The 230,686-nt window shown below is 71.5% G+C and carries 177 protein-coding genes, 1 tRNA gene and 4 pseudogenes (2 of these 182 cut by a window edge); 79 read left to right on the top strand and 103 right to left on the bottom strand.

Annotation, left to right across the window (positions count from 1 at the left end; translation table 11 throughout):
- The 4 genes from GA0070618_RS23335 to GA0070618_RS23320 form a co-directional block, all read left to right on the top strand.
- Window positions 1-1,179 carry the final stretch of an AfsR/SARP family transcriptional regulator gene (locus GA0070618_RS23335; protein WP_088983533.1) on the top strand. 1,593 nt of this gene lie to the left of the window's left edge, so 1,179 of the gene's 2,772 nt are visible here — the last part of the coding sequence; the start codon falls outside the window, past its left edge; the stop codon is at window positions 1,177-1,179.
- Between the two features lie 100 nt (window positions 1,180-1,279).
- Window positions 1,280-2,386: a CapA family protein gene (locus tag GA0070618_RS23330; RefSeq protein ID WP_088983532.1), complete on the top strand. Its 1,107-nt coding sequence runs from the start codon at window positions 1,280-1,282 to the stop codon at window positions 2,384-2,386.
- A gap of 203 nt (window positions 2,387-2,589) precedes the next feature.
- Window positions 2,590-3,243 carry a GntR family transcriptional regulator gene (locus GA0070618_RS23325; protein ID WP_088983531.1) on the top strand — a complete coding sequence of 218 codons (654 nt, stop codon included), beginning with the start codon at window positions 2,590-2,592 and terminating at the stop codon, window positions 3,241-3,243.
- A complete protein-coding gene (locus tag GA0070618_RS23320) occupies window positions 3,240-4,535 on the top strand; it encodes an MFS transporter (protein WP_172900322.1) in 1,296 nt (431 codons plus the stop codon). The genes GA0070618_RS23325 and GA0070618_RS23320 overlap by 4 nt, the downstream gene beginning before the upstream one ends.
- A 62-nt stretch (window positions 4,536-4,597) precedes the next feature.
- On the opposite strand, the gene GA0070618_RS23315 is transcribed toward GA0070618_RS23320, so the two are convergent.
- From GA0070618_RS23315 to GA0070618_RS23285, 7 genes and pseudogenes are all read right to left on the bottom strand, one after another.
- Window positions 4,598-5,803 carry a vWA domain-containing protein gene (locus GA0070618_RS23315; RefSeq protein ID WP_088983530.1) on the bottom strand — a complete coding sequence of 402 codons (1,206 nt, stop codon included), beginning with the start codon at window positions 5,801-5,803 and terminating at the stop codon, window positions 4,598-4,600.
- Window positions 5,800-6,972 carry an AAA family ATPase gene (locus GA0070618_RS23310; RefSeq protein WP_088983529.1) on the bottom strand — a complete coding sequence of 391 codons (1,173 nt, stop codon included), beginning with the start codon at window positions 6,970-6,972 and terminating at the stop codon, window positions 5,800-5,802. Before GA0070618_RS23310 ends, GA0070618_RS23315 begins: the two co-directional genes overlap by 4 nt.
- The gene (locus GA0070618_RS34345) at window positions 6,969-8,693 is read right to left on the bottom strand and encodes an ankyrin repeat domain-containing protein (RefSeq protein ID WP_088983528.1); all 1,725 of its coding nucleotides are present in this window, start codon (window positions 8,691-8,693) and stop codon (window positions 6,969-6,971) included. Before GA0070618_RS34345 ends, GA0070618_RS23310 begins: the two co-directional genes overlap by 4 nt.
- Window positions 8,690-9,826, bottom strand: a complete 1,137-nt coding sequence (locus GA0070618_RS23300) for a leucine-rich repeat domain-containing protein (RefSeq protein WP_088983527.1) — start codon at window positions 9,824-9,826, stop codon at window positions 8,690-8,692. The genes GA0070618_RS34345 and GA0070618_RS23300 overlap by 4 nt, the downstream gene beginning before the upstream one ends.
- Window positions 9,823-11,247 carry an SDR family NAD(P)-dependent oxidoreductase gene (locus GA0070618_RS23295; RefSeq protein ID WP_088983526.1) on the bottom strand — a complete coding sequence of 475 codons (1,425 nt, stop codon included), beginning with the start codon at window positions 11,245-11,247 and terminating at the stop codon, window positions 9,823-9,825. Before GA0070618_RS23295 ends, GA0070618_RS23300 begins: the two co-directional genes overlap by 4 nt.
- A gap of 251 nt (window positions 11,248-11,498) precedes the next feature.
- Window positions 11,499-11,984 (bottom strand): annotated as a pseudogene (locus GA0070618_RS23290) (GNAT family N-acetyltransferase); the annotation flags it as partial.
- A 40-nt stretch (window positions 11,985-12,024) separates the two neighbouring features.
- Window positions 12,025-12,720, bottom strand: coding sequence for a GntR family transcriptional regulator (locus tag GA0070618_RS23285; protein WP_088983525.1), 696 nt, complete (start codon window positions 12,718-12,720; stop codon window positions 12,025-12,027).
- A 7-nt stretch (window positions 12,721-12,727) separates the two neighbouring features.
- Between GA0070618_RS23285 and GA0070618_RS23280 the strand changes: the two genes are divergently transcribed.
- Both GA0070618_RS23280 and GA0070618_RS23275 read left to right on the top strand, forming a co-directional pair.
- Window positions 12,728-15,583: an FAD-binding and (Fe-S)-binding domain-containing protein gene (locus GA0070618_RS23280; protein ID WP_231931935.1), complete on the top strand. Its 2,856-nt coding sequence runs from the start codon at window positions 12,728-12,730 to the stop codon at window positions 15,581-15,583.
- 45 nt (window positions 15,584-15,628) lie between these two features.
- Window positions 15,629-18,742, top strand: a complete 3,114-nt coding sequence (locus tag GA0070618_RS23275; RefSeq protein ID WP_231931418.1) for a hypothetical protein — start codon at window positions 15,629-15,631, stop codon at window positions 18,740-18,742.
- A 223-nt stretch (window positions 18,743-18,965) separates the two neighbouring features.
- Here the strand turns inward: GA0070618_RS23275 and GA0070618_RS23270 are convergent, their stop codons facing one another.
- The gene (locus GA0070618_RS23270; protein ID WP_143740380.1) at window positions 18,966-22,325 is read right to left on the bottom strand and encodes a LamG-like jellyroll fold domain-containing protein; all 3,360 of its coding nucleotides are present in this window, start codon (window positions 22,323-22,325) and stop codon (window positions 18,966-18,968) included.
- Between the two features lie 401 nt (window positions 22,326-22,726).
- Between GA0070618_RS23270 and GA0070618_RS23265 the strand changes: the two genes are divergently transcribed.
- Both GA0070618_RS23265 and GA0070618_RS23260 read left to right on the top strand, forming a co-directional pair.
- The gene (locus GA0070618_RS23265; RefSeq protein ID WP_088983521.1) at window positions 22,727-23,962 is read left to right on the top strand and encodes a MalY/PatB family protein; all 1,236 of its coding nucleotides are present in this window, start codon (window positions 22,727-22,729) and stop codon (window positions 23,960-23,962) included.
- Window positions 23,963-24,312: 350 nt separating this feature from the next.
- Window positions 24,313-28,713 carry a S8 family serine peptidase gene (locus GA0070618_RS23260; protein WP_088983520.1) on the top strand — a complete coding sequence of 1,467 codons (4,401 nt, stop codon included), beginning with the start codon at window positions 24,313-24,315 and terminating at the stop codon, window positions 28,711-28,713.
- Between the two features lie 148 nt (window positions 28,714-28,861).
- On the opposite strand, the gene GA0070618_RS23255 is transcribed toward GA0070618_RS23260, so the two are convergent.
- From GA0070618_RS23255 to GA0070618_RS23225, 7 genes are all read right to left on the bottom strand, one after another.
- Entirely contained in the window at window positions 28,862-30,397 is a 1,536-nt protein-coding gene (locus GA0070618_RS23255) for a TROVE domain-containing protein (protein ID WP_088983519.1), read from the bottom strand.
- Between the two features lie 846 nt (window positions 30,398-31,243).
- Window positions 31,244-31,303 (bottom strand) — tRNA-OTHER (locus GA0070618_RS33640).
- Window positions 31,304-31,400: 97 nt separating this feature from the next.
- On the bottom strand, window positions 31,401-31,877 hold the full coding sequence (locus GA0070618_RS23250; protein ID WP_157748993.1) for a DUF2690 domain-containing protein: 477 nt from the start codon (window positions 31,875-31,877) through the stop codon (window positions 31,401-31,403).
- Between the two features lie 173 nt (window positions 31,878-32,050).
- A complete protein-coding gene (locus GA0070618_RS23245) occupies window positions 32,051-33,628 on the bottom strand; it encodes a hypothetical protein (protein ID WP_231931417.1) in 1,578 nt (525 codons plus the stop codon).
- Window positions 33,629-33,896: 268 nt separating this feature from the next.
- Window positions 33,897-36,170, bottom strand: a complete 2,274-nt coding sequence (gene katG, locus GA0070618_RS23235) for a catalase/peroxidase HPI (protein ID WP_088983515.1) — start codon at window positions 36,168-36,170, stop codon at window positions 33,897-33,899.
- Between the two features lie 22 nt (window positions 36,171-36,192).
- Entirely contained in the window at window positions 36,193-36,621 is a 429-nt protein-coding gene (locus GA0070618_RS23230) for a Fur family transcriptional regulator (protein WP_088983514.1), read from the bottom strand.
- 88 nt (window positions 36,622-36,709) lie between these two features.
- Window positions 36,710-37,693: an NAD(P)-dependent alcohol dehydrogenase gene (locus GA0070618_RS23225; RefSeq protein WP_088983513.1), complete on the bottom strand. Its 984-nt coding sequence runs from the start codon at window positions 37,691-37,693 to the stop codon at window positions 36,710-36,712.
- Between the two features lie 116 nt (window positions 37,694-37,809).
- On the opposite strand from GA0070618_RS23225, the gene GA0070618_RS23220 reads away from it, so the two are divergent.
- On the top strand, window positions 37,810-38,526 hold the full coding sequence (locus GA0070618_RS23220) for a TetR/AcrR family transcriptional regulator (RefSeq protein ID WP_088983512.1): 717 nt from the start codon (window positions 37,810-37,812) through the stop codon (window positions 38,524-38,526).
- Window positions 38,527-38,588: 62 nt separating this feature from the next.
- Here the strand turns inward: GA0070618_RS23220 and GA0070618_RS33635 are convergent, their stop codons facing one another.
- Window positions 38,589-38,756 carry an aldehyde dehydrogenase family protein gene (locus GA0070618_RS33635; protein WP_197701606.1) on the bottom strand — a complete coding sequence of 56 codons (168 nt, stop codon included), beginning with the start codon at window positions 38,754-38,756 and terminating at the stop codon, window positions 38,589-38,591.
- A 23-nt stretch (window positions 38,757-38,779) separates the two neighbouring features.
- On the opposite strand from GA0070618_RS33635, the pseudogene GA0070618_RS23215 reads away from it, so the two are divergent.
- Window positions 38,780-38,970 (top strand): annotated as a pseudogene (locus GA0070618_RS23215) (DUF397 domain-containing protein).
- An 86-nt stretch (window positions 38,971-39,056) separates the two neighbouring features.
- Here GA0070618_RS23215 and GA0070618_RS23210 read toward each other — a convergent pair.
- Window positions 39,057-39,419, bottom strand: coding sequence for a hypothetical protein (locus tag GA0070618_RS23210; protein ID WP_143740379.1), 363 nt, complete (start codon window positions 39,417-39,419; stop codon window positions 39,057-39,059).
- 87 nt (window positions 39,420-39,506) lie between these two features.
- Between GA0070618_RS23210 and GA0070618_RS33630 the strand changes: the two genes are divergently transcribed.
- The 3 genes and pseudogenes from GA0070618_RS33630 to GA0070618_RS23200 all read left to right on the top strand — a co-directional run bounded on the left by GA0070618_RS33630 (window position 39,507) and on the right by GA0070618_RS23200 (window position 40,378).
- The gene (locus GA0070618_RS33630) at window positions 39,507-39,680 is read left to right on the top strand and encodes a hypothetical protein (protein WP_157748992.1); all 174 of its coding nucleotides are present in this window, start codon (window positions 39,507-39,509) and stop codon (window positions 39,678-39,680) included.
- Between the two features lie 51 nt (window positions 39,681-39,731).
- Window positions 39,732-39,921: pseudogene (locus GA0070618_RS23205) on the top strand (DUF397 domain-containing protein).
- Between the two features lie 214 nt (window positions 39,922-40,135).
- Entirely contained in the window at window positions 40,136-40,378 is a 243-nt protein-coding gene (locus GA0070618_RS23200; RefSeq protein WP_088983510.1) for a hypothetical protein, read from the top strand.
- Window positions 40,379-40,381: 3 nt separating this feature from the next.
- On the opposite strand, the gene GA0070618_RS23195 is transcribed toward GA0070618_RS23200, so the two are convergent.
- From GA0070618_RS23195 to cds1, 6 genes are all read right to left on the bottom strand, one after another.
- Window positions 40,382-41,854 carry an NAD-dependent succinate-semialdehyde dehydrogenase gene (locus tag GA0070618_RS23195; protein WP_088983509.1) on the bottom strand — a complete coding sequence of 491 codons (1,473 nt, stop codon included), beginning with the start codon at window positions 41,852-41,854 and terminating at the stop codon, window positions 40,382-40,384.
- 117 nt (window positions 41,855-41,971) lie between these two features.
- A complete protein-coding gene (locus GA0070618_RS23190) occupies window positions 41,972-42,733 on the bottom strand; it encodes an IclR family transcriptional regulator (RefSeq protein ID WP_170107885.1) in 762 nt (253 codons plus the stop codon).
- Between the two features lie 11 nt (window positions 42,734-42,744).
- Window positions 42,745-43,836, bottom strand: coding sequence for an ABC transporter ATP-binding protein (locus GA0070618_RS23185; RefSeq protein ID WP_088983507.1), 1,092 nt, complete (start codon window positions 43,834-43,836; stop codon window positions 42,745-42,747).
- Window positions 43,836-45,614 carry an ABC transporter permease subunit gene (locus tag GA0070618_RS23180; RefSeq protein WP_088983506.1) on the bottom strand — a complete coding sequence of 593 codons (1,779 nt, stop codon included), beginning with the start codon at window positions 45,612-45,614 and terminating at the stop codon, window positions 43,836-43,838. The genes GA0070618_RS23185 and GA0070618_RS23180 overlap by 1 nt, the downstream gene beginning before the upstream one ends.
- On the bottom strand, window positions 45,611-46,681 hold the full coding sequence (locus GA0070618_RS23175; protein WP_157748991.1) for an ABC transporter substrate-binding protein: 1,071 nt from the start codon (window positions 46,679-46,681) through the stop codon (window positions 45,611-45,613). Before GA0070618_RS23175 ends, GA0070618_RS23180 begins: the two co-directional genes overlap by 4 nt.
- A gap of 118 nt (window positions 46,682-46,799) precedes the next feature.
- On the bottom strand, window positions 46,800-47,918 hold the full coding sequence (cds1, locus tag GA0070618_RS23170; protein ID WP_088983504.1) for an L-cysteine desulfhydrase Cds1: 1,119 nt from the start codon (window positions 47,916-47,918) through the stop codon (window positions 46,800-46,802).
- A 134-nt stretch (window positions 47,919-48,052) separates the two neighbouring features.
- Between cds1 and GA0070618_RS23165 the strand changes: the two genes are divergently transcribed.
- The 6 genes from GA0070618_RS23165 to GA0070618_RS23140 all read left to right on the top strand — a co-directional run bounded on the left by GA0070618_RS23165 (window position 48,053) and on the right by GA0070618_RS23140 (window position 54,175).
- Window positions 48,053-48,439, top strand: coding sequence for a nuclear transport factor 2 family protein (locus GA0070618_RS23165; protein WP_088983503.1), 387 nt, complete (start codon window positions 48,053-48,055; stop codon window positions 48,437-48,439).
- Between the two features lie 32 nt (window positions 48,440-48,471).
- Window positions 48,472-50,073 (top strand): phytoene desaturase family protein, encoded by a 1,602-nt coding sequence (locus GA0070618_RS23160; protein ID WP_088983502.1) that lies wholly within the window; start codon window positions 48,472-48,474, stop codon window positions 50,071-50,073.
- 27 nt (window positions 50,074-50,100) lie between these two features.
- On the top strand, window positions 50,101-50,502 hold the full coding sequence (locus GA0070618_RS23155; RefSeq protein WP_088983501.1) for a cupin domain-containing protein: 402 nt from the start codon (window positions 50,101-50,103) through the stop codon (window positions 50,500-50,502).
- Window positions 50,499-51,977, top strand: coding sequence for an aldehyde dehydrogenase family protein (locus GA0070618_RS23150; protein ID WP_088983500.1), 1,479 nt, complete (start codon window positions 50,499-50,501; stop codon window positions 51,975-51,977). Before GA0070618_RS23155 ends, GA0070618_RS23150 begins: the two co-directional genes overlap by 4 nt.
- Window positions 51,978-52,055: 78 nt before the next feature.
- Entirely contained in the window at window positions 52,056-53,678 is a 1,623-nt protein-coding gene (locus tag GA0070618_RS23145; protein ID WP_143740378.1) for an amidohydrolase, read from the top strand.
- A 2-nt stretch (window positions 53,679-53,680) separates the two neighbouring features.
- Window positions 53,681-54,175, top strand: coding sequence for a RidA family protein (locus GA0070618_RS23140; protein ID WP_197701605.1), 495 nt, complete (start codon window positions 53,681-53,683; stop codon window positions 54,173-54,175).
- A 104-nt stretch (window positions 54,176-54,279) separates the two neighbouring features.
- Here GA0070618_RS23140 and GA0070618_RS33625 read toward each other — a convergent pair whose 3' ends face one another.
- A complete protein-coding gene (locus tag GA0070618_RS33625; protein WP_143740377.1) occupies window positions 54,280-54,582 on the bottom strand; it encodes a hypothetical protein in 303 nt (100 codons plus the stop codon).
- Window positions 54,545-56,809 carry an AfsR/SARP family transcriptional regulator gene (locus GA0070618_RS23135; RefSeq protein ID WP_088983498.1) on the bottom strand — a complete coding sequence of 755 codons (2,265 nt, stop codon included), beginning with the start codon at window positions 56,807-56,809 and terminating at the stop codon, window positions 54,545-54,547. The genes GA0070618_RS33625 and GA0070618_RS23135 overlap by 38 nt, the downstream gene beginning before the upstream one ends.
- Window positions 56,810-57,015: 206 nt before the next feature.
- Between GA0070618_RS23135 and GA0070618_RS23130 the strand changes: the two genes are divergently transcribed.
- Together GA0070618_RS23130 and GA0070618_RS23125 are read left to right on the top strand one after the other, a co-directional pair.
- A complete protein-coding gene (locus tag GA0070618_RS23130; protein WP_088983497.1) occupies window positions 57,016-59,019 on the top strand; it encodes an ATP-binding protein in 2,004 nt (667 codons plus the stop codon).
- Window positions 59,016-59,693 (top strand): response regulator, encoded by a 678-nt coding sequence (locus GA0070618_RS23125; RefSeq protein ID WP_088983496.1) that lies wholly within the window; start codon window positions 59,016-59,018, stop codon window positions 59,691-59,693. Before GA0070618_RS23130 ends, GA0070618_RS23125 begins: the two co-directional genes overlap by 4 nt.
- A 57-nt stretch (window positions 59,694-59,750) precedes the next feature.
- On the opposite strand, the gene GA0070618_RS23120 is transcribed toward GA0070618_RS23125, so the two are convergent.
- Window positions 59,751-60,593 carry a PhzF family phenazine biosynthesis protein gene (locus GA0070618_RS23120; RefSeq protein ID WP_088983495.1) on the bottom strand — a complete coding sequence of 281 codons (843 nt, stop codon included), beginning with the start codon at window positions 60,591-60,593 and terminating at the stop codon, window positions 59,751-59,753.
- A gap of 333 nt (window positions 60,594-60,926) precedes the next feature.
- Between GA0070618_RS23120 and GA0070618_RS23115 the strand changes: the two genes are divergently transcribed.
- Window positions 60,927-61,337, top strand: a complete 411-nt coding sequence (locus GA0070618_RS23115) for a VOC family protein (RefSeq protein WP_088983494.1) — start codon at window positions 60,927-60,929, stop codon at window positions 61,335-61,337.
- 64 nt (window positions 61,338-61,401) lie between these two features.
- Here GA0070618_RS23115 and GA0070618_RS23110 read toward each other — a convergent pair whose 3' ends face one another.
- Window positions 61,402-62,391 carry a BtrH N-terminal domain-containing protein gene (locus GA0070618_RS23110; protein WP_088983493.1) on the bottom strand — a complete coding sequence of 330 codons (990 nt, stop codon included), beginning with the start codon at window positions 62,389-62,391 and terminating at the stop codon, window positions 61,402-61,404.
- Window positions 62,388-63,245, bottom strand: a complete 858-nt coding sequence (locus GA0070618_RS23105) for a MerR family transcriptional regulator (RefSeq protein WP_088983492.1) — start codon at window positions 63,243-63,245, stop codon at window positions 62,388-62,390. The genes GA0070618_RS23110 and GA0070618_RS23105 overlap by 4 nt, the downstream gene beginning before the upstream one ends.
- Before the next feature lie 372 nt (window positions 63,246-63,617).
- On the opposite strand from GA0070618_RS23105, the gene GA0070618_RS23100 reads away from it, so the two are divergent.
- Both GA0070618_RS23100 and GA0070618_RS23095 read left to right on the top strand, forming a co-directional pair.
- Entirely contained in the window at window positions 63,618-65,009 is a 1,392-nt protein-coding gene (locus GA0070618_RS23100) for a glycoside hydrolase family 43 protein (protein ID WP_088983491.1), read from the top strand.
- A gap of 110 nt (window positions 65,010-65,119) precedes the next feature.
- Window positions 65,120-67,849, top strand: a complete 2,730-nt coding sequence (locus tag GA0070618_RS23095; RefSeq protein WP_088983490.1) for a beta-L-arabinofuranosidase domain-containing protein — start codon at window positions 65,120-65,122, stop codon at window positions 67,847-67,849.
- 137 nt (window positions 67,850-67,986) lie between these two features.
- Here GA0070618_RS23095 and GA0070618_RS23090 read toward each other — a convergent pair whose 3' ends face one another.
- From GA0070618_RS23090 to GA0070618_RS23035, 12 genes are all read right to left on the bottom strand, one after another.
- The gene (locus GA0070618_RS23090) at window positions 67,987-69,498 is read right to left on the bottom strand and encodes a family 43 glycosylhydrolase (protein ID WP_088983489.1); all 1,512 of its coding nucleotides are present in this window, start codon (window positions 69,496-69,498) and stop codon (window positions 67,987-67,989) included.
- A gap of 32 nt (window positions 69,499-69,530) precedes the next feature.
- Window positions 69,531-70,646 (bottom strand): arabinan endo-1,5-alpha-L-arabinosidase, encoded by a 1,116-nt coding sequence (locus GA0070618_RS23085; protein ID WP_231931416.1) that lies wholly within the window; start codon window positions 70,644-70,646, stop codon window positions 69,531-69,533.
- Window positions 70,647-70,771: 125 nt separating this feature from the next.
- Complete coding sequence (locus GA0070618_RS23080; protein WP_088983488.1) at window positions 70,772-72,310, bottom strand: family 43 glycosylhydrolase; 1,539 nt, start codon at window positions 72,308-72,310, stop codon at window positions 70,772-70,774.
- A gap of 198 nt (window positions 72,311-72,508) precedes the next feature.
- On the bottom strand, window positions 72,509-73,498 hold the full coding sequence (locus GA0070618_RS23075; protein ID WP_172900321.1) for a LacI family DNA-binding transcriptional regulator: 990 nt from the start codon (window positions 73,496-73,498) through the stop codon (window positions 72,509-72,511).
- A 307-nt stretch (window positions 73,499-73,805) separates the two neighbouring features.
- Window positions 73,806-75,308 (bottom strand): L-arabinose isomerase, encoded by a 1,503-nt coding sequence (araA, locus tag GA0070618_RS23070; RefSeq protein ID WP_088983487.1) that lies wholly within the window; start codon window positions 75,306-75,308, stop codon window positions 73,806-73,808.
- Window positions 75,309-75,334: 26 nt separating this feature from the next.
- Window positions 75,335-76,327, bottom strand: a complete 993-nt coding sequence (gene yjfF / locus GA0070618_RS23065) for a galactofuranose ABC transporter, permease protein YjfF (RefSeq protein WP_088983486.1) — start codon at window positions 76,325-76,327, stop codon at window positions 75,335-75,337.
- Window positions 76,324-77,394, bottom strand: coding sequence for an ABC transporter permease (locus GA0070618_RS23060; RefSeq protein WP_088983485.1), 1,071 nt, complete (start codon window positions 77,392-77,394; stop codon window positions 76,324-76,326). Before GA0070618_RS23060 ends, yjfF begins: the two co-directional genes overlap by 4 nt.
- On the bottom strand, window positions 77,391-78,929 hold the full coding sequence (locus tag GA0070618_RS23055) for a sugar ABC transporter ATP-binding protein (protein WP_088983484.1): 1,539 nt from the start codon (window positions 78,927-78,929) through the stop codon (window positions 77,391-77,393). Before GA0070618_RS23055 ends, GA0070618_RS23060 begins: the two co-directional genes overlap by 4 nt.
- 89 nt (window positions 78,930-79,018) lie before the next feature.
- Entirely contained in the window at window positions 79,019-80,011 is a 993-nt protein-coding gene (locus GA0070618_RS23050) for an ABC transporter substrate-binding protein (protein WP_088983483.1), read from the bottom strand.
- Between the two features lie 110 nt (window positions 80,012-80,121).
- Window positions 80,122-80,826 (bottom strand): L-ribulose-5-phosphate 4-epimerase, encoded by a 705-nt coding sequence (locus tag GA0070618_RS23045; RefSeq protein WP_172900320.1) that lies wholly within the window; start codon window positions 80,824-80,826, stop codon window positions 80,122-80,124.
- The gene (locus GA0070618_RS23040) at window positions 80,823-82,508 is read right to left on the bottom strand and encodes a ribulokinase (protein WP_088983482.1); all 1,686 of its coding nucleotides are present in this window, start codon (window positions 82,506-82,508) and stop codon (window positions 80,823-80,825) included. The genes GA0070618_RS23045 and GA0070618_RS23040 overlap by 4 nt, the downstream gene beginning before the upstream one ends.
- Window positions 82,509-82,851: 343 nt before the next feature.
- The gene (locus tag GA0070618_RS23035) at window positions 82,852-84,372 is read right to left on the bottom strand and encodes a non-reducing end alpha-L-arabinofuranosidase family hydrolase (RefSeq protein WP_088983481.1); all 1,521 of its coding nucleotides are present in this window, start codon (window positions 84,370-84,372) and stop codon (window positions 82,852-82,854) included.
- Between the two features lie 609 nt (window positions 84,373-84,981).
- On the opposite strand from GA0070618_RS23035, the gene GA0070618_RS23030 reads away from it, so the two are divergent.
- From GA0070618_RS23030 to GA0070618_RS23020, 3 genes are all read left to right on the top strand, one after another.
- On the top strand, window positions 84,982-87,084 hold the full coding sequence (locus GA0070618_RS23030; RefSeq protein WP_088983480.1) for a family 43 glycosylhydrolase: 2,103 nt from the start codon (window positions 84,982-84,984) through the stop codon (window positions 87,082-87,084).
- Window positions 87,085-87,270: 186 nt separating this feature from the next.
- Window positions 87,271-88,656, top strand: coding sequence for an endo-1,4-beta-xylanase (locus GA0070618_RS23025; protein ID WP_197701817.1), 1,386 nt, complete (start codon window positions 87,271-87,273; stop codon window positions 88,654-88,656).
- Window positions 88,657-88,751: 95 nt separating this feature from the next.
- On the top strand, window positions 88,752-90,404 hold the full coding sequence (locus tag GA0070618_RS23020) for a glycoside hydrolase family 27 protein (RefSeq protein WP_088983478.1): 1,653 nt from the start codon (window positions 88,752-88,754) through the stop codon (window positions 90,402-90,404).
- 60 nt (window positions 90,405-90,464) lie between these two features.
- Here the strand turns inward: GA0070618_RS23020 and mmsB are convergent, their stop codons facing one another.
- The 3 genes from mmsB to chvE form a co-directional block, all read right to left on the bottom strand.
- A complete protein-coding gene (mmsB, locus tag GA0070618_RS23015; RefSeq protein WP_088983477.1) occupies window positions 90,465-91,715 on the bottom strand; it encodes a multiple monosaccharide ABC transporter permease in 1,251 nt (416 codons plus the stop codon).
- Window positions 91,712-93,250 (bottom strand): multiple monosaccharide ABC transporter ATP-binding protein, encoded by a 1,539-nt coding sequence (gene mmsA / locus GA0070618_RS23010; RefSeq protein ID WP_088983476.1) that lies wholly within the window; start codon window positions 93,248-93,250, stop codon window positions 91,712-91,714. Before mmsA ends, mmsB begins: the two co-directional genes overlap by 4 nt.
- A gap of 85 nt (window positions 93,251-93,335) precedes the next feature.
- Entirely contained in the window at window positions 93,336-94,478 is a 1,143-nt protein-coding gene (chvE, locus tag GA0070618_RS23005; RefSeq protein ID WP_088983475.1) for a multiple monosaccharide ABC transporter substrate-binding protein, read from the bottom strand.
- Window positions 94,479-95,129: 651 nt separating this feature from the next.
- Here chvE and GA0070618_RS23000 point away from each other — a divergent pair.
- Window positions 95,130-96,527 carry a glycoside hydrolase family 43 protein gene (locus tag GA0070618_RS23000; RefSeq protein WP_231931415.1) on the top strand — a complete coding sequence of 466 codons (1,398 nt, stop codon included), beginning with the start codon at window positions 95,130-95,132 and terminating at the stop codon, window positions 96,525-96,527.
- A 45-nt stretch (window positions 96,528-96,572) separates the two neighbouring features.
- Here the strand turns inward: GA0070618_RS23000 and GA0070618_RS22995 are convergent, their stop codons facing one another.
- Both GA0070618_RS22995 and GA0070618_RS22990 read right to left on the bottom strand, forming a co-directional pair.
- On the bottom strand, window positions 96,573-98,606 hold the full coding sequence (locus tag GA0070618_RS22995; RefSeq protein WP_088985761.1) for a heavy metal translocating P-type ATPase: 2,034 nt from the start codon (window positions 98,604-98,606) through the stop codon (window positions 96,573-96,575).
- A gap of 415 nt (window positions 98,607-99,021) precedes the next feature.
- Window positions 99,022-99,972 (bottom strand): extracellular catalytic domain type 1 short-chain-length polyhydroxyalkanoate depolymerase, encoded by a 951-nt coding sequence (locus tag GA0070618_RS22990; RefSeq protein WP_157748990.1) that lies wholly within the window; start codon window positions 99,970-99,972, stop codon window positions 99,022-99,024.
- Between the two features lie 141 nt (window positions 99,973-100,113).
- Here GA0070618_RS22990 and GA0070618_RS22985 point away from each other — a divergent pair, with 141 nt between their 5' ends.
- The 4 genes from GA0070618_RS22985 (at window position 100,114) to GA0070618_RS22970 (ending at window position 104,245) form a co-directional block, all read left to right on the top strand.
- Window positions 100,114-101,016, top strand: a complete 903-nt coding sequence (locus GA0070618_RS22985; RefSeq protein ID WP_088983473.1) for an alpha/beta fold hydrolase — start codon at window positions 100,114-100,116, stop codon at window positions 101,014-101,016.
- A gap of 1 nt (window position 101,017) precedes the next feature.
- Entirely contained in the window at window positions 101,018-101,704 is a 687-nt protein-coding gene (locus GA0070618_RS22980; protein WP_088983472.1) for a TetR/AcrR family transcriptional regulator, read from the top strand.
- A 115-nt stretch (window positions 101,705-101,819) separates the two neighbouring features.
- On the top strand, window positions 101,820-103,772 hold the full coding sequence (locus tag GA0070618_RS22975) for a potassium transporter Kup (RefSeq protein WP_231931414.1): 1,953 nt from the start codon (window positions 101,820-101,822) through the stop codon (window positions 103,770-103,772).
- 41 nt (window positions 103,773-103,813) lie between these two features.
- On the top strand, window positions 103,814-104,245 hold the full coding sequence (locus GA0070618_RS22970) for an ankyrin repeat domain-containing protein (protein WP_088983470.1): 432 nt from the start codon (window positions 103,814-103,816) through the stop codon (window positions 104,243-104,245).
- Window positions 104,246-104,329: 84 nt separating this feature from the next.
- Here GA0070618_RS22970 and GA0070618_RS22965 read toward each other — a convergent pair whose 3' ends face one another.
- On the bottom strand, window positions 104,330-106,609 hold the full coding sequence (locus tag GA0070618_RS22965) for a hypothetical protein (RefSeq protein ID WP_231931413.1): 2,280 nt from the start codon (window positions 106,607-106,609) through the stop codon (window positions 104,330-104,332).
- 137 nt (window positions 106,610-106,746) lie between these two features.
- Window positions 106,747-107,202 carry a hypothetical protein gene (locus GA0070618_RS22960; RefSeq protein WP_088983468.1) on the bottom strand — a complete coding sequence of 152 codons (456 nt, stop codon included), beginning with the start codon at window positions 107,200-107,202 and terminating at the stop codon, window positions 106,747-106,749.
- Between the two features lie 244 nt (window positions 107,203-107,446).
- Here GA0070618_RS22960 and GA0070618_RS22955 point away from each other — a divergent pair, with 244 nt between their 5' ends.
- Window positions 107,447-108,085: an N-acetylmuramoyl-L-alanine amidase family protein gene (locus GA0070618_RS22955; protein WP_088985760.1), complete on the top strand. Its 639-nt coding sequence runs from the start codon at window positions 107,447-107,449 to the stop codon at window positions 108,083-108,085.
- A gap of 115 nt (window positions 108,086-108,200) precedes the next feature.
- Here GA0070618_RS22955 and GA0070618_RS22950 read toward each other — a convergent pair whose 3' ends face one another.
- The gene (locus GA0070618_RS22950; RefSeq protein WP_197701604.1) at window positions 108,201-110,783 is read right to left on the bottom strand and encodes a helix-turn-helix transcriptional regulator; all 2,583 of its coding nucleotides are present in this window, start codon (window positions 110,781-110,783) and stop codon (window positions 108,201-108,203) included.
- 355 nt (window positions 110,784-111,138) lie between these two features.
- Between GA0070618_RS22950 and GA0070618_RS22945 the strand changes: the two genes are divergently transcribed.
- Both GA0070618_RS22945 and GA0070618_RS22940 read left to right on the top strand, forming a co-directional pair.
- Window positions 111,139-111,903: a hypothetical protein gene (locus GA0070618_RS22945; protein WP_143740397.1), complete on the top strand. Its 765-nt coding sequence runs from the start codon at window positions 111,139-111,141 to the stop codon at window positions 111,901-111,903.
- An 806-nt stretch (window positions 111,904-112,709) separates the two neighbouring features.
- Window positions 112,710-114,071 carry a glycoside hydrolase family protein gene (locus GA0070618_RS22940; protein WP_157748989.1) on the top strand — a complete coding sequence of 454 codons (1,362 nt, stop codon included), beginning with the start codon at window positions 112,710-112,712 and terminating at the stop codon, window positions 114,069-114,071.
- Window positions 114,072-114,247: 176 nt separating this feature from the next.
- Here GA0070618_RS22940 and GA0070618_RS22935 read toward each other — a convergent pair whose 3' ends face one another.
- The 3 genes from GA0070618_RS22935 to GA0070618_RS22925 form a co-directional block, all read right to left on the bottom strand.
- Window positions 114,248-115,096, bottom strand: coding sequence for a nickel/cobalt transporter (locus GA0070618_RS22935; RefSeq protein ID WP_088983464.1), 849 nt, complete (start codon window positions 115,094-115,096; stop codon window positions 114,248-114,250).
- Window positions 115,093-115,755, bottom strand: coding sequence for a hypothetical protein (locus tag GA0070618_RS22930; protein ID WP_143740398.1), 663 nt, complete (start codon window positions 115,753-115,755; stop codon window positions 115,093-115,095). The genes GA0070618_RS22935 and GA0070618_RS22930 overlap by 4 nt, the downstream gene beginning before the upstream one ends.
- Before the next feature lie 91 nt (window positions 115,756-115,846).
- Window positions 115,847-117,166, bottom strand: a complete 1,320-nt coding sequence (locus GA0070618_RS22925; protein WP_231931412.1) for a purple acid phosphatase family protein — start codon at window positions 117,164-117,166, stop codon at window positions 115,847-115,849.
- A 315-nt stretch (window positions 117,167-117,481) separates the two neighbouring features.
- On the opposite strand from GA0070618_RS22925, the gene GA0070618_RS22920 reads away from it, so the two are divergent.
- The 12 genes from GA0070618_RS22920 (at window position 117,482) to GA0070618_RS22865 (ending at window position 130,229) form a co-directional block, all read left to right on the top strand.
- A complete protein-coding gene (locus GA0070618_RS22920; protein ID WP_088983461.1) occupies window positions 117,482-117,994 on the top strand; it encodes a hypothetical protein in 513 nt (170 codons plus the stop codon).
- A 244-nt stretch (window positions 117,995-118,238) separates the two neighbouring features.
- On the top strand, window positions 118,239-120,041 hold the full coding sequence (locus GA0070618_RS22915; RefSeq protein ID WP_088983460.1) for an ABC transporter ATP-binding protein: 1,803 nt from the start codon (window positions 118,239-118,241) through the stop codon (window positions 120,039-120,041).
- Between the two features lie 243 nt (window positions 120,042-120,284).
- Window positions 120,285-120,515 (top strand): hypothetical protein, encoded by a 231-nt coding sequence (locus GA0070618_RS22910; RefSeq protein ID WP_143740399.1) that lies wholly within the window; start codon window positions 120,285-120,287, stop codon window positions 120,513-120,515.
- Window positions 120,516-120,689: 174 nt separating this feature from the next.
- Window positions 120,690-121,646, top strand: coding sequence for a hypothetical protein (locus tag GA0070618_RS22905; RefSeq protein WP_088983458.1), 957 nt, complete (start codon window positions 120,690-120,692; stop codon window positions 121,644-121,646).
- Window positions 121,643-122,803, top strand: coding sequence for a cytochrome P450 (locus GA0070618_RS22900; RefSeq protein ID WP_088983457.1), 1,161 nt, complete (start codon window positions 121,643-121,645; stop codon window positions 122,801-122,803). Before GA0070618_RS22905 ends, GA0070618_RS22900 begins: the two co-directional genes overlap by 4 nt.
- Before the next feature lie 82 nt (window positions 122,804-122,885).
- Entirely contained in the window at window positions 122,886-123,098 is a 213-nt protein-coding gene (locus tag GA0070618_RS22895; RefSeq protein ID WP_143740400.1) for a hypothetical protein, read from the top strand.
- 127 nt (window positions 123,099-123,225) lie between these two features.
- A complete protein-coding gene (locus tag GA0070618_RS22890) occupies window positions 123,226-123,921 on the top strand; it encodes a pentapeptide repeat-containing protein (protein WP_088985759.1) in 696 nt (231 codons plus the stop codon).
- 268 nt (window positions 123,922-124,189) lie between these two features.
- Window positions 124,190-124,567: an ArsR/SmtB family transcription factor gene (locus tag GA0070618_RS22885; RefSeq protein WP_088983455.1), complete on the top strand. Its 378-nt coding sequence runs from the start codon at window positions 124,190-124,192 to the stop codon at window positions 124,565-124,567.
- 140 nt (window positions 124,568-124,707) lie between these two features.
- Window positions 124,708-125,238 (top strand): PadR family transcriptional regulator, encoded by a 531-nt coding sequence (locus GA0070618_RS22880; protein WP_088983454.1) that lies wholly within the window; start codon window positions 124,708-124,710, stop codon window positions 125,236-125,238.
- A complete protein-coding gene (locus tag GA0070618_RS22875; RefSeq protein ID WP_088983453.1) occupies window positions 125,235-125,930 on the top strand; it encodes an ABC transporter ATP-binding protein in 696 nt (231 codons plus the stop codon). Before GA0070618_RS22880 ends, GA0070618_RS22875 begins: the two co-directional genes overlap by 4 nt.
- Entirely contained in the window at window positions 125,927-128,224 is a 2,298-nt protein-coding gene (locus GA0070618_RS22870) for an FtsX-like permease family protein (protein ID WP_197701603.1), read from the top strand. Before GA0070618_RS22875 ends, GA0070618_RS22870 begins: the two co-directional genes overlap by 4 nt.
- 250 nt (window positions 128,225-128,474) lie before the next feature.
- Entirely contained in the window at window positions 128,475-130,229 is a 1,755-nt protein-coding gene (locus tag GA0070618_RS22865) for a vWA domain-containing protein (RefSeq protein ID WP_231931411.1), read from the top strand.
- Between the two features lie 123 nt (window positions 130,230-130,352).
- On the opposite strand, the gene GA0070618_RS22860 is transcribed toward GA0070618_RS22865, so the two are convergent.
- Window positions 130,353-132,704: a chitinase C-terminal domain-containing protein gene (locus GA0070618_RS22860; RefSeq protein WP_088983451.1), complete on the bottom strand. Its 2,352-nt coding sequence runs from the start codon at window positions 132,702-132,704 to the stop codon at window positions 130,353-130,355.
- A 391-nt stretch (window positions 132,705-133,095) separates the two neighbouring features.
- Here GA0070618_RS22860 and GA0070618_RS22855 point away from each other — a divergent pair, with 391 nt between their 5' ends.
- Window positions 133,096-134,109, top strand: a complete 1,014-nt coding sequence (locus GA0070618_RS22855; RefSeq protein ID WP_088983450.1) for a glycoside hydrolase family protein — start codon at window positions 133,096-133,098, stop codon at window positions 134,107-134,109.
- Between the two features lie 259 nt (window positions 134,110-134,368).
- Here the strand turns inward: GA0070618_RS22855 and GA0070618_RS22850 are convergent, their stop codons facing one another.
- From GA0070618_RS22850 to GA0070618_RS22820, 7 genes are all read right to left on the bottom strand, one after another.
- On the bottom strand, window positions 134,369-135,208 hold the full coding sequence (locus GA0070618_RS22850) for a carbohydrate ABC transporter permease (protein WP_197701602.1): 840 nt from the start codon (window positions 135,206-135,208) through the stop codon (window positions 134,369-134,371).
- Window positions 135,209-135,210: 2 nt separating this feature from the next.
- Complete coding sequence (locus tag GA0070618_RS22845) at window positions 135,211-136,161, bottom strand: carbohydrate ABC transporter permease (protein WP_088983448.1); 951 nt, start codon at window positions 136,159-136,161, stop codon at window positions 135,211-135,213.
- A 106-nt stretch (window positions 136,162-136,267) separates the two neighbouring features.
- Complete coding sequence (locus tag GA0070618_RS22840; protein ID WP_088983447.1) at window positions 136,268-137,500, bottom strand: ABC transporter substrate-binding protein; 1,233 nt, start codon at window positions 137,498-137,500, stop codon at window positions 136,268-136,270.
- A 3-nt stretch (window positions 137,501-137,503) separates the two neighbouring features.
- The gene (locus GA0070618_RS22835; protein WP_088983446.1) at window positions 137,504-138,955 is read right to left on the bottom strand and encodes an FGGY-family carbohydrate kinase; all 1,452 of its coding nucleotides are present in this window, start codon (window positions 138,953-138,955) and stop codon (window positions 137,504-137,506) included.
- Window positions 138,952-139,857, bottom strand: coding sequence for a 2-deoxy-5-keto-D-gluconate 6-phosphate aldolase domain-containing protein (locus GA0070618_RS22830; protein WP_088983445.1), 906 nt, complete (start codon window positions 139,855-139,857; stop codon window positions 138,952-138,954). The genes GA0070618_RS22835 and GA0070618_RS22830 overlap by 4 nt, the downstream gene beginning before the upstream one ends.
- 16 nt (window positions 139,858-139,873) lie before the next feature.
- A complete protein-coding gene (locus tag GA0070618_RS22825; RefSeq protein ID WP_088983444.1) occupies window positions 139,874-141,367 on the bottom strand; it encodes an aldehyde dehydrogenase family protein in 1,494 nt (497 codons plus the stop codon).
- Complete coding sequence (locus GA0070618_RS22820) at window positions 141,364-142,494, bottom strand: mandelate racemase/muconate lactonizing enzyme family protein (protein ID WP_088983443.1); 1,131 nt, start codon at window positions 142,492-142,494, stop codon at window positions 141,364-141,366. Before GA0070618_RS22820 ends, GA0070618_RS22825 begins: the two co-directional genes overlap by 4 nt.
- A gap of 154 nt (window positions 142,495-142,648) precedes the next feature.
- Between GA0070618_RS22820 and GA0070618_RS22815 the strand changes: the two genes are divergently transcribed.
- Entirely contained in the window at window positions 142,649-143,584 is a 936-nt protein-coding gene (locus GA0070618_RS22815; RefSeq protein ID WP_170107898.1) for a LysR family transcriptional regulator, read from the top strand.
- A gap of 67 nt (window positions 143,585-143,651) precedes the next feature.
- On the opposite strand, the gene GA0070618_RS22810 is transcribed toward GA0070618_RS22815, so the two are convergent.
- The 6 genes from GA0070618_RS22810 to GA0070618_RS22785 form a co-directional block, all read right to left on the bottom strand.
- Entirely contained in the window at window positions 143,652-144,896 is a 1,245-nt protein-coding gene (locus GA0070618_RS22810) for an amidohydrolase (RefSeq protein WP_197701601.1), read from the bottom strand.
- Window positions 144,893-145,891 (bottom strand): aldo/keto reductase, encoded by a 999-nt coding sequence (locus GA0070618_RS22805; protein ID WP_088983441.1) that lies wholly within the window; start codon window positions 145,889-145,891, stop codon window positions 144,893-144,895. The genes GA0070618_RS22810 and GA0070618_RS22805 overlap by 4 nt, the downstream gene beginning before the upstream one ends.
- Window positions 145,892-146,023: 132 nt before the next feature.
- Window positions 146,024-146,365 carry a tautomerase family protein gene (locus GA0070618_RS22800; protein WP_157748988.1) on the bottom strand — a complete coding sequence of 114 codons (342 nt, stop codon included), beginning with the start codon at window positions 146,363-146,365 and terminating at the stop codon, window positions 146,024-146,026.
- A gap of 63 nt (window positions 146,366-146,428) precedes the next feature.
- Entirely contained in the window at window positions 146,429-147,244 is an 816-nt protein-coding gene (locus GA0070618_RS22795) for a MetQ/NlpA family ABC transporter substrate-binding protein (RefSeq protein ID WP_088983439.1), read from the bottom strand.
- A gap of 42 nt (window positions 147,245-147,286) precedes the next feature.
- Window positions 147,287-147,949 (bottom strand): methionine ABC transporter permease, encoded by a 663-nt coding sequence (locus GA0070618_RS22790; protein ID WP_088983438.1) that lies wholly within the window; start codon window positions 147,947-147,949, stop codon window positions 147,287-147,289.
- Window positions 147,949-149,031, bottom strand: a complete 1,083-nt coding sequence (locus tag GA0070618_RS22785; protein WP_170107899.1) for a methionine ABC transporter ATP-binding protein — start codon at window positions 149,029-149,031, stop codon at window positions 147,949-147,951. The genes GA0070618_RS22790 and GA0070618_RS22785 overlap by 1 nt, the downstream gene beginning before the upstream one ends.
- Window positions 149,032-149,241: 210 nt before the next feature.
- Between GA0070618_RS22785 and GA0070618_RS22780 the strand changes: the two genes are divergently transcribed.
- A complete protein-coding gene (locus tag GA0070618_RS22780; RefSeq protein WP_197701600.1) occupies window positions 149,242-151,284 on the top strand; it encodes an FAD/NAD(P)-binding protein in 2,043 nt (680 codons plus the stop codon).
- Between the two features lie 33 nt (window positions 151,285-151,317).
- Here the strand turns inward: GA0070618_RS22780 and GA0070618_RS22775 are convergent.
- The 4 genes and pseudogenes from GA0070618_RS22775 to rpmB all read right to left on the bottom strand — a co-directional run.
- Window positions 151,318-151,449: pseudogene (locus GA0070618_RS22775) on the bottom strand (ABC transporter ATP-binding protein); the annotation flags it as partial.
- Window positions 151,450-151,563: 114 nt separating this feature from the next.
- Window positions 151,564-151,869 carry a 30S ribosomal protein S14 gene (gene rpsN, locus GA0070618_RS22770; protein ID WP_088983437.1) on the bottom strand — a complete coding sequence of 102 codons (306 nt, stop codon included), beginning with the start codon at window positions 151,867-151,869 and terminating at the stop codon, window positions 151,564-151,566.
- Window positions 151,869-152,036, bottom strand: coding sequence for a 50S ribosomal protein L33 (rpmG, locus tag GA0070618_RS22765; RefSeq protein ID WP_088983436.1), 168 nt, complete (start codon window positions 152,034-152,036; stop codon window positions 151,869-151,871). The genes rpsN and rpmG overlap by 1 nt, the downstream gene beginning before the upstream one ends.
- On the bottom strand, window positions 152,036-152,272 hold the full coding sequence (rpmB, locus tag GA0070618_RS22760; RefSeq protein ID WP_088983435.1) for a 50S ribosomal protein L28: 237 nt from the start codon (window positions 152,270-152,272) through the stop codon (window positions 152,036-152,038). The genes rpmG and rpmB overlap by 1 nt, the downstream gene beginning before the upstream one ends.
- Before the next feature lie 184 nt (window positions 152,273-152,456).
- Here rpmB and GA0070618_RS22755 point away from each other — a divergent pair, with 184 nt between their 5' ends.
- Together GA0070618_RS22755 and GA0070618_RS22750 are read left to right on the top strand one after the other, a co-directional pair.
- The gene (locus GA0070618_RS22755; protein ID WP_088985754.1) at window positions 152,457-153,788 is read left to right on the top strand and encodes a CobW family GTP-binding protein; all 1,332 of its coding nucleotides are present in this window, start codon (window positions 152,457-152,459) and stop codon (window positions 153,786-153,788) included.
- Complete coding sequence (locus tag GA0070618_RS22750) at window positions 153,785-154,048, top strand: type B 50S ribosomal protein L31 (protein ID WP_088983434.1); 264 nt, start codon at window positions 153,785-153,787, stop codon at window positions 154,046-154,048. The genes GA0070618_RS22755 and GA0070618_RS22750 overlap by 4 nt, the downstream gene beginning before the upstream one ends.
- Before the next feature lie 152 nt (window positions 154,049-154,200).
- On the opposite strand, the gene GA0070618_RS22745 is transcribed toward GA0070618_RS22750, so the two are convergent.
- Both GA0070618_RS22745 and GA0070618_RS22740 read right to left on the bottom strand, forming a co-directional pair.
- Window positions 154,201-155,016, bottom strand: coding sequence for an SAM-dependent methyltransferase (locus GA0070618_RS22745; RefSeq protein WP_269148435.1), 816 nt, complete (start codon window positions 155,014-155,016; stop codon window positions 154,201-154,203).
- 413 nt (window positions 155,017-155,429) lie between these two features.
- Window positions 155,430-155,894, bottom strand: a complete 465-nt coding sequence (locus tag GA0070618_RS22740) for a hypothetical protein (RefSeq protein WP_088983432.1) — start codon at window positions 155,892-155,894, stop codon at window positions 155,430-155,432.
- Between the two features lie 477 nt (window positions 155,895-156,371).
- On the opposite strand from GA0070618_RS22740, the gene ngcE reads away from it, so the two are divergent.
- Genes ngcE through GA0070618_RS22725 form a run of 3 tightly spaced genes read left to right on the top strand, consistent with a single transcriptional unit; the run spans window position 156,372 to window position 159,652 of the window.
- Window positions 156,372-157,787: an N-acetylglucosamine/diacetylchitobiose ABC transporter substrate-binding protein gene (gene ngcE, locus GA0070618_RS22735; protein ID WP_088983431.1), complete on the top strand. Its 1,416-nt coding sequence runs from the start codon at window positions 156,372-156,374 to the stop codon at window positions 157,785-157,787.
- A 57-nt stretch (window positions 157,788-157,844) separates the two neighbouring features.
- Entirely contained in the window at window positions 157,845-158,753 is a 909-nt protein-coding gene (locus GA0070618_RS22730; RefSeq protein WP_088983430.1) for a carbohydrate ABC transporter permease, read from the top strand.
- Entirely contained in the window at window positions 158,750-159,652 is a 903-nt protein-coding gene (locus tag GA0070618_RS22725) for a carbohydrate ABC transporter permease (RefSeq protein WP_088983429.1), read from the top strand. The genes GA0070618_RS22730 and GA0070618_RS22725 overlap by 4 nt, the downstream gene beginning before the upstream one ends.
- Here the strand turns inward: GA0070618_RS22725 and GA0070618_RS22720 are convergent, their stop codons facing one another.
- Window positions 159,653-160,327, bottom strand: coding sequence for a DUF6891 domain-containing protein (locus GA0070618_RS22720; protein WP_143740401.1), 675 nt, complete (start codon window positions 160,325-160,327; stop codon window positions 159,653-159,655).
- Window positions 160,328-160,554: 227 nt separating this feature from the next.
- Between GA0070618_RS22720 and GA0070618_RS22715 the strand changes: the two genes are divergently transcribed.
- The 5 genes from GA0070618_RS22715 to GA0070618_RS22695 all read left to right on the top strand — a co-directional run bounded on the left by GA0070618_RS22715 (window position 160,555) and on the right by GA0070618_RS22695 (window position 166,895).
- Complete coding sequence (locus tag GA0070618_RS22715; protein WP_088983427.1) at window positions 160,555-161,592, top strand: LacI family DNA-binding transcriptional regulator; 1,038 nt, start codon at window positions 160,555-160,557, stop codon at window positions 161,590-161,592.
- A gap of 269 nt (window positions 161,593-161,861) precedes the next feature.
- Entirely contained in the window at window positions 161,862-162,203 is a 342-nt protein-coding gene (locus tag GA0070618_RS22710; protein WP_088983426.1) for an L-rhamnose mutarotase, read from the top strand.
- Complete coding sequence (gene rhaI / locus GA0070618_RS22705) at window positions 162,200-163,381, top strand: L-rhamnose isomerase (RefSeq protein WP_172900319.1); 1,182 nt, start codon at window positions 162,200-162,202, stop codon at window positions 163,379-163,381. The genes GA0070618_RS22710 and rhaI overlap by 4 nt, the downstream gene beginning before the upstream one ends.
- Before the next feature lie 11 nt (window positions 163,382-163,392).
- Window positions 163,393-165,414 carry a bifunctional aldolase/short-chain dehydrogenase gene (locus tag GA0070618_RS22700; RefSeq protein WP_231931410.1) on the top strand — a complete coding sequence of 674 codons (2,022 nt, stop codon included), beginning with the start codon at window positions 163,393-163,395 and terminating at the stop codon, window positions 165,412-165,414.
- On the top strand, window positions 165,411-166,895 hold the full coding sequence (locus tag GA0070618_RS22695; RefSeq protein ID WP_269148434.1) for a rhamnulokinase: 1,485 nt from the start codon (window positions 165,411-165,413) through the stop codon (window positions 166,893-166,895). The genes GA0070618_RS22700 and GA0070618_RS22695 overlap by 4 nt, the downstream gene beginning before the upstream one ends.
- Before the next feature lie 44 nt (window positions 166,896-166,939).
- Here the strand turns inward: GA0070618_RS22695 and GA0070618_RS22690 are convergent, their stop codons facing one another.
- The 6 genes from GA0070618_RS22690 to GA0070618_RS22665 all read right to left on the bottom strand — a co-directional run bounded on the left by GA0070618_RS22690 (window position 166,940) and on the right by GA0070618_RS22665 (window position 174,510).
- Window positions 166,940-168,952: a beta-galactosidase gene (locus GA0070618_RS22690; protein ID WP_088985750.1), complete on the bottom strand. Its 2,013-nt coding sequence runs from the start codon at window positions 168,950-168,952 to the stop codon at window positions 166,940-166,942.
- A gap of 116 nt (window positions 168,953-169,068) precedes the next feature.
- Window positions 169,069-170,268: a glycoside hydrolase family 43 protein gene (locus GA0070618_RS22685; protein WP_197701599.1), complete on the bottom strand. Its 1,200-nt coding sequence runs from the start codon at window positions 170,266-170,268 to the stop codon at window positions 169,069-169,071.
- 61 nt (window positions 170,269-170,329) lie between these two features.
- The gene (locus GA0070618_RS22680) at window positions 170,330-171,646 is read right to left on the bottom strand and encodes an ABC transporter substrate-binding protein (RefSeq protein ID WP_088983425.1); all 1,317 of its coding nucleotides are present in this window, start codon (window positions 171,644-171,646) and stop codon (window positions 170,330-170,332) included.
- 76 nt (window positions 171,647-171,722) lie between these two features.
- Window positions 171,723-172,610: a carbohydrate ABC transporter permease gene (locus GA0070618_RS22675; protein ID WP_231931409.1), complete on the bottom strand. Its 888-nt coding sequence runs from the start codon at window positions 172,608-172,610 to the stop codon at window positions 171,723-171,725.
- Window positions 172,607-173,566, bottom strand: a complete 960-nt coding sequence (locus tag GA0070618_RS22670) for a carbohydrate ABC transporter permease (RefSeq protein ID WP_088983424.1) — start codon at window positions 173,564-173,566, stop codon at window positions 172,607-172,609. Before GA0070618_RS22670 ends, GA0070618_RS22675 begins: the two co-directional genes overlap by 4 nt.
- Before the next feature lie 218 nt (window positions 173,567-173,784).
- Window positions 173,785-174,510 carry a FadR/GntR family transcriptional regulator gene (locus GA0070618_RS22665; RefSeq protein WP_197701598.1) on the bottom strand — a complete coding sequence of 242 codons (726 nt, stop codon included), beginning with the start codon at window positions 174,508-174,510 and terminating at the stop codon, window positions 173,785-173,787.
- A 61-nt stretch (window positions 174,511-174,571) separates the two neighbouring features.
- On the opposite strand from GA0070618_RS22665, the gene GA0070618_RS22660 reads away from it, so the two are divergent.
- From GA0070618_RS22660 to GA0070618_RS22640, 5 genes are all read left to right on the top strand, one after another.
- Window positions 174,572-175,321, top strand: coding sequence for a (Fe-S)-binding protein (locus GA0070618_RS22660; RefSeq protein WP_088983423.1), 750 nt, complete (start codon window positions 174,572-174,574; stop codon window positions 175,319-175,321).
- On the top strand, window positions 175,318-176,886 hold the full coding sequence (locus GA0070618_RS22655; RefSeq protein WP_088983422.1) for a lactate utilization protein B: 1,569 nt from the start codon (window positions 175,318-175,320) through the stop codon (window positions 176,884-176,886). Before GA0070618_RS22660 ends, GA0070618_RS22655 begins: the two co-directional genes overlap by 4 nt.
- A complete protein-coding gene (locus tag GA0070618_RS22650) occupies window positions 176,883-177,518 on the top strand; it encodes a LutC/YkgG family protein (RefSeq protein WP_231931408.1) in 636 nt (211 codons plus the stop codon). Before GA0070618_RS22655 ends, GA0070618_RS22650 begins: the two co-directional genes overlap by 4 nt.
- A gap of 115 nt (window positions 177,519-177,633) precedes the next feature.
- Window positions 177,634-178,710, top strand: coding sequence for a glycoside hydrolase family 19 protein (locus GA0070618_RS22645; RefSeq protein ID WP_088983420.1), 1,077 nt, complete (start codon window positions 177,634-177,636; stop codon window positions 178,708-178,710).
- 235 nt (window positions 178,711-178,945) lie between these two features.
- Complete coding sequence (locus tag GA0070618_RS22640) at window positions 178,946-180,241, top strand: MFS transporter (RefSeq protein ID WP_088983419.1); 1,296 nt, start codon at window positions 178,946-178,948, stop codon at window positions 180,239-180,241.
- 233 nt (window positions 180,242-180,474) lie between these two features.
- On the opposite strand, the gene GA0070618_RS22635 is transcribed toward GA0070618_RS22640, so the two are convergent.
- Window positions 180,475-181,410 (bottom strand): hypothetical protein, encoded by a 936-nt coding sequence (locus GA0070618_RS22635; protein WP_088983418.1) that lies wholly within the window; start codon window positions 181,408-181,410, stop codon window positions 180,475-180,477.
- A gap of 70 nt (window positions 181,411-181,480) precedes the next feature.
- Window positions 181,481-183,238, bottom strand: a complete 1,758-nt coding sequence (locus tag GA0070618_RS22630; RefSeq protein ID WP_094977987.1) for a hypothetical protein — start codon at window positions 183,236-183,238, stop codon at window positions 181,481-181,483.
- Window positions 183,239-183,558: 320 nt separating this feature from the next.
- Here GA0070618_RS22630 and GA0070618_RS22625 point away from each other — a divergent pair, with 320 nt between their 5' ends.
- Both GA0070618_RS22625 and GA0070618_RS22620 read left to right on the top strand, forming a co-directional pair.
- Window positions 183,559-184,755, top strand: a complete 1,197-nt coding sequence (locus GA0070618_RS22625; RefSeq protein ID WP_088983416.1) for a GNAT family N-acetyltransferase — start codon at window positions 183,559-183,561, stop codon at window positions 184,753-184,755.
- 95 nt (window positions 184,756-184,850) lie between these two features.
- Entirely contained in the window at window positions 184,851-185,597 is a 747-nt protein-coding gene (locus tag GA0070618_RS22620) for an aspartate/glutamate racemase family protein (RefSeq protein WP_088983415.1), read from the top strand.
- Here GA0070618_RS22620 and GA0070618_RS22615 read toward each other — a convergent pair.
- The gene (locus GA0070618_RS22615; RefSeq protein WP_088983414.1) at window positions 185,521-185,997 is read right to left on the bottom strand and encodes a hypothetical protein; all 477 of its coding nucleotides are present in this window, start codon (window positions 185,995-185,997) and stop codon (window positions 185,521-185,523) included. The two genes, GA0070618_RS22620 and GA0070618_RS22615, sit on opposite strands and share 77 nt — an antisense overlap.
- A complete protein-coding gene (locus tag GA0070618_RS22610; RefSeq protein WP_088985746.1) occupies window positions 185,990-187,291 on the bottom strand; it encodes a molybdopterin-dependent oxidoreductase in 1,302 nt (433 codons plus the stop codon). The genes GA0070618_RS22615 and GA0070618_RS22610 overlap by 8 nt, the downstream gene beginning before the upstream one ends.
- A 291-nt stretch (window positions 187,292-187,582) precedes the next feature.
- On the opposite strand from GA0070618_RS22610, the gene GA0070618_RS22605 reads away from it, so the two are divergent.
- Window positions 187,583-188,641, top strand: coding sequence for an NAD-dependent epimerase/dehydratase family protein (locus GA0070618_RS22605; protein ID WP_088983413.1), 1,059 nt, complete (start codon window positions 187,583-187,585; stop codon window positions 188,639-188,641).
- Between the two features lie 47 nt (window positions 188,642-188,688).
- Here the strand turns inward: GA0070618_RS22605 and GA0070618_RS22600 are convergent, their stop codons facing one another.
- A complete protein-coding gene (locus tag GA0070618_RS22600; protein ID WP_088983412.1) occupies window positions 188,689-190,164 on the bottom strand; it encodes a hypothetical protein in 1,476 nt (491 codons plus the stop codon).
- Window positions 190,165-190,309: 145 nt separating this feature from the next.
- On the opposite strand from GA0070618_RS22600, the gene GA0070618_RS22595 reads away from it, so the two are divergent.
- Genes GA0070618_RS22595 through GA0070618_RS34335 form a run of 3 tightly spaced genes read left to right on the top strand, consistent with a single transcriptional unit; the run spans window position 190,310 to window position 192,299 of the window.
- On the top strand, window positions 190,310-190,984 hold the full coding sequence (locus GA0070618_RS22595; RefSeq protein ID WP_088983411.1) for a glycosyltransferase family 2 protein: 675 nt from the start codon (window positions 190,310-190,312) through the stop codon (window positions 190,982-190,984).
- Window positions 190,981-191,655, top strand: a complete 675-nt coding sequence (locus tag GA0070618_RS34340) for a TIGR04282 family arsenosugar biosynthesis glycosyltransferase (RefSeq protein WP_197701597.1) — start codon at window positions 190,981-190,983, stop codon at window positions 191,653-191,655. The genes GA0070618_RS22595 and GA0070618_RS34340 overlap by 4 nt, the downstream gene beginning before the upstream one ends.
- Complete coding sequence (locus GA0070618_RS34335) at window positions 191,652-192,299, top strand: class I SAM-dependent methyltransferase (protein ID WP_197701596.1); 648 nt, start codon at window positions 191,652-191,654, stop codon at window positions 192,297-192,299. Before GA0070618_RS34340 ends, GA0070618_RS34335 begins: the two co-directional genes overlap by 4 nt.
- Window positions 192,300-192,362: 63 nt before the next feature.
- Here GA0070618_RS34335 and GA0070618_RS22585 read toward each other — a convergent pair whose 3' ends face one another.
- The 4 genes from GA0070618_RS22585 to GA0070618_RS22570 all read right to left on the bottom strand — a co-directional run bounded on the left by GA0070618_RS22585 (window position 192,363) and on the right by GA0070618_RS22570 (window position 203,441).
- A complete protein-coding gene (locus tag GA0070618_RS22585; protein WP_088983410.1) occupies window positions 192,363-195,551 on the bottom strand; it encodes a hypothetical protein in 3,189 nt (1,062 codons plus the stop codon).
- Window positions 195,551-200,632 carry a hypothetical protein gene (locus GA0070618_RS22580; RefSeq protein ID WP_157748987.1) on the bottom strand — a complete coding sequence of 1,694 codons (5,082 nt, stop codon included), beginning with the start codon at window positions 200,630-200,632 and terminating at the stop codon, window positions 195,551-195,553. Before GA0070618_RS22580 ends, GA0070618_RS22585 begins: the two co-directional genes overlap by 1 nt.
- A 336-nt stretch (window positions 200,633-200,968) precedes the next feature.
- The gene (locus GA0070618_RS22575; protein WP_231931407.1) at window positions 200,969-201,625 is read right to left on the bottom strand and encodes a hypothetical protein; all 657 of its coding nucleotides are present in this window, start codon (window positions 201,623-201,625) and stop codon (window positions 200,969-200,971) included.
- Between the two features lie 181 nt (window positions 201,626-201,806).
- Window positions 201,807-203,441, bottom strand: coding sequence for a sensor histidine kinase (locus tag GA0070618_RS22570; protein WP_088983407.1), 1,635 nt, complete (start codon window positions 203,439-203,441; stop codon window positions 201,807-201,809).
- A gap of 337 nt (window positions 203,442-203,778) precedes the next feature.
- Between GA0070618_RS22570 and GA0070618_RS22565 the strand changes: the two genes are divergently transcribed.
- Together GA0070618_RS22565 and GA0070618_RS22560 are read left to right on the top strand one after the other, a co-directional pair.
- Window positions 203,779-207,942 (top strand): SpoIIE family protein phosphatase, encoded by a 4,164-nt coding sequence (locus GA0070618_RS22565; RefSeq protein WP_088983406.1) that lies wholly within the window; start codon window positions 203,779-203,781, stop codon window positions 207,940-207,942.
- Window positions 207,939-208,238 carry an STAS domain-containing protein gene (locus tag GA0070618_RS22560; RefSeq protein WP_088983405.1) on the top strand — a complete coding sequence of 100 codons (300 nt, stop codon included), beginning with the start codon at window positions 207,939-207,941 and terminating at the stop codon, window positions 208,236-208,238. The genes GA0070618_RS22565 and GA0070618_RS22560 overlap by 4 nt, the downstream gene beginning before the upstream one ends.
- Before the next feature lie 51 nt (window positions 208,239-208,289).
- On the opposite strand, the gene GA0070618_RS22555 is transcribed toward GA0070618_RS22560, so the two are convergent.
- The 11 genes from GA0070618_RS22555 to GA0070618_RS22505 all read right to left on the bottom strand — a co-directional run bounded on the left by GA0070618_RS22555 (window position 208,290) and on the right by GA0070618_RS22505 (window position 219,942).
- The gene (locus tag GA0070618_RS22555) at window positions 208,290-209,297 is read right to left on the bottom strand and encodes an SDR family oxidoreductase (RefSeq protein WP_088983404.1); all 1,008 of its coding nucleotides are present in this window, start codon (window positions 209,295-209,297) and stop codon (window positions 208,290-208,292) included.
- Window positions 209,298-209,348: 51 nt separating this feature from the next.
- On the bottom strand, window positions 209,349-211,115 hold the full coding sequence (locus GA0070618_RS22550) for a thiamine pyrophosphate-dependent enzyme (RefSeq protein ID WP_088983403.1): 1,767 nt from the start codon (window positions 211,113-211,115) through the stop codon (window positions 209,349-209,351).
- 156 nt (window positions 211,116-211,271) lie between these two features.
- On the bottom strand, window positions 211,272-213,023 hold the full coding sequence (qcrB, locus tag GA0070618_RS34330) for a cytochrome bc1 complex cytochrome b subunit (protein ID WP_197701595.1): 1,752 nt from the start codon (window positions 213,021-213,023) through the stop codon (window positions 211,272-211,274).
- Window positions 213,020-213,886 (bottom strand): QcrA and Rieske domain-containing protein, encoded by an 867-nt coding sequence (locus tag GA0070618_RS22540; RefSeq protein WP_157748986.1) that lies wholly within the window; start codon window positions 213,884-213,886, stop codon window positions 213,020-213,022. Before GA0070618_RS22540 ends, qcrB begins: the two co-directional genes overlap by 4 nt.
- Window positions 213,883-214,677 carry a cytochrome bc1 complex diheme cytochrome c subunit gene (qcrC, locus tag GA0070618_RS22535; protein WP_088983402.1) on the bottom strand — a complete coding sequence of 265 codons (795 nt, stop codon included), beginning with the start codon at window positions 214,675-214,677 and terminating at the stop codon, window positions 213,883-213,885. The genes GA0070618_RS22540 and qcrC overlap by 4 nt, the downstream gene beginning before the upstream one ends.
- Before the next feature lie 3 nt (window positions 214,678-214,680).
- Complete coding sequence (locus GA0070618_RS22530; RefSeq protein ID WP_197701594.1) at window positions 214,681-215,070, bottom strand: c-type cytochrome; 390 nt, start codon at window positions 215,068-215,070, stop codon at window positions 214,681-214,683.
- The gene (locus GA0070618_RS22525) at window positions 215,067-215,960 is read right to left on the bottom strand and encodes a cytochrome c oxidase assembly protein (protein ID WP_088983401.1); all 894 of its coding nucleotides are present in this window, start codon (window positions 215,958-215,960) and stop codon (window positions 215,067-215,069) included. Before GA0070618_RS22525 ends, GA0070618_RS22530 begins: the two co-directional genes overlap by 4 nt.
- On the bottom strand, window positions 215,948-216,349 hold the full coding sequence (locus tag GA0070618_RS22520) for a hypothetical protein (RefSeq protein ID WP_088983400.1): 402 nt from the start codon (window positions 216,347-216,349) through the stop codon (window positions 215,948-215,950). The genes GA0070618_RS22525 and GA0070618_RS22520 overlap by 13 nt, the downstream gene beginning before the upstream one ends.
- The gene (locus GA0070618_RS22515; protein ID WP_088983399.1) at window positions 216,349-216,969 is read right to left on the bottom strand and encodes a cytochrome c oxidase subunit 3; all 621 of its coding nucleotides are present in this window, start codon (window positions 216,967-216,969) and stop codon (window positions 216,349-216,351) included. Before GA0070618_RS22515 ends, GA0070618_RS22520 begins: the two co-directional genes overlap by 1 nt.
- Window positions 216,966-218,894 (bottom strand): cytochrome c oxidase subunit I, encoded by a 1,929-nt coding sequence (gene ctaD / locus GA0070618_RS22510; RefSeq protein ID WP_088983398.1) that lies wholly within the window; start codon window positions 218,892-218,894, stop codon window positions 216,966-216,968. The genes GA0070618_RS22515 and ctaD overlap by 4 nt, the downstream gene beginning before the upstream one ends.
- A gap of 16 nt (window positions 218,895-218,910) precedes the next feature.
- Window positions 218,911-219,942, bottom strand: a complete 1,032-nt coding sequence (locus GA0070618_RS22505; protein WP_088983397.1) for a cytochrome c oxidase subunit II — start codon at window positions 219,940-219,942, stop codon at window positions 218,911-218,913.
- Between the two features lie 119 nt (window positions 219,943-220,061).
- On the opposite strand from GA0070618_RS22505, the gene ccsA reads away from it, so the two are divergent.
- Genes ccsA through GA0070618_RS22480 form a run of 5 tightly spaced genes read left to right on the top strand, consistent with a single transcriptional unit; the run spans window position 220,062 to window position 224,607 of the window.
- Window positions 220,062-220,835, top strand: coding sequence for a cytochrome c biogenesis protein CcsA (gene ccsA, locus GA0070618_RS22500; RefSeq protein WP_088983396.1), 774 nt, complete (start codon window positions 220,062-220,064; stop codon window positions 220,833-220,835).
- Complete coding sequence (locus tag GA0070618_RS22495) at window positions 220,832-221,239, top strand: cytochrome c maturation protein CcmE (protein WP_088983395.1); 408 nt, start codon at window positions 220,832-220,834, stop codon at window positions 221,237-221,239. Before ccsA ends, GA0070618_RS22495 begins: the two co-directional genes overlap by 4 nt.
- Window positions 221,229-223,121, top strand: coding sequence for a heme lyase CcmF/NrfE family subunit (locus GA0070618_RS22490; RefSeq protein WP_088983394.1), 1,893 nt, complete (start codon window positions 221,229-221,231; stop codon window positions 223,119-223,121). Before GA0070618_RS22495 ends, GA0070618_RS22490 begins: the two co-directional genes overlap by 11 nt.
- A complete protein-coding gene (locus GA0070618_RS22485; protein ID WP_088983393.1) occupies window positions 223,118-223,666 on the top strand; it encodes a TlpA family protein disulfide reductase in 549 nt (182 codons plus the stop codon). The genes GA0070618_RS22490 and GA0070618_RS22485 overlap by 4 nt, the downstream gene beginning before the upstream one ends.
- Window positions 223,663-224,607, top strand: coding sequence for a cytochrome c-type biogenesis protein CcmH (locus GA0070618_RS22480; protein WP_157748985.1), 945 nt, complete (start codon window positions 223,663-223,665; stop codon window positions 224,605-224,607). Before GA0070618_RS22485 ends, GA0070618_RS22480 begins: the two co-directional genes overlap by 4 nt.
- Here the strand turns inward: GA0070618_RS22480 and GA0070618_RS22475 are convergent.
- Window positions 224,566-224,748, bottom strand: coding sequence for a hypothetical protein (locus GA0070618_RS22475; protein WP_088983391.1), 183 nt, complete (start codon window positions 224,746-224,748; stop codon window positions 224,566-224,568). The two genes, GA0070618_RS22480 and GA0070618_RS22475, sit on opposite strands and share 42 nt — an antisense overlap.
- Window positions 224,749-224,873: 125 nt before the next feature.
- Window positions 224,874-227,216, bottom strand: coding sequence for a lysylphosphatidylglycerol synthase domain-containing protein (locus tag GA0070618_RS22470; RefSeq protein WP_088983390.1), 2,343 nt, complete (start codon window positions 227,214-227,216; stop codon window positions 224,874-224,876).
- A 122-nt stretch (window positions 227,217-227,338) separates the two neighbouring features.
- Here GA0070618_RS22470 and GA0070618_RS22465 point away from each other — a divergent pair, with 122 nt between their 5' ends.
- The gene (locus GA0070618_RS22465) at window positions 227,339-227,980 is read left to right on the top strand and encodes a DedA family protein (protein ID WP_088983389.1); all 642 of its coding nucleotides are present in this window, start codon (window positions 227,339-227,341) and stop codon (window positions 227,978-227,980) included.
- Here GA0070618_RS22465 and GA0070618_RS22460 read toward each other — a convergent pair.
- The 3 genes in view from GA0070618_RS22460 to GA0070618_RS22450 are tightly spaced (each overlapping or abutting the next) and all read right to left on the bottom strand, a layout consistent with a single transcriptional unit that may run on beyond the window.
- Complete coding sequence (locus tag GA0070618_RS22460) at window positions 227,964-228,767, bottom strand: sugar phosphate isomerase/epimerase family protein (protein ID WP_088983388.1); 804 nt, start codon at window positions 228,765-228,767, stop codon at window positions 227,964-227,966. The genes GA0070618_RS22465 and GA0070618_RS22460 overlap by 17 nt on opposite strands.
- On the bottom strand, window positions 228,764-229,915 hold the full coding sequence (locus tag GA0070618_RS22455; RefSeq protein ID WP_197701593.1) for a DUF993 family protein: 1,152 nt from the start codon (window positions 229,913-229,915) through the stop codon (window positions 228,764-228,766). Before GA0070618_RS22455 ends, GA0070618_RS22460 begins: the two co-directional genes overlap by 4 nt.
- Window positions 229,912-230,686, bottom strand: the 3' portion of a protein-coding gene (locus GA0070618_RS22450; RefSeq protein WP_088983387.1) for a Gfo/Idh/MocA family protein. The gene runs 380 nt beyond the window's last position; 775 of the gene's 1,155 nt are visible here — the last part of the coding sequence; its start codon lies beyond the right edge, outside the window; its stop codon occupies window positions 229,912-229,914. Before GA0070618_RS22450 ends, GA0070618_RS22455 begins: the two co-directional genes overlap by 4 nt.

Here is a 230,686-nt window from a genome sequence, read left to right as displayed (position 1 = left end):
CGCTCGCCGGTGCTCGGCCTCGACCTGGCCCGGGTGTTGACCGGGGCCACGGCGCGTGCGGCCCGTGCGGCGCTGGACCGGCTCGCGGACGCCGGCCTCGTCGAGGCGTGCGGGATGGACCGTTACCGCCTGCACGACCTCGTGCGGATCTTCGCGATGGAGCGCGGCCGCCGTGACCCGGCGGCGCGGGAGGCCGCGCTGCACGCGGCCCGCTGCTACTTCCTCGACACCGCGCGGCGCGCGCGGGACCAGATCCGGCCCGTCTCCCGTCGGCCGTCGGACGGGTTCGTCGAGACGCCCGCCACGGTGACCTTCGCTCATCCGCAGGAGGCCCTCCAGTGGCTGGAGACGGAGCGGGACAATCTCGTCGCCGCGGCGCGCGTGGCGGCGCAGGACGGCACACCCGAGGGGGACCTGTTCGCGGTCCGGTTGTGCGCGGAGCTCTACCCGTTCCTGCCGATGCGGGGTTACTACCACGAACTCCGGGAGGTGGCCGGCGGCGCGTTGCGGTGCGCCCGGCGGCTCGGCAGCCGTCCGGACGAGGCGACCTCGTTGACCTACGTGGCGGTGGCCCAGTCCCGGCTGGGCGAGACCGACCAGGCCGTCGACGGTCTTCTGGTGGCCCTCGCGTTGCGGGAGGCCGACGGGGACCTGCACGAGGTGGCGGTGACCCTGGACCATCTCGGTGTCCTGCTGGCCGCCGCCGGCCGCCTCGACGAGGCCCGGACCGGCTTCCTGCGGGCGCTGGAGATGCACCGCCAGGGCGACGACCGACGGCGGGTGGGTCTCACCCTGAACAATCTGGCCGACGTGCTGCTGCAACTCGGCCAGACCGGCAGCGCGCTGGTCCACCTGCGGGAGAGCCTGCGGCTGCGCCGGGAACTCGGTGACGAACTCGGCCTCGGTATCACCATGGTGACCATGGGCCAGGTCTATGCCCGGCGGGGCCAGTACCGGCAGGCGTACGGGTGGCTCGGCCGAGCCCTCACCGCCGCACGGGCCACCGGGAACCGGGAGGCGGAATGGCGGGTGCTCACGGTGCGCGCGGAGGTGCACCGGGCCACGGGGCAGTGGCGGGCCGCGCGCGAGGACCTGCACCTGGCACTCGCTCTCTCCGAGCAGATCGGTGACGTCAACGGCACCCGCGAGGTACGTCGCGCCCTGGTCGTGCTCCGTTAGCCGCCGGGCGTTCTCAACCGGCGGCACCGGCAGGTGAGCCGACGGCGGTACGCAGGGTCGTCGGCAGGTGAGCCGACGGCGCGACGGGGAAAGCGGCCGGATGCCCGAGCTGACCTTCTTCCTCGGGGGCGATGTGATGACCGGCCGGGGCGTGGACGCGATCCTGCCCACGCCTGGCCCGCCCGAGCTGCGTGAACGGGCGATCCGCGACGCCCGCGACTACGTCGACCTCGCCCGCTCCGTCAACGGGCCGGTCCCGCGTCCGGTGCCCCCGGCCTGGCCCTGGGGCGAGGCGCTCGACCTGCTCGACGAGCTCCGCCCGGACGCACGGGTGGTCAACCTGGAAACGGCGGTGACCGGCCGGGGCGCGCACGCGCCGGCCAAGGCGATCCACTACCGGATGCACCCGGGGAACCTGTCCTGCCTCACCGCGGCCCGGCTCGACGTGTGCGCGTTGGCCAACAACCACGTCCTCGACTTCGGCCCGGTGGGGCTCGCCGACACCCTCGACGCGCTGGCCGCCGCCGGCATCACCACCGCCGGCGCCGGCCGCGACGCGGCGTCCGCCGGCAGGCCCGCCCGGGTGCCGCTCGGTCAGGGCCGCGACCTGCTCGTCTGGTCGGTGGCCGCGCCGTCGAGCGGCGTGCTCCCGTCCTGGGCGGCCACCACCGACGCGCCCGGGGTGGCGTACCTGCCGGAGGTCTCGGCCGCCTCGGCGGACGCGCTGGCCGGGCGGATCGCCGCCGTGGCCGGGCCGGCGGACCGGGTGCTGGTCTCCGTGCACTGGGGCACCAACTGGGGGTACGATGTGCCGCCCGGACACGTCGACTTCGCCCACCGGCTGATCGACGGCGGCGTGGACGTGGTGCACGGCCACTCGTCGCACCACCCGAGGCCGGTGGAGGTGTACCGCGACCGGCTGGTCCTCTACGGCTGCGGCGACCTGATCGACGACTACGAGGGGATCGGCGGGCGGGAGGAGTACCGGCCGCAACTACGACTGCTGTGGCTGCCGACCCTCGACGCGGCCACCGGCGCGCTGCGGCGACTGCGGGCCGCCCCGATGCGGATGCGCCGGATGCGGTTGGAGCGGGCCGCGCCCGACGAGACCCGCTGGTTGGCCGAGCTGCTCGGCGGCTTCGGCCCGCCGTTCGCGCCCGGGTTCGACGTCGCGGTCGACGGACTGCTGACCCTGCGTCCGCGCTGACCCCACGTCCGCACCGGGCCGCCGTTCGCGCTGCCCCGCCGTTCGCGCTGCCCCGCCGTTCGCGCTGCCCCGCCGTTCGCGCTGCCCCGCGGTTCGCGCTGCCCGGTGTCCGCGTCGGCCAAGCGGGCCGGTCGGGCCGTGGCCCACGCCACCTCGTGCGGGGGCGCGGCGGCGGCATGACGGGGCGGGCCCATCATAGATACATGACGCATCCCTCCCCCTCGGGCCGGACGGCCGTGCCCTCGGCCGCCGAACGCGCCTACCGGTACCTCAAGCGCGCGATCCTGGAGCAGATCCACCCGGGCGGCTCGCTGGTCAGCGAAGGAGAGATCGCCGAGGCCACCGGGGTCTCCCGCACCCCGGTCCGCGAGGCGCTGCTGCGCTTGGAGGCCGAGGGCATGGTCCGGCTCTACCCCAAGCGGGGCGCGCTGATCCGTCCGGTCTCCGCCCGGGAGATCACCGACGTGATCGAGGCGCGGCGACTGGTCGAGCTGCACGCCGCCGAGCGGATCTGGCCACGACGCGCGGCGCTACGGGCCGACCTCGCCGCCCGGCTGGCCGAGATGCGCGACGCGCACGCCGCCGGCGACCTGACCGCGCTGACGCAGGCCGACCGGGCGTTCCACGCCACGGTCGTGGAAGCGGCGGGCAACGAGATCCTCGCCGAGCTGTACCAGCGGCTGCGCGACCGGCAGTTGCTGATGGGAGAGGCCAGCTTCCGGCTCTCGCCGGGCCGGGCCGAGACGGCGATCGCCGAACACGCCGACCAGCTGGCCGCGCTCGACTCCGACGACCCCCGGCGCTGGCTCGCCGCCGTCGCCGCGCACATCGACAAGATCGCGGACGTGCTGCGGTGAGGACAACCGCGCCGGTCGCCCCGCGCAGGTCGGCGGCCGGACTGGTCTGGGGCGTGGCGGTGGCCGCGTACGTGGCCGCCGTGTTCCATCGCAGCTCGCTCGGCGTCACCGGCGTCGACGCCGCGCACCGCTTCGACATCAACGCCTCGGCGCTGGCCACCTTCTCCGTCGCCCAGCTCGCCGTGTACGCGGCGATGCAGGTCCCCGTCGGCGTCCTGCTCGACCGGTTCGGATCACGCCGACTGCTGATCGCCGGCGGCGCGCTGATGGTCGCCGGTCAGCTGTGCTTCGCCCTCGCCACCGACGTGCCCCTCGCCATCGCCGCCCGGGTGCTGATCGGGCTCGGCGACGCGATGACCTTCATCAGCGTGCTGCGGATCGTGTCGCTGTGGTTCCCGGGGCGGCGCTACCCGATGATGACCCAGCTCACCGGCACGCTCGGTCAGCTCGGGGCGATTCTCGGCGCCGTACCGCTGGTGGCCCTGCTGCACCGGGCGGGCTGGACCCCCGCGTTCCTCACCTCGGCGGCGGTGGGGGCGACGGTGCTGATGATGACCGTCGTCATCGTCCGGGACACCCCGGGCGGGGCGGTCGCGACCGGCGCGGCGCCCACCCTCACCGACGTCCGCCGGAAGCTCGCCGCCGCGTGGGCCCAGCCGGGCACCCGACTGGGGCTCTGGACGCACTTCGTCACCCAGTTCTCCGGCGCCGTGTTCGGCCTGCTCTGGGGATACCCGTTCCTGGTCCAGGGGCAGGGCCTCAGCCCGACCGCGGCGGCGTCGCTGCTGACCCTGATGACGGCCGCCATGCTGGTGACCGGGCCGGTGGTCGCGCACTTCTGCGCCCGGCACCCGTTCCACCGCTCGGTGCTGGTCTTCGCGATCACCGGCGCCACCGCCGGCGTCTGGGGCGTCGTGCTCGCCTGGCCGGGACGTGCCCCGGGCTGGCTGCTGGTCACGCTGGTGCTGGTGCTGGCGGTCAACGGCCCGGGCTCCCTCATCGGGTTCGACTACGCGCGCAGTTTCAACCCGGTCAACCGGATCGGCAGCGCCACCGGTGTCGTCAACGTCGGCGGTTTCGTCGCCTCGATCGTGCTGATCTTGGCCGTCGGCGTGGTGCTCGACCTGGCCACCCCGGCGGGCCGGGCCACCCCGGACCTGACCGCCTTCCGGTGGGCCTTCGCCGTGCAGTACGTCCTCTGGGCGCTCGGCGCGGTCCAGGTGCTGCGGTACCGCAACGCCGCCCGCCGCGACCTGACCGCGCGGGCGCGCGCCGCCGCGACGCCCGCCTGACCGGCACACCCGCGTCCGGCACACCACGACCCAGCCCCGCGCCGGCACCCGACCGGGTCCGATCAGTCGTCGATGGTGATGCTGGTGATCCAGGACGGTGGGGGCGGCGCGCCCGCCCCGATCAGCCCCGCGACGACCCGGGTGGACTCCAATGGCGCGGCCGGCCACGGCGTCAGCCCGTCGGTCAGCACCACCACGATGTGCGGTCGGTCGCGCAGCGCCGCCTCGATCCCCACCCGCATGTCGGTGCCGCCGCCCCCGGCCAGCCGCACCTCGCCGACGGTGTGCACCCGCCATACGACGTGCACGGCGGCGTCGCAGGAGAGCACGGTGACCCGGTTGCCGCCGACACCGACCGCCCGGAGCACCCCCGAGACCTCGGCGAGCGCCGCGGCGAGTTGCCCGTCGCCCATCGACCCCGACGTGTCCACCACGATGGCCACCCGGGGCACCGGTCGGCGCAGGCTGGGCAGCACCACCCGGCGCATGGCGGCGGCGCGGCGGGAGGGGCGTCGGTAGGTGTAGTCGACCGCGCCGACCGCCCAGGCCGCCGCCTCGCGGACCGCGCCGGTCAGCGCCCGACGCCAGTCCACCCGGGGTTCGAGCACCTGGGCGGCCCAGCGTTCCCAGCCGGCCGCGACGGTGCCCCGGGCCCGGACGTGGGCGCGGACCGCGTGCGCGGTCTCCCGGCGGATCGCTCCCGCCTCGACCGTGTTGACGCCACCCGCACCGTCGCGCTCCCACGGCCGGTCGACGCCGTGCGCCCCGGACCCGCAGTCGTGCCCACCGGACCCCGACACGCAGTCGTGCGCCCCGCCGCGCACCCGGGCGGGCAGCAGCGGCAGGTACGCCTCGAACAGCAGACCCGCCGGCAGCCCGAAGGTCTTCGGCTCGATCCGGTCCGGTGGCAGCGGCAGCCGGTCGGCCACCAGGTCGTCGTTGATCTCGCAGTCCTGCGCGACGTTGACCCGGTGGTGGTCGCGCCGCTGCCCGACGGGGAGCCGGTCGGCGCGACCGTGGTGGTCGCGGAGCAGGTGGGCCACCTCGTGGATCCACACCGCCGCGAGTTGGGCCACCGGCAGCCGGTCGACGAATCCCGGCGAGACGTAGCAGCGCCAGTGCCGGTCGACGCCCATGGTGGGCACCTGCGGGGACTCCACCACCGTCACGCTGTACAGCGCGGTGGCGAGGTAGGGCCGGTCCTGCGCGGCCCGGAACCGGGCCGCGAGCAGTTTGGTGCGGTCCAGCCGGCCGCCACCCGGGCTCATCCGGTCAGGCGTCCCGACAGCCGCAGCACGTCGGCGAAGGCGTGGATGCTCGGCGGCACCGGCCAGGACGTGTCCCGCAGCGCCGCGAGGTCCATCGCGGCACGGGCTGCGACGTCCGGCACGCCCGCCTCGACCGCCTTGCCCAACACCACCCAGCCGGCCTCCCAGCGCGCCCGGTCGACCTTCGCCTGCACCGCCGCGATCACCGCGGTCAGGAACGCCAACTGCCGGTCGCCCCGCTCGGGCAGCCGGAACGCGTCCGGGTCGGCGAGCACCCGCTCCGGGTCGGGCAGGTCGAGGTTCTCCAGGTAGGTGACGAACTCCAGACCCGCGCCGTCGCCCACCGCGCCGATCACGGCCAACGCCAGCGCCTGCGGGTCGGTTCCGGTCGCGTGGTGGACGGTGAGCAGCCGCAGCACCATCTCCCAGGTGCGTGGCGACGGCCAGGCGCCGCCCCGGGCCTCGGCGTCGGCGGGCAGGTGGTGGGTCAGCCCCGGCCGGGCCGTGAGGAAACCCGCGATCGTCCCACGCGCTTTGGCCAGCGCCGTCGCCGCGCGCCCGGGCCGCACCGCCGGCACGGTCACCGCCGGCCAGGTGCCGGCCAGGCCCCGCGCGACGGTGCGCGGGTCGTGCGTCCAGCGCAGGTGCACGAACCGGTTCGCCAGCGGCGGGGCCAGGTGCCAGCCGTCCGCCGCGCTGGTCGGCGGGTTCGCCGCCGCCACGATCCGCACCGACGGCGGCAGCGCGAGGCTGCCGACCCGCCGTTCCAGCACCACCCGCAGCAGCGCCGCCTGAACCGCCGGCGGCGCGGAGGAGAGCTCGTCGAAGAAGAGCAGACCCGATCCGGTACGCGCCAGCCGGACCGCCCAGTCCGGCGGGGCCATCGGCACCCCGTCGGTGGCCGGGGAGTCCCCGACGATCGGCAGCCCCGCGAAGTCCGACGGCTCGTGGACGCTGGCGATGACCGTCTCCAGTGGCAGGCCCAGCCCCTCGGCGAGCTGCTGGAGGGTCGCGGACTTGCCGATGCCCGGCTCACCCCAGAGCAGGACCGGCAGGTTCGCCGTCACCGCCAGGGCCAGCGCCTCGACCTTCGGGTCGGCGGCCGGCTCGGTCCGCCACCCGCGCGTCGCGGCGACGAGCTCGTCGGCCGCCGCGAGCGCCCCCGTCACCGCTGCGTCCCTTCGGTCAGCACGTCCCGGATCCGGAGCACCGCCTGCCCGTGCTCGTCCTCGTCGTCGTACATGTTCGCCTTGCCCTCGGCCAGGTCCAAGGGGGTGAGGTCGTCCCCGTCGGGGGCGTGCGGGTCGGCGCCGGCGGCCAGCAGCGCGCGGACCATCTCCGGGCTGCCCCCGTCGCCGACGGCCACATGCAACGCGGTACGCCCCCGGCGGTCCCCGGCCATGACCGGCACACCGGCGTCGAGCAGCCGCCGGACCAGCGAGACGTCCCCGACCGCCCGCAGATGGTGCAGCAGCGTCCCGCCCCGGCCGTCGCCCATCCTCGGGTCGAGCCCCGCGTCGAGCAGCGCGGTCATCGCCGCCGCACCGCCGTGCTGGATCCGCAGCAGCACGTCGCGCCGCAGCTCGCGCAGTGCACGGGGCAGCCGGCCGTCGCCGCCGCGCCACGCCTGCACGGCGGCGAAGCAGCCCGCCGACCGCCCGCCCAGCGCCCGCAGCAGCTCCTCCCCGGCGACCTCCTCGGGGGTGTGCGAGACCGGATCGAGCCGGCCGGCACCGTGCACGAGGGTGTGCCATTCGCCGCCGCACCGCACCGGCACCTCCACCCGCAGGCCGCCCGCCTCGGACGGGGCCGCGTCCGGTCGGGCCGCGTCCGTCGCGGGTGGACGGTCAGCCACCGGGACCGCGTCGCGCGCCACGGACGGTGCGGCCGGGAACAGTGCTCGGCGTACCAGGGGGTGCAGCTCGGCGGGACGGAGCAGGCCGTGCCGCAGCAGGTCCAGGTCGACGGGGCGCTCGTAGACCACGCCGACGACGCGGACGCGGTTGACCTGCCTCGGGTCGTACCCGACGAACCGGGCGGCCACCGTGCCGTCCTCCCGTCGCCGCATCTCGACCCGCCGCCCGGCGGACCAGATCATGACGCGGTCGACGCCGTAGCGATCCTGGATACGGGCCAGCTCCGCGTCCAGCCCCAGCGGAACCAGGCGGCCGAGCACGGATCTCTCCGACTCGTGAGCGCGGTGGTAGGTATCCCGGGCCTCCGGGTCGAGGTCGACGCCGGCCATCGCCCACGCCTCGACCATCTCGCCGTCGGCGACCAGCCGGTCGAAGACCTCCGCGCGGCTCGCCGGATCGTCCGGGTCGACCACCGTCGCGTACGACTCGAACGGCCGCCGGGTGCCGTCGGGCGTGAATCCGGGCAGCCGGGCCGGGGAGCCGCCGTACGCGCCGGCGAGCCCGTCGACGCTGACGGCGCTCCAGTACACCGGCGGCAGGTCCTGGACAGGGTAGTCCCCGGCCAGTGCGGGGCCGACGGTCAGCCGCAGCCGCTGCGACCCGTCGACGGTCTTCGGCGTGTCCACCACCAGCACGACGTCGTGCTCGTCGAACCGCCCGTTTCCGGTGGACAACACGAACCGCTCATGGGTGGCCACCCCGGTACGGCCACCGAGCACGCGCGGCAGGTGCCAGCGCAGCAGGTCCGGGGCGAGCACGCCGAGATCCGCCTCGACCCGGTCGGCGCGGACCCGGCCGTGCTCCCGGGCCACCTCGGCCAGGTCGAACGCCACGTCGATCCGCCCGGCGGCACAGGCGGCCCGCCAGTCGCCGGCCTCCCGGGCGGCGGCGCACGCCTCGACCATCGCGGCCGGCACGGCGTACCGGCGGACACGCTGCCAGGTGCGGATCTCGTCGATCACGGGCGGTTTCACCGGTAGACGCTCGCGATCGCCCGGATGTCCTCGTGCGGCGGGGTGACCGGCCGCTCGGCGAGCAGCGCCGAGGCGCGGCGACGCTGCCGGCGCGGCACTCCCCCGTTGATGCCCAGGTACTCCAGCGTCGGGTGGCCCTCGACGGCCTCGACGAGCCGCCGCGCGCCCCGCCCACCGACCTCCGTACGCCGCAGGTCCAGCCGGCGCAGCCGGGCCGCGGGCAGTGCGTCGGCGAGCAGCGCCGCGCCCTCGTCACCGACCACGTTGCCGCGCGCCCCGAGAGCCCGCTCGGACGGTGGCCGGGCCAGGTCCAGCGCCCGCCAGGAACCCAGGTGCCGGGCCAGCGCCGCCACCCCGACCGGGGTGATCCCGTTGCCGCCCAACCCGATCGTCACCGCCATCCCGTCAAGCAGCTCGGCGAGGGCGGCGGCGCCGGCGTCCCCGAGGTGGTTCGCCGCCAGGTAGAGCTCCCGGACCCCGGCGTCCCGCACGAGCGCGCCGAGCGCCGGCACGGCATCCGGGCCGAAGCCGTTGCCGCCGAGGAAGAGCCGCTGCACCGGCTGCTCCCGGGCGGTCAGCGCGTCGGCGAGCGCGGCCAGCCCTCGGACGCTCATCCCGACGTTGACCAGGTCGAGCGTACGGATGGCGGAGTTCACCGCGAGCGCGGCGGCGAGCCGGCGGACCCCCTCGTCGCCGACCGGGTTGCGCTTGAGCCACAGCGCGCGCACCGTGTCGTCGCCGGCCAGCCGGGCGGCGAGGGCCTCGACCCCGACCGGGTCGATCCGGTTGCAGCCCAGGTAGAGCGTCTGGAGACGGTGCCCCGGGCGCAGCGCCTCGGCGACCGCCCGGGCGCCGTCGGCGCCGAGGCCGTTGGTGCCCAGCAGCAGGTGCCGCACCAGCGGCGAGTCGACCACGGCGGCCACGATCCGGGCGGTCTGCGCCGGGCCGACGCCCTGCTTGCAGAGGTCGAGCCGACCGTCCGGCTGCACCGTGCCGCGCGGGAACTCCTCGGGCGCGACGACGGCGTCCGGCACGGCGAGGCGGGCCAGCAGCGGGTCGAAGTCACCCGGGTGGGCGAGCCCGGCGTCGGGGTCGGCGATGGCCGGGCAGCGCACCGGCGTCGGGTCGGTCACCAGGGCACGCTCCGGTAGTCCTTGAGGAACTGGCCGCTCACCGGGGTGCCGCGTACGCCCCGCACGATCGGGTCGTAGACGCGGGCGGCCCCGTCGACCACGTCGAGCGGGGGCCGGAAGCCGAGTTCCCGCTGGGCGGTCTTGTCGGGATGGGGACGCTCGTCGGTGACCCAGCCGGTGTCCACGCTGTTCATGTGGATGCCGCTGGTGAGGTAGTCGGCGGCGACCGTGCGGACCAGCATGTTCAGCGCGGCCTTGGCCATGTTGGTGTGCGGGTGCCGGGTGGTCTTGCCGGAGCGGGAGTAGCTGCCCTCCATCGCGGAGACCTGCACGACGTGCCGCTGCGGGTGGGCGCTCGCCTCCATCAGCGGGCGCAGCCGGGAGGTGAGCAGGAAGGGCGCGAAGGCGTTGACCACGTGCACCTGCAACCATTCGTGCGGGCTCACGTCGGCGTCGCTGAGCACCCACGAGTTGACCGCACGCAGGTCGAGCGGCTGGCCCGTCTCGTCGACCTGCCCGGCGGGGAAGAACGCGTCCAGCCCGACGGGCAGGTGCCGCGACGCGGTGGCGGCCGGGGCGGCGCCGACCGCGATCCGCGCCGCCGGCCCCGCCAGCGCCGTGGACTCGGCCGCCCGCACCTCCCGGTGGTACGCCTCCGGCCGGTACAGCGTCTGGGCGGCGTTGTTGACCAGGATGTCCAGCCCGGCGAAGCGCCGACCGACCAGGGCCACGAAGTCGAACGTGCCGGCCAGGTCGAGCAGGTCCAGCCCGTGCACGTAGAGCCGGTGGGTCCAGTCGTCCGCGTCCGGCACGGCGGCGAAGCGGCGGGCGGCGTCACGGGGGAACCGGGTCGTCACGATCACGTCGGCGCCGTCGCGGAGCAGCTTGAGCGCGGTGTGAAAGCCGATCTTCACCCGGCCGCCGGTCACCACGGCGGTACGGCCGGTCAGGTCGCAACGCGCGTGTCGCCGCTCGCGGTTCTCCGCCGCGCACGGCGGGCACATCAGGTGGTAGTCCACGTCCACCTGCCGGTAGGGCAGCTTGCACACGTAGCAGTACCGCTCCCGGCGCAGCGATCCGGGAACCGTCGCGGCGACCGACCCGACGGCGTCCCGGTCCGCGCCGTCCCGGTCCACGGTAGTGGGCCGGTCGGTGGTGGGCCGGCCGGTGCCGGCTCGGTCGGTGGTGGGCGGGGCGGAATCGGGGATCTCGGTGTGGAAGCGGGTGGCGCCGGCCAGCAACGCGCGGTCCGCCGCCCGGGTCGCGGCGTCCCGGCGGGCCTTGGCCCGCTTCTTGACCCCCCGGTGGGCGGCGGTGACCGCCCGCTCCAACTCCTGCCGGGTCGCCTCGTCCAGGTCGGCGTCGTCGAGGCGGGCCAGGACGGCCAGGCAGGCCGTCAGCTCGGCACGCTCGACGGGCACGATGCTCCTTTGGGAAGGGTGGGGGCGAGACCGACCGGATTCGAACCGGCGTCCTCCAGCTTGCCGTCAAGGCGCGTCGACCTCTGCGCTACGGCCTCGCCGCGCGGCAGCATACCGAAGGCCACCGACACCCGCCGCACACCCCCTAAACCGTCCTAGGACATCGGAGTCCGGAGTTCACCCGACTCCACTTGCGGCATACCGGGGCATCCGGCCGGTCCACCACCCCGACATGCCGCACCCTGAGTCGATCATCCGTAGCTGTAGACGATGTAGCCCCGGTAGCGGGCCACCTTGTCGTACAAGGCGCGAGCTTCAGCGTCCACTTCGGTGTTCCAGTAGAGGCGTGGAGCGCCGTGCTCCCCGGCGTCACGTGCCACCCACTCGATCAACGCGGTGGCGACACCTCGCCGTCGTACCTGCGGGTCCACGAACAGGTCTGCCAGATAGCACCTCCCGACCGACCAGACGCTCGCGTGGAACAGGTAGTGCGCGATGCCGACCATCCGGCCGTCGAGCCTCGCGGAGATGCCACGTATCTGCTCACCGTCGAGCAGGCGTTGCCAGGTGCGCTCGTAGCCGTCGTCGTCGACCCTGGTCTCGGGCCGACCCGGCCGGCCGGCGAAGTGCGCGTGAAAAGCGCGGGCCAGCCCTTCCCACTCGTCCCGGTCGCATGTAGTCAAGGGGCCGATCGTCAGCACGGTCGCCATCCTCGCACCGCCTCCACGTCGCCGGGCGTTCCGTGAGCGGTTGTCCCTGCCCCCGCGCGGGGCGGCGTCACTCCACGACGGCGTCCCAGATCTCCGCCACCGCCGGCGCGTCGGGCGACAGACCGGCGACCTGGGCGACGAGGAGCCGGCCGGTGTCGACGAGGTGTCGGCGCATCGCCGCCTCGGCGGCGTCACCGTCACCCCGCACGATCGCCGCGATCACCGGTTCGTGCTCGTTGCGGATCTGGCGCAACGACCGGCTCCCGGACGACGTGGGTGGTGCGAGCAGCTCGGTCGTCGCGCGGAGTGACGCCACGATGTCGGCGGCGCGTCGGTTGCCGGCTCCCCGCAGGATCCGGTCGTGGAGCATCCGGTCAGCCGCCCAGAACGCGCGCTCGTCGTCGTGCCGGAGGGCGGCGTCGAGGGCCTCCAAGGTGTCGGCGACCTCCAGGCCGACGCCGGCTGCCCGGCGCGCGGCCGGCGGCTCCAGGGCGAGCCGGACCGCGAAGATCTCGGCGACGTCACGGGGGTCGGGCAGGACCACGCGGAATCCGCGGTTGCGTTCGAACTGCACCAGTCCCGTCTCGGCCAGCCGGAGCAACGCCTCCCGGACCGGGCTGCGCGACACGCCGAGGAGTTCCGCGAGCTGGTACACGGAGTACAACTCGGTGGGCACGAAGCGGCGGGCCCTGATCCCGTCCCGCACGGCCTCAGCCACCCGGTCGGAGAGGCTCGGCGGCACGCTGAGGGACAGATCAGGCATGAGTAACATGTTACATGTGACGCGCGATCAATCCCGCTCGACCGACCTGGTCGGAGAACTGCGCCGCGCCGGGCTCGAGGTGCGGGACGCCCCGGGTACCAGGGCCATGTACTCCACCGACGCCTCGCTCTACCGCATCCCGCCGATGGCGGTGGTCCGCCCTCGTGCGGCGGACGAGGTCGCGGCCGTCCTGGAGATCGCCCGCACGACGGGCGTCCCGGTGACCTCACGAGGCGCGGGCACCTCCATCGCCGGCAACGCGGTCGGTCGGGGCGTCGTGCTCGACTTCAGCCGCCACATGAACCGGGTGCTGAGCGTCGACCCCGAGGCCCGCACCGCGGTCGTCCAGCCCGGCACGGTCCACGCCGTCCTGCAGAGGGCCGTGCTGCCGTACGGGGTCCGCTTCGGTCCCGACCCGTCGAGTCACTCCCGGTGCACGATCGGCGGGATGATCGGCAACAACGCGTGCGGCAACCGCGCGCTCGGGTACGGCCGGACCTCGGACAACGTCCGGGGCATGCGGCACCTGCTGGCGTCCGGGGAACCCCTGGTGACCGGGTACGACGGCGACGGCCGCCCGGTGGCCGACGGTCCGGCGGACCTGCTGGCCGCCCTGCGTCAGGTGACGGGTCGCCACCTGGCCACCGCCCGCACCGAGTTCGACCGGTTCGGCCGGCAGGTCAGCGGCTACGCGGTGCAGCACCTGCTGCCGGAACGCTTCGACCTGAACCAGGCCATGGTCGGCTCCGAGGGCACCCTCACCGTCGTCACCGAGGCGACCGTCCGGCTGGTCGAGGATCCCCGCCACCGCGTCCTCGTCGCGATCGGCTTCGACGACATCGTCCGTGCCGGTGCGGCAGCTCCCACGGTCCGGGCCTTCCGGCCGACCGCCTGCGAGGGCATGGACGAGCGACTCGTCGCGGTGCTGCGGTCGCGCCGGGGCGACGCCGTCGTCCCGCCGTTGCCCCGGGGCCGCGCCTGGCTGTTCGTCGAGATCGCGGGAGACGACCGGGTGGAGGTGCTCGACCGGTCCCGCGCGCTCGTCCGGGCCGGACTCGGCGTGGAGTCGATCCTGGTCGACGATCCCGCCACCGCCGCGAGACTGTGGCGGATCCGCGAGGACGGAGCCGGCCTCGCCGGCCGCGCGCCGTCCGGCCGTCCCGCCTGGCCAGGGTGGGAGGACGCGGCGGTCCCGCCGGAGCAGCTCGGCTCCTACCTGGCCCGCTTCGACGAGCTGGTCACCTCCTACGGCATGACCTCCGCGCCGTACGGCCACTTCGCTGACGGCTGCATGCACGTCCGTCTCGACTACCCGCTCGGCCAACCGGACGGCCTGCGGCTGCTCCGCCGGTTCCTCGTCTCCGCCGCCGAGCTGGTCGCCGAGTACGGCGGTTCGCTCTCCGGCGAGCACGGGGACGGTCGGGCCCGGGCTGAGCTGCTGCCGAAGATGTACTCGAGCGACGCCATCGCGCTCTTCGGCGAGATCAAGCACGCGTTCGACCCGGACAACCTGCTCAACCCCGGGGTGCTGGTCGACCCCGATCCGTTCGACGCCGACGTACGGGCCGCGGCGGTGGCGCCGTACCGCCGACGGCTGGCCTTCGCGTACGAGAACGACGGCGGGGATCTCGCGCAGGCGGTACACCGGTGCACCGGGGTCGGGAAGTGCCGGGCGGACAACGCGGCGGCCGGCGGGGTGATGTGCCCGTCGTACCTGGCCACCCGGGAGGAGAAGGACTCCACCCGAGGTCGGGCCCGGGTGCTCCAGGACGTCGTCCGGGGCGCCGTCGACTGGCGGGACCCGGCGGTCGCCGAGTCACTCGACCTCTGCCTGGCCTGCAAGGGCTGCGCGTCGGACTGCCCGACCGGCATCGACATGGCGACGTACAAGGCGGAGGCCCTGCACCAGAAATACCGGGGCAGGCTGCGTCCGCTCGCGCACTACACCCTGGGCTGGCTGCCCCGGTGGAGCCGGCTCGCCGGCCACGTCCCGACGCTGGCGAACCTCGCCCTGCGGCTCCCGCTGCTGCGTCGGCTGGTGCCGCCCCTCGCGGGAGTCGACCGAAGGCGGTCGCTCCCGGCCTTCGCGCGCACGCCGTTCCGGCGCTGGTGGGCGGCGCGGGTGGCCCCCACCGCCGGCATCGGCCGACCGGTGATGCTCTTCGTGGACACCTTCACCAACTCGTTCTCGCCGGTGGTGGCCGAGGCGGTGGTCCGACTGCTCCGGTCGGCCGGCTTCGAGCCGCGCCTGCCGGCGACGCAGGTGTGCTGCGGGCTGACCTGGATCAGCACCGGACAGCTCGACGCCGCCCGGCGCATCCTGGGCCGGACCGTCGCCGAGCTCGCCGTCGCGGCCCGGGCGGGTGTGCCGGTGGTGGGCGTCGAGCCGTCCTGCACGGCGGTGCTGCGCTCCGACGCGGTCGAGTTGCTGGCCGGCACCGACCACGCGGGCGACGCCCGCGCCGTGGCGGCGGCCACCACGACCGTCTCCGAGCTGCTGGCGACCGCCGACGGTTGGCGCCCACCCGACCTGACCGGCACCGTCGTCGTGGCGCAGCCGCACTGTCACCACCACGCCGTTCTCGGCTGGTCCGCGGACCGTGCGCTCCTCGAACGGACCGGGGCCACCGTGACCACGGTGGCCGGGTGCTGCGGCCTGGCGGGCAACTTCGGCGTGGAACGGGGCCACTACGAGGTCTCCGTCCGGGTCGCCGAGCAGAACCTGCTGCCGGCCCTCGACGCCCACCCGGAGGCGGTCGTGCTGGCCGACGGTTTCTCCTGCCGCACCCAGATCGCCGACCTGCGCCACCGGCCGTCGCTGCACCTGGCCGAACTGCTGGCCGGACCGGACGGAGCCCACTGACGACGAGCACCGATCGCGGGTCCACAGTGGCACTACGATGCGAGTGTGACTCACGTTACCCGGGTCCGACGGCCGTACCCGCTGCTGGTCGCCGCAGCCGTCCTGTTGGCGCTCGGCGCGGCGGTGGCCTGGGGCATCGGCGACACGCTGGGGCTGAGCCACTCCCCCGCCGCCGTGCCGCGCGAGGGGGCCACCGCCGCGCCGCCCCGGGTGGCGGCACCGGCGCCGCCGCTGGCGTCCCTCGTCGTACCCGACGAGCTGCGCACCAGGAAGGCCGCGTCCGCCGTCGCCGACGCGCTCGTCTCCCGGGGCCTGCCCCGCCCGGTCGTCACCCCGGCCGCGTCGCGCCCGGTCACCACCGCGACCGCCCCGGGTACGCCGGCAACGGCCGGACCGGCCACCGGCCCCCGGCAGACCGGCGCGACACTGTCGGCGGCGACCACCCTGCGCGCGGACGTACTCACCGACCTGGCCGGGGTGCCGGAGTCGTACCGGCTCGGGGTTCGCGGGACCGAACTGGCCGTCGAGGGCGGCGGCGTCGCGGGCGTCGCGGCCGGGTTGTACCGGCTCGCCGACCGCATCCGCTCCGGCGCCGAGCCGCTGCCTGCCGCCGAGGCGGGCCGGTTGGTCACGCCCCGGCTCGGCCTGCGGCTGACCGACGCGGGCTCGGTGGGCCGTGAGCCCGACCCGGCCGCCTTCGCCGCAGGCGACGACTACAACCTGAACACCGACGTGGTCTCGTCGGCGCTGCTGCCACACGCGCCGTGGGTGGACGCCGACGCGGTGGCCCGTATCGGCGCGCAGTTCCGGCAGCTCGTCGACCACTCGGTGGCGCAGGGCTACAACGGGGTCGTCGTGCCCGGCTTCCTGGAGTACGTCACCTTCGCGGGTGTCGGCGACGGGCACGCGGTCTACCCGGCCGGCGACCCGCACGTCGACCGCGCGCGGGCGATGGTCGCGGCCTTCGGCCCGGTCTTCCGGTACGCCGACCAGATGGGCGTGAAGGTCTTCCTGCTCACCGACATGCTCGCGGTGTCGCCCCCGCTGGAGGCGTACCTGACGCGGACCGTGGGTGGCCTCGACGTGACCGACCCCCGGCTGTGGGCGGTCTACCAGGCCGGACTGGCCGAGCTGTTTGAGAGCCTGCCGTTCGTCGACGGGCTGATGGTCCGCGTCGGCGAGGGGGGCGACGTGTACGCCGCCGACGGCTGGGACTACTCGTCGAAGCTCGCGGTCACCACGGAGACGTCCGTGCGGGCGATGCTGCGGGCCCTGCTGGACACCGCGGGCGAGGCGGGCCGGGAGGTCGTCTTCCGCACCTGGACGGTGGGCGTCGGCCCCGTCGGTGACCTGCACACCAACCCGGAGTCGTACGCGCGGGTGCTGGGCGGGTTCGACGACCCGCACCTGATCGTCTCCACCAAGTACACCCTCGGCGACTTCTACAGTCACCTGCCGTTGAACACCACGCTGTTGACCGGTGCCCACCGTCGGATCGTGGAGTTCCAGGCCCGGCGCGAGTTCGAGGGGTTCGGCGCGCTCCCCAACGACCTCGGCCCGCTGCACCGTCAGGCGCTGCGCGAGTTCCTCGCCAACCCGAAGGTCGAGGGCGTCTGGAACTGGACCCAGGACGGCGGCCCGCTGCGTGCCGGGCCCATGTCGCTGCACCTGCGGGCCGGGTTCTGGCAGCTCTACGACCTGAACACGTACGCCGTCGGCCGGCTGGCCTGGGACCCGGACGCCGACCCGGCACAGGTCACGGCGGACTGGGCGTACCGCACGTTCTCCGCCGACCCGGCCACCGTCGCCGCGATCGGGCAGGCCATGGCGCTGTCGAGGGCGGCGGTCACCCGGGGCCTCTACGTCGGGCCGTACGCCGACCGGTCGGTGCGGGCGCTCGGGCTGGAGCCGCCGCCCATGATGTGGATCTTCGAGTGGGACATCCCGACCGGTGACTCCGCCGCGCTGAGCAGCGTCTACGCGGTGACCGGCGGTCGCGTCGACGAGGCGGTCGGCGAGGGCGAGCAGGCCGTCGCGCTGGCCCGACGCATGCGTGACCTGGTCGCCGCGACCGACCCGGCGACCTGGCGGGACGCCGGACTGCGCGCGCACTTCACCCGGACGCTCGACTACCAGGTGGACCTCTTCGAGACCCTGGGCGCCTACCGGACCATGGTGCTGCGGCACGCGCAGTGGCTGGACACCGGTTCCCGTACCGCGTACGACGCCTGGCGGCTCGCCGGGACGGCGTACCGCGACGCGCGCGACGCGCACCGGCAGCGCTACGGCGCCGACCTGGACCTGCCGGCGTACAACTTCACCGCCGCCGACCTGGGGGCGGACCGCGCGGACCGGGACCCGGCGATGGCCTGGGCGGCCCGGGTGCTGCTCGGGGCGATCCTGGTGGTGGTGCTGCTCGGCCTGCGCGGGCGCGGGTTCGGCGGTGCCGCCGCGCGCGGGCTGCTGCTCGGCGCGGTCCGGCCGTGGCGGGTCGCCGCGCTGCCGACGCCTGCGTCCCGGGCGGACCGGGTGCTGGTGTGGCTGGTCCCGGCCGTGGCGCTGGTGGCGAGCCGGCTCGTCCTCACCTGGTTCGCCGCCCCGGCGCACCTGCTGGTCACCCTCGGCGGGTGGGCGCTGTTCGCCCTGGTGGTACGGATCGTCGTCGGCCGGCGGGACCCGTTCCACCTGTGGGCGGTGGTCGGTGGCGTCGCGTTGCTGCGCAGCGTGCTGCTGCTGGCGGCGCTCGCCGGACGCGGACCGGGGAGATACTGGTTCGTCTTCTGGACCGAGCCGGCCCTGCGCACGGTGTACGTCACCGTCGCGTTCGCGGCGTTCTGCTGGCTGTTCGTGGCCACCGCCGTGGTCCTGCGGGACCGGTACGGCCTTCGGCCGCGCCGCGCCGTCGGGCTGACCCTGACCGCCGTGGGCGTCCCGCTCGGCGTGCTGTCCGGCCTGGTCGCGGTGGTCGGGCTGGAGCGCGCGCTGACGGTGTGGAACGACCAGCTGGCGTTGCTGCCCTGGGGCCTGTCCCGCATCCTCGGCATCACCGTCCACCTGGGCATCCCCACCGGACTCCCCGGGTACGCCGCCGGCGTCGGCGCCGCCCTGGCCGCCGCCGGCCTGCTCCTGTCCCTGGGCCGCCGCCGGCAGGCCGCCTGACCGCCTCCGGTGTTCCTTCCGTCCGGGTCACGGCGGGGGATGCAGCGGCTACCCATGTGCTCGTCGTGGGACGCCGACGGAACGGCACAGGGCCCATGACCGAAGAACGATCACGGACCCTGTGCCTGCTACAGCCCAGCTGTGGTCCCGGCGACCAGGGACACCGGGGGCAGCGCGATCCGCCTCTACCCGGGCACGCCCGAGGTCGGCGGGCCGCCGGAGTTCACCGGCTCACGACCGTCACGCCCTTGACGTAGTGGGCCTTCACCCTGTCCGGGGTGAGCGCGCGGTCATAGACGGCGACCTCGGACATCCATCCGCCGAAGGGGTTCCCCGCGTCGTCCCCTCGTGCCCCGATCTTCAACGAGGCAGCCCCGTCGGTCGGCATCCGGCTCATCGGCACGGACGCGCGCTCGGTGCCGTCAAGATAGATCTTGAGCGTCGAGCCGTCGAAGACGGACACCAGGTGGTGCCAGCCCCACTGCAGCACGGGGGCATCGGCCGGACCGGTGGTGGACAGGGTGTCCGAGAGGTTCATCGCCGCCGGCCGGTTCTTCGCGCCCAGACGCAGGAGGTACCCGTTACGCGCGGGCGAGTCGTACTTCTCCAGCACGCCCTGGTCGCCGCCCTCCCGGACGTAGACCCACGCCTCCAGGGCATAGGGGCCGGTCAGGCTCAGGCTCGCCGAGTCGGGCACCTCGATGTAGCCGCCCTCAAGGCTCATCGACCGGCTGTTCTCGTCGGCCAGCGGTCCCGGCTGGCCCGGGACCACGGTTCCCCGGACGACCCCGTCGTTGCCGTGCCCGGACCGGTCGAGCACCGTCGCCCCGCTGTCGTCGAGCCGCCAGTAACCGACCGCGCCGTCGGCTCGTACCAGGTCCGCGTAGGTCCCGGTGGCCGGCCGGGCCACCGTCACGGTCCTGGTGAACGCTCTCGGCTCCCCACCGTCCGGACGGGCCGTCATGGTGATCCGATAGTCACCCGGGGCCGCATCAGCCGGGACCGAGACTCGGGCGCGAACGTTCTGCCACACGAGCCCGTTCTTGGCATTGCGGGCAAACGGGGTCTGCCCGGACCGTGACGTCCATCCGTTCGGCAGGTCCAGCGAGATCCGGCCCTTGACGACACCGGTCCCGGACATCTCGACGAGCATCCCGAGGTCGGCCGTCGCCCCTGGCGCCACCATGGTCGCCAGGTCTGCCGAGACGATCTGTGCCCGGGACACCGGGGCCACCGGAACCGGCTTCACGGTGGCGCGAACGGTCGTCGCCCCCGTGCCCGGGATGGTCACGGTGTCGTCCTCCTGGATGTCCACCGCCCGGCCGTTGGCCGTCGCGCCGTCCAGCCGGTAGCCCGCGGGCACTCGTAGGTGCAGCTTGACCCGCTGGAGTTCGGGCCGTCCCGCCGCGGCGGGTGGCGGCGTGATAGTGGCTTCGATCGTGCCCCGGGCAACCTTCGAGGTGATGGCGTAGGTCACCGGGCCGAACAGGGTCGGCATTTCGGTGACCCCGACCGTCTGGCCGTCGGACAGCCACGGCCTGGGCGTCGCCGGCGCGAGGTCGAGCTCGGTCGGCACACCCGCGTCGTCGAGGGTCTCGTTGAGGAGCATCCCCCGCAGCGCCTTGAGGTACGTGGCGTTGTTCGGTGACAGGGGCGCCCGGAACTGGGAGCGGTAGTACTCCATCGGGCACGGCGCGACGGTCTCGCCCTCGCCCCCGATGAAGGTGTTGCGGGTGAAGCCCTGGGCGAGCATGCCGTAGAACGTCAGCCCGATCCGATCGGCGTCACCGATCTGGTCGAGGTACTTGAGGTAGGACCAGCCGTACTGCTGGTCGACGCCGCTCGAGCGGTAACCGTCCGCTGCGGGCCACGGGCCAGCAGGGCGGGTCTGGCACGCCTCGACCGGCTCACCGCTGAGGTTGAACCGGGTGAGCCCGAGGAACAGGCCGCCGTGGTTGTTGAGGAAGGTCGTCAGGCCCTTCCCGAGGGCGCTGTCGGGATCGATCAGGCCGCTGCCCAGCGCGTACGGCATGATGAGGTTCCAGTAGCTGCCGTGCTGCGAGTCCGTGATCATCCCGGCCGGGTCGAAGTCGTTGGGATCGAGCAGCGCGATGGGCACGAAGATCGAGCCGTCGGGCAGCTGTGTCTTGCTCCGGTTGATCGCGTCGAGGGTCGCGGCGCGCAGCCCGTCGGCCTGTGCGGTGAAGGCGGCCGCGTCGTCGGAGCGGCCGATGAGGCGTAGCACGACGCCCATGTCACGCAGGCCCCGCCACACGTCGGACTGGTGGTGGATGCCGTGGGCCTTGGTGCTGTTGTCGGAGTAGAGGCTCGTCTTGGCCAGCAGCCCGTTCGGGTCGTTGGCCCGCTGCTTCGCGATGTCGGCGAGCCACGCCTTGAAGTCGGCAAGGTGAGTGGTGAGGAGCGCGGAGTCGCCGGTCTGGAGGACGTACCGTGCGGTTGCCTGGAGCTTGATGCCCCGCTCCCAGGTCGTGAACCCGTCGAGGTACTGCCCCCGGACGAGGAACTCGTCCATCGTCTGCCGGGTGCGCGGCGCGTAGCCGAAGTCGCCGAGCGACCCCACCGTGGCCACCACCTCGGGGATCCACGCGAACTTCGGGTCGTCGGGCAACTCGTAGCCGTTGCCGATCGTGAGGTTGTAGCCCATGACGAGGTTGGTCAGCAGCATGGACCGCATGGCGTCGGCGGCGTACTTCTCCGGAATCTGCACCCCGCTACCGGTGTCGAGCTGGCCCTTCCAGTAGGCGATCATCTGCGCCCGTTTGGTGTCGTATCCACTCTTGTCCATGACGACCGTCCCGAGCGCCTGGGGCTGGTTCATCAGGAGCAGGTGGACCTCCGCCGGGCCCTCGCTGAGGTCGAGGGTGTAGGTCAGGTCCGGCGCGTTCCACGCCGCCTGGCCGCTGTGGGCGAGGGCGAGCTTGTCGCCCACCTTGAGGTTGTTTCCGGAAGCCACGGCCCCGGCGACGTACATGCCGTTCAGGTTGACGCGGAGTTTCGCCGACGTCTGGCCGGAGTTCCCGGGCCGGACGGTGAAGCGGACCATGCTCATGAGCCGGGCGGAGTCGGAGAACCGCGTGACGAAGGACTCCCGCTCGTAGATCCGTCCCTGGCGGTCGGTGTAGCGGTTCTGCAGCACGGGCTGGTAGCCATCGGCGAGCGTCGGCTCGTCGAGCCTGGTCTCGGCCGACCCGTAGAGTTCGGCGCCGTCGCCGACGTAGAACTTGACCCACTGCCGGGTCCGCCCGTCGGCGAAGTCCGAGTTGATCTGGCTACCGTCGCTGAAGTGGAAGCTGAAGTCCCGCTGCGCGCTGAAGTTCTTGAGGTCCGGCATCGGGTACGTCAGCGGAAGGTTGTTCCACCGGGTGTCGTGCCAGAAGTCGTCGCCGTGGCTGGCCGGCACGAGAAGGTCCTGCATGTTCGCCATCGTCGGGCCGCCGGGCAGCGCCATGAGCTGCTCGCCCCACGTGTCCGTTCCCTGCCGCAGGGCCGCCTGGACGCGTTCGACGTATCCGTCCGGGAACGTCGGCTGGTCCGGTCGGCCGCCGATCGGCCCGTCCGGCATGGTGTCTCCACCTGACGGCCCGGACACAGCCGGCGCCGCTGCCGTGACCGGCGCTTGGACGGCTCCCCCGGAAGCCAGACAAACCACCAGAAGTGCAGCCACGCGAGCCCGTCGGTTCGTACTTCGTCTAGTAGCCATCAGCCCTTCTCCTCATCGAGTCGGTGACCGCGACGCAGGCTGGCGGGCATGCGCTCGGTGTCCGGACCGCCCGCAGGTTCGGGCAGATGCGGCGTACGCTAATACTGGTATAGACCAAGGGTCAAGGACCGTCCTGGCTGGGACGACAGGCTGGCGTGCGACCGCCGGACCCCGAAGGCGCGCGGTGCGGGCCGCCGGGACCGCCCGGCGGGAGCGGCCAGGTCGGGATCACCCGGTGCCACTGTCGTACTAGGGTGGCTCGCATGGCACGGCCTGCCGCCGACGGCACCGCGAACCCGCTCACCTCGCTGACCCTGGACGAACTCCGGCAGCGCACCAGCGTGAAGTGGCGCACGCACCCGTCCGACGTGCTCCCCCTCTGGGTCGCGGAGCAGGACGTGCCCCTCGCCGCGCCGGTGGCCGACGCGCTCCGCCGCGCGATCGACCTCGGGGACACCGGCTACCCGCACGGAACGGCGTACGCCGAGGCGCTCGGCGAGTTCGCCGCCCGGCGTTGGGGCTGGCACGACTTCCGCGTCGACCGCACCACGGTCGTGCCGGACGTGATGATGGGCGTCGTCGAGGTGCTCCGGCTCGTCACCGATCCGGGCGACGCGGTGGTGGTCTGTCCCCCCGTCTACCCGCCCTTCTACGCCTTCGTCGGCCACGCCGGCCGGCGGGTGATCGAGGCTCCGCTCGGACCGGACCTGCGGATGGACCTCGCCGCCCTCGACGACGCCTTCCACCGGGCCCGCGCCGCCGGCCGCCGGCCGGCGTTCCTGTTGTGCAACCCGCACAACCCGACCGGCGTCGTCCACCGTCGGGACGAACTGGAGGCCGTCGCCGAGCTGGCCGACCGGCACGGGCTACGGGTGATCTCCGACGAGATCCACGCCCCGCTGGTGCTCCCCGGAGCGCACTTCACCCCGTACCTGACAGTGCCCGGCGCCGAGTACGCGTTCGCCCTGACCTCGGCCTCCAAGGCCTGGAACCTCGCCGGCCTGAAGGCAGCGCTCGCGGTCGCCGGGCCCTGGGCCGCCGCCGACCTGGACCGCTTGCCGGAAGAGGTCGGTCACGGGCCCAGCCACCTGGGCGTCATCGCGCACACCGCCGCGTTCCACGCCGGCGAGCAGTGGCTCGATCTCCTCCTCGACGGCCTCGACGCCAACCGGACGCTGCTGGAGACGCTGGTGACCCAGCATCTCCCCACTGTCGGGTACCACCGCCCCGAAGGCACCTACCTCGCCTGGCTGGACTGCACCCGACTGGGTATCGCCACCGACGTGCCGACCGGCGAACCCGGCGTGGTCAGCGACCTCGCCGGTCCGGCCAGGATGTTCCTCGACCACGCGCGGGTCGCCCTCAGCTCCGGGCACGTCTTCGGCACCGGCGGGACCGGCTTCGTGCGGCTCAACTTCGCCACCTCCCCCGCGATCCTCACCGAGGCCGTCACCCGCATGGGCCGGGCGGTCGACGCGCTGCCCTCGTCGGCGGGCTGAGCCTGATTCGGTTTTCCGGCATCCAAATTCCGATTTATATCGGTCGAGATGTGAAGCCGAGGGGCATGGCACAGGTGAGCAGGGCAGACGGGCTGCCCACGGCACGACCGTGGGCGTTTTGCTCCAGACGGCCGCCGATGTCCTTAAAGATCTCCTAAGGTTTTGCCGCGCAAAATATTGATCGGCGATCATCTTGATCCTAGTGTCAGTCCCGGGGCCGCTGGCGTAGATCCGCAAAGTGCCCGGGCACAGAGGGCCGCCCGTCCCTGCTCATACCCAGGGAGACCCTCTTTGCTCTCTCCACCATGGCTCGATCAACTCAGGATCGTTCTCGCTAGGAGAAAGCACGCATGTCAAAACGTACAAACCCGCGACGCCTCGGGCGCTCGCTGGTCAGCGCCGGTGCGGCGCTGGTGCTCACCGTGTCGGGGCTGGCCGCGACCGGATCCGGCGCGCTGGCCGCGCCGGGTGATTCGTCCTCAGTGGAGGGCAAAGTCCGTTCCGAGCTTACCAAGGCGTTCTCGGCCAAGGAAGAGACGGACTTCTGGATCCGGTTCGGACCGCGCGCGGACCTGAGCAAGGCCAGCGCGATCAAGGACTGGAACGAGCGCGGCACGGCAGTCGCGGCGGCGCTGAAGAAGACGGCCGCCGAGAGCCAGGCGAAGGTCCGCGCCAAGCTCGACAAGGCCGGCGTCAAGTACGAGACCTTTTGGGCGAGCAACGCCATCAAGGTGAGCAGCGGTTCGTCGACCATGGCGCAGGACATCGCCGCGCACGGCGAGGTCGAGGGACTGTACGCCCCGGTGGTCTACGAGGTGCCCAAGCGGACCGACGGCGACGACCAGAAGACGGTCAACGCGGTCGAGTGGGGCATCGCCAACATCAATGCCGACGACGTCTGGTCGGAGTACGGCGTCAAGGGCGCCGGTATCACGGTCGCCAATATCGACACCGGCGTGCAGTTCGACCACCCGGCGCTGGTGGGCTCCTACCGGGGCAACAACGGCGACGGCACGTTCGACCACAACTACAACTGGTTCGACGCGGCCGGGGAGTGCGCCACCGCCCCCTGCGACACCGACGGCCACGGCACGCACACCATGGGCACGATGGCCGGCGAGGCCGGCGCCAACCAGATCGGCGTCGCGCCCGAGGTCAAGTGGATCGCGGCGAACGGCTGCTGCCCCAGCGACGCGGCGCTCATCACCTCCGGCGAGTGGATGCTCGAGCCGACCGACCTCAACGGTCAGAACCCGGACGCGAGCAAGCGGCCGAACATCATCAACAACTCCTGGGGAACCACGCTGCCCTCCAACGACCCGTTCATGGAGGACGTGACGCTGGCCTGGACGGCGTCGGGCATCTTCGGCACCTGGTCCAACGGGAACAAGGGTTCGGCCTGCCAGACCAGCGGGTCGCCGGGCAGCCGGACCGCCAACTACTCCGTCGGCGCGTACGACGTGAACAACAACATCGCCAGCTTCTCCAGCCGGGGCGCCGGTCAGGACGGTGAGATCAAGCCGAACATCGCGGCCCCCGGCGTCAACGTCCGGTCGAGCATCCCGGGCAACGGCTACGCCAGCTACAACGGCACCTCGATGGCCGCACCGCACCTGGCCGGCGTGATCGCGCTGCTCTGGTCGGCGGCACCGGCGCTGGTCGGCGACGTCCCGGCGACCCGCGCGCTGCTCGACGGCTCGGCGGTCGACACGCCGGCCAGCCAGTGCGGCGGCACCGACGACGACAACAACGTGTTCGGCGAGGGGCGGCTGGACGCGCTGGCCCTGCTCAACGCCGCGCCGGTCGGCGACACCGGCACCCTCGCCGGCACCGTGACCAACGCGGACACCGGCGCGCCGCTCGGTGGCGCCACCGTCACCCTGACCGGTCCGGCGGACCGCACGCTGACCACCGCCGCCGACGGCACGTACTCCTCGCTGCTCCCGGCCGGTGACTACCAGGTCGCCGTGACGGCGTACGGCTACGGGAGCAAGACCGTCCCGGCGACGGTCACCACCGGTGCGACCACCACGGTCAACGTGGCGCTCACCCCGGTCCCCAGCGTCACGGTGAGCGGCCGGGTCAGCGACGGTTCCGGACACGGCTGGCCGCTCTACGCGAAGGTGACCGTGGCCGGCGCCGGTGGCGTCTCCGACTACACCGCGCCCGCGAACGGCCGCTACAGCCTCACCCTGCCGGCCGGTGGGACGTACAAGCTGACGGTCGAGCCCCAGTACCCGGGCTACCAGACCGTGACCAAGGACGTCGTGGTCGGCTCGGCCAACGTGGTCGCCAACGTCGACGTACCGGTGAAGAGCGACTCCTGCTCGCTCGCGCCCGGATACCGCAACGGCTCGGACGGTGTGTACGAGACCTTCGACGGCACCACCACGCCGGCCGGCTGGACGGTGGTCGACCACATCAACAGCGGGCTCGTCTGGCAGTTCAACGACCCGGGTGCCCGCCGTAACCTGACCGGTGGCACGGGCGGCTTCGCCATCATCGACAGCGACGAGTACGGCAGCGGCAAGCAGCAGAACACCTCGCTGGTCAGCCCGGTCGTCGACCTGACCGGCGTCACCGCGCCGGTCATCCGCTTCAACCAGGACTTCAACCACCTCGGTGGTGAGAACGCCGACGTCGACCTGAGCATCGACGGCGGTGCCACCTGGACGAACGTGCTCCGGCAGACGGCGGACGTCCGGGGGCCGAAGGTCACCGAGGTGGCGATCCCGCAGGCCGCCGGCAAGTCGCAGGTCCAGGTCCGGTTCCACTACCACGTCGGCTCCTACGACTGGTGGTGGCAGGTCGACAACGTGCTGATCGGCAGCCAGATCGTCTGCCAGCCGGTCAACGGTGGCCTGGTGCTCGGCCACGTCCGCGACAAGAACACCAACGGCTACGTCAACGGTGCCACCGTCACCAGCAACGACCGGCCGGCGGAGACCGCCACCACCGTGGCGACGCCGGACGACACCGAGCTCGCGGACGGCTTCTACTGGATGTTCTCGTCGCTGACCGGTGCCCACCGGTTCACGGCCAAGGCCTCCGGCTACGTCAACCAGGCGAAGTCGATCGACGTCGAGGCCGACTGGGCCACCGCCGCGAACTTCCAGCTCGCCGCCGGCCGGCTGTCGGTGAAGCCGAGCGCGGTCTCCGCCACGCTGCGGATGCCCACCGGCAAGACCACCAAGTCCTTCACCGTGACCAACACCGGCGGCGCGCCGGTCGACGTCACCTTCGGTGAGCAGGACAAGGGCTTCGAGCTGCTGCGCGCCGACGGATCGCGGATCAGCCAGCAGCAGATCCTCGCCTCGACCGGTGCCCAGCGGGTGCGCCTCAACGCCCCGACGTCGTTCGCGGCGGCCTCGCGGATGGGGACCGGCGCGATGCCGGCGGCGAACGGCCCGCACGCCGCGCCGTGGACGGACATCGCCGACTACCCGAGCAACGTCATGGACAACGCGGTGGTCACCCTCGGCGGCAAGGTGTACTCGATCGGCGGTGGCAACGGAACGGCCTCGTCGAAGAAGAACTACGTCTACGACCCGGCCACCCAGGCCTGGACGGCGATCGCCGACCTGCCCGAGGCACGCAACGCCATGACGGTGGGTGTCGTCGGCGGGAAGATCATCGCCACCGGTGGTTGGGGCCCGTCCGGCCCGGACGCCGCCACCTGGTCGTACGACCCGGGCGCGAACACCTGGTCGGAGCTGGCCGACAACCCGGCGCCACGGTCGGCCGCCGGAGCGGCGGTGGTCGGTGGCAAGCTGCTGGCGGTCGGCGGTTGCACCACCGCCAGCTGCACGCCGATGTCGAACGACGTCGTCGCGTACGACCCGGCCGGTAACAGCTGGGCGGCGCTGCCCGACTACCCGAAGTCGGTCGCCTTCGCCTCCTGCGGCGGGATCGACGGGGTGGTGTACTGCACCGGCGGCAACGACGGCACGAACCCGCAGAAGGCCAGCTACGCCCTCAACCCGGGCGCGGCCAGCTGGACCGCGATCGCCGACGCGCCGGCCACGAGCTGGGCCAGCGCGTACGCGACCGCGAACGGCAAGCTGATCGTCGTCGGCGGCTCGCAGGACGGCGCGATCACCAACGCCGGCTTCTCCTACGACCCGGCCGGCAACGCCTGGTCGGCCCTGCCGAACGCCAACACCGCCCGGTACCGGGGCGGCGCGGCGTGCGGGTTCTACAAGGTGGGCGGTTCCTCGGGCAGCTTCACGGCCACCCCGGACAGCGAGGCGCTGCCCGGCTTCGAGGGCTGCGCCGCGGCTGCCGCCGACGTCAGCTGGATGACGATCGACAAGACGGCGGCCACCCTGGCCCCCGGCGAGGCGGTCACGGTCACCGTCGGACTGGCCGCGAACGTCGACCAGCCGGGTACGTACTCCGCGGCGGTCACGATCGGGGAGAACACCCCGTACACGGTCGACCCGGTCGCCGTGACCATGGTGGCGCAGCAGCCGACCACGTGGGCCAAGCTGACCGGCACCGTCACCGGCACGAGCTGCCAGGGCGCCACCGCGCCGATCGCGGGAGCGACCGTGCAGGTGGACTCGTGGGCGTCGTCGTACACGTTCCAGACCGACGGTGCCGGCAAGTACGCCTACTGGATGGACCGGCGGAACAACCCGCTGACGTTGATCGTCGCGAAGGACGGGTGGAAGCCGCAGACCCGCCAGACGAAGCTCAACACCAGCGCACCGACGGTGGAGGACTTCAACCTCTCCGCCACCGGCTGCTGACACGTAGCGCCGGCTGACGAACTCCGGCCCCGCCTGGTTCCGACCGGGCGGGGCCGGAGCGCGTTCCGGTCCGGGTGCTCAGGTGGTAGCAGGGGTCCCCTGCTCATCACCAGGCGGTAGCAGGGGACCCCTGCTACCACCCGGGACGTCAGAACGGCCACCGCTCGCGGGAACCGGCCTCGATGAGCGGGATCATCGCGAACGCGGCGTCGGAGAGCCCGCCGAACGTGTGCCGGTTGCCGACCGTCGGCGTGTGCCCGACCCGGTACCCGGCCAGGTTCCAGGTGTACACCGGGACCTGTGCGGGCACCGCCGCCGCCACGTCCGCCGAGCCGTGCCAGTGCGCCTGCTCGTCGGTGAGGATCACCACCCGGTCGTGCCGGTCGTAGTGCGCCCGGACCGCCTTCTCGGTCTGGGTCCCGCCGCCGTAGAAGTAGCCACCGTCCTTGAACCGGCGCACCGCCGACAGCACCGACTCCCCCGCCACCGCCGGGAACACCCGGGTGTCGTTGGAGAACGACACCACCGTCGCGTCCCGCGCGCGGGCGGCCAGCGCGAGACCGAACACCGTGGCCGCGTCCCAGCAGCGCAGCGTGCCGTCCTTGCTGAACCCGCTGTTCATCGACCCCGAGGTGTCGATGAGGATCAGGGTCCGCCCGTCCAGCGCCGGCACGTTCGCCAGCGCGTGCTGCAACGCCTTCTCCAGCGGGTACGCCCACCGCAGGCTCGGTGCCGCGTTGTACGCCGACAGGAAACGCATCGGCAGCACGCGCGACCTCGCCACCTCGCCCGGGTCGGCCAGCTTCGCCGCGACGGTCTCGGCGACGGCGTCGCCGACCCCGGCCTGGTCGAAGTTGCGCAGGTTACGCAGCAACGCCAGGTACCCCATGGTCGGGATGACCGCCTCCCAGGCCGCGGCGTCCATCGCGGTCTGCCGCCAGCCGGCGAGGGCCTCCCACGTCATGCCGGCCGCGCCCAGCACCCCCGGGTCGGTGACCTCCCGACGCCGCTCGACCGGCAACGCCATCAGCTCGGCCCGGGCCGCCAGCACCGCCAGCGACGCCGGCAGCGGGTTGTCGCGCTGGTGACGCCGGTCCAGCGCGTGCCGGAACAGGTCGCCCTGCCGTTCGTCCCGCGCCTTCGGGTGGGTCAGGTCGATGACGTCACCGAACCGCACCGCGCTGCTGTCGGAGTCGTACTTGAGCAGGCTGCGCTCGTGGTAAAGCCGCACCACGGCATCGGCGACGCCCCGCTTGACCGGCTTCGGCATCGCCCGGCCATGCCGGCCCAGCCAGTACGCCAGCGCCTCACCCGGCTCGTCGGCACGCTGCAACGCCGCGTCCACCACGGTCCGCGAGCCGGGAATGCCAGCGGCGACCTGCGCGCGGGCGCCCTCCAGGGCCGCCACCACCGAGGCCGTCCGCAGCATCGCGCCGGTACGCAGCCACGGCACGAACCGGCCGAACCACTCGGGGTCGGCGACCGCCACGGTGGCGACCAGGTCACGGAAGCGGGCGTCCCGGTCGGCGGCGCCCTCGTAGAAGGTGTGCTCGCCGACCATGTTGGACACGGCCAGCAGGAAGAGCTCGGCGCGCGGCTCACGGCTGAAACCCGGCGCGCCCTCGGCCGTCACGGCATCGGTCTCGTGCCGGTTCCGGCGCAGCTTGAGGTTGAACTTGGCCATCACGCCCCCATTCGGTCGAAGACGGGGAGACGCCACCACACCGCATACCCGAGACCAGAAGTCGGCCACGGACTATGTCCGCCGCTCTGTCCGCTTGAGCTATCAGCCCGAAGGCATTCGGGGGACTCGAACCCCCAACCTGCGGATCCCGAAGTAACCGTTGCCTGCGCACCGGATATGCGGCGTGGTCGCGCCTCCCGAGATCAGAATCCGGTGACGGACGGGCTCTTCACCGAGGCCCTGGAGCCTCTCCAAGATGTAACCGTCACCTTCGCACCGGGAAGTGCGGGTAGGACGCTAGCCGCGGCGACGACGGCCGGGCAACCGGGTTTGTCATCCTGTGATCATGGGCGACAAGACACGATCACGCCGCACACCCGAGATCGAGAGTCGACGACGGAAGTGCCTATTGCTCTGCCCCTGAGCTACCAGCCGCAAAAGGGCTGGAGAGGATTCGAACCCCCGACCCATAGATTAGAAGTATCCGTCGTCTGCGCACCGGGTGTACGGCGTGGCCCTTCCCGAGCCCGAGATCGGCGACGGGCTTGGTGAGAGAAGGAACCGTCACCTTCGCACCGGGAAGTGCGGCGTCAGCCTACGTGCGCCGCCACCGGGGCGACAAGACGATTCCGGCCCCGGAACCGATGACGCCGCACACCCGAGGTCGAGGTTGGACACGGCGTCAGCGGACTTGAACCGCAGGGCCACGAGGGCCCCTTACCAGAGAAGTAGCCGTGACCGTCGCACCGGGTGTGCGGCGTTGCCGGCACCTCCCGAGACCACGGCGGCGACGGCGACTGGCCCTTGCGGGCCAAGGTGACCTGGGCCTCTGGTCGATACCGCCGAAGCGGCAGCGGGATTCGAACCCGCGGCTCCCCGTTGAGAGCGGAAGTAGCCGTTGCCTGCGCACCGGGAGGTGCCGAAGAGGACGGTAGGGGACCGCGCCCGCGTCAGCAAGCCAGATTGGGCGGCTGGGCCGCACCCGCCGACCGACCGTGCCCGCTCAGCAGCCGGGCTGGTGGATCCAGCCCACCCCCACCCCGTGGTCGGAGTCGACCGAGCCGACCGCACGGACGCACTCGACCGGGGCGTAGAGCATGTCGCTCCAGCTCACGGCACCGGCGACCCACGGTCGCGTCCAGGTGAACAGTGCCTGTCCGGACGGGGTGTCCCGGTAGATGTTCGTGGTGATACCGCCGGCCCAGCCGCTCGGCGAGGCGTACTTCGTCCGCACGGAAATCCAGTTCGTGCCGCAGCTGCGGCTGTACCAGAGATAGCCGGTGCCGACGCTGACGCCCGAGTACGTCCCGATGTCCACCGTCTCGAGCAGCACCTGGGACGAGGCGCAGCCGGTGGCGTACGGGTCCTGGTTGTCGTATCCGTAGCCGCTGTACGCGGCAGCCGGGGTGACGGGAGCCAGGGCCAGCGCGAGGCCGATGGTCGCGCTGGTGGCGGTGGCCGCCAGGGGTCTGATTCTCATCGAGGTCTCCATTCGGTTCCGCCAGCGGGGCGGGATGCCGCGCCGGGCTGCTCGACCTGCCGTCGACGCTAGGCCCGGGACAGGGCGGCCGAAGCTCGCGTTGCACACCCGGACGGATCGTGCAAGGACGGTTCCGTACCGGCTCCGGCGGACTGCCTGCCGGAAGACGGTGTTCAGCCGTTCGACCGGAGATGTCCCGGAAGGTTCAGCCACCAACGCGCGGCCTCACGGCTGGAGGCCGACAGACGGGGATCGTCGCGCACACGTCGCAGCGCCGGCTCGTCCATCGCCATGCCCAGCCCGTACACCACCCGGTCGACCGCCGCCCGGTGGACCGGGGCACCAGTGTCGAGCCATCGGGACACGTGGAACGCCAGCACCGGGGCAAGCCCCTCGGTGCTCCGTCCGGTGGTGTCGCCGAGGACACCCACGGCCGCGACGACGACGGGGGCAGGCGTGCCGGCAGCGACGGCGACCTCGCTGAGCAGGGCCCGCTCCGCCGGCCCGGTGTGCATCCGGAGCGCCGAGACCATCGCGGTCGCCAGTCCCGCGTCGCCCCGGACCGCCGGGCTCCTCAGTTCGGCGCAGAGCGCCGCGCAGAGGTGCGCACCGTACGGGGTCGACCGGAGCATCCACAGCGCCTGGAACCGGCGGTCGGCGACCGGGCTGAAGAGCAGTTCCGCCACGGCGGCTCGGAGCATCGCGTCCCCGCTGGCGGTCTGCCCCTCGGGCATCCGGCTGACCACCGTCCCGAGCACACGTCGGCACAGCACCGCCCGCGCGGCGGCGGCCGGGGTCGTCCCGGTCGCGCGCCGGACGGCACCCGCGACGGGCGGGACCGGGGCGGTGGCGGACGCCCGTCCGGCGCCCATTTCGGCCAGCAGGTGGGCGGCCAGAAGCGCCGCGTCGGCGGGTCCCGAGTCTCCGGTGACGAGCAGGCGGCACTGGGTGGCGAGCCGCCTGCGTTCCGCCGGCCCGAAGTGCCCGTAACGGAGCTTCCGTACGCAGGCGGTAAGGGCCGCGTACCGGGTCGCGTCACTCGTCGGCTCCGCCACCTGGCGCAGGAGGTGCGCGTTCGCATCGGGATGACGACTCGCGTCCAGGATGCTGACCGTCTCGAAGGGTGCCTGGTTGGTGGGGTCACGAGCCAGGTCGGCACAGGAGGCGATGGCGTGACGTGCGCCGACCGGGTGGCCGAGCAGCCGGTGGAAGCCCTCGAAACGCTGCGTCCACCCGATGTCGGTGGCGACGAGCATCTCCGTCAGCAGCCGGTCGGTCACCGTGCGCCAGCAGGAGGACGGCACCAGGAGGAGATCCGGGGTGGCGCTGATCGCCGTCGTCAACCGGTCCCACTCGTCCCCCGACATGGCGTCCCGGGAACACGCCTTCTCGACCAGCGCGTCCAGGGTGGCCCGACGGGCGTCGGCCCGCGGTGTCGGCGCACGCAGGATCGACGGCACGGAAGCGTCCACCATGGCGTACCGGCCGAGCGCGTTGACCAGCGACGTCAGCCCTCCCGGCGGGATACCGAGCAGTTCCTCGTACCGCCGTACCGCCAGGTACGGCACGGCGATCCGGCCCGTCTCCCAGCGTGAGATCATCGACGGGCTCACCGGGCCCGACCAGCAGCCACCGCCGAACTGCCGGCAGAAGGCCGCCGCCGATCCGTAGTGCGGCAGGCGGTTGACCCGCAACAACCATCCCAACGCGCTACGGTTCGACCATCGTGGTCCGAAGATCAGGTCTGCCACGTCCACCTCACTCCTCGAAGCGGGTGTGGGCGATGCCGGGTACCACTTCCGTGCGGCGGCTGACGTGGTACGACCGTTCACGAATGGGGAGGCAGCACCGTTCCAGCCGGTCCAGTCTGACCTGCCGGCGACCGTTCGGCCAGCGGGTCGACGGCCAGGCCCGGTGAACTGACGGCGGGAAGGACCCGGCCCGGACGACCGAGCCCAAGACGGACGGGCCCCGGCCGATCGCTGGTGGATCGGCCGGGGCCCGTCGGTTCAGGCTGGATCAGGCGAGGTCGAACCGGTCGAGTTCCATCACCTTGGTCCAGGCCGCGACGAAGTCGGCCACGAACTTCTCACGCGCGTCCTCGCTGGCGTAGACCTCCGCGAGGGCCCGGAGCTGGGAGTTGGAGCCGAAGATGAGGTCGACCGCGGTGGCGGTCCACTTCACCTCGTCGGTGGCCAGGTCCCGGATCTCGTACACGTGCTCCTCGGACTCCGACGCCTTCCACCGGGTTCCCGGGGAGAGCAGGTTGGCGAAGAAGTCGTTGGTGAGCACACCGGGCCGGTCGGTGAGGACGCCGTGCGACGTGCCGCCGACGTTGTTCCCGAGGGCCCGCAGACCACCGACGAGGGCGGTCATCTCCGGCGCGGTCAGGTTCAGCATGTAGGCGCGGTCGATGAGCAGCACCTCCGGCTGGGTCTTCTCGCCCGGCCGCAGGTAGTTGCGGAACCCGTCGGCGCGCGGCTCCATGACCCGGAAGGACTCGACGTCGGTCTCCTCCTGGCTGGCGTCGGTGCGGCCGGCCCGGAACGGCACGGTCACCTCGACGCCGGCGTCGCGCGCCGCCTTCTCGACGGCGGCCGAGCCGGCCAGCACGATCAGGTCGGCGAGGGAGATCTTCGCGCCACCGGCGTCGTTGAACTCCCGCTGGATGCCCTCGAGGGTCGCCAGGACCGTCGCGAGCTGCTCCGGCTGGTTGACCTCCCAGCTGCGCTGCGGTTCGAGACGGATCCGCGCGCCGTTGGCGCCACCGCGCTTGTCGGTGGACCGGTAGCTGGCGGCCGAGGCCCAGGCGGTGGAGACCAGCTGGGCGGTGGTGAGGCCGGACTCCAGCACCTTCGCCTTGAGGGCGGCGACGTCGGCGTCACCCACGAGTTCGTGGTCGACGGCCGGCACCGGGTCCTGCCACAGCTGCGCCTCGGGGACCCACGGTCCGAGGAAGCGGCTGACCGGACCCATGTCGCGGTGCAGCAGCTTGTACCAGGCCTTGGCGAAGGCCAGCGCGAACTCGTCGGGGTTCTCCAGGAAACGGCGCGAGATCTTCTCGTACGCCGGGTCGACGCGCAGCGACAGGTCGGTGGTGAGCATCGTCGGCTTGTGCTTCTTCGACGGGTCGTGGGCGTCCGGGATGATCGCCTCGGCGTCCTTCGCGACCCACTGCTTCGCGCCGCCGGGGCTCGTGGTGAGCTCCCACTCGTAGCCGAAGAGGATCTCGAAGAAGCGGTTGCTCCACTGCGTCGGCTTGTCGGTCCACGTCACCTCGAGACCGCTGGTGATCGTGTCCCCGCCCTTGCCGCTGCCGTGGGTGCTCAGCCAGCCCAGGCCCTGCGCCTCCAGCGGGGCGGCCTCGGGCTCGGGGCCCACGTGGTCGTCGGCGACGCCCGCGCCGTGGGTCTTGCCGAAGGTGTGGCCGCCGGCGATGAGGGCGACGGTCTCCTCGTCGTTCATCGCCATGCGGGCGAAGGTCTCCCGGATGAAGTGCGCCGCCGCGAGCGGGTCGGCGTTGCCGCGCGGGCCTTCCGGGTTGACGTAGATGAGGCCCATCTCGGTCGCCCCGACGCCGGCCACCATCTCCTTCTCGGAGGCGTAGCGCTCGTCGCCGAGCCAGGTGTCCTCCGGGCCCCAGAAGATCTCCTCGGGCTCCCAGACGTCCTCCCGGCCGAAGCCGAAGCCGAAGGTCTTGAAGCCCATCGACTCCAGGGCGACGTTGCCGGCGAGCACGAGCAGATCGGCCCAGGAGATCTTCTGGCCGTACTTCTGCTTGACCGGCCAGAGCAGCCGGCGGGCCTTGTCGAGGTTGGCGTTGTCCGGCCAGCTGTTGAGCGGGGCGAACCGCTGGCCGCCGTCACCGGCGCCGCCACGACCGTCCTCGATGCGGTAGGTGCCTGCGGCGTGCCAGCTCATCCGGATCATCAGGCCGCCGTAGTGGCCGAAGTCCGCCGGCCACCAGTCCTGCGAGGTGGTGAGGACCTCGACGATGTCCCGCTTGAGGGCCTCGACGTCGAGCTTGGCGAACTCCTTGGCGTAGCTGAAGCTCTCCCCCAGCGGGTTGCCCTTGGACGAGTGGGCGTGCAGCACCGAGAGGTCGAGTTGGTTGGGCCACCAGTCCCGGTTGGTGCGCGGACGACCGCCGGTCTTCGGGGTCGGCGAGTCGATCGCCGGGTTCTCGCTCTCGCTGCCGTGCGCGGTCACGGAGTCGTGCGCGACCGGGCAGCCAGCCGCCTCCTTCTTGTCCACGCCCTGCGCGCTGGATGGGACGTTGTTCTGGTCGCTCATCTACTTCCTTCCGGCTGGCGGTTCACTGGGAGATGCGGTCGGTCGCGCAGTCGGGACAGGTGCCCCAGTAGACGACCTCCGCCTCGTCGACCACGAAGCCGTGGTCGTCGGAGGCGGTGAGACAGGGAGCATGGCCGACGGCGCAGTCGACGTCGGCGATCGCGCCGCAGGAGCGGCAGACGACGTGGTGGTGGTTGTCCCCCACCCGGGACTCGTACCGGGCGGTCGCGCCGGCCGGCTGGATGCGCCGCACCAGCCCGGCGTCGGTGAGCGCCCGTAGGACGTCGTACACCGCCTGGTGGGAGACCGTGGGCTGGTCTGCCCGGACCAGCGCGATCACCGTGTCGGTGTCGACGTGCGGATGGTCACGCAGTGCGGCGAGCACCGCCAACCGGGGTTTGGTCACGCGCAACGAGACCGCCCGCAGTTGGGTCTCGAAGTCGGCCGTCATACGACGAACCTAGCACTGTTCTGGAATGAATCAAGTTTTGCTGGGCCATCTTCTGTCGGCTTCCCCCGGTTGCGGTGCGGTCGGCGGGTCAGACGGTGATGACCACCTTCGCCCGTGCGTGTTCACCTTCGAGGTACCGGATGGCCTCGGGCACCTCGTGGAGCGGGTAGGTCCGGTCGATGACCGGGGTGAGGCGGCCGGCTTCGGCGTAGGCGCGGAGCGCGTCGAGGTGCTGCCGGCCGGGGACCGCCGTCAGGGTGACGATGCGGTGCCGGACGAAGGGCGCCAGCAGCTGTCCGCGGGTGAGGAGCCAGACCGGTCCGACGAGGCTGCCGCCCCGGTACACGCCGCCGCCGGAGAGCACCAGCGTGCCGGTCGGGGTCAGCGCCCGCCGGAGCGCGGTGAGCGAGCGGTTGCCGACCAGATCGAACACGACGTCGTGGCGGCGGTCGTCGCGGGTGAAGTCGTCCCGGGTGTAGTCCACGACGCGGTCGGCGCCGAGGGAGCGGACCAGGTCGACGTTGCGGGTGCTGCACACGGCGGTCACGGTCGCGCCGAGCGCCTTGGCCAACTGGACGGCGAGGGTGCCGACGCCACCGGAGGCGCCGTTGACGAGGACACGGTGGCCGGGCTCGACCCGCCCGACGTCACGCAGTCCGGTCAGCGCGGTGACACCGGCCAGCGGCAGGGCGGCCGCCTGCTGCGGCGTCAGGTTTGCCGGCTGCGGCGCGACCAGGGTCTCGGGCACGCACACGTACTCCGCGAACGCGCCGTTGGCGTCGCCGAGGTCGCCGAATACGGCGTCACCCGGGCGCACCTGTCGCACCCGGGCACCGACGGCCTCGACCCGGCCGGCGAAGTCGCGGCCCCGGATGCGGGCACGGGGCCGCGACCGCCCCATGGCCAACCGCGCCATCCGCGGGTCGCCCCGCATGGCATGCCAGTCGTACGCGTTGAGCGCGGCGGCCTCGACCTGCACGAGCACCTCATCGTCGGCCGGCACGGGCGTGTCGACGCCCGCGAGCGTGAGCGTCTCCGGGGGGCCGTACCGGTCCTGGACGATCGCCTTCATCGTTTCCTCCCTCGGGTGTACGGCGTACACCTCCATGCGACCCACGGTAGGTGTACGCCGTACACCGGTCAAGGCGGTTATGGTTTTTTCCACCGCTGCCGGAAGACGGGACCGAGATGGCTGAGCAGGCCGAGACGCTGCGCCGGACGCCACTGAGCAGGGAACGGATCCTGCACGCCGCCGTCGCGCTCGCCGACGGGACCGGCATCGAGTCGCTCAGCATGCGCAACCTCGCCCAGGACCTGGGCGTCGTGCCGATGGCCCTCTACAAACACGTGGCCAACAAGGACGAACTGCTCGACGGCATGATCGACGTGGTCGTCGGCGAGATCGACCCGCCGACCCCCGGCGTCGGCTGGAAGCGGACGATCCGCGCGCGCATCCTCTCGGCGCGGCAGATGCTGCTCCGCCACCCCTGGGCGCCGCTCGCGATCGAGTCACGGAACATGGCGACGCCGGCCATCCTCGCCTACCTCGACTCGATGGTCGGGACGTTCCGGGCCGGCGGGTTCTCCGCCAACCTCGCCCACCACGTGATGCACGCGATGGGCAGCCGGATCCTGGGCTTCAGCCAGGAACTGTTCGACCCCGCCCGGCGCGCCGGCCGGTCCGGCACGACCAGCGCGGACCCGCCGACGGGCCTACCACCGGAGGCCGCGGCCCGGTTTCCGCACCTCGCGGAGATCGCCACGGCGGCGTCCCACGACGACGCGTCGGTCGTGGGACAGGGCTGCGACGACCAGTTCGAGTTCGAGTTCGCGTTGGACCTGCTGCTGGACGGCATCGAACGGCTGCGACAGCAGGGGTGGACGTCGTCGCACCGCCCCCGGTGAGCGGGTCAGGACGAGGCCCGGCCGCCCGAGGTGGGTTCAGCCTGCCTGGACGCCGATGGCCGTCAAGTGGCGTGCGGCATGGTGGCGGGCAGCGCCACGTAGGTGGTCTCCAGGTACTCCTCGATCCCTTCGAAGCCACCCTCCCGACCGAACCCCGAGGCCTTCATGCCCCCGAACGGCGCGGCCGGGAGAACGTCCGGGTAGGCCCGCTCCCACTGACAGTCAGTCACCTCATCACGGAAGTGGCGGCGACATGGACCTGACCGGCGCGATCTGGCGGAAGAGCAGCCGCAGCAGCGGCAACGGCGGCGACTGCGTGGAGGTGGCCGACAACCTCGCGGGCGTCGTCGGCGTACGCGACCGCAAGGACCCGCACGGCCCGGCGCTGACCTCTCCCCCACCGCCTGGCGGGCCTTCGTCACCCGGTTCACCCACCACAGCTAACCCCGTCGACGACGAGCCGGCCGTCCGTAATGGACGCCGGCTCAATCATGATTCCTGGTGAGATGACGACGGGCCGCCGGCTCGGGTCAGTTCACACCCTCGTCCCTGCGAGGCACCCTCCATCGGGACCTCGGTGTCACCACGTCCCTCAGGGTGAACAGCCAAAACCACCACTTCACCGCCTCAGGCGTGCGCGGATCGGGATCCAACTCCGCGTCCAACCGCAGGCCAACGACGAACAGGCGCACCATCCCCACGAAGCCGGACAGGAAGGCGAGCATGGCCACCGCCCGCAGGATCGGCCCGACGGACGACGTCGCCAAGCCAACGCTGACGGCACCGCAAAAAACAGCCGCCGAGCCCAAAATTTGCCGCCACACAGAGACCGCACCGGCGTAACTGTCCGCAGCGCGGTACCCATCCGCAATCTCACGCGCACTCGTGTTCACCGGGGCCACCGTAGTCAGCACGAGCACACCGGTTGGTAGTTGAGCTGGCGGCTCGGCTCCGATCCGGCCGGGTCCGATTTGGCACACGTGACCACGTTCATGGTTGATTTGTACACTGAGATGATCGGACCGTTCGTGCTGGCCAGCAGCCCGGACCACCGCACCGCCGCCTATCTGAAAACCCAGGTCCGGGGTCAGGTGGTCAACGAACCGGACGACATTCGTGGCGATGCTGGCCGCATGGGAGAACGTCCGGGGTGAGGCCCTGTCCCACTGGCAGTCAGTCGACCTCATCGCGGAAGTGGTGGGGACATGGACCTGGCCGGCGCGATCTGGCGCAAGAGCAGCCGCAGCAGTGGCAACGGCGAAAACCGCGGAGGTGGCCGACAACCTCGCGGGCGCCGTCGGCGTACGCGACAGCAGGGACCCGGACGGCCCGGCTTTGACCTTCTCCCCCACCGCCTGGCGGGCCTTCGTCACCCGGTTCACCCACCACAACTGACCCCGCACACGACGAGCCGGCGTCCGCAATGGACGCCGGCTCGGTCACGGTTCGTGCGTAGGTGACGTCGTAGACGTAGATCTGGGCCGCCGAGAGCAGACCACCAGGGTCGCCGACGTCGGTGTAGCCGATCGTCAGTTTCTCCGAGGCGAGGTCGGCAGCGGCGGGCATGGTGACCTGGAAGGGCTGCCCGTTGGCCCGGTAGCTGGTCACGGTGGTGTACGTGCAGGTGCTGGGCGACGCGGCGGCGCACAGGTTGGACTCCGCCAGCGGGACCTTCCGTCGCAGCCACCGATTCATGCCGCTGGAGTTCCTGGCACCCGACCACCCGGTCCACGCGCTGCACCTGGCCGAACCGCTCGAGATCGTCTGGAACTTCTACTCACCGCGATCGTCGTTCGCCTACCCGGGCGGCGAGTCGACGCTCGACTGGACCGCCGGCCAGACTCACGGGTGACGATCAACCAGCCTGTCGCCCCGTGGCGGGCAGCGCCACGTAGGTGGTCTCCAGGTACTCCTCGATCCCTTCGAAGCCACCCTCCCGACCGAACCCCGAGGCCTTCATGCCACCGAACGGCGCGGCCGGATTCGAGATCAACCCGGTGTTGACACCGACCATCCCGTACTCCAGCGACTCGGCCAACCGGACCGCCCGGGCGAGGTCACGGGTGAAGACGTAGGCGGCCAGGCCGTACTCGGTCGTGTTGGCGCGGCGTACCGCCTCCTCCTCGGTGGTGAACACGCTGACCGGAGCGACGGGCCCGAAGATCTCCTGACCGTTGATCGCCGAGCCCGGAGGGACGTCGAGCAGCACGGTGGGACGGTAGAAGTAGCCCGACCCCTCCACAGCGGAGCCACCGACCACGAGGCGGGCACCGTCACGGACCGCGTCGGTGACGAGCCGGTGCACGGAGTGGACGGCGCGCTCGTCGATCAGCGGACCGACGTCGACACCCGGGTCCTGACCGCGACCGACGACCAACCGGCCCATCCGCTCGGCCAGTTTCCCGGCGAACTCCTCCGCGACGTCGGCATGGACCAGGAAACGGTTCGCGGCGGTGCACGCCTCGCCCATGTTGCGCATCTTGGCGAGCATCGCGCCGTCGACGGCGGCATCGACGTCGGCGTCGGCGAAGACGAGGAACGGGGCGTTGCCGCCGAGTTCCATGCTCAACCGCGGCAACTGGTCGGCGGACTGACGGACGAGTTGCCGTCCGACCGGGGTGGATCCGGTGAAGGACACCTTGCGCAGTCGCGGGTCCGCCATCAGCGCCTTGCTCATCTCGGCGGCACGAGAGGTCGGTACGACGTTCAAGACACCCGGTGGCAGCCCGGCCTCGTGGAGGATGTCCGCCAACGCGAGCATCGTGAGGGGCGTCAGCTCGGCCGGCTTGACCACCATCGTGCAGCCGGCGGCGACCGCCGGACCGATCTTGCGCGTCCCCATCGCCATCGGGAAGTTCCACGGCGTGACGAGGAGGCAGGGGCCGACCGGCTTGCGGACGGTGAGCAGGCGGCTGGCTCCGTCGGGAGCGTGCATCCACCGGCCGTGGATACGGACCGCCTCCTCGGAGAACCACCGGAAGAACTCGTTGCCGTAGGCGACCTCGCCCCGGGCCTCGGCGACCGTCTTGCCCATCTCCAGGCTCATCAGCTCGGCCAGCTCGTCCGTCCGGCCCCGGATCAGGTCGAACGCCCGGCGCAGGATCTCCCCCCGGTCACGCGGCGCGCTCGCCGCCCAGTCCTGCTGGGCGGCGACGGCGGCGTCGAGGGCCTCGACCGCGTCCCGGACCGAGCCGTCCGCGACCGAGGCGAGGACGGACCCGTCGGCCGGGTCGCGGACCGTGAAGGTGGCGCCCTCCTCCGCCTCGCGCCAGCGACCCCCGATGAATAGGCCACGCTGATCGGGTCCAGGCAGCACACGTCCGGGCATGGGCGAACGAACTCCTCGGCATCGTCGGGTGGGGACAGTCGCACCGGGTCCGGCGACTTGATCGGGGGCGATCCGAAGACCGGCGGCTCCGGGCGCGGGTGACGGTGGCCGGAGGGCTCAGCGGCTGGCAGCCGCCGCCGCCCGCCGCAGCGCCGCCTGGACCTTCGTGACGTACTGCTCGTCCGAGCGGGTCATCGGCACCACCACGGCCAGGACGCCGAGCAGGACCTCGCCCCGGAAGACCGGCGCCGCGACCGCCCACGACTCCTCGGTCGACTCGCGACCGCTGTAGCCCATGCCCTGTTCCCGGATGGCGGCGCATTCGGCCCGCAGGTCGGCCAGGGTGCGCACGGCCCCGGACTCCGTCGTGAACTCCTCGGTGCCCGGCGGCAGACCGAGGTACCCGTGCTCGGCGTTGCCGAACGCGATCAGGGCCTTGCCCGCCGCGCCCAGGTACACCGGCCCGCGCTCACCGGGATGACAGACCCTCCGCACGAGCCGGGCGGACTCCGCCGACTCGATGCAGACCCGGTCGTTCCCGGCACGGACGAAGAACGCCACGGTCTCGTCGAGCTCGTCCCGCAGGCTGACGGCGGCCTCACCGGCGAGCTTGCGGATTCCCGACCACTGGTCGCTGGCGTACAGGAGCGCGGTCAGCTCGGGCCCGGGGACGAACTGGCCGTCCTCGTCCTGCTGAAGGAAATCGGCCATCCTCAGGGTGGCCAGGAGCCGCGAGGCGGTGCTCAGGCTGACACCGGCCGCGCCGGCGAGCTCGGTGAGGGTCCGGCTCCCGCGGGCGGCTGCGGAGAGCAGGTTGAGCGCACGGATCACCGACCTGACGCCACGCTGCTCCACCGGCTCACATTCCACCTCGGTCACCAGGGCCTCCTTCATCGTTCGGCCGTCGGGCCGAACACGTTCACGTCACGTGTCCGCCAGATCATGCCCACCGTCTCGCCGGTTCGGTAGGGATGCTCGCCGTCGTCGTGCTGCATCTGTACCCGTACCGGGCCGAGTGTCTCAGAGTGGACGGTGTACATCGTGTGCGAGCCGAGGTACAGGCGGTGCGTGACCTTCCCGGTGCAGTGGCTGAATCCCTGGGGCGGGGCAGCCGCGACGTCGGTCAGGGCGATCCGTTCCGGACGCACGGCGGCCACCGACGCGTCGGCGGGCAGGCTCCGGTCGTCGTCGAGGGACAGCAGGCCGCCGTTCTCGACGCTCAGCCGCCCCGGGGCCTCGGGACGGACCGTGAGCATGTTGTTGGTGCCGAGGAAGTCCGCGACGAAGGCGGACCGGGGCTGCTCGTAGAGCTCACGCGGCGTCCCCATCTGCTCGATCCGGCCGTGGTTCATCAGGGCGACGCGATCGGACATCGACATCGCCTCCTCCTGATCGTGGGTGACGTAGACCATCGTCACCTGCAACGCCTGCTGGAGCTGCCGGAGCTCGACCTGGAGACGCTGTCGCAACTTGCGGTCGAGGGCGCCCAGCGGCTCGTCCATGAGCAGGAACGCCGGGTCGAAGACGACGGCCCGCGCCACCGCGATCCGCTGCTTCTGACCTCCGGAGAGCTGGTCGGGCAGCCGGTCCGCCGCGGCGGACATGTCGACGAGGTCGAGCGCCCGCTGCACCCGCTCGGCGATGACCTCACGCGGCTCCTTCCGCATCTCCAGCGGGAACGCGAGGTTGTCGCGGACCGACATGTGCGGGAAGAGCGCGTAGTCCTGGAAGACGACCCCGATGTTGCGCTTGTCGCTCGGCACGTGCGCGATGTCGGTGCCGTCGACGCGGATGGCCCCCGAGGTCGGCTCGGTGAAACCGGCCAGCATCATCAGGGTCGTGGTCTTCCCCGAACCGGACGGGCCGAGCACGGTGAAGAACTCACCCGGCTCGATCGTGAGGGTGAGGTCGTCGACGGCGACGTGGTCGCCGTACTCCTTGCGGACGTTGTCGAAGTGGATCGCGCCGTGGCGGACGGTCATCAGTTGCTCCTCGGGGTCCGGGTGAGGCGGCGGAACAGCGCGTAGCCGAGCCAGATGACGGCGGCGCAGGCCATGACGAAGACGGAGATCACCGCCACGGTCGGGTTGGTCTCCAGGGAGAGCGCTTCGAAGATCCGCTTGGGGAGCGTCTTGACGTGGACGCCGGAGAGGAAGATCGCCACCGTCGACTCGTCGAACGAGGTCAGGAACGCGAAGAGGGCGGCGGTGGCGATGGACGGGGCGATCAGCGGCAGCACGATCCGACGCAGCTGGACCGTCCGGCTCGCGCCCAGGCTGGACGCGGCCCGCTCGTAGACCGGGTTGAGCGAGCGGAGGCCCGCGCTGACCACGCTGAACACGAACGGCAGGGCCAACGTGACGTGGGCCAGGATGATCCCCAGCTCGGTGTCGACGAGCCCGATCCGCTCGAACTCCACGTAGAAGCCGGCAGCGGCGACCACCGTCGGGAACAGCAGCGGCAGCATCATCAGCGTCGAGGTCGCCGTTCCCCACCGGCGGACCGTTCCCCGGACGACGCCCATCGCGGCAAGCGTCCCGAGCACTCCGGCGATTACGGTCACGAAGAACGCGATCCGGACGCTGACCGCGAGCGGGTCGAGCCAGCTCGCGGTGAAGAACTCCGTGTACCACCGGGTCGAGTACCCGACCGGCGGGAAGACCAGCGCCTTGGTGGAGGCGAACGAGATGGGGATGACGATGAACTGTGGGGCCAGCACGAGGGCGCCGAGGACCGCGGCCAGGACCTTCGGCAGTCGGTGGCTGCGGGTGACGCCCATGCGGTCGAGTCCGCCGGCCGCGCGTCCGGCGAGCTTGAGCACGCGTCCGCCGCCACGCCGGGCCCGGGCGGAGCGGATCGCCGCGGTGCCGGACCGCCCGGCCAGCTCGGTCGTCGACATCCCGGTCAGCCGCTGGAAGACAGCGACGATGGCCAGGACCAGGACGCCGAGCACGAGGGCGGCGGCCGAGGCGAGGCCGTAGTCGCCGCTCTGTTTGATCGCGCTGTGGATCAGCGAGCCGAGCATGCTGCCCTCGGAACCGCCGAGGAGCGCGGGGATCACGAACGCGCCGATGCCGTAGACGAAGCAGAGGACCGCTCCCGCCTGGATGCCGGGCTTGGTCAGCGGCAGGTAGATCCGGACGAACGCCTGGGCGGGCCCGGCGCCCAGACTGGTCGCGGCGCGTGTCCGCGAGTCGCCGAGCGAGCGCATGGTGGCGGCCAGGGGCAGGATCATCAGGGGCAGCAGGTAGTGGGAGAGGCTGACGACGACCGCGATCGGCGTGAAGACCATGCTGATCGGCTCCAGCCCGAACTGCGCGACGAGCTTGTTGACCGGGCCCTGGCGGCCGAGGATCACCAGCCAGGAGAACGACCGCAGCAGGATCGAGGTCAGGTACGGCGCCATGATCGCCACCGTCAGGAAGGTGCGCAGCCACCTGCCGCCGTGCACCATCTGGTAGGCGATCGGGTAGCCGAAGAGCAGCGCCAGGAACGTCGCGACCGCGGAGATCAGGATCGTCCGCACGATGCTGTCGCGGTAGCCGGCGTGCCCGAGGAGCCGGGTGAAGTTTTCCAGGCCGAAGGTCGGTTCGGTCACGCTGCGCAGGCAGAGGATCGCGACCGGAAGCACGAAGACCACGGCCACCACCACGGCTGCGGGAACGCCGCTCAGGTCCCAGCCGCGCGGGCGGCGGCGCCGGCCCCCCGTGGCGCGGGAGGCCGGCTCCGCCAGGTCCGGTGACGTGCGGGTGGTGGTCACGCGTTCTGCCAGTCCTGCCAGCGCTTGAGCACGTCCGCGCCGTTCTTGGCCCACCAGTCGACGTCGATGCGGAAGGTCTCGTCGCTGGCGGTTTCCTGGGTGCCGGGGAGGTCGGCGCGGGTCTCGGCGTCGAGGCCGTCGAGCACCGACTTCAGCGACGGCGTGTAGCCGAGCTTCTCCATCATCGCCGTCTGGACCTCGGGCTTCAGCGAGTACTTGATCGCCTCGAAGGCGTCCGGCTGGTCCGGCGCTCCCTTGGGAATGACGAGCTGCTGGACGGAGAGGACGGCGCCCTTCCAGGTGTAGTCCAGCGGCACCGCGCCGCTCTCGGCGATGCTCTTGATCCGCGCGAGGTTGCCGTAGCCCAGCGCGATCTCGCCCTGCGAGATGGCGTTCTGGAGGTCACCGTTGGACGGGAAGAAGACGGTGTCCTTGCGGATGGTGTCGAGCTTGGCGAAGGCGCGGTCGAGGTCGAGCGGGTAGAGCTGGTCGACCGGGACGCCGTCGGCGATCAGGGCACCTTCGAGGATCCCCCAGGGCAGCGCGACCAGGCCGCGTTTGCCCGGGATCTTCTTCGTGTCGAACAGGTCGGCCCAGGAGTCGAGACCGCCGGGGACCTCGTCCTTGTTCCAGAACAGGTTCCGCGAGAACGTGTACCACGGCACCGAGTACTCGGTGACCGCGCTCGGGTCGGCGAAGCCCTCGAGGCTCTTGGTGTCGATCGGCTGCAGGATGTCGGCGGCCATGAACTGGGCGAGCGAGGAGTCCTCGGCGTCGATCAGGTCGAGGTTCATCGAGCCGGACTTGGACATCTGCACCAGCTTGGCGACGTCCGAGCCGCTGCTGTCGTAGAGGACCTTGACGTCGGTTTCCTTCGAGTACGGGTCGAAGAGCGCCGCCTTGACGGCTTCCTCGTAGGTGCCGCCGAAGCCGGCGTACGTGATCGACCCCTTCTCACCGCCGCCGGCTTCCGAGCAGGCCGTGAGACTGCCCACAGCCACGACGACCGTCGCCAGCACGGCGCCGACGAGACGTCGACTCCTGGTCGAGTCGAGATATGTTCGCATAACGGTTCCTTCTTGGTCATCGCGGGCCGGTTGAGTGACTGAACCACCTCGGATTAAACTTCCGCACAATGGAAGTGTGACTTCCATTGCAGATGCTGGTAGCCGAGGCGGCGGGCTGTCAAGAGCCGCAGCCGGGCTTTCCTGCGAAGACGTCGGCGAGCGACCCCGAGCGCTCGTACTCGTCGAGTACGGCGAGGTACGGCGCCACGTCGATGCCCTGGTCCGCGCGCCAGGACGCGTCGTAGTACGTCGAGGCGTAGCGTTCGCCGCCGTCGCAGATCAGGCTCACCACGCTGCCCCGCTCGCCGGCGCGCTCCAGGCCGGCGACGAGCCGGAGGGTCGCCCACATGCTCGTCCCGGTCGAGGGTCCGACCCGGCGGCCCAGGCGGCGCGAGGTCCAGAGCATCGTCGCGACCGACGCCGCGTCCGGCACGCGGACCATCTCGTCGATCACCTCGGGGACGAAGGAGGGCTCGACCCGCGGCCGGCCGATCCCCTCGATCCGGGAGCCCTGGGGCGAGCGCAGTCCGCGATCGCCGAGACGCCAGGCGTCGAGGAAGACCGAGTTCTCGGGATCCGACACCAGCAGCCGGGTGGGGTGCCGCCGGTACCGCAGGTAGCGCCCGATGGTCGCCGCCGTGCCACCGGTCCCGGCGCTGGCCACGATCCAGGCCGGCACCGGGTGCGCCTCGCCGGACATCTGCTCGAAGATCGACTCGGCGATGTTGTTGTTGCCGCGCCAGTCGGTGGCCCGCTCGGCGTACGTGAACTGGTCGAGGTAGTGGCCGCCCAGCTCGGCGGCGAGACGCCGCGCCTCGTCGTACACCTGCCCCGGATGGTCCACCACCTGGCAGCGCCCGCCGTGCCACTCGATGAGCTCGACCTTGGCCGGGCTGGTCGTGGCCGGGACGACCGCGATGAACGGCAGGTCCAGCAGGCGGGCGAAGTAGGCCTCGGAGACCGCGGTCGAGCCGCTGGAGGCCTCGACCACCGTCGTCGTCGGCCCGATCCAGCCGTTGCACAGCGCGTACAGGAACAGCGAGCGGGCGAGCCGGTGTTTCAGGCTCCCGGTCGGGTGCGAGGACTCGTCCTTCAGGTAGAGGTCGACGCCGTGCCGCCCGGGCAGGTCGAAGGTCATCAGGTGGGTGTCGGAGCTGCGGTTGGCGTCGGCCTCGACGCGTCGGATCGCCTCGTCGACCCAGGTCCGGTCGACGGGGGCCGGCTCGCACATCGTCATTCGAGGTCTCCTTCGGGGTCTGCTTCCGACCGCTCTGGCGGATGCCCTGGTGGCGCTTGACCGGGTTCAGATTCGAGGGCATCCTATGGTACGGAAGTCAGACTTCCACTGTGCGGAATACGTGAAGGAGTGCCGTGACCAACCAACCCGTCGACCCGGCCGATGCCCGAGCGATCGAGGACGTCCTCAACCGGGTCGCGTACATCCTCGACACGCACGAGTACGACCGGCTCTCCGAGGTGTTCGCGCCCGACGTCTCCTTCGACAACCCGGGGCGCCTGACGGCCAGCGGGCTCGACGAGGTGATCGCGGCCTTCAAGGCGATCGCGACGCCCGCGGTCAGTCACCACATCACGAACGTGGTGGTGGACGGCGTCGACGCCGACACCGCCGAGTGCCTCAGCAAGGCGCTCGCCCTGCGGGCCGGCGGGCAGGTCACCGCCGCGATCTACCGCGACACCGTGACCCGCACCGACGCGGGCTGGCGCGTCGCGGCCCGGCGTATCAGCCCGCTGGGCTGACCCCGCAACGGCGACCGAACGAGAGGAAGCGGATGGAGCAGGCGTACGACGTGATCGTCGTCGGGACCGGGCACAGCGGCCTGGTGGCCACCGGGTACCTGGCCCGGGCGGGGTTGAGGGTGCTTGCCCTGGAACGCCGCGACATCGTGGGTGGCACCTGCGTCACCGAGGAGATCTTCCCCGGTTACCGCGGGAGCAGCGTGGCCAACGCGAGCCACAGCCTCGATCCGCGTATCGCGCGCGAACTCGAGCTGGAGAAGCACGGGCTCCGCTTCGCTCACCCACCGCTCGGATCCCTGACCCTCTTCGAGGACGGCCGGGCCCTGCCGGCCTGGCCGGACCGGGCCAAGCGCCGGGCGGTCATGGAGCAGTTCGCGCACGGGGACGCCGACCTCGACGGCTATGCCTCGGTCATCGGGCTGTACGCCTCGGTGGCCCGGCAGATGAAGGTCTCCTTCTACGACCCGCCGCCGTCGTTCGCCGAGGTGGCCGCGCGCTTCACCACCCCGCGCCAGCGCCGCGACTTCGAGTCGATCATGTTCGGTCCGGTCGCGGACATCCTGGAGGAGCGGCTCTCGTCGCCGCAGCTACAGGCGTTCTTCGCCGGTACCGCGGTCGCCACCAACTTCGTCGGCCCGCGTACCCCGGGCAGCGGCTACCTGCTGCTCCAGCGACCGCTCTGGGAGGAGTCGCTCCGCAGCGTCGGCAGCCACGACGACAACGAGCTGATGATGCGCAACGCCGCGCCGATGGGCGGCATCGGTGCCATCACCGGCGCGATGGCGGAGTCCGCCCGCGCCCACGGGGCCACGATCCTCACCGGCGCGGAGGTCGAGCGCATCCTCTGCGAGGACCAGCGGGTCGTCGGTGTCGCCCTGCGCGACGGCCGTGAGTTCCGCGCTCCCCGGGTCGTCTCCAACGCGAATCCGAAGCTGACCCTCACCGAGCTGGTCGGGCCCGAGGACATCGGGCCGGAGCTGTACGACCTGGCCAGGGCGGTCAGCATGAAGGGCACCTCCGCCAAGGTCCACCTCGCGCTCGACGGCACCCCACGGTTCGCCGCCGCGCGGGACGAGGAGGAGAACCGGCTCTTCCTCGGCACCAACTTCCGGATCGCGGCGAGCATCGACGTGCTCCAGAACGCCTACAACGAGGCGGTGCTCGGGCGCTGGAGCAGGCGACCCACCGTCACCGCGATGATCGACTCGGCGCACGACCCGTCGCTGACCCCACCGGGATGCCACTTCGTGAGCATCAGCGTCCGAGGCGTTCCGTACCACCTGGCCGAGGGCACCTGGGACGAACAGCGCGACGACCTGGGCAAGGCCGTGGTCGGCACGTTGGAACAGCACATCCCGAACCTGTCCGAGATCCTGGCCGGCGTCCACGTCTACTCGCCGCTGGACCTCGAACGCGAGTTCGCCCTCGTCGAGGGGAACGGCGCCCACGGCGACATCGTGCCCGGCCACATCTTCGACTCCCGCCCGATCCCCGGCTGCGCCGACTACCGGACCCCGGTCGAGGGGCTCTACCTGACCGGCGTCGGCAACTGGCCGGGCAACTTCATGAGCGGCGTCACCGGCTACAACGCGAGCGACCGCGTACTGGCCGACCTCCGCCGTACCACCGACTGACCCGACCGCACCAACCGGAGGAGCACGATGATCATCGGACGAGGCATTCCCGCGGACCGGGTGTCGGCCATGCGGTCGGCGACCACGACCGGACAGGTCTGGTCGGACATCGTCCTGGCCGAGGGCGGGACGCGCGCCCTCAACATGTTCTTCGCGCCCGGATCGCGCACGCACTGGCACCGGCACCCGGGCGGCCAGATGCTCTACACCGTCTCCGGTGAGGGCTGGATCCAGGAGCGCGGCGGCGAGGTGGTGGTGATGCGTCCGGGCGACGTCGTCTGGACCGAGCCCGGGGTCGAGCACTGGCACGGCGCCACCGCGTCCGCCCAGCTGGTCCAGCTGGTCCTCCACTTCGGCGACGTCGAGTGGACCGGCGAGGTCGACGAGGCCGAGTACGCCGCCTGCTGCGGTGCCGGGGACGCGCGATGAGCAGCCGCCCGGCCGATCTGGTCGCCCGGCTCGTGGGCGACCGTCCCGGCTCGTGGATCGACGGCGCCTGGACGACCTCCCCGGACACGTTCGACGTCCACGACCCGGCCACCGGGGCGACGATCTGCGCGGTCGCCGACGCCGACGCCGACCAGGCGACCGCGGCGGTCGCGGCGGCGGCTGCCGCCCTCGACGGGTGGTCGTCGGCGACCGGCTGGCAGCGTTTCGAGGTCCTCAGCCGAGCGACCGACCTGCTCGGGGAACGGGTCAAGGCGATCGCCGAGCTGATCAGCGCGGAGACCGGCAAGCCGCTGGCCGAGGCGGTCGGCGAGGCCCGCAACACGGTCCGCTTCTTCGAGTGGTTCAGCCACGAGACGCTGCGGCTCCCCGGCGAGGCCTGGTCCGACGTCGCGCCCGGTCGCGACGCCCTCGTGCTGCACGAGCCGATCGGGGTGGTCCTGGCGATCACGCCGTGGAACTTCCCGGCGTTCATGGTGGCCTGCAAGGTCGGCGCGGCGCTCGCGGCCGGCTGCACGGTCGTGCTGAAACCGGCCCCGCAGACGCCGCTCACCGCGCTGGCCATCGCACGCTGCTTCGAGGAGGCCGGTCTCCCCTCCGGTGTCCTGAACGTCGTCGTGGCCGGCGATCCGCAGCGGGTCAGCGACGCCCTGCTGGACTCCCCCGAGGTCGCGTGCGTCAGCCTCACCGGGTCGCGCCGGGTGGGCGAACTCGTCATGCGCAAGGCCGCGTCGTCGATCAAGCGGGTCCTGCTCGAACTGGGCGGCAACGCGGCTGCGGTGGTGCTACCCGACGCCGACGTCGCCCAGACCGCGCGTGACCTGGTCCGGGCCCGGTTCCTCAACTCCGGGCAGGCGTGCATGGCCGCCAACCGGGTGTACGTCGTCGAGTCGAAGGCCGGCGACCTGGTCGCCGAGCTCACCGCGGCGGTCGACCGGATCGTCCTCGGCGACCCGCGCGACCCGGCGACCACGATGGGCCCGCTCATCGACCACGCGGCCGTGGGTCGGATCGAGGCACAGGTGGCCGAGGCTGTGGCGGGCGGTGCGACCGTCGTCGCGGGCGGCGCCAGGACCGCCGAGAACGAGGCGAGCGCGTTCCTCGCGCCGACGCTGCTGACCGCCGAGGGGAAGAGCCAGCCCGCCGTAATCGGCGAGGAGTTCTTCGGCCCGGTGCTCAGCGTCATCCGCTGCGTCGACGTCGACGAAGCCGTCCGGTTGGCCAACGCGACCGAGTACGGTCTCGCGGCGTACGTGTTCGGTGGTGACCAGGCCGCCGCGACGGCCGTCGCCCGAAGGCTCAAGGCGGGGTCGGTCGGCGTCAACGCTCCCCTGGTCAGCGAGCCGGCCCTGCCGTTCGGCGGCATGCGTAGCAGTGGCCTCGGACGGGAGCGGGGGCGGCTCGGCGTCGAGGAGTACCTGGAGACCAAGACCGTCCAGATGCCAGCCGTCCGCTGACCACCTCCTGACTCGCCACCGTCGGCCCCATCCCCCACGACGGCGGTTTCCCACCCATGCCCAGAAAGAGGTAGAGCAGTGCCAACAGAGACAGTGTGCTTCGTCGGTGGTCGGGTCCGCACGATGGACCGGACCGGCACCGTCGCGGAGGCGTTCCGCGCCGAGGACGGCCGGATCGTGGCGGTCGGGACGACGGAGGAGATCCTCGCGGGGGCCGGCGGGGCGCGGGTCGTCGACCTGGCCGGCGCGACGGTGATCCCCGGGCTGGTCGACTGCCACTCCCACCTGGAACTGCTCGCCTACTCCTGGGAGCTCGCCGTCGACTGCCGCTCGTCCCGGGTGTCGAGCGTCGAGGGGATCGTCTCCGTGCTCGCGGAACACGCCGGCTCGATGCCCGCCGGCGAGTGGATCCTCGGTCAGGGAGAGCACTACCAGAACCTCAAGCTCGCCGAGGGGCGCTACCCCGACCGACACGACCTGGACCGGGTCAGCACCACCCACCCGGTGATGTACCGGGCGAGTTACCACCTCAACGTCTTCAACTCGCTGGGCCTGGAGTTGCTGGGCGTCGACGACGACACCCCGGACGCGCCCGGCGGCCGGATCGAACGTGACCCGACCACCGGCGTCGCCACCGGCCGCACCTACGACATGTTCGAGCCGCTCGGCGGGCCGCAGCCGCCGGTCGAGGAACTCGCGGCGGCGATCAAGCGGGTGCAGGACCGGTACCTCGCCGTCGGCGTCACCACCGTCGGCGACATCCCCCTGCACCGCGCCGGTCTGGACGCGATCGCCTCGGTCGCCGCCGACGGCGACCTGGTGCTGCGCGCCGCGGTGTACCCGAAGCTGGAGGCGGTGGTGTCGGCCGAGGACGTGCGCACCGGCCGGACCAGGGAGCGTATCGACGCCCTCGACCCGGACCATCTCGGGATGGCCGGATTCAAGGTCTTCCTCGACGGCGGGCTCACCGCCGGGGCGGCCGCCCTCCACGAGGACTACCCCGGTCAGCCCGGCTACCGCGGCGAACTCGCGTTCACCGACGGGGAGGTCGCCGCTCTGGTCGCCACCGCCGACGCCGCCGGACTCCAGATCGCCATGCACGCGATCGGCGACCGCGCCCTGGACCAGGCGCTCGACGGCGCGTTGGCCCTGCCGGTCGAGCGGCACGGCGTCGCCCGGCACCGCATCGAGCACGCGGGCAACATGTTCATGACCGACGAACGGATCAAGCGGCTGGCGGCCTCCGGGGTCGTTCCCGTTCCGCAGCCGGCCTTCATCATGACCACCGCCGCCGGATACGTCGCGCACCTGGGCACCGACCGGATCGGGACCGTGATGCCGTTCCGTACGCTGATCGACCACGGCCTGCCGATCCCGGGCAACTCCGACGCGATCGGCATCACCGAGGACCAGCACCACCCGTTCCCGGCGATGCGGGCCGCGGTCACCCGGCGCACCAACGACGGTGACGTGCTGGCCGCCCAGGAGGCGGTCACGGTCGAGGAGGCGCTGCGGATGTACACCGAGTGGGCGGCGTTCTCGATCGGCTGGGAGGACCGGATCGGCTCGCTCGAGGTGGGCAAGTACGCCGACTTCGTCGTCCTTTCCGCGGACCCGTTGGAGACCGCGCCGGAGGATCTGGCCGCCCTGGCCGTCGCGCAGACCTGGATCGGCGGCACGCTGGTCTTCCAGCGGAGCTGACCGTGGTCGAGCAGATCGATCCGGCGTCCCGGCTGGCGGCGGCGGGCGTCGACCTTCCGGTCCCGCCCGAGCCGCTCGCCAACTACGTGCCCGCCACCCGCAGCGGCCTCGTGGTGCACACCTCGGGTCAACTCCCGCTCCGGGCCGGCCACCTGCTCCACCGGGGCAAGCTCGGCCGGGACGTCACGGTGGAGGAGGGCAGGGAGTGCAGCCGGCAGGCCGCGATCAACGCCCTCGCCGCGGTCGCGGCCGTGGCGGGCGGCCTCGGCCGCGTCGCGTCGGTCGTACGAATGGTCGTCTACGTCGCGAGCGACCCCTCCTTCACGGCGCAACCGAAGGTCGCCGACGGCGCGAGCGAACTGCTGGACCTGGCCTTCGGGTCGCGGGGACGGCACGCGCGCAGCGCGGTGGGGGTCGCGGTGCTGCCGCTCGACGCTCCCGTCGAGGTCGAACTGGTCGTCGAACTGGTGCCTCGTCATGCCGCCCCGGACGAATGACCGGGGGACGCCCGCACCCGTCACGGCCGTTCGGGTGCGGGCGCTCCCCCATCCCCGGTCCCGGCGGGGACGCGCTGATCACGCCACCGTCCGGGCGTGGTGGGTCACTCGCCGGAGTTGACGCCACCCACCAGCTTGTCGGAGAAGCGGGCGTTCTCCTTCGTCATGACGTAGAACTTGTAGAACGTGGTGTGATCGAGGTTGGTGACCGTGTGGCGGTAGCGGTCGGTGCCCGGCTGCGCGGGAAGGTCGACGACCTCCTTGAACGTCCCGGACTCCCAGTAGCCGACGCCGCGCTCGCCATCCCACTTCCACTTCCGGCCCGTCCAGTCGTAGCTGAGGCGGAACCCCTCCTCGGAGTGGGACGGGTCAGTGAACTCGACGGTTATCCGGTGTTCGTCGCCCACCTTCCACGGCGTGAGGACGAGGTCGGTCGGCGTGGCCGGATCGAGCGTGTACCACTCGGGGTAGAAGGTCGCCGGCTCCGCCACCGGCGCGGTGCCGTCCGGCACGTTCTCCAGCACCACCCTGATCTGGTGGCTGCCGACCGTGGTCGGTGCCGGGAACGAGATGCCGAACCCGTAGTTCCCGCCCTGTCCGGTGTGCGGCAGGTTGGCGAGGACCCTCCCCTGTGGCAGGGCGTTGGAGTACGCCCGGACCGAGACGGGGCCCCCGTTGGCGTCGCGTGCCCAACCGGTGATCCAGATGACGCCGCCGTGGCGGGAGTAGTACTCGACCTTCCCGGTCGGCCGCACGTCGCTCGGCGGGGTCGGGTCCTCCGGGAACGGGTCGTTGCAGATGGGCCTCGTGTCGCCCGGCTGGCACCCAGGATCGGCCGACGCGCCATGCGGCGCGGCGAGCACGAGGGTGACGGTGGCCATGGCCGTCACGGCCAGGGCGGTGCGGAGTCGTCTCATGCGGGCCAGCGTGCGGTCCCCCACTGCAAGGTGACTGGCAAGTGACGGTGACGCGCCCGGCGTAGGACCGCACGGCGGGCAGCAGGCGGTACCGGCCCGGCACCGCGCCGGCGTCGACGAGCACCAGCGACGCGCGGACCAGGCCGACCAGCGCCGACGTCACGTCCGGCGCCCCGGCCACCCGCCGCACGTCGGTGAGCGTGAAAGGGCCGGGGAAGAAGCGCAGCCGGTGCAGCAGGCGGCGTTCCGCGTCGGTCAACAGGCGGTGGCTGGCACCGATCACGTCGTCGAGCAGCCCGTCGTCGAGCGTCGCCAGGACGTCGGCCGGGGCGAGGGCCGCGACGCGTACGGCGGCACGCTCGATCGCGAGCGGAAGGGCGTCGAGTCGCCGACAGATCCGCGCCGCGAGCACCGGTTCCGGCACCGCACCCCCCGCCGTCCGCACGCGGTCGGCCAACAGCCGTGCCGCGTCCACGTCGGACAGCGGGGGTACGGCGACCACCCGCTCCCCCGGCACGCCCAGCGACCGGCGGCTGGTGACCAGCACCCGCAGCGCCGGGCAGCGGGCCAGCAATGCGGTCACCGTCGGCAGGACGTCGGTGAGCAGATGGTCGGCGTGGTCGACGACGACGAGCACGGCCCGCTCGCCGATGCCGTCGACGAGCCCATGGGTGGCCGCGACCGGCACTCCCGCCGCCTCCGCCACGACCGTGGGGAGGCGCCCCGCGTCGCGAAGCCCGGACAGGTCGACGAACCAGGGGCCGTCCGGGTCACGGCGACGCCGAGCCACCTCCTGCGCCAGTCGGGTCTTGCCCACCCCGGGCGGACCGGTCAGCGTGACCAGGCGACCGGCGTCGAGAGCGGCGGCGGTCGCGGCCAGCTCGGCCGTCCGCCCGACGAACGACGAGATGGGCGCCGGGACGTTGCCCGTCCGGACCGGTCGTCCGGCGAGGACGGTCTCGTCCTGGCGCAGGATCGCCGACTCCACGCGGCGCAGCTCCGGGCCCGGTTCGATGCCCTGTTCGTCGGCCAGGTGCGCGCGGGCCCGCCGGAGCACCGCCAGCGCCTCCGACTGCCGGCCCGCCCGGTACAGGGCTGTCGCCAGCAGCTCCCATCCGCGCTCCCGGAGCGGCTCCTCGACGACGAACGCCTCCAGCTCCCCGATCACCGTCCGGTGGCGGCCGAGCGCCAGCAGCGCCGTCATCCGCAGCTCCGTCGCAGTGGCGTGCAACGTGTCCAGTCGGGCCCGCTCCGGGATCGCGAACGCGGCCTCTCCGACGTCGGCGTAGGCCGGGCCGCGCCAGAGCGCCAGGCCTTCGCGGAGCGCCGCCTCGGCCTCCTCCGGGCACCGGTCCACCAGCGCGCCGCCGCGTGCCACGAGGGCGGCGAAGCGGTCCGCGTCCAGGCTCTCCGGCGGAATCCGCAGGGCGTACCCGGGACCGTCACGGACCAGCATCCGGCCCTTGGCGCGGGCCGGGCGGCCGGGCTCCAGCACGGCGCGCAGCCGGGCCACGTATCCGTGCAGGGTGGCGCGGCTCGCCGGCGGCCGGCTCTCCCCCCAGACGAGAGCCTCGATCCGGTCCGCCGGCATCATCCGGCCCCGGGCGGCCAGCAGCGCCGCGAGCACGGTGCGCTGTCGCCGCCCGCCCAGCGGGACCGGGTCGCCGTTCCGCCGCGCGTCGAGCGGACCCAGCACGAACAGCCGTACCCCCTCCATCGTGTCCCTCCCTCTCGGTGCCGGGTCAGCGTCGCCGCGCCGGCACCCGGAGACCAGGGTCCGCCGTCCCGGGCGGCCGGGACGCCGTCGCCTCGGCCGAACGGTCGAGTGTTCGGCGTCCCGGACGGTCGGGATCCCCGGCTCTGGTGCTCGGGTCGTTCCGGTCGGCAGGCTGGGACACCCGCTCCGACCGGTGAGGAGACCGAGTGCACGCACGACCGCCGACCGACGATGCCCGCCCGCTCGCGGCGCGGGCGGTGCTGGCCATCACGGGGGTGCTCAGCGTCGGCTCCGTGGCCGCGTGGTGGGCGGCCGCGCCGCCGTGGCATCCGTGGATGCTGTACTCGCTGGTCGACCTCGTGGTCGGCGCGATCTACGGGGTGGTGGCGTGGCTGACCCTGTCCCGACGGGCCCACCTGGCGGCATGGATCATGGCGGCGGCCGGGGTGGGCGGTGCGGTCTCGGCGGCCGCGGCGGCCTCCGACATGGTACGTTTCCGCTGGCCGGATCTTGACGTGCCGCTGCCGCTGGCCGGCATCGCGTACTGGGCCTGGGTGCCCGGCTTCTACGCGCTGGCCGTGGTGCTGCCGTGGCTGCTTCCGGTGCGGCCGCTCGGCCGAGCGGCGCGGGCCGCAGTCGGGGTCGGTGTCGCGTTCATCGTCGTGGCGCAGGTGTGCGCGGTCACTGTACCGGGGGTCCCGTGGGCACTGTCGCTGACCGGACCGGCGGCCGGGGTCCGGGCAACGGTCGATCCCTGGCTGGAGCCGGTGCTGGTGCTGCTCGCGCTGGTCGCCGCCGCCGGCGTGCTGTGGCGCCGCCGGGCCGCGCCACCGGCCCGTCGGCACGGCCTGGGCTGGCTCGCGGTCGGCACCCTGCTGCTCGCCGGGGCGTTCGTGCCGCTGGCGCTCAACCCGCTGCTGCCAGTGCGGGTGCCAACCCCCTCCGCGCCGCTGCTGATGCTCGGCGCCCAGGCCTTCTTCCCGGCGTCGGTGCTCGTCGTCGTGCTGCGCCAGCGCCTGTGGGGACTGGAGCTGGTGGTGCGCCGGACCCTCGTGTGGGCGCTGATGACCGCGCTGGTGATCGCGACGTACGTCGGGGGTGTCCTGGCGCTGCGGGCCCTGCTGCCGGCGTCGTCGGCGGTGCCCGAGGTGGTCGTGACGGCATCGTTGGCGGCGGCGTTCCAGCCGCTGCGCCACTGGGTGCAGCGGCGCGTCGACCGGCTGGTGCACGGCGACACCGGGCAGCCGCTGATGCGTCAGGTCGCCGACCGGCTGCGCGCCACGGACGGCGGCACGCAGATGCTTGACGCGGTCGCCGACGGGATCTCGGCCTCCCTCCGGCTGGCCGAGATCCGGATCGTCCTCGCCGGCGGGCCCGACTGCGTGTCACCGACGTCGGTCGCCCTGGTCAACGGCGACCGCCGGGTGGGCACGCTGCACGCCTGGCCCCGACCCGGCGAACGGCTCGACGGCCGGGCCGCCGCCGCGTTGACCGACCTCGCTCCGGTGGTGACCGCGCTCGCCGAGCTGGCCGCCGCCCAGCACGATCTGGAGCGGTCCCGCCAGGGTCTGGCCCGCGCCCGCGACGAGGAACGCCGCAAGCTGCGCCGGGATCTGCACGACGGCCTCGGCCCGGCTCTCAGCGGCGTCTCCCTGGCGCTGGCGGCGGGACGCAACATGCTCCGCCCCCACCGCCACCTGTCCGAGGTGGCGGCGGCCGACGAGCTGCTCGACCAACTGGTGGCGGAGGTGGACCGTCAGGCGGCCGGAGTACGGGAGATCGCGCGGGATCTCCTGCCGCCGCTGCTCGACGACGGGGCCCTCGGCCCGGCACTGGACCGGCTCCGCGAACGGTACGCCGCCGCCGGGTTGACCGTCCGGGTCCATGCCCCGCCCCTGCGCCTACGGGAGGAGGACGCGACGGCCGTGTACGGCATCGTGGCGGAGGCCGTCCGCAACGTGCACCGGCACGCCGGCGTCGAACGGTGCGCCGTCGACGTCTCGACCGAGCCGGACGGCCTGACGGTGAGCGTGGCCGACCACGGAGTCGGCATCGGTGGCGCGGCCGGCACGGGCGTCGGCACCCGGGCGATGCGCGAACGCGCGGAGGCGATCGGCGCCGAGCTGACGATCGGCCCGGCCCGCGCCGGTCAGACCCGCCCCGGCACCCGCGTGTGCCTGCGTCTGCGCCTGTCGGAAGGTACCCGATGAACGTGCCGACGGCGGACGGCGTCCCGGGGAACGGAGTCATCCGGGTCGCGGTGGTGGACGACCATCCGGTGTTCCGGCTCGGGATGACGGCGCTGCTGGGGACGCTGGACGGCATCGTCTGTGTCGGTGAGGCGGTCGACGTGCCGTCCGCGCTCACGCTCGTCGAGGCCCGCACTCCCGACGTCGTGCTGATGGACCTGCACCTCGGCGACCGCTCCGGGGTGGAGGCGACGCGGATGATCCGGGCCCGGCACCCGGGCGTCGCCGTGCTCGTGATCACGATGTTCGACGACGACGACTCGGTCTTCGGCGCGTTGCGGGCCGGCGCGTCCGGCTATCTCCTCAAGGGAGCGTCGCCGCCGCAGGTGGAGCGGGCGGTACGGGCCGTCGCGGACGGCGAGATGCTGCTCGGGCCGGAGATACGAGCGCGCACGGTCGGCTTCCTCACCCGGGGAACCGGCACGGTGCCGCCCTTCTCGCAGCTCACCGACCGGGAGCGGGAGGTCCTCGACCACGTGGCGCACGGGCTGGACAACCGCGCGATCGCACAGCGGCTGGCGCTCAGCCCGAAGACGGTACGCAACCACGTCTCGAACGTGCTGGTCAAGCTCGGCGTGAGCGACCGTGGGCAGGCCATCGTGCGCGCACGCGAGCAGGGCCTCGGTCGCGGCTGACCCACCCCGGTCGGCCCACGGGTGCCGTGCGGACCGGCGACGTCGTCGACGCCGAGGTCAGAGGGTGATGGCGCCGCTGATGTAGCTGGTGGCGGCGCCGCCGACCCAGAGGGTGCCGTCCGGGTCGAGGCTGATCTCGATGGTCCCGGCCCGGCCCATCCGCTTGCCCTGCGAGACGCGGTAGGTGGGAGCCGCGCCGCCGGTGGCGGTGAGCCACTGCCCGACCGAGGCGTTCATGCTGCCGCACACCGGGTCCTCGGCCACCCCGGCGCCGGGGGCGAAGGTGCGCATCTCGAAGGCGTGCGCGGACCCGGCGGGGTAGGCCCCGATCGCGCCGACCATCGCGGTCGGGATGCGGGACAGGTCGGGTTCGAGGGCGAGCACCTCCTCCGCCGTGGGCAACTGGACCACGCACCAGCCGGGCCCGTTGTCGACCCACTGGTGGGCGAGGACACGGTCACGCGTGATGCCGAACGCGGCGACGATCTCGTCGACGAACTCCTCGTCGAGCGCGCCGTCGCGGAGGAGCGGCGGGGCGGCGAAGGACAGGACGCCGTCGCCGAGGCGCACGTTGATCAGGCCGGCGCCGCACTCCTGGACGACCCGGTCGGCCCGGCGCGGTGCGCCGCCGTGGTCCAGCCACGCGCGCGCGGACCCGAGGGTGGGGTGCCCGGCGAACGGCAGTTCGCCTCCGGGGGTGAAGATCCGCAGTCGGTAGTCCGCCTCCGGGTCGGTGGGCGGCAGCACGAACGTCGTCTCGGACAGGTTCGTCCAGCGCGCGAGGCGTCGCATCTCCTCGTCGGTCAGGTCGGTCCCGTCGAGGACGACGGCGACCGGATTGCCGAGATACGGGGTCGTGGAGAACACGTCGACCTGCGCGAACGGGCGTGAGCGCGGCATAGTCGTCAGGACCTTTCGTTGGCAGCGGACATCGGTCACGGGCACCCCGCCCGTCAGCGGAGACAGGTCCATCCCAACGGATGCCCACCCGGCGGGACAGGGCCACTCACGACGAACTGGACTGGCCTGCCGGATCGTGCGGGCGCGGACGGATCCCGCACCCGGCCGGGCCGGACCTCTCCTCCGGGGAGATCGTTTTCGGCGCGGCCGGACCTCGTCACCAGCGATGGTGTCCCCCCGGTCGGGGTGTTGGTTCCCGGGACGGCCCGGATCGTCGGTGGGTAGGCCTAGCGTCTGAGGTGACCCGGTCAGCCCAGCCAAGGGAGCTCTGTGATGACGTCCCGTCTCAACCCGTACCTCACCTTCGACGGCAACGCTCGCGAGGCCATGGAGTTCTACCAGTCGGTGTTCGGCGGCCAGCTCCAGGTCAGCACGTTCGGTGAGTACGGTCCGCCCGACCCTGCCCTCGCCGACAAGGTGATGCACGCGATGCTCACCACCGATCGGGGCTACGTCCTGATGGCCTCCGACACCGCGCCCGGCATGGCGTACAACCCGGGCGACACCATCACGTGCAGCCTCAGCGGCGACCCCGGGGACGGCCTTGAGGAGGCATGGGAGAAGTTGTCCGACGGCGGCACCGTCACGATGCCGTTCGAGAAGCAGATGTGGGGCGACCTGTACGGCTCCTGCGTCGACCGGTTCGGCATCCCGTGGATGGTCAACGTGACCCAACCCCGGTGATCCGTTCCCGGTCGGGCCACGGTCACGTCGACGTCACCTCGACGCCGCCGGGCCGCCGAGGTGGTCAGTCGGCGCGGACGCCGCTCAGGACCCGCATGGCGGCACGTTCCCGGTCCGCGAGTTCGGTGAGGATCGCCGAGGCGCGGGTCAGACGGTCGGGGTCACCGGTTTCTCCGGCGGCCGTGATGTGCTGGGAGACCTCGGTCCACAACGGGGCGATCTCGGCGTACATCTGGTGACCGAGGCGGACGTCGTCGTCGTCGACGATCGTGGCGCATTCGGCGAGGAAGTCGCGGTACATGGCGCGGAACAGGGCGCCGCCGGTTCCGCCGCGTTCCATCAGCGCCGCTGTCTGCGGCAGGTCGCGGGACGGGTCGTTCGCGCGGTCGAGCCACCGCGTCACCTGTCGGGCCGCCTTGTCGATGCCGCGGTGACCGAGGTTGGCGATGGGTGGGTTCAGGAAGGCGTGCGCGTTGTCGCGGACGGCCGTCCGGATGGCGTCGCCCAGGTCGGGTCGGTCGGTGGGGCGGGCGACGGTGTAGGAGAGGTTGCGGGCGGTCATCGGTCCCCGCTCGTTGCGGGCCCGTTCCAGGCTCGTCAGCGTGGTCGTCACGGCGCCGCCCTGCTGGGCGGTGTCGACCAGGTAGGCGTGGGTGTCGTCGTAGCCGTACATCGCGACGAAGTGGCCCCCGAAGTGGACCTTCGTGGTGAAGTAGTCCAGGTGGTAGCAGTCCAGTTGCAGGCCGACCGGACGCCCGGCGGCAACGGCGGCGGCGACGTTCTGCCAGGCCTTACGGGGCGAGGCGGTCTCCTGGACGTGCAGCGTCAGGCCCAGCCGGTCGGCCACGGTCCGGGTGATCGTGGTGGGCTTGGTGCGGCCACCGAGGAACGGGAAGTCCATGTTCCTGGCATCCCAGTAGACGAAGCCCAGACCTTCGCCGAGGCCGAACAGCATGGGCTCGGACAGCTCGACGCCCTCGTGGCGCAGCAGGGCGCCAAGCGTGGTGGTCTCGCAGTGCCGGCCGGCGGGGAACGCCACGTTCTCGATGATCATCTGGCCTCCTGAGCTGCTGGTCGGGCCGGGCCGGACACGGGTCGGACCGGCCAGGCGATCTCCGTACGGAGCGCGGCCGTGGGCACGCCGGGCGCGGGTGGGACGAGGTAGCGCTCCTCGGCCGGGCCCGCCAGCGTCCGGTTCTGCTCGGCGATCCAGCGCCCCAGCGATCGGTAGGCGGTTCCGATGTCGTCGTAGCCGCCCTCGTGCACGGTCGCGGCGAGCAGGCAGGCCGACTGTTCCCCGACCGCGATGGTCGCGGTGGGCCGGGGCGGGCGTACCACCGGCACGAACAACTCCACCTCCAGGTCCGCCGCGTCGAGGTCGTCGGTGAGGTAGCAGGTCCCGGCCGGACCCGCCGGTGCGATGCCCTGCTCGGCGAGGCCGGCGAAGAGCCGCGCGAACCCGGGTGCCAACGCGTCGGCCAGCCCGCTGCGCGGGGTACGCACCCGCACGCGGGCGGTGGGCGCAGCCCCACGCCACCGTTCGTACACCTCCAGCCAGCCCGACACACGCCCCGGCTCGGCCAGCACGGCCCCCAGCCGTCCGGCGATCTCGTCCAGCCGGGCCGCCCGCGCGGCCACGCGTTCCCGGTGCCGCTCGACGACGGCGCCGGCCTGTTCCGGGGTGTCGGCCGCCAGGATCTCGGCGATCTCGGACAACGGCACCTCCAGCTCTCGCAGCCGTTGGACCAGCCCCGCCCGGGAGAACTGGTCGACGCCGTACCAGCGGTAGCCGGTATCCGGGTCGACCCACGCCGGGACGAGCAGGCCCAGTCGGTCGTAGTTTCGCAGCACTCGAACGGACAACCGGGTCGCTCGCGCGAACACCCCGATCGGCATCAACCCCGTCACCGACGCCTCCGACAGCCTCGACCATCCCCCGGGGAGAGGGTCAACCTCCGGCCCGGCCCCTGCCGCACCGACCACGGACGACATCATCGTGGAACGGTCCGGGGCCGCGGTCCGGGCCCACGTCCGGCAGACCACCGGCGTCCGCCCGGCGTACGGGGTGATGCCTTGCAAGCACGTCAACGGACGGCTATGTTAGCGATAACATCGATGAACGTAGCCGGAATGTGTTCTGGTCGCCGGCCGCGCCCGGCGCGACCGCCGCTGCGGGGACGCCCCGCCCCCGCCGAGCCACGCCTGATCCCGCTCCGGCCCCGTGACGTCCCGTCCCGCACCGTCGTCGTCGCACCGTCGCCACCGAGAAAGGCCACCCCCATGACGCTGACCCGACGAGCCTTCACCCTCGGCATGGTCGCGACCGGCGCGGCCACCGCCGCCGGGTTGACGCTCGCCCCCCGGAGGGCATCGGCCGCCACCCACACCGCCTACGTCAAGACCTACTTCACCGAGTCACCGAACCAGTCCGGGGCCGACTACGGTCTGCACCTCGCCGTCAGCCGGGACGGCCTGAACTGGACCCCGCTGAACCAGAACCGTCCGGTGGCCACGCCGACCGCCGGTGAGCTCGGTCTGCGGGACCCCTTCCTCCTTCGCAAACAGGACGGCACCTTCGTGGTGGTCGCCACCGACCTGCGCGGCACCGACTTCGCGCGCGTCAGCCAGTACCTGCACGTGTACGACTCGGCCGACCTGACCAGCTTCACCGGCTACCGGCGCATCCGGATGCACACCTACAGCAACGTCCACACCTGGGCGCCCACGGTGTTCTGGGACGCGGCCCGCGGCCAGTACGCCATCGTCTACTCGGCCAACACCACCGCGGACCTGTTCCTGGTGAACTACACGAGCGACTTCCGCACCGTCAGCGGCCCGCAGACCTACTTCAGCCCCGGATTCCCGGTGCTCGACCCGGACATCCAGGTCCACGGCGGTGTCACGTACCTGTACTACAAGAACCTGGCCGACGGTTACCTGTACGGCGCCCGGTCGAGCACCGGCGCGCCGAACAGCTTCACCACCTACACGAGCGGGCTGCGGCAGGGCAACGCCATCGAGGGGGTGCACCTGGTCCGGCGCAACGACGGCGCCGGCTGGTGGCTCTGGGGCGACTCGTTCAGCCCGGTCAACAACGACTTCTACCTGTGGTCGAGCGGCAACATCGGGAACAACTCCTGGTCGGTGCTGAACCAGCGCGACTACACCCCACCACTGAACTCGAAGCACGGCTCGGTCGTCGGCCTCACCGAGGCCGAGTACAGCGGCCTGATCAGCAGGTGGGGAACCCCGAACTGGGTGCGGCTGAAGTCGTCCAACTTCCCCGACCGCGTCGTCCGGCACCAGAACAACGTGGGCCGGATCGACCCGTACCCGCTGGAGCCGTACCAGGACCAGATGTGGCGGATGGTGCCCGGTCTCGCCGACGCCGCCGGCGTCTCCTTCGAGGCGGTGAACCGACCCGGCAGCTACCTGCGACACAGCGGCTACGCGGTCCGGCTCGACCCCGACGACGGCAGCGCCACGTTCCGCGCCGACGCCACCTTCCACCGGACGCCCGGGCTGGCCGACGCCTCCTGGACGTCGTTCCGCTCGCACAACGTCCCGGACCGCTACCTGCGCCACTCCGGATACCTGCTGCGCATCGACCCGCTGGGCGCGTCCTCCGCTCTCGTCGACCGGCAGGACGCGACCTTCCGGATCGTCTCCTAGCGGTCCGGTCCGTCCGACCCGTTCCGCCGACCGTGCGACGGCTCGGGCCGGGCCACCGACCGGTCCAACCCGCCCGTCCTCGGACGGGACCCCCAGTTCCGGAGGCCGTGATGCCATCTCCCGCCCTGAACCGTCGTTCCCTTCTCCGCGCCGCCGGCGCGACGGCCGTCGGCACCGCCGTCGCGCCGGTCCTCGGATCCCGCGCCGACGCCGGCGCCGTCCTGCCCCCGGCCCGGCCCGACATCGGCGTCTCCGCCCACGCGTTCGACCCGGGCCAGGTCCGGCTGACCGCGAGCCGCTGGCAGGACAACCAGAACCGCACGCTGGCCTACCTGCGGTTCGTCGACGTCAACCGGCTGCTCTACAACTTCCGCGCCAACCACGGCCTGTCCACGGCCGGCGCGACACCGAACGGCGGCTGGGACGCCCCCGACTTCCCGTTCCGCACCCACGTGCAGGGGCACTTCCTCAGCGCGTGGGCGTACGCCTGGGCGGTGCTCGGCGACACCACCTGCCGCGACAGGGCGACCCACGTGGTGGCCGAGCTGGCGAAGTGTCAGGCGAACAACGCCTCCGTCGGCTTCAACGCCGGCTACCTCTCCGGGTTCCCGGAGTCCGACTTCACCGCGCTGGAGAACCGCACGCTGACCAACCGCAACGTCCCCTACTACTGCGTCCACAAGACCCTCGCCGGGCTGCTCGACGTGTGGCGTCTGGTCGGCGACAACCGGGCCCGCGACGTCCTGCTGGCGCTCGCCGGCTGGGTCGACCGGCGCACCGGTCGACTCACCACCGCCCAGATGCAGGCCATGCTGGGCACCGAGTTCGGCGGCATGAACGCGGTGCTGGCCGACCTGTACCAGCAGACCGGTGACGCCCGCTGGCTGACCGTCGCGCAGCGGTTCGACCACGCCGCCGTGTTCGACCCGCTCGCGGCGAACCAGGACCGGCTCAACGGACTGCACGCCAACACCCAGGTGCCGAAGTGGATCGGCGCCGCCCGGGAGTTCAAGGCCACCGGCGTCACCCGTTACCGGGACATCGCCGCCAACGCGTGGTCCATCACCGTCGACGCGCACACCTACGTGATCGGTGGCAACAGCCAGGCCGAGCACTTCCGGGCCCCCGACGCCATCGCCGGATACCTGCGCAGCGACACCTGCGAGGCGTGCAACACCTACAACATGCTCCGGCTGACCCGGGAGCTGTGGCAGTTGGACCCGAACCGGGTCGCGTACGTCGACTACTACGAGCGGGCGCTGCTCAACCACCTGATCGGGCAGCAGAACCCGGCCGACGCCCGCGGGCACGTCACCTACTTCACGCCGCTGCACCCGGGCGGTCGGCGGGGCGTCGGCCCGGCCTGGGGCGGCGGCACCTGGAGCACCGACCACCACTCCTTCTGGTGCTGCCAGGGCACCGGCCTGGAGACCAACACCACGCTGATGGACTCGATCTACTTCCAGAACGGCACGACGCTGACGGTGAACCTGTTCATGCCGTCGGTGCTCGACTGGACGCGACGCGGCATCACCGTCACCCAGACCACCGCCTACCCGGTCAGCGACACCACCACCCTGACCGTCACCGGATCGGTCGGCGGGTCGTGGACGATGCGGATCCGGATCCCGGCGTGGACGAGCGGGGCGACCGTCAGTGTCAACGGCACGCCGCAGCAGATCGCCACGACGCCGGGCACCTACGCCGTCCTGAACCGGGCCTGGACCTCGGGCGACGTCGTCACGGTCCGCCTGCCGATGCGCGTCGTCATGGCCGCCGCCAACGACGACGCGGCGGTCCAGGCGATCACGTACGGCCCGGTGGTGCTGTCCGGCGACTACGGCGACACCGCCCTGAGCAGGCTTCCCGCGCTGGACGTCGGCTCGGTCCGACGGACCGGCGACAGCACCCTGGCGTTCACCGCCGTCGCCGACGGCGCGCCGGTCCGGCTCGGACCCTTCTACGACGCCCACGGACACAACTACACGGTGTACTGGCGTGTCGGCACCGGCGGCGACGCCAGTTTCCGCCTCGCCAACGCGGCCAGCGGTCTCGTGCTCGGCATCCAGGACATGTCCACCGCCGACGGCGGACTCGCGCTCCAGTGGGGCGACACCGGCACCGCCGACCACGACTGGCAGATGCTGGTCGACGGTGCGGCCGTCCGGCTGCGCAACGTGCACAGCGGCAAGGTGCTCGGCGTGGAGAACATGTCCACCGCCGACAACGCGCGGGTTCTCCAGTGGGCGGACAACGGCACCGCCGACCATCTCTGGACGGTGGTCGACGTCGGCGACGGCACCCACAAGCTGCGCAACGTGCACAGCGGCAAGCTGCTCGCCATCTCGGGGGGCGCCACCGGCCAGGGCGCCCTGGCGGTGCAGGACCGGGACGACGGCAGCCCGGACAACCAGTGGCGGTTCCTGCCGAATGGGGCCCGGCGGATCCAGAACCTCGCCAGCGGCCTGGTGCTCGGTGTGCGGGACATGTCCACCGCCGACGGCGGTCTCGTCATCCAGTGGGGTGACAGCGGCACCGCCGACCACCTCTGGACCGCGATCGTGGACGGCGGTCACCTCCGGCTGCGCAACTCGCACAGCGGCAAGGTGCTCGCCGTCGAGGGTAGCGCCACCGCCGGTGCCCGGATCGTGCAGTGGGCCGACAACGGTGCCCTGAACCACCGGTGGCGACTGCGGTACGGCGGTGGTGGCTACTTCCGCATCCAGTGCGCCGACGGCGGTCGGGTCCTCGGCGTCAGCGGCGGTTCCCGCAACCAGGGAGCCCAGGTCGTGCTCGGCGACGACAGCGGTGCCGCCGACCAGCGCTGGCGGTTCGTGTGACCCGTCGGACACCGGTCGCCGGCCGGTGACCCACGACGCGACCGGCCGGCCCCGGGAGGGGGCCGGCCGGCGGTGGTCGTGCCGTTCGTCTGACCGTGCGGGCCTGGGTCGGCGGCGTGGGTCCGGCTCGGGAGGGGCTATTCCAGGTGGAAGGTGGCCGAGGCCCGCTCGGCCGTCGAGTTCACCGCCTCCAGGTGGAGCAGCCCGTCCCGGTGGCGTACGTACCGGCCCGGGAAGTTCTGCGACTCCAGCGAGAGCCCCGAGGCGTCGGCCAGGCCGGCCCGCCGCTGGAAGCTCGCGTCCGCGTCGAAGAGCGCCGTGCCGTCGTCCCGCTCGACGTACAGGGCGAAGCCCCGGTGCCGCAGGTAGTAGCCGGGATTGTTGGTCGACTCCAGCGACACCGAGCCGGCCCCGGCGAGCCCGGTGACGATGCGGAACTGCGAGTCGGCCAGGTTGGTGACGTTCGGCTCGACCCGGGCCCGGTAGTCGTAGTGCCGCAGGTAGCTGGTGGACAGGTCGTGCGAGCGCAACCGGACCGGCGTGACGCCGTCGGGCACCGGGATGCCGAGGTTCGGGGTGCCGTCCGCGTTCCAGTACAGCTTCTGGATCCGGGTCCGTCGGTTCGGGTCGTCGAGCGGGTCACCGACGATGTCCCGGTAGTTGCGGTCGTGGTAGACCAGGATGTCGCTCTGCCCGTCCTCGGAGACGGTGAACGAGTTGTGTCCGGGGCCGTACTGGCCGGTGGCGGCGTTGCTGGCGAACACCGGGGTGGGGCTCTTGCTCCAGGCGGCCGGGTCGAGCAGGTTCGCCGTGGCGGAGGCGGTCAGCATCCCGAGGCAGTAGTTGGCGTCCGTCGCGCTCGCCGAGTAGGTCAGGAAGACCCGGCCGTTGCGCTGGATCACCGCCGGTCCCTCGGCCACCCGGAACCCCCGGGTCTCCCAGTCGTACGTCGGCACGACCAGCCGGGTCACCGTGCCGGTGATCTGCCAGGGGTTGGCGCCCATCCGGGCGAGGTAGACGTTGGAGTTGGTGGAGATGCCCGGCTCCTGCTGCGCCCAGGTCAGGTAGCGCACACCGTTGACCACGAAGGTCGAGGCGTCCAGGCTGAAGGTGTCCCACGGCGTGGTGATCCGGCCGCGTTCGGTCCACGAGCCGGTCAGCGGGTTCGCGCTCGCGTTCTCCAGCACGTACATCCGGATCCGCCACACGTCGTCGGTCCGCCCCGCGGCGAAGTAGACGTACCACCGGTTGTTGATGAAGTGGATCTCGGGTGCCCAGATGTGGGCGCCCATCTCCCCGCTGGCGTGCCGGTACCAGATCGTCGTCTCGGGGGCCGTGGCCAGGCCCTGCAGGGTGGACGCGCGGCGCAGCACGATCCGGTCGTACTGCGGCACGGTGGCCGTCAGGTAGTAGTAGCCGTCGGTGTGCCGGACGATGTGCGGGTCGGCGCGCTGGTTCGCCAGCGGGTTCGTGTAGGTGACCGCGGGGGCGGCGTGCGCGGGCCCGGCCACCGGCAGGCCGGCCGAGACGGCGAGGGTCACCAGTACGGCGGCCAGGGTCGCCCGTAGCCACCGGCGGGCGGGGTGGCCGGTGTGGTCCGGGCGGGCGGGCCGACGGGGGGCGGGCCTGGTGCGGCGGGGTGGGGGCATCGTTCCTCCAGGACGTCGCGGACGGTCGTCGGTCAGAAGAGGTAGGGCCACCCGGCGGCGTCGTACCCGATCCGGTTGATGCCGAGCAGCGACACCCCGTTGTCGGCGTAGTAGTGGTAGAAGAGCAGGTCGCCGTCGTGGTCCGCGAGCACGGCCGGATGGCCGGGGCCGTGGACGCTGCCGTGCGAGGCGAGGATCTCCGTGCCGCCGCCGGAGAGCATGTTCCGGCCGGCGCGGTCGAGGAACGGCCCGGTCGGGGCGGCGGAGCGACCGACCATCGTCCGGTAGGTGCTGGCGGCGCCCTGGCAGCAGCGGTCGAACGAGACGTACAGGTAGTACCAGGCGCCCCGCTTGACGATGACGGGAGCCTCGATGCCGGGTCCGTAGGAGGCCAGGCTGTGCATCGCCGTGCCCGACCGTCGCCCGGTGGCGGGGTCGATCGGGACGAGTTTGATGCCGGACCAGAACGAGCCGAAGCTCAACCACCAGCGGCCCTGGTCGTCGATCGTCAGGTTCGGGTCGATGGCGTTGAAGTTGTCGCTGGTGCGCGACTCGACGACCAGGCCCTCGTGGGTCCAGCTGCCCGACGCGCCGGTGGTGCTGGTGGCGAGGAAGATCGCCGACCGGTTCGAGCCGAAGGTCGACGCCGAGTAGTACAGGAGGTAGCGACCATTGTGGTACGACAGGTCCGGCGCCCAGAGGTTGCGGCTGCCGTTGGTGTAGGTGGTGGTCCACGGCGCGCCACCGGGGAAGACCGCGCCGGCGTTGCGGAAGGTGATCCGGTCGGTGGAGGTCTTCAGCGCGACGTTGGTGCCGGTGTGGGCGACGAGGTAGCCGCCCTCGGGGCGTTTGACGACCGTCGGGTCGTGCACGCCGATGTCCCCGGCGACCCGGCCCGGCTGGGGGTAGGCCGCCACCGCGACGTCCGTGGACGCGGCGGCCGGCCGGCTGCCGCCGGGAGGCCCCTGGTCGGTCCCGACGGTGCCCCGGTGGCCGGGGGTCGTGCCGGGGCTCGCCGCTGATCCCGGGGGTGACCCGACCAGCACACCGGCGGCCACCAGCGTCGCCACCGCCACCCCGGCTGCCGACCATGCCCGCCAGCCGCGGCACCGGGAACCCACCGGCGGCATCTCGGTTCTCGTCTCCATGCCACTCCTTCCGTGAAGCCTGATCGGTACCGATGCGGCGATCCGCCGCGTCGGGGCGGGCGTCGCCCGTCCGGGTATGTCGGTCGACGTCGTGGCCGCGCGTCCTGTCGGTCCGGCCGTCGGCCTCACTCCCCGGACGGGACGGCGACCGGGCTGCCGAGGCGGACGGGCGTCCCGAAGTTGGGCGTGCCGTCGGCGTTCCAGGTGAACCGCTGCGCCCGGGTGGACCGGTTCATGTCGCAACCGCCGCCCGCCGAGTCGTTCGCGTGGTAGACGATCCAGCTCTCGGTGCCGTCCGGGGACGTGAAGAAGCCGTTGTGGCCCGGCGCGAAGACACCGTTGGCGTCGTTGCGCTGGAACACCGGTTCCGGTTTCTTCGTCCAGTGCGCCGGGTTGAGCGGGTCGCTGCCGGTGAGGGTCAACAGGCCGAGCTTGTAGTCCGGTCCCCAACAGGCGCTGGCCGAGTAGACGATCATGGTGCGTCCGTTGTGGTACAGCGGCTCCGGACCCTCGGCCACCGGGTGGGTCTGCCGTTCCCAGGGCAGCGTGGGCGAGGTCAGCCGGACCCGGCTGCCCGACAGCGTCCACGGGTTGCTCATCGGGGTGATGAACAGGCTCTGGCCGTAGCTGCCACCGGCGTTGTAGGTGCCCATCAGGTAGAGCCGGTTGGCGACGGTCAGGATGCTGGCGTCGAGCTGCCAGTCCGCGCCGAGGTCGGCCTTGAAGGTGTACGGACCCATCGGGTCGGTGCCGGCGCTCTCCAGGACGTGCAGGCGTTGCGTCGGGTTGAAGTCGGGGACGTTCTGGCCCGCGGTGTAGTAGAGGTACCAGCGGGGACCGTTCGGACCGTTGATCAGGTGGAACTCCGGTGCCCACATGTTGCAGCAGCCGTTCGGCCGCCCCGACAGGTTGAAGACGACCTGGTCCGGGGCGGTGGACAACCCGCCGAGCGTGGCGGACCGGCGCATGGTGATCGTCGAGTTCCACGTGGTGGTGGCCAGGTAGTAGTAGCCGTTGTGGTGGGTCAGCCACGGGTCCGGGCCGTTGCGCTTGATCGGGTTGGTGAACGTCCGTCCCGGGTTGCCGCCGAGCCGGACCAGTTGCCACTGCTGGTTCGCCCCGTCGAGGTTCTGGTAACCGGCCAGCACCCCACCGTCGGCCGTGGACCAGTTCCACACGTCGATGACCTTGCCGCTGTGCCGGTTGACGAAGCGGACGAACCCGTCCGCCGAGTCCTGCAACCGGAACTGCTGCGTCGCGGCCCCGCTGTCGGTCCGCTGCACCAACTGGGTTCCGTCCGCCGCGCTCGGCAGGTCCAGCACCTTCCCGCTGTGCCGGGAACGGATCCGGTAGTAGCCTCCGCCCGCGTCGACGAACTGCCACTGCTGCACCGCGAGGTCGTTGCGCGTCCACTGGTTGACCGGCGCGTCGTCGGCCGTCGACCAGTCGTAGACGTCCATCGCCCTGCCGCTGTGTCGGTTGACGAACACGTACGTCGCCCCGACGTCCACCGTCGCCGCCCACGCCGGCGACGGCCCGGCCGGCCCGCCGACCGCCACCAGGCCGACCGTCACCAGGGTCACCACCGCCACTGCGGCGGCTGCCAACGCCCGCAGGCCCCGCCATCGCGGACCGGGCCGGGGCACCGCGTCGTCCACCTTCATGAACTTCCTCCCTATCGACAGCCGATGCCGGATCGGGCAGCGGTGTGACGGCGCCGCCGCGCGGGGCTCGTGGACACCCTCCGCCGGGAGACGCACCGGCAGGGCGGGTGGGTGACGGCGACAGTGCACCGAGATGACACAGCAATGTTCGCGTTAACATTTACGGATGTCAAGGAAAGCGCTTCACCGGCGACCCGGTCAGCGGGATGGTGGGGCGGCGACGCTGTTCCGGGCGACCAGGGTCGGCGCGATGGTCCGGCGCAGCGCGCCACCGGTGGCCGACTCGATCTGCGCCAGCAGCAGGTCCAGGCTCGCCCGGGCGACCGCGACGAAATCCGGCCGCACCGTGGTCAACGGCGGGATGAAGTACGCGGCCTCCGGCACGTCGTCGAAACCCACCACGCTGATCTCGTCCGGCACCCGCCGGCCCTGCTCGTGCAGGGCACGCAGCACGCCGAGGGCCAGATGGTCGTTGGCGGTGAAGACCGCGGTGACCTCCGGCATCCGGGCCAGCATCTGCCCGCAGCGGTATCCGGCGGCGGCGGACCAGTCCGCCGGCACCAGGGGCGGGACCTCGACGCCGGCAGCCTGCAACGCCTCGCGCCACCCCTCGATCCGGCCGGCGCTGTCGAACCAGTCCGGCGGCCCGGACACGTGCCAGACCGTACGGTGCCCGGCGTCGAGGAGGTGCTGGGTGGCGGCCCGGGCGCCGGCGACCTGGTCCACCGTCACCAGCGGAACCGGTCGACGCGGGTCACCGTCGACGGTCACCAGCGGAACGTCCTGGGGCAGTCGTTCGAGGGCCTCGCCGGCCGACTCGACCGGCGCGATCACCACGATGCCCGCCACCCGGTGGGCCAGGTGCCGCTCGACCGCCGCCGAGATCGACCGGTGGTCCAGATCCCGCACACTGCCGACGCTGACCGCGAAGCCGGCCTCGGCGGCCTCCTGCTCCAGGGCGGCCAGCAGGGACGCCGGGCCGTAGAGGGTGGTGTTCTGGGCGACCACGCCGATCACCTGGGACCGGCCGGTGACCAGCGCGCGGGCCGCCCGGTTGGGGCGGTAGCCCAGTTCGGCGATCGCGGCCTGGACCCGCAGCCGGGTCTGCTCGCGCACGTTGGGGTGCCCGTTGAGCACCCGGGACACCGTCTGGTGGGAAACCCCGGCGAGGCGAGCCACGTCCGTCATCGCAGGACCGCGCACGGCCACCTCACTCTCCCCCGCCTGCCCGTCGGCGACCACGGCCCTCGACGTCGACTGGCGAAACGGCCCGGTGCGCGAACTCGCTCTCGCAGCCGCCACGTCGGTTTCTGCCGGGTGGCCAGGGCTGGATCGCCACCAGTCTACGCCAGCCGCTTCGGGCGCCTGCCGGCCTCACCCGTGCGGGGGCCATCGACTCCGGACCGTGTCAGGGTGCGGTGAGGGAGAATCCCGGGCGCCAGCCGCCCCGCGATCGGGACCGGAGGACCGGCGGAGTTCGCCGGGACCTCGCGGCTCAGAGCCCCCGGGCGAGACGGTAGTACGCCTGGTTCCACCGGATCTCGGCGGCGAAGCGACGCGGTTCGGTGTCGGCGTCGATCACCAGCAGTTCGGTCCGGGTCATCTCGGCCAGGTCGTGCAGCTCCTCGACACCCACCGCCTGCGACAGGACCGTGTGGTGGGGCGCACCGGCGGTGATCCACGCCTCCGCCGAGCCGGCGAGGTGTGGGCGGGGCCGCCAGACGGCCCGGGCCACCGGGAGCCTCCGCAGCGGGTGCGGCGGCGTCACCACGTCCACCTCGTTGGCCACCAGGCGGAACCGCTCCCCCATGTCCGCCATGCCGAGCACCACCGCCGGGCCCGGTGCGGCGTCGAAGACCAGGCGCACCGGGTCCTCCCGGCCGCCGATACCGAGTGGATGGATCTCGGCGTTCGGCGTGCCGTCGGCGATCGTCGGGCAGACCTCGAGCATGTGTGCGCCGAGCACCAGCTCGTCGCCGGGGGTGAGGTCGTAGGTGTAGTCCTCCATGAAGGAGGTCCCGCCCGGGACACCGACCGCCATCGCCTTGAGCGTGCGGACCAGGACGGAGGTCTTCCAGTCACCCTCGCCGCCGAAGCCGTACCCGTCGGCCATCAGCCGCTGCACCGCGATGCCGGGCAGCTGCCGCAGGCCGCCGAGGTCCTCGAAGTTCGTGGTGAAGGCCCGGAACCCGCCCGCGTCGAGGAACGCGCGCAGGCCCAGTTCCAGGCGCGCGGCGTAACGCAGGGAGTCGTGCCGTGCCCCGCCGGGCCGCAGCCGCTGGTCGACCCGGTACGTGTCGTCGTACTCCTTGACCAGGTCGTCGATCTGCGCGTCGGCCACCTGGTCGACGACCGCGACGAGGTCGTTGACCCCGTAGGTGTTGACCGAGACGCCGAACCGCAGCTCCGCCTCGACCTTGTCGCCCTCGGTGACGGCGACGTCGCGCATGTTGTCACCGAAGCGGGCCAGCCGCAGCGACCGCATCGCCGCGTACCCGAGTGCCGCGCGCGCCCACGCGCCGACCCGGGAGATCACCCGGGGGTCGCTGACGTGCCCGGCGACGGTCTTGCGCGCCACGCCGAGGCGGGCCTGGACGAAACCGAACTCGCGGTCGCCGTGGGCGGCCTGGTTCAGGTTCATGAAGTCCATGTCGATCTCGTCCCACGGCAGCAGGACGTTGGCCTGGGTGTGCAGGTGCAGCAGCGGCGTCCGCAGCGCGTCCAGGCCGGCGATCCACATCTTCGCCGGGGAGAAGGTGTGCATCCAGGCGATCACCCCGACCGCGCCCTGCCCGGCGGCGTCCCGGCAGGCCTGGAGGATGTCGGCGCTGGTGGTCAGGACCGGCTTCCAGACCACCCGGACGGGAACGCCCGGCGCGGCGTCGAGCTGTGCCGCGATCTGTCGGGACTGGTCGGCGACCTGCCGGAGGGTGTCCTCGCCGTAGAGGCCCTGGCTTCCGGTGAGGAACCAGATCTCGGGTTGCGCGTGCGTTGCCATGGAGGTGCCTTCCGCGAGAGGGGCTGTCACTTGAGGCGGATGCCGACGAGGCGCTGGAGGAGGATGAACGCGAACAGCAGCCCTCCGATCACGATCCGGGTCCACCAGGAGTTCAGGCTGCCGTCGAACGTGATCAGGGTCTGGATGACGCCCAGGACCAGCACCCCGAGCACCGTGCCGAAGACGTAGCCGGACCCGCCGGTGAGGACCGTCCCGCCGATGACGACGGCGGCGATCACGTCCAGTTCCATGCCGACGGCGATCAGCGGCGCGCCGGAGAGGGTGTAGAAGGACAGCAGGATGCCGCCGACGGCCGCGCACAGCCCGCTGACCGTGTAGACGGCGATCCGGGTACGCCCGACCGGCAGACCCATCAGCAGCGCGGACTGGGGGTTGCCGCCGATCGCGTACACGTTGCGACCGAACCGGGTGTACGCGAGCACGTACGCGGCGACGAGGACCACCGCGAACGCGATCAGCACGCTGATCGACACGAAGTTCCCCCGTGGGTCGCCGATCCGCTGCTGCGACATGGTCGTCCAGAAGCCGTCGGTGATGGGGATGGAGGAGTCGCTGATGAACGTGCACATGCCCCGGGCGAAGAACATCCCGGCGAGGGTGACGACGAACGGCTGGATCTCGAAGAAGTGGATCGCGCAGCCCATCAGGAACCCGAGCGTCGGCCCGATCAGCAGGGCGACGAGGAGCACGAGCAGCGACGGCACACCGTCGCGCAGCAGCGAAGCCGACACCATCGCGGTCATGGCGACCACCGAGCCGACCGACAGGTCGATGCCGCCGGTGAGGATCACCAGGGTCATGCCGACCGCGACCACCAGCAGGAAGCCGTGGTCGATGAAGATGTTGAAGACGACCTGGACGTTCGAGAACGCCCGGTACTGGGACACCCCGATGCCGTACATGACCAGCAGCAGGGCGAGCGTGGCCAGGACGGGGATGTGCCGTCGCGGCAGCGTCGGACGCCGGGACCGGCCGTCGACCAGTGACGTGCTGCTCATGCCGGCACCTGCTCCTTCTCCCGTCGCGGGGTCGCCGGCCGGGGTGTCCGTCCGGCCCGCCGCCGGCTGACCGTGGCGCGGAACTGCGGCGACTGGATGAGGCAGACGGCGATGACGACCACCGCCTTGAACAGCAGTGCCGTCTGCGGCGAGATGTTCATGGCGTACACCGTGGTGGTGAGGGTCTGGATGATCAGGGCGCCGAGGACGGTGCCGCCGAGGGAGAACCTCCCCCCGGCCAGCGACGTGCCGCCGATGACGACCGCGAGGATCGCGTCGAGTTCGACCCAGAGGCCGACGGCGTTGCCGTCGGCGCTGGACACGTTGGCCGTCATCATGAACCCGGCGACCGCCGCGCCGGCCGCGCTGACCACGTACACCAGGAAGACGATGCGGCCCGAGCGGATGCCGGCGAGCCGGCTGGCCCCGGCGTTGCCGCCGACCGACTCGACCATCAGACCGAGCGCGGTACGGCGGGTGAACGCGGCGACGAGCAGCGTGCCGGCGAGGGCGATGAAGACCGCGAGCGGAAGGGTCAGGAAGTGTCCGAGGCCGATCGCCCGGTACGGGTCCGAGTTGATCGTGATGATCTGCCCCTCGGTGATCAACTGGGCGAGCCCCCGGCCGGCCACCATCAGGATCAGGGTGGCGATGATGGGCTGGATCCCGATCACGGCGACCAGGACGCCGTTCCACATGCCGAGCACCAGCGCGGCGCCGCAGGCCAGGGCGAGCGCGGTCCACAGGGTGGACATGCCGTTCTGGTCGGGGGCCTCGCTGACGTACAGACAGGCGATGGCACCGCTGATGGCACAGGTCGAGCCGACCGAGAGGTCGATGCCGCCGGTGGCGATGACCAGGGTCATGCCGAGCGCGACGAGGATCAGCGGCGCGCTGAGCCGGAGGATGTCGACCAGGCTGCCGTAGAGGTGCCCGTTCTTGACCTCGACGGAGAGGAAACCGGGCCGGTGGATCGCGTTCGCGAGGATCATGACCACGAGCACGAGCGCCGGCCAGAACAGCCGGTGACGGGTCAGCGGGCGGAGTCGGTCCGGCATGCTCCTCATCGGTCGGCCTCCCGGTTCGTTCCGCTGGCGATGGCCCGCATGACGCGGTCGGCGTCCACGGTGTCGTCGTTGGCGAGTTCGGCGACCATCGTGCGGTCGCGCATGACCACCACGCGGTGGCTCAGCCGCAGCACCTCCTCCAGTTCGGCGGAGACGAACAGCACCGCCATGCCACCGTCGGAGAGTTCCGTCACCAGTTTCTGGATCTCCGCCTTGGCGCCGATGTCGATACCCCGGGTGGGTTCGTCGAGGATCAGCAGGCGGGGCTCGGTGATCAGCCACCGGGCCAGGAGCACCTTCTGCTGGTTGCCGCCGGAGAGGTTGCGGACCGGCAGGTCGGGGTCGGCCGGCCGGATGCCGAGCGCCCGGACGTACTTCTCGACCAGCTCGTCCTGCCGGCGGCGCGGAACGGGACGCAGCCAGCCACGGGCGGCCTGCATCGCCAGGATCATGTTCTCCTGCACCGTGAGGTCGGGGACGATGCCCTCGGTACGGCGGTTCTCCGAGCAGAAGCCGATGCCCCGGTCGATGGCCTGGACCGGGTTGCGCAGGGAGACCGCCTCGCCGTCGACCCGGACCCGGCCGTGGTCGGCGCGGTCGGCGCCGAACAGCAACCGGGCCACCTCGGTCCGGCCGGAGCCGAGCAGGCCGGCCAGACCGACCACCTCTCCGGCGTGGATGCGCAGGCTGAACGGCGCGACCGCGCCCCTGCGCCCGAGTTCCACCGCGTCCACCATCGGGGTGGCTCCGGCCCGGGTGGTGACGACCCGCTTCTGGTGCTGGTCGAGGCGTTCCAGCACGTCGAGTTCCTTGCCGATCATCTTCTCGACCAGGCCGAACTGCGGCAGTTCCCCGGTCCGGTACTCGCCGACGAGGGCACCGTTGCGCAGCACCGTGATGCGGTCGGCGATGGCGTAGACCTGGTCGAGGAAGTGCGTGACGAAGAGGATGGCGATGCCCTCGTCCCGCAGCTGCCGCATGATCCGGAACAGCTGGGCGACCTCCCCGGCGTCCAGGCTGGAGGTCGGCTCGTCGAGGATCAGCACCCGGGCCCGTACGTCGATCGCCCGCGCGATGGCGACCATCTGCTGCACCGCCAGCGAGTACGTGCCGAGGTGCGCGGTGACGTCGAGGTCGAGGTCGAGCCGGGTCAGGAGCTCCCGCGCCCGTCGGCGCATCTCCCCCCAGCGGACGGCCCCGAGACGGCGGGGTTCCCGGCCGATGAAGATGTTCTCCGCCACGGACAGGTTGGCGCAGAGGTTGACCTCCTGGTAGACGGTGCTCACGCCGGCGGCGGCGGCCTGCATCGGCCCGCCGAAGGCGACCGGGTCGCCGTCGAGGGAGATCGTGCCCTCGTCGGTGCCGTACACCCCGGTCAACACCTTGATCAGGGTCGACTTGCCGGCGCCGTTCTCGCCCATCAGGGCGTGGACCTCGCCCGGGAAGAGCCGGAAGTCGACGTCGTGGAGCGCGCGGACGCCGGGGAAGGTCTTGCTGATCCCGGTCATGGTCAGGACCGGACGGTTGCCCGTCATACCATCGGACCTCTTCTGGAACTGGTGCGGGTGCGGACGTGCGTGACCGGTCGGGGCCGTCGTCCGGAGACGGCGGCCCCGACGTCGTCTCAGTACTTCCGGTTGGGCAGCGCCTCCCTGGCCTGCTCCTGGGTGAAGGTGGTCTCCTCGGTCTCGATCCGGGCCGGCACCTCCTCGCCCGCCTCGACCTTCTTGACCAGTTCCATCAGCTGGGGGCCGAGCAGCGGGCTGCACTCGGCGATGAAGTTGAACTTCCCGTCGGCGAGGGCCTGCATCCCGTCCTTCACCGCGTCGATGGTGATGATGGTGATGTCCTTGCCGGGCACCTTGCCGGCGGCGGTGATCGCCTCCAGCGCGCCGAGGCCCATGTCGTCGTTGTGCGCGAAGAGCACGTCGATGTCCGGGTTGGCCTTGAGGAACTGCTCCATGACCTGCTTGCCGTCGGCCCGCTTGAAGTCACCCGACTGGGACGCGACGATCTTCAGGTTCGGGTTGGCGGCGATCGCCGCGGCGAAGCCCTCCTTGCGGTCGTTGGCCGGCGCCGAACCGGTGGTGCCCTGCAACTCGACGATGTTCACCGGGCCGGCGGCGGTCTTCGTCTGCTCCACCAGCCACTCGCCGGCGAGGCGTCCCTCCTTGACGAAGTCCGAGCCGAGGAAGGTCTTGTAGAGCGTCTTGTCGGCCGAGTCGACGGCGCGGTCGGTGAGGATCACCGGGATCCCGGCGTCCTTCGCCTCCTTGAGCACGGTGTCCCAGCCGGACTCGACGACCGGGGAGAAGGCGATCACGTCGACCTTCTGCTGGATGAAGTTCCGGATCGCCTTGATCTGGTTCTCCTGCTTCTGCTGGGCGTCGTCGAACTTCAGCTCGATCCCCGCCTCGACGGCGGCGTCCTTGATCGAGGTGGTGTTCGCCGTCCGCCAGCCGCTCTCCGCGCCGACCTGGGAGAAGCCCAGGACGATCTTCCCGTCGCCGCCGCCGTCGCCGCCGCCGGTGTCACTGTTGCCACAGGCCGCCATGCTGCCGGCAAGCAGCACGGTGGCGAGGGCCGCGACGATGGTGCGCGTTCTCCTGGTGCTCATCGGTCTCTCCTCGGATCCGGTGATCCCGACCGCGCCGCCCGTGCGGGCCGGCGGGCCGGGTGTGGTGGTGGGGTGGTGGGGAAAGGGTTCGTGGCGGGCGGGTGCGCTGGTCAGGGGTTCCCTGCGGCCCGGTCGGCCGGTGCCGGGCGTTGGCCGTAGACGTTCTGGTAGCGCTCGTACAGCGCGTCGACGTCGGCCGGCGCGATGGGCAGCGGCTGACCGAGCGCGCGGGCCAGGTGCGCGGTGCGGGCGACGTCCTCGCACATCACGGCGGCCTTGACCGCCGCGCGGGCGTCCCGGCCGATCGTGAAGACCCCGTGGTTGCGCATGAGCACCGCCGGGGAGCGGTGCCGGGACAGGGTGCTGACGATGCCCTTGCCGATGTCGTCCCCGCCGATCAGCGCGAACGGCGCGACCGGGATCTCCCCGCCGAACTCGTCGGCCTGCGCGGTCAGCCAGCACGGGATCGGCTCACCCCGGGCCGCCCAGGCGGTGGCGTAGCCGCTGTGCGTGTGGACGACGCCACCGACGTCGGGCATCGCCCGGTAGACGTAGGCGTGCGCCGCGGTGTCGCTCGACGGCGAGGCGTGCCCGTCGACGACGGTCCCGTCCAGGTCGCAGACGACCATCGTGTCGGCGGTCAGGTCGTCGTAGTCGACGCCACTGGGCTTGATCACCATGAGGTCCCGGCCGGGGACCCGCGCCGAGACGTTGCCGGCGGTCCACGCCACGAGTCCGTAGCGGGTCAGCTCGCCGTGCAGGCGGGCCACGGTCTCCCGTAGCGCGCGCACCTGCCGGGCCACGTCGCTGGTCATGCGAGCACCTCCAGGGCCGGGTCGGTCTGCGCCGCGGCCGGGTCGAGGGCCGCGTTCCGGATCGCCCGCAGGCGGAGCATGACGTCGTTGGCGCCACGGCCGAAGTGGTCGTGCAACGCGCGATACTCGGCGTAGAGGGCGTCGTAGGCCCGGACGTTGGCCGGGTCGGGCCGGTAGGCGTCCTCGTGCACCCGGCCCATCGCCGCCGACGCCTCGTGGATCGACGGGTACGCCCCGGCGGCGACGGCCGCGTGGATCGCCGAACCCAGCGCTGGGCCCTGGGCGGAGCCGATGATGCCCAGCGGGCGGTTGGTGACGTCGGCGTAGATCTGCATCAGCAGCCGGTTCGAGGTGAGGCCACCGGCGACGACCAGGTCGGTGACCGGCACTCCGGCCTCGACGAACGCCTCGATGATCATCCGGGTGCCGAACGCCGTGGACTCCAGCAGCGCCCGGTAGATGTCCTGCGGCCGGGTGGCCAGGGTCAGTCCGACGACCAGGCCGCTGAGATCGTGGTTGACCAGCAGTGACCGGTTGCCGTTCCACCAGTCCAGCGCGACCAGGCCGTGGGCGCCGACCGGTTGGGCGGCGGCCAGCGCGGTCAGCTGCTCGTGCCCGTCGACGCCGGCCGGCGCGGCGTGTGTGACGAACCAGCCGAAGATGTCGCCGACACCGCTCTGCCCGGCCTCGTAGCCCCAGGCGCCCGGGCTGATGCCGCCGTCGACCACGCCGCACATGCCGGGCACCTCGGCGGGGTGGGTGCCGTTGACGACGTGGCAGGTGGAGGTGCCCATGATGGCGACCAGCCGGCCGGGATGCAGGGCCTGGGCGGACGCGGCGGTGACGTGTGCGTCGACGTTGCCGACCGCCACCGCGACGCCCACCGGCAACCCGGTCCAGGCGGCGGCCCGAGCGCCCAGGGTGCCGGCCCGGGCGCCCTGCGGCAGCAGTGGGCCGTCCAGCTTGGCCACGAAGTCCGCGAAACCCGGGTCGAGCGCGGTCAGGTAGTCCGCCGACGGGTACCGGTCGTCCTGCCGGATGCCCTTGTAGCCGGCGGTGCAGACGTTACGGGTCTCGACGTCGCAGAGCTGCCACACGATCCAGTCGGCGGCCTCGATGAACCGCTCGGCCCGCCGGTAGATCTCCGGGTCCTCCGCCAGGATCTGCAGCCCCTTCGCGAACTGCCACTCGGCGGAGATCTTGCCGCCGTACCGGCCGATCCACGGCTCGCGCCGTTCGTGGGCCACCGCGTTGATCCGGTCGGCGTACGGCTGCGCCGCGTGGTGCTTCCACAGCTTCACCCAGGCGTGCGGGCGCTGCCGCAGCTCCGGTACTTCACACAGCGGGGTGCCGTCGGCGAGCGTCGGCAGGACTGTGCAGGCGGTGAAGTCGATGCCGATGCCGATGACGCGCGACGGGTCCACGCCCGCGTCGGCCAGGGCGGCGGGGACGGCGTGCCGCAGGACGTCCCGGTAGTCCTCCGGGTCCTGCAACGCCCAGTCCGGCGCGAGTGCCGGGCCACCGTCGGGCAGCGCGGCCTCGATCACGCCGTGGCGGTACTCGTGCACCGCGGTGCCGACCTCCGCGCCGTCGCGCACCCGGACCACCAGGGCCCGCCCGGAGAGGGTGCCGTAGTCGACTCCGACCACGTACCGCTCGTCCGCACCGTCCACACCGCCCATGACCACCTCCGAAGGTCGACCCATAGTGTTAGCGCTCACATTCACCGTCGTCAAGACACCGACCGGCAACGGATTCGTAACGTGACGGAAGGATGACGGGATGTGCGCCCCGAGCCCGTCCGAGACCATCCGCCGGTCGCCCCGGCGGCGACGCCGTCTCCGCACAGGCTCCGACCCTGTTCCGTGAGCCCGGAGCCGGGACGACGAGGGCGGGCTCGGCCGTAGCCGAGCCCGCCGTTCCAGCGTGCCCCGACCTTGATCACGGGCCGTGGCAACCTTCACCCGATTCGGTGCTCGCTGTCGTCCACGGGGTCCGGAACACCGGGTCGGACCCGCGTCACTCCTAGCGTTGCAGCGTCAGCAGACCCGGCCGGTAGGGCAGGAGGCCGTAGTCGCCGCCCGACCTGGGGTCACGTCCCTGGTAGAGCAGTTGCAGGTTGCAGGGGTCGACGGTCATGGTCTGGTCGGCGTTGCTGCGGATCAGTTCGCCGTGGCTGATGTCGTTGGTCCAGGTGGCGCCACTGTTGGCCTTGCCGGCGAAGGGGTTGCTCTCGGTCGCGGCCTGCGGTGTCCACGAACCGCCCAGGCTGGTGGCCGTGAACGAGCGGAAGTAGCGGCCCTGCGCGCCGATCGCCTCGACGAGCATGAGGTACCGCTCCTGGCCCTGGAGCTTGTAGACCTGGACCGCCTCGAACAGGTTGTTCGTCGTGTCGCTCATGATCGTCGTGTAGGACGAGCCGAAGTTGCCCGGGAAGTTCCCGATCGGCATGCTCGCCCGGTAGATCTTCCCGTTGTCCCCGGCGAAGAAGAGGTACATGTTCGTGCCGTCCCCGATCAACGCCTGGTCGATCGGACCCGTGCCGGAACCTGAGATACTCCCGGTGAACAGCGGCTGCTCCGCCGACCAGCCGTTCGGGTTGGTCGGGTCGTTCGACGTCCGGTACGAGAACGCCGTCCCGCCCCACTGGTAGGCCAGCACCCAGATGTTGCGCGGAGCGAAGTAGAACAACGACGGCGCGACGGTCGAGAAGGACATCGCGTTCTGACTCGCCGAGGCCATCTCCGACCAGTTCGAGAAAAGTCCGAAGTTCATCGAACCCCACCGCGTCCCGGTGTCGTGCGTCGTCGCGTACACCAGGTGCCGCCCGTTGTACGGGGCGTACGTGAAGTCCTTCAACGACACCCACCCCGACCTCGGCTGTGCCAACGGACCGGTCGAGGTCCACCGGTACGTCGACGGAAGCGCGCACGTGCCGGGCGGCGGCGTCGTGGGGTTGCTCCCGCCGTCGACCCGGATGAGTCGCCACTGCTGGTTGGTGCCGTTCCAGTCGTCGTACTGCACGATGCTGCCCCCGTCGGCGGTCGAGGCGCCCTGTACCTCCACCGCCTTGTTGCTGTTGCGGTTGATCAGACGGACGTGGCCACCGTCGGAGTCGGCCAACCGGAACTGCTGGTTGGAACCGTTGCCGTCGGTCCACTGCACGATGTTGGCCCCGTTGGCGGTGGAGAAGTTGTAGACGTCCAGGACCTTGCCCGACAGCCGGGACCGCAGCCGGTAGTAGCCGCCACCGGAGTCCACGAACTGCCACTGCTGCTGGTTGCCGTCGTTACGGGCCCACTGCACGATGCGCGCACCGTCGTTCGTGGCCAGGTTGTACACGTCCAGGGCCTTGCCGCTGTTCCGGTTCACCAGCACGTACCACGCGTTCGTGTCGACCGTCGCCGCAGCCGCCGGCGCGGACAGCACCACCGCGGCCGCGCCACCGACCACCACCGCCGCCACCGCAGCAGCCACGGTCCGCAGCAACCACCCGCGCCGCCGAGCCGGCGGCGCGACCGGCGGGGAACTACCAAAGGCAGACATGATCCTCCTCCAATGATCAAGAGCCGAACGGTCCACCCGAGGGATGGACGGCCGCGCACAGCGGGGTATGTGCGTCGCGATGTGCGCAGGCATCAGGAATCGCGCGTACCGACGCGCGCCTGAACCAGGGTTCGACGAAGCGGGCCTGCCCGGTGGGCCCGCTTCCGCCGTCACCCCAAGCATCGACTGTGAGCGATAACATGCCGTCCGTCAAGCCGAAGCCCCGCAGGCTCCCCGGCCGACGACGCACCCCGCTCTGCGGTCCGGGCCGACGGCATCCACAGCTCGACGCCGATCCGACCGGATTCGCCAACCTGCCCCACACACCCGCCCCGCGCTGCTCTTGATGCTCTCGAAATCCTCGCGTAACATCGCCTTACTTCGATGGCCTCCGCCGGAAGGCCGATCCTTCACCTGCGAGTAACCAGCGCTCGGGCGATGTTGTTAGCGCTAACACGAGCTGGTGGCAGAGGTGTCGAGGTAGAGAGTTGCCGCGTCTGGGCCGGTGCGGCAACCCGTTCCCGGGCATGAGTCGCGCTCTCCGCAGTCGGACGGGCCGCCGGTCGAGGCGGATGTCGACTGCGACCGATTTCCTATCGAAGGAGAGGCATGAACGACATCCATGTGGCTTCCCCGCCACCGCCTCGACGGCACCGACGATGGCTGGCAGTCTTGGCAGCGGTCGCCACCGTCCTCGCCGGTGGTGTCGCGGCGGTCGTCGTCGCGCCGGCTGCCTCCGCCGCGACGGTGGACACGAACGCCTGGTACGTGCTGGTCAACCGGAACAGCGGCAAGGCCCTGGACGTTTACAACCTCGCCACCAACGACGGCGCGCGGATCACCCAGTGGGCCCGCGGTGACGGGGCCTGGCAGCAGTGGCAGTTCGTCGACTCCGGTGGCGGCTACTACCGGTTGAGGTCCCGCCACTCCGGCAAGGTCCTCGACGTGTACAACCGGTCGACCGCCGACGGCGCCGGCATCGTGCAGTGGACCGACGGCAACGCCGCCAACCAGCAGTTCCGACTGGCCGACTCCACCGGTGGCTACGTTCGCCTGATCAACCGCAACAGCGGCAAGGCCGTCGAGGTGCAGAACGCGTCCACCGCCGACGGCGCGAACGTCGTGCAGTACGCCGACTGGGGCGGCAGCAACCAGCAGTGGCAACTCGTCCGGGTCGACGGCGGCACCACCCCCACCACACCCCCGGGCGGCGGGGAGCAGTTCACCAATCCGGTGGTCTGGCAGGACTTCGCCGACGGCGACATCATCCGCGTCGGGGACGCCTACTACTACTCGGCCTCGACCATGCACTACTCCCCCGGAGCGCCGATCCTGCGCTCCTACGACCTGGTGAACTGGGAGTACGCGGGCCACTCCGTACCGAGTCTGGACTTCGGGTCGAACGCCTACAACCTGACCGGCGGGCGGGCGTACGTCAAGGGCATCTGGGCCTCGACCCTGAACTACCGGCGCAGCAACAGCACCTACTACTGGATGGGCTGCGTCGAGTTCAACCGGACGTACGTCTACACAGCGGCGTCGGTCGACGGCACCTGGCAGAAGCGGTCCCAGATCAACAACTGCTACTACGACGCCGGCCTGCTCGTCGACGACAACGACACCATGTACGTGGCCTACGGCAACGGCACCATCAGCGTCGCGCAGCTGTCCGCCGACGGCCTGTCCCAGGTCCGCGCGCAGCCGGTCTTCACCACGCCGTCGAACATCGGCACCCTGGAGGGGGCGCGCTTCTACAAGCGCAACGGCAGCTACTACATCTGGCTCACCCGCCCGGCCAACGGCCAGTACGTCCTGAAGTCCAGCTCGCCCTTCGGGCCGTACGAGATGCGCCAGGTGCTGCTGGACCTACCCGGCCCCATTTCCGGCGGCGGAGTCCCGCACCAGGGCGGCCTGGTGCAGACGCAGAACGGCGACTGGTACTACATGGCGTTCACCGACGCGTACCCGGGCGGCCGGGTGCCGACCCTCGCACCGATCACCTGGAGCGGCGACGGCTGGCCGGTCCTGCAGACCGTCAACGGCCGGTGGGGCGCCACCTACCCGAAGCCGAACATCACCACCTCCAAGACCGTGCAACCGATGACCGGCGCGGACACCTTCACCGGACCGGGCCTGGGCCACCGGTGGGAGTGGAACCACAACCCGGACACCAGCCGGTACAGCGTCAACAACGGACTGCGCCTGCAGACCGCGACCGTGACCAACGACCTCTACAACGCCCGCAACACCGTCACCCACCGGATCCAGGGCCCCACCTCCACCGCGACCATCGAGCTCGACCACTCCGCCATGAGCAACGGCGACCGGGCCGGCCTCGCCATGCTCCGCGACTCCTCGGCGTGGATCGGGGTCAAACGCGACAACGGCACGACCCGGGTGGTGATGACCAACGGCCTGACGATGGACAGCAGCTGGAACACCACCGGTACCGGTGTCGAGGCGGCCAGCGCCGCCATCTCGGGCAGCCGGATCTGGCTGCGGGTCAACGCCGACATCCGGCCGGGCACAGGCCGGCAGGCACGCTTCTCGTACAGCACCGACGGGGTGAACTTCACGGGCCTCGGACCGGCCTTCACCCTGAACAACGCCTGGCAGTTCTTCATGGGCTACCGGTACGGGATCTTCAACTACGCCACCCAGGCTCTCGGTAGCGCCGTCACCGTGCGGCGTTTCGAGATGACCACTCCCTGATCCCGGTTCGGGATGACCACCCCCTGATCCCGGCACGTGGCCGGCGGTCCGCCGGCCTCGGCACCCCACCTCCGGAAGGACAGGACAGACATGACCACCACCAGGACCCGACCGTCCCCCGTGGGCGGGCCACGAGGGTGGAAGGCCGCCCTCTCCGCGCTGGGCGTCGGACTCGTCGCCGCCTCCATGGCGTTCGTCGCTCCGGCCCCCGCCGAAGCGGCCAGCACCCTCGGCGCCTCGGCCGCGGAGAAGGGCCGCTACTTCGGCACGGCCGTGGCGGCGCACAAGCTCTCCGACAGCCAGTACGTCGGCATCCTCAACCGCGAGTTCAACTCGGTGACCGCCGAGAACGAGATGAAGTGGGACGCCACCGAGCCCTCACAGGGCCGGTTCTCCTACACCAACGCGGACCGCATCGTGAACCACGCCCGCGCCAACGGGATGAGCATCCGTGGTCACGCCCTGCTCTGGCACGCCCAGCAACCGGGGTGGGCCCAGAACATGTCCGGCTCCGCCCTGCGCAGCGCCGCCATCAACCACGTCACCCAGGTCGCCAGCTACTACCGGGGGAGGATCCACTCCTGGGACGTGGTGAACGAGGCGTTCGCCGACGGCAGCAGCGGCGGTCGGCGTGACTCCAACCTCCAGCGCACCGGCAACGACTGGATCGAGGCGGCGTTCCGGGCCGCCCGGGCCGCCGACCCGAACGCCAAACTTTGCTACAACGACTACAACACCGACGGGGTCAACGCGAAGTCGACCGGCATCTACAACATGGTGCGCGACTTCAAGGCCCGTGGCGTACCCATCGACTGCGTGGGTTTCCAGTCCCACCTGACGAACTCGGTGCCCGGTGACTACCAGGCCAACCTGCAGCGCTTCGCCGACCTCGGCGTCGACGTGCAGATCACCGAACTGGACATCGCCGGCACCAACCAGGCCGCCGTCTACGACACCGTCACCCGTGCCTGCCTGGCCGTGGCCCGCTGCACCGGCATCACCGTGTGGGGCATCCGGGACAGCGACTCCTGGCGCACCGGCGCGAACCCGCTGCTGTTCGACAACAACGGCAACAAGAAGCCCGCGTACACCGCCGTGCTGAACGCCCTGAACGCCGGCAGCAACCCGGGCGGCCCGGTCCAACCGGGTGCGTGGTACGTGCTGGTGAACCGGAACAGCGGCAAGGCCCTGGACGTGTACAACCTGGCCACGAACGACGGTGCGCGCATCGTGCAGTGGGCCCGTAACGACGGCAACCAGCAGCAGTGGCAGTTCGTGGACTCCGGTGGCGGCTACTACCGGCTGCGGTCCCGGCTGTCGGGCAAGGTCCTGGACGTCTACAACTTCTCCACCGCCAACGGGGCCAACATCGTGCAGTGGACCGACGGCAACGGTTCCAACCAGCAGTTCCGGTTGGCCGACTCCGACGGTGGCCACGTCCGTCTGATCAACCGCAACAGCAACAAGGCGGTGGAGGTACAGGGCGCCTCGACCGCCGACGGGGGCAGCATCGTGCAGTACGACGACTGGAACGGCACCAACCAGCAGTGGCGACTCATCCGCGTCGGCTGAGGCGGGACAGCTGGGATGTGACTGCCTGACGTCCTCGACACCGGTGGCCGGGCGGCCGCCGGTGTCGAACACCTCACCCGCAGAGGAGAAGCAGCATGCGCAGAGCGAAGAGATGGCTGACCGCCGTCCTGGGCGTCCTGACGCTGACGCTCGCGGCGAGCGTCGCCGACGGGGTCATCGCGCCCCGTCCGGCCCAGGCGCTCGACAACGGCGTCGCCCGTACCCCGCCGATGGGCTGGAACACCTGGAACACGTTCGGTTGCAACATCAACGAGACCCTGATCCGCCAGATGGCCGACTCGATCGTGAACAACGGCCTGCGGGACCTCGGGTACAAGTACGTCGTCGTCGACGACTGCTGGTTCGACCCGAACCGGGACGCGCAGGGCAACCTCCAGGCCCACCCGCAGCGGTTCCCGAGCGGCATGAAGGCGCTCGGGGACTACCTGCACTCGCGGGGTCTGCTGTTCGGCATCTACCAGTCACCGCTGGACCAGACCTGCGCCCAGTACTTCGACGCCTTCCCCGGCTCCACCGGCAGCCTCGGGCACGAGTACCAGGACGCCCGGCAGTTCGCCGCCTGGGGCGTGGACTACCTGAAGTACGACTGGTGCTCCCCCACCGGCACCATCGACGACCAGGTGGCGCGGTTCGGCATCATGCGCGACGCGCTGGCCGCCACCGGACGGCCGATCGTCTACAGCATCAACCCGAACAGCATCCACGAGAAGACCGGGCCACAACGCAACTGGAGCGACGTGGCGAACCTGTGGCGGACCACCGAGGACATCACCAACGCGTGGGACACCGGCCAGACCAACGGGTACCCGATGGGGATCCAGAACATCGTCAACGTCAACGTGCCGCTGGCCGGCTACGCCGCGCCCGGCGGGTTCACCGACCCGGACATGCTGGAGGTCGGCAACGGCGGGATGACCGACACCGAGATGCGCAGCCACTTCGCGCTGTGGTCGATCATGGCGGCGCCACTCATGATGGGCAACGACCTGCGCTCGGCGAACGCCGCGACGCTGACAATCCTGAAGAACCAGAACCTCGTCGCCATCAACCAGGACCCGCTCGGGCGCCAGGCCGTCCAGGTCTCCCACGACGGCACCCGGCGGGTCCTGGCCAAGCGGCTGGCCAACGGCGACGTCGCGGTGGCGCTGTTCAACCAGGGCGGCACCGCCACCACGGTCTCCACCACGGCGGCGGCGATCGGCAAGACCGGCGGCCCGTTCACCCTGCGGGACGCGTGGACCAACGCCACCTCCACCACGACCGGGACCATCTCGGCGAGTGTGCCGGCGCACGGCACGGTGGTGTACCGGGTCAGCGGCGGCGGCACCACCGACCCGCCGCCGCCCACCACGTTCCGGCTCCGCAGCGAGTCGGCCGGGCGGTGTCTCGACCTCGACAACGGCAACACCGCCAACGGCACCGGGACGCTGATCTGGGACTGCCACGGCAACCCCAACCAGCAGATCAGCCAGACCGGGCAGACCCTACGGATCCTCGGCAAGTGCCTGGACGTCCCCACCAACGCGGCCAACGGGACCCGGGTGCAGATCTGGGACTGCAACGGCGGCACCAACCAGCAGTGGACGGTCAACGGCAACGGCACGGTCAGCAACATCCGCTTCCCGTCCCTCTGTCTGGACGTCGACAATGGCGGCACGGCCAACGGGACGGCGGTGCTCGTCTGGTCCTGCCACGGCAACGCCAACCAACGGTGGAGCCGGGTGTGAGCCCCGCGCCCTGATCGCAGCGGCCGGCCGGGGGGCTCGCCCACCGGCCGGCCGACCCGGTCAGCGACCGCCGGCGGCGCGTCGCTTGTGGTAGACGTCGAACGCCACGGCGACCAGGAGCACCAGGCCCTTGACCACCGACTGCACCGACTGGTCGACGCCCATGAGCTGCATACCGTTGCTCATCACCGCCATGATCAGACCACCCACCATCGCGCCGACGACCGTGCCGACACCGCCGGTGACCGCCGCGCCGCCGATGAACGCCGCCGCGATCGCGTCCAGTTCGAACATGTTGCCGGCGGCGGGCTGCGCGCCGTTGGAGCGCGACGAGTAGATGACCCCCGCGACGGCGGACAGGAAGCCCATGTTGACGAAGACCCAGAAGTTGACCGCCTTCACCCGGACCCCGGACAGCATCGCCGCCGGGAGGTTGCCGCCGATCGCGTAGACCTGACGACCGAAGACGGTACGCCGGGTGAGCAGGCCGTAGACCAGCACCAGCACGGCCAGCACGATCAGCACGATCGGCAGGCCCCGCGCGTGGGCCAACTGCCAGGCGAAGTACATGACGACGGCGCCGACGAGGGCCACTCGCGCGACGAACAGCGGGAAGGACTCGACGGGCTGCTCGTAGCGGACGCGCGCCACCCGGGTCCGGAACACGCTCACCGCGTATCCGGTCACCGCGAACGCGCCGATGAAGAGCGTGAACGCGTCGAACCCCTCCCCGCCGAGCAGCCCGTTGAGGAAGCCGGCGGCAAGCCGCTGGTACTCGGCCGGAAACGGCGACAGCGAGACGTTGTCCAGCACCCGCAGGGTGAGGCCGCGGAACAGCAGCATGCCGGCCAGCGTGACGATGAAGGCCGGGATCCCGGCGTACGCGACCCAGAGACCGTGCCACGCGCCGACCGCGACCCCCACGGCGAGCGCGGCGAGGATGCCGACCCACCAGGGCAGGCCCTCCCGGATGACGAGCACGGCGGAGACCGCGCCGGTGAGCGCCACCACCGATCCCACGGAGAGGTCGATGTGCCCACCGATGATCACGATGACCATGCCGATGGCGAGCACCAGGATGTAGGAGTACTGGAGGACGATGTTGGTGATGTTGCCCGGGCTCAGCGAGACGCCGTCGGTGAGGACCGCGAACAGCGCGACGATCACCACGAGGGCGACGTAGATGCCACTCTGCCGCAGGTTGCCCAGGAACAGCGTCCGCGGATCGCTGGTGCCGGTGTGCAGGGCGGCGGCGGGGGCCGCGTGGGACGCGCCGCTCTTCGGTGTGGTGGGGGGCTTCGTGCTGGTCATCCGACAGGACCCCTGTCCTTCGTCATGAGTTCCATGAGGTTCTCCTGGGTGGCCGCGCCCACCGGCAGCTCGCCGGTGATCCGGCCGCCCGCGAGGGTGTAGATGCGGTCGCACATGCCGAGCAGTTCGGGCAGCTCGGAGGAGATGATGACGACGGCCTTGCCGTGGGCAACCAACCGGTTGACGATCGTGTAGATCTCGAACTTCGCGCCGACGTCGATGCCCCGGGTCGGCTCGTCCAGGATCAGCACGTCCGGGTCGGTGAAGAGCCACTTCGCCAGGACGACCTTCTGCTGGTTGCCGCCGGAGAGATTGCCGACCACCGACATCACCGTCGGGGCTTTGATGTTCATGTCACGCCGGCCCTGCTCGGCGGCCCTGATCTCCCGGTTGCCGTCCACCCAGCCGAACCTGGCGAGCCGGCCCAGCGCCGCAGCCGAGACGTTGCCCCGGATGTCGTCGATCAGGTTGAGGCCGTAGCGCTTCCGGTCCTCGGTCGCGTACGCGATGCCGTGCTCGATCGCCTCGGCCACCGTACGGGCCCGGACCTCGCGTCCGTGCACGAACAGCCGGCCGGTGACGTCCCGGCCGTACGAGCGGCCGAACACGCTCATCGCCAGCTCGGTGCGTCCGGCGCCCATCAGCCCGGCGATGCCGACGACCTCTCCGGCGCGTACGTGGAGCGAAGCGCCGTCGACGACCAGCCGGTCCTGGGTCGGGTGCCGCACCGACCAGTTCTCGACGCGGAGCACCTCCCGGCCCGGGGAGGACACCCGGTCGGGGTAGAAGGCGGCGAGGTCCCGGCCGACCATGCCGCGGATGATCCGCTCCTGGGTGGCCGTGTCGTCGCGCATGTCGAGCGTCTCGACCGTCCGGCCGTCCCGGAGCACCGTGGTCGAGTCGGCGATCGAGGTGATCTCGCCGAGCTTGTGGGAGATCATGATGCAGGTGAGGCCCTGGTCCCGGAGCCGGCGCATCAGGTCCAGCAGGTGCGCCGAGTCGACGTCGTTGAGCGCGGCGGTCGGCTCGTCCAGGATCAGCAGTCGTACCTTCTTCGACAACGCCTTGGCGATCTCCACCAGCTGCTGCTTGCCGACGCCGAGCCCGACCACCGGGGTCACCGGACTCTCGTCCAGCCCGACCGCCGTGAGCAGGCGGGCGGCCTCGGCGTTGGTCCGGTTCCAGTCGATGAGGCCGCCGAACCCGCGCCGCTCGTTGCCGAGGAAGATGTTCTCCGCGATGGACAGGTGCGGCACCAGCGCCAGTTCCTGGTGGATGATGACGATGCCGCGCGACTCGCTGTCCCGGATGCCCCGGAAGTGGACCGGCTCGCCGTCGAAGACGATCTCGCCGTCGTAGTCGCCGGTGGGGTAGACCCCGGAGAGCACCTTCATCAGGGTGGACTTTCCGGCGCCGTTCTCGCCGCAGATCGCGTGGATCTCACCGCGTCGCACGGCGAGCGAGACGTCCTGGAGCGCCGTCACTCCGGGAAAGGTCTTCGTGATGTCGCGCATCTCGAGGATGTTCTCGCGCATGGGAACCGTCCTGCTCGGAGCTGTCGTGGTGGGGTGTCGGCCGGCCCGGCGGGGGTCGCCCCACCCCCGGGCCGGCCGATCCGGGTCAGCCCTTCGCCTGCCCGGCGGCGACCTCCTCGGCGGTCCAGTAACCGGAGTCGATCAACACGGGCTTGATGTCGTCCTTGTAGACGGTCTGGACCGGCAGCAGGAACGACGGGACGACCTTGACCCCGTTGTCGTACGTCGTGGTGTCGTTGGCTTCCGGCTTCTTCTCCTTCAGGAACGCCTCGGCCGCCACCACGGCCTGCTCGGCCAGCAGGCGGGTGTCCTTGAAGATGGTGGAGCCCTGGACGCCCTCGTTGATGAGCTTGGCCGAGGCGATCTCGGCGTCCTGGCCGGTGACCACGGGCATCTTCCTGGCCGCCGCGCCGTAGCCGGCGTTCTGCAGGGCGGTGATGATGCCGCGCGACAGGCCGTCGTACGGCGACAGCACACCGTCGACCGTGCTGCCGTCGTTGTAGCTCGAGGTGAGCAGGTCCTCCATGCGCTTCTGCGCGGTCTCCTGCTGCCACCGCAGGATGGCCACCTGCTCGATCTTCACCTGCCCGGACTTCACCCGGAGCGTGCCGGCGTCGATGAACGGCTTGAGGGTGTCGGTCGCGCCCCGGAAGAAGAAATGGGCGTTGTTGTCGTCCAGCGAGCCGGCGAACAGCTCCACCTCGAACGGCCCGGTCGCGGTGCCCTTCGCGCCGTTTCGGTCGAGCAGGCCGAGGCCGACCAGCAGCGCGTTCGCCTGGGCCACGCCGACCTTGTAGTTGTCGAAGCTGACATAGAAGTCGACGTTGGGGCTGTCCCGGATGAGCCGGTCGTACGCGATGACCGGGATCTTCGCGTCCGCCGCCGCCTGGAGTTGGCCGCTGAGCGCGGTGCCGTCGATCGCCGCGATGATCAACACGTCCGCGCCCTGCGTGATCATCTGGTCGACCTGCTGCGACTGCGTCGGGATGTCGTCCCCGGCGTACTGGAGGTCGACCTGGTACCCCTTCGCCTCCAACTTCTCCTTCACCGAGTTGCCGTCGGCGATCCACCGCTCCGAGGTCTGCGTCGGCATCGAGACGCCGATCGTCAGCTCGGCGGCCCGGTCCCCGCCGGTGTCCGCGCCACCACCGGCTCCCTCGCCACTACAGGCGGCCAGGCTGATGGCGAGTGCCGCCCCACCGAGAACGGCCAGAATTCGTCTGCGCACGACTTTCCTCTCCCCTCCGTACTCCTACTCCTGGACAAGAGCCCTTCGTTCGGGGACGACGGACGGGGTGTCGGGTCGCGTGAGTGCTGGCGACACCGCCGTCGTCCGCGCGACGCCGGGGCCGGCTCGCCCCGGCCGAGGCGGCCCCACGACACCGTCACGGGCGTGGTGAGCACCAGGTGTGCTCCGTGAGAATCCGACTGCGGTCGCACTCGGTGTCGCTCCCCCGAGCTGTGGTGGCGGTGCGTGTCAGAGGGCGGCCAACCCGTGATCGAGCATGTTAGCGCTAACAGCGTTAGTTGTCAATGGCTTCGGGGCGCTCCGACCCCCAGGAGCAGCCGACCGACGACCACGCACCGCACTCCCCCGGACCGACGAGCTTCGCATTGACGGCCACCAGCCCGGCCCGTACCGTTCATCGTGAATACTCGATGTCAGCGTTAATGCGGCCATGTTGCCGCCCCGCTCGGCGCCGCTCCCCCTTGAGACATCGGCCCAGTTCAAGCCCATGCCGCACGAGCTCCAGAGAAGTACACCTCAAATGTTATCGATAACAATCGTCGATCTTCACCGGCACGGGCACCCGAGCTGGGACGCGCCTGCCGGCACGTCGCCGTGCCGGGAAACCGTTCGACACCCTGGAGGTAAGTCGTGAAGCTACGAGCCCTGCTCCGGGCCGGGAAGGGACTCCGGTGCGCCATCGCCGCGATGGCGAGCCTGGCCTGCGCGATCGCCCTGCTACCGGGCACCGCGCACGCCGACAACCCGATCGTCCAGCACATCTACACCGCCGACCCGGCACCGATGGTGCACGACGGTCGGGTGTACCTCTACACCGGACACGACGAGGACGGCTCCACGTACTTCACCATGCGCGAGTGGCGGGTGTTCTCGTCCGCGGACATGGTGAACTGGACCGACCACGGCGTGCCCATGAACCTGGCCACCTTCGCCTGGGCGGATGCCAACGCGTGGGCCGGCCACGTCATCGCCCGGAACGGAAAGTTCTACTGGTACGTGCCCGTCCGGCAGCGTTCCACGGGGCAGATGGTGATCGGGGTCGGGGTGGCGGACAGCCCGACCGGCCCGTTCCGGGACGCGCTCGGCCGCCCACTGGTCGGCAACGGCGAGATCGACCCGCACGCCTTCGTCGACGGCGACGGGCAGGCGTACCTGTACTGGGGCAACCCGAACCTGTGGTACGTGCGGCTCAACCCCGACATGGTTTCGTTCTCGGGCAGTCCGACCCGGATCCCGCTCACCACCGCCGGGTTCGGCACCCGCACCGGCAATCCCAGCCGCCCCACCCTCTACGAGGAGGGCCCCTGGGTCTACCAGCGCAACGGGCTCTACTACATGGTCTTCGCGGCGGAGTGCTGCTCCGAGTTCATCGCCTACTCGACCGCGCCCAGTCCCACCGGACCCTGGACGTACCGAGGGACGATCATGCCCCGGCAGGGCAGCAGCTTCACCAATCACGCCGGTGTCATCGACGTCAACGGCGGATCGTACTTCTTCTACCACAACGGCGCGCTACCCGGCGGGGGCGGCTACACGCGCTCGGTCGCGCTGGAGAGGTTCACCTACAACGCCAACGGCACCTTCCCCACGATCAACATGACCACCGTGGGCGCTTCCCAGGTCGGCACGCTGAACCCGTACGTCCGGCAGGAAGCCGAGACGATCGCCTGGGGCTCCGGCATCGAGACCGAGCCGTCCCGCGAGGGCGGCATGAACGTCGGCTGGATCGAGAACGGAGACCACATCAAGGTCAAGGGCGTCGCCTTCGGTACCGGCGCCGCCTCCTTCTCCGCACGGGTCGCCTCCGCCACCAACGGCGGCCGGATCGAGGTACGGCTGGACAGCGCGGGCGGCCCGATCGTCGGCACCTGCGCCGTCGGTGGCACCGGCGGCTGGCAGAACTGGACGACCACCACCTGCGGGGTGAGCGGAGCCACGGGTACGCGGGACCTGTACCTGCACTTCGCCGGCGGCAGCGGCAACCTGTTCAACGTCGACTGGTGGCAGTTCGGCGGCGGACGACGGTGAGGTGTCGACGGTGGTCGGCTGCACCAGAAGCCGACCACCGTCGGCCTACTCGGCCGCCGGGCGCAGTCGCACCCGGCGCAGGAGTTGGGCGTTGAGCGCGACGACGATGGTGGAGGCGGACATCAGCACCGCCCCGACCGCCGGGCTGAGCGTGACGCCGGCCCAGGCCAGGACTCCCGCGGCCAGGGGCAGGGCGACCACGTTGTAGCCGGCGGCCCAGGCCAGGTTCTGGATCATCTTGCGGTAGGAGGCCCGGGACAGCCGGATCACCCCGGTGACCCCGCGCGGGTCGGAGGAGGCCAGGACCACGCCGGCGGACTCGATCGCGACATCGGTGCCGGCGCCGATGGCGATGCCGACGTCGGCGCGGGCCAGGGCGGGAGCGTCGTTGACGCCGTCGCCGACCATCGCCACCCGGAGGCCCCGCTTCTGCAGGTCCGCGACGGCGTCGTCCTTGTCGGCGGGCAGCACCTCGGCGAACACCTCGTCCTCGCCGGGGCGGAACCCCAGGTCGGCGGCGACCGCCTCGGCGACCGGTCGGGCGTCACCGGTGATCATCACGATCTTGCGGACACCCTGCTCGCGGAGCTCCCTGATGGCCTGCCGGGCCTCGGGGCGGACCTGGTCCTCCAGGGCCAGGGCACCGACGACGGTCGTCCCGTCGTCGTCGAGGCGCAGCAGGTGGAGCACCGCCGCCCCGCGTCGCGACCAGTCGTCCTGGCGATGCCGCAGCTCGTCGGGGACGGTCGCCCGCAGCTCGCGCAGCAGAGCGGGTCCGCCGACGGCGTAGGTGGCCCCGTCGACGTCGGCGCGCACACCGCGTCCGGTCAGCGACCGGAATCCGGTGGCCCGGCGGGTGCCGCCCTTCTCGGCCGCCGCGGCGACGATCGCGCGGGCCAGGGGATGCTCGCTGTCCGCCTCCACCGCCGCCGCGATGGCCAGGACCTCGTGGTCGCTGGCGGTGCCGGTGGCGGCCACGCCGGTGACGACGTGTTCGCCGCGGGTCAGGGTGCCGGTCTTGTCGAACAGCACCGCGTCGACGGTGCGCATGCGCTCCAGGGCGATCCGGTCCTTGACCAGGATGCCGCCCTTGGCCGCCACCGCAGTGGACAGCGCGATCACCAGCGGGATGGCCAGACCGAGAGCGTGCGGGCACGCGATCACCAGGACCGTTACCGTGCGCAGGACGGCCTCGTCGGGGTTGCCGAGCACCGTCCAGGCCAGCACGGTCGCCACGGCGGTGGCGGTGGCGACGTAGAACAGCCATGCGGCGAACCGGTCAGCGAGCACCTGCGCCCGACCGCTGGACTGCTGCGCCTGCGTCACCAGCCGCTGGATGCCGGCCAGGGCGGTGTCCTCGCCGACGGCCGCGACGCGGACCCGGATCGCCGCGTCGGTGGCCACCGTGCCGGCGACCACCCGGTCGCCGGTGCTCCGAGGGACCGGCCGGGACTCCCCGGTGATCATCGACTCGTCCATCTCGGCGCCACCCTCGACGACCGAGCCGTCGGCCGGCACCCGTCCGCCCGGGCGGACGAGGACCACGTCCCCGACCCCCAGCTCGGCGACGGACACCCGCCTCGGCTGGCCCTGCGCGTCGAGGCGTTCGGCGTCGTCGGGCAGCAGCGCGGCCAAGGCCGACAGCGCACCCTGGGCCTGGCCGATCGCCTTCATCTCCTGCCAGTGCCCGAGCAGCATGATCGTGACCAGGGCGGCCAGCTCCCACCAGAAGTCCAGGTGGAACGCGCCCAACGAGGTGGCCAGCGACGCCACGTACGCCACGGTGATCGCCATCGCGATCAGCAACATCATTCCCGGCGCCCGGTCCCGGACCTCCCGGACCGCGCCCTGCAGGAACGGCCACCCGCCCCAGGCGAACACCACCGTGCCCAGCACCGGCCCCACCCAGCCGACGCCGGGAAAGTCGAGCCGGTAGCCGAACCAGTCCATCACCATGTGGCTGGTGGCCACGATCGGAACCGTCAGGGCCAGACTCAGCCAGAACCTGCGGCGGAACGTCTCCGGGTCGTGCCCGGCGTGCTTGTCGTGCCCACCGTGTCCGGAGCGGTGGTGAACCATGTGGCCGTGGTGCTCCCCCTGCCCGCCGGTGCCGGTGTGACCGTCTGCCGGCGTCGGCGTGGCCCGGTGCTCGTGCGACATCGTCATCGCCTCCCTCGGGACACGAGGATACCCCCGGGGGGTATTAAACGCCCAGGTGGTGTCGATGTCTCTCGGATCACTCGCCACTCGTGCGGGTGACCGGCGCCGGGCACCGCCGATTTCCTTCATGTCGGGTTCCGCCTGCGGCTACCCACTGCGGCGGGCTCCATGCGCCCCTGAACGCCGGCGCCGAGCCTGCCGAGTCCCACCCGACGCCCTTGCCAACCGGGCCGCCGCGTCGTCGCCGGCCAGCGTCGCATCCGTCCCACTGACGTCCGCCGCGTCCGCCTGGACGGCCGGGTGGGGCGGCCCGCGCGCTGCCGCCCCACCCCGGCTACGGCATGGGGTGGGCGACGAAGTGGTCCCAGGAGATGCCGGTGGCGTCGGGCCCGGCCGGGTCGCCGTAGAGGCTGCACGGACAACCGCCCGGGTACGCGTGCCCGGCGCCGTCGATCATGTACTGGTCGACGATCGTCCGGTCGGCGTCGTCGCGGTGGCGCAGCAGCGTGTAGCCGCGCCCGCCCGGCACCTGACCGTCGACGGTGTCGTCGGGGGTGGCGTCGGTTCCGGCGACGGTGGTCCACTGCCCCGCGACCCGGTACGCCGTCGACGGCGGTACGACGATGTCGCTGGTGCCCTGGAAGATGACCACCGGCACCGTGCGGGCGCGGCTGCCCATCTCCTGCAACGCCGCCCGACCGGACTGCTGCGGCGTCGTGTTCTGCAGGATGTCGCACAGGTACTCGCACCCGGCGACGATGCTCGCGGCGGCATAGACGTCGGGATAGGAGACGGCCATGATGTTGGCCATCACCCCGCCCGCCGAGATGCCGGTGACGTAGACACGGCGGCGGTCGACGCCGTACTGGCCCGCGACACGGTTGGTGATGCCGGCGATGATCGCCGGCTCGCCGAAGCCGCGGTGCTGGTTCGTCGGCAGGAACCAGTTCCAGCAGCCGGCCGGGTTGGCCAGGTTGTTCTGATCCGGCATCACGACGGCGAAACCGTGCTGCTCCGCGCGGGCGCTCCAGCCAGTGAGGACGTCGAATCCGACGTCGTTCTCGGTGCAGCCGTGCAGCGCCACGACCAGCGGGATCGGCGTGCCGGGCCGATAGGTCGAGGGCACGAAGCCGTGGTAGTCCCGGGTGCCGTAGACCGAGACGTAGCTGCCGTAGAAGAACGTTCCCGTCGCCGCGTGCGCGGGCGGCGGGGCGACGAGGGCTCCCGCGACGAGGACGAGAGCGGCGGCCAGCATCCGCAGCCACCGGCCAGGGTTGAACGTCATGATCGCACCCCTTCCCAACGGTCGTTTGTTTGGAACATTGAAGTCCATGCCTGTCTATGTCAAGGTGTTGACGGTGGGGATCGCAGACCGGAGACTTTCCCCCGTCCAAACGTTCGTTTGCCGGGAGACGAGGAGAGCGCCATGGGCGTGGTGGCGAACCGGGAAGCACAGGGGCGGGTCGCCGGGGACGCCGTGGAGCTGGCGTTCGGGTTCTGGCCGGGGCGTGGCCGGCCGATCGTGGCCCTGCACGGGATCACCGCGTCCTACGTCAACTTCGTCGGTATCGCCGAACGGCTGGCCGGGCGACGCCCGCTGCTGGCTCTGGACCTGCGCGGCCGTGGGGGCAGCGACAAGCCGGACGGTCCCCACGGCATGAGTCAGCATGCCCGTGACGTCGCCGCGGCGATGGAGGCGTTCGGGCTCGACGACTGCGTCGTCGTCGGACACTCGATGGGGGCGTTCGCCGCGGTCGCGCTTGCCGCCGAGCACCCGGACCGGGTCGCGGGCGTCATGATGGTCGACGGCGGGCTGCCGCTCACGGCCCCGCCCGGCGTCGACCCGGCCGCGCTGCTGGACGTCGTGCTGGGCCCGCAACTGGCCCGGCTGCGGCAGGAGTTCGCGAGCCGGGAGGAGTACCACGACTACTGGCGGGCGCTGCCGGCGTTCCCGGCCGAGGTGTGGGGACCGTGGGTGCACGCGTACCTGGACTACGACCTCGGCGGCACCGCGCCGCACCTGAGGCCCCGGGCGTCCGAGGCGGCGATTCGCGCGGACTACCTGGACACCCTCGACGCCGACCTGTTGCGCAGGCGGCTGGCGGCGATCACGGTGCCCGTGACACTGCTGACCGCCGAGGAGGGCTTCTATCCGGACCAGCCGCCGCTGTACCCCGACGCGGTCGTGCAGGCGGAAGGCGGTGCGGTGAGTCGGTTCGCGCACCAGCGGATCTCGGGCACCACGCACTACACCGTCGCGCTGGCCGACCACGGCGCGACCAGCTGCGCCGACGCCCTGGTCGCGTTCGCCGAGCAGTGCGGCAGATGAGGTGACCGGTCGCAAGCGTCCGGCCCCGACCGCCGACACCGCCCGACTGCTGACCGAGATCGTCGCCGCCAGCCCGCCGGCCCAGAACGCGACGGATCCGCTGCCACCGCGCGCGACGGCAGGCGGCACACGTCGACGCATCCAGGCGGAGGCGCTGCGCCAGTTCGCCGCACGCGGCTACCACGCCGTCTCCGTGCGCGACCTGGCAGCGGGCGTCGGCATCCACGCGAGTTCGATCTACGCCCACGTGCCGTCGAAGGCCGACCTGTTGGCGGACCTGCTACGCCTCGGGCACATCGAACACCGCGACCGGTTGCGTCAGGCCCTCCTCGACTGCGGATCCGACCCCGGCGACCAACTGGCCGCACTCACCCGGGCCCACGTCCGCATGCACGCCGATTACCCGCTGCTGGCCCGGGTCGCCAACCGCGAGCTCGGCACGCTGGACGGCGCGGCCCGCGACGAGATCGCCGCCGTCCGACTGGATTCCGAACGGCTGATCCTGGACGTCATCAACCGCGGCCGGCAGCTCGGCGCGTTCGGCACCGACGTCGACCCCCTGATCGCCGTCGCCGCCATCGGGGCCATGGGCATCCGGGTCGCCGAGTGGTGGACCCCGGCCCTGGGCATCACCGTCGACGACCTCGCCGACCAGTACGCCACCCTCGCCCGCAACATGCTGCGCTGATCCGGCGACCCGGCCCCACGACCCGGTCCGGCGATCTGCCCGGACACGGCGGTGGCCGCCCTGACGTGCTGGGACAATGCGACGACCACCCCGATGCGTCAGAGAAGGGTTCGTCGTGACGGACGCGCAGGGATCGCACGGGCCGGACAGCGGGGCCGCATCGCGCTCCCTGGCGGCCCGCGGTCCGCACGTCAACGCGCTCGTGGTGGGCGCGATCGGCGTGGTGTTCGGTGACATCGGCACCAGCCCGATCTACACCATGCAGACCGTCTTCAATCCGGGTGATCCCCATCCCGTCCCGGTCAGCCCGGAGAGCGTGTTCGGGGTCGTCTCGCTGGTGTTCTGGTCGGTGATGATCATCGTCACGGTCACCTACGTGCTGCTGGCGATGCGCGCCGACAACCAGGGCGAGGGCGGCATCATGGCGCTGATCACCCTGCTGCGGCGATCGGCGGCAGAAGGCGGACGGGCCGCCCCGGCACTCGCCGCCCTGGGCATCTTCGGCGCCGCGCTGTTCTTCGGCGACAGCATGATCACCCCGGCGATCTCGGTGCTGTCCGCCGTGGAGGGGCTGAAGATCGTCGAACCGTCGCTGACCGACCTCGTCGTGCCGATCACCGCGGTGATCATCGTGGTGCTGTTCCTGCTACAGCGGCGGGGCACCGGCGCCGTCGGTCGGCTCTTCGGCCCCGTCATGATCATCTGGTTCGTCACCATAGCCGTGTGCGGCATCGCGGGCATCGCACGGCACCCGGGCATCCTCCGGGCGTTGTCACCGACCTACGCGCTCGACTTCCTGGCCGGTCACTTCGGTGTGGCGTTCTTCGCCCTGGCCGCGATCGTGCTCGCGGTCACCGGCGCGGAGGCGCTGTACGCGGACATGGGGCACTTCGGTCGCCGGTCGATCACCCGGGCCTGGCTGGCCCTGGTGTTCCCCGCCTGCGTGCTGAGCTATCTGGGTCAGGGAGCGCTCATCCTGCGCGACCCGACGAACGTCGGCGCGCCGTTCTTCCGGCTCGTGCCCGACTGGGGACGGCTGCCGCTGGTCGTGTTGGCCACCGCGGCGACGGTGATCGCCTCCCAGGCGGTGATCACCGGCGCGTACTCGGTCGCGTCGCAGGCCGCCGAACTGGGCTACCTGCCCCGGCTGCGCGTCACGCACACCTCCGAATCCACGATCGGGCAGATCTACGTGCCGTGGATCAACTGGCTGCTGATGGTCTCGGTGCTCACCCTGGTGTTCGCCTTCCGGAGTTCGGCGGCGTTGGCGTACGCGTTCGGCATGGCGGTGACCGCGACGATCACCATCACCACCCTGATGTTCTTCTACATCAGCCACTGGAGGTGGCGCGTTTCGCGGTGGCTGCTCGCCCTCGGCGCCGCCCCGCTGCTGGTGGTGGACCTGTTGTTCGTCGCGGCCAACACGACCAAGCTGATCCACGGGGCGTGGTTGCCGCTGCTCATCGGCCTGACCGCGTTCACCACCATGACCACCTGGCAGCGCGGTCGCCAACTCGTCGCCGCGGAGCGCCAGCGCCGCGAGGGGTCGCTGCGTGACTTCGTCGACGAGCTGCGCAACAACCCGCGGGACGTCCGGCGGGTCGCGGGTACGGCGGTCTTCCTCACCCCCCGCGCGCAGACCGCGCCGCTGGCCATGCGCGCCAACGTCGAGCACAACCACGTTCGCCACGAACACGTGCTGATCCTGTCGATCCTGACCGAACCGGTGCCCCGGATCCCCGCCGACCAGCACATCGTCGTCGACGATCTCGGCTACGCCGACGACGGGATCGTCCACGTCACCGCCCGCTTCGGCTACATGGAGGCACCGAACGTGCCCGAGGTGCTCCGGCGGGTCGACCCGGCCGCCGCCGAGGGCCGGATGCGGCTGGACGAGGCGTCGTACTTCCTGTCGAAGGTCGAAATCCGGCCGGGTCACCTGCCGACGATGGCGCTCTGGCGCAAGCGGCTGTTCATCGCCACGTCCTACCTCACCGCCGACGCCGCCGAACACTTCGGCCTGCCCCGCAACCGCACGGTGATCATGGGTTCCCACATCGAGGTGTAGCGGGCGTCCGCCGAGCGCGGCACGTGCCTACCCTGAGGGCCGTGAACACCCGCAAGCGGAAGAAGCTCACCAGGCGTCTGATGGCGGCGGTGTTACGCGACGACGCGGCGGTCGCCGGTGCCCTCCTGCGCCTCGGGGCGGACCCCGACGCGGCCGACCCCGACGGTACGACCCCGCTGTACCAGGCGTCGGTGCACGGCGCGGTCGACCTCGTGCGGCTCCTGCTGGAGGCCGGCGCCGCGCCGGACACCGAGAGCGGCCACGGCCAGGAGGGAACGCCGCTGTGCGCCGCGGCGGCCTGGGGACACACCGACGTCGTCCGGGAACTCCTCGCCCACCACGCGGACCCGAACCTCCGCGAGGACCGGGGCACCGGCTACGCGCCACTGGACTGGGCGCTACGCGGCGACCACTCGTCGACAGCCGATCTGCTCCGGGCTGCTGGTGCCCGCTCCCCCACGACGGGCATCTGAGACGCCCTGTCGCGCGGGCCGACGTACGGCCGGAACCCCCGGTTACTCAGGCGAGACAGTCGGCGGAGACGTCGGCCAGGGCGGTCACGACGCTCGGCTCGTGGTTCTCGCGTCCGTCGGCGGTGCGTCCGGATCGAGCCGTGCGGCCAGCTCGCGAACAGCCGTCGCGTACGCCTCATCGGTGTGGTACGGCCAGTGCTGGTGGATCGGTGGCGGGACGGTGTCGTCCGGATCCACGGTCAGCCCACGGGGGTCGCGCAACCGCCGGTCGACCGCACCCGCGGGTCCGGCCACGCGTGGTGGCTCGTTCGGGCGGTGGGCGGAGAAGATCGGACCGCCGATCGGGTCGGTGTCCCGCCACAGGTTCACCCATCGCCAGCCGATTCGGTTGCCGACCTCGTACAGCGTTCCGTCGCCGAGGAAGGCCGGGCAGAGCCGGGCGTAGACGCGGTGCAGCGGGCTGCCGTGGGTGAGCAGCGCCACCCGGGGTAGTACCGTGTCCGGCAGCTGGAGGAGAGCGGCGGCGGTGAGGACCGATCCGTGGCTGTGCCCGGAGAGGACGACTCCGCCCTGGGCGGCCATGGCGGTGATCCGCTTGGCGAGTTCCGGCACCGCCCGCTCGGCGTAGCAGGGCGGCGCGAACGGATGCACCGTGCGCGGCCAGAAGGTGCCCAGGTCCCAGATCACCGCGATCGTGCGACGGGTCTCCTCGGACCGGTAGGACAGCAGCCCGAGCGCGACGATCCCCAGCGCCACCAGTCCGATGACGTACATCCCGACATCGGTCGCGAGCGCCAGTCGCGTGGCCGCCTCCCCGTCGGTGTCGGCCAGTTTCCGGCTCAGTTCCGCCGGGCCGATACCGACCAGATCCAGCGCGACCGTCGTCACGCCCAGCAGCGAGAGCACCAGGAAGATGGTGAAGATCGGTCCGAACTGATCGGCGACCGCGGCCCGGGCGACTGTCTCCCGCACGGTGACGCGCCGGGGCAGGGCGTCCGGCGACGGGTCGGGGAAGTCCCGCGCGACGATCTCGTCGGCCAGGCGGCGACGCCGCCGTCGGGTCGTCGCGATCCGCCAGAGGACGGCTGCGGCGACGAGCAGGACGGCGACCAGTCCGGCGAGCGCCGCCCAGCGGTAGGGGACGGGTGGCTCCAGCGGCGGTCCGCCGGCGGGGTTGGGCCGCGCCGGGTTGGGGATGGCCCCCCGGTCGAGCAGGTCGGCGACGCGGTAGACGAGGGCGGCGGCGAACCCGTACGAGGAGGCGACCGCCGCGGTGGCGAACACCGGGGTGGCCAGTCCGCCCAGCCAGGACGTGGCCGCCGTCCGGCTCCTGCGGCGCTGCTGGAGCGTGGTGACGACGAGAATGCCCAGCAGACCGGCCTGGACCCCGATCAACGCGGCCACCGCGCCCTCGTGCCCGGGCAGCTGCCCGCGTGGTGGATCCGGTGCGAACGGCAGCGCGGTGTAACCGAGGGCCAGCAGGGTGAGCCCGATCGCGACCCGTTGCAGCGCCCGCATGCCGCGCATGTCGACCAGGCCCCGACCGGGCCCCTCCCTGGTGTGTCGGGCGGGCACACAGAGCAGGACCACACAGGCCGCCAGCTGGAACCAGACGGCCACGAAGAGCACGTACGAGACCGGCGTGGGGTGGATGTGGATCTGCGCGCCGAGCAGGATCGCGGTGAGCACGCCCAGCCCGACCGCCACGTGGATGGCGCGCAACCGCTGCACGACGAGCGCGTCGTTCCAGAAGCCGGGGCGGTCGATCCGGTCCTCGCCGGCGGCGCTGCCCTGCCCGTCCGGCGCCGAGAACGCCTCGAACGCCCGGGCGGATCGCTCCCCGATCCACCACAGCAGGCGCAGCGCGCCGATCGGCAGCAGCGCGAGCAGGGCCAGCCGCAGACCGAGGGGCAGCTCCCCCAGCCAGGACAGGTAGCCGCGGCCATGGGTGCAGGGGCGGTAGGGGACGCACTGCCAGCCGACGATGTCGACGGTCACCCCCACCACGGAGAGGACGTATGAGGCGGTCAGGGTGGCGGCGAGCAGCCGGCACAGCGGCCCGATGATCCCACCCGCCCCGCCGGTCGCCGGTCGGGTCCAGACGGCGAGGTTGATCAGCATGAACGGCAGCAGGAACAACAGGGACAGGGTTCGTACGGCGGCCCCGGCGGTCAGCGAACCCCAGCGGTACGCCTCGGTCCGCAGCCCGCCCGACGCCCCGTCGGGTCCGAACCCGGGGCGGGGGCGGTAGAAGCCGGCGTTGTCGTCGCCGGCCACCCGGATCACGACCGGGTGGTCCAGCAGTGTCTCGGCGGTGGCCCCGGAGACCCCGTGCACCCGGAGTTCCACCACCTCGTGCGCCAATGTCCCGCCTCCCGGCAGCTGCCGATCCGGATTCACGCTAGTGGCCGACCTGCTGCCGCGTGACCACTTCGACCAACTCCGCCGGTTCGGTGATCACCACCGGGAGACCGGTCCGGCCCTGGCCGCGTGGCGTTCGGCTACCCGGCGTTCTCGAACGGGTCACGCCCGATCAGGTCCCGGCACGCCGCCGCCACGTCGACGTTGCGGCCGTCCCCCGCCCCGTGCTCCGTGACCTGCTCGAACAGGGGGGTCAACGCCGCCAGCTCCGGCAACGTCAACACCGCCACCTGGACCCGGTCGTCGGCGGCGGTGTACTCCAGCCCGGCGAGCTGCGCGGACGGCATGAGTCCCATCTTGAACGGCCCCACCTCCCAGGAGGGCCCCACCGCCGCCGGGTCCACTTTCGGGGGCAGCACGTCCGACCGGGTGGGTTCCCGACCGGTGGTCTCCCGGATCACGTCGCCCACGGGGACCGGCTCCCCCGGGTGGGCGGCTTCGTACTCCCGCAGGGCGCGAACGACCCGGCCCGCCTCGTCCGCGCCGAGCCGGAACGACCAGGCCTGCCCGCCGGCTGTCGGCATGTTGTCAGTCATGTCGGCACGGTACGGAGACCACCCGGTCGCCACTGTCTCCGATCTGACCGCTCGTGCCCGTAACCGCACCGTGAGTGCGTCACCGACCCCGCACCCGCACGACCTCGGCCGGCGCTGCCACAACCACCGGAGCCATCTATTTATTTCAATATCGACATGCATTACAGTGGCCCGGTACCAGCCCGTACGGGTACGGGACGGCCCCGGCGGCTTCCCGGCATCCTACTTCCGTGGAGAGGTGCTCATGATCGGTAACTCCTCAGCGCGTCGCCGCACCCTGCTCGCCGCCGCCGCTGGTCTCGTCGCGGCGCCCTGGGTGGCCGGAACCGCGCATGCGGCGGTCCCGAAGGTCTACCTCGACCCCGGGCACGGGGGCACCGATCCCGGCGCGGTCGGAAACGGCCTGACCGAGAAGGCCCTCACCCTCAACATCGCGCTCCAGACGCGCGACATCCTGAAGGCCAACTGGAACGTCGACGTGCGGATGTCCCGCACCACCGACATCACCCGCAGTCTCACGTACCGCACCGACGACGCCAACGCGTGGGGCGCCACGATCTTCGTCAGCATCCACATCAACTCCGGCGGTGGCACGGGTTTCGAGTCCTACCGGTACCCGGGGACCACCGGCAACACCGCCGCGCTGCACAGCGCGATCCACTCCCGGGTCCTGTCGGGCATGCGCTCCGTCGCCTCGGTCACCGACCGCGGCATGAAGACCGCGAACTTCCACGTACTGCGGGCGACCGCCATGCCCGCGGTCCTGACCGAAAACCTCTTCATCGACACCGTCGCGAACGCGAACCTGCTCAAGAGCGCCGCATTCATCACGGCCACCGCGCGCGGGCACGCCAACGGCATCGCCAGCTACCTCGGCCTCTAGCCGTCCTCGGCACGGACGGGTGATGGCACGACTGGGATCGCGAAACAGGTGAGGGGCCTCCGGAGGAGGTGGATCGCGCCGAAGAGGCCGCACCACCCCCGGAGGGTCCTCGCGTCTAGCTGCCCAGCACGTCAGTGAGCTCGTCCCGGCTGCTGATGCCCAGTTTGGTGTTGATCCTGTAGAGGTGGTTCTCGACGGTGCGCACCGACACCACCAGCCGTCGCGCGATCTCCCGGTTGGACATGCCCTGCGCGGCCAGGGTGCCGATCTCCCGTTCCCGCCCGGTGAGGGGCAGCGGGTGGACCGTAGCCCTTGTCGCGGGTGTCCCGATCCCCTCGCAGCTTTCGATCAACCGGCGTACCCGTGCCTCGGCCTGATAGGCGGCCCCGCGCCGCCGCGTTCTCCGGTACGCGACGGTCGCCTGCGCGGCCGCGTCGGCGGCAGCCAACAGGTCTCCCATTCGTTCCAGCATGTCCGATACCGCCCGGAGGGCATCGCCGTCGTCTGCCGCCAACGCGCTCGCCTGCGCGGCGGCGGCCCGTGCGCGTGGGCCGTCCACCTGACGGGTCAACGCGGCGAGCCGCTCGACGGCTGACCGGTCACCGAGGCAGGTCGCCGTGTGCAGGGCCAGGACCTCGTGGGCGGACTGTCCGGCCACCGACGCCACCGACGCCGCCTCGCGCGCGAGCGCGATCGCCTCGCTCGACACTCCCTGCGCCGCAGCCAGCCATGCCTGCGACAGCAGCATGTCCGGCCGAAGGCACCGGATCATCGGGTGCTCCCGGGCACGCAGCTTCGCCGATGCTTCCGTCGCGGCCGTCAGGTCACCCGTGAGGGCCAGCGCGCGGACGAGCGGGATCAGGCATGCGTGTTCGAAGCCACCAGCCCGGTCGAACGGTTCGAGGGCGGCGTATGCCTCACGCAGCCAGCGCAGGGCGCTGACCGGCCGGCCCTGGGCCAGGAGCACGTCGCCCATCAGCATGCTGGCGATCGCCGTCGGCAACTCCAGCCCCTGGACCGACTCCCAGCAACCGTGCGCCACGTCAGCGGCCTGCCCGAGGTAGCCGGCCAGGCGCAGACCGGCCAGCTGCGCGGTGATCAGCGGGAACTGCAGGAAGGCGTACTCCCCCGCGCGGCCTGCCGCAGCCACGCCCTGCGTCGCCAGGGCGGCGAGTTCGTCGGCCCGGCCGACGGTGGCCAGGCCGATGACGTATCCGACCGTGGCGAGGAGGACGGAGTCGTCGGGCAGCAGCGGCGATTCGAGTGCCTTCACCGCAGCCTCGATCGCCCGAACCGGGCGGGCGAGTTGTCCGTCGAACATCGCGCGTAGGGCCATGAGCTGCCGCCGGCCGTCCTCCTCCGAGACCTGCGACTCGGCGGCTTCGAGAATCGCCTCCGCCTCGGCTGGCCGGGATGACATCCACGCAAGGTCCATGGTCCGAGCCATGGTGGCCCGGACCAGCTCGGCGTCTGTCCCGGCAGTCGCCGTCAGCACTGCGGAGTCGGCGTCCGAGGGACGACTCAGCCCATGGAGGGCGCCCAAGACGATCATGGATGCTTCGAACCCGCCGCCGGCTGCCTCCGCCGCTCGCCCGAGCCGTACCGCCAGTGGCAGGTCACAGAGCTGGCCGGCACGGCGGCCCGCCTCGATCAGCAGCCGCCCGTCCGGTTCGAGGTCCGAGTCCAGGGCCAGCACGGCGCGCCGGAGGATGTCGTCGGCCTGGCGATATCCGGCTTCGGCGAGCGCCTGACTGACCCGTCCGCGTAGTCGCCGCGCCCGCAGCGTCCCCATGCGGGCCCGCCTGACCTCTCCGAAGAGGGGATGCGCCAGCCTGGCTTCGAGCCGTCGCCCGACCTTCTCGACGCGGATGAGACCGGTCTCCTCGGCCCGTTCGATCGCCGACGGTTCGGCGAACCCGGCGAGCAGGCGGACATCCAGCGGTTCCGCGAGGGCGAGCACGTCGACCACCAGGCCCTCCGGCTCGGTCAACTCGCCCATCCGGATCGTCACCAGTTCCGTCAGCCCAGGTGACATCAGTGCCGCGCCGGACCACCGCCAGATGCCCCGAACCTGCTGCAGTCGGCCGGCCTCGGCCTCCCCGGCGACGAAATGCCGCAGGTACAACAGGTTGCCCTGGGTGATCTCCCATACGCGGTGCACGCTCGTCCGCTCCACCGGACCGCCCAGCACCGCCTCCAGGAACGATCCGGTCCGCTGCGGCCCGAGCGGCCCCACCTCGAACCTCTCGATGTGGCCGTCCTTCCACAGTCGCGTGACGAGCTCCGGCACCGCCTCGCCGGTGCGCACGGTGACCACCACCACCGCCGCACCCTGCACGACGAGTTGGTGCACCAGGAGCGCCGACATGTCGTCCAGCAGATGGGCGTCGTCGACCCCGAGGACCACCTGACCGTTGCTCGCACCCGACGAGAACGCCCGGACGGCTTCGGCCACGACCCCGGTCGGGTCGCCGCGCAGCACGCCGAGCAGCCCCGCGAACGCTCCCAGGGCGAGCCCACGCGACGACGCGGTACCGACGACCCAGCGAGTGGTGGCGCCCTGCTGCCCCGCCAGCGTGACCGCTTCGCGCGCCAGCCTGGTCTTTCCCACCCCGGCCGGTCCGGCCAGCAGTGTGCCGCGTCCGGCACCGGCCCGGACGACGGCCTCGATCGCACGTAGCTCCTCTTGGCGTCCCACGAACGGCCACGCTCGCCCCATAAATGAAGGCTAATGTCACTCGCGGTGATGCAACAGCCTCGAACAGCGATTGCCCGATGTCTTCCCCCTCCCGGCGGCGATGCCGACCCACGCCGGCAGCCGATGTCGCCCCACGCCAGCCGCGCCTCCGCCCCGGTCGGGCCGTAGCCCGCCCGAAAGCCGGGGAACCGCGCCTTCTCCTCGCTCGCCCCGGCGCACCCTGGCAGATGAGTACCGCACTACTCACGACATGGACCTGCGCCACCAATAGCTTTCATTACGTGCCCGCTCGGGCCGCACCGACGGCGACGGGATCCTGTGGAGAGTCGCCGTCCCGATCCCTGGAGAGGACCCCATGAAAGCACTCACCAACGCGATTCGGCCACGTCGCGATTCACGGCTTCCTGGCCGACTCGTAGCGGTTCTCGCCGCCGCGACACTCATCGCCACGACGGCACTGACCGCCGGCACCCCGGCTGCCGCCGCCCCGCTCGACAGTCCCTCGGCGACCGGTCCGGGCCAAGCAGGAGACAAACCGATTGTGCATCGGGTACCGCGCGTTCCCATCACCATCGACGGCAGATCGGTCAGTCCGGACACCATCACCAAGTACAATGGACGGCCGCTCTACATGGCCCCGCTTCCGGAGGGGCGGCTTGCCGTCTTCACCAAGCCCGCCGACTTCGAGCGGTTCGTGAGTGGTCGGGGCGGGCCGGCACACGCGCTGGCCAAGCCGGTGAAGAACGCCGACCCCCGCACGCCGCGGCGAGGCTGGGGCTTCGTCGAAGCCGGCAAGGAGGCGACCGGCCCGTCGACGCAGGAATGGCCTTACACCGGTTCGGTCCTGTGGGAGCACATGCACCTGGGAGGCTACGGGCTCTGGGTGGAGGACGGCTGGGGGTATTCGGATCTGTCGAAGGTGTCGATGCCCTGCCCATTCTGCGGCTCCTACAACGACAAGGCCTCTTCGGTATGGACATCTGCCGTGTCCTACCTGGTCGTCTGGGAGCACGCCAACTACACCGGATCGACGTTCTGGTGGCCGCCGGGAACGACCCACAACTACCTCGAAGACATCGGCTGGAACGACCGGATCTCGTCATTCGCCTCGTATCGATGAGCTTCCGATCGCATCGGTGCCCGCGTCTGATCCGGAATTGCTGGGGCGGCGCCAAGAAGCGTCGACTCTGATCCTTGCCGACGTGACCTCCTGAGGTCACACCCCGGACGGGCCTGTCACCGACAGGCCCGTCCGGTCTGTGTTCTCGACCTGTTCGTGCCGGGTCGCCAGGGTGTCCGGTCTCGGCGGCCGCCGGCAGCTTCCGTTCCGGGCCCCGGGGCGACTCACGCGTCGGCGTCGCGTGGTTGTCGAGCACCCGCGACACGATTACCCGACTGACGCCCGCCAACTCCACTCCGTCACTTTGGGTGACGCGCCGGGATGCCGGGGGGGCACGGTGGCATCCGCCGCGGCCCCCGATACGCGTCGGCACCCGGGACCGGAAGCGGGCCGCGCGGGCCGACCCGGTCGACGTCAAGGGGTGACGCAAGATTTCGGGCCGATGAACTCCCTGAACTAATGCGGATTAACGAGCCGCCCCCAGGCGCCGCCGCCAACGCGGCGCGCCGCAGTCCCGCCATGGGAGACGCTTCGGCCGCAACCTCTTGACAGGGCGCCAACTCGCCCAGCAAGATTCGAGAAACAAGTTAGTAATACGTATTAGCAAGCCGTTCTGACTCACTCGCAGTCAGCTCACGCCCTGCCGATGCATCACGGAGTGTCACCTTGAGCTCCACCAGTCACCAACATCGCGGCAGACGTGGGCCGACGCCGAACCATGTCCGCGTTCCCCCATCGGCGCCCGTCCCCGTACCGCCCGTCCCGGTACCGCCCTGCGTCCGATTCCACCCCTGAAAGGAAGACGCATGACGCGAACATCCCTCGTGCCACGCCGCCGCGCCGCCGCCGCAGCAGCCGGCGCCGGGCTGCTGGTCACCGCCCTCGCCGGCGCCCCGCCGGCCGCCGCGGCCGATTCGAACTTCGCCTTCCCGCAGTTCAGCTACGTCGGCAACGCCTTCGACAAGAGCACCCTCGACTACAACCCGACCAACGAGTTCATCTTCCCGAGCATCATCCGGGCCGCCGACTACTTCCCGAACCCCCTCGGCACCTACTACCTGTACTACGCCCCCCACGAGCGCCCCGGCGGCATCGCCCTGGCCTACGCCGACTCGATCAACGGCCCCTGGACCGAGTACGCCGCCAACCCGCTGATCAGCAACAGCTGGCTACCGCACTACTCGACGGTCAGCCACGTCTCCTCACCGCACGCGATCTGGGTCGAGGGCGAGCGGAAGCTCTTCCTCTACTTCCACGGCGAGAACTCCATCACCCGGTACGCCACCTCGGACGACGGCATCCACTTCAGCTACGGCGGCACCGCCGTCAGCCGGGACGCCACCACCGGTGGCGAGACCTCCTACGCCCGGGTCTTCGAGCAGTCGGTACCGAGGCTGGGTACGCGTTACCTGATGGTGTTCATGGACAACCCCACGGCGGCGCTGCCGGGGCCGACCGGACCCGTGTCACGCCGGATCCGCTGGGCGGTGTCCCACGACGCGAGGACCTGGACGATCCAACCGGAGCCGCTGGTGACCCCTCGGGGCATCCAGGGCCCCAACGCCTCGGGGCCGTTCTTCCTGCGCTGGGAGAACCGCAACCTGGTGATCTTCCACGCGGCCGACGGCAACATGCACGCCGTCGACGTCGGTGACGACTTCGACCAGGAGACCCACCTCGGCATGGTGCACGACTCGATGACCGTCGCGCCGGACCTGGGCCGCTCGGCCGCGCCGACCTTCTACTTCGACGGCCAGACCGTGCACATGTACTACGAGGCGGGTGGGCGACTCACCGCGACCATCGGCCACGCGGTGGCCAACCTGGCCGAACCGCCGCCCACCCGTCCGGTGGACTGCGTGGTGGACCGACCGGTGCTCTGGCCCCCGAACCACCGCATGGTCGAGGTCACCGTGACGGCGGATCTGCCCAACGGCGTGCTCGGACCGAACGCGCTCACCCTGACCGGGGTCACCGGCGGTACGGCTGAGGACGTCGAGGGGTTCGTCGACGGCACCGCGGACTTCGGCGGGCGACTCCGCGCAAGTCGCCCCGGCAACGGCGGCGACCGGGTCTACCACCTGACCTACGCCGGCCACGACGAGATCGGCCGTCCGCTCGGCTGCACCGTCACCGTCACCGTTCCCCACGACCGAGGCAACGGCTGACCCGGCGGTCGCACCACCGGCCCCGGTCCTGACACCTCCATCCAGGTCGGTGCAGGACCGGGCCGGTACCCACTACGACCCGATGGTCGGGGCTTCCGGGCGGCGGGCTCTCCGCCGACCTCGCTGACCATGCGACGCATCGGTCCAGCGCCGGCGGGGTGAGCGGCAGCGCCCGGTCAGGCGCTCAGGGCGGACAGCGCGGTAAGCAGGTAGAGGCAACCGCCGATCATCACCGCGATGCCGGCGAGGGCGGGAATCCACGCCGCGAGCGTCGAGGCCAGCGGCCACCGCCGGGAGCGGGTCGCCACCAGCGCGACTCCGCGGATGGTCACCACACCGACGCCGGTCAGGGTGAGCGCCATACCGGCTCCGAACGCGACGACGAGGACGACCGCGTCGAACGCACGACCGGTGAGCAGCCCGCTCACCAGCACGATGAAGGCAGACGGCGACGGCAGGAGCCCACCCGAGAGCGCGAGGGCGAGCAGTCCCCGCCGTGACCACGGATCGGTCAACTCCTCGTGGTGGTGGTGTCCGTGGGAAGAGGACTCGTCGTGCGTGTGGGAACGGTCGGAGGCGTGCTCGCCCGGATGGGCGTGGGCGTGCACCGACGCGTGGGCGTGCGTGTGGGAGTGGGAGTGCGCGTGGGAGTGGTCCCGTCGCCGTAGCTGACGGTAGGTCAGGTTGACGCCGACGCCGACCACCACCAGGCCGGCGGCCGCCTGCATCCAACCGGTGATCGCCTCCGTGCCGAGGCTGGCCACCCCGCTCAGGCCGACCCACGACAGTGCCAGCACGAGCACCGAGAAGGTGTGCATCACCGCGACGATGACCCCGAGGCGGAGCGCGTCCTGGTAACGGCCGCGGGTGCCCACCAGGTACGCCGCCGTGACGCTCTTGCCGTGTCCGGGCGCGACCGCGTGCGCCGCGCCGACGCCGAAGGCGACGATCAGCGCCACCCAGAAGGCCGCGCGGTTGTCGAAGAGCGCGACCAGCCTGCTGTCGAACCCGTTCAGGCCGTTCACGAACGCCTCCGCGCGCGTCGGATCCGAACCGCCGTCAGCAGCCCGACGACGGCCAGCGCGGCAACCCCGGTGCCGACGGCCACCGTCGTCACCGCCGCCGGTCCACCCGTCGGGGAGAAACCGAGGCGCTGCGTCGGCTCGGTCGCGGTGAAGAGCGTCCGCGCCGGGGTAGCGGGCGTCTCGGCGGTGAGCATCGTCCGGTACGCCTCGTTGAGGTCGGTCAGCGCGTCGAGAGTCACGTCCACCTCGGCGACCGGGCCGGAGCAGTCGAAGGTGACCTCGGCTCCCCGGTTCAGCAGGTTCTCCAGCGCCGTCACCTCGCTCGCGCAGGGCTTTCCGTTCTGCGCGACCACGATCCGGTCGAGCAGGTAGTCGCGTACCGCGGTCGAGCGCTGCAACTTCTGCTCCCCCGTCAGCTCGGTCGACACCGTGCCGGTGGCGGGGTCCTCGAAGGCGCCGAGCGACTGGCCGAGGGCCACCCAGTCGTCCTCGGCTGCTTGCCAGGTGATGACGACCTCGGAGCCGTCCGCGCTGATCCGCGCCGTCGACGGGGGTCCGAAGGGATGGGCGGCCGTCGGGGCGGCGGGCCCGGCGGCCACGGCCAGCGTCGCCACCGCCACGCCGAGCGGCACGGCGAGGGTACGGATAGGGATGCTCAACGGTTCTCCTGTTCGCCGCCGGGTGGTGCGGGCCGGCAACCGCCGGCCCGCACCTGGCGGGTTCGCGATGACGTGGTCGCGTCGACGGAAGCTACGGCTTCAGCTCGACGACAGTCCGCGCGCCGTTCTCGTTCTTGCGGATGACGAAGCCGTCGTGGTGCTGGCCGTTGGCGTAGCGGGCCTCGAACCGGATCTGGTTGGCCTCGACGTCGATCATCTGGTAGAGCTGCACGTCCTGAGCGGAGCTGCGGACCTCAGCGCCGTTACCGGTCCAGTTCACCCCGCCGTTGAGCTCGTACATCTTGCCGCCGGAGACGGACACGACGTAGGCGACGCCCTTGTGGACCTGGGCCGAGAGGCGGTTCTCGACCTTGTTGCCGCGGCCGTACGAGTGGTCGTGGCCCTGCAGGACCAGGTCCACGCCGTACTTCTCGAACAGCGGTCCCCACTGGTCACGGACGTTGGGGTTGTTGCGGGTGCCGGTGGTCGAGTAGACCGGGTGGTGGAAGGTCACCACGGTCCACTTGTTGGGGTTGTCCTTGAGCAGCCCCTCCAGCCACGCCGTCTGCGCGGCCATGAGCTCGGCGTTGCTCTGCTTGTTGGTGTCCAGGCCGATGAACCGTACGCCCTGGTAGTCGACGTAGTAGGCGGTCTGCTTCAGGTCCGCGTTGCCCGGGCCGTTGTCCGGGTAGGCGAACTGTGGCCGCCAGAAGGTGGACAACTGGCCACCGCTGTACTCGTGGTTGCCGGGGATCGAGATGTTGTTGACCTGCGCGTTGATGAAACCGTCCGCGCGGTGCCACTGGCCCCACTGCTCTTCGCTGTTGGCGGAGTCGATGAGGTCGCCGGCGTTCACGATCATCTTGGCCTGCGGCCGGTCGGCGAAGGCCTGCCGGAACACGCGCGGCACCGCGCTGTCGATGTAGTTCTGCGCGTCGCCGTAGTAGACGAACGAGAACGGTTCGAGATCGCCCGCGGCGGTGGTGAAGTCGATCCACTCGCTCCAGTTCGTGCCGTCGCCGACCCGGTAGGTGTAGCGGGTGTCCGGCTTGAGGCCGGTGAACTCCGCGGTGTGGAACGTGGAGGCGTATCCCAGGGAGGTGTTGACCGCGCTGGTGTTCAGGGCGCGGACGGTGGTCACGGCACCGGTCGCCGGCACGACCTCGCCCAGGGCGCGCGGCGCCTCCAGGATCTGCGCCTGGGCCCAGGTGGGCTCCGCGTCGGCGCGCCAGGTCACGCGCTGGCTGGTCGACGGTGTGGTGGTCGGGATGAGCATGATGCGATCGGGCATCGGGGACGGCTTGTGGATCTCCGCAGCCGGGAACTTCGTCGGAACGGAGTCACCGAGCGCGGGGCCGACCGCGACGCCACCGACGAGCAGCGCGGTCGCGCCGATCGCCGCCAGGGTCACGCGTCGGGTCCCGCTGAACCAAGGCCTCTTGACCTCACTCACGGTTGGGTCCCTCCAGAATCGTCGTGGGGAGGTGAGCCCCGTTATCCACGCCTTGTTGATCAACGAACGATGGTCGTCGGCCTTGCCGGCGGGTGAACCCGGGACGAAGCCATGCGAGCTGTGAGTCAGATCATCTGGATGCTGAGCAGGGAAAACACGGACTGGTCAGGCATCACCACGGCTCCATCCGGTGGACACCTGGAGTTGGCCTCGGCGCCAGCCCGCCGCGCCTACCATCGGCCCGTCCCACTGGTCGGAAGAGTCAGGTGCCCGATGAACGTCGCCCGGCAGGGTCACAGGTGGTGGTCATACCGTCGGCCGGCGGCGGCAGCCGTCAGCGTCGCCGCGCTCGGCACGCTGTTCGTGAGCCCGACGCCGCCCGTGCTGGTGAAGGACGACAGGTTCATCACCGCGGCGACGACCGGCATCCTCGACATCGAGGTCACCGAGTGTTTCGACGACCCCGCCTACTCGCGTTCGGCGAACGAGGAGGTCGTACGCTACCGACCGTGCGGCGAACGGGCTGACAACCAGGCGTACGGCATCGTCCACGTCCCCGACGGCCCCTTCGACCCCGACGCGCTCGCCACCTTCGCCTGGGACAGTTGCGAGCGGGGCTTCGCCCACTACTGGGGCAGCAGGGAGGAGTCGGGGCTGGACTACTACCCGATCGTCCCGACGGCGGAGACCTGGGCGGACGGCGACCGCGACGTCATGTGTGCCGTCTACAACCCGCAGGGGAAGCTGCCCGGCTCGGCGCTCCCCCGGCACGACCCCTTCGGCTGACGTCAGCGGTCACCGTCCGGCGTGGCCCCGGTCAGCGCCGCCGGGTCGAGGCCCCCGCCCGGAGCGGGATCGCACCGTGCCGGGCGAGCGGGTTCAGCGCCCGGGGCGGGAGCGTCGCGCAGGGTGTCCCCGTGGTTGCCCTGCGCATATATATGGAGTACTTTCGATCCGTGTCTCGACTGACCCCTCATCGGAACGTGGTCCGAGACGCGAACGTGCGACCCCTGACCACCAGGGCCGGTCGGTGACCGCGCCGGGCCCGGACGACGGCCCGGCCGAAGCGCCACCCCGGGCCTCGCTCTGGCAGGTCGTCGGACTGGTCGCACGGGCCGGTGGTCCGTCCTTCTACGGCGTGCTGGCGACGATGTGCGCGACCGGGCTCGGTCTCGCCGCGGTGCTGGTCCTCGGCCGTGGCCTCGCCGCCGAACTGGCCCGGCACCAGGGTCGGCCGGCGAGCCTGTCGGTATGGGTCCTGCTCGCCGGCGTGATCCTGCTGGTCTCGGTCATCGCGTTCGGCCGGATGGTCGGCGGCGGGCTCCACCGCTTGCTCACCGAGCGGGTCATCCGGTGGTGCGAGGAACAGATCACGCTGCTGTCGGCCCGCAGTGATCTCATCGAGTTCGACTCTCCGGCGTTCCACGACCGTCTCGTCCGGGCCCGGCGGGCCTCGACGTCGGCCCTCCAGATCACCCTGGCGGTGCCACGGGTGATCGCCTCGGCCCTGACCGTGGCCGGTCTCGTGGTCGCCGTGGCGCTCACCGCGCCGGTCCTGCTGCCGGTGGCGCTGTTGTCCGGGCTGCCGGTCCTGCTCACCGGCCGGGCCCTCGGCGAGCGACTACTGACCTTCACCTGGGGGCACACCCCCAGCGACCGGGAACGCCAGTACATCGAGAACATCCTCGAAGCACGTGACCAGGCCGCGGAGATCCGGGTCTTCGGTGTCCAGGAGTTCCTCGCCGACCGGTGGCGATACCTGTACGACGAGCGGATCGCGGAGATCGCCGCGCTCGTCCGGGGATTCCTGCGCCGGGCCGTGGTCGCCGCGCTCGGGGTCGCGGTCAGCCTGACCGTCCTGCTGGTCTCGCTGGCCTGGCTGTTGGCTCGCGGCCACGTCGACCTCCTGGCGGCGGCCACCGTCGGGATCTCCGTGCTGGTCCTGTCCAACCAGTCGCAGACCATCGCGGCCAACGCGGGGGCGCTGCGCGAACACTCCGGGCAGATGGCCGACTTCCTGGAGACCATGCGGCTCCTGGAGACACTGCCGGGTGGTGGCCGGGACGCCCCGGCGGCCGGCCCGTTGCACCGCCTGGAGGCGGACCATCTCACGTTCCGCTATCCGGCCGCCGACCGGCCCGCGCTCCGGGACGTCACCTTCGCCCTGGACGGCGACGAGATGGTGGCGATCGTGGGGCACAACGGCTCCGGCAAGACGACGCTCGCCAAGCTGCTGTGCGGACTGTACGCGGCACAGTCCGGGGAGGTCCGGTGGAACGGCCGGCCGGTCCAGGGGCAGCACCTGGGGAACGAGATCGGCGCGGTGTTCCAGAGCTTCGCCCGCTACTGGTTCTCGGCGGCGGACAACATCCGGGTCGGCGCGGCCCCGGACACCGACGGCACCGACCTGGCGAGGGTCCGCGCGGCAGCCCGGGAGGCCGAGGCCGACGCGTTCATCGAACAGCTTCCCCGGGGGTACGACACGCTCCTCGCCGCCGAACTGGCTGGTGGGGTCGACCTGTCCGTCGGGCAGTGGCAGCGCCTGGCCATCGCCCGGGTGCTGTATCGGGACCCGTCCCTGGTCGTCCTCGACGAGCCGACCGCCTCGCTCGACGCCGAGGCGGAGGCGAAGATGTTCGCGACGCTTTCCCGGATGCGTGGCCGGCGGGCCGTCGTCGTCATCAGCCACCGATTCTCCACGGTACGGGCAGCCGACCGGATACTTGTCCTCGAACACGGCCAACTCACCGAACAGGGCACACACGAAGAGCTGATGGCGGCGCGCGGGACGTACGCGCGGATGTATTCACAGCAGGCTTCCGCCTACGTGTAGGAAAACTGGATGCCGCTCGCGGGTGGCCTCCGGGAGGTGGAGATACCGCCACCGGCGGGACGGACGTCCGGCGCGGTCAGGGCTGCCGGCTGCCGGCCACGCCCCCCGGAACCACGAAAAATAATATTGTCGATTTTCGATGAATGCAGAATAGGATCATTTGCGAAAGGTTGAATCCGGAGAATTTGTCGACTACGTTCTGCATATTGACCAGCGTTGCCTGCGGGCACGGGAGGTGCAACAATGGCAGTCGAAAGCCGAAAGCTGCGCATGCTCGGTGACGGCATGCACGGCGACAACACGGTCACCACGTCGACCAGCACCTGGGACGTGGACAACGCACCACTCGTTCTCCGCGAGACGTACACCCAGTCCTACGTCCAGGGCGTCTACGACGAGATCTCCGCCTCCGACGACGTGGAGTTCGCCGCACCGGCCGAGCCCCAGCTCTGCCCGTGCAGCGCCACCTTCTGACGAGGATCCGCTAGCCCCTCCGAAGACGTTGCCGGCCCGGTACGCACACCTACGGGCCGGCAGCGCCGCGTCCCCGCGGTTCGTGGCCCGGTCCCGGCGATCCCGTCCCACTCACCCGGGGCGCCCACCCGAGTCGCGCACGCACTCCCGACGACACCCCTCTGTGAGGAGCACGTGTCCCGCCTCGATTCCCTCGGGTCCAGTCTGCGACCGGCCTTCTCCGGCCGCGAGCCCACCTTCGTCAGCGACTCGGCCGCCGTCGTTGACGTTCTGCGGCAGCACGGCCTCACCGCCCGCCACTACGGCGAACTCCCCACGACCGACCCCGACCTGCTGCTGGACGTGGTCGCGATCCCGATCGACTTCGCCACCACACCGACGGGACCGGTCATCGAGCGGTACTTCGCGAACTCCGCCATGCTGGTGCTCCCGGTGGCCTCGTTCTGCGGCACCGAGCGCGGCGCGCTGTACATGCTCGGCTACCTGGCCGACATCGACCTGCGGCGGTGCGTCGACGGGGTCCAGTTCTGGCTCGGCCAGTTGGAGACCGCCCCCCGGCTGCGACTCGCCGGTGGCGGCACGGACGTCGAGGTGGTCCTCGGTGACGAGGTCAACCTGATGAGCCCCAAGGGGAACGTGGTGATCCAGCGCGGCGAGTGGGTCAGCGTGGCCCAGTACCTCGAGGTGGGCCTGGTGTCCTCGCCGGAGACCCAACGACCGCACCACGACATGAACGGCACCTTCGTGGCCGAGGGCTTCGTCGTCGCGCACCACCGGCTCTACGCCGACCGGGTCAGACACACCGCGGAACGCACCTGGGACTACCTGACCGACCTGCGTGCGCGCAACCACCACGCCCCGATCGTCGTGGAGATCAGGGACTCCCGACCGGTCTCCCTGACCTGCGGCACCGAGTCCGTCCTCGCCGAGGTGCTGACCTTCGTCGACCCGAACAAGAAGGAGTACGTCAGCGAGTTCGGGTTCGCCGCCACCACCTGGCCGACCGACGACGTCGACTGGACGATCAACTCCCAGTTCAACGAGGCCATCGGTGGACTGCACATCGGCCTCGGCAACGGGGTGACCGGCGCGCACATCGACCTGGTGGCGCCGAAGGTGACCCTGGCATGACCGAGGTCCGGGACGCGGCGCACGACGAGTGCCTACGGATCGTCCGGGCCTCCGGCGGGACGCTCGCCTGGCACGTCAGTTGCTACGAACTGGTCCGGTCACTGCTCGGGGACGAGCGGCTCGGCCTGGCGCACCCGGTACCCCGGCTCGCCTCCCGCCTGCTGGACTCGCCGATGGTCGGGCCCCTCGACGTCACACCGGAACAGGAGCGCGCCCAGCACGACCTGATGCGGCAGGTCATGCAGACCATCGCGAGCTGGCGCGCCTCCCAGCGGCTCAGGCACATCGTCGAGGCGGTGGTCGACACCCACGTGCGACGTCTCGTCGAGGCCCCACGGCCGGCGAACTTCCACGAACTCGTCGCCGTCCCGGTCCCCCGGGCCATCGCCGGCGCGATCCTCGGCGTACCCGACGAGGACCAGGAGCACCTCGGCGTCCTCGTCGAACGTACCCACGACGACCACGACCGGCGGGGCGCGAGCGCGGCCGTGTCGGAGTTGCAGGGCTACATGCTGCGGCAGCTCCGGGGGCGGGTCCGCGCCCCCCGGGACGACCTGCTGACGGTCCTGTCCCGGGCGGACCGGTCCGGTGACGGCAACCCCGCCCCGCCGATGCAGAACCTCGCCGCCCTCATCCTGATCGCCGGCAGCGTCACCCCCACCTCGGTCATCGATCACGGACTGGTGCTGTTGCTCTCCCACCCCGAGCAACGGCCGCTGCTCGACGACGAGGACCTCGCCCCGGGGCTGATCGACGAGATCGTCCGGGTCCGCTCCTTCGTGCCGCCCCGACCGGGGGCGGATCCACCGAACGGCCTGTCCCGCTACGCGAACACCAGCTTCCAACTCGCCGACGCGCAGATCAACGTCGGGGACCTGATGATCCTCGACACGCACCGGGCGAACTTCGACGAGACCCAGTTCGGCGATCCGTACGACTTCGACGGGCGCCGGCCGACCAACCCGCACCTGGGGTTCGGCTACGGACGGCACCGCTGCCCCGGGGCCAACCTGGCCCGGCTCGAACTCGAACTGCTCTACCGGGCCGTCTTCCGCAGGCTGCCGACGATCAGGCTCGCCGTGCCGACCGACGAACTGCTCAGCCAGATCCGCCGGGACGGTGGCGTCGTGCGGACGCTGCCCGTCACCTGGGACTGACCGGCCATGGCCCGGACCAGCCGGTCGCCTGATGGGACGGTGCCTACCCGAACCGGACCGACCGTAGTGAGGTGAAGCCGACGTGACCGATGCCGGGACCGACTCGGGGCCAGTGATCCGGAAGCTCTCCTTCTTCGGCAGCGGGAGCCGACCGGCCCGCACCGTCGACACCCCGAACGGCACCTACCCGGTGGCCCGGGCCGGCACACCGACCGACGACCCGCCGCCCGGTGACGGAGAACCGAAGGGCTGCCTGTTCTACCGCCCGGGCTGCCCGTGTGGTGTGCCCTTCTGACCGTCTCCGGGTGGTCGACGCGGTCACCGGCCGCGACACCCGCGGCTCCGATGGCCGTACCGGTCACCCGTCGTACCGGCCCTGTCCTGCCGGTAACCTGCCCAAACCCGTCGGATACGGTGCGGGGATGGTGGGACTGTCGACGCGTCGTGGTCCGGACGGTTGGCGACCGCCGGCCCAGCCGAAGCCGCCGTCGACGCTGGACCTGGCCACCGCCGAGCACGCCGTCCTCGCCGACGACGCCACGTCGCGGCGGCTGGGCCTGGTCGACCTCGACCTGTCCGGGCAGTCGGCGGACGAGGTCGAGTTCGTCCAGTGCCGGTTCCGGCGTACGGATCTCAGCGGTGTCCGGCTGGCCGGCGCGCGGTTCACCGACTGCCTGTTCGAGAGCACGAACCTGGCGAACCTGCGGGCGGAGAAGTCGTCGATGCAGCGGGTCCGGCTGTCGACGGTGCGCATGACCGGGGTGCAGTGGATCAACGGCGCGGTCCGGGACGTTACGGTCTCGGATTGCCGGCTGGACCTGTCGTCGTGGCGGTTCACGACCTTCTCCCGGGTGACGTTCGAGGGGTGCAACCTGACCCGGGCGGACTTCCAGAACGCGGACCTCCGCGGCGCCCGGTTCACCCGCTGCGACCTGACCGGCGCGCAGTTCTCCCAGTCGACGATGGCGGGTACCCGCTTCGCCGACTGTGTGCTGGCCGGGATCGGCGGGGTGACCAGCATGAGCGGGGCGGTCCTCGCCCAGCAGGACCTGGCCGCCCTGTCGTACACCCTGGCCAGGGCGTTGGGTATCCGGATCGAGGGCCCCGACGACGCGTAGACCGGCCCGACCGAGCACATCCGTCGACGGCGTGACCGTGCCCGGCGCCGACGACAGCCCGACGGGCCACCGACCCGGCGGACGGCTGGCGACGGAACCGCGGTCGTCGCCCAGCGGGCAGGTCTCCCGACGCCCGTGGGGTCCGGCTGCGCCCCGGCACATCCGCGCCAGTCCCCCGACGTCCGGGCAGCCACCGAGCAGCATCTCCCCGACCCCGGACATCGCGCGTCGCCGATATGCGCATGGGTGGATGGTGCGGCCTGGCAGGATGGCATATGTGGGAGATGTGTCGACTAGAGCTAATTTGCCGCAAATCTCGCCGCTCGCGGGCGAGCCGATCAAACGCGCTGACGCCGAGCGGCTCGCGGGGGTCCTGAAGGCCTTCGCGGACCCCGCCCGACTGCGGCTGCTCAGCCTGATCCAGTCGACCCCCGAGGGCGAGGCGTCCGTGACCGACCTGACCGCGCCGCTCGGGCTCTCGCAGCCCACGGTCAGTCACCACCTGCGCATCCTCACCGAGGCCGGCCTGCTGGAGCGGGAGAAGCGCGGTGTCTGGGCGTACTACCGGCTGGTGCCCAGCGCGATCGCGACGGTCGCGGAACTCCTGACCCCGCCACGCAAGCGCTCGACGCGGAGGAGCCGCTGAACCGCGGCGATTCCGCCGTCCCGCGCGCCGGCCCCGGCCGCGCTCCCGACACCGCTCGGCCACCGACGGGCGCACACCGAGCCAGAAGGCCCGGACCTGCGTAGACACTGGGTGTATAACCTGAGTGTATAGTCGCTCCCATGTCTGTTGGCTTTGCCTTGCTGGGCCTGTTGGAGCGCGGCCCTCGACACGGTTACGACCTGAAGCGCTCGTACGACGACCAGTTCGGCCACGGTCGGTCGCTGCACTACGGCCAGGTCTACTCGACGCTGGCCCGGCTGCTCAAGAACGGCCTCGTCGAGGTCGAGTCGGAGCCCGGCGACGGCCCGGACCGAAAGCGGTACGCGATCACCGCAGCCGGCGTCACCGACGTGGAGCGCTGGCTCGCGCAACCGGAGCAGCCCGAGGTCTACCTGCAGAGCAGGCTCTACACCAAGGTCGTCCTGGCGCTGCTCACCGGCCGGGACGCGGCCGACCTGCTCGACGTCCAGCGGGCCACGCACCTCAAGCACATGCGGGAACTGACCAACCGCAAGCTCTCCGGCGACTTCGCCGACCAGCTCGTCTGTGACCACGCCCTGTTCCACCTGGAGGCCGACCTGCGTTGGCTGGAGCTGACCGCCGCCCGGCTGGACCAGCTCCGCGCCCAGGTGCGGAAGGAGAACCGTTGACCACCCCGCGCACCGGCTCGCCGCTGCTGGTGGCCGACGACCTGACCAAGACCTTCGGCGTCACCACGGCCCTGGACAACGCCTCGATCCAGGTGCACGCCGGGGAGGTGCTGGCCCTGATGGGCCCCTCCGGTTCCGGCAAGTCGACCCTGCTGCACTGCCTGGCCGGGATCGTCGCCCCGGACTCCGGTCGGGTGACCTACGCCGGCCAGGACGTCTCCGCGATGTCGGACGTACGGCGCAGCGCGCTGCGCCGTACCGAGTTCGGGTTCGTCTTCCAGTTCGGGCAGCTCGTGCCCGAACTGACCTGCCTGGAGAACGTGGCGCTGCCGCTGCGCCTGACCGGCGTCGGTCGGCGGGAGGCGCACCGACGGGCGACCGACCTGCTCACCCGCCTCGAGGTAGCCGACGTGGCGCGCAAGCGGCCCGGCCAGGCCTCCGGCGGGCAGGGCCAGCGGGTCGCGGTGGCCCGTGCGCTGGTCACCGACCCCAAGGTGGTCTTCGCCGACGAGCCGACCGGCGCCCTCGACTCGCTCAACGGTGAGCGGGTGATGCAGCTCCTCGTCACGGCCGCCCGTGAGACCGGCACGGCGGTCGTGCTGGTCACCCACGAGGCGCGGGTGGCGGCGTACTCCGATCGGGAGGCCGTGGTCCGCGACGGCCGGGTCCGCGACCCGGAGTACGCGCGGTGAGCGCCGCCGGCACGCCCGGGCGTCGCGGCCCGACGGCGTGGATCGACGACCTGGCGCTCGGGGTGCGGCTGAGCGTGGCCGGCGGCCGGTCCGGCTGGGCCCGGCTCGCCATGATCGCCGCCGGGGTGGGGTTGGGGGTGGCGATGCTGCTGGCCGCCACCGCCATGCCCACCGCCGGCGCCGCCCGCTCCGACCGGAGCGCCGCGCGGGAGCCGGGCCCCCGGGTGACGGCGCCCGGCCCGGACACCCTGCTCCACGGCGAGGTCCCCTCCCAGTGGGGGGCGATCCGCATCGACGGTCGCCTCCTCCAGCCGGAGGGGGACCGGGCGCCGGTGCCACCCGGCCTGGAGCGGCACCCCGCCCCCGGGGAGATGGTGGTCTCGCCGGCCCTCGCCGCGCTGCTGGACTCCCCGGACGCCGGCCTGCTGCGCGAGCGGTGGGACGCCCGGGTGGTCGGCACCATCGCGCCGGAGGGACTCGCCGGCCCGAGTGACCACCTCTTCTACCAGGGTGCCGACCACCTCGATGCCGACTCCTACGGGGTGGCCCGGATCGACAGGTTCGGCGGGCAGGACTTCGGGGAGCCCGGGGGCCTGCCCCCGGCGCTGCTGGTGCTGGCCATCCTCGGGCTGGTGGTCCTGCTGCTGCCGGTCATGATCTTCGTGACGACCGCGGTACGGTTCGGCAGCGAGAGCCGGGACCGCCAACTGGCCGCGATCCGCCTGGTCGGCGCGGACGGCGCCACGACCCGCCGGATCGCCGCCGGGGAGACCCTGGCCGGCACCGTGCTGGGGATGGTCGTCGGCGCGCTCCTCTTCCTCGCGTCCCGCCACCTGGTCGGCGACCTCCTCCCGGCCGGGTACGACTTCTTCCCCGCCGACCTGCGTCCGGTGCCCGCCCTGGTCGCGCTGGTCGCGCTGGCCGTGCCCACCGCCGCCGTCCTGGTCACCCTCTCCGCGCTCAGGCGGGTGATGATCGAGCCGCTCGGTGTGGTCCGGCGCGGCGGTGAGCGACGCCGCCGGCTCTGGTGGCGGCTCCTCCCCCCGGCGGCCGGCCTGCTCCTGCTCGTCCCGCTGCTCGACGGGCTGCCGGAGAACGGCGACGCCCTGGTCGAGGCACGGATCACCGCCGGGGTGACCCTCCTGCTGGTCGGCGTCGTGCTGCTGCTGCCCTGGCTGGTCCAGGTGGTCGTCCGTCGGCTCGGTGGCGGCGGCGTCGCGTGGGAACTCGCGGTGCGCCGGCTGCAACTCGACAGCGACACCGCGGTACGGGCGGTCGCCGGCATCGCGGTCTCCGTGGCCGGCATCGTCGCCGTCCAGGGCCTGCTCGGCTCGACGCAGACGGCCTTCGCCGGCAGGCACGGTGACACCGACCGGTTCCAGGCCTCCGTCGCCTTCTACGGTCAGCCGGCGGGGTGGCCGGCGGGACGCGCCGCCTCGGCCCTCGCCGACACCCCCGGGGTCGACGCCGTCGACGCCGTCTCGCACCTGCGCACCGACCCGGACGCGCCGGACCCGGTCAGCGTGCGGATCGCCGGCTGCGACGCGCTGCGGCACTACGCCGACCTGCCGACCTGCGCCGACGGCGACAGTTTCGTCGCCGCCGGGCGGGATCGGCCGGCGATCGCCCCCGGAACGACGTTGACGTTCCAGGACGAGGGCGTGGAGTCCCGGTGGACCGTGCCGACCGGCATGCGCGGTGTCGCGCAGTACGACCCGCTCCTCGGCACCGACATCCTGGTCACCCCGGGAGCCTTCGACGCCGCGCACGAGCCGTACACGTTCCTGGTGGGACTGGATCCCGCCGAGCCGGAGGCGGTCGAGCACCTCCGCAACACCGTGCACCGGATCGACCCGTTCGCTCACCTGCTGGACTTCGACGACCCGTACCACGACAGCGTGTTCGCCATGGTCGAACGGGCGCTGCGGGCCGGCGCGGTCGCCCTGCTGCTGCTCATCGGCGCGAGCATGCTGGTCAACGTCCTGGAACAGCTCCGGGAGCGGCGGCGGCTGCTGGCGGTGCTCGCCGCGTTCGGCACCCGCCGTCGGACCCTCTCCGGATCGGTGCTCTACCAGGTGGCGATCCCGGTGCTGCTGGGGCTCTCCCTGGCCGTCGCCACCGGTAGCGCCCTGGCCGCGATCCTGCTCGCCGTGGTCGACGAACCCATCGCGTTCGACTGGGCGGCGATCGCCGGGGTCGCCGGCACGGCCGCGGTGATGGTGTTGGCCGTCACGGCCGCCACTCTGCCGCTGCTCTGGCGGCTGACCAGGGCCGAGGGGCTGCGCGCCGAGTAGGTCGCGGACCGGGCGGCGCCGACCCACGGGGCGGTGCCGCCCGGACGCCGGGCCGCCGCCGTCCCGTCGGACGGCGAGACGCCACGACACGCCGAAAGGCGAGTAGCTTTCTCGCTGGCGGGGCCGTGACACCATTGATCCGGTTCGGACCCGGATCCGCGGGATACGATCCGGTCGATCCGCACCTGCGGCCGGGCTGATGGCTGATGGCTGGTATCGACGCCGTCAGCCGACACCCTGGAGGAACGAGATGGTTTCAGGTCGATCGACTGCCCGGCCGTGGTTGCCGTACACCGCGGCCATCGTGGCCGGGTTCGCGGTCATCACGGCGGCCTACGTGATCGCCCGGCCGGCGGCGGACGTCGAGTGCACGCCGTTGGAGGTCAGCTCGTCGATCGAGAAGGACGTGCTCCTCGGCGAGCTGGCGGAACGCTACAACAAGAGCGATCGCCGGGTCGGCGGCGGGTGCGTCGTCGTGACGGTGCACGGGCTCGCCTCCGGTGCGGCGACGGACGCGCTGGCCGGCGAGTGGGAGGTCAAGCAGCCCGGCCTGCCACGACCACAGGTGTGGTTGCCGACGTCCAGCCTGTGGACCGGGCAGTTGACGTTGCTCGACGAGGCCGCCGGACGTCCCGCGCAGACCCCCGGCCAGTACCCGTCGATCGCGAACAGCCCGCTGGTCATCGCCATGCCGCAGCCGAAGGGTGAGCTGATCCAACAGCAGGGTCCCCTCGGCTGGGGCGAGATCCTGGGCTCGTCGGGGCGCACGGGCTGGGCCGCCTTCGGTCGCCCCGAGTGGGGGCGGTTCACCTTCGGCAAGGTCAACCCGCACCAGTCCACCTCCGGCCTGGCGGCCACGATCGCGTCGTACTACGCGGCCATCAACCGGGCCAGCGATCTCACCGAACATGACCTCGCGAATCCGGCGGTAGCCCAGTTCGTCCGCCGCATCGAGGCCAATGTGTCCCACTACAGCGACGACATCGTGGATCTGCTGAGGGACCGCGCCGAGGCGGACCTGTCCGGCACGGCGGCCCCGACGGACATGAGCGCGGTGGTGACGCAGGAGGAGTTGGTCTACCAGTACAACGAAGGGGAGCTGAGCCCGACCCGGGGCAAGAAGCCGAAGGTTCCGCTGGTCGCGGTCTATCCGAAGGAGGGCACGTTCAACCTCGACCACCCGTACGTGGTGCTTCCCTCGGCCAGCCCGGAGCAGCGTGACGCCGCTGCCGACTTCCTGACGTTCCTCCGGGAGCCGCCGCAGCAGCAGAGCTTCAGCCAGCACGGGTTCCGCGACCACGAGCGGAAGGCGTCCGGGCCGCTGACCGCCTCCGTCGGCGGGCGCGGGGCCCAGGAACTCACCTACTTCGAACCGCCGGAGCCCACCGTGGTCAAGGCGATCCTCGCCGGCTGGGGCACGCTGCGCAAGAAGGCGAACATCCTGCTGGCCGTCGACACGTCCGGTTCGATGAACGCGAAGATCGGTGACCGGACCAGGTTCCAGGTGGCGACCGGGGCCGCCGCCAAGGGCTTCGGCCTCCTGAACTCCGAGGACCAGGTCGCCCTCTGGTCGTTCTCGTCGGAGACGAGACAGCGGCCGAGGTCACCGTACAGCGAGGAGGTCCGGCTGTCGGCGTTCGACCAGAAGGCGCTCACCAAGGAGATCGACAGCCTCCACGTCGAGGGTGGCACCGCGCTGTACGCCACCGTACGGGCGGCGCACCGGCACATGCTCGACCGCTACGACCAGTCCCGGATCAACGCGGTGGTCGTCCTGACGGACGGCCAGAACGAGTACAACAAGGACAACGATCTCGCCCGGCTGCTCCGCGATGTCGCGTTGGACCCGGACCGACCGATCAAGATCTTCTGCATCGCCTTCGACGAGAAGTCCGACTTCGACACGCTGGACCAGATCGCCAAGGCGTCCGCCGGCAAGGCGTTCGACGCCCGCGACCCGGCGAAGATCGACGATGCGTTCGTCAAGCTGGTCAGTAGCTTCTGACGCCAGGCAGCCCGGGCGCTGGCCGTCCGGGAGCCGGTAGCGGAAGGTGGGTGCGCCCGGCCGGAACCGGGCACACCCACCTTGTCGTGCCAGCGCCCACCCGAAGGATCGGGCGCCCGTGGGTCAGCAGGCGCCCTGGAACTCCCAGGGACCCCACTGCCCGCTGTTGGCCGGGTTCTCGCCCTGCGTCCACCACTTGGCCCGGTAGCGGCGGCCCTCGTGCGCGACGATGCTGCCACCCGAGTAGCTCGTGGTCGCGTTCCAAGTGGCGAGGCCGCCGCAGTTGTCACCGCCGGTCGGCGTGACCGAGGGCGACACCGTCGCGGTCGGTGTGGGCGACGGTCCGACCGCGCCCCGGGCGTGGTCGGCGGCCAGTGCGTAGCTCTGGCCACCGAAACTCAGCGTGAAGTTCGAGGGGCCGGCGATCGGCAGACTGTAGTTGAGGGTGACCTCGGCGAACGAGCCCGGCGCGATGGCCGTCGGCACGGTGAGCCGCACCCGGTGGAAGTCTCCCTTCAACCCGCCGACGTTGCTGCCGGTGTGCCCGGTGGACACCACCGAGAGCGCCCACCCGGACTGCTGCCCGAGCGTGCCCGGAGCCGAGGTGGGGTAGTCGAACTCGAGCTGGGCCCCGGCCGGGATCGTGGTACCCGAGTTGTTGGTCAGGCGCAGTTCGGGGTTGATCGGGTAGTTGTTGTCGCCGAGCGCGAAGCCGCCCATCGTCACCCCGACGTTCAGCGTCTGCGTCGGCATGGTGATGCCCGCTTTCCGCTGTCCGTAGGGGCTGGCGGCGCGGAACCTGTCGTAGATCAGGTTGGTCATCGTGTTGCCCATGAAGTACTCGCCGCGCTGCGGGTTCCACGCGTAGTCCCCGGCCAGCTCCCAGATCATGATGCCGCCGATGCCCTTGGCCACGACGTAGTCCGCCTTCGCGGCGATGGACTGCTCGTCCTCGGTGGACAGGTACACCTGCTTCTGGCTGTTCCACAGCCAGGGGGCGACCAGGCTGGGCGAGTAGTGGCGGGTGTAGGTGCCGGTGAGCTGGTCGGTCGGGTCGGTCCCCGGGGTCAGCCCGTACGCCTCCAGGTAGCTCCCGCTCCGCCCGTCCTGGAGGTTCTTCGCGTGCCACATCGGGTTGGCGCCGGCCGACACCTCGTTGCCGTTCTCCAGGTCGTGCCAGATGTTGTCGATGCCGATCGCGCCGTTGCCGCAGGGGACGGTCGATCCGATGGTCCCGCCCGTTCCGGCCGGACACTTGGTCTGGTCGGGCAGCGCCGCGCGGCCCCACAGTCCGTTGGTGCCGCCGGTCACGCCGCGCCACCCACGGGTGTAGTACGGCACGCCGATGTTGATCCGACCGGACTGCATCGCGCCCCGGTAGTAGTGGTACGCCCAGTCGGTGTTCAGGTATCCGATGTTCTGGTACGCCCCGTACACGCCACCGGCGGCGAGTTCGGCGTCCTGCCCGTCGTCGTAGAGGGCGGCGTTCGGACCGACGAAGTGGTTCCACGCCCCGTGCAGGTCGTAGCTCATGATGTTGGCGTAGTCCAGGTACTGCAGTGTCTGGTACGACTCCATGCCGCGCAGCAGCCAGCCGGAGGCGGGCGCGGCGATGGTGAGCATGTAGTACCTGCCGTCGGCGGCCGCGGCGGCGTCCAGCTTCTCCCGCAGGGTCCGCATGAGCACCTGGTAGGAGGCGTTCAGGCCGGCCCGCTTGGCGTCGGCCTGGGCGAAGTCCTGCGGGTGGCCGGCCTTGTTGTTCGACGTCGGGTACTCGTAGTCGATGTCCACCCCGTCGAAGCCGTACGTGCGCAGGAAGCTGACCACCGAGTCGGCGAAGGTGTTGATGCCGGCGGTGTTGACGGTGTTGCTGCCGGTCGTGGTCATCCGGTAGAAGCCGCCGGCGTCGACCCGGGTGCCACCGGCGTCGATATAGCCGCCGGTCTCGGCCCAGCCGCCCACGCTGACCAGCGTCTTCACGTCCGGGTGCTGCTTCTTGAACTTGTTGAGCAGGTTGAAGTGGCCGGTGTACGAGTACTGCGGGTCCATCTCCGCGCCCGCCACACCCGGCCAGGTCATGTTGGTGGCGGGGTTGTCGGGCGCGGTGGGCGCGCCGACGGAGATCTTGTTCGCCGCGTCCACGTGCGCGAAGGCGTAGTTGATGTGTGTGATCTTGTTCCAGGGGATCTGGTTCGCCAGGTACGCCGGGGCGCCGTTCTTGCCGGTGCGCCAGCTGGTGAAGTATCCGATGATCCGTCGCTTGTGGTCGGCACCCATGACCTCGCGGCCCTCGGTGTCGTAGACGTCGCAGTAGGGCACGGTGACGCCGGGCGTGCGGTAGAGCCCGTCCGGTCGGCACTGCGCGTGGTCCACCTCGGCGGAACTCGCCTGACCCGCCACCGCCACGACCGCCGGCACGATCAGCAGGCCGGCGACGCTCGTGGCGATGAGATGCGGTAGTCGCCTCCGACGCATGAGATGCCTCCCAGCTTCAGTAAGGAAACTTAACAGTTAGGTTAACGAATATATATCGAGGTAGATGCGGTGGCAAGGGCGACGGCGCGTACCGCACCGGCCGCCCGCCGGGTCCTGCCGACTCCTCGACGGCCACGGACTCGTCGCCGCCGCCGAAGGGGTGACCGCCGATCCACCGCGCCCGGGTCGCCGATCCATCGAGGCCCATTGGTAATTCGTATTAGCATCTTGACGCCGCGGAGGCGACGCGACCAGACTCATCGACCAACGAACCGTCCGCGACGAGCACCGTCCCGTCCGGTCACTCGGCGAGGTCGAGTGACACCCGCCCGTCGCGGCCGGCCCGCTCCCCTGCCACCCGTCGGCTCGCCTCACGAATGGAGGGATCGCGATGACGCGTACCCCTGAAGGCTTCTTCTCCCGACGCGCGCTGCTGCGTGGCGCGGCGGCCGCCGGTGTCGCGACCGCGACCACCGGCGCCGGCCTCGCCGCGACGGCCACGCCAGCGCTCGCCGGACCAGCCGGATTCCCCAACTACCGGTACGTGCGCGACGCGTTCGCCACACCGCTGCGCTACAACCCGACCGGTGAGTTCATCTTCCCGTGCGTGCGCGGCGTCTACGACAAGATCAGTAACTATCGCGGCCGCTACTACCTCTACTACGCCCCGCACGACGCGCCCGGCGGGATCTGCCTCGCCTACGCCGACCGGCTCGAAGGCCCCTACACCGAGTACCCCAACAACCCCATCGTCGACCGGCAGCTGCCGACCACGACGGTGAGCCACGTGTCGTCGCCGCACGTCATCTGGGACGCGCCGACCCGGCAGTTCTACCTGTACTTCCACGGCGAGAACTACACGACCCGGGTCGCCCGGTCGACCGACGGCATCCACTTCACCGACGAGACGCCGATCCTGTCGACCAGACTGGTGCCCGGCACCAGCGAGACCTCGTACGCGCGGGTCTTCGAGCACTCGGTGGCGGGCAAGGGCAACCGCTACGTGATGGTGTTCATGGGCAACACCGCGGGGAGCAGCAGCTGGGGCAGCCGGAAGATCTTCTGGGGCTGGTCGCCGAACGGGTGGAGCGGCTGGCAGTTCGACCCGAACCCGCTGGTGTCACCGTCGGGCGACGGGCTCACCGACATCTCCGCGCCGCACCTGCTCAAGCGCAACGGCACCACGTACGTCGCGTACCACGGCAACAGCGGCAACATGTACCTGACCGAGGTCGGCAACAACTTCGACCGTGAGGTCCACCTCGGAGTGTTCCACCGGCCGATCGCGTCCGACAACGGTCGGGTGGCGGCGCCGACGTTCGGCACCGACGGCGGCGTCTCCTACATGCTCTACGAGGCCGGGCACCGCCTCGACGCCAGGATCTGCGTGGCCCGCGCGGTCTGACAACCCCCTGCGCGACAGGTGTGTCGCGGGTGGTCAGGGCGGTGCCGATCTTCCCCGGTTCGTACGGCCCGGCGCGAACCTCGGCACCGCCACCGCCCTCGTCCGGGACCCGAACCCCGGCGACCCGTCCCGCATCGCGGCAGCCGTGAGCCGTCGACGAGCCATGTCCGCGTTCCCTCGTCGACGGCGTCGCGGTGCCCCCTGCCACCGCGGGCTGGGGTTGGCTCGCCCGTCAGCGGCGGTGCGGGCCGGCGCGCCATCAGCCCTTGACGCTTCCAGCGGCCATGCCCGACACGATGTAACGCTGCAGGAGCAGGTAGAGAGCCACGGCGGGCAGCGTGTAGATCATTCCGACGGACATGACGGTCTGGACCGGTGTGCTGATCTCCCCGATGAATCCGGCGAGTCCCACGGACATCGGCTGGAGTCCGGGGTCGGTGAGGAAGCTCACCGCGAAGATGTACTCGTTCCAGCCGTGGAAGAACGCGATGACAGCTCCGGCTGCCATGGTGGGCGCCACGATGGGAACGATCACCCGCCACAGGGTGCTGACCGGTGAGCAGCCGTCGATTTTGGCCGCGTTGTCGAGGTCGCGTGGCACGGTGTCGATGGCGTTCTTGAGGATCCAGGTCACGACCGGCAGCACGAAGGCGGTGTTGCCGAGTACGAGCCCGCTGCGGCTGTCCAGCAGATCGAGCGTCTTGAACACGGACAACAGCGGCACGACGAGCACCGCCTCGGGGAGCATCTGGGTCACCAGGAGTCCGATGCCGACGAGCACCTTGCCGCGGAAGCTGAACCGGGACATCGCGTAGGCGATCGGCACGGCCAGGATCATCGTCAGGAGCGTCGTCCCAGCGGCGATCATGGCGCTGTTGGTGAGCCAGCCGACGATGGTCGTGTCGCTGAACACGTCGGCGAACGTGCTCAACCCCGACAGGTCTGGCAACAGGGGCGGTCGGTCGCCGAACAGCTCGTCGTCGGTACGGGTGGCGGTGACGAGCATCCAGTAGAACGGGAACACGGCGAGACCGACGAGGGCGAGCACGATCGTGACGGCTCCGGTCAGCCCCATCCGGTGCTTGATTCCATGACGCATGGCTAGGCCGACTTCTCTGCTCGGTTGCTGACAACGAAGAAGATGACGGTGATCGCCAACGAGATGACGACGCCGACGAACCCGACGGCGGCCGCATGCCCGAGCTCACGCTCGACGAAGCCCCGTCGATAGAGGTCGATGACCAGGGTGTTGGTGCTCCCCGCCGGTCCGCCCTGGGTCATCAGCCAGATCAGCTCGAAGCGGCGGATCGACCAGATGGTCATGAGCAGGGCCAGGATCGAGATCGTGGGCTGGATGACCGGCCAGGTGACGGCCCGGAAGCGTTGTGTCCAGGTGGCGCCGTCGAGCAGCGCCGCCTCGTGGAGTTCCTCGGGAACGGCCTGAAGCGCGGCGAGGATGATCACGGCGGTGAAGGGGAACAGCTGCCAGATCGTGATGAAGAGGATCGTGCCCAGGGCTCGGGACGTGCTGTCGAGCCACTGCCCGTCGCTGGGCGCGAGGCCGACGCCGCCGAGGGCGTCGTTCGCCACACCGTACTGGGGGTTGAAGATCCACGCCATGACGAGCGCGACGGCGACGGCCGGCGCCGCCCAAGGGATGATCAGCAGTGATCGCGCGAGGCCGCGGCCCTTGAACTTACGGTTCATCAGGAGCGCCGTGCCGAGGCCGAGGAGCATCGTTCCGGCGACGCAGGCGACGACGTACACGATCGTCACGCGAACGGCGTCGAGGAACCCGGGGTCGGCGAAGACATCGCGGTAGTTGTCCAGGCCGATCAGGTCGATGCTGGTGGGGTTGAGCAGGCTCGTGTCGGAGAAGCTCAGCACGACCTGCTGGAGGAACGGGATGCCCTGGAACGCCACGAGGTAGATGACGGCCGGCGCCGCGAGGAGATAGGGCAGCAGACGCTCACCCGGCCGTCGTCGCGGTGCCGGTTTCGGCCCGCCGACACGCTGGCGGCGGCGCGTCGATGTCACGTCGAGTACGGACATGTGTGACTCGTTTCGTCGGGGGAACGGGCGTAGGCCCGGGGGTGGACCGGCGGGACGGGGGCGGGGAGTGGGGGCGGCGCGGGGGCGCCGCCCCTCCCCTGGGCTGCTATTCGCCGGCGATCTGCTTGGCCTTGTCCTGCGCTCCGTCGAGTGCCTGCTGGATGTCGCCGCCTGACTGCAGCGCGTTGAGTACCGCCTGCACCACCGCGGAGCGGATCCGCGGCGTCTCGACCTCGAGCCCGGTCGGGATGAACGAGCGCGCGTGGTCGCTCTGCGCGTCGAACACCGTGACGAACGGCGACTTGGCGAGCTCCTCCGTGGTCCGTTCCACACCGGTGGCGACGAGGCTTCCGCCGAGGAAGCCCTGGACGGTCGTCTGCGCCTCCTTCCCGAGGAACCAGCGAACGAACGCTTCGGCCGCCTCGGGGTGCTTGGTGTTGGCGTTGATGCCGATGGCGGCCATCACCTGGCCGATGCTCCGCGTCGGGAAGGGCGCCGGCGCGGCGGCGATCGGGATGTCCGGGTTGGTGCCCCGGAGCACGGTCGGGATCCCGCCGTTGTCGATCATCATCGCAACCTTGCCGGTGGCGAACATCCGGCGGTAGTCGGCGGCGGTCGAGCCCTTCGGGATGACGCCGGCCTGGTAGACCTCGGCGAACGCCTTGACCCCGGCGACCGTCTGCGGACTGTTGATCGTGGGGTTGCCGGCGTCGTCGCTCCACGCGCCGCCCGCGCCGTAGACGAAGTTGCTCAGGTCGTACCAGACACCGGCCTCCTCGGCCTGGGTGGTCCGGAACGCAAACCCGAACCGGCCCGCCGTGGTCTGCTCCCGGGCGACCTTCTTGAACTCCTCGAACGTCGTCGGCGGCTGCTTGACGAGGTCGGGGTTGTAGATGAGCGCGTAGTTGGAGACGTCGAGCGGGACGCCCCACTGGTGGTCGTCCATCTTGAGCGACTCGGAGGCCGCGGTGAGGTCGATGCCCTTCACGACGTCGTCCAGCGGACGGATCAGTTTCGCGTCGGCGGCCTCGTAGATGTTCATCTGGTCGAACGCGATCACGTCGGGGCCCTTGCCCTGGCCGAGCTGCGTGAAGATGGTCGTGCCGAAGGACGCGAACGGGATGGAGACCGGTTCGATGACGTAGTCGTCCTGACTGGCGTTGAACTTCTCCAGCAGGGCCGTCAGCTGCGGGCCGCGCGTCGGCTCACCGAGCATCGACGCGGCGAAGGTGATGGTCTCCGGGCCGTCGCTGTCGCTGCCGGCGGAGCCGCCGCAGCCAGCGAGGAGGGCGAGTGCGGTGACGGCGCAGATGCTGACGCCGAGTCGGTGGTGTCGCATGCCTTACCTCTGATCTTCTCTGCCGCCAGGCACGCTGGCGAGGTGATCGGCAGGGTCGACGGGCGCACGGTGGGGGTGGTCGGGGGCGGTGTCGACTGCCGAGTCGGACGATGGTCCGGTGATCCGGATCGGGGGGACGGCCCCGGCGGCCATCCGGGCGAAGTGCGCGGCACCGAGGCTCGTGGCCTCGGAGATGTCCGGCAGTTCGTAGTCGCCGAGATAACGGCGCTTGATCTCGCGGACCGCGCGGCTGGTCAACCCGCCGCCGGTCATGATGCGTCGCCGTGCGGGGATCCCCGCCACGACGTCGAGTTGGTGGACCAGGTAGGCGGCGCGTTCCTGCACCGCCTCGATGACGGCTCGCCACACCTCCGCCCGGTCCGGTTCGTAGTCGATGTTGGTGAGCTGGGCCTGGTCGAGCCAGACGTTCGAGACGCGGGGCCCGTCGACCCGAGGAACCACGGCGAGTGCCGCCGCGTCCAGCGCCGGCAACTCGTCGCGCTGGATCCCCATGAGCTTCAGGAACCGTCCCATGCCGATCCCGCTGCGCACGCTGGCCATGGCCTGCAGCCGTCCGGGGAACACGTCCCGGCCGACGGAGAGCTCGCGGTTCACGGCATCCACCAGGTTGAGCGCGTTCCACGGGCGCTCGGGAAGGTGCCGGATGATCGCCTCGCCGGTGCCACACGAGTCGACGAGATCGGCGTCGTCGAGGGCGCCCAGCCCGACCGCGGCCACGAGGTGGTCGAGGCCGGCGATGGTGACGTGCGCGCCGTGGATCCTGGCCGGCCCGGTCGTCACCCGGCCGATCGAGGTTCCCGCCCCCACCCGGTCGGGCAGCAGGGTCGGCGGCACGCCCGCCCAGATGCTGGTCTCCTCCGACTGGCGGCCGGAGACGACGTCGAGCAGTCCGGTGCGGCTGGCCAGCGACGCCTCGCCGGCGATCGTTCCGGTCAACTGGAACGCCAGCCACTCCTGGATGCTGAGCCACCGGACCCACTGCGACAGCGGGGTGTACCGCTCGGCCAACCAGGCGAACTTGAACAGCGACGGCTTGAGGTTCACCGGCAGGCCGCTGCTGCCGGTGAACGCCTCCAAGCCGAGCGTGACGGCGAGCCGGTCGAGTTCGTCGGCGCCGTGCACGTCGTACCAGGGCAGGCCGGGGGCCAGGACGTCGCCCCGCGCTCCCAGTGGCACGCCGGTCTCGCCGAACCCGGTGAGGCCGATGCCGACCACCCGGCCCGCCGGGTGGTCGTCCAGCACCGCTTCGAGGTGCTGGAGTACCTCGTCGAGCAGTCGGGCCGGGGTGAGGATCGTGACCCCCGCCGTACGCTCCCAGGGGGTGGCTCGAGAACTCAGCGCGACGGTGTTCCCGTCGGGGTCCACGATCTGGATCTTCGTGTACGTCGTGCCGACGTCGACGCCGAGATAGAGCTCGTCGGCGGCTCTGGTCATGGGAGGTCCCCGGTCCTGCCCTCGAAGGTGTCGACGTACGACACGAATCGGCCGGCGATCTCCGCGCGGGCCTGCTCCGGGTCGAGTCGGCCGGTCATCAGCCCCTTCAGGCTCGGTGCCCACGTGCTGCGGCCGATCGCGAAGCCGGTGAAGCCGTCGGCCTGCCCGGCAGCGTGCAGCCAGCGCAGGATCTGCTCGTCGTCGGCACCACGGCCGAGAACGATGCACTCGACGTCGTCGCGGCCGTCCGCCCGCGCCTGTGCGGCAACCGCCTGGTACTGGTCTACGGTGGCGAGGCCCTCGACCTTCCAGATGTCCGCTTCGATGCCAGCCTGCTGGTAGGCACGGATCGTGTCCACCATGATCTGCGGGCGAAGCTCGGTGTCGAACCTCTCCCGGTCGCCGCCGATCCGCTCCAACTGCGCGGCGGAAGGGAGCACGAGGAGCTCCAGCATCAGCCGCTGACGCCGTGGGGACACCCACTCCGAGAGCTGCCGGAGCCGGGACATCGAGACGGCCAGCAGGTCGGCCGGCAGCGTCTCGTCGGCGATGGCGAGCACCTTCACGTGGTCCGGGTCGAACGCCTCGATGTGTACGTCGAACTGGTCGCCGTACTCGAGTTCGAAGACCCGTTGCAGGCTGCGCTCGGCCGGCATGGCCAGCACGAGACCCGCTCCGGCGACCTCCCGGGCGACATCGGCACCGTACTCCTCGTCGACGAGGACGCCGAGGGTCGACCGTTGCAGCCCGCGTGCCTCGATCGCCAGCGGCAACGACTCCCAGATGACGCGCTTGAGCGCGGAGTAGTCGACCGGCCGCCCCTGGTAGGTGCCCCCGTGCTCGCCGAACATCTTCGTCAGCGAGGCACGGTGGTCGAAGGCAAGCATGTACAACGTGCTCATCGGGTAGCTCCGATTCTCAAGGGGTGGCCGACACGGCGACGGTCTTGACGCGGGTGTAGAAGGCGAGCCCGTCCAGACCGTGCTCCTTGAACGCGGAACCGGACTCCTTGAACCCGCCGAACGCCTGGTGCACGTCCCAGCCGCTGGGGGCGAGGTTGACGACGACCTGGCCGGTCTCCATGCCACGGACGAACGCCTCCGCTGCGGCCAGGTCGTTCGTGAAGATGCCCGACGCCAGTCCGTATGTCGTCTCGTTGGCGATGCCGATCGCTTCGTCCAGGTCGTCGAACGGCATGACCGCGACGACCGGACCGAACACCTCGTCGGTCCAGATCCGCATGTCGGCGCTGACCCCCGTGACGACGGTGGGCCGGACGAAGCAGCCACGGGCCGCCGCGCCGTCGATGAGTCGCTCTCCGCCGGCGGCGATGACCGCGCCCTGCTCGCGGGCGGTGCCGATCATGGTGAGGACCTTGTCGAGCTGGCGCTGGTTCACCACCGGGCCCATGGTCGTCGCCGCGTCGGCGGCCGGTCCGACGGCGACCGCGCCGGCGCGGGCGACGATCTGCTCCACGACCTCGTCGTAGCGGTCCCGGTGGACGAGGAGACGGCTCACCGCGGTGCACCGCTGACCGGTCTGGCCGAAGATCGACGGCAGCAGCACCTCGAGCGCCCGGGTGACGTCGGCGTCGGCCATGATCACCGCCGCGTTCTTGCCGCCCATCTCCGTCTGCAGCCGGGTGCCGGTGCCCGCGATCGCCTGGCCGAGGTGGCGGCCGGTCGCGGTGGAGCCGGTGAACGTGATCCCCGCGATCCGGGGGTCGCGGACCAGGGTGTCGCCGATCTCCGCCACGTCGCCGGTGACCGTGTTGAAGGTCCCGGCGGGCAGTCCGGCGTCCTGCATCACCTGGGCGAGGAGCAACGCCACGGCGGGCGTGTCCGGGCTGGGCTTGAGCACCACGGTGTTGCCCCGGATCAGCGCGGGCGCGGCCTTGCGGACCGGCACCATCAGCGGGTCGTTCCACGGGGTGATGGCGAGGACGACACCAATGGGCTCGTGTCGGGTCGTGGTCACGACACCGGGGCGGCGGTCCGGCACGACGTCACCGTGCGGGAGACGACCGACGCCGGCGAAGAACTCCACCAGTTCGGCACTGCGCTCGACCTCGATCGTCGCCTCGGCGGTGGTCTTGCCCATCTCGCGGCAGATCGTGTCCCGGAACTGGTCGGCCCGCTCCCGGATGAGCGCGGCGACGGCGAACAGGTGCTTGCCCCGTAGCACGCTCGGCGTGTCCCGCCAGGCCGGCAACGCCGCGGCGGCGGCGTCGACGGCCGACCGGGCCTCGGCCGCGGACATCCGGGGCACGACCGCGACGACGTCGGCGGAGTCCGCCGGGTTCGTCGACACGTCCGTGCCGGCCGCGCCCTCGACGTACGTCCCGTTCACGAGGTTGCGCAGGGTCAGGGCGCTGGTGGTCACGGTGGCCTTCCCGGTGCTGGTGTCGCTCATTTCTCCACGACCTCCCACGGACCGACCAGGTAGCGGTCGAGGGCCTCCTCGGAAAAGCCGAACCCCAGCCCTGGTGTCTGGTGCAGTCGGATGACACCGCCGGCGACGTCGAGCTGACGATCGAGCAGCGCGCCGATGTTGTGGATGTCGTTACCGACGAAGTACTCGACGAAGGTCGCGGCCGGAAACGCGCCCACCATCGGCGCGTGCAGGTCGTGGAACCAGTGCGGGGCGAGCGACGCCCCGTAGGCGCTGGCCAGGTCGGCGATCTTCCGCAGTTCGCTCAGGCCACCGCAGACGGCCGCGTCGCACTGGAGGATCACCGCGGCCTCGGCGTCCAGAAGGCTCTTCGCCCGCCAGCGTCCGGCCTCGATCTCGCCGGTGGCGACGGTGATCGACGTCGCCTTCGCCAGCCGCGCGTGGTTCTCGATGTCGTCGGGCCCGAACGGCTCCTCGATGAAGTAGGGGTCGAACTCCTCCCAGCGACGCAACGCGCGGACGGCACTCGGCAGGTCACTCCACGCGTTGTTGGCGTCGAGCATCAGCACCCCCTCGGGGCCGACGACCTCTCGTGCCGCGGCGATCCGAGCCCGGTCCTCCTCGACCCCGACCCGCCCGACCTTGATCTTGAAGGCGGAGAAACCGAGGTCCTGGTAGCCCTGAAGCTCCGCCGCGAGCCCGTCGACACCCTTTCCGTCGAGGTAGTAGCCGCCGGAGGCGTATGCCGGGACCTCGTCGGAGTGGCCACCCAGGTACTTGTGCAGAGGCATGGCGGCAGCGCGGGCACTGCGGTCCCACAGCGCGATGTCGAGGGCGGACAGGCCACGGACGACCGAACCCACCCGACCGTGGAGCAGGGCCTCCTGGTACATCGCCTGCCAGGCACCCTCGATGAGGTCGGCGTCCCGGCCCAACAGGACGGGGGCCAGCAGGTCGCGCACCGCCAGCGTGGCGATGTTGGCCCCGCTGTGTCCGGGGTAGCAGAACCCGATTCCGGTCACGCCGTCGTCGGCGGTGATCCGGACGAGCGTGTACTCACGATTGGTGATCGTCCGTCGCGCGATGCCCGTGACCCGTGGTAGGGGCACGACGGCGGTGGCGACCTCGATCCGGGTGATGACAGGCATGCGGATTGGTCCTCGTCGGCTCTGCGAGCGCCTTGCCGCGCTCGTCGATCGCGGCCAACGTAAGACGGGCCTGGCCAGGCCGAATAGCAATCGCCAGTAACATTGATTTCCTCTATAGGAAATCCTGATGAAACAACCGCACAGGAGGACACGGGTGGAAACTCGCTGGCTGGAGACCTTCGTAGCGGTGGCGGACCGGCGCGGGTTCGCCGCAGCCGCCGTGGAGCTGGGCGTGTCCCAGCCCACCGTGAGCGCCCAGATCGCCGCGCTCGAGAAGGAGTTCGGCGTGGCGCTCTTCGACCGCGGCCGTCGTCCCATCGGCCTCACCGACCGGGGTCGCGCGCTGCTGGTCCACGCCCATGCGATCCTCGGGGAGATCGAGTCGGCCCGAGGCAACGTCAGCGAGTCGGTCGGGCGCAGGCGGGGGGAGGTACGCCTGGGCACCTACCCGAGCGCGACGGCCGGCTACGTCCCCGAGCTGTTGAAAGCCTTCCGGGCGGTGTATCCGATGATCCGGGTCCGGCTGGTCGAGCTGGGCGGCGCCCACCTCCACGACGCGGCGATCCAGGGCGACGTCCAGCTGTTCCTCCGCCAGACGACGCCGCCACTGTCGGACACGGTCTTTCGCAGCCACCCGATGTGGCGGGAGAAGTTCAAGGTGGTGACGCCCGCGCACCACCCACTGGCCAGATCTGCTGAGCCGCTGGCCCCCGCCCAGCTCCTCAAGCATCCGCTCATCATGACCGGCCGGTACGACACGGACGGCCTCCAGACCCACCCTCTCTGGTTCTCGCTCCGGCAGCCGCCCCCGCTGGTGTATCAGGTGAGCAACCCGCAGTCACTCGTCGCGCTGGTCGGCGCCGGCCTTGGTGTCGGGGTCACCACCCAACTGGCCATGGACGTGTCCCGCACCGACAACCTGCATGTCCGCGACATCGATCATCCCGACGCCGTTCGGGACGTCCGGGTGTGGTGGCCACGGCAACGCCGTCTGTCGCTCCCGGCTCAGACACTGCTGCAGTTCATGACCGAGACCGCCGGCGTCCCGTACAACACCATCGACGCGCGCAAGGAACCACGACCCGCATGATTCGGCCGGTGTCGCAGAGTGCGCTCGCCCTCGCCACGTACGGCAGACGGATCAGGGACTCAGGACGCTAGGACGGGACGTCGAGTCGGGTGCCGAGAGCCGCGAGCGCGGCGCGCACCCCGGCGGGGATCGCGTACCCGGGGTCCGGGGCGAAGTGCGGCGTGTGGTTCGAGGGCATGTCGCCGGGGTCCCGGCCGGGGCGGTACGCGCCGAACATCCAGAAGACGAGCGGCACACCGATCGCGTCGGCGAGCCAACCCACGTCCTCGCTGCCGGTCGCCCGCAGATCGCGCGCGACGTTGTCCGGCCCGAAGACGGCGTCGAGGGCCGCCGCCACCTCAGCGGTCTGCTCCGGCGCGTTGAAGCACCGGGGGAAGCGGCTGATCTCCTCGATCCTCGGCTCGGGCGCGCCGCTCGCGCTCGCCTCGGCGGCGATCACGCGGCGGACGGCGGAAAGCACGGTCTCCCGCGTCTCGGCATCCGGCGTGCGGATGTTGAGCGAGAGGATTGCCTCGTCGGGGATGATGTTCTCCTTGGTGCCGGCGTGGAAGGTGCCGACGGTGAGCACGGCCGGGGACCCGGGTTCCACCTGCCGGGAGACGACGGTCTGCAGGCGGGTGACGAGATGGGCGCCGAGCACGATCGGGTCGATGGACTCGTGCGGGCGGGCCCCGTGCGCGCCGCGTCCGCGCAGGCGCACGCGCCACGAGTCGCCGAGGTTCATGACGTTCCCGACGCCGATCCGCACCTGGTCGCTCGGCAGGGATGTCACGTGCTGCGCCAGCACCGCCTCGGGCCGCGGGGCCTTCTCCCACAGCCCGTCCTCGACCATCGCCGCCGCCCCCGCGGCCGTCTCCTCGGCCGGCTGGAAGATCCAGACGACGGTGCCGGCCCAGGCGGCCCGGTTCTCGGCCAGCACGCCGGCAGCCGCGAGCGCGACCGTCGTGTGGAGGTCGTGGCCGCAGGCATGCATCACCCCGGACACCGATCCGTCCGGCAGGTGGCCCTGGTCGGTGCTCGCGTAGGGCACGCCCGACTCCTCCCGGATCGGCAGCCCGTCGAGATCCGCGCGGTAGGCCACGACCGGTCCCACACCGTTGCGCAGGACGCCGACGACGCCCGTACCGCCGCACCGGAACGTCTCGACGCCCAGGTCGGCGAGTCGCGCCTCGACGAACTCGGCGGTCCGGTGCTCCTGTCCGGACAGTTCGGGATGGGCGTGCAGGTGGCGGTAGACGGACAGCGACGCCGCCAGCCGGCTCCCGTTCCAGAGCCGGCTCAGGGCGGCACCCGCCGCACCCGCCCGGTTCACGCCGGCACCGGGGCCGTGGCCTCGAAGCCCTGCGCCAGCTCGTCGAGGGCAGCCGTGACGCTCGCGTCGACGACGAGTTCGGCGCCCGCCACGACGTCGTCCAGATGCGCCTCGCGCCGGATGCCGCAGATGACGTTGACGGCGTCCGACGACGCGAGCAGGTAGGCGATCGCCAGCGCGCCGGGGGTGGTGCCCAGGGACGAGGCGACGGCGGTCAGCCCCTCGACCAGGTCCATGGCCGGTCCGAAGCGGTCGCCGAACAGCGGGTCGTCACGCCGGGAGCCTTCGCGCGCCGGCGGCGCGGACCTGGTGAACGCGCCGGCGAGCAGCCCGTTCGCCAGCGGTGAGTAGGCGTGCAGGGACAGCCCCGTCGACGCGCACAGCGGCAGGATGTCGTCACGCACCTCGCGGGAGAGGAGGTTGTACCTGCGCTGGACGATCTCGATCGCGTCGTGCGCGAGGTAGGTCTCGACGTCCTCGGGAGGGCAGTTCGACGCGCCGATCGTGAGGATCTTCCCCTCGTCGCGCAGTGCGAGGAGGGTCGCGATCGTGTCCTCGATCGGCGTCACGAACGGCGGCATCGCCGGGTTGTGGGTGTAGTAGATGTCGATGCGGTCGGTGCCGAGGCGGCGCAGGCTCTCCTCCACCTCGATCCGGATGGTCCGCGGGCTGAGGTTGCGCTTGACGGCGTGCCCGTCCCACGTGAAGCGGTAGCTGCCCTCGTCGTCTCCCCACCACAGTCCGCACTTGGTGGCGATGACGACCTCGTCGCGGCGACCGCGAACGGCTTCGCCGATCACCTCCTCGCTGTGGCCGAATCCGTAGACCGGCGCGGTGTCGATGACGTTGACACCACGGTCGAGGGCGGCGCGTACGGCGCGGACCGACACCGCGTCGTCGGCATCGGGGTAGCGGAATCCGCCGCCGATGCCCATGGCGCCGAAGGTGACCACGGACGCCTTCAGCGAGGTCCGTCCGATCGGGCGGTACTTCATGCGTTGTTCTCCTCGAACTCACTCGATCCACGGGACGGGCGGCCGTCAGTCGGGCCGGTGGCGCGGCGGCGGCTCACCCGCGGCGCCCGGCTGACGGCCGCCGCTACTCGGCGACGGCTCCGTCGGCCGGTGTCAGGTCATGTCGAGGCGGAGGACTCCGCCGACTCCGACGTTCTCGGCGGCATGCTCCTTGATGATGACCACCACCTTGACGGTGTCGCCCCAGTCGGTGGCCTGGACGACGTCGTGCAGCGCCTTCACCATCCGGCGCTTGAGTTCCACGCTCTTGTCGGGCGCGGTGTACAGGAAGAACGTGATCTCGTAGCCGTCCTTCACCGTGCAGTTCTCGGGTGGCAGCGGCACGAGGTAGACGCTGCGCATGTGCGGGGGCAACGCGAAGGCGGTGTGCGCCGCACGCCCGATGTCGTCGACGAACGTGGGGAGGTCGACCTTGTCGAGCGGGAGATCGGTCATGCCGACGACGCTGACCATGGGGTTTCCCTTCCTGGGGTCGTGGTGCGATGGGCTGGCGAGGACTCAGGGCGTCTTCTTGAGGCCCTGGTAGGTGTTCGCGATCCAGGTCTTGTAGTCCGTGGACTGCATGAACTTGGTCGCCGCGTCGAGCCAGGCGGTGTTCTCGTAGCCCTTCCGGACGACCCAGAGCGTGCCTCCGTACCTGCCGTAGACCTCCGGCGTCTCCTCGTAGAGCGCCTTGATCGAAGGGTCCTTCATCAGGTGCACGGTGATCGACGGAGCGGTCATCGCGTCCAGGTCGGGGAAGGCCGCGGCCTTGCTGCGCGGGTTGACCTCGACCCAGCGGAGGTTCTTCGGGTTGGCGGTGACGTCGAGGATCGTGGGCACCTCCACGCCCTTCGCGAGCTCGATGAGGCCGTTGGCGGCGAGGAGTTGGAGTTCCCGGGCGCGGTTGGCGGAGTCGTTGGCGATGCCGATGCGCGCGCCGTTCGGGAGCGCGTCGGCCGAGGCGTGCTTGCTCGAGACGAACTGCACGGCCGTGGTCTGCAGCCAGGGGCCGTACGTGACGAGCGACGACCCGTTGCTCTCCTGGTAGCTCTTGAGGTAGTTGGCGTTCTGGAAGAAGTTGGCGTCGATGCTGCCGTCCTCGGTGGCCCGGTTCATGGCGATGTTGTCGTCGAACACCTGGACCTTCATCGTGTAGCCCTGCTTGGCCAGATGCTCGGCCACGAAGTTCAGGTCGGGCTCCTCGCGGGCGAGCACGCCGATCGTGACCGTTTTGCCATCACCTTCGGCGGCGGAGCCGGACGAGCAGGCGCCGACGGAGACGGCGAGGGCGACGACAAGCAGCGGGATCGCTCTCCTGAGGGGATTTCTCATGGGGGTGTTGCCTTTCGTGCTGGGCGGATCTTGGGGTTGGGGTCACCGGAGTCTGCGGTAGAGGGCGTTTCCGCCGAGTTGGATGCCGATCACCATGACGACCAGGATCGCGACGGTGCCGTACATGATCTGGTCGTTGAAGTTCTGGTAGCCGTAGGTCAGGGCGACGGCGCCCAGGCCGCCCGCGCCGATCGTGCCGGCCACCGCGGTGAAGCCGAGCAGCGAGATCACGCCGAGCGTCATCTGCGAGACGATCGCCGGCACCGACTCGGTGACGATGACCCGGAAGGTGATCTGCCAGTCGCTCGCGCCGAAGGAACGTGCCGCCTCGACGAGGCTCGGATTGACCTCCTTGAAGGCGCTTTCGAGGAGTCGTGCGATCAGCGGGCTGCCCGCGAAGGTGATGGCGAAGACCGCCGCCCACACGCCGATCGACGTGCCGACCACCAGGCGGGTGAGCGGGATGATCGAGATGGCGAGGATGATGAAGGGCACCGACCGCAGCATGCTGATGACGGTGCTCACGATCTCGTGGACCGTCCGGTTGGGTCGAAGCCCGTGCGTGTCGGTCGTCACGAGCACCAGGGCGAGCGTGAACCCCACGAGGGTGCACGTGACGAACGAGCCGAGCAGCATGGTGATGGTGTCGAGCAGCCCGGGCAGGATGATCCGCTCGAACAGCTCGGAGAACTCGTACTGGTACATCAGATCTCCGTCCAGTCGGCACCGAGAGCGGTCAGGCCGTCGCACACCGCGCGGAGGTCGGCGTCTGCCACGTGCAGCAGGAACGATCCCGAGACGCGGTCCCGGTAGCGGTCGAGCCCGCCCCACGAGATCTCGAACGGCACGCCGGTGCGGATGGCGAGCTGCGACAGCAGACTGGATCCCGCCGCTTCCCGCTGGACGACCCGGACCAGCGAGGTGCCGGGAGCGACGTCCGGGCGACGGCCCGCGTCCCGGATGAAGTCCCCCAGCAGCTCCGGCTTCTCCAGGAAGAAGTGCTCGACGTCCCCCTCGGCGCGCAGGCGGCCATTGCCGAGCAGGCCCATCCGGGTGCACACGGACTTCATGACCGCCACCTCGTGGGTCACCACGACGATCGTGAGGCCGAGCTCGGCGTTGATGCGCCTGAGCAGGTCGAGGACCGCCTCGGTGATGTTCGGGTCGAGCGCGGAGGTGGCCTCGTCGCACAGCAGGATCGTCGGATCGTTCACCAGGGCCCGCGCGATGGCCACCCGCTGCTTCTGCCCGCCGCTCAACTCCCGGGGCAACGCCTTGAGCTTCTCGCCGAGTCCGACGAGGTCGAGAAGATCACGCACCTTGCGGTCGGCCGCCGCCCGGCGCACGCCCTGGCACTTGAGGGGGAAGTACACGTTGTCGTAGACGTTTCTGCGTTCCATCAGGGAGAACTGCTGGAACACCATGCCGATCCGGCGGCGGAACGCCGGCAGGTCCCGGTCGCCGATGGCGCGTACGTCCGTGCCGTCGACGATGAGGCTGCCACTGTCGATCCCTTCGAGCCGGTTGATGCACCGCAGCAGCGTGGACTTCCCCGCGCCGCTCACGCCGACCAGACCGAAGATCTCCCGCTGGTCGATGCGCAGGTTGATCCCGTCGAGCACGACGTGATCGCCGTATGATTTCCTCAGGTCACGGAACTCGATCACCGCCGCCACCCTTCCTGCACGCTCGTTTGAACCTCGACACCATTCGGGAAAGGGCAGGCGACCGCGCGTCGGTGTGGCGATCGCCGCGGCAAGCCCCGTGCGGCCCATCGCCACCGACACCGTGTGCTCGTCGCTCGGAATCGGCGAGGAAGGTCAACCGCCGGACCGACGGTGGGCCATGTCCTCGCCGCAAGCGCCCGACGTCCCGGAGGGGGTCACGCTCTCCGTCCCGTCGGCGTCACGCCGCTATCCTGCTCGCGGATGCCGGATGACCAGCAACTTCACCATGCCGGAACCATACTAAACCCAGCGGCGAAGTAGGGTATACCTGTGACCCGGTTCATAGACATTCGTCCACTATGGACAGCTTGCCCCGCCCGCCCCACCGTCGCGCTCGTCGGCGCAGGCCCCCGAGGGGTGTCGCTGCTCGAACGGATCGCCGCCAACCTCGCGGACTTCCCCGAGATCGACCATCTCGACATACATGTCATCGACGACACACAGCTCGGCGCGGGTCGTATCTGGCGTACCGACCAGACCCGTCAGATGTGCATGAACACCCTCGCGGGGGCGGTGACACTCTTCACCGACGACAGCGTGACGATGGCCGGCCCGGTCGTACCCGGGCCCACGCTGTTCGAGTGGTGCCGGCTCGCGCTCGATGCCGCCTACCCGTCGCCGTCGTCTGCGGTCCAGGTGGCGGACATCGATCCGGCCCACCGCGCCGCGTTCGCCTCCACCACCGTCCGGCCGGGCTTCGTCGACGACTACCGCGACGAGTTGGAGGCGATCACGGTCGCGTCCCATCCGAGTCGACCGCTCTACGGCGAGTACCTCCGCTGGTGCTTCGAGCGGGCGCTGCACACCATGCCGGAACGCGTCACGGTCACCACCCACCTGGCGCGAGCCGTCGCCGTGCACGAGGACAGCGGACGCCAACTCGTCGAACTCAGCACCGGTACGGTGCTCGCGTGCGACGCCGTCGTGGCCGCGCCCGGGTGGCTGCCGCGCGCCCACACCGACGAGGAGCACGGCTTCCTGGCGGCGCTGGCCAGGCATCCCGAGATGACGTGGGTACGCCCCGACAACCCGATCGACCAGACCCTCGGGGATGTTCCGGATGGGGCGACCGCGATCGTACGGGGGCTCGGGATGGGCTTCTTCGACGCGATGACGCTGCTGACAGTCGGCCGTGGTGGACGGTTCGTCGACGACTCACGGACGCGGGCGGGCGTGCGCTACGAACCGTCGGGCCGCGAGCCACGGATGCACGTCACCTCCCACCGGGGCGTCCCGTACCGGGCGAAGTCGCTCTACGGCTCACTGCCGCCCTCGGCGCCGCAGCGTCACCTGCGGTCGGTCGACTGGTCCACGGTCCCACGCCCCATCGACTTCGACCGCCAGCTGTGGCCGCTCATCGTCAAGGACGCGTTCGTCGACTACTACGAGACCCTGCACCGCGTGCGCCCCGAAGCGTTCGCTGCCCCACTGGCCACGGTCCTCGCGGCGATCGACACCGCCGACGGCCTGCCGTCGGCGCTCGACGCCGCGATAGCGCCACACGTCCCGGACGCCACGGACCGGTTCGACCTGCCGGCGGCGATGTCACCGGTCTGCGGACCGTTCCCCGATCCCGAGACGTTCACCGCCCGGGTCGCCGACTACCTGACCGAGGACCTGGCCGAGTCGGCGAAGGGACGGGACAGCGCTATCAAGGCCGGGCTGTGGTCGATCAGCGCGGCGCGGAAGCCGGCGAACGTCATCGGAACGTTCGGCGGCTTCGACGCCGAGTCGCGCGCGAACGGATTCCGCACCCTCCAGGCGTTCGGCGGCATGGTCGGCAGCGGTCCACCGGCCTTTCGCAGCCGGCAGTTGCTGGCTCTCGTGGACGCCGGTCTCGTCAGGTTCGTCGGGCCCGCGGCGCACGTCGTCGCCGACGCCGAGCTCGGCCTCTTCCGCGCCGAGTCGCCCGCCGTCGCCGGCTCCGCCGTCACCGCTCCCGTGCTCGTCGACGCCTGGATGCACGCGCACGACGTCAGGGCCAGCGCCGACCCGCTGACCCACTCGCTCGCGGTGGCGGGCCGCATGCGTCCGTTCAGCGTGAGCGGACGGGACGGACGTCCGCACCTCACCCGAGGATTCGACGTCGACCCCCGGACGGGGCTACTGGTCCACCCCGACGGCACGCGCGACGCCGCGCTCCACGTCGCCGGCATCCCCCTCGACGAGGTCATGGGCGACACGGTCATCAGTCCGATGCCGGGCACCGACGCCACGATGCTGCGGGAGACCGACCGCGTGGCCCGTAGCGCCCTGCGGGTGGCGGCGGATGCCGCCACCTCCGCCCGGACGTCGCCACCGTCTGGTCAGTAGGCCGTGTCGTGGGCAACGCCACGACGGCGCGCAGGTGGTCTTCGCGGCGCCGTTGGGACCGAGCAGTCCCACCAGTTCACCCCGGTCGAGGTCCAGCCGCCCGTCCCGCAGCACCGGCCGGCCGCCGAGGCCCACGTCGAACCGGTCGATCTCCAGCGCTCTCACGGTTGCCCCTCCGCGTCGTCAGGGTTCCCGGTCCGCGTATGCCGAGGCGGGTCAGGGTGACGCCCCGGTCGCCCATCGGAGCGGTGGCCCGTGAACGTACGGCCGTCACCGACGTCACCACGAGGCCTTGCGGACCCCGGGCAGCTCGCCCCGCAGGGCCAGCTCGCGGAACCGGACCCGGGACAGCCCGAACCGGGTCAGCACGCCACGCGGGCGACCGTCGATCTGGTCCCGGTTGCGCAGCCGCACCGGGCTCGAGTCCCGCGGCAGCCGACTGAGCCGGCGGACCATCTCGGCGCGTACGTCCGGCCCGGTGTCCATATGGCTGATCGACCGTTTCAGCGCGGTACGCGTCCCGGCGTGCCGGGCCACCAGGTCCTCGCGACGGGCCTGCCGGTTGCCCAGGCTCCGGCGTGCCATCAACGCGCCTCGCGGAACTCGACGTGCCGGTGCACGACCGGGTCGTACTTGCGCAGCACCAGTCGGTCCGGGTCGTTACGGCGGTTCTTGCGGGTCACGTACGTGTAGCCGGTGCCGGCGGTGCTGCGCAGCCGCACGATCGGGCGCACGTCGGTCTGGCGGGCCATCAGACCTTCACCCCCCGGCCGCGCAGCTCGGCGACCACCTTCTCGATGCCCTTGCGGTCCACGGTCTTCAGTGCCTTCGCGGTGAGGGTGAGGCTGACCCACCGCCGCTCCGACGGCAGCCAGTAGCGGTGGTTCTGCAGGTTCGGGTTCCAGCGGCGCCGGGTGCGCCGGTGGGAGTGGGACACGGCGTTGCCGAAACTCGGCTGCGCGCCGGTGACGTCACAACGTCTGGACACAGTGAGGCTCCTTGCTCAGGTCACCACATTAACGGTAACGATTTTCAGTTTTACATCACCCGTTCGACCCGAGTACACCGACCCCGGGCGCCCCCGCCGGCCGTCACTCCGGACCACCACTGGCCCATTCGGCCTCAGCCCGCCTAGAATGACAATCGTTTCCAACAAAGCCGGAAGGATCATGATGCCGTCGTCACCCCAGGCTCCGGCCGCCGCCGTGACAGCCGACGCCGACGCCCGCCCCTCGCTGACCGTGCTGTCCGGGTTCTGGCCGGCGGCGACCTTCGCCGTCGCCGTGACGCTGCTCGCCGCCGATCCCTCGGTGCTGCTGGTGCGACACGACCTCACCAGGCTTCGGGACGGCGTCGTCCGGCGCGTGGTCCGCTCCGGCGCCGGCACTGTCGAGGACGAGCAGGTCGACCTGAGACACGGCTGCGTCTCCTGCACCCTCCGCGAGGACGTACTACCCACCCTCACCCGGCTCGCCCGCAGCAACCCCCGTCACGACCTGATACTGATGCTGCCCGAGGTGGTGGAACCGGAGGCGGTCGCCGCCGCCTGCACGCACTGCCTCGTCGACGGCGCCCCGATCACCGATCTGATCCATGTCGACTCCTACGTGACCGTCGTCGACGCCGAGCACCTGATCGACGCGCTCGCCAGCACCGACGACCTCGCCGCCCTCGGTATCCAGGCCGCTGACGACGACCACCGCGGGTGGGCGGACGTCGTGGTGCGACAGATCGAGTACGCCGACACGCTCGTGCTCTGGGGACAGTCCCGGGAGGGCGCCTTCGACACCAGCAGGTTGACGGTGCTGCTGAAGCGGATGGCACCGTGGGCGGTCCACTTCGGGGTCGACGGCGACCTCGTCGACGCCACCGCGCTCGCCCGCCAACTACGCCACACCCACCGGCACCGGCCGGAGACCCCCGGGATCCTCGCGCGCGGCCTACAGGGATACGCGCTGGGCACGCACGAGCCGGAGGCTGACTGCGGCGTCGTCTCCTCCGTCTTCCGCGCCCGCCGTCCCTTCCACCCGCAGCGGCTGCACGACATCCTGGAGGAGGTCAACGCCGAGATGATCCGCTCCCGAGGCCACCTCTGGCTGGCCAGTCAGCCCGACACGGTGGTGGCCTGGGAGTTCGCCGGCGGTGGCCTGTCCATGGGCTCGCTCGGGCACTGGCTGGTCAGCCTGCCGCAGGACCGGTGGGAGTACGTCGGTGACCAGCGCCGGCTCGCCGCCGCGCTGGAGTGGGATCCCTACTACGGAGACCGACACCAGCACCTGGTCTTCATCGGCATCGACGTCGACCCCGTCGAGCTGCACCGCACCCTCGCCGGCTGCCTGCTCACCGACGCCGAACTCGCCGACGGCGAGGAGACGTGGCGCGGCTACCAGGACCCGTTCGCCGGCTGCTTCCCTCTGGGCACGGAGGAGCTGACCGCCCCCGCCCCCGACACCGACACCGACACCGACACCGACACCGACACCGAAGGAGCCCAGCCCGCATGAAGCCCGGCATCCACCCCGAGTACCGACCCGTCGTCTACCGCGACAAGGGTGCCGACTTCGCCTTCCTCACCCGATCCACCGCCACCAGCGACCAGACGATCGAGTGGACCGACGGCAACACCTACCCGGTCATCGACGTCCAGATCTCCTCCGCGAGTCATCCCTTCTGGACCGGCAAGCAGCGCCTGCTCGACACCGCCGGCCGGGTCGAGAAGTTCCGCAACAAGTACGCCCGCCCCGAAGGCCGGGCCGGCAGGTGACGACCGAGCCGCCCCTCACGCACGCCGGGTGGCCCAGGTCGGCTCTCGACCGCGGCTCCTCGGCGCCGACCACCAGCAGCGCCTGGCGCTCCCCTGAGCGTCTCCACGAATCGTAGCGACGCGGTCCGCGTCAGATCGGTGCATGATCGAGGTCAGTCCACCGTCGGCTTCCGGCCCACGCCGCCGAGAATCCAGACCTCTTCCGGCGTGATGTCGGTTTCGGTGTCGGGCCGCCAGGCGGGAACGAACACCAGGCCGGGGTCGAGGAGGTGCACGCCGTCGAAGAAGCGTTCGATCTGCTCGCGCGAGCGGTGGGTGGCCGGATACCTGGTGTTCCGGTAGACCTCCTTGGCGCCCCCGGCGTTGTCCGGCCTGGGGTCGGCGGTGGCGTGGTTGACGACGAGGTAGCTGCCCGGCGCCATCGCGTCGCGGAGACGGGCGACGATCGCGTACGGGTCGGTCTCGTCGTCGATGAAGTGCAGGACGGCCACCAGCAGAATGGCCATCGGCTGGTCGAAGTCGATCAGCGCCCGGGTCTCGGGGTGGTCGAGGATGGCATCCGGGTCGCGCAGGTCCGCCGTGATCACGCTCGTGGTCTTGGCCTCGGTGGTCAGAAGGCGCGAGCGGGCCAGCACCTTCGGATCGTTGTCGACGTAGACCACGCGTGCGTCCGGCGCCTCGGCCTGGGCGATCTCGTGGACGTTGCCCTGGGTCGGCAGGCCACTGCCGATGTCGAGGAACTGGCGGATGCCCGCCTCCCGGGCGAGGAATCGCACGGCCCGTTGGATGAACGCACGGTTCTCCCGGGCCATGAGGATCACCTCGGGAGCCGCTGCGAGCACCTTGTTCGCGGCCCGGCGATCGGCTGCGAAGTTGTCCCTGCCACCCAGGTAGTAGTCGTACATCCCGGCAGCAGTGGGGACGGAGGTGTCGATGCCGTCCGACTGGCCTGAGCGATCCGTGGTCACCTGTCTCCGAGTCCTTTCCCGAGCCCGTCCACATCGTCCGTCGGGAACTGACGCTAGCCGGCAACCCAGCGTGACGTCACGTCCCGACGAGGTGACCGCGGAGCACGCCCGCCCCCTGCGCTCCCTCGGCTACGCCGCTGAGCATCGGGACCGCCAACCCTGTCCCACGGTCACCACGACATGGCTTCGACCTCGGATTGTTCACGCTGGCACCGGGTCAGGCAATGTTGCCTTGTCGGAATGTGGCTCGCCGACGTTGCTCTGGACAGCCGAATGTCGCCAGCCAGCCCGGGTGGCGGGCCGAGCACGAGCCCCGTGGTCAGCCCTCCCCCGATCGTCCCAGGGCTGATCGTCGGGCTCGCCATCGACGCCGCCGGGCGGCTCGACCTGCGAACCGGCTCCAGGTGGTCTCGTCAGCAGGGATCGATGTAGTAGATCGGGTCCCAGTCGATGCGTACCGGATCGGGGTCGGGCTCGAGGGACACGCGGATCACCCGATTCTGGTTCAGCAGGTGGGCTGTGGCGCTGTCGGTCTGGGCGTTCTTGGCAGAACCGTCGCCGATGAAGTTGGTGAGCGATCGCTCGGTGCAGTAGTAGAGGTAGTACACGGTGTGCAGACCGTTACCCTCGCCGGCAGCAACGCACAGACGCTTGCTCGGGCAAAGGTCGATGAGGAGGTTCCGCTGTTCCGTGTCCACATTCGGGAAGCGCCTTTCAAGGTCGGTGTAGAAGGGACTGACCACCGGTGTCCAGGCCGTCGCCCGGACGTCGGCCGCACTCGAAGCCCCCGCGCGCGTCGCTTCTGCGGCCTGTGCCGTCGGCGTGCTCATCGAGAACACCGAGACCAGCACGACCAGGGCAGCGACGATGGCCGTCATGCGGGGGCGCGACCGCCCAGTTCCGCCGGTGTGCCTCCGGGAAGGACCTCTCCATGGTTGTGGCATGCGAAATCCCGCTCCTCTCAGGATGTGCCGTATGGTGCCGGCCAGGCCGACCCGCACGGCGCGTTCACTGTCCGTCCCCATGAGGATGCGCGCCGTGGCGTGTGGGTGTCCTTACGGCTGCGTGCACAGTGGTGCGGTCTGCGCGCACTCCTGGCCCGGACCGCGCTGCCCGGATCGACACACGGCCACGTCGACGCCTTCGCCGTCGACGGCGGCCAAACCGCATGACCAAGCCAAGGACACGAAGGAACAACGCCGGGGCCGTGGGGCTTGAAGTCGGCGCGGTCCTGCCGTAGAAATTCTTCAGTAACTTTCGATGAATTGAAGACTAGCGACGACTCCCCCGCCCCTCGCGCGGTGGCCGTCATCCCCCAACGTCGGCGGCCACCCGTACCGATTCGAGGAGAGAGCATGAACAGGCGTGACATCCTGCGGCGCAGCGCCGCCGCCGGCCTGCTGGCCACCCCCGCCGCCGGCCTGCTCGCCGGCTGCGCCACCTCCGGCGGTGGCGACGAGGGCGACACCAAGACGTACCAGGGCACCAAGAGCGAGCAGAACCCGCTGGGCGTCAAGGAGGACGCCCCGCTGGAGGTCGTGATCTTCAACGGCGGGTTCGGCGAGGACTACGCCAAGGCCCACGAGGCCATGTACACCGAGCGGTACCCGAAGGCGACGATCAAGCACACGGCCACCCAGGAGATCAGCAAGACCCTCCAGCCACGCTTCGTCGACGGCACCCCGCCGGACGTGGTCAACAACTCCGGCGCCGGCCAGATCGACTTCAACGGCCTGGTCTCCCAGAACGCCCTCGCCGACCTCGGCGAACTGCTCTCGGCCCCGAGCCTCGACATTCCCGGCAAGACCGTCAAGGAGACGCTGCTGCCGGGCGCGGTGGAGGTCGGCTCGTACGACGGCCGGTTCCTGGTGATGAACTACACCTACACCGTCTACGGCATCTGGCACTCCACCAAGCTCTTCGCCGACCGCGGCTGGGAGTACGCGAAGACCTGGGACGACCACATCGCCCTGTGCAAGAAGATCAAGGCCGCGGGCATCGCTCCCTGGACGTACGCGGGCAAGCACCCCCGCTACATGAGCTGGCCGGTGATCTCCACGGCGATCAAGTTCGGCGGCCCCTCCGTGGCCACCGCGATCGACAACCTGGAGCCCAACGCCTGGAAGTCCGACGCGATGAAGGCCGCCGCCGACGCCTGGCACCAGATCGTCAAGGACAAGTACATCCTCGACGGCTCGCCGGGGCTGGACCACGTGCAGTCGCAGACCGCGTGGTGCCAGGGCAAGGCCGCGTTCATCTCCTGCGGCTCCTGGCTGGAGAGCGAGCAGAAGTCGGTCACGCCGCCCGGGTTCAACATGACCGTGGCGCCGACCCCGAGCCTCGGCAGCGGCGACAAGCTGCCCTTCGACGCGATCCGCGGCACCGCCGGCGAGCCGTTCATGGTGCCGGCCAAGGCGAAGAACGTGGCGGGGGGCCTGGACTACTTCCGGACCATGCTGTCGAAGAAGGGCGCCCAGGACTTCACGAAGAAGGTCTCCAGCCTGACCGTGGTGGCCGGAGCCACCGAGGGCGTGGAGCTGCCGTTCGGTCTCACCTCCGTGGTCAAGGCGCTGGAGACCTCCGGGACCAACGGTTTCAACTGGGTCTACAACAACTACTACCGGAAGTTGGAGCGCAACCTGGTCGACGCCGCGTGCGGCGAGTTCTTCAGCGGGCGCATCGGCCCGGCGGAGTTCCTGGACCAGTGCCAGAAGGGCGCCGACTCGATCGCCCAGGACAGCTCGATCAAGAAGTACAAGCGGGCGGCGTGACACCTGCGGCCGGGCGGGGCAGCGCCCCGCCCGGCCGCCGTCGGAGAGTAGGCCCTTGTGAAACACGGCAAGTACCCGCTGATCGTCACCTTCCTGGTGCCGCCGCTGCTGCTGTACGTCGTCTTCGTCGTCTCGCCCTACCTACAGGCGTTCCAGATCTCCACCACCGACTGGCTGGGCTACTCGGCCGAGGCCAACCCGGTGGGCCTGGCCAACTTCCGGGCCCTGTGGCACGACGACTACGTCTGGAACGCGTTGAAGAACAACGCGGTCCTGCTCGCCCTGGTGCCGGTGCTGACCATCGCGCTCGGCCTGTTCTTCGCCACCATGCTCAGCATGGGCGGACGCCGGGGCCGGGCCGGGGTCACCGGGGTACGCGGCAGCGCGCTCTACCGCACCGTCTACTTCTTCCCGCAGGTGCTCTCGGTGGTGATCATCGCGGCGCTGTGGAAGGAGGTCTACCAGCCCAACGCCGGGCTGCTCAACGGCATCCTGCGCGCGGTCGGGCTGCCCGCGCCGGCCTGGCTCGGCGACCCGCGGACCGCCTTCTGGTGCGTGCTGGCGGTGATGATCTGGGCCAACGTCGGGTTCTACGTGGTGCTCTTCGGCGCCGCCATGTCGGCGATCCCCCGGGAGATCTACGAGGCGGTGCTGCTCGACGGCGCGTCGCGCTGGACGACGCTGCGCCGGATCACCATCCCGCTGCTCTGGGACACCGTGCAGGTCGCCTGGATCTACCTGGCCATCGCCGCGCTGGACGGCTTCATCCTGGTGCAGCTGATGACCAACGGCGGCCCCAACTTCTCCTCCGACGTCATCGGCGTCCGGTTGTACGACACCGCGTTCGGCAGCGAGACCAAGTTCGGCTACGCCTCGGCGATCGGTGTGGTGATGTTCTTCCTGACCCTGTCGGTGGCCGTGCTGGCGCTGCGGGTCGGCCGGCGGGAACGGATCGAGTTGTCATGACGACCCTGGACAAGACCACCGACGTCGCCTCCGACCGGGGTCGCACTGGTACCGACCGGACGGTCCGCCGCGACCTGGGCGTGGTGAACGCTCTCTCGCACGGCTTCCTGCTGCTCTGGAGCGCGCTGACCGTGCTGCCGCTGCTGTGGATGTTCCTCAGCTCGTTCAAGAGCAACGCGGAGATCCTGGCCGACCCGTGGGGCCTGCCCGGCGAACTGCGCCTCGACAACTGGGTCCGGGCGTGGACCACCGCGCACATCGGCCAGTACTTCCTCAACAGCGCGATCGTCGTCACCGGCTCGGTCGCCCTCACCATGCTGATGGGCGCCACCGCCGCGTACGTCTTCGCCCGGTACGAGTTCCGGGGCCGTCAGCTCGCCTACTACCTGTTCGTCGGCGGTCTGATGTTCCCGGTCTTCCTGGCCCTGGTGCCGTTGTTCTTCGTCGTGCGCAACGCCGGTCTGTTCGGCACCTGGACCGGACTGGTCCTGGTCTACGCCGCGTACTCGCTGCCGTTCACGGTCTTCTTCCTCACCGCGTTCTTCCGCACCCTGCCGACGTCGGTGGCGGAGGCGGCGCTGGTCGACGGCTGCGGACACTTCCGGCTGTTCTTCCGGGTGATGCTGCCGATGGCCCGCCCCGGGATGATCAGCGTCGCCATCTTCAACTTCCTCAGCCACTGGAACCAGTTCCTGCTGCCGCAGGTGCTGCTCCAGGGCGACGACTCGAAGTGGATGCTGGCCCAGGGCCTGGCCGCGCTGTCGGTCAGCCAGGGCTACGCGGGCGACTACGCGCAGCTCTTCGCGGGCCTCACCATCGCCGTGGTGCCAGTGCTGCTGGTGTACGTGGCCTTCCAGCGCCAGGTCCAGTCGGGCCTGACCGCCGGCCAGCTCAAGTAGTCAGGTCAGGGGCGCGTACCAGTGGGCACCGGTGACCCGGATCCGCCGGGACTGCTTGCGGTTCCACTCCACCCGCATGCCGTGCCTGTGCAGCACCGGGAAGGCTACCTCGTCCAGGAACCGCTCCAGGTCGGCCTGGTAGCGGGCCTGCTGTTCGGCCTCCGACAGGGCCGCGTAGGCGTCCTCGTCGAAGTCCGCCGGCGGGTAGACGCCGTAGCCGAGGTAGACCTCGCCGTCCTCGCTCGCGACGAGCGACTCCGTGTCCTGCTGGTGGTACCAGAGATATCCGTGCCAGTGTCGGGAGCCGTCCCGCTCGTCGTGGATCTCCGCAGCCGCGCAGGTGCCGCAGCAGGTGAAGTTCTCCCTGGCCACCACACCGAGCTCAGTGAGTTCGTCGAAGGCGCGGGTGAGGTTGCTCCGCACCTCACCCCAGCCGCGCTGCTGCTCCCGCCGGGCAGCCAACGCCTTCTCGTACGCCACCCGGAGTTCCTCGTCGGTGGCACCGTGCCGCTGCTCGTCGACGTCGAAGAACTCCACGAACTCGTCGGCGTCGTCCTCACCGCGCACGATCCAGTCCCAGATCTCGTTCTCGATTGCCGTGCGGCCCGGTTCCGTGATCCGCTCGGCCAGGAACCGCACGCCCTCGGGGCGGTCGTTGTAGATCCATCCAGTCACGGCGATGATCTTCCCACCCGCCTCCGACAATCTGGGCCGGACCGCCGGGACGGCCACCGGGGCCCTGCCGACCCTCGACACGCCGGAGCGGCTGACGCTCCCCGGTTCCGACCAAGCCCGCGGCAACCTGCTTTACTGCTCCTTCTGCTGGTACGTTTCATCCATCGGATGCTCATGTCGGCCTCGGGGCTGAACATGCCGGGTCAATGTCGATAGTTGAGGGGAAGATGGCATCCGCCAACATCAAGCAGGTCGCGCAGCACGCCGGTGTGTCACTGGGAACGGTCAGCAACGTGCTCAACCGGCCGGACCTGGTCTCGCCGGCGACCCGCCAGCGGGTACTCGACTCCATCGCGACGCTCGGTTACGTGCGCAACGACTCGGCCCGGCAGTTGCGGGCCGGCCGTAGCCGCACCGTCGCCATCGTCGTCCTCGACATCTCCAACCCGTTCTTCACCGACGTGGTACGGGGAGCCGAGGCCGTCATCGAGGAAGCCGGCGGGATGCTGGTGGTCTGCAACAGCGGCGAGGACGTCAGCCGTGAAACCCGTCACCTGGACATGCTCGAAGAACAGCGCGTCCAGGGGTTGCTCATCACCCCCGTCTCCGACGGGCACCACGCCCGCCTGGACGCGCTGGTCGACCACGGGATTCCCGTGGTGCTCGTCGATCGCGGTTCCGGTCGTCCGAGTCGGTGCTCGGTGGCGGTGGACGACATCGTCGGCGGCCGGCTGGCCGCCGACCACCTGGCCGACAACGGCCACAAACGCATCATCTTCGTCGGCGGCCCGATGAACATCCGCCAGGTCTCCGACCGCCACGCGGGCGCCGCCGCCGCGCTCACCGAACGTGACGACAAGGTGCATCTCGACATCCATCCGACGCCGACCCTCTCGGTCGCGGCCGGACGTCAGGCCGCGGACGCTCTCGTGGCACTGCCGGCGGACCGGCGGCCGACGGCGGTCATCTGCGCCAACGACCTGCTGGCGCTCGGCGTCCTGCAGGGGCTCACCACGCACGGCGTGCAGGTGCCCGACGACATCGCGCTGGTGGGCTACGACGACATCGAGTTCGCCGCCGCCGCCGCGGTTCCGCTGAGTTCCGTCCGCCAGCCCCGCGAGCAGCTCGGCCGCACCGCCGCCCAGTTGCTCCTGGAAGAGTCGGTCGACAACGCGAAACACAGCCACCGGCACGTCGTGTTCCAGCCGGAGCTGGTGATCCGGGCGTCCAGCGCCCGCGACCGGAAACGACGCGGCCGGGCCTGACGGCCGGTCTTCCCTCCCGCACGGCCACCGCCACCACCGGGCAGCGCCGCGTTCATTTCAGCCGGGCGCCCCGGCCGCACTCCCGGTACGCGCACCGGACACCCACCGTCAACGGCGGCTGCCCGGCGGGGGCTTTCGGCACGAACGGCCACTCCGCAGTTCCGATCCGTAGCGACAACGGGGTGAGGTGCGGAGTTCTTGACCCGGCAAGTCTGGCCACATATTCTTTGCCCAACCATGAAACGTTTCACAGCAGTGGAAGGTGCGGCATGGGCAGGATCTGCTTCACCCTCCAGGTGAGGACCGGCCGGCTGGCGGAGTACCGGCACCGCCACGCCGCCGTCTGGCCGGAGATGCTGGCGGCGCTCAGGGCGGCGGGCTGGCAGGACTACTCGTTGTTCCTGCGCGACGACGGGCTGCTCGTCGGCTACTTCGTGACCGACGACCTCGACGCGGCGGTCGCCGCGATGGAGCGCACCGAGGTCAACGCCCGCTGGCAGGCGGAGATGGCGCCGTTCTTCGTCGACCTGCCGGACGGGCGGCCGGACCGCGGCTTCCTCGTCCTCGACGAGGTGTTCCACCTGGAGGACCAATGGGAAGGCCGAGCATGACCGACATCGCCCCCGCCACGCGTACCCGGGTCATGTCCGCCCTACGCGGACAACGGATCGAGACGCCGTCCTGGGCCTACGGCAACTCCGGAACCCGGTTCAAGGTCTTCCGGCAGGAGGGCGTGCCCCGCGACCCGTACGAGAAGATCGCCGACGCGGCCACGGTGCACCGCTTCACCGGCGTGGCACCGACCGTGGCGCTGCACATCCCGTGGGACCGGGTCGACGACTACGCGGCCCTGGCGGCGTACGCCACGGAGCAGGGGGTCGCGCTCGGCACCGTCAACGCCAACGTCTTCCAGGACGACGACTACCGGCTCGGCTCGGTCACCAACCCGGACCGCGAGGTGCGCCGCAAGGCGATCGGCCACCTGCTCGAATGCGTCGACGTCATGGACGCGACCGGATCACGCGACCTCAAACTGTGGTTCTCCGACGGCACCAACTATCCCGGCCAGGACAACATCCGGCAGCGGCAGGACCGGCTCGCGGCGGCGTTGCGTGAGTCGTACGGGCGGCTCGCCGGCGACCAGCGCCTGCTGCTGGAGTACAAGCTGTTCGAGCCGGCCTTCTACACGACCGACGTACCCGACTGGGGAACGGCCTACGCGCACTGCCTGGAACTGGGCGAGCGGGCCCAGGTGGTGATCGACACGGGACACCACGCGCCGGGCACCAACGTCGAGTTCATCGTCGCGTTCCTGCTGCGGGCCGGTCGGCTCGGCGGATTCGACTTCAACTCGCGGTTCTACGCCGACGACGACCTGATGGCCGGCGCCGCCAACCCGTTCGAGCTGTTCCGCATCATGCACGAGATCGTGCAGGCGGACGCGTTGCGGCCGGAGTACGGCATCGCCTTCATGCTCGACCAGTGCCACAACATCGAGCCGAAGGTCGAGGCGGTCATCCGTTCGGTGCTCAACGTCCAGGAGGCGACGGCGAAGGCGCTCCTGGTCGACGTCGAAGCGCTCGCCGCGGCGCAACGCTCCGGTGACGTGCTCGAGGCCAACGCCGTACTGATGGACGCCTACCACACCGACGTGCGCCCGCTCCTGCGCGACCTGCGCGCCGACATGGGTCTGGACCCGGACCCGGTGGGGGCCTACCGGCGGTCGGGCTATCTGGAGAGGGTCAGCGCCGAGCGGGTCGGCGGCGAGCAGGCGGGATGGGGGGCCTGAACATGTCCACGGTGGATGATCTGGTCACGCGGTCGAACCGGCTCGGAGCCGATCCGCGCAACACCAACTACGCCGGCGGCAACACCTCCGCCAAGGGGCGGGCCGCCGACCCGGTCACCGGCGAGCCGGTCGACCTGGTGTGGGTGAAGGGCTCCGGCGGCGACCTCGGCACGCTCACGCCGGCCGGACTGGCGGTCCTCCGGCTGGACCGGCTGCGCGCGCTCGTCAACGGCTATCCCGGCGTCGAGCGCGAGGACGAGATGGTCGCCGCGTTCGACTACTGCCTGCACGGGCGGGGTGGGGCGGCGCCGTCGATCGACACGGCGATGCACGGCCTGGTCGACGCGGCGCACGTCGACCACCTGCATCCGGACTCCGGCATCGCGATCGCGACCGCCGCCGACGGGCCGGAGCTGACCAGGAAGATCTTCGGCGACCGTGTCGTGTGGGTGCCGTGGCGGCGTCCCGGATTCCAGCTCGGGCTCGACATCGCCGCCATCGCCCGGGGCAATCCGCAGGCGATCGGGGTGGTTCTCGGCGGGCACGGCATCACCGCGTGGGGAGCCACCAGCGAGGAGTGCGAGGCACGCTCGCTGGAGATCATCCGGTCGGCCGCCGACTTCCTGTCCACCCACGGACGACCCGAGCCGTTCGGCGCGCCGATCCCCGGATACGAACCGCTGCCCGGGCCCCAGCGGCGGGCGCGGGCGGCGGCGCTCGCGCCGGTGCTCCGGGGCCTGGCCTCCACCGACCGGCCCCAGGTCGGCCACTTCACCGACAGCGACACCGTCCTGGACTTCGTCTCCCGGGCCGAGCACCCCCGGCTCGCCGCCCTCGGCACCTCGTGCCCCGACCACTTCCTGCGCACGAAGGTGCGGCCGATGGTGCTGGACCTGCCGCCGGACGCCCCGTTGGACGCCGTGGTCGCTCGCCTGCGGGAACTGCACGAGGAGTACCGCCGCGCCTACCGCGACTACTACGAGCGGTACGCCGACGCCGGGTCGCCGCCGATGCGCGGCGCCGACCCGGCGATCGTGCTCGTGCCCGGGATCGGCATGTTCAGCTACGGCGCCAACAAGCAGACCGCCCGGGTCGCCGGCGAGTTCTACGTCAACGCGATCAACGTGATGCGCGGGGCGGAGGCGGTGTCGGCGTACGCGCCGATCGACGAGGCCGAGAAGTTCCGGATCGAATACTGGGCCCTGGAGGAGGCGAAGCTGCGCCGGATGCCCCGGCCGAAGCCGCTCGCGACCCGGATCGCTTTCGTCACCGGCGGCGGGTCCGGGATCGGCCGGGCGACCGCCCACCGGCTCGCAGCCGAGGGCGCCTGCGTCGTGGTCGCCGACCGGGACGCCGGTGCCGCCCGGACGGTCGCGCAGGAGATCGGCGACGCGGACGTGGCGGTCGCCGTCGAGGTCGACGTCACCGACGCCGAGGCGGTCGCCGCCGCGCTGCGCGAGGCAGTCCTCGCGTTCGGCGGGGTGGACCTGGTCGTCAACAACGCCGGGCTGTCGATCTCCAAGCCGTTGCTGGAGACCACCGAGCAGGACTGGGACCTCCAGCACGACGTGATGGCCAAGGGCTCCTTCCTGGTCTCCCGCGAGGCCGCCCGGATCCTGGTCGCCCAGGGCATGGGGGGCGACATCGTCTACATCTCCAGCAAGAACTCGCTCTTCGCCGGGCCGAACAACGTGGCGTACGGGGCGGCGAAGGCGGACCAGGCGCACCAGGTGCGGCTGCTCGCCGCCGAACTGGGAGCCCACGGCGTCCGGGTCAACGGGGTCAACCCCGACGGCGTCGTACGCGGTTCCGGCATCTTCGCCGGCGGCTGGGGCGCGCAGCGGGCGGCGGTGTACGGCGTACCCGAGGCCGAGCTGGGTGCCTTCTACGCGCAGCGCACGCTGCTGAAGCGCGAGGTCCTGCCGGAGCACGTGGCCAACGCCGTCTTCGTCCTGACCGGCGGGGAACTGTCGCACACCACCGGGCTGCACGTGCCGGTCGACGCCGGCGTAGCCGCCGCCTTCCTCCGTTGACCCGGCTGGCCGGTGGGCGGCCCGCCGTCGTGGCGGCCGTCGACCTGGGCGCCTCCGGTGGCCGGGTCATGGCCGGTCGGGTCGGCCCCGACGACCTCGACCTCACCGCCGTCCACCGGTTCGGCAACGAGCCGGTCGAGGTGCGCGGCACCCTGCACTGGAACACCCTGGGCCTGTACGCGGAGGTGCTCGCCGGCCTGCGCGCGACGCTGGCCGACCATCCGGACCTGGCCAGCGTCGGCATCGACTCGTGGGGGTGCGACTTCGGCCTGCTCGACGGGGACGGTCGCCTGCTCGGCGACCCGGTGCACTACCGGGACCGGCGTACCGACGGGGTGCTGGCGCAGGTGTCGGCGCGGCTCGGCGCCGACCACCTGTACGACGTCACGGGGATCCAGGCGCTGCCGTTCAACACCGTCTACCAGCTGGTCGCGGCCCAGCGGGCGGGGCTGCTGGACGCGGCCCGCACGATGCTGCCCATCCCGGACCTGCTGTCGTACTGGCTCACCGGTGAGGTCGGGGCCGAGATCACCAACGCCTCCACCACCCAGCTGCTCGACGTCCGTCGGCGTGGCTGGGCACTCGACCTCGTCGAGCGGTTGGGGCTCCCCGGTGGGCTGCTCCCCCGCCTGCGGGAACCGGGCGAGCCCGGCGGGGCGCTGCTGCCGGCGGTGACCCGACAGGTCGGGGCGGACCGGGCGGTCCCGGTCACGGTGGTGGGATCCCACGACACCGCCTCCGCCGTCGTCGGGGTGCCCGCCCGCGACGACCGGTTCCTCTACGTCTCCTGCGGCACGTGGTCCCTGGTGGGGGTGGAACTGGACCGGCCGGTGCTGACCGAGGAGAGCCGGTTGGCCAACTTCACCAACGAGTCCGGTGTGGACGGCACGGTCCGCTACCTGCGCAACGTCATGGGGCTGTGGCTGTTGCAGGAGGCGATGCGGGGCTGGGCGGCGGCCGGGGATCGGCCGGACCTCGCGGCGCTGCTGGCCGCCGCCGCCGAGGTCACCCCGTTCGCGGCGGTCGTCGACTGCGACGATCCGGTGTTCCTGCCGCCGGGCGACATGCCGGCCCGCATCGCCGACGCCTGTCGGCGCACCGGGCAGCCCGTCCCGGGTACCCCGGCGGAGGTCACCCGCTGCATCCTGGACAGTCTCGCGCTGGCCTACCGGCGCACCGCCCGCCAGGCACGGGAGCTCTCCGGGCGGGACGTCGACGTCGTCCACGTCGTCGGCGGCGGCGCCCGCAACGGCCTGCTCTGCCAGCTGACCGCCGACGCCTGCGGGCTGCCGGTGCTGGCCGGGCCGGTGGAGGCGACGGCGCTGGGCAACGTGCTGGTGCAGGCACGCGCGGTCGGTGCGGTCAGCGGCGGCCTGGCCGAGCTGCGCTCGCTGGTGGCCAGGACCCAGGGCGTGGTGCGGTACGAGCCGCGGGGGCACGAGGCGGCCTGGGCGGCGGCCGAGCGGCGGCTGACCGCCTGACGACTGCGGCGCCCGGCCCCTCCCGAGGCCGGGCGCCGCCGGGGTCACGCCGGGCGGCGCAGCACCAGCACGCCACGGGCGGGTACCGTCGGCGTCCCGCCGGTACCGACGAGCACCTCCCCCTCGATGCCGGTGACGACGTCCTCGTCGGTCCGGTTGACCAGGAACCAGAAATCGTGGACGCCGTCGGTGCGCACCGCCAGTTCGACCCGTCCGGCCAGCTCGGCCACCTCGCCCCGCAGACCGACGCGGGCGAGCAGCAGGGCGAGGAGTCGGCGCAGACCGGCCACGCCGAGGCGGGTCGACACGTAGGTCGCCGAACCGGATCCGACCTCCCGGCGGGTGATCGCGGGCCGGCCGGCCTGTTCCCCGTCGACGTAGCTGACCAGCACCTCGACGGCCGGGTCGACGACGTCGACGTGGTCGGTCCACAGGGCGGCTGCGCTGCCGTCGGACAGGGTCACCGTGGTGTCGTCGAGCAGCGGACCGAACTCCTGGACACGGAGCCCGAGCAGGTCCCGCAGGGCGCCCGGGAAGGCACCCGGCCAGAGGTGGTCGTTCTCGTCGACGATCCCGGAGAAGTACGTGGTGACGAGGTGCCCGCCGCCCTCGACGTACGCCCGGAGGCGGGCGGCCAGCCCCGCCGGTACGACGTACAGCACCGGGGCGATCACCAGGTCGTACCGGTCGAGGTCGTGGTCGACGGGTACGACGTCCGCCCGGGTGCCGGTGTCGAGCAGGGCGGTGTACCAGTCGAGGGCCTCCTGCCGGTAGTCGAGCCGGCTGGTGGGGTGCGAGTCCAGCCCACTGCCCCACCACGAGTCCCAGTCCTGGAGGATGGCCACCCGGGCCGGCCGCCGGGCCGATCCGACGACCGGGGCGAGGTCGGCCAGCGTACGGCCGAGCGCGGTGACGGCCCGGAACACGTCGCTGTCCCGGCCCGCCTGGGGCAGCATCGCGGAGTGGTACTTCTCCGCGCCGGCCACGGACTGCCGCCACTGGAAGAAGCAGACCGCGTCGGCGCCGTGCGCGACGTGGGTGAGCGAGTCGCGGGCGAGTTCGCCGGGCCGCTTGGCCAGGTTGACCGGCTGCCAGTTGACGGCGCTGGTGGAGTGTTCCATGAGGAACCAGGGGCGACCGCGGGCGAGGTTGCCGGTCAGGTTGGCCGAGAAGGACAGCTCCTCGAAGCTCTGCGGGCCGGGACGCCGGTAGTGGTCGTTGGCGACGAAGTCGACCTCGTCGGCCCATGCGGCGTAGTCGAGGGCGTCCACCTGACCGGTGACCATGAAGTTGGTCGTCACCGGCACGCCGGGGGTCAGCGCGCGCAGCAGGTCCCGTTCGGCGCGCAGGTGGTCGAGCAGGGCGTCGGAGGAGAACCGCCGGAAGTCCAGCTGCTGGGTCGGGTTGGGGTGGGCGGCGGCCAGCCGGGGCGGCAGGACGTGGTTCCAGTCGCCGTACCGCTGCGACCAGAACGCCGTACCCCAGGCGTGGTTGAGCCGGTCGAGGGTGCCGTACCGGTCGCGCAGCCAGTCCCGGAACGCGCGGGCCGCGTCGTCGGAGTAGTCGTACGCGTTGTGGCAGCCGAGTTCGTTCGACACGTGCCAGGCGACGAGCGCCGGGTGGTCGGCGTACCGGCGGGCCAGGGCGTCGACCAGCCGCAGGGCGTGTTCCCGGAACACCGGTGAGGTCGGTCGCCAGTGCTGCCGGGCGCCGGGCCACACCGTCTCGCCGCGTTGGTTGACCGGCAGGATCTCCGGATGCCGGGCGGTCAGCCACGGCGGCGGCGACGCGGTGGCGGTGGCGAGGTCGACGGCGATGCCGTTGTCGTGCAGCAGGTCCATCACCTCGTCGAGCCAGGCGAAGTCCCACTCGTGCGGCGCGGGTTGGATCCGCGACCACGAGAAGATCGCCAGCGAGACGATGTTGACCCCGGCTTCGCGCATGGCGGCGACGTCGTCGTCCCACACCTCGCGCGGCCACTGGTCCGGGTTGTAGTCGGCGCCGTAGCCCATCCGTGGTCGGCCGGGTTCGGTCGGCCACTCGATCCATCGGGTCATGCTCGCTCCTCCGTTGAACCAGCCGCCGGCCCGGACCGGGTGCGCCGTCATGGCACTCCCGGTCCGGGCCGGCTGTCGATCGCGGGTGTCCGGTCACCCGCCGGTGCGGTGTGGCGTCACGGCCGCGGCCAGACCCAGTGCGACACGGGGTCGCCGTCGAGGTCGGTCCGCTGCTTCTCCACCACGAGGCTGCGTCCGGTCTCCCGCATCTCGTACAGCTCGGTCCGCATGACGCTGCCGCCGTTCATGTTGTTGTGCAGCGACATCATGATCGTGCCGTGCGGGTTCTGCTTGTCGGCGAAGGTGCGGAAGAGCATCGAGTGCCCCTTGTTCTCGGTGACCACCACGTCCTCCTGGGTCCAGGGACCCTTGAGGTCGCCGGACGTGGAGCGGGCCAACGTCACCACGTACTCGTTGTTGTGCTTGCGGTAGCTGGTCCAGAACATCAGCAGTTCGTTGCTGTTGGTGCGGTAGAACGAGGGACCGTCGGTGACGTACGGCGGCAGCTGCCCCGCGTTGACCATGCCCTCCTGGTAGTACCAGGGGGCGTCCGAGCCCTTGAACAGGTAGATCGGGTCGCCCTGTCCACGGCCGGTCAGGTTGCCCGCACCGTCGCGCTCCAGCCGGATGGCCTCGATCGTGCCGTCGATCTTCTGGACCCACTCGTGGGCGTAGACCATCCACGGCTGCCCGTCGGGGTCGACGTAGAGGGTTCCGTCGAGCGTCATGTGGCTCGACGGGGCGACCGGCGAGTCGAGGTTGAGCAGCTCGAACGGCCCCATCGGCGAGTCGGCGGCAGCGATGACCGTGCCGCGCCAGTGCTGGTTCTGCCAGACCTGACCGCAGTCACCGCAGTGCTGCCCGTTGGTCGAGGCGGTGGCCAGCACCCGGTTGCGGTTGTGCAGGGTGGCGAACCAGTAGTACTTGCCGTTGTAGTACCAGGCCTCTGGCGCCCACGTGCCGTGTGCCGCGTTCGCCCAGGACCCCTGCGGGTTGGTGAACACCGTCTCCGGCGCGCACCAGTTCTTCAGGTCGATGCTCCGGCGGACCGTGGTGCCCTGGTAGAGGTAGTAGATGCCGCTGACCGGGTCGGGCATGATGAACGGGTCGTGGATGCGGATGTCCCGCAGCTGCTGGGTGGCCGCGCAGGGCAGGCTGTCGGCGACCTTGGCGCCCATCGTGCCCGCGACGTGGTTCGTCTTGCGGGTGGGGCCGGCGTTGGCGGAGCCGGCCACGCCGGCGGCGACGACGGTGATGGTCAGGGCGACCGCCACGTGCCGGCGGAACCGGCCGTGGAGGAGGCGTTTCAACGACATCAATTCGGGTCTCCTTCGGGAACCGTGCTGGCGGGTTGACGAACCAGGTCGGGAGGTCCGGTCAGCCGCCGGCGACGGGGATCGACTGCGACTTCAGCGCGTCGACGGTGGACTTCTGGGCGGATTCGAGGGCGGAGTTCAGGTTGCCCTTGCCTTCGACGGCACCGGCGAAGCCGTCCCGGACGTCGCTGTAGGTCTGCGTCATGGTCGGGCCCCAGGGGAAGTCCGCGTTCACGTTTCCGGCCGCCTCGGCGAAGATGCCAGAAATGTCCTGGCCGCCGAAGTACGGCAGGGGCTTCGCCAGCGCCGGCATCCGCTGGCCCTCGACCGTCGCCGGGTAGAGGCCGCCGTTCTCGTTGAGCGCCTTCAGGGCCTCGGGGTCGCTGTTCAGCCAGGTCGCGAACTTGGCCGCCTCGAAGGGGTGTTCGGCGGAACGCAACACGGCGGTGGTGGATCCACCCCAGTTGCCGGCGGCCCGCTGGCCGGCGGTCCACTGCGGCATGTAGGTGACCGCCCACTTGTCGCTGGTCTTCGGGGCGTTCTGGGACAGCAGGGCGTTGGCCCAGTACGGGCTGACCCAGGTCCAGATCTGACCGGAGTCCATCGCGTTCCACCACTCGTCGGACCAGCCCGCCATCGGCCGGGCCAGTTCCTCGTCCAGCATCCGCTGCCAGTAGTTGGCGACCTGCTGCGACTCGGGCCCGGTCAGGTTCACGGTCCACTGGTCGCCGTCGACGGAGAACCAGCGTCCGCCGGCCTGCCAGATCTGGCCGAGGAACCAGTTGACGTCGCCGGAGGCGAAGTGGTGGATGTGGCCGCCCTTGGTGCGGATCACCTTCGCCGCCGCGTAGTACTCCTCCCAGGTGGTCGGCGGTTTGAGCCCGGCGGCCTGGAAGAGGTCGGCGCGGTAGTACATGCCGATCGGACCGATGTCCTGCGGCACCGCGTAGACCGCGTCGGCCTCACCGAAGGAGACCTGCTGCCAGGTCCAGGGGACGAACTTGTCCTTGACCTCCGGTACGCCCTCGCAGTCGGCCAGGTTGACCAGGCCGTCCTGGAGCCGGAAACTCGCCAGCGAGTCGTACTCGACCTGGGCGAGATCCGGCGCGTTACCGGCCTTGATGCCGTTGAAGAAGTTCTGGTACGCCCCGTCGGGCCCGGCCGGGCCGGTGACGAACTTGACCTGGATGTCGGGGTTCTTGGCGTTCCAGATGTCGATTACCTTGTCCATTCCCGGCACCCAGGAGTAGTACTCCAGCGTGACGGGCTTGCCGGCGGGCGCGCACGCCTGTGCCGCGTCGTCCGGCTCGTCGCCGCCCCCGCAGCCGGCGACGGCGAGCACCACCGCCAGCGCGCCACCCACGGCGCCGCGCCTCATCCAGCGATCCACGATTGAACCCTCTTTTCTTTCGTTCGGGGGTGGGATACCTGTCCAGGCCGGCGGTCAGGGCGTGTTACTTCACTCCGCCCGTGGTCAGTCCGGACCGCCAGAACCGTTGCAGGGAGAGAAATGCGATGATCAGGGGAACAACCGAGACCGCGGCGCCGACGATCACCAGCGTGCGCAGTTCCGGCGCCTGTTGGGTCGCCTGGCTGTTCCAGGCGAAGAGACCGAGCGTGACCGGGAAGAGTGACTCGTCCCGCAGCATGATCAGGGGCAGGAAGAAGTTGTTCCAGATCTGCACGAACTGGAACAGGAACACGGTGACCAGGCCGGGCGTCATGAGCGGCGCCGCCACCCGGAAGAACGCGCGCACCTCGCCGGTTCCGTCGACGCGGGCGGCTTCGAGCAGTTCGTCGGGAACGCTGCTGGCCGCGTACACCCGGCTGAGGTAGACGCCGAAGGGGCTGACCAGGCTGGGCAGCAGCACCGCCCAGAGGGTGTCGGCCATGCCGGCCTGACTCAGCAGGAGGAACAGGGGAAGGGCGAGCGTGGTGGCGGGCAGCAGCACGCCGCCCAGCACCACGTTGAAGACGACCTCCCGACCGGGGAACTCGAACTTCGCCAGGGCGTAACCGGCCATCCCGGCGATGACGGTCGCGCCGAGCGCGCCGACTCCGGCGTAGAGGACGCTGTTGAGGATCCAGCGGACGAACAGTCCGTCCTGGAAGGTGAACAGGTCGCGCAGATTGTCGAGGAGGTCGAAGTCGGCGAACCACAACGGGTTGGTCGAGGTCAGGTCGGCGCGGTTCTTGCTGGCCGCGATCAGGAGCCACCACAACGGCGCGAGCATGTAGCCGACGAAGACCACCATGACCAGCAGCGGCAGCAGCTTTCGGGAGTACGGGATGGTCACGCCCCGTTTCTCGGCGGGCACCGGGGTCCGTCCGGTCACGGTCACAGCGACGACCCCCTCTGGGTGATCCGGAGGAAGATGAACGACAACGCGAACGTGGCCAGTGCCAGGACGACCGAGAACGCGGCGGCGAGGTTGAAGTTCGGTATCACCGAGGTGCTGTAGACGACCAGGTTGGGCGTGTAGCTGCCGGTGACGGCAGTGGTCAGGGACCGGAAGACCTGGGGTTCGGTGAAGAGTTGTAGCGTTCCAATGATGGAGAAGACGCCGGTGAGTGCCAACGCCGGACGCACCATGGGCACCTTGATGGAGAGCGCGATCCGGATGTCGCCGGCCCCGTCCAGCCTGGCGGCCTCGTACAACTCCTGGGGCACCGCCTTGAGAGCCGCATAAATGATCAACATGTTGTAGCCGGTGAACATCCAGGTGGTGATGTTCGCCAGCGACCACAGGACCAGCGACCCGGACATGAACGGCACGCGTTCGGTGACCCAACTGAACGGCGACAGCGCGGGCGAGTAGAGGAATCCCCAGATGATCGCCGCGATGACCCCGGGCACCGCGTACGGCGTGAAGTAGGCGAGCCGGAAGAAACGCTTCAACGGCAGCAGGCCAGAATCGAGCAGCAGGGCGAAGAGCAGGGCCAGTCCCAGCATCAGCGGCACCTGGACGATCCCGAACAGCAGCACCCGGCCGACGCTCTCCCGGAACGCCTCGTTCTCGAAGACCCTGACGTACTGCTCGAAGCCACCGAAGACGGTTTCCGGGCGACCGAACGTCCCGTCGCGTTGCACCTTGAAGAAGGACTGGTAGAGCGCGTATCCGATCGGCGCAAGGTAGAAGAGCAGGAAGAGCACGACGAAGGGCAGGAGGAGAACGGCGACCGCGCCATGTGCCCGCCGCCCGCCTCGGCGCGGCGTCCGCCGGGTTCTCCGGTCCGCCTCGCCGTCCGGCGGCTGTTCCGGTGGGGGTGCGGAGGACGGTCTCACCACCTCGGCCATGTCCACGGTTTCCCCTGCTCGTCAGCGTCGCTCGGTGATTTCCACGACTTTATGAATCGTTTCACTTAGCCTGGAAGTATCAACCGTGTTACGGCGACTGTCAAGGCATCGAGACGCACCGCCAGCAGGTCGGCGCCACACTGCGGCCGTTCGTCAGGCGCTTCCCGTACCAGCGGATTCAGCCGGCCGGCGGCGCCTGTCGCACCGGAGCCCGGAGCTCAGCGGACTCCGGTGGCGACGTCGTGGAAGGCACGGATGTGCTCCTCGACCCGCCGGGCCGCCTCGTCCGCGTCGCGGTCGACGACAGCGGCCAGGATGCCCCGGTGCTCGACCCGCAACCGCCGGCACACGGTTGGCCAGTCGTCCAGTCCGCCGACCAGGTCCAACACGTACCCCTCGATCGCATGCCGTAGCGACGACATCATCAGGGCCACCGCGCGGTTGCCGGCCGCGTCGGCGAGCGCGATGTGGAACCGCACGTCGGCGGCGTGGAACCGCTCGGGGGTCAGCCCGGCGTCGTCCATCTCCCGCAGCAGCGCCTCGGCCGCGTCGAGCCGGGGTTCGGGCGCGCGGGCCAGGCGGGACACCGCGTGCCGCTCGAGCAGGACCCGGGTGTCGACGATGTCCGGTACCGACAGGCCGCTGGTGGCGATGGCGAGGCGCAGCACCGCCCCGAGGGCGGCGTCGGCCCGGCCGGCGACCACCGCGGCGCTGCCCCGCCCGACGGTCTGCGTGGGAAGGACGACGCCGAGCGCCTCCAGGGTCCGCATCGCCTCCCGGACGGTGGGACGGCTGACGCCGAGCCGCTCGGCGAGGACACGTTCACTGGGCAGCCGGTCGCCGGGGCGGATCAGGCCGGCGCTGAGCAGCCGCTCGACCTGGTCGAGGATCGCCTCGTGGGGGCGGGCACCCACGACCGGCGAGAAGAGCTGCTCCGGCGTCACGGCGCGAGTCTAGACATTCGAGGGCTTGCACCACGACCGAAATGGCCTGACCATTTAGGCCGTGCGCATCGCCCTCTTCGTAACCTGCCTGGCCGACACCATCGCTCCACAGGTCGGCGTCGCCACCGTCCGGTTGCTGCGCCGCCTCGGCCATCAGGTGACCTTCGACCCGGCGCAGACCTGCTGCGGGCAGATGCACGTCAACTCCGGATACCCGCGCCAGGCACTCCCCCTGGTCCGCCGTCACGTCGAGACGTTCGAGGACGCCGAGGCGGTGGTCGTACCGTCCGGTTCCTGCACCGGGTCGATCCGGCACCAGCACGCGGCGGTGGCGCAGGCCGCGGGCGACACCGAACTGGCCGCCCGGGCCCGGGCCGTCGCCGCGCGGACGTACGAGCTGAGCGAACTGCTGGTCGACGTCCTCCGCGTCACCGACGTCGGCGCGAGCTACCCGCACCGGGTCACGTACCACCCGACCTGCCACTCGCTCCGGATGACCCGGGTGGCGGACCGGCCGCTGCGGCTGCTGCGCCAGGTGCGCGACATCGACCTCGTCGAACTGCCCGGGGCCGAGGAGTGCTGCGGCTTCGGCGGCACGTTCGCGCTGAAGAACGCCGACACCTCAGCGGCCATGCTGGCCGACAAGCTGCGGCACATCCGGTCGACCGGCGCACGGGTGGTCACCGCCGGCGACGCGTCGTGCCTGCTGCACATCGGTGGCGGCCTGACCCGGCTGACCACCTCGACGCCGCGCGGCGAGATCCGGGCGGTACACCTGGCGGAGATCCTGGCTACGGAGGCCACCCGATGAGGACGTTCCTCGGCATGCCCGGCCCACCGACCGGCGCCCCCGGCTCCCGGCTCCGCGGCGACCAGCCGTTCCCGGCCGCCGCGGCACGGGCGCTGCGCGACACGCAGCTGCGCCGCAATCTCGGCAACGCCACGGCCACCATCCGGGAGAAGCGGCGCACGGTCGTCGCCGAGGTCCCGGACTGGGAGGAACTGCGGCTCGCCGGCAGCGCCATCAAGGCCGACGTCCTGGCCCGGCTGCCGGAACTGCTGACCAGGTTCGAGTCCGCCGCCACCGCCCGGGGCGCCACCGTGCACTGGGCGGCGGACGCCGAGGAAGCCTGCCGGATCGTCACCGAACTGGTCCGGGAGACCGGCGCCGACGAGGTCGTCAAGGTCAAGTCCATGGTCACCCAGGAGATCCGCCTCAACGACGCGCTGGCCGAAGCGGGCGTACGGGCGGTGGAGACCGACCTCGCCGAGCTGATCGTCCAGCTGGGCCGGGACGAGGGCAGCCATATCCTGGTCCCGGCCATCCACCGCAACCGTCGGGAGATCCGGGACATCTTCCTGCGGGAGATGCCCGACGCCGATCCGGCGCTCACCGACGACCCGGCCGCCCTGGCCGAGGCGGCCCGCCGGCATCTGCGCAGCACGTTCCTGCGGGCCCGGGTCGCGGTCTCCGGGGCGAACTTTGCCGTCGCCGAGACCGGCACCCTGTCGGTGGTGGAGTCCGAGGGCAACGGGCGGATGTGCCTCACACTGCCGGAAACCCTCATCACCGTCGTGGGCATCGAGAAGCTCGTGCCGACCTGGCGGGACCTGGAGGTGTTCCTCCAACTGCTCCCCCGGTCCAGCACCGGCGAGCGGATGAACCCGTACACCTCGATGTGGACCGGGGTGACGCCCGGCGACGGACCGCAGCGGGTCCACGTGGTCCTGCTCGACAACGGCCGGACGGGGGTCCTCGCGGACCCGCAGGGCCGCGCCGCCCTGCACTGCATCCGCTGTTCGGCCTGCCTGAACGTCTGCCCCGTGTACGAGCGGGTCGGCGGTCACGCGTACGGGTCGGTCTATCCCGGACCGATCGGGGCCGTGCTCTCCCCGCAACTGACCGGCATCACGGGCAGTGGCGACCCGAACGCCTCGCTGCCGTTCGCGTCGTCGCTCTGCGGGGCCTGCTTCGACGCCTGTCCGGTCCGCATCGACATCCCGAGCATGCTGGTCCATCTGCGGTCCCGGGCGACCGACGCCCGGCGCGGGCCCGGGCGACCGCCGTCGGCCGAGGCGGCCGGACTCGGCGCGCTGGCGTGGATCCTGCGCGACCCCCGTCGGCTCGCGCTCGCCCAGCGGCTCAGTCGAGCCGGCCGGCTCCTGGCCCGGTGGCAGAGTCGCCGAGGGGATCCGCGTCCCCGGATCCGCCGGCTGCCCGGACCGGGCGCGGCCTGGACCCGGAGCCGGGACCTGCCCGCGCCACCGGCACAGACGTTCCGCGAATGGTGGGCCCGGTCCGGCCCGGACGATGGGAGCCCGTCCGCCCCGGACGACGGAAGCCGGTCCGCCCCAGACGACAGGAGTACGCCGTGAACGCCCGCGAGCGCATCCTCGACCGCATCCGGCGGGCGACGACGGACCAGGTCGGTGGGGTCGAGGTGCCGCGCGGCTACCGGCGGGCGGACACCCGTTCCCCGGGCCATCCCGAACTGCTCGACCAGTTCGCCGATCGGCTCCGCGACTACCACGCCGGGGTACGCCGGTGCGGCGCCGACGAGGTGGGGACGGCCGTCGCCGACGCCCTCGACGGCGTACGACGGCTCGTCGTCCCCGCCGGGACACCACCGGAGTGGCTGACCCGCTGGCGGGCGACGACAGCAGAGGCGGCCGTGCTCGCCGACCAGCCGCCGCTGGCCGTCGGCGACCTCGACACCGCCGACGCCGTCGTCACCGGCTGCGCCGTCGCGATCGCCGACACCGGAACCCTCGTCCTGAACGCGGGCCCGGGCCAGGGCCGGCGGATCCTGTCGCTTATCCCCGATCACCACGTCTGCGTGGTCGACGCCGCCCAGGTCGTCGGCCTCGTCCCCGAGGCGTTGGCCCGGCTGGACCCGACGCGGCCGCTCACCTTCGTCAGCGGTCCGAGCGCCACCAGCGACATCGAACTGCACCGCATCGAGGGTGTGCACGGCCCACGCCGTCTCGACGTCGTCATCGTCGGCTGACGCTCCGCCGGAGCGGAACATGAATAGTAAAGTTTGTGAACAGAACATGTTACAGTCATTCCTATCGATGTGTGGCCCTCTCGTCGGCCCGCTGACCCCAGGAAGGAGTGACCGCATGTCCAGACTGCGCGCCATGATCGCGCTCGCGGCACTGGTTGTCGCCGGTGGGCTCATGGTGATCATCCCGTCGACCCCTGCGTCGGCAGCCGCCTGCGCGGCGTCGTGGCAGTCGTCGGCCGTCTACTGGCAAGGGGACCAGGTCTCCCACAACAGGCGCAACTACCAGGCGAAGTGGTGGACCCAGAACGAGGCTCCCCCGGGCACCACCGGCGTCTGGCAGGACCTCGGCGCCTGCGACGGCGGCACCACGCCACCGCCGGGAGGAACCTGCAACCACCCGAACTGGGTCGCCGGCACCTGGTACCCCGCCGGCAGCATCGTGCGGTACACCAACGGGCTGTACTACATCGCCGAGCACGACAATCCCGGGTACGACCCCATCATCAGCACCTGGTACTGGGAGCCGTACACCTGTAGCGGCCAGCCGCCCACCACCCCGCCCCCCGGTACCGGCGGCTTCGTGGTCACCGAGGGGCAGTTCAACCAGATGTTCCCGAGCCGGAACCCCTTCTACACGTACTCCGGCCTCGTCGCCGCCCTCAGCGCCTACCCGGCGTTCACCAGGACCGGGAGCGCCACGGTCCAGCGGCAGGAGGCGGCGGCCTTCCTGGCGAACGTGCACCACGAGACCGGCGGACTCGTCCACATCGTGGAGCAGAACACCGGGAACTACCCGCACTACTGCGACGCCGGCCAACCCTACGGCTGCCCCGCCGGGCAGGCCGCCTACTACGGGCGCGGGCCGATCCAGCTGAGCTGGAACTTCAACTACAACGCCGCCGGCAACGCCCTCGGGCTGCCCCTGCTGACCAACCCCTGGCTGGTGCAGAACGACGCTGCCGTGGCCTGGAAGACCGCCATCTGGTACTGGATGACCCAGAACGGGCCCGGCACCATGACCGCCCACAACGCGATGGTCACCGGGGCCGGGTTCGGCGAGACCATCCGCAGTATCAACGGCTCAATCGAATGCAACGGCGGGAACCCCGGTCAGGTGCAGAGCCGCGTCACCAAATACCAGCAGTTCGTCGGCATGCTCGGCGTGCCGGCCGGAGCCAACCTCTACTGCTGATCCACCGCTTCTCCGGGCCGGGCTCACCGCAGTCCGGCCCGGCCTCCTCCGTCCTCGGGTGCCCGCCCTGTGACGAGCACCCGAGGGCGGGCGACCACCGGTGGCCGGGGGCCACCGAGGACGACGGGCTCGACCTCGGAGCGATCACGCACCGCGCTCACGAGCCAGCAGATCACCACGCTGTGGCGGCCGGTAGACCGCTCGCGTCCACAGAGGAAGTCAGGCGTGGCTCCGTATGGTAGAAACCGGTGTGCCGGCGCGGAGAATTCAGGGAGAGGTTCCTCGACGATCCGGTCTCGGCCTGCTTCGCGAGCCTGATTTCCGTCGCTTCTTCGGCGCCACCGTGGCTGGTCAACTCGCCGATCGCTTCGTGTTTCTCGCGCTGCCGCTGGTGGCGATCGTCTGGCTGGACGCGGACGAGTTCGAGGTCGGGGTGCTGACCGCGATGACCACGGCCGGGTCGCTGCTGATCGGGCTGCCGGCGGGGGCGTGGATCGACCGTTGGCGCAAGCGCCCGGTCATGGTCTACACGGATCTGCTGCGGGCGGCGCTGCTGCTGCTCGTACCGGTGGCCTGGTGGGCGGACGCGTTGACCATCTGGCTGCTGTTCGCGGTCGCGCTGGCCCACGGCCTGCTGACCGTGTTGTTCGACGTCAGCTACACCAGCTACCTGCCGGCGCTGGTCGCCCGCGAGCACCTGGTCGAGGGCAACGCGAAGATCGCCGCAGCCCGCTCCGCTGTCAGCATCAGCGGCCCCGGGGTGGCCGGGCCGCTGGTGGGCTGGTTGGGGGCACCGCTGACGCTGGTCGCGAGTTCTGCCGGGATGCTGCTGTCCGCCCTGGGCGTGCTGCGGATCCGGACACCGGAGGCGCGGCCACCGTCGGGCGCCGCCCGGCACCTGTCGCGCGAGGTCGCGGAGGGACTGCGATTCGTGCTCGGCCATCCGCTGCTGCGGCCGATGCTGCTAACCGACGGTGTCTTCAGCCTCTTCCTCGTCACGTACCAGACGATGCTGTTGGTGTTCCTCTCCCGGCATCTTGGCCTGGGCTCGTTCGGCATCGGCCTGGTGCTGTCCGTGATGGCCGGCGGCGGGTTCACCGGCGCGCTGCTGGCCCGTCGCGTGATCGCCGGGATCGGCGCCGGCCCGGCCGTCTGGCTGGCCCCGTTGTGCACAGCACCGGCAGCTGCCCTGATGCCGGCGACCCGGAGCGGCTGGCCGCTCTGGCTCGCCGTGGCCGGGCTGGCTCTGGTCTCCGCCGGCGGCGTGGTCCGCCTGATCGGTCAGGTGGGCCTGCAGCAGGCCGCCACGCCCGACCGGCTGCTCGGCCGGATGAGCGCCACCGTCCGCTTCGTCCAGTGGGGCGGCATGCCGATCGCCGGGCTGCTCGGCGGCACGCTCGGTGGCCTGCTCGGCGCGCCCGCGGTGCTGTGGATCGGCGCAGCCGGGATGACCGTCGCCTTCCTCCCCGCGCTGCTGTCTCCGCTGCGGACAACGCGCGAGCTGCCCAGGACGGCCACGCAGGCGACGTGACCGGAGCGGACCCGACGGGCCGGACGACACCTCGCAGGCACGGGGCGCGGTCGAACAGTCGGCCTTCGGTGCTCGCCGCGAACGAGACCGCCTGGGCCGAGATGTACTCGGCCGCGCCCCGCACGACGCGTGCGCCACCGCCACCAGGCTTGCGCCATCGCGTTCTGCCGGTCGCTGGGCTGGTCTACGCCCTGAGGGACGTCCTGTAACTCCTGGGCTGGGGCGACGGCAGCCTACCGCTGACCGAGAAGTCCAAGGTCGGTGCGGTACCAGGATGTTCCGAGGATGACGTGGAGTTCCGGGCCGCGGCAGAAGGTACGAGCCCTGCGTACCTCCATGCCGTCGGGCAGGACGAGCCGGGTCGGTTCACCGGCGGGTGTCACCGCGGCGGCATCGATCTGGAACGGAGTCACCAGGTCGTACTCGGGTCCGTGGCCGCTGACGAATGCGCCACTGGTGCCGTCGGTCAGTAGGGCGTACGCGCTGCGGTAGGGGGCCGAGCCGTGGTCGGTGGGCGTGTCGCCAGTGACGGAGACGAGGTGGAACTGGGTGTAGGCACAGGTCCATGCTGTTTCGGCGGCCAGGTTGAGGGCGTAGCAGTCGAAGATCTCCGGCATTGCCGGTCGCTGCGGATAGAGCCAGTCTGGTTCGAGGTCTGCGGTGAAGCGGGCCAGGCCGTGTGTCTGGGGGCCGTTGCCAGACATGGCTTCGTCGAAGTAGCCGACCCAGATCGCCCCGGCAGGGGTGGTCAGCACGTGTCCGATTGCGTCGCCCAGGTCACCCTGGTGTACACGTCGTCCGTCGGGGGTCCATACCTCCGCGTTGGTGCCAGCGCCGTTGCGTGAACGGACGAGCAGGATCGAGTCGCCGGGTAGGGGCTGCACGAACCAGGGCTGGATGCACCCGTCGAGTGATACCGACCGAACCGGCTGTCGGCTGCCGTCGTGCACGGTGATCAGACGCCGATGCGGTTGCTCCCTGCTGGCCCAGACGGCGAAGGCCCGATTGTCCGGGCCGACACCGACCGTCTCGGGTGTCCGCTCCCATTGCGGGTCGGTCCGATCGGGGATCAGGTAGCCGGCGCGGCGCAGCGGCGAGACGCCGAGCCGGAGGACCTCCAGCCGCCGGCGCAGGCTCTCCTGGTCATGCTCATGTCTGGTCTTGGGCACGGGGTTGTCCTCCTGGTTGCTCGGTGTCGGTCGGCGTGCACGGGCAGCTCGCGGTTGTGGCGGTAGCCGGTCAGCTGAGGCTGGCGATGATCTGGGCGCGGGTCGTCAGGGCGAGCTGCAGATGTTGTTCGTCGGCGCGCATCTCGGCGTCGAAGTCGCCCAGGTACACCGCCGTGCGGTGCCGGGAGGCGATCAGCCGGTCGAGCGCGGGGATGACCGGCTGTGCGTGTGGGCCCATCGCGGCGAGGGCTTCCATGGCCGGTCGTGCGTACGCTTCGTCGTCGAGGTACTGGGGAAGCGTGCCGAGGAGGGCCGGAACGGCCGGCGGGCCGTGCTGCCGCCAGTACGCGATCGCGACCCTGGCCTGCATCAGACCTGGCGGGGTGAACAAATGGTTCAGTTGGCGGACCTGCCGATCGGTGAGGCCGCCGTGCTGGACCAGCCAGTCGAACAGGTCGGGGGCGATACGACAACGGCGCAGCTCTTCAGGCCGGGAATCAAGGTGGTCGTCCGCGATGCGGCGGTTCCCGGTGATCCTGAGCAACGCGCGAACGGCGAGATCCGCGGCGGCATCGTTCGAGACGGCGAACTGGCGCAGGAGCGGTACCGCCGGCGCGGCTGCCGCACCGATCTCTTCGAGCGCAGAGACCACCAGCCGCCCCTCGGCCAGGGCACCACGCTCCATCGCCTCGGCGAGTACGGCAGTCAGGTCGGGCACTGCGACCGCCGCGTCCGGACCGAGCGCTGACAGACAGCGCACGGCCACGAGCGCCGGAGAGCTGTGCCAGTCCTGCCCCTGGTGGCAGGACCCCTGGTGCTCCGCCAGCACGTGCTGGGCGGTCGCGACCAGGCTTGTCGGGTCGGACACCGCCAGCGCTACTGCGGCGAGCGCCTCACCGAGCCGGGGATGCGGTTGCCCGCCGCGCAACAGACGCAGCAACTCCGGAACCGCGCGAGCATCCCCCACGCAGCCCAAGGCCGTCGCGACCGTCGCCGACACTCTCGACTCGACCACCATCTCCGCGAGCTGGTCGGCGACCAGCCGGGTGGCGGTCAGCGACGCGCACACCACACCGACAGCCGAGGTACACACCGCCGAGGCCGGCTCCGCGAGCACGGCAGACAGCACCGGCGCCAGCCGGGCCGGGGCAGCCCGCCAGGTCCACATCGCCTCTCCCGCGATTCCCAGGCCCGCCTGACGAGCCAGTTCACCCTCGCCTGCGCGAACCAACTGCGCGACCGTCGCATAGGCGTCCTGCTCTCGATCCCTGCGGCGGAGGGCGATCGCCCATCGTTCACCGGCCCGCCACGAGATCCGGCCGCCCACCCCGCCGAGCGCTTCGGCAGCCGGCACCAGGTCAGCACGAACCGCGGCGTCCAGCATCGGCCAATCAGGCGGGTCGGCACTCAACAGGGCCGAGCAGGCCCCGAGGAAACGCACCGCTGGGAGCTCGTCGCGCCGCATCCGCCCGACCGTCTCGGCCCACTGGTTGCCACGGTCACCAAACTGAAGCAGCGGCGGCCACAACGCCTCCGCCAACGCCGTGCGCGCCACCGGGTCGGACGATCCGAAGAGCACACCGGCCGCCTCCTCCGGGCCCGCCGCCGCCACGAACAGCCGGGCCGCCGCACGCCGAACACGGTCATCGGGGTCACCGAGGGCACCCACCGCGACGTCAGCCGCAGCAGGCCAGGTATCCGCCTGCGGACACAGGTCACCAAGGAGCCGCAGAACCACCAGTCGGAGATCAGGAGAAGTATCGACAGCGCGGGCGAGCAGACGCCGTACCACCGCGCCGCCGCGGTCCGACTCAAAGGCCTCGAACACCCTCGACCGCGCAGGGCCATACCTGCTCACATCACCTGCGAGGAGTGCGTCATCCAACCAGGCCAGATCAGCCGATCCACCCATCGGCGCTGGCCTGCTCATCGAACGGGGCGGCAACCGCCCTTCACATCACACATGAACCAGATCATGAAGCAGCCCGACAGCACCCGCAACCGACTACCACCGGCACCGATCCGACGCTCTCTCACCGAGCGCCAGCGGACTGCTTGTCCGACTCGGCCGTGAGGCTCCTCGCCGGAACCGTCACGGCCGCGGAAAAATCGATTCGACGCCGGCTGAGCAGTGGCTATCGTCGGCTGGTGCAGCCCACCGTCGCCGTTCGCGAGCTCACCCCCGACGACATCCCCACCACCTGGGCCCTGGGCGCGCAAGCCTTCGGCTACGACCCGCAACCCCCGCCGGACGCCGCCGGCCCGGCCACGCCCGGCACGACCCGCTACGGGGCGTTCGACTCGGCCGGACGTCTCCTCGGCAAGGCCGTCGACCTGCACCACGAACAGTGGTGGTCCGGCCGAACCGTGTCCGCCGCCGACGTCGCCGGCGTCGCCGTCGCTCCCGAGGCGCGTGGCCGCGGCGTCGCCCGCGCCCTGCTCGCCGCCCTACTGCGCGGCGCCCGCGAGCGAGGGGCCGCCGTCAGCGCACTGTTTCCCACCATCATCGGCCCCTACCGGGCCTGCGGCTGGGAGGTCGCGGGCACGCTACGCACCGTCGACCTGGTCACCGCCGACCTTCCCCGGTACCGGCCCGCTCCGCACCTGACCGTCCGCGCCGCCACCGCCGAGGACATGCCGGCCGTCGCCGACCTCTACGAGCGCGTCGCCCGTCACCGCCGGGGACTTCTCACCCGCCGCGGCGAACTGTTCGACCACCTCGGCGCCACCACCGACCTGCCCTCCGACGGCGTCACTCTCGTCGAACACGACGGCGACCTGGTCGGCTACGTCAGCTGGGACCGAGGGCGCGGCTACGGCCCGGATTCCGTGCTGACGGTCTACGACGTCCTCGCCACCACCCCCGACGCGGCCCGGGAACTCGTCGGCGTCCTCGCCAGCTGGCGCAGCGTCGCCCCCACCCTGCGGATGCGCCTGCTCGACGGCGACGCGGTCACCGCCCAGCTGCCCTTGGAGACGCTCCGGGAACACCGCCAGCAGCCCTGGATGCACCGGCCCGTGGAGGTGACCCGGGCCGTCCGGGAGCGCGGCTGGCCGTCGTACGCGCGCGGCAGCGTCGAGTTCACCCTCGACGACGACCTCGCCGAATGGAACACCGGCGCCTGGCGGCTGGAGGTCGCCGACGGCGCGGGCGAGCTGTCCCGGTCCACCGGCGAACCGGCACTGCACCTGAGCGTGCTCGGCTTCGCCCAGCTCTATGCCGGCGCCACCAACGCCGAGAGCCTCGTCCAGGCCGGTCAGCTGCGACCCGGCCCGGGCGCCGATCCCCGAGTCCTCGACCTGCTCGCGGTCGGTGGCCCGGCCCACCTGCTCGACTACTTCTGACCGGTTCTCCAGGAGCCTGAGCGCCGGCCGCGAGCACGTCATCACCCGGAGAGGCCGAGCATGGACGCCCGAACCGCCGATGGTAGGAAAGAGCCATGCTGACGATTGGGATGCTGGGCGGAATGAGCTGGGAGTCCAGCGCCCACTACTACCGGCTGGTCAACGAACTGGTCCGTGACCGCCTCGGCGGCCTGCACTCGGCACGGTGCGTGCTGTACTCCGTCGACTTCGCCGACATCGAGAGCCTTCAGAGCGCTGGGGAGTGGGAACAGGCGGGTCGCCTGCTCGGCCAGGCCGCCGCCGCGGTGCAGGACGCTGGCGCCGACCTGTTGCTGCTGTGCACGAACACCATGCACAAGGTCGCCGACCAGATCCAGGCCGCCGTCAGCATTCCGCTGCTGCACCTGGCCGACACGACCGCCGAGGCGGTCACCGCCGCCGGCCTGCACACCGTGGGACTGCTCGGCACCGCCTTCACCATGGAACAGGACTTCTACCGCGACCGGCTCACCCGCCACGGCCTGCGTGTGATCGTCCCCGAACCGGACGACCGCGCCGAGGTGCACCGCATCATCTACGACGAGCTGTGCCTCGGCGACGTCCGCGAGACGTCCCGGCAGACCTATCAGAAGGTCATCGAGCGCCTCGTCGAATCCGGCGCACAGGGCGTCATCCTGGGTTGCACCGAGATCGAACTGCTGATCTCAGGTGACGACAGCCCCGTTCCCGTCTTCCCGACCTCTCGACTGCACGTCGAAGCCGCCGTCAACGCCGCGTTACGGGACGGGACCCCGCATCCCGGCGTAGACGACGCCGCCGCAGCGCGTAGAGCATCGCGCTGACGGCGAAGATCACCGCGCTGACCGCCAGCCAGCGGGTCAGCAGCGGCTGCGGGGTCAGGCCGCTCGCGTCCGTGTACGTGTCCCCGCCGAGTCCGAGGATGCCGGGAAGGTAGACGAGCAGGAGCAACCCGGAGGCGAGCGCGGGCACCCGCACGTGGTTCAGCGCCGAGCGGCGGTCCGGACGTCCCATCGCGGCGCGAAGCATCCGGTCGGCCAGCGCGTAGACCGGGAACAGGAACAGATCGTGGACGACGACCGCACCGAGGAACCAGAGCAGCATCCGGCCCGCAGCCGGCTCCCCGGACAGCCGCAACGCGATCCAGCCGGTCACCGCGAAGCAGCCGAGCAGGAGCAACAGGTGCCAGGGCGCGGCACCGTAGCCACGCCGGAACTCAGTCATCGGGCCGTTCCTCGAAGGTGATGCTCCGGACCCACTTCGTGCAGTGCACACCGGGCAGCGCCGGGACGATGACCCGCGCGGGGTAGCCGTGATCGGTTGAGAGATCGACCCCGTTGACCCGCAGGGCGAGCAGCGAGTCGGGGTGGCGGACCTGGTCGGCGTGCAACCGGGCCTGACGGAACAACCCGGCCCGTTCCAGCGACTCGACCCTCGCCAGGGCGCGCTCGGGTGCGCCGACCAGAGCGGCGAGGTCCCGTAGCCGTACCCCGGTCCAGGTCTGCTCCGTCGACCAGCCCTCCACGCAGGCGATCGGCAGGTCCGCGGTGTGCTGCGTCATCGCGAGCAGGCCGCCACGGTCCACCTCCACCGTACGGTCGCCGCCGCGCACCGTCAGCCGCCACCCGGCCCCGGTGTCGGCGGGTCGCACACCGGCCGCGGCGGCGGTCCGGTTCACCGGGAACCCGTTCGGTCCTTCGCCGGGCTGCCGGCCCCGGGGCAGCAGCAGCGCGGTCCGGCGCAGCACTCCGTCCAGGGTCTGCCCGACGGTCAGCGCCGCCAGCAGCAACACGCCGCTCCCGGTCAGGGCGAGGACACCACGCCGGCTCATCGTCGTCGGGCCGGGCCGTCGGGAGACCAGCCCGTCCGGATCCGCCGGCTCCGGCGTGGTCTCCCCCACCGGGGTACGCGCCATGTTCGGACCACGCAGCGCGGAGATCATCCGAGGAAGCTTGATCGCCACGTGCGTGACCAGGGCGGCGGTGAAGACCCAGGCGCCGTACCAGTGCGCGGTGTAGAAGTCGAACCCGAACAGGTACGCGTACTGGATGTTGAGCAGGCCGGTGACCATCTCGAAGAGGATCCCGCCCACCAACAGCAGCAGCGACAGCCGTTCGAGCACCTGGGCCACCGAACGGGCCGGCGGCCAGTCGAACAGCTTGGGCACCACCGACCAGAGCTTCGCCACCACCACCGGGACCAGCATGATGCCGAGCGTCACGTGCAGGCCCTGGGTGACCCGGAACAGCCAGGCGGGGCGGGTCGGCCAGTCGAAGACGGGGGGACGCAGCCAGCCCACGTCGGTGGGGAGGGCCTGGCCGAGCCGAGGACCGTACGCGATCCAGTCCAGCAGACCGGTGACGATCACCAGCGGTAGCGTGGCGAGCAGGACGACGCCGAGCACGGAGGTCAACCACGGGCCGCGTACCGGGCTGCGCCAGGCGTCGGCGGTGGCGGCGGCCCCCGGCGGGCGGTGCCGGTCCAGCGCGCGCCACAGCCGCGCCGGGTAGGCGTACACCGGCGCGCCGGCTGTCTCGGCCGACCGGCCGGAGGTGTCGGACGTGCGTCTCGGCTCACCACGGTCGGCTCCCCCGGCGGGCTCGTGGGACGGCGGGTCGGCTGGCACGGATCCTCCACGTGAGGGCGTCGACCGGACGCGACGGGCTCTGGTTCAGGACGCTAGCCGTCAGCGCCGGTCGCGGGCGGGCTTTGTGGCATTACCCGGGGCGTACCGTCCGGTTGCCACGAGTTGCCGACGTCCGAGCCGAACCGGCACCCGTGGCCGTCGGTCTGTCCTACCGTGACGGGAATGCGGGTACTCGTCACCGGCGCCGCCGGGTTCATCGGATCGCAGGTCGCGGACCTGCTCGTGGCGGAGGGGCACCGGGTGGTCTGCCTGGACGCGCTGTTGCCGCAGACGCACGGGAGCGTGCCCGAGTGGTTTCGCCGGCACGATCCGGTCATCGGCGACGTCCGCGATCCGGGGCTGCTGGACGATCTGCTGACCGGGATCGATGCCGTCTGCCACCAGGCGGCGATGGTCGGGCACGGGCTGGACCCGTCGGACGCCCCCGACTACGTCAGCCACAACGACTACGGCACGGCGGTGCTGCTCGCCGCGATGCACCGGGCCGGCGTGTCTCGTCTGGTGTTGGCCAGTTCCATGGTGGTCTACGGTGAGGGCCGCTACACATGTGCCCGGCACGGAATCGTCCGACCGGCACCACGTCGCCAGGCCGATCTGGCCGCCGGCCGGTACGACCCCACCTGTGGAGTGTGCGCCGGCGTCCTCACCGACGCGCTCGTGCCGGAGGACGCCCCGCTGGAGCCCCGCAGCACGTACGCGGCCAGCAAGCTGGCCCAGGAACATCTGGCCGCCGCGTGGAGCCGGCAGACCGGGGCGGGGGTGTGGGCGCTGCGCTACCACAACGTCTACGGCCCCCGGATGCCCCGCGACACCCCGTACGCCGGGGTCGCGTCGATCTTCCGGTCGGCGCTGGCCGACGGCCGGCCGCCCCGGGTCTACGAGGACGGCCGGCAGCGACGCGACTTCGTGCATGTCACCGACGTGGCGCGCGCGAACGTGCTGGCGCTGACCGCGCCGGCTCCGGACGGTCTGGTACCGGTGAACGTCTGCTCCGGTCAACCGCACACCGTCGGCGACCTGGCCACCGCGCTGGCGGCGGCGATGGGCGGGCCGGCGCCGGTGGTGGTCGGCGGAACCCGGACCGCCGACGTGCGGCACGTGGTCGCCGATCCGGCCCGCGCGCGCGAGTTGCTCGGGTACACGGCCCAGGTCGGCTTCGTCGACGGGGTGACCGCCTTCGCCACCGACCCGCTGCGGGAGACCGCCGCCGTGTCGGCCTGAGCGGCCCTGGCCGCCCACCGGCGGCCCGGAAGCCGGATCGCGCCGTCTCACGAGACGGTGAACAGCAGGTGATTGACGGCGAGGGCGGTAAGGGCCTGCCCGGCCAGCCACCAGCGGCGAGCCGGGACAGGCAGATGCGCGGCGACCAGCAGCCAGACCACGAACGGAAGCCAGATCCGCTCCACCTCGGCCTTGCTCATGCCCGACAGGTCGGCGGCAGCCACCGCCAGTGCCGCGGCGGCGGGTAGCAGAACGGTCGGTCCGAGCGCCTCGATCCGAGGAACGAGCGCGAGCCGGCGGTGACGAACGAGGTCGCGCACCAGCGGACCGCCGACCGGTCCCGAGCCGCCGACCGGCGGTGCCGGTGCGGTCGGCTCCGCCGGTCCGGCTCCCGCCCGCCAGGCGCTCCGGGCCGAGTGCAGGGTGCGGCGCAGTGCCGGCCCGACCACCGGCCCGGCGGAGAGGAGCAGGGCTGCCAGGTTGGCCCAGACCCAGTAGCCGTAGGGACGGTCGGCCGCCCAACCCTGGTAGTAGCGCTCGACCACCCGGTCGTACCCCTGCCACCAGTGGAAGCCGGCGACGGTGAACGCCGCCACCACCGTGGCCACTCCGGTCGCCCCGGCGAGCAGCGCGACGCCCCGCCGTCCGGGGCGCAGTGCCAGCACGACGAGGGCCAGGGGCGCGAGCAGCACGAAGCCGTAGGACAGGTACAGCGCGAAGCCGAGCAGCAGGCCGCCGGCCACCACGGTCACGGGTCCCCGCGCGGCCAGCAGCGCGAGACCGGCGGCCGTCACGCCGGTGAAGAGACCGTCGCCCGAGGCACCCACCCAGACCGCTCCGGGCAGCAGCACCAGGAACGGCAGCACCGCCCGGGCGGCCTCGCCGGCGCCCAGGGCCCGCACGGTGATCGGCACGGACACCGCGACGCTTGCCCCGACCAGGACGCAGGCCAGCGCCGCCGCCGTGCCACCGCCCAGGCCGACCCGGTCCAGCCCGACGAACACCAGCAGGGCACCCGGTGGGTGGCCGGCGGTGTGGGTGGACCACGAGTCGGGCTGGAAGTCCAAGATCCGATCGGCGAATCCGGCCAGCATCCGCCGGACGTCCGTCACCCCGGGCACCTCGTGCAGGTACTCCGCCTGCGGGGTCAGCCGCCTCGTCAGTCCCACCGACCAGCCGTCGACCAGCGCCAGAGCGAGTGTCCAGCCGACCGCCGCCAGGTAGCCGACGCCGAGCAGAGGGCCCCATCGGGCGGTCCGGGCCCACCGCGTTCCGGGTCCGACCACGGCGACCGCGACTGCCAGCGCCACCGGCGTTCCCCACCCGAGGTGCGGCCTCCAGGTGGCGTAGAGCGGCGCGGCGTCGGCGTACAGACCCACCCCCGCGCGGTTGAGCACCGCGCCCACCGTCACGGCGACGACCAGCAGGGCCCCCTCGACGCCCAGCACGACCAGGTCGCCCCGGTAGCGGCTCGGGCTGCGGTCGGAGCCGGGCGCGCGGAGAGGTGTCACACCGGTGCTCATGTCGACCGGACGGTACGGTCTTCGTCCGCGCCCCGTCAGCCGAGTCGTCGGCACGTCACAGGACGGTAAGAAGTGTCCGTCCGGTAGGCGTTCCGTGAGGTCGAATCCGGCACGGGCCGCCCTGGGCGGCCCTAGCGTCGGCGGTATGCCGACACCGATCGACGTGGTGCTGCCGTGCCTGGACGAGGCCGCCGCCCTGCCCGCTGTGCTGACCGCGCTGCCGCCCGGATATCGGGCGATCGTCGTGGACAACGGGTCCCGCGACGGCTCGCCCGAGGTGGCCGCCCGGCACGGCGCGCGGGTGATACACGAACCACGGCGGGGGTACGGCGCGGCCGTGCACGCCGGCATCGAGGCTGCCGACACCGAGCTGGTCTGCGTGCTGGACGCCGACGGGTCCTTCGCTCCCCGAGAGCTACCCGCCCTGGTGGCCCCGGTCGCCGACGGGCTGGCTGATCTGGCGGTCGGCCGCCGCCGACCGGTCCGTGTCGGGGTCTGGCCCTGGCACGCCCGGGTGGGCACGGCGCTGGTCACCACGCTGCTGCGGCGGCGGGGCGTGCCGCTGCGCGACCTCAGCCCGATCCGGGTGGCCCGGCGGGAGGCGCTGCTCGCTCTCGGCGTCACCGACCGGGCCTTCGGCTACCCCCTCGAGCTGGTGATCCGGGCCGCTGCGGCGGACTGGCGCATTCGTGAGCTCGACGTCACCTACGCCCCGCGCGCCGCCGGCACCCGTTCCAAGGTCTCCGGCTCCGTGCGGGGCACCCTCCGGGCCACCCGGGACTTCGCCGCCGTGTTGCGCGACATGCGGGAGCCCCGATGACGGTTCTGCTGGTGGTGGCGAAGGCACCCGTGCCCGGCATGGTCAAGACCCGGCTATGCCCGCCGGCGACTCCCCGCCAGGCCGCCCGGCTGGCCGCCGCCGCGCTGCGCGACACCCTGGACGCCGTCCGGGACACGCCGGGGGTGACACCCGTGCTGGCGTTGTCCGGAAACCTGGCAGACGCCGAGGACGGCGCCGAGCTCACCGCCGCCCTGGCCACCTGGTCGGTCCTGCCGCAGCGGGGCACGGATCTCGCCGACCGACTCGCGCACGCCCATCTCGACGTGGCCGAGGCGTTCCCGGACCGTCGGGTGGTGCAGATCGGGATGGACACCCCGCAACTGACCCCGACGCGGCTGGCCGCCGCCGTACGCCGGTTGGCGAACGCGGACGCGGTGCTCGGGCCCGCCGACGACGGTGGCTGGTGGGCGTTGGGGCTACGCGACCCCCGCCAGGCGGCGGTGCTGCGCGGGGTGCCGATGTCGACCCCGGAGACGGGCCGGTCGACCTGGTCCGCGCTGGCCGGCCGCGGGCTGCGCGCCGTGCCGCTGCCCCCGCTGCGGGACGTGGACGACTGGTCCGACGCGCGGGTCGTGGCGGCGGCGGCCCCGGACGGCCGGTTCGCCCGCCAGGTCGCGGCCGTACGTCGCGCCTTGGTGGTACGGGCGTGACCGGGGACGGTTTCGCCTCCACGCTCCACGACCGGCCCGGGGCCGTGCACTGGCTGGTTCCTGCGGACGGGCCCCGCCGACGACTGCCGGTGGACCGGTGGCATCGGGCGGCCGGGCTGGCGGACGCGGCGGTGGTCGCCCGCTGCGCCGGTCCCACCCTCGACCTGGGGTGCGGTCCGGGCCGGATGTCCGTGGCGCTGGCCAGGGCCGGACTGAGCGCGGTGGGGGTGGACGTGTCGGCACGGGCGGTGGCGTCGACCCGGGCGCGAGGCGCGGTCGCCGTGCAGGCCGACCTGTTCGGCACACTGCCGGCGGAGGGGCGGTGGGCACACACGCTGCTGCTCGACGGGAACATCGGCATCGGGGGCGATCCGGTCGCGCTGCTGCAGCGGTGCCGGTCGCTGCTGCGGCCGTCCGGCACGGTGCTGGTCGAACTCGAACCACCCGGCTTCGGCGTCTGGCAGGGGCAGGCCCACGTGGCCACCGGATCGCACCAGGGCCCGGTCTTCCGCTGGGCGTGGCTCGACACAGGCGCGGTGGCGGACGCCGCGGCGGTGGCGGGACTGGCGATCGGCGAGGTGTTCCGGTTCGGCTGTCGCTGGTTCGCCGAGTTGACCCGCCCGGACCGTACCGTCACGCCATGACGTCCGCCGGTGCGCAGCGATGAGGCATCTGCCGGGCGACCGGCGGATCAGACCTGTTTCTGCCTAGTACTGGACGTACACGGGGGGCGCGGAACGACCGAACGGATCGGTGATCACCACCATGTATCCGGTGGGGCGGGGGTTGACGGTGGTGTCGCGCACCACCGTCGTCGTGGCGGTGATCGGTACCGGGGGCAGCGCGGCGCTCGGGTAGGGCCCGGACGCGAAGAACCGGTGGACCACCACCTGGTGCGGTGCGATCGCGTACCGGTGGGAGACCGGTGCGTTCGTCACGAGGATCTCGTTGTACCCCTGGCCTGGCCGGACGGTGGCCCGGGGTACGAGCTGGACCTCGGGGGTCAGCACCGTGTTCGTGGGCGGGGATGCCGGGCCCCAGCCGGACACCTGCGGACCCGCCGGTACGCCGCCGATCGGCTGGACGTCGCTACCGGCGGGCAGCGCGTCAGCCGGCAGGTGCGGTTCGGCCGGGTAGCGGACCTCGGCCAGCCAGGTCAGCCGGACGTACCCGGGGAAGCCCGCGGCCGGTCCGTCGACGACGGTGGCCGACCACGTGCCGTCGGGGCCTTTGACGAGCGGGATGCCGGTCTGCACGACGGGCATGTACTCGGGGTCGCTGTCGGCCAGGCGACCGCGCCGCAGCCGGGCCTGCGGCGGCTCGGTGAGCCCGGCGAGCAGGTCGTCGCGGAGTCCGGTGGCAGTGATGGTCACATCCACCCGGCCGTCGCCGCGCGGTCGCACCTGCACGACCGGCGCGGGCGGGCGGTCCGGCACGGGCACCGCGACCGGCGTGAGCCCGCACGTCTCGAACGGGGTCTCGACGCCGGCGCTGGTGACCGGAACCACCCGGACGAACTGCACGTTGCGCAGCGACCCGGGTAGCCGGTGGGTGAAGCGCACGACTCCGTCCGGCGCGGCCCGCAGTGGCTTCGGTGTGACGAGGGTGAACCGGCGCCGATCGGCCAGGTGACCGGAGCGCGCCCAGACCTCGGCCGCCCGCTCGCACCGCGGGCCGGCGCCCGTGCCGCCCAGCCTCCGCTCGTCGCCCAGGTACACCCGGTATCCCCACGCGCCGCCGCTCCACTCCAGACCGAGTTCGCTGTCGCCCATCGGGTTCCGCTCGGCGGCGAAGAGCAGGGTCGGCGCGACCCGCAGCGGAGCATAGGCCCGTGGATCGTGCACGGTCCGTTCGACCTCGGCGGGAGCGGACGGACGGCCGGCCGCGTCGACCAGCTTCGCGATCACGGGGATCGCCGCGGTGTCGCCGACGCCGAACTCGCGTACCGCCACGGTCGCGACGACCGACGTCACGCCGGCCGGCACCGGGATCGCGGGTTGTGGCACGCCGTCCACCGTCAGCAGGGCGGAGGTCACCGGCGCCCCGCCCGGGCTGGTCACGTCCCGGGACGGCAACGCACCCGGCAGGCTCGGTCCGGGCACACCGATCCGGATCCGCAGCGCGCCGGGCGAGCGTGGCTGGAGGCCGCCGTCCGGGATGGCGGGTCGGAACTCGGCCTCCACGATCGGCGTGGGCGGTCCGGCGACGGCCGGTGCCGGGGCGGCGACCGTGCTCCGGTCGCTCCACCGGCCGAACTCGTCGGCGCGCCACAGCCCCCAGGAGTTCGACGGGCCGGTCACCGCGAGGTCGGTGACCGAGCCCGCGTCGTCGTGGTGCCTGTCCCAGTGGGCGACCATGGCGCGGGCCCGGTCCACCGACCCGACCCGGATCGTGCCGTGCAACGAGACCGGGGTGGGGCTCAGCCTCGCCAGGCCGAGCATGCCACCGGCCGCCGGGCCGAGCAGCGGGATCCGCTGGGTCCACAGGCGCTCGCCGGTGGTCACCCGCCAGGTGGCGGCCGGCAGGGCGAGCGTGCGGGGTGCGGCGGGCCGGTCCGGGGTGGCCTTGGCCGCGACCGCGGGCACCATCAGCGGCACGGCGGTCCAGCCGTCCGTGGGGTGCGCCGCCCTCAGCTGGGTCACCCGCTGCGTGGCCAGCGCCGACAGCCCGGGGTACCGGCTGTACAGCGCGGACACGACGTGGGCCGGCGGTGGGAAACCGGTGATGAGCGAGCGCAGTGTGCCAGCGTCGTGCGGCCGGTCCAGCGGCAGCAGCCACAGTCCGGCGACCATCCACAAAGTGCAGACCGACGTGCCGGTCGGCGGGTTCACCCGGGCGGCCAGCCCGAGATGGCGGGCGACGGCCGGGTCGACGGCCGCGGCGAGGAGCGCGTTGAGCGGGGAGATCGTGCCGGAGGCGTCGGCGACCGGGCCGCCCGCCAGACTGACCCTGGCGTCCAGCGGCGGCGTCGCGGGGTCGGTGAAGGCCCGCGCCAGCCAGTAGTCGAGGCCGGACGACGCCCCGGACAGAGCCTGTACCCGGTTCACCTCGTCAGCCGGGGTCAGCGGGACCACCGCGCCGTCCGGGCGGTCCGGGGGGCCCATCCGTCTGGCCGCGCCCTGCTCCACCCGCGTCCGGGCGGCGGCCACCGGATCGGTCGCCGGTTCCGGGGCGTACCAGGGGCCGGAGCCGATCGGCAGGCCGAAGGAGACCGCCTGGGCAGGGTCGATCACGATGTACGGCGACTCGGTGCTGACGATCTCGACCAGGTCGACCACGCCCGCGCCGCTGACGCGCAGCAGCGTGATGTCGGTGCCGCCGAACTCGTACGACGGGGCGGTGCGGGTGGCCAGCACCCTGGGTTCGGCGTCGGGCAGCTCGGCGGTCGGGTCCAGCACGTCGACCCGGAAGGCGCTGCCCGACTGGGTGAGCAGCCGGACGAAGCAGCACCGCACCGCCCGGAACGTCCACTGCCAGCCATGGAGCACGAGGTAGTGGACGTCACCGGAGCCGGTGTGCCGGATGCCACCGCCGGTGGCGGCGACGGAGAGGTCGGGGTTGAGCCACACGTGCTGTGTCGAGGTCTCCAGCTTGTCCGGTCGGGTGTAGATCGGCACGACGTCGATGCGGAAGGCCGTGAGCGGATGCAGCGGGAGCCCGATCCGGGGCGAGACGTTCACCCGCAGATGGGTTCCGTCGGGCAGCCAGGGGTCGCTCGTCGTGGTGATCGCCGACGCGCGCAGCAGGTGGCTCGGGGCCGCCGCCGACTGCCCGGCGGCCATGGGTTCCGCCGCCAGCGGCTTGGCGGCGGCCGGGTTCGTGGCCGCCACCGATGCCACGCCGCCGGCCACCGCCCCGCCGAGCAGGCTACGACGCGAGAGTCCCTTGTCCGACATCAGATCTCCTGGGCGAAGCGGGGGGTGGTGTTGCAGGAGCAGAGCAGGTACGTGGTAGCCGTGGTCGTGCCACCGGTGGCGAGCGGGCGGTTCTCCTCGATGCTCAGCCGAAGCCCGGCGGAGGGGACCGCGGGCGAGGTCGTGCGCAGTAGCACGCGGCACCCGGAGCTGTCCCGCCAGACCTGGTTGAAGGGGTTCGGGGCGCTCAGTGACCCCAACCGGACCCGGGACGGGGCGTTCCCGTCGGCGCCGGGCTCCCGGCCCATGTCCGGCCGCTCCAGCGGTTCCGGCGACTCCAACAGCACCCCGGACAGCAGCCAGCCGGAGCCGCTGCGGATCCACAGCGCGCTCGTCCGGGCCCGGGGCGTCGGACGAAGATCGAGGCCGAGGTCGCGCAGCACACGGGCGAACACACCATCGCCGACTCCGGGCGGGGGCAGCGTCGTGGGGGCCGACACCGCCAGGTCGCCCGCGAGGCCGGTGGTACCGGTGCTGACGAAACCGAGGTCCGTGAACTGTTCGAGCGCGGAGGCGTAGCGGGAGGTGGTGAAGACCACGCCGGGCAGGCCGACTCCGCCGGTGGTCTGCCCCTGTCTGCGGAACCAGGTGGCCAGGTCGTAGGTCGCGTTCGGCTCCAGGGACGCCTCGGGCACCAGCGACGCGCCGACGGCCGGGCGACGGCACGCCCCGCTCGATTCGAGCGCCAGCGTGTGGAGCCGCTGGTCGGGCCGGGCGAGTTGCCAGACCCCGAGCAGCGTGACCAGCCGCGCGGTGACCAGGTCGGGAGGTGGGGCGGCCGCCGGCTGGGTGTCGGTTCGGCGCAGCCGGAGCAGGGTGTCGTACCCGTAGCGTCCGGCCAGCGCGGTGATGTGCTTCCGGGTGAAGCTGGCCGCCACCGGGTCGTCGTGGTACCAGAAGCGGGTGCCATCGCCGGGCACGTAGCCCAACAGGTACCGCTCCAGGTAGGTCGGGTCGAACCGGTCGACGGTCCGGAAGATCGGCGCGAAGGCGCTGGCGGCGAACTGGGGTGGCGCGCTTCGCGTACCGGACTCCGGCGCGGTGCGGAAGTAGTAGTCCGTGCTCGGCAAGGCCTTCTCGCCCTCCGGGCCGCGCACCACCATGGTGTTGCTGATCTTGTACAGGGTGCCGGGTCGGAGCAGGTTGGTCCCGTCGTCCAGCGGCCGCTCCGCCTCCGCCCGGCCTGCGGCGGCGGCCTGCGCCCGGCTCGCGCTGACCGCGGCCGCGTCGTTCTGCGCCGTCAGGTTGATCCCGCGTACGCCCAGCACCTCGACCCGGCTGCGTGCGTGGTAGTACAGCCGGAAGCCGCCCTCGAGGGTGTTCGACGGCGGGGTGTAGCAGTAGATGCGGTGGCTGGGGTCCGGGTTGAGGGTCTGCGCGCGGGTCCACTGGGTGGAGGTGCCCAGCGAGTACACGCGGATGCTGTCCTCGGTCGTGGTCGTCCGCACCCGCAGCCACACCCGGAACTGGGCGATGGGCTCGTCGAAGGTGAACTGTGCGAGGGCGAGCATCGGCGCGCCGGTCGCGATGCGCCATTCTCCCTGGAGCGGATGGGGCAGGAGCAGCCCGCCGGAGAACGTCCGGTCCGGCGTGGCGGCGGCGACCTTGCGGGGCCCGCCGGGATTGACGGGCGCCGGGAGACCGACCGAGGCGAACCAGGACGCCCGCAGCGGCTCGCCGTCCAGGGTGACCGTCACCCGTGCCGCCAACCGCCCACGGAACCGGCTGGCCGACCCCGCCTCCGGCGGAATCTCCCAGCCGGCAGCGGTCCGTCTGGCATCGACGCCGAGCAGCCAGCCGGCCTGCGCGGTGAACGCCGGCCCGCACAGGTTGCGCAGTGGGACCAGCGGGTCCTCCGGCAGGCTCACGCCGCCGTCGGCCAGGGTCTGCAACCACGGGACCGGGTCGGTGGAGAGCAGGCTGAGGTGCCGCGCGGTGGTCAGCGGGTTGGGCGAGTTCTGGTCGGCGGCCGGAATCCACCAGGTGGCGTCCGGGTTGCCCGGCACCGTGGTCTCACCGTCGGCGGTGACGCTGACCATCGTCAGATGGGTGAGGACGTACTGGTAACGCAGCTCCGACGTCCCGGCCTCACCGGTGCTGGGGTGCGGGTCGACCAGCCGGAACGGGCCGACGTCGCTCGGCGTGCCCTCGGTGCGGGGACCGACGGTGAAGGCCAGCACCGGCACCACGTCCGGCCACACCACCGGGGCGTCGTCGGGGTCGGTGGCCGCGTCGGCGACCGTACGGCCGTTGCGGTCGGACAGCGCGACCCCGGTCAGCGGGCTGGCCAGCGGGGTCGGCGGCGGGCCGGGTTCGTCGCCGAGGCGGAAGTCCACGCAGCCGCCGATGGAGAAGAAGGCGAGGTCCACCTCGCCGCAGACGTGGAAGTCGACCATGTGCCGCAGGCCCGGCCCCACCTGCACCTTCAGCGCCGCGCTCGCCGCGACCGAGACCGGGCCGAGGTCGAGCGAACCGGACAGTCGGCCGTCGGCGGCGAGGACCAGCGACTGTCCCTGTTCGTCCGGGTAGGGCATGGTGCCGATCCCCGCGACCACCGACGCGGACATCTCCAGGCCGAGCGGGCCGAAGCGCAGGTCGCGGTGCCAGCCGGCGCCCATGCCCACGGAGAAGCCGGCGAGGTCGCGGCCGTCGTCGAACAGGTCGGGCAGGCCGTTGCCCGCGACCATGAAGAACGCCCAGGCGTGCTCGTCGAGGATGTCCGGCAGGATGGTCAGCAGCACCGGCGCGCCGCGGCCGAGCTTGTCGTCGCCGCCCACCCGCAGGAACCAGTCCCTGCTGTGCCGGGGGAAGTGCGCGCCGACGGGCACGGTCAGGTCGAACAGCACCGGCACCCGGTAGCTGCCACGCAGCCCGATGGTGAGTCCGCTGTCGCCGTACGCGAGACCGCCCAGGTAGTTGATCAGGTCTCCGTCGGGTGCGGTGCCGACCTCGCTCAGCTGCGCCCTCGGCGCGAGCAGGGTGCCCTTGAGGCTGGCGTTGACGGCCACGTCCGGCACGCTCAGCGCGAACATCGCCCGGGCGGAGAACGTGAACCCCAGGTCCGGAACGGTGCCCAGCACCGCGCCGATCCCCAGCGTCGTGCTGCCCGGCTGAAAGCGGGTGTCCCCGGCCCGGCGCGGGTCCCAGGAGAGCTGCTGGACGACGACGTCGTCGCCGGGTCGCAGCGCGATCGCGGTGTTGGTGCCGAAGACGCCCAGGAAGCCGAACACGCCGAGGCCGGTCGGACCCAGGGGCACCGGCCCGGGCAGGTCGATGGCGAACACGACCAGGATCTGGTTGCCGTCGGGCCCGTGGTCGGCGGTCATCAGGTACGCGTCGGCGGCGAGGTTCAGCGGCGGAACACTCGCCGCCAGCCGGATGTCGGTGATCGGACGGCCGGTCGTGGCATCGGAAACGATCTTGAGCTGGCCGCGCCCCTCGATGACGTCCAGACCATTACCCGCGCCGGGGAAGGCCAGCGTCACCGCGAGTCCGCGCAGGGTGACGTCGAGCGAGCCGCCGCTCACGGTGGCCCGGATGGTGGCGCCCTCGACCCGCACCGGCCCGAGGTCCAGCGCGAAGGCCAGGTCCACCTCGAACCAGTTCGAGCCCTTGCCGGACCGGGTGCCCAGCACGTCGAACAGTGACCCGAGGTGCTCGACCTGCCAGCCGCCCGGGTCCTCGACGTCCACCCGGGCGGAGCGGTAGTCGAGGGTGTAGCGGTCCAGGCCGCTGGCGTTCATGTCGACCCGTAGACGTACGCCGTGGAAGCGCACCCGCATCGGCCGGGCCGGGTCCATGCTGACGCCGAACCCGTTGCCGCCACCCACCGTGAGCGGCTTGACCACGATGTCGGCGCTGTAGTCGACGGTGAAGTCGAACACCGAGGCCGTGGAGTAGCCGATGGTCACCCCGTGCACGACGACCCGGCCCTGCTGCGTGAGCACGGCGCTGAGCCCGAGCGCGGCCACGAGCAGGTCGTGCAGGAGCGCGCCGCTGCCGTCGTCGCCCGGCCGCGGCGGCGGCTTCGGCGCGTCCGCCATCACCGCCGTGGCCAGCGCCGCAGCGGTGATCACCGCCTTCGGCGCCACGGACGACTGCGGGTCGGCGCGTACGGTGATCAGGCCCTGGTCACCGTCGGCCTCAAGGGCCGCGGTGAACCCGACGACCACCGGGCTCTGCCGGGGGTCGCGGGCGTAACGGACCCGGAGCCGCGTCGGGGCTCCCCCGCCGACGGTCAACTCCTCCCCGACGGCGGGGACCTTCATGCCGTCGACCGGCAGCAGCGCGACGATCTCGATGAGCGTGGGCAGCAGGTCGCCCAGCCTGGTCGCGGCGGGATCCCGCCACTGGACGACGGCGGTCAACTCGGGACGGCCGTCCGCCGCCGGCAGTCGCACGGTGGCCGTCGCGTCCACACCCGCCGGGCTGGTCAACGACAGGCTGGCGGTGACCGTGGTGCCGCCGGCAAGCGGAACGCCGCGCGGCACGTACAGCTTCAGCTCCGGGATCGACAGGCCGCGCCATGCCGGATCAAGGCCGTTGGGCGACATCGTCGGGTTGTCGTCGATCAGGATGACGCCGTCGGTGACGCTCATGCCGACGCCGGTCGTGCCGAACAGCATCGCCGACGGGCTGATCCGCACCGTGACCAGCTCGTTCTCGGCCAGGTTCTTCGGCAGCAGTCGCATCTTTGCCGACTGGCCGGCTGCCCCCGTCACCCGCACGACCAGTTCGCCGTCCACCCGCAGCCGCCCGGCCACCGGCTCCAGCCACTCCTGCCGACCGGCGCCCGTACCGCTCGAACGCGGCTCCGCGGGCACGAGCGGCGGCGCGGTCGGGAAGTAGAACAGCGCGCCCGTACCCGACAACGCGATGTCGGCGCGCCAATTGCTCGGGGTTCCCTGGAGAGTCACCACCACGGGACGACCGGTGGCCATGGTGAAGCTGAGGAAGCCGGGCAGCGCCGGGCTCAGCGTGACGACGCCCGTGACCGTCGTTCCCGACTGGACCACCACCTGGTTCACCGACCGCAGCAACGTGTCGATGTCCGGCGGAATCACCACCAGGACCGTGAAACTCCGAGAGTCCAGGTATTCCCGCAAATTCATGAGAAGCCCCATTCGGGTCCGCGGGCAGGGTCAGGACGAGCCGATCGCCGACCATCCGCTCCGGACGCAATTCGTCAGGAAGGGCGCGACAAGTCAGCGACAGTCGCCAGCCGAACAGGTGTGATCATTGGAGCTTGCCTATATGTAAATTGAAACACGCTCGTGGCACCGTTCTCTACTGGCGACCGAACGGTCGGGCCCGCGCTCCCGAGGCCTACGGGCGAGCGCGGCCTCGGCGACCAGCCGCAGCCCCAGGTGTCGCGCCATGACGGACGGTTCGACCCGGGACTACGTATTTGTCGCCCGCCATGACGGCCAGCCCTGGGGCCAGGTGTCGGGCCAGTTGCCGTCCGGGGCTGCCACCACGGTCCCGGTCAGGCTGAGCACGTCTCGGGTGAGCCGTTCGGCGATGTCGCCGATATCGGCAGCGGTCAGCGGCACCCAGTGGTCGAAGCGCTTGTCGACTGCGCTGTTGACCAGCGCCTCAGCGTGTTCCGCAGGCACGTCGGCGGCAGTGAGGAACCACCGTAGGACCAGGCGGCACCAGCCCTGCCAGCCGTCGTCATCCACGACGGGGGCAACGACGGTCCTCATCAGGTGCGCGATGGCGGCCTCCCAGGCGGCCACGATGTCACCCGGCCCCGCTTGTGCCGGATCGAGCAACGGCAGCAACCGGTCGAACCGCTCGGCCAGGCTGTCCAACCACCGCCGCCAGACCAGGAGCGATCCGGCGACGAAGGCCGGTGCCTCGGCTGGTGCGGGAATGCGTTCGGTGACCCAGCCCAGCCGCTCGCCCTCGCCGGGCCCCCAGTACCAGCGGTAGGCCCACGGTCCGTAACGGTCGGACAATGCCATGCTGACGGCGTCGACCCATGCCCAGGCTTCCGATTCCCCGATCCACCAACCCTCGCGCCATACCGGCACGGGTGGCGGCGCGGGCACCATCGTCCGAACCAGAGCCGGCACCTCGATCGGGTCGAACGGGTATCGCGTGGGGTCGACCTCCGCCCACGTCGCCAGAGCCGGCGGTTCTTTCGGCCCCTCGTTCACCATAGATCATCATCGTGACAGCGGATCACGCCTGGCGTCGAGCGAGTATCCGCGAGAGTGCGCGCTCATCGGCTGGTCACCGGTTGCTCCGACTGTCGTCTGCCGGAACACCGGCCGCGTACGGGAGCCCTTCCGGGCTCGGCTGGTCAGCGGCTTCGTGGCAGTCGTCGGTCGGGAGTACGGGCATGGTGAAACGGAGCGCGCTTCCCTCGTCCACGGTCGTGTCGGCCCAGATCCTGCCGCCGTGGTACTCGACGATCTTCTTGACGATCGCCAGGCCGATGCCCGTCCCCGGGTAGGCGTCCTTGGAGTGCAACCGCTGGAAGATCACGAAGATCTTGTCCGCGAACTCCGGTTCGATCCCGATACCGTTGTCCCGGCAGGTGATCTCCCACTCGCCGTCCACCAGACGCGCCGACACATGCACCCTCGGCGGCACGTCCGGCCGACGGAACTTCACCGAGTTGCTGACCAGGTTCGCCAGCAGATTGGTCAGCAACGGCTCCTCACCCCGGATGGTCGGCAACTCCGACCAGGTCAACTCGGCACCGGCCTGCTGCCGGGCGACCTCCGTCTGCCCCGCCACCTCCGCCATCACCCGATCCAGGTCCACCTCCGTGAAACCCGTCGTCAGACGACCGATCCGGGAGAACGCCAACAGATCGTTGATCAGACGCTGCATCCGCTGCGCCCCGTCCACCGCGAACCCGATGTACTGGTCGGCACGCTCGTCGAGCTGCCCCGCGTAACGACGCTGGAGCAACTGACAGAAACTCGCCACCTTACGCAACGGCTCCTGAAGGTCGTGCGAAGCCACGTACGCGAACTGCTCCAGGTCACGATTGGACCGGACCAACTCCTCAGCCTGCTTCTGCAACTGCGTGTTGACCCACTCGATCCGCTCCCGGGCCTCCCGCACCTCGGCGAGATCCTCGGCGATCTTCTGTCGCATGGCGTCGATGTCGACCGCGAGTCGGCGGAACTCCGTCGGGCCGCTGCCCTCGATGTGGTGGTGGTAGTCGCCCTCGGCGACTCTGCGCACTCGAACCGCCAGCGCGGTGATGGGAGCGACCACCGTCCGGTCGATGGCGACCACGAGGATCACCCCCAGGGCCAGGACCAGCGCCAAGGCGGCACCGAGCAGCCCCACGAGCAGGTTGCTGCTGCCCTCGACCGCTGAGACGGCGGACTGGCGTACGCGGAAGATGTCCGCCTGAAGTCGTTCGACAGCCACTCGGATCTGCTCGAACTGCGCGCGGGCCTCGTCGTTGATCAACGCCCGTCCGGCGGCGCCGCCTCCCTGGGTGGCGGCGATGACGGGCTCTGCCACCGCCCCACGCCACTGCGCGGACCGCTGCTCGACGGCGACAAGATCCCGCCTGATCTGCGGGTACGGCTGCGCCAGGTCGTCGAGCGAGGCGATCAGGGTCTGCTCCTGCGCGACGCCGCTGCGGTAGGCAGCCAGGTCGGCGGGGTCGCCGCCGACCGCGTACCCGCGGATGGCTGTCTCCTGGTCGACGAGGGAATTCAGGAGCTCCTGCCCCTGCACCCGCAGGGGACCGGTCCGGTTCAGAACGGTGTCGAGCTGACCACGGTGTCGCGCGGCGACGGCCGCCTCGACCACGGCAAGACCCACCAGTAGGACGCCCGCGACGGTGAGCAGCGCGAGCAGCCGACGGCGCAGGGTCCAACCTCTGCGGTAGGTGTTCACCGGCCACCCTCCGGGCTCACCAGCAGCAATGCATCCTCCACGCGGCCACGAGCAGAACCGCCCCGCCGCACAGGCCGATTGATCCTGCCCCACCTCTTTGCCCGATGGCAAACGTCCGTAGCGCGGCTCGGCGCGGTCGAGCCGGTCGGGCCGTGGAACGCTACGGTTGTCCAGGGCTGAGCTGGACGGTCTGGGTGAGCGGCGCGTGGCGGATCAGGTGGTCGGAGCCTGCTCTACGATGCCGCGGGGGTCACGGCTTCCGAGGGTGGCATCGGACCTGCGCCGTCCACGGCGACGATCAGGGTGAGACGTCCGGTTCGAGGGAGTTGTCGCAACGATGAGCAGCGCTCAGCGGGGGCCGCTGACTGGTGGGGACGTGTTCGCCGGGGGCGGTGAGATCGGTCGTGACCTCGCGAAGGTGGACTGGGCGTCCACGCCGCTGGGGCCGCCTGCCGACTGGCCGCAGAGTCTGCGGACGGCGGTCAGCATCCTGCTGTCGTCGCGATTCCCGATGTGGTTGGCGTGGGGCCCGGAGCTCACGTTCTTCTGCAACAGCGCGTACCGGCGAGACACTCTCGGTAGGAAGTACCCGTGGGCGCTGGGCCGTCCGGCGGACGAGGTGTGGGCGGAGATCTGGCAGGACATCGGTCCCCGGATCAACCGGGTGCTGACGACCGGAGAGGCGACCTGGGACGAGGCGCTGCTGCTGTTCCTGGAGAGGTCCGGCTACCGGGAGGAGAGTTACCACACCTTCTCCTACAGTGCGCTGCGTGACGACGCGGGCACCATGGTCGGCATGCTGTGCGTCGTCAGCGAGGACACCGAACGGGTCGTCGGCGAGCGCCGGATGGCGACGCTCCGGGATCTCGGGTCTGATCCCAGCGTGGTGCGCACCGAGGAGGAGATGCTGACCTTCGCCAGTCGGCAACTCGGCCGCAATGCCCACGACCTCCCGTTCACGGCGACCTACCTGTTCCGGGACGACGGCAGCGCCCAGCTGGCCGCAGCCGCGGGCATCACCGCAGGTCATCCCGCCGTCCCCGGCACCATCCCGGCGGACGGTTCGCCGGCGGTGTGGCCGATGGCAGCACTGGCCCGTGGTGAGTCGGTCCTGGTGCCGCTCGACGGTGCCCTGTTCGCCGGGCTGCCGTCAGGTGCCTGGCCCGAACCGCCCAAGCAGGCCTTTCTGGTGCCGCTCCTGCAACAGGGCGGTGCACCGTACGGCTTCGTCGTCGCCGCCCTGAACCGCTACCGCCCGTTCGACGACGGATACCGGGGATTCGTCGAGCTGGCCGCAGGCCACGTCGCGACCGGGATCGCGAGCGCACGCAGCTACCGGGCCCAGCAGCAGAGGGCCGAGGAACTCGCCGAGCTGGACCGGGCGAAGACGGCCTTCTTCTCCAACATCAGTCACGAGTTCCGGACCCCGCTCACTCTGATCATGGGTCCCCTGGAAGAGCTCCGTAACCGGCTCGGTGACACCGACCCACGGGTCCGCGAGGAACTACAGGTCGTCCACCGCAACGGGCTCCGGCTCGGCAAGCTGGTCAACGCGCTGCTGGACTTCTCCCGTATCGAAGCGGGACGGATGCAGGCGCGATACGAGCCGGTGGACCTCGCCGCGGCCACCACCGACCTCGCCAGCCTCTTCCGCTCCGCGGTCGAACGCGCGGGCCTCGCCTTCGAGGTGGACTGCCCGCCGCTGCCGGAGCCGGTGTACGTCGACCGGGGCATGTGGGAGAAGATCGTCCTGAACCTGCTCAGCAACGCGCTGAAGTTCACCTTCGACGGCGTGATCCGGGTGACGCTGCGCCCGGCGGACGGGCAGGCGGTGGTGACCGTGACAGACACGGGCATCGGCGTACCCGCAGAGGAGATGCCGCGACTGTTCGAACGGTTCCACCGGATCGAGAACGCGCGGTCACGCTCGAACGAGGGCAGCGGCATCGGCTTGGCTCTGGTCAAGGAACTCGTGGGGTTGCACGGTGGCGGCATCACCGCCCACAGCGTCGTCGGCGGGGGCACGACCTTCACCATCCGGCTGCCCTTCGACGCCGCTCATCTGCCTCCGGAGGCCCTGGTGAGCGGAGAGGGCGCCGCGACTGTCTCGGCCACCGCCGATCCGTTCGTCCACGAAGCGCTGCGCTGGCTGCCCGAGGGCCCGGCCCGGGGTGCGGAATCCGATTCCCTGCTGACCGCCGGGGAGGGGCCCGGCGAGGTGGAGGGAGATGCGAGACAGGCGTCGGCCCGGGTCCTGGTCGCCGACGACAACGCGGACATGCGGGAGTACCTTGCCCGGCTGCTACGTTCCGCCGGCCACCGGGTGGAGGCGGTCGGCGACGGCCGGGCCGCGCTGGAGGCGGCACGTACCTCCAATCCCGACCTCGTGGTCAGCGACGTGATGATGCCCCGCCTGGACGGGCTGCAACTGGTCGCCGCCCTGCGAGCCGACCCCCGCACCGCGGGAACCCCCGTCCTGCTGCTGTCCGCGCGGGCCGGGCAGGAGGCCTCCATCGAGGGGTTGGAGGCGGGGGCGGACGACTATCTGGTCAAGCCGTTCTCGGCCGCCGAACTGCTCGCCCGGGTACGGGCGAACGTGGAACTGGCCCGGCTGCGCAACCACCACGCGCGGTGGCGGACCGCGCTGGTCGACTCGTTGCAGGAGGCGTTCTTCGTCTGCGACGACAAGGGTGCCGTCATCGAGATCAACACCACCTTCGCCGACATCCTCGGCTTCGGTCCCGAGAATCTGCCCTACGCGCCGACCCACCCCTGGTGGCCGAGCCAGGAGACCGAGCCGGAGGCGTACCAGCAGGTCGCCGACGCCTTCGCTCTCCTCGTCGGGCAGACCCGTGGCACCTACACCATCCCGGTGACCCACCGCGACGGTCACCGCCTGTGGGTCGCTGCGTCGTTCAACCAGGTCGAGGATCCCGACACCGGCCGACGGGTCATCGTCGGCACCTTCCGCGATGTCACCGCGGAGCACTACGCCCTGCAACGGGAGAGCGCGCTGGCCGCGCTGAGCGTCCGCCTGTCGCAGGCGGACAATCTGGCCGACGCCCTGCATGGCGTCCTCGACGAGCTACGGGGACTGTGGCGGGCGACGTGCGTCCTCGCGGCCGTCTTCGACGGCTCGCACACCCCGGCGGTGACGGCCACCGACCCGCACCTGCGCTGGGACACCCTGACCGCCGAGCGTCGGCGCACCCTCGCCGCGCTGCGGGACCGGCCACTGCTCACCACCATCGCCGACCAGATGACCGGCACCGGGATCGCCATCGAGCATCCGTACGGCACCATGGCGCTGTGGATCGATCTCGGCGAGAGACGTCCCGTCACCGAGCAGGACCAGACCCTGTTGGCCCTGCTGGCCGGGCACCTCGGCCAGGGGCTGCACCGCGTCCACCAGATCGACCAGCAACGGGAAACCGCCCTCGCGCTGCAACGCGCCATCCTCGGCCCCGCGCAGCTGCCCAGTGGATTCGCCGTACGGTACTCACCCGCCACCCGTCCGCTCAAGGTCGGCGGTGACTGGTACGACACGGTCGAACTCGCCGACGGGCAGATCGGCATCGTGGTCGGGGACTGCGTCGGCCACGGTCTCGGAGCCGCCACGGTCATGGGGCAACTGCGCAGCGCCTGCCGCGCGCTGCTGCTCCAGGACTCCAGCCCCGCCAGCACCCTCACCGCGCTCGACCGCTTCGCCGCCCAGCTTCCCGGAGCCATGTGCGCCACGGTCTTCTGCGGCGTCCTCGATCCGGCGACCGGGCGGCTGCGCTACGGCAGCGCCGGCCATCCACCGGCCATCGTCGCGGATCCCGACGGCACCACCCGACTGCTCGACCAGGGCAGATCCCGGCCGATCGGGGCCCGGGGCCGCGCCGCGCGACCCGAGGCCGAGGACGTCGTCCCGGCACGTGCCACCCTGATGCTGTACACCGACGGTCTGGTCGAACGCCGCCGCCAGCCCCTGACCGCCGGCATCGACCGCGCCGTGGCCGTCATCCAGAACGGACGAGCCGACCCCATCGAGGCGCTCGCCACCGACGTCATGAGTCAACTGACCCCGGCGGGCGGGTACGACGACGACGTCGCGCTCCTGCTCTACCGCCATCCCGGCCCCCTGGAACTGGACTTCGCCGCTGAACCCGCCGGTCTCGCACCCGTACGCAGCGCGCTGCGAACCTGGCTCGACCGCTGCGGGCTCGACCAGGCCAACGCCTACAACGTCCTCGTGGCCGCCGGCGAAGCCTGCGCCAACGCCGTCGAGCACGGGCACCGCGACAGCCCTGGCGGACGCATCCGGCTACGGGCCACCGCCACCGCCGAGGATCTGCGCCTGAGCGTCACCGACAGCGGCCGCTGGAAGGCGCCCGAGCCGGGCGCCAACCCGCACCGTGGGCGGGGACTGGCCCTCATGCGCGCCCTGATGGACACCATCACCGTCACGTCCGGCACCGCCGGCACCATCATCGACATGCAGGCGAGGATTCGATGAGCACCGCACTGACTCTGACCACCGGCCGCCGCCCGGACGGTTCCCCGGTCCTGGTCGCAGCCGGCGAGGTCGACATGAGCAACGCCGCCGAATTCGCCGCAGCCCTCGCCCATGCCGTGGAGACGGCGGCAGGCCCGGTCATGGTCGACCTCACCGCACTGGAATACCTCGACAGCGCCGGCCTCGCTGCCCTGTTTCCGCACGCCGAACGTATCCACCTGCTCGCCAGCCCGCTGCTCGCTCCCGTCCTGACCATTGCCGGCCTTGCCGACGTCATGACGCTCGTCCAGTCGTGAGCCGGCAGAGGCTGGACGCGCCATCCGACGGACACCGGGACGTCTGACCCGTCATCGACGACGCCAGACCGCGACGCCGGCCGCCGCCGCGGCAAGTCCCGCCGTCGTGATCACGCGGTGTCGGGCGAGCCACGCCTGCGGGCTGTGGACGTGCGACCGGGCGGTGAAGCTTCCCCGCACTCCGTAGTCCCTGCCCTCGACGCCGTCCGCCGGGTGCCACAGGTTCACCGGCTGGTCCGGGGCTACCGGCTGGTCTGTCTGTTGCGACCGGTACCCCGTACGTGCGAGGTAGCGGTCCAACAGCCCTGGCACGATCCGGTTGCCGAGGATGGTCAGCACGGTGGGGGCTCCCACCCAGTACTCCCGCCGCGTCGGTCGATCGGCGGCTACCACGATGGCCCGGGCCGCGACCACGGGATCGTAGATCGGCGGCACCGGCTGGGCGTGCCGGGGCAGCCGGGACAGCAGCCAGTCGAACTGCGGGGTGTTCAGTGCGGGCAGGTGCACCATGGTCACCTTGACGTTGCTGCGATCGTGCCGGAGCTCGCACCGTAGCGACTCGGTGAACCCGACGACGGCGTGCTTGGCACCGCAGTACGTGGCCTGCAGCGGAATGCCCCGGTAGGCCAACGCCGACCCGACCTGCACGATCGTCCCCCGGTCGCGGGGTGTCATGTGGGTCAGCGCCACCCGGGTGCCGTGCACGTAGCCCAGGTAGGTGACCTCCGTCGCTCGCCGGAACTCCTCCGGCCGGGTCTCCCGGAACGGCGCGAAGACCGAGCTGAAGGCGTTGTTGATCCACAGGTCGATCGGGCCCAGTTCGTCCTCGACCCGCTGCCCGGCCGCCTCCACCTGGTCGTACTGCGCCATGTCCACCTCGATGGCCAGGGGTCGGCCACCGGCCGCGCGAACGTCCTCGGCAGCGGCGTCGAGCCCCTTACGTCCCCTCGCCAGCACCGCGACCGCGATGCCCCGGCGGGCGAGGTGTCGGGCGGTGGCGCGTCCCACCCCCGCGCTGGCTCCCGTGACCACCGCCACCTGATGTCTCCGTCGGCCCATGCAGCCCCCCTGCGCCCGCCTGTGTCCGGGTGTAGTCACTGGTCTGACGGCTCATGACCGCAGCTCGTTGATCTTGTCTCGGGCGACGGTGGCCAGCGTCGCGGCCTTGTGCGGCTGGCCGCGCAGGAACGCCTCCGTGAAGTGCTTGGCCTGGTCGTACCGCACCTTGCCGGGCATGGGCGGTTCGTTCGGGTTGACGTCGCAGTCCACCAGCGCGGGACCCGGGTGCGCGAAGGCGGCGCGGACGGTCTCGGGCAGCGCCTTCGGGTCGACGACCTTCGCGCCGAATCCGCCGCACGCACGAGCCCACGCGGCGAAGTCCGCTTCCGGCTGACGGTGCCGCACCGCGTACTCGGGATAGCCGAGGACGATCTGCTCCCAGAGGATCTGCCCGTACGAGTTGTTGTTGTTGACCACCACCTTGACCGGCAGCCCGTGCCGCACGGCGGTGAGGAACTCGGCCATCAGCATGGCGAACCCGCCGTCCCCCACGAAGGCGATCACCTGCCGGCCCGGGTACGCGTGCTGCATCGCGATCGCGTACGGCAGGCCCGGGGCCATGGTGGCCAGGTTGCCCGACAGGTAGAACTCCCGTCCGCCGCGAATGGTCCAGTGCCGGGCCGCCCAGGTGGCGATGGTGCCCGAGTCGCAGGTCAGGATGGCGTCCGAGGTGGCCGCCTCGTCCACGCAGCTCATCAGGTACTGCGGGGCGACCGGTTCCCGCGCCGGGTCCTGCAACGCGACCATGTCCGAGCGCCACGCGTCGCGCGCCTGCTGGTACCTGGTCAGGAAGGACCGGTCCGTGCGGGTCGACAGCATGGGCAGCAACTGTCGCAGAGCCCGTTTCGCGTCGGCGGTGACCGCGGCGTCCAGCGGCAGCCGCATGCCGATCAGGCTGGCGTCGATGTCGATCTGGACCACCCGGGCCTGCCCCGGCGACGGCAGGTACTTCCCGTACGGGAAGGACGTGCCCACCATCAGCAGGGTGTCGCACTCCTCCATCAGCTCCTCGCTCGGCTTCGTGCCGAGCAGACCGAGGCCGCCGGTGGTGAGCGGATGGTCGTCGGGCACCACCATCTTGCCGGGCAGCGTCTTGACGATCGGGCTGGCCAGCGCCTCGGCCACCAGGAGAACCTCGTCCCGGGCGTGCCGGGCGCCGACGCCGACCAGCATGGCGACCTTCGTTCCGGCGTTGAGCACCTCCGCCGCGCGGGTCAGGTCGGCCTGCTCCGCCGGCACCGCCGGCTGCGACACCACCGGGCTGCTCGTCGGCGGCGTGCCGGGGCTGACATGCCGGTACGGGTCCGCCTCGGCGGCGGCGACCTGCACGTCGTTGGGGAAGCTCAGGTGGGCGACGGTCCGCATGGCCAGGGCATGACGGATGGCGATGTCGACCACCCCGGGCACCTGCTGCGGGTTGGTGACCATGAGGTTGTACGCCGCCACGTCCTGGTAGAGCAGCGGGGTGTGCACCTCCTGCTGGTAGTGCGAGCCGAGCACCGACGTCTCCTGCATCCCGGTGATGGCCAGCACCGGCACGTGGTCGAGTTTCGCGTCGTACAGTCCGTTGAGCAGGTGGATCGCGCCCGGCCCGGAGGTGGCGGCGCAGACGCCGAGCCGCCCCGTGGCCTTGGCGTACCCGGTGGCCATGAACGCCGCCGCCTCCTCGTGGTGCACCAGCACGAAGTCGAGCTTCTCCCGCTGCCGGCGGAATCCCTCCATCAGGCCGTTGATGCCGTCGCCGGGCAGGCCGAAGACGGTGTCGACACCCCAGGCCACCAGCCGCCGGGCCAGGCTCTCGCCCACGATCTCCTGCACGTCGTTCCCCCTCGACACGGGTTCGTCCACTGGTTCGACTCGCTGTTCGGTAGCTGCCGGAGCGCCGCGCATCGCGGCACCCGGTGACGGCGGAACGCGGCTACCCGGCCTTCAGAGGGGCAAACCCACCAAAGGCCCCAGACTTCGTATTCCTGGTCACCTGCGGCGACGTTCGCGCCGCTGCCGGAGGGCCACCGCGAGGAGCGAGACCCCCAGCGCGGTGTCGCCCCACCGGCGCAACGCGACGCGGACCCGGCCGGGTGGCGGGGACGGCGGGGGGCCGGGCACCCGCACCTGGTCCACGCCGGGGTAGGCGATCCGGGCCGCGTCGGCCGCCTCCTGCGCGGTCGGCACGACCCGGTTGCCGACGAGGACGACCCCGGCCCGCTCGTCGCGGTAGCGCCAGCGCCACACCGGACCGTCCGGCCAGAGTTCGATCCGCTCCCCCGGCCGGTCCGACGCCGGCACCTCCGGCGCGTCGGTCCCGCCCGCCGACCCGGTCCCGCCCGCCGACCCGGTGCCGCGTGGCGTGCGGCCACCCGCCACGGCGTGGCCGTCCGCCGGCCCTCGGGCGGCCCGCAGGTCGGCCCCGGTCAGGTCACCGAGGCGCGCGGCGTCGCCCCGGCGCAACGCGCGGGCCAGCAGGAAGGCCAGCGCCCCGGCGAGCACCGGCAGCACCAGCGCCAGCACTCGGAAAACGTCGAGGACGTCGTACAGCGGCACGCGCAGCAGCCGGGCGACGATGTCGTCGCCGGCCGCGACGACCAGCACGCCGAAGAACGTCAGGGCGGTCACCCCGATCCCCGTCCGGACCGGATGGTCCCGGGGCCGGTCGAGCAGCTGGTGGGCCCGACGGTCGCCGCCGCACCAGCGCTCCAGGAACGGCCAGGCGTAGAGGGCGAGGAAGGTGACGCCGCCGAGCACCACGCCCGGGAAGAACGGCGCGGGCACCAGGTGACCGGCGACGTGGATCTCCCAGGGCGGGAACAGCCGCAACGCCCCGTCTCCCCAGGCGACGTACCAGTCCGGCTGCGCGGGCGAGCTGGCCTGGTCCGGGGCGAACGGGCCGTAGAGCCAGACCGGGTTGATCTGCACGAGACCGCCGAGGGCGAACAGCACCGCCAGCACCCAGGCGAACAGCGCCAGGGAACGCAGGGTGTAGCTGGGGTAGAGCCGGGAGCCGACCACGTTGTGGTCGGTCCGACCGGGACCGGGGAACTGGCTGTGCTTCTGCCGGACGATGATCGCCAGGTGCACGGAGACGAGCGCGATGAGCAGCGCGGGCACCAGCAGCACGTGGGTGACGAACAGCCGCGGGATCATCTCGTCGGAGGGGAACTCGCCGCCGAGGCCGAGGAAGGCCAGCCACGAGCCGACCAGCGGGATCGACTCCACCACCGAGACGATGATCCGCAGGCCGAGGCCGGAGAGCAGGTCGTCGGGCATCGAGTAGCCGGTGAAGCCGTTCGCCAGGGCCAGCATCAGCATGGTCACGCCGACCAGCCAGTTCAGCTCCCGGGGCTTGCGGAACGCGCCGGTGAAGAAGATCCGCGCCAGGTGCACCAGGATCGCCGCGACGAAGACCAGGGCCGCCCAGTGGTGGGTCTGCCGGATCAGCAGACCGGCCCGTACGTCCCAGCTCAGCCGCAACGTCGAGGCGTACGCGGCGGAGGTCGTGGTGCCGTCCAGCGGAGCGTACGAGCCGTGGTAGACCCGGTCGGCGGAGCTCGGCTCGAAGAAGAGGGTCAGGTAGACGCCGGTGAGGACGAGCGCGACGAGGGAGTAGAGGGCGATCTCGCCGAGCATGAACGACCAGTGGTCCGGGAACACCTTCGCCATCGCCCGGCGGGTCAGCGGGGAGAGCCGCAGCCGGTCGTCGGTCGCGCGGGCCAGCCGGTCGAGGATCACGGCCGGTTCCAGAAGCCGGCGCCGGGCGGCGCGGTGAAGTCCCCGGTCGCCCGGAGATGACCGTCCGGGTCGACCTCGACCGGCAGGCCGGGCAACGACCGGGCGGCGGGTCCGGCGACCGGGGCGGCGTCGGCGAAGAGGTCGAACGACGACTGGTGGCAGGGGCACAGGATCCGGCCGGTGCCCTTGAGGTAGAGCCGCACCGGACAGCCGGCGTGGGTGCAGAGCAGCGAGTAGACGACCAGTCCGTCCAGGTGCCCGGCGGACGGTGGTCGGGTGAACCGCTCGGGCCGCAGCCGGACGGCGAAGGCCGGGGCGTCACCGGCGTCGACGCCGCCCTCGGGGAACACCCCGACCACGGTGCCGGCGGGCACGTCCTCGGGGCGCAGCGGCTGCCCGCCCCCGGTCAGCAGCCGTACGCCCGGCCCCCACGGGGTGTCCCGGCGGGCCTGCACCGGCCGGGCACGGTCCCACGGGAGCAGCGACCGGAGCGGGAACAGCGCCGCGACGCCGAGCGCGGTCAGGGCCAGGCCCAGCGTGGCCACGAGGCCGCGCCGGCGGATCGGGCTGTCCGGCGCGGTCAGTGCCGCGGCGGTCAGCGTCTGCTCGACCGGCGGCGGGGTGAAGCCCTCGTGTTCCTCGACGTACCCGCCGGTCGGCGCGAGCCGGCGTCCCCAGATCGCCAGGCCCGTCGCCAGCCCGGCGAACGCCACCGCCAGGCACACCCCCTCCCACTGGGTCTGCCCACCGAGACCGTAGACGACCGTGAAGCCGACCGCCCCGGCGGCGCTGGTCAGGAAGGACAGGATGATGCGCCGGTTCACCCCGGGCGGTGTCGGTGCCACCGGTGGTCGTCGGCTCACTCTCCGGCCCTCCTGCCGAGCCAGCGGGCCGCCGCGACGAGCAGGCCCAGCGTGGCGATCCAGGCGACGATGCCCTCGGCCAGGGGGCCGAGCCGGCCTAGCGGGTTCCCGCCCCGGTCCGGCCGGTGGCCGCGCAACTGCTGGACGTAGGTGGTCAGGTCGTTCACCTGCTGGTCGGTGAGCACCTGGCTGGGGAAGACGGGCATCAGGCCGGGGCCGACCCGGATCGCCTCGGCGACCTGGACGGGCGTCGCGTCGTACAGCGGCGGCGCGATCCAGCCGTCGGTCAGCGGCGCCCCGGAACCGGTCGCGCCGTGACAGGGGGCGCAGTTCGCCGCGAAGAGTTCCCGACCGGCGGTGAGGCTGCCCGGGGCGACCCGGGGGATCTGCGGGCCACCACCGCCGAAGCTGGTCACGTGGTCGACCAGCGCGGCGATCTCGTCGGCCGAGAAGACCGGTTCGCCACGGCGCGGTTGCCGCGTCTCGGCCGGGACGGGCATCCGTCCGGTGGCGAGCTGGAAGTCCACCGACGCGGCCCCGACCCCGACCAGCGAAGGGCCACGCGAGCTGCCCTGGCCCTGATCGCCGTGACAACTCGCGCAGCTCTGCCGGTACAGCTCCCCGCCCCGGTTCTGTTCACCCGGTGCCGTCCCGGTGGGGCTGCCACTCGACGCGGCGGGGTGGGGTGGGGTGGGTACCGCGAGGGCCGCCGGTCCGGTGGCCAACGCCAGTACGGCGCCCGCCGCGCCGGCGCGCGTCACCCACGACCACTGGCGTGCCCGGGTACGCATCGCTCAGTCCAAGGTGTACAGGTAGGCGGCGATGTCCCGCGCGTCGATCGCGCTGACCCCCAGGTCCGGCATGGCCGTGCCGGGCTCGACCGCCTGCGGGTCGGCGATCCAGTGCTGGAGGTTGTCCGCGTTGTTCACCAGTTCCCCGGCGATGTAGGAGCGGGACCCGAACCGGGTCAGCGGCGGGCCCACCAGACCGTTGGCCCGGTCGATGCCGGGAATGGTGTGGCAGGAACCGCAGCCGTACCGGGCGATGAGCGTCGCCCCCCGGTCCGGTTGTCCGTCGCGGACCTCGGGCGGCGGAGGCGAGTCGTCGCTCCCGCAACCCGGCGCGGCGAGCAGCGCGGGCAGCGCCACCAGCAGCGCCAGCGACCAGCGGAGCCGGCGGTTCACGACAGCACTCCCCCGGTGGCTGCCCGCCGGCTCCCGGCCTCCGGCGGTGAGGTCACCCGCTCCGGGCGTCGCCGTTGCAGCGCCGACAGCCAGCGCAGGAACGTCACCAGGGTGGCGACCAGCGCCACGACGTCCATCGGCGCCCACATGAGCAGCCCGGCCAGCTGCTGGTCGGCCAGGGGGTCGGCGCCGAGCACCTCCGGCGGGTAGACCGGTCGGGGCGCGAAGGTGAGTACGGCGCCCAGCGCGGTCGCCGGCAGCATGGTGCCCATCAGGAGCAGCATCCCGACCGGTGCCGGCAGCCGGTGCCGGGGAGCGCCGAGCAGCGGCGCCCAGAGCAGCCAGGCCGACCCGACGAAGCAGACGTGCTCCACCACGTGCAGGACCTGGTTCCGCTCGGCGGCGACGTAGGGCACGGGCAGGTGCCAGAACCAGAGCACGACGGTCTGGAGCCCGCCGGCGATCGACGCCACCACCACCGGGCGACGCAGCCACCGGCCCGGTCCGGTGACGCGCAGCCGGGCGAGCCGTCGACGCGCTGCCGCCGGGCAGGCCAGGGTCAGCGGCAGTCCGGCGGCCCCGGCCGCGAGCAGCGGTCCCGCGACGAGCAGCAGCAGCATGTGCTGCGTCATGTGGCCGGCGAGGCCCCGAGTCGCCAGTGCGGCGACCGGACCGTTCTGGGCGGCGAGCAGGACGAGCAGGCCGGTGCCGAAGGCGACCACCCGCCAGCCCGGCAGGACGTCGCCGACACCTCGTCGGTCCCACAGTTCGTGGACGCCCCGCCCGTAGCCGGCGGCGAGCAGGGCCAGCGCGGTGGCCAGCAGCATGGCGAGGATTCCGCCGGCCACCTCGTCCGCGCTTCCCGGCGCGGCGGCGGTCAGCGCTGGCATGGCGGTAGCACCAGGAGAGCGAGGCCGCCCAGCCCGATGATGGCCAGGAACAGCAGGTTGGACCAGATGCCGACCACGGCGAGCATCCGGCTGCGCTCCAGCGACCGCTCCCCGCCGGCCGGTGCCGGCGCGCGGGTGGTGCGCCGCCAGACCAACGCGGAGGCCAGCAGCGCGCCTACGGTGGCCAGCGCCGGCAGCACCACGGCGGCGCCGATGACGGTACGCAGGGGGACCGCGCCGACCCGATCGTTCCCGCTGGCGCAGGTCAACTCCTCGACCCCCCAGCCGGCCAGCAGGTGCACCGCCCAGGCGACCGCGCCACCGAGCACCGCATACCAGAACAGCAGCCCTCCGGCGAGCCGGACCCGGGGTCCGGGGTGGGTGCTCATCACAGCCTCGGGGAGAGGTAGACGGTGAACAGGATGGCGACCCAGACGGCGTCCACGAAGTGCCAGTAGATGGCGGCGTTGCGGATCCGGTCGTGGCGGTGCGCGCCGAAGCTGCCACCGCGCAGCGAGGCGACCAGCAGCCAGGTGATCATGGTCAGCCCGACCGCCACGTGCAGTCCGTGGAACCCGGTGACGACGTAGAAGAGGGAACCGTAGGCGTCGGTGGTGATGGTGAAGTGGCGCAGCTTGTCCGCGTACTCGGTGGCCTGGAGGGCCAGGAACGTCACCCCGAGCAGGAGGGTGGCGGCCAGGCCGGACCGCAGCCGCCAGCTCTGCCCCTTCCGGATGCCGCGTTCGGCCCAGACCACCGGCAGGCTGCTGGGTACCAGTACGGCGGTCATCACCAGCGGGAGCAGCAGCTCCGGCGGCTCGATGCCCGGTGGCGGCCACTGCGCGCCGTACTGGAAGCGCAGGTAGTAGTAGCTGCCGAGCAGGCAGGCAAAGAGGGTGGCCTCGGTGACGACGAACATCACCATCCCCCACCAGCCGGTGGACCGGCCGACCGGCAGCTCGGTGGTCAGCGCCTCGGTGCCGGTGACCGCCGCGATGCCCCGGGTCATGCGCTCACCCCGACTTCCTGGTCCGGCCGGCGCGGCGGCCAGAGCCAGACCGCGACGGTGACGGCCACCGCCCCGGCAGCTCCCACGGCCACCGGATACCAGGCGAACAGCATCGCGGTGAAGAAGACCAGCATCGCCACGGCGAGGAGCAACGGTTGCAGGGACGCCTCGGGCATCTCCACCACCCGTTCCCGACGGCCGTCGAGTTCGCTGGTGAGCAGGGTCTTCCGCCCGTCGGCCAGGATCCGGTCCGGTTCGGCGCCGGAACCCATCGACTCCCTGCTCGGTTCGTCCCAGGTGGGGTGCAGGCTGTGCACCTGCGGCAGCGCCGGGAAGTTGTACGGCTTCGGCGGCGAGTCGGTGGACCACTCCAGGCTGTCGCCGCCCCACGGGTCCGGCGCGGCCGGCTGGCCGCGCCGGATCGCGTGCACGACCCCGACGAGGACCAGCAGCAGCCCGACCGCCAGCACGTACGAACCGAGGGTGCTGAGCAGGTTCCAGCCGTCCCAGCCCAGCTCGCCGGGGTAGGTGTAGACCCGCCTCGGCATGCCGAACAGTCCGGAGAGGTGCATCGGGAAGAACGTCACCTGCGTGCCGGTGAACACCAGCCAGAAGGCCCACCGGCCGAGCCCCTCGTGGTACATCCGCCCGGTGATCTTCGGAAGCCAGTAGTACACGGCGGCGAGGATCGGGAACACCGCCCCGCCGATGAGCACGTAGTGCAGGTGGGCGACCACGAAGTAGGAGTCGGTGACCTGCTGGTCGAAGGCGGTCAGCGCGAACATGGCGCCGGTGAAGCCACCGAGCACGAAGGTCACGACGAACCCGATCACGAACAGCAGCGGCACCCGGACCACCAGGCGGCCGAGCGCCATGGTGGCGAGCCAGGCGAAGATCTGGATCCCGGACGGGATGGTGATGATCGTGCTCGCCGCGCTGAAGAAGCTGCACGAGAGCCGTGGCAGCCCGGTGGCGAACATGTGGTGCACCCAGACCCCGAACGAGATGATCGAGATCGACACGATGGCCAGCACGATCAGCGCGTAGCCGACCACCCCGCGCCGGGTGAACGCGGGCAGCACGGCCGAGACGATGCCCAGGGCCGGCATCACGACGATGTACACGTCCGGGTGACCGAAGATCCAGAACAGGTGTTGCCAGAGCAGCACGTTCCCGCCGGCGTCCGGGTCGAAGAAGCGGGTGTCGAACCGGCGGTCGAGGAAGAGCATCGCGTTGTCGAGGTTCAGCGCGGGCAACGCGAAGATCACCATGAAGGCGGTGGCGACGATCGCCCAGACGAACAACGGCACCCGGTTCAGCGACATGCCCGGAGCCCGCAGCTTGAGCGCCGTGACGATGAAGTTGATCGAGCCCACGGTGGTCGCGACGCCGAGGAACAGCAGCCCCAGGGCGTAGACGTCCATGTGCAGGCCGGGGGTGTTCTGCTCCTCGGTCAGCGGCACGTAGGCGAACCAGCCGCCGTTCGGCGCCGCCCCGAAGGGCAGACTCGCCCACATGAACAGACCGGCGAAGAGGAACACCCAGTAGCCGAACGCGTTCAGCTTCGGGAAGGCCATGTCCCGCGAGCCGATCATGAGCGGGACCAGGAAGTTGCCGAACCCGAAGAGCATCGGGGTGGCGAACAGGAAGATCATGGCCGTGCCGTGCATGGTGAACAGCTGGTTGTACTCCTGCGGGGAGAGCAGCCGCGCGTCCGGCCGGGCGAGCTGGGTGCGCATCGCCAGTGCGCTCAGCCCGGCGAGGACGAAGAACAGCCCCGCGGTGACCAGATAGCGCCGGCCGATCCGCTTGTGGTCCACGGTGGTGAACCAGGACCGCAGCGAGGGTCGTTCCCCCCAGTGCGCCTCCAGCCGGGTCAGGTCCTCCGGGCTCGTTCCGGGAACCGGTGCGACGGTCGTGGACATTCCTCCTCCCCTCCGCTCACGTCAGCGACTGCAGGTAGGCGACGAGGTCCGGCAGCCGGTCCGCGTCGACCGGCTGCGGTGGCATGTAGTTGCCCGGCTTGACCGTCTGCGAGTTGGCGATCCAGCCGCCCAGGTGACCGCCGTCGTTCGGCACCGCTCCCGCCCCGATGCTCCACCGGGAGCCGACGTCGGACAGGTCGGGACCGACCCGCCCGTTCGCGCCGGTGCCCCGGATCGCGTGACAGCCGGCGCAGGTGCCCTGCACGAACGCCTCCTGCCCACGTCGCTGCGCGTCGGTCCGGGGCTGGGGTGCGGGTGAGCCGAGTCGGGTCACCCAGGCGTCGAAGTCGCTGCGGGGTTCGGCCACCACGAGGAACGTCATGTGCGCGTGCTGGGTGCCGCAGTACTCGGCGCACTGGCCCCGGTAGCTGCCGGCCCGGTCGGCGTGCAGCCAGGTCTCCCGGTCCTCCCCGGGGATCAGGTCGGTCTTCGACATGAGCTGCGGCACCCAGAAGCTGTGCAGCACGTCGGCGCTCCGCAGCCGGATCCGCACCTTCTCCCCCACCGGGATGTGCAGTTCGTTGGCGGTGGCTCCGGCGACGCCCGCCACCCGTACCTCCCACCACCACTTGTGGCCGGTGACCTCGATGACGGGCCCCCCGGGGGCCGGACCGTCGCCCAGCGCGGCGAGGTCGCGCAGCCCGAGGCTGTAGACCGTCACCAGGATCACCAGCGGTATCCCGGCGCCGGTGATCGCGACGAATCGCAGCGGCTGGCCGTGCCGGACCCGGACGCCTGGTCGGCGGCGGAACACCAGGGCCCAGGCCAACAGCAGCATGACCTCGACGAAGACCGCCATGGAGATCCAGAACAGCACCCACCACAGCCCGGCGATCCGGCTGGCGCCGGCCCCCGCCGGGTCGAGGATGGACGGTGCCGTGCCGGAGCAGCCGGCAGACGCCAGCACGCCGCCCAGCACCACCGGGACGAGTCGCCGACGCCAGCGCTGCCAGCGGGAGCGCGTCCCCGGGTCTCCGCTCGTGTCCATCGACCCAAGCCTAGTAACTTCGGGCGTTTTCGCCGCTCTAATTACGAATTACAGCTAATGGTCGGTTAAGGCCGGTTAGCGTCAGCAGGCGAGCATCGACCGCCACGGACAGGACGAGGATGCGCACTTCCACCGTTGAACTGACCGCGGACTCCGCACGAGGCAGCGCGGCCCGACGCACGACGGCCTGGATCGGAGGTGGTCTCGCCGCCGCGGCCGGCCTGGCCAGCGTCCTGCTGGCCCCGACCGACGCCCTGCAGGGCCACCCGCAACGCCTCATGTACCTGCACGTGCCCGCCGCCTGGGTGGCCTATCTGGCGTTCGCCGTCGTGCTCGCGGCCAGCGGCGCGTACCTCGTCCGGGCCGACGCCCGGTGGGACGACGTCGCGCTGGCCGCCACCGAGATCGGGGTGGTCCTCACCGTGCTGACCCTCGCCACCGGGTCGCTCTGGGGCCACCTGGTCTGGGGCACCTGGTGGGCCTGGGACCCCCGCCTGGTCAGTACCGCCCTGCTGGCCCTGGTGTACGCCGCCGCGTTGGCCCTGCGCCGGGCCCTCGCCGAACGGGCCGGGGTGCCGCACCACGGGGACCCGAAGGTCGCCCGTCCTGCCGCAGCCGTCGGGATCGCCGGCTTCCTGCTCGTACCCGTGGTGCACTTCTCGGTGGTCTGGTGGCGCTCGCTGCACCAGCAGGCCACCATCCTCGCCCCCGAACGACCGCCGATCGACCCCCGGATGGCGCTGGCGCTGCTGCTCGCCCTGGCCGCCGCGACCGTCGCCGCCACCTGGGTGCTGGCCCACCGGGTGGTGCGGTTGCAGCGCCGACTCGACCCGGCCCGCGTCTCGCCGCCGCAGCGACGTCCCGCGCCACCGGTGCCGGCCCGGGTGCCATGATCCGCCGCCCCGGACGCCTGGCGCTGACCGCCGTGCTGCTCGGCGCGGGCGGACTGGTGGTGACCGCCGCGCTGCGCGACACCCTCACCTACTACCGCACCCCGGGCGAGGTGCTGGCCCACCCGGACACCGCACGGGAACGGGTCCGCCTCGGCGGCGAGGTCGTCCCGGGCTCGGTGCGACGCGACGGTGAGCTGGTGGTGTTCCGCCTGTCCGACACGGGCCGCGAGGTGACCGTGCGGCAACGCGGGGTGCCACCGGAGACCTTCCGCGAGGGCGAGGACGCGGTCGTCGAGGGACGGCTCGGCGCCGACGGGGTGTTCGACGCCGACCACGTGGTGGTGCGGCACGGCAACGAGTACGGCCCCTCCCCGTCGGCCTCGGAGCCACCCGATGCTCGGTGACCTCGGCACCGCCGGCCTCGCCGCCGGGCTGGTCGCCGCTCCCCTCGCCGCGCTGCTCTGGCTCCGGGTGGCGCTGGCCGGAACACCGGCCCGGCCCGCCCGGCTGGCCACCCTCGGCGCACTGCTCGCCGCCGCCGCAGCCGGTGCCGCGCTGGAGACGGCGCTGCTGGCGCACGACTTCAGTGTGCGGTTCGTCGCCGAGAACGGCGGCCGGCACGTGCCCACCTACTACGCGGTCACCAGCCTGTGGTCGGCGATGGACGGGTCGCTGCTGCTCTGGCTCCTGGTCCTCACCGGGTACGGCGCCCTGCTCGCCCGGGGGCGACCAGACCGGCTGCGCGCGTACGCGATGGTGGTGGTGAGCGTGGTCAGCACCTGCTTCTTCGCGCTCTCCACCTTCGCGGCCAACCCCTTCCGCGCCGTGGACCCGGTTCCGCTCGACGGGCCGGGCCCGAACCCGCTGCTGCAACAGCATCCGGCGATGGGCCTGCATCCACCGCTGCTGTACGCCGGATACCTCGGCATGCTGGTGCCGTTCGCACTGGCGTTGGCCGCCCCGCTGGCCGGACGGGCCGGGCGGCGGTGGGTCCGGGTGGCCCGCCCCTGGGCGCTGGTGGCCTGGTGCACGCTCACCGCCGGCATCGTCCTCGGCGCCTGGTGGTCGTACGCGGTCCTCGGCTGGGGTGGCTACTGGGCCTGGGACCCGGTGGAGAACGCCTCCCTCCTGCCCTGGCTGACCACCACGGCCTTCCTGCACACCAGCCTCGGTGGCCGGGGACGGGAACGCTGGAACCAGGTCCTGGCCTGCGCCGGGTTCCTGCTGGTGCTGCTCGGCACCTTCCTGACCCGCTCCGGCGCGGTGGCCAGCGTGCACGCGTTCACCGAGTCGCCGTTGGGGCCGATCCTGCTCGGCTTCGTCCTGCTGGCCGTGCTGGCCGCCACCGTCCTCGCCGGGCGACACCAGCCGGCCTCCGTGCCCGGATCCGCCCCGCTGTGGTCCCGGCACAGCGCCGTGCTGGTCAACGCCGTCCTGCTGGTCACCGTCACCGCCACGGTGCTGATCGGCACCGTGCTGCCGCTGCTCACCGAACCGCTCACGGGCAGCCGGAGCAGCGTCGGGGCCGCCTACTACCACCGCACGGCGGTGCCGCTGGCCGTGGTGGTGCTGCTGCTGGCCGGGCTGCCACCCGCTCTACGCGGCCGGACCCGGGGCGAGGCGTTGCGCCGCCTCGTCCTGCCCGGCGCGGCGGCGCTCGGGACGGTGGCCACGATCGGCCTGCTCAGTCGACCCGGTCCGGCGGCGCTCACCGCGTTCGGGGCGGCGGCCTTCGTCCTCACCGGTCTCGTCGCCACGCGTGCCCGACCCCGGGCCGCCGTGCTGGGACACGCCGGACTCGCCCTGCTCGCGGTGGGCGTCGCGGCCTCCTCGGCGTACGCGCGGGCCGACGAGCGGACCCTGCGGGTGGGCGAGACGCTGCGGGTGGCCGACGTGTCGGCACGGCTGGTGTCGGTGCAGCGCGCCGCCCCCGACGGCCGGATGACGGTGCGGGCTCGGCTGGAGGTGTCGTCGGGCGGCAGCCGCCACCCGGCCACCCCGACACTGCGGTACGACCCGGCGCGGGACATGGCGGTCACCGTGCCGGCGATCGACGACGGCATCCGCCGCGACGTCTACCTCACCCTTCTCGCGGTGGCCGAGGACGGCGGCAGCGCGACCGTACGGCTGGCCGTGAACCCGCTCGTCGGTCTCGTCTGGGCCGGCGGCGCGGTCGGCACCGCCGGTGGCGTGCTCGCCCTGGCCGACGCGGCCCGTGCCCGCCGACGGCGACGGCCGGAGCCGGTCGGGGCGGACGCGCCGGTGGCGGCGGGAGTCCCGGCATGAGGACAAGACTCGGGCGGTGGTGGCGGTTCCGGCCCGCCCCGGCCACCGTCCTGCTGGTGGCCGTCGCCCTCGGCATCGTGCTCACCGTCGACCACCGACCCCGGGCAGGAGGTGACGGGCGACCGGCGGTGACCGCCCCGGCGCTCGCCGGCACCACCCTGACCGGCGAGCCCTTCGACCTGGCGGCCGTGCGCGGAAACGTCGTCCTGGTCAACGTCTTCGCGTCGTGGTGCGGACCCTGCCGGGACGAACTGCCGCTGCTGGTGGAGATCGCCCGGGACTGGTCACCACGAGGGCTACGGGTAGTCGGACTCAACCTGCGCGACGGGCCGGACGCGGTGCGTGCCCTGCTCCGGGAGACCCGGGCCGACGCACTCACCGTGCTGCCCGACCCCGACGGCGTCCGAGCTGTCGAGTGGGGCGTCCGGGGCGTGCCGGAGACCTTCCTGGTGGACCGCGACGGCCGCGTCGTGGCGCACCGGAACGGCGTGGTCACCCGGCAGTGGCTTCAGGTCCAGGTGTCCCCCCTGCTGGAGCCGGTGTGACCCGTCGGCGTCTGGTCGTCGCGCTGGGCCTGGGCGTGCTGCTCGCGCTGGCGGTCGGCGGGCTGGTCCGGTCGACCGGGGCGGCGGACGGAGCCGATCCGGTCGCCGACATCGCCGCCGGGCTCCGCTGCCCCTCCTGTCAGGGCGAGTCGGTGGCCGACTCCCGCTCCCCGGTCGCCGCCTCGATGCGTCAGGTGGTCGCCGACCAGGTGGCGCGGGGCCGCAGCCCGGAGGAGATCCGCCAGTGGTTCGTCGCCCGGTACGGCGAGGAGGTGCTGGCCCAGCCGCGCCTGCGGGGGCTCGCGCTGCTGCTGTGGGTCGTGCCTGCGGTGACGCTGCTCGGAGCCGGCGCCGCCGCGGCGCGTACTCTCCGGCCCCGCGCCCCGGACGGCGAACGGCGGCGACCGGACGGCGGCTCCGCCCGGATCCACCGTCGGCGCCCCCGTCGCACCCTGTGGCTCACCGCCGCCGGGCTGGTCGCCGTCGTGGCGACGGTGGCCGTGGCCGCCGACCAACTGGTGCCGCCGGCCCCGCCGACACCGGTGGCCGACCCGACGGCGGTCACGCTGCGGCTGGCGCAGGACCTGGAGAGTCAGCAGCGGTACGACGCCGCCGCGCAGATGTACCGGGAAGCGCTGCGGGACCGGCCTGACGACGACCTCCGGCTCCGCCTCGCCTTCGCCCTGCTGCGCTCGTCGGACGCCGCCGGGGCGGAGGACGCCGCGCGGCAGGTCCTCGCACACGCGCCCGACCTGCCCGACGGGCTGCTGGTGCTGGGCCTGGCCCAGCGGACCACCCGGCCCGCGGACGCACCGGCGACGCTGCGGCGGTTCCTCGCCGTCGCGCCGGAACACCCGGCCACCGCGGAGATCCGTCGGCTGGTCGAGTCCCGACCCCGGTCAGCGACGACGCCAGGACCGGCCCAGCAGGAACCCGAGTAGGAGACCGGCGGTCAGCGTGACCACCGAGCGGGGGGTGACGGCCGAGCGCAGCTTGCCCAGACCCGCTCGCGGGTCCACCACGCTGCCGGCCACGTCGCCCGCCGTACCCACCACCATGTCGCCCAGTTTGCTGAGGTTCACGTTCCCACCGCCTCTGGCCCGTCGCGGGCCGATACCCGGTGGGCCGGCACCGAAACCCCGCCCGTGGTAGTCGGCGCACCGGCCGCCCCGGTTCCGTCACCGGTCCGACCGTTCCGGCTCCGCCGTCACAGCAGCCGGCGATGGGTCATGACCCGCAGGGCCAGGTAACCCGGCGGTACCGGCAGCCAGAACGTCGCGAGGCGGTAGACCAGGACGCCGGCGATGGCGGTGTCCAGGGGCACCCCGTAGAGCACCAGGCCGGAGACGAGCGCGGCCTCGGTGGCGCCGAGGCCGCCGGGGGTGGGCGCGACGGAGGCGACGCCCTCACCGACGACGCACACCAGGACGACCGGGGGGACGAGAGCGAGGTCGAAAGGCTGACCTGCGGCGAGGAGCGCGACGTAGAGGCAGAGGCCGTAGGTGAGCGTGAGCGCCCCGGACGCGACGACGAGCCACCGGAGGCCGTGCTGGTGGGTCAGGGCGCGCAGGGCGGCGGCGACCTGGCCGGCCACCGCCCGCCCCCGGCGCCGGATCCCGGGCACGGCGAGGACGACCGCCAGGACGAGCAGGGCGGCGAAGGCTCCCAGCAGCAGCGGCCACGCCCTGGTCACGGCGTGGGTGAGGGCACGGGCGGGTTGCCCGGCGAAAGGCAGCAGCACCGGCAGGAGCAGCAGGAGCGACACCGCTCCCGCGGTACGGGAGACGGCCACGGCGGTGGCCGCCTCAGCGGTAGCCAGTCCCTTCTGATGCAGATACCGCAGACTGAGCACGGCACCGCCGAGGCTACCGGGAGCCAGCCGGTTGGCGAACGAGGCGGCGACCTGCACCAGGGTGGCCTCGCGCAGCGGGATCCGGTTCGCCGTGGCCAACCGGAGCACGACGCCGCTGATCAGATAGGTGAGGGCGGAGCCGAGCAGCGCCGCCGCGACAGCAACCGGGTGGGCGTGCACGAGGAGACGCAACGCGGTGCGTACCTCGCCGACCTGCGGGAGCAGCAGATGCGCGAGCAGCCCCAGGACCAGCAGCTCCAGGATGCCGCGCCGGCTGATCCGGACCACCTTGGCGGCGGGGCGGTCGTGGTCCGGGCAGCGTCGCAGGATCTCCCGGCGGAGGTGGTCCAGCATGCCGGGGTGGGCGCGCAGGGCGGCACGGCCGGCGCGGGAGAGCACCGGCGGTTGCAGGAACGGCACGCAGTCCGCGACCACCTCGGCGCCCAGGCACCGCACCGCGACCGCGACCACGCTGGCCGGGTCGACCCGCGTGGCCAGCGCGACCATCAACTCGACGACGTCGGCGGCCTGCTGGTCGGCGGTGGCGTCGTCGGTGCCGAAGCCGAGGTCGACCAGGTACGCGCGGTCCCGGCCGACGAGCACGTTGGCGGCGCGTAGGTCGCGGTGCGCGATGCCGGCCCGGTGCAGGAGCGCCACCTGTTCCCAGGCGTCCCGTACGGCGGCGATCGGGACCGGCCCGACGATGGCGTGCAGCGCGGCGGCGTCGACGAACTCCTGCACGAGGACCGCGTCGTCGCCGGACACGCTGGTGGTCGTGACGACGGCCGGCACCCGGACGCCGGCACGTTCGGCCAGCAGGGTCAGACAGGTCTCGTGTTCGTTCTGCTGTCGGGCGCTCAGGTACGGCGGCGCGTCGGCGACGTGCCGGTACCGCGTCCTCCGGTAGAGCTTGTAGGCCCAGTCCGCGTCGCGTTGCTGGCCGCCGGTCACCTTCACGAAGAGCCGCCGCCCGTCGGTGGTGACCGCCTGCCACGGCTGTGACCCCCGGGCGTCGCCGTGGATCGGCTCCAGCCGTGCCACGTCGACCGCGCGTCGCCGCAGTGCCGCCCGTAGGGCGGGCTCCGACCGTTGCGGTCCGACCTCGCCGACCGCGAGCCGGGTCAGGCACACCGCGAGCCAGCCGACGAGGAACCCGCCGACGGCGTCGGCCGGCAGGTGCGCCCCTACGTGGATCCGTGCGACGGCGACCAGGGCGATCACCACCCAGGCCGCGCGGCGCCACCGGGTGCCTCCGGCCTGGGCCGCGACGAGAGCCAGCGCGGTGGCGACCGCGACGTGCCCCGAGGGATAACCGTACGGACCGGTGATCGTGTCGCGCAGCACCACGTCGGTGAGCAGCGCAGCCGGACGTTGCCGGGCGACCGCGACCTTGACGGCGACCGTGAGCCAGTACGCGAGGTTCCCGGCCAGCAGGAGTCTCCACGCAGTGCCGACCCGGCCCGCGACGACGGCTGCGGCGGCGGCGACGAACACCGCCGGGTACGAGCCGGCCTGCATGACGAGGAGCAGGGCCGGGGTAAGCCCGGCGGGAAGGTGGTTGAGCAGGGTGAACAGGTCCCGCTCCGACAGCGGTACGGGACGGCTCCGGGTGGCCGCGCTCACCGCCACCAGCAGACCGGTCGAAACGGCCAGGCTGACCAGCAGCGCCGGCGACGGGCGACGTGTCCGCGTTACCACCGCTCCTCGGCCGCCCCCTCATCCGGCTCGGGTGCCCGCTGTCGCCCCGAACCCTACGGAACACGCACCGCGGAATGGCTTTCCCGCCCACCCGCCAACCCGTTCGGGACGACAATCAGCGGATGGACAGGGTGGTGACGGCACTCGCCGGGCTACCACCGGCCCTCGTCCTGGCACTGGTGTTCGTCCTGCCGGCCCTGGAGTCGTCGACCCTGCTCGGGCTGGTCGTGCCCGGCGAGACGGCGATCCTGGTCGGCGGGCTGGCGGCCCACCACGGTGCGCTGCCGCTGTGGGCGGTGGTCGTCGCCGGGACGGTCGGGGCATGCCTCGGCGACCAGGTCGGCTATGCCCTGGGACGACGCTACGGACCGGGCATGCTGGCCCGTGCCCCCGGTCCGCTGCGCCGCCGCCTCGACATCGCCCAGGCCCGCCGCCTGGTCGCCCGGCGCGGGGCCTGGGCGGTGGTGTCCGGCCGCTGGATCGCGGTCCTGCGGGTCGTGGTGCCCCTGGCGGCGGGCGCGGGCGGGATGCGCTGGGCGACGTTCCTGCGGGCGAACCTGGCCGGTGGCGTGGTGTGGGCGACCGGCGTCGCGCTGCTCGGCTATCTCGCCGCAGCCTCCTACCGTTACCTGGAGCGGGAGCTGGGAATCGGTGAGTGGGTCCTGCTGACGCTGGTCGGCGTCGGCGTGGCCCTGCGGGTGTGGCGGCACCGCCGCAAGCGGCCGGACCGGGGACCGGGTGGACGGATCAGGCGACGTGCGTGAGGTAACCGGCGACGGCCTCGTCGAGCACCTCCCGGCCGGGGCGCGCCCACACCTCCTCGGCGAAGACCTCCACCTCCACCGGTCCGACGTAGCCGGCCGCGTCCACGGCCTCCCGGAAGCGGCGCAGCTCGACGCAGCCCGTGCCGGGCAGCCCCCGGCCGAGCAGCACCCCCGCCGGCAGCGGCGTCACCCAGTCGGCGATCTGGAAGCAGGCGATGCGTCTCTCCCGGCCGGCCCGCGCGATCTGCGCCCACACCTGGTCGTCCCACCAGAGGTGGTACGTGTCGACGACGACGCCCACCGTCTCCGCCGGATACGGCGCGACGAGGTCCAGGGCCTGGCCGAGACTGGCGACCACGCACCGGTCGGAACAGAACATCGGGTGCAACGGCTCCACGGCGAGCTGAACCCCGGCGGCCCGCGCGTACGGCACCAGCTCGCCGATCGCGTCCCGCACGTGCGCCCGGGCACCGTCGACGTCCCGGCTGCCGTCGGGCAGGCCGCCGGAGACCAGCACCAGCACCGGCGCGCCCACCGCCGCGGCCTCGTCGACGGCACGCCGGTTCTCGTCGAGCCAGCCCGGCGTGCTGAAGAACCCGCCGCGGCACAGCGACGTGACGGTCAGGCCCGCGTCCCGCACCAGCGCCGCAGCCGCCTCGACCCCGTACGCGGCCAGATCCTCCCGCCACAGCCCCACCCCGGACACCCCGGCGTCGGCGCAGCCGGCGACGAGGTCCGGCAGGGGCCACCGCTTCGTCGTCGCCGAGTTGAGCGCGAACCGCTTCACTGGGCCACCCCCGCCGTGGTCATGAACGCCCGCGCCCGGTGCGCGGCCAGCTCGGCGTCGGGCAGCAGCCCGGCCGCGTCGGCCAGCCGCAGCAGCCGGCCCAGGTGCGCCGGTGACCGTCCCGACTGGAGACCGCCGACCATCGTGAAGTGGTCCTGGTGACCCGCGAGCCAGGCCAGGAACACGATGCCGGTCTTGTAGTAGAAGGTCGGGGCGCCGAACAGGTGCCGGGCGAGCGGCAGCGTGGGCGCCAGGATCCGGTCGTACGCCGCCAGGTCCCCGGCGTCCAGCGCCCGCAGCGCGGCGGCGGCCGGGGGCGCGATCGCGGCGAGGACGCCGAGCAGCGCGTCGGAGTGGCCCTCGCCGTCGCCCCGGATCAGGGCCGGGTAGTTGAAGTCGTCGCCGGTGTAGAGCCGCACCCCGGCGGGCAGACGCCGACGCAGCGCGACCTCGAAGTCCTCGTCGAGCAGCGACAGCTTGACGCCGTCGACCCGGCTGGCGTACGCGCCGATCAGCGCGACCACGGTGTCCGCGGCGCGCACCGGGTCGACGTCGCCCCAGTAGCCGGTGAGCGCCGGGTCGAACGCCGGGCCGAGCCAGTGCAGCACCACCGGGCCGTCGACGTCGGCCAGCAGCCGTCCGTAGACGTCGAGGTAGTCGTCGGCGGACCGGGCCGCGGCGGCCAGGTGGCGGCTGCACATGAGCACCGGTTGGGCACCGGCGTCCTGCACGTCGGCGAGCTGCTCGGCGTACGCCTTGCGGATCTCGTCGAGCGTGGCCGGGCCGGCCGGCAGCTGGTCGGTGGCGACGCCCGCGCAGATCGCGCCGCCCTCGGCGCGGGCGGCTGCCGCCGAGCGTCGTACCAGCTCGCGCGCGGCCGGGTAGTCCATGCCCATGCCACGCTGGGCGGTGTCCATCGCCTCGGCGACGCCGAACCCGTAGGACCACAGGTGCCGGCGGAACGCCAGGGTCGCGTCCCAGTCGACCGTGGCGGGCGTGCCGGGCACGTTCTCCGCGCGGGGGTCGGCGACGACGTGCGCCGCCGCGTACGCGACCCGGCTGGTGAAAGGGACGCCGGGCGTGAGGTGCTCGCGCCCGGCGCCGCAGAGGGTGAGCGGCCCGTCGAGCAGGTTGACGGTCCGGGTCACGACCGCAGCTCCGTCACCTCGACGCGCCGGCCCTCCCGGGCCGACTGGAGGCCCAGCTCGGCCAGCTGCACACCGCGCGCGCCGGCCCACAGGTCCCAGGTGTACGGGGCATCCTCGACGACGTGCCGCAGGAACATCTCCCACTGCGCCTTGAAGCCGTTGTCGAACACCTCGTTGTCCGGCACCTCCTGCCACTGGGCGCGGAAGTCGTCGGTGGACGGCAGGTCCGGGTTCCAGACCGGCTTCGGGGTGGCGGCCCGGTGCTGGACGCGGCAGCGACGCAGTCCGGCGACCGCGCTGCCCTCGGTGCCGTCGACCTGGAACTCGACCAGCTCGTCCCGGTTCACCCGGACGGCCCAGGAGGAGTTGATCTGGGCGACGACGCCACCGTCCAGCTCGAAGATCCCGTACGCGGCGTCGTCGGCGGTCGCGTCGTAGGGCTGCCCGTCCTCGGCCCACCGGCGCGGGATGTGGGTGGTGACGTGGGCGGTGACCGCCCGGACCGGCGCGAAGATCTGTTCCAGGACGTAGTGCCAGTGCGGGAACATGTCGACGACGATGCCGCCGCCGTCGGCGGCCCGGTAGTTCCAGCTCGGCCGCTGTGCCTCCTGCCAGTCGCCCTCGAAGACCCAGTAGCCGAACTCGCCGCGCACCGACAGGATCCGGCCGAAGAACCCGCCCCGCACGAGCCGGTCGAGCTTGCGCAGGCCGGGCAGGAAGAGCTTGTCCTGCACGACGCCGTGCCGTACCCCGGCCGTGTCGGCGGCGCGC

Origin of the sequence: Micromonospora echinospora (assembly GCF_900091495.1) — a bacterium.
In the GTDB taxonomy this organism is placed as follows: Bacteria; Actinomycetota; Actinomycetes; order Mycobacteriales; family Micromonosporaceae; genus Micromonospora; species Micromonospora echinospora.
This window is presented reverse-complemented; position numbering and strand designations above follow the sequence as displayed.

Excerpts from the sequence above, each read along its gene's own strand:
- GA0070618_RS23250 (WP_157748993.1), bottom strand. The coding sequence starts at position 31,877 with ATGAGAATCAGACCCCTGGCGGCCACCGCCACCAGCGCGACCATCGGC.
- GA0070618_RS22890 (WP_088985759.1), top strand. The coding sequence starts at position 123,226 with ATGGTGGGACTGTCGACGCGTCGTGGTCCGGACGGTTGGCGACCGCCG.
- ccsA (WP_088983396.1), top strand. The coding sequence starts at position 220,062 with ATGCGCACTTCCACCGTTGAACTGACCGCGGACTCCGCACGAGGCAGC.
- GA0070618_RS22805 (WP_088983441.1), bottom strand. The coding sequence starts at position 145,891 with ATGAAGTACCGCCCGATCGGACGGACCTCGCTGAAGGCGTCCGTGGTC.
- GA0070618_RS22795 (WP_088983439.1), bottom strand. The coding sequence starts at position 147,244 with ATGAGAAATCCCCTCAGGAGAGCGATCCCGCTGCTTGTCGTCGCCCTC.
- GA0070618_RS23270 (WP_143740380.1), bottom strand. The coding sequence starts at position 22,325 with ATGCCGGACGGGCCGATCGGCGGCCGACCGGACCAGCCGACGTTCCCG.
- GA0070618_RS23115 (WP_088983494.1), top strand. The coding sequence starts at position 60,927 with ATGACGTCCCGTCTCAACCCGTACCTCACCTTCGACGGCAACGCTCGC.
- GA0070618_RS23035 (WP_088983481.1), bottom strand. The coding sequence starts at position 84,372 with ATGTCTGCCTTTGGTAGTTCCCCGCCGGTCGCGCCGCCGGCTCGGCGG.
- GA0070618_RS23040 (WP_088983482.1), bottom strand. The coding sequence starts at position 82,508 with ATGGGCGGTGTGGACGGTGCGGACGAGCGGTACGTGGTCGGAGTCGAC.
- GA0070618_RS22910 (WP_143740399.1), top strand. The coding sequence starts at position 120,285 with ATGGCAGTCGAAAGCCGAAAGCTGCGCATGCTCGGTGACGGCATGCAC.
- GA0070618_RS23155 (WP_088983501.1), top strand. The coding sequence starts at position 50,101 with ATGATCATCGGACGAGGCATTCCCGCGGACCGGGTGTCGGCCATGCGG.
- GA0070618_RS22900 (WP_088983457.1), top strand. The coding sequence starts at position 121,643 with ATGACCGAGGTCCGGGACGCGGCGCACGACGAGTGCCTACGGATCGTC.
- GA0070618_RS22655 (WP_088983422.1), top strand. The coding sequence starts at position 175,318 with ATGAGGACGTTCCTCGGCATGCCCGGCCCACCGACCGGCGCCCCCGGC.
- GA0070618_RS23125 (WP_088983496.1), top strand. The coding sequence starts at position 59,016 with ATGAACGTGCCGACGGCGGACGGCGTCCCGGGGAACGGAGTCATCCGG.
- GA0070618_RS23220 (WP_088983512.1), top strand. The coding sequence starts at position 37,810 with ATGGCTGAGCAGGCCGAGACGCTGCGCCGGACGCCACTGAGCAGGGAA.
- GA0070618_RS22565 (WP_088983406.1), top strand. The coding sequence starts at position 203,779 with ATGAGCAGCGCTCAGCGGGGGCCGCTGACTGGTGGGGACGTGTTCGCC.
- GA0070618_RS22685 (WP_197701599.1), bottom strand. The coding sequence starts at position 170,268 with ATGTCGTTGAAACGCCTCCTCCACGGCCGGTTCCGCCGGCACGTGGCG.
- GA0070618_RS22515 (WP_088983399.1), bottom strand. The coding sequence starts at position 216,969 with ATGACCCGGGGCATCGCGGCGGTCACCGGCACCGAGGCGCTGACCACC.
- GA0070618_RS22670 (WP_088983424.1), bottom strand. The coding sequence starts at position 173,566 with ATGGCCGAGGTGGTGAGACCGTCCTCCGCACCCCCACCGGAACAGCCG.
- GA0070618_RS23055 (WP_088983484.1), bottom strand. The coding sequence starts at position 78,929 with ATGACGGGCAACCGTCCGGTCCTGACCATGACCGGGATCAGCAAGACC.
- GA0070618_RS22505 (WP_088983397.1), bottom strand. The coding sequence starts at position 219,942 with ATGGACACGAGCGGAGACCCGGGGACGCGCTCCCGCTGGCAGCGCTGG.
- GA0070618_RS23025 (WP_197701817.1), top strand. The coding sequence starts at position 87,271 with ATGGCGTTCGTCGCTCCGGCCCCCGCCGAAGCGGCCAGCACCCTCGGC.
- GA0070618_RS22790 (WP_088983438.1), bottom strand. The coding sequence starts at position 147,949 with ATGTACCAGTACGAGTTCTCCGAGCTGTTCGAGCGGATCATCCTGCCC.
- GA0070618_RS23230 (WP_088983514.1), bottom strand. The coding sequence starts at position 36,621 with ATGACGGCCGACTTCGAGACCCAACTGCGGGCGGTCTCGTTGCGCGTG.
- GA0070618_RS23110 (WP_088983493.1), bottom strand. The coding sequence starts at position 62,391 with ATGATCATCGAGAACGTGGCGTTCCCCGCCGGCCGGCACTGCGAGACC.
- GA0070618_RS22690 (WP_088985750.1), bottom strand. The coding sequence starts at position 168,952 with ATGACCCGATGGATCGAGTGGCCGACCGAACCCGGCCGACCACGGATG.
- GA0070618_RS23325 (WP_088983531.1), top strand. The coding sequence starts at position 2,590 with ATGACGCATCCCTCCCCCTCGGGCCGGACGGCCGTGCCCTCGGCCGCC.
- GA0070618_RS22680 (WP_088983425.1), bottom strand. The coding sequence starts at position 171,646 with ATGAGGCGCGGCGCCGTGGGTGGCGCGCTGGCGGTGGTGCTCGCCGTC.
- GA0070618_RS23150 (WP_088983500.1), top strand. The coding sequence starts at position 50,499 with ATGAGCAGCCGCCCGGCCGATCTGGTCGCCCGGCTCGTGGGCGACCGT.
- rpsN (WP_088983437.1), bottom strand. The coding sequence starts at position 151,869 with ATGGCACGCCGGAGCCTGGGCAACCGGCAGGCCCGTCGCGAGGACCTG.
- GA0070618_RS23050 (WP_088983483.1), bottom strand. The coding sequence starts at position 80,011 with ATGAGCACCAGGAGAACGCGCACCATCGTCGCGGCCCTCGCCACCGTG.
- GA0070618_RS22845 (WP_088983448.1), bottom strand. The coding sequence starts at position 136,161 with ATGTCCGTACTCGACGTGACATCGACGCGCCGCCGCCAGCGTGTCGGC.
- GA0070618_RS22525 (WP_088983401.1), bottom strand. The coding sequence starts at position 215,960 with ATGCCAGCGCTGACCGCCGCCGCGCCGGGAAGCGCGGACGAGGTGGCC.
- GA0070618_RS22885 (WP_088983455.1), top strand. The coding sequence starts at position 124,190 with ATGGCATATGTGGGAGATGTGTCGACTAGAGCTAATTTGCCGCAAATC.
- GA0070618_RS22945 (WP_143740397.1), top strand. The coding sequence starts at position 111,139 with ATGAAAGCACTCACCAACGCGATTCGGCCACGTCGCGATTCACGGCTT.
- GA0070618_RS23030 (WP_088983480.1), top strand. The coding sequence starts at position 84,982 with ATGAACGACATCCATGTGGCTTCCCCGCCACCGCCTCGACGGCACCGA.
- GA0070618_RS22715 (WP_088983427.1), top strand. The coding sequence starts at position 160,555 with ATGGCATCCGCCAACATCAAGCAGGTCGCGCAGCACGCCGGTGTGTCA.
- GA0070618_RS22465 (WP_088983389.1), top strand. The coding sequence starts at position 227,339 with ATGGACAGGGTGGTGACGGCACTCGCCGGGCTACCACCGGCCCTCGTC.
- ctaD (WP_088983398.1), bottom strand. The coding sequence starts at position 218,894 with ATGTCCACGACCGTCGCACCGGTTCCCGGAACGAGCCCGGAGGACCTG.
- GA0070618_RS22825 (WP_088983444.1), bottom strand. The coding sequence starts at position 141,367 with ATGAGCGACACCAGCACCGGGAAGGCCACCGTGACCACCAGCGCCCTG.
- yjfF (WP_088983486.1), bottom strand. The coding sequence starts at position 76,327 with ATGAGCAGCACGTCACTGGTCGACGGCCGGTCCCGGCGTCCGACGCTG.
- GA0070618_RS22560 (WP_088983405.1), top strand. The coding sequence starts at position 207,939 with ATGAGCACCGCACTGACTCTGACCACCGGCCGCCGCCCGGACGGTTCC.
- GA0070618_RS23020 (WP_088983478.1), top strand. The coding sequence starts at position 88,752 with ATGCGCAGAGCGAAGAGATGGCTGACCGCCGTCCTGGGCGTCCTGACG.
- GA0070618_RS22820 (WP_088983443.1), bottom strand. The coding sequence starts at position 142,494 with ATGCCTGTCATCACCCGGATCGAGGTCGCCACCGCCGTCGTGCCCCTA.
- GA0070618_RS23085 (WP_231931416.1), bottom strand. The coding sequence starts at position 70,646 with ATGGAGACGAGAACCGAGATGCCGCCGGTGGGTTCCCGGTGCCGCGGC.
- GA0070618_RS23160 (WP_088983502.1), top strand. The coding sequence starts at position 48,472 with ATGGAGCAGGCGTACGACGTGATCGTCGTCGGGACCGGGCACAGCGGC.
- GA0070618_RS23095 (WP_088983490.1), top strand. The coding sequence starts at position 65,120 with ATGCCATCTCCCGCCCTGAACCGTCGTTCCCTTCTCCGCGCCGCCGGC.
- GA0070618_RS22755 (WP_088985754.1), top strand. The coding sequence starts at position 152,457 with ATGCCGTCGTCACCCCAGGCTCCGGCCGCCGCCGTGACAGCCGACGCC.
- qcrC (WP_088983402.1), bottom strand. The coding sequence starts at position 214,677 with ATGCGTACCCGGGCACGCCAGTGGTCGTGGGTGACGCGCGCCGGCGCG.
- GA0070618_RS22750 (WP_088983434.1), top strand. The coding sequence starts at position 153,785 with ATGAAGCCCGGCATCCACCCCGAGTACCGACCCGTCGTCTACCGCGAC.
- GA0070618_RS22585 (WP_088983410.1), bottom strand. The coding sequence starts at position 195,551 with ATGTCGGACAAGGGACTCTCGCGTCGTAGCCTGCTCGGCGGGGCGGTG.
- GA0070618_RS22620 (WP_088983415.1), top strand. The coding sequence starts at position 184,851 with ATGCTGACGATTGGGATGCTGGGCGGAATGAGCTGGGAGTCCAGCGCC.
- mmsB (WP_088983477.1), bottom strand. The coding sequence starts at position 91,715 with ATGACCAGCACGAAGCCCCCCACCACACCGAAGAGCGGCGCGTCCCAC.
- GA0070618_RS22990 (WP_157748990.1), bottom strand. The coding sequence starts at position 99,972 with ATGACGTTCAACCCTGGCCGGTGGCTGCGGATGCTGGCCGCCGCTCTC.
- GA0070618_RS22865 (WP_231931411.1), top strand. The coding sequence starts at position 128,475 with ATGGTTTCAGGTCGATCGACTGCCCGGCCGTGGTTGCCGTACACCGCG.
- araA (WP_088983487.1), bottom strand. The coding sequence starts at position 75,308 with ATGGCAACGCACGCGCAACCCGAGATCTGGTTCCTCACCGGAAGCCAG.
- GA0070618_RS22940 (WP_157748989.1), top strand. The coding sequence starts at position 112,710 with ATGACGCGAACATCCCTCGTGCCACGCCGCCGCGCCGCCGCCGCAGCA.
- ngcE (WP_088983431.1), top strand. The coding sequence starts at position 156,372 with ATGAACAGGCGTGACATCCTGCGGCGCAGCGCCGCCGCCGGCCTGCTG.
- GA0070618_RS22490 (WP_088983394.1), top strand. The coding sequence starts at position 221,229 with ATGCTCGGTGACCTCGGCACCGCCGGCCTCGCCGCCGGGCTGGTCGCC.
- rpmG (WP_088983436.1), bottom strand. The coding sequence starts at position 152,036 with ATGGCCCGCCAGACCGACGTGCGCCCGATCGTGCGGCTGCGCAGCACC.
- GA0070618_RS22920 (WP_088983461.1), top strand. The coding sequence starts at position 117,482 with ATGAACGTCGCCCGGCAGGGTCACAGGTGGTGGTCATACCGTCGGCCG.
- rhaI (WP_172900319.1), top strand. The coding sequence starts at position 162,200 with ATGACCGACATCGCCCCCGCCACGCGTACCCGGGTCATGTCCGCCCTA.
- GA0070618_RS22555 (WP_088983404.1), bottom strand. The coding sequence starts at position 209,297 with ATGGGCCGACGGAGACATCAGGTGGCGGTGGTCACGGGAGCCAGCGCG.
- GA0070618_RS23060 (WP_088983485.1), bottom strand. The coding sequence starts at position 77,394 with ATGAGGAGCATGCCGGACCGACTCCGCCCGCTGACCCGTCACCGGCTG.
- GA0070618_RS22595 (WP_088983411.1), top strand. The coding sequence starts at position 190,310 with ATGCCGACACCGATCGACGTGGTGCTGCCGTGCCTGGACGAGGCCGCC.
- GA0070618_RS22485 (WP_088983393.1), top strand. The coding sequence starts at position 223,118 with ATGAGGACAAGACTCGGGCGGTGGTGGCGGTTCCGGCCCGCCCCGGCC.
- GA0070618_RS22575 (WP_231931407.1), bottom strand. The coding sequence starts at position 201,625 with ATGGTGCCCGCGCCGCCACCCGTGCCGGTATGGCGCGAGGGTTGGTGG.
- GA0070618_RS22640 (WP_088983419.1), top strand. The coding sequence starts at position 178,946 with ATGGTAGAAACCGGTGTGCCGGCGCGGAGAATTCAGGGAGAGGTTCCT.
- GA0070618_RS22830 (WP_088983445.1), bottom strand. The coding sequence starts at position 139,857 with ATGAGCACGTTGTACATGCTTGCCTTCGACCACCGTGCCTCGCTGACG.
- GA0070618_RS22860 (WP_088983451.1), bottom strand. The coding sequence starts at position 132,704 with ATGCGTCGGAGGCGACTACCGCATCTCATCGCCACGAGCGTCGCCGGC.
- GA0070618_RS22840 (WP_088983447.1), bottom strand. The coding sequence starts at position 137,500 with ATGCGACACCACCGACTCGGCGTCAGCATCTGCGCCGTCACCGCACTC.
- GA0070618_RS22880 (WP_088983454.1), top strand. The coding sequence starts at position 124,708 with ATGTCTGTTGGCTTTGCCTTGCTGGGCCTGTTGGAGCGCGGCCCTCGA.
- GA0070618_RS23120 (WP_088983495.1), bottom strand. The coding sequence starts at position 60,593 with ATGCCGCGCTCACGCCCGTTCGCGCAGGTCGACGTGTTCTCCACGACC.
- GA0070618_RS23185 (WP_088983507.1), bottom strand. The coding sequence starts at position 43,836 with ATGACCGTCCGCCACGGCGCGATCCACTTCGACAACGTCCGCAAGGAG.
- GA0070618_RS23280 (WP_231931935.1), top strand. The coding sequence starts at position 12,728 with ATGTTACATGTGACGCGCGATCAATCCCGCTCGACCGACCTGGTCGGA.
- GA0070618_RS22955 (WP_088985760.1), top strand. The coding sequence starts at position 107,447 with ATGATCGGTAACTCCTCAGCGCGTCGCCGCACCCTGCTCGCCGCCGCC.
- GA0070618_RS23225 (WP_088983513.1), bottom strand. The coding sequence starts at position 37,693 with ATGAAGGCGATCGTCCAGGACCGGTACGGCCCCCCGGAGACGCTCACG.
- mmsA (WP_088983476.1), bottom strand. The coding sequence starts at position 93,250 with ATGCGCGAGAACATCCTCGAGATGCGCGACATCACGAAGACCTTTCCC.
- GA0070618_RS22855 (WP_088983450.1), top strand. The coding sequence starts at position 133,096 with ATGACGCGTACCCCTGAAGGCTTCTTCTCCCGACGCGCGCTGCTGCGT.
- katG (WP_088983515.1), bottom strand. The coding sequence starts at position 36,170 with ATGAGCGACCAGAACAACGTCCCATCCAGCGCGCAGGGCGTGGACAAG.
- GA0070618_RS22710 (WP_088983426.1), top strand. The coding sequence starts at position 161,862 with ATGGGCAGGATCTGCTTCACCCTCCAGGTGAGGACCGGCCGGCTGGCG.
- GA0070618_RS23195 (WP_088983509.1), bottom strand. The coding sequence starts at position 41,854 with ATGCCCGGACGTGTGCTGCCTGGACCCGATCAGCGTGGCCTATTCATC.
- GA0070618_RS22740 (WP_088983432.1), bottom strand. The coding sequence starts at position 155,894 with ATGACGGCCATCGTCGCTGCCCTGGTCGTGCTGGTCTCGGTGTTCTCG.
- GA0070618_RS22520 (WP_088983400.1), bottom strand. The coding sequence starts at position 216,349 with ATGAGCACCCACCCCGGACCCCGGGTCCGGCTCGCCGGAGGGCTGCTG.
- GA0070618_RS22985 (WP_088983473.1), top strand. The coding sequence starts at position 100,114 with ATGGGCGTGGTGGCGAACCGGGAAGCACAGGGGCGGGTCGCCGGGGAC.
- GA0070618_RS23100 (WP_088983491.1), top strand. The coding sequence starts at position 63,618 with ATGACGCTGACCCGACGAGCCTTCACCCTCGGCATGGTCGCGACCGGC.
- GA0070618_RS23315 (WP_088983530.1), bottom strand. The coding sequence starts at position 5,803 with ATGAGCCCGGGTGGCGGCCGGCTGGACCGCACCAAACTGCTCGCGGCC.
- GA0070618_RS22960 (WP_088983468.1), bottom strand. The coding sequence starts at position 107,202 with ATGACTGACAACATGCCGACAGCCGGCGGGCAGGCCTGGTCGTTCCGG.
- GA0070618_RS22850 (WP_197701602.1), bottom strand. The coding sequence starts at position 135,208 with ATGCGTCATGGAATCAAGCACCGGATGGGGCTGACCGGAGCCGTCACG.
- GA0070618_RS23265 (WP_088983521.1), top strand. The coding sequence starts at position 22,727 with ATGGCACGGCCTGCCGCCGACGGCACCGCGAACCCGCTCACCTCGCTG.
- GA0070618_RS22615 (WP_088983414.1), bottom strand. The coding sequence starts at position 185,997 with ATGACTGAGTTCCGGCGTGGCTACGGTGCCGCGCCCTGGCACCTGTTG.
- GA0070618_RS23330 (WP_088983532.1), top strand. The coding sequence starts at position 1,280 with ATGCCCGAGCTGACCTTCTTCCTCGGGGGCGATGTGATGACCGGCCGG.
- GA0070618_RS23135 (WP_088983498.1), bottom strand. The coding sequence starts at position 56,809 with ATGGAGGGGGTACGGCTGTTCGTGCTGGGTCCGCTCGACGCGCGGCGG.
- GA0070618_RS22600 (WP_088983412.1), bottom strand. The coding sequence starts at position 190,164 with ATGAGCACCGGTGTGACACCTCTCCGCGCGCCCGGCTCCGACCGCAGC.
- GA0070618_RS22605 (WP_088983413.1), top strand. The coding sequence starts at position 187,583 with ATGCGGGTACTCGTCACCGGCGCCGCCGGGTTCATCGGATCGCAGGTC.
- GA0070618_RS23175 (WP_157748991.1), bottom strand. The coding sequence starts at position 46,681 with ATGCGAACATATCTCGACTCGACCAGGAGTCGACGTCTCGTCGGCGCC.
- GA0070618_RS23045 (WP_172900320.1), bottom strand. The coding sequence starts at position 80,826 with ATGACCAGCGACGTGGCCCGGCAGGTGCGCGCGCTACGGGAGACCGTG.
- GA0070618_RS34340 (WP_197701597.1), top strand. The coding sequence starts at position 190,981 with ATGACGGTTCTGCTGGTGGTGGCGAAGGCACCCGTGCCCGGCATGGTC.
- GA0070618_RS23090 (WP_088983489.1), bottom strand. The coding sequence starts at position 69,498 with ATGCCCCCACCCCGCCGCACCAGGCCCGCCCCCCGTCGGCCCGCCCGC.
- cds1 (WP_088983504.1), bottom strand. The coding sequence starts at position 47,918 with ATGACGATGTGCGAGCCGGCCCCCGTCGACCGGACCTGGGTCGACGAG.
- GA0070618_RS22835 (WP_088983446.1), bottom strand. The coding sequence starts at position 138,955 with ATGACCAGAGCCGCCGACGAGCTCTATCTCGGCGTCGACGTCGGCACG.
- GA0070618_RS23260 (WP_088983520.1), top strand. The coding sequence starts at position 24,313 with ATGTCAAAACGTACAAACCCGCGACGCCTCGGGCGCTCGCTGGTCAGC.
- GA0070618_RS23080 (WP_088983488.1), bottom strand. The coding sequence starts at position 72,310 with ATGAAGGTGGACGACGCGGTGCCCCGGCCCGGTCCGCGATGGCGGGGC.
- GA0070618_RS23285 (WP_088983525.1), bottom strand. The coding sequence starts at position 12,720 with ATGCCTGATCTGTCCCTCAGCGTGCCGCCGAGCCTCTCCGACCGGGTG.
- GA0070618_RS23075 (WP_172900321.1), bottom strand. The coding sequence starts at position 73,498 with ATGACGGACGTGGCTCGCCTCGCCGGGGTTTCCCACCAGACGGTGTCC.
- GA0070618_RS23255 (WP_088983519.1), bottom strand. The coding sequence starts at position 30,397 with ATGGCCAAGTTCAACCTCAAGCTGCGCCGGAACCGGCACGAGACCGAT.
- GA0070618_RS22995 (WP_088985761.1), bottom strand. The coding sequence starts at position 98,606 with ATGGTTCACCACCGCTCCGGACACGGTGGGCACGACAAGCACGCCGGG.
- GA0070618_RS22645 (WP_088983420.1), top strand. The coding sequence starts at position 177,634 with ATGTCCAGACTGCGCGCCATGATCGCGCTCGCGGCACTGGTTGTCGCC.
- GA0070618_RS22495 (WP_088983395.1), top strand. The coding sequence starts at position 220,832 with ATGATCCGCCGCCCCGGACGCCTGGCGCTGACCGCCGTGCTGCTCGGC.
- GA0070618_RS22800 (WP_157748988.1), bottom strand. The coding sequence starts at position 146,365 with ATGACCGATCTCCCGCTCGACAAGGTCGACCTCCCCACGTTCGTCGAC.
- GA0070618_RS22725 (WP_088983429.1), top strand. The coding sequence starts at position 158,750 with ATGACGACCCTGGACAAGACCACCGACGTCGCCTCCGACCGGGGTCGC.